This is a genomic window from Paenibacillus sp. FSL R5-0928 (assembly GCF_037970385.1).
In the GTDB taxonomy this organism is placed as follows: domain Bacteria; phylum Bacillota; class Bacilli; order Paenibacillales; family Paenibacillaceae; genus Paenibacillus_AQ; species Paenibacillus_AQ odorifer.
Genome location: NZ_CP150225.1, coordinates 6,621,263 through 6,851,948 on the forward strand (window position 1 = coordinate 6,621,263; position 230,686 = coordinate 6,851,948).

General features: G+C 44.7%; 189 protein-coding genes and 1 riboswitch (1 of these 190 only partly in view). Of the genes, 24 read left to right on the forward strand and 165 right to left on the reverse strand.

The annotated features are described in order from the left end of the window. The 5 genes from MKZ16_RS30115 to ftsE all read right to left on the reverse strand — a co-directional run. On the reverse strand, positions 1–145 hold the 5' end (the start) of the coding sequence (locus MKZ16_RS30115) for a PDZ domain-containing protein (protein WP_339815131.1). The gene continues 830 nt to the left of window position 1, outside the view; only the first 145 of its 975 coding nucleotides appear in the window; it begins with the start codon at positions 143–145; its stop codon lies off the left edge, out of view. Positions 146–595: 450 nt separating this feature from the next. Further along, complete coding sequence (locus MKZ16_RS30120; protein WP_076107072.1) at positions 596–2,062, reverse strand: S41 family peptidase; 1,467 nt, start codon at positions 2,060–2,062, stop codon at positions 596–598. 124 nt (positions 2,063–2,186) lie between these two features. Next, complete coding sequence (locus MKZ16_RS30125) at positions 2,187–3,485, reverse strand: peptidoglycan DD-metalloendopeptidase family protein (RefSeq protein ID WP_076107069.1); 1,299 nt, start codon at positions 3,483–3,485, stop codon at positions 2,187–2,189. 28 nt (positions 3,486–3,513) lie between these two features. Continuing rightward, a complete protein-coding gene (ftsX, locus tag MKZ16_RS30130) occupies positions 3,514–4,428 on the reverse strand; it encodes a permease-like cell division protein FtsX (RefSeq protein ID WP_036678558.1) in 915 nt (304 codons plus the stop codon). Next, entirely contained in the window at positions 4,418–5,104 is a 687-nt protein-coding gene (ftsE, locus tag MKZ16_RS30135) for a cell division ATP-binding protein FtsE (RefSeq protein WP_036678556.1), read from the reverse strand. The genes ftsX and ftsE overlap by 11 nt, the downstream gene beginning before the upstream one ends. Positions 5,105–5,446: 342 nt before the next feature. Between ftsE and MKZ16_RS30140 the strand changes: the two genes are divergently transcribed. Together MKZ16_RS30140 and MKZ16_RS30145 are read left to right on the forward strand one after the other, a co-directional pair. Next, complete coding sequence (locus MKZ16_RS30140; protein WP_036678554.1) at positions 5,447–6,874, forward strand: VanW family protein; 1,428 nt, start codon at positions 5,447–5,449, stop codon at positions 6,872–6,874. Between the two features lie 152 nt (positions 6,875–7,026). Then, positions 7,027–7,434 (forward strand): CBS domain-containing protein, encoded by a 408-nt coding sequence (locus tag MKZ16_RS30145; protein ID WP_076107067.1) that lies wholly within the window; start codon positions 7,027–7,029, stop codon positions 7,432–7,434. A gap of 37 nt (positions 7,435–7,471) precedes the next feature. Here the strand turns inward: MKZ16_RS30145 and MKZ16_RS30150 are convergent, their stop codons facing one another. The 8 genes from MKZ16_RS30150 to MKZ16_RS30185 form a co-directional block, all read right to left on the reverse strand. Next, positions 7,472–8,074, reverse strand: coding sequence for a DL-endopeptidase inhibitor IseA family protein (locus MKZ16_RS30150; protein ID WP_076107065.1), 603 nt, complete (start codon positions 8,072–8,074; stop codon positions 7,472–7,474). Positions 8,075–8,270: 196 nt separating this feature from the next. Further along, positions 8,271–8,876, reverse strand: a complete 606-nt coding sequence (gene pilO, locus MKZ16_RS30155; protein WP_076107063.1) for a type 4a pilus biogenesis protein PilO — start codon at positions 8,874–8,876, stop codon at positions 8,271–8,273. Next, positions 8,860–10,461, reverse strand: coding sequence for a pilus assembly protein PilM (pilM, locus tag MKZ16_RS30160; RefSeq protein WP_076107061.1), 1,602 nt, complete (start codon positions 10,459–10,461; stop codon positions 8,860–8,862). The genes pilO and pilM overlap by 17 nt, the downstream gene beginning before the upstream one ends. A gap of 15 nt (positions 10,462–10,476) precedes the next feature. Beyond that, entirely contained in the window at positions 10,477–11,226 is a 750-nt protein-coding gene (locus MKZ16_RS30165) for an A24 family peptidase (protein WP_076107059.1), read from the reverse strand. A gap of 87 nt (positions 11,227–11,313) precedes the next feature. Continuing rightward, on the reverse strand, positions 11,314–11,793 hold the full coding sequence (locus tag MKZ16_RS30170) for a type II secretion system protein (RefSeq protein WP_076107057.1): 480 nt from the start codon (positions 11,791–11,793) through the stop codon (positions 11,314–11,316). A gap of 190 nt (positions 11,794–11,983) precedes the next feature. Further along, positions 11,984–13,189 carry a type II secretion system F family protein gene (locus MKZ16_RS30175; RefSeq protein WP_339815134.1) on the reverse strand — a complete coding sequence of 402 codons (1,206 nt, stop codon included), beginning with the start codon at positions 13,187–13,189 and terminating at the stop codon, positions 11,984–11,986. Beyond that, the gene (locus MKZ16_RS30180; RefSeq protein ID WP_036678541.1) at positions 13,189–14,238 is read right to left on the reverse strand and encodes a type IV pilus twitching motility protein PilT; all 1,050 of its coding nucleotides are present in this window, start codon (positions 14,236–14,238) and stop codon (positions 13,189–13,191) included. Before MKZ16_RS30180 ends, MKZ16_RS30175 begins: the two co-directional genes overlap by 1 nt. Before the next feature lie 43 nt (positions 14,239–14,281). Beyond that, the gene (locus MKZ16_RS30185; protein WP_038573557.1) at positions 14,282–15,946 is read right to left on the reverse strand and encodes an ATPase, T2SS/T4P/T4SS family; all 1,665 of its coding nucleotides are present in this window, start codon (positions 15,944–15,946) and stop codon (positions 14,282–14,284) included. Positions 15,947–16,310: 364 nt separating this feature from the next. Here MKZ16_RS30185 and MKZ16_RS30190 point away from each other — a divergent pair, with 364 nt between their 5' ends. Further along, positions 16,311–20,930 carry a DUF5057 domain-containing protein gene (locus MKZ16_RS30190; protein WP_076107053.1) on the forward strand — a complete coding sequence of 1,540 codons (4,620 nt, stop codon included), beginning with the start codon at positions 16,311–16,313 and terminating at the stop codon, positions 20,928–20,930. Between the two features lie 76 nt (positions 20,931–21,006). On the opposite strand, the gene MKZ16_RS30195 is transcribed toward MKZ16_RS30190, so the two are convergent. From MKZ16_RS30195 to MKZ16_RS30205, 3 genes are read right to left on the reverse strand one after another with little or no spacing between them, the layout of a single operon-like run. Continuing rightward, the gene (locus tag MKZ16_RS30195) at positions 21,007–22,737 is read right to left on the reverse strand and encodes a hypothetical protein (protein WP_143759112.1); all 1,731 of its coding nucleotides are present in this window, start codon (positions 22,735–22,737) and stop codon (positions 21,007–21,009) included. A 55-nt stretch (positions 22,738–22,792) separates the two neighbouring features. Beyond that, positions 22,793–23,314, reverse strand: coding sequence for a type II secretion system protein (locus MKZ16_RS30200; RefSeq protein WP_076107049.1), 522 nt, complete (start codon positions 23,312–23,314; stop codon positions 22,793–22,795). Then, on the reverse strand, positions 23,298–23,825 hold the full coding sequence (locus MKZ16_RS30205) for a type II secretion system protein (RefSeq protein WP_076107047.1): 528 nt from the start codon (positions 23,823–23,825) through the stop codon (positions 23,298–23,300). Before MKZ16_RS30205 ends, MKZ16_RS30200 begins: the two co-directional genes overlap by 17 nt. 188 nt (positions 23,826–24,013) lie before the next feature. On the opposite strand from MKZ16_RS30205, the gene MKZ16_RS30210 reads away from it, so the two are divergent. Continuing rightward, positions 24,014–24,802, forward strand: coding sequence for an alpha/beta hydrolase family protein (locus MKZ16_RS30210; RefSeq protein WP_076107045.1), 789 nt, complete (start codon positions 24,014–24,016; stop codon positions 24,800–24,802). Between the two features lie 130 nt (positions 24,803–24,932). Here MKZ16_RS30210 and MKZ16_RS30215 read toward each other — a convergent pair whose 3' ends face one another. The 94 genes from MKZ16_RS30215 to fni all read right to left on the reverse strand — a co-directional run bounded on the left by MKZ16_RS30215 (position 24,933) and on the right by fni (position 130,773). Then, positions 24,933–25,769: a phosphoenolpyruvate hydrolase family protein gene (locus tag MKZ16_RS30215; protein WP_042192344.1), complete on the reverse strand. Its 837-nt coding sequence runs from the start codon at positions 25,767–25,769 to the stop codon at positions 24,933–24,935. Positions 25,770–25,812: 43 nt separating this feature from the next. Beyond that, positions 25,813–27,021, reverse strand: a complete 1,209-nt coding sequence (locus MKZ16_RS30220) for a Tm-1-like ATP-binding domain-containing protein (protein WP_036678525.1) — start codon at positions 27,019–27,021, stop codon at positions 25,813–25,815. A 152-nt stretch (positions 27,022–27,173) separates the two neighbouring features. Then, entirely contained in the window at positions 27,174–28,373 is a 1,200-nt protein-coding gene (locus tag MKZ16_RS30225; RefSeq protein ID WP_076107043.1) for a phosphoenolpyruvate hydrolase family protein, read from the reverse strand. A 136-nt stretch (positions 28,374–28,509) separates the two neighbouring features. Continuing rightward, on the reverse strand, positions 28,510–29,925 hold the full coding sequence (argH, locus tag MKZ16_RS30230; RefSeq protein ID WP_076107042.1) for an argininosuccinate lyase: 1,416 nt from the start codon (positions 29,923–29,925) through the stop codon (positions 28,510–28,512). Between the two features lie 94 nt (positions 29,926–30,019). Further along, positions 30,020–31,255 (reverse strand): argininosuccinate synthase, encoded by a 1,236-nt coding sequence (locus MKZ16_RS30235; protein WP_042192353.1) that lies wholly within the window; start codon positions 31,253–31,255, stop codon positions 30,020–30,022. A 292-nt stretch (positions 31,256–31,547) separates the two neighbouring features. Next, positions 31,548–32,516, reverse strand: a complete 969-nt coding sequence (gene argF, locus MKZ16_RS30240) for an ornithine carbamoyltransferase (protein ID WP_038573575.1) — start codon at positions 32,514–32,516, stop codon at positions 31,548–31,550. Continuing rightward, entirely contained in the window at positions 32,513–33,799 is a 1,287-nt protein-coding gene (locus MKZ16_RS30245; RefSeq protein ID WP_076107040.1) for an aspartate aminotransferase family protein, read from the reverse strand. Before MKZ16_RS30245 ends, argF begins: the two co-directional genes overlap by 4 nt. Positions 33,800–33,868: 69 nt before the next feature. Next, a complete protein-coding gene (gene argB, locus MKZ16_RS30250; protein WP_076107038.1) occupies positions 33,869–34,699 on the reverse strand; it encodes an acetylglutamate kinase in 831 nt (276 codons plus the stop codon). A gap of 41 nt (positions 34,700–34,740) precedes the next feature. After that, complete coding sequence (gene argJ, locus MKZ16_RS30255) at positions 34,741–35,973, reverse strand: bifunctional ornithine acetyltransferase/N-acetylglutamate synthase (protein ID WP_076107037.1); 1,233 nt, start codon at positions 35,971–35,973, stop codon at positions 34,741–34,743. A gap of 20 nt (positions 35,974–35,993) precedes the next feature. Further along, complete coding sequence (argC, locus tag MKZ16_RS30260) at positions 35,994–37,043, reverse strand: N-acetyl-gamma-glutamyl-phosphate reductase (protein WP_218642606.1); 1,050 nt, start codon at positions 37,041–37,043, stop codon at positions 35,994–35,996. Positions 37,044–37,226: 183 nt separating this feature from the next. After that, positions 37,227–38,111 (reverse strand): YitT family protein, encoded by an 885-nt coding sequence (locus tag MKZ16_RS30265; protein WP_036678511.1) that lies wholly within the window; start codon positions 38,109–38,111, stop codon positions 37,227–37,229. Between the two features lie 99 nt (positions 38,112–38,210). Continuing rightward, positions 38,211–39,324, reverse strand: a protein-coding gene (prfB, locus tag MKZ16_RS30270) for a peptide chain release factor 2 (protein ID WP_143758633.1) whose coding sequence is annotated in 2 segments (ribosomal slippage) — positions 38,211–39,251 and positions 39,253–39,324 — 1,113 coding nt in all. Because the reading frame shifts where the segments join, the coding sequence is not laid out codon by codon here. 364 nt (positions 39,325–39,688) lie between these two features. Then, a complete protein-coding gene (secA, locus tag MKZ16_RS30275) occupies positions 39,689–42,196 on the reverse strand; it encodes a preprotein translocase subunit SecA (protein ID WP_076107034.1) in 2,508 nt (835 codons plus the stop codon). A gap of 269 nt (positions 42,197–42,465) precedes the next feature. Further along, positions 42,466–43,014: a ribosome-associated translation inhibitor RaiA gene (raiA, locus tag MKZ16_RS30280; protein WP_076107032.1), complete on the reverse strand. Its 549-nt coding sequence runs from the start codon at positions 43,012–43,014 to the stop codon at positions 42,466–42,468. Positions 43,015–43,243: 229 nt separating this feature from the next. Beyond that, complete coding sequence (locus MKZ16_RS30285) at positions 43,244–44,680, reverse strand: S-layer homology domain-containing protein (RefSeq protein ID WP_076107030.1); 1,437 nt, start codon at positions 44,678–44,680, stop codon at positions 43,244–43,246. 317 nt (positions 44,681–44,997) lie between these two features. Beyond that, positions 44,998–45,195, reverse strand: coding sequence for a cold shock domain-containing protein (locus tag MKZ16_RS30290; protein ID WP_019915069.1), 198 nt, complete (start codon positions 45,193–45,195; stop codon positions 44,998–45,000). Between the two features lie 234 nt (positions 45,196–45,429). Beyond that, the gene (locus MKZ16_RS30295; protein ID WP_076107029.1) at positions 45,430–45,765 is read right to left on the reverse strand and encodes a hypothetical protein; all 336 of its coding nucleotides are present in this window, start codon (positions 45,763–45,765) and stop codon (positions 45,430–45,432) included. Next, entirely contained in the window at positions 45,758–46,147 is a 390-nt protein-coding gene (gene fliS / locus MKZ16_RS30300) for a flagellar export chaperone FliS (protein ID WP_076107027.1), read from the reverse strand. The genes MKZ16_RS30295 and fliS overlap by 8 nt, the downstream gene beginning before the upstream one ends. Positions 46,148–46,380: 233 nt before the next feature. Further along, positions 46,381–46,725: a hypothetical protein gene (locus MKZ16_RS30305; RefSeq protein WP_076107026.1), complete on the reverse strand. Its 345-nt coding sequence runs from the start codon at positions 46,723–46,725 to the stop codon at positions 46,381–46,383. A 372-nt stretch (positions 46,726–47,097) separates the two neighbouring features. After that, on the reverse strand, positions 47,098–48,282 hold the full coding sequence (locus MKZ16_RS30310; protein WP_076107024.1) for a class I SAM-dependent methyltransferase: 1,185 nt from the start codon (positions 48,280–48,282) through the stop codon (positions 47,098–47,100). Then, positions 48,266–49,201 carry an NAD(P)-dependent oxidoreductase gene (locus tag MKZ16_RS30315; RefSeq protein ID WP_076107023.1) on the reverse strand — a complete coding sequence of 312 codons (936 nt, stop codon included), beginning with the start codon at positions 49,199–49,201 and terminating at the stop codon, positions 48,266–48,268. The genes MKZ16_RS30310 and MKZ16_RS30315 overlap by 17 nt, the downstream gene beginning before the upstream one ends. Further along, positions 49,198–49,734, reverse strand: a complete 537-nt coding sequence (rfbC, locus tag MKZ16_RS30320; RefSeq protein WP_076107021.1) for a dTDP-4-dehydrorhamnose 3,5-epimerase — start codon at positions 49,732–49,734, stop codon at positions 49,198–49,200. The genes MKZ16_RS30315 and rfbC overlap by 4 nt, the downstream gene beginning before the upstream one ends. A gap of 123 nt (positions 49,735–49,857) precedes the next feature. After that, a complete protein-coding gene (locus MKZ16_RS30325) occupies positions 49,858–51,087 on the reverse strand; it encodes a class I SAM-dependent methyltransferase (RefSeq protein ID WP_076107020.1) in 1,230 nt (409 codons plus the stop codon). Positions 51,088–51,106: 19 nt separating this feature from the next. Next, the gene (gene rfbG / locus MKZ16_RS30330) at positions 51,107–52,180 is read right to left on the reverse strand and encodes a CDP-glucose 4,6-dehydratase (RefSeq protein WP_076107117.1); all 1,074 of its coding nucleotides are present in this window, start codon (positions 52,178–52,180) and stop codon (positions 51,107–51,109) included. A gap of 3 nt (positions 52,181–52,183) precedes the next feature. Then, positions 52,184–52,951, reverse strand: coding sequence for a glucose-1-phosphate cytidylyltransferase (gene rfbF / locus MKZ16_RS30335; RefSeq protein ID WP_076107018.1), 768 nt, complete (start codon positions 52,949–52,951; stop codon positions 52,184–52,186). 3 nt (positions 52,952–52,954) lie between these two features. Beyond that, the gene (locus tag MKZ16_RS30340) at positions 52,955–54,571 is read right to left on the reverse strand and encodes a glycosyltransferase (protein ID WP_076107017.1); all 1,617 of its coding nucleotides are present in this window, start codon (positions 54,569–54,571) and stop codon (positions 52,955–52,957) included. 169 nt (positions 54,572–54,740) lie between these two features. Then, complete coding sequence (gene fliD / locus MKZ16_RS30345; protein ID WP_076107015.1) at positions 54,741–56,243, reverse strand: flagellar filament capping protein FliD; 1,503 nt, start codon at positions 56,241–56,243, stop codon at positions 54,741–54,743. Positions 56,244–56,258: 15 nt separating this feature from the next. Further along, positions 56,259–56,651 carry a flagellar protein FlaG gene (locus MKZ16_RS30350; RefSeq protein WP_076107013.1) on the reverse strand — a complete coding sequence of 131 codons (393 nt, stop codon included), beginning with the start codon at positions 56,649–56,651 and terminating at the stop codon, positions 56,259–56,261. Positions 56,652–56,730: 79 nt separating this feature from the next. Continuing rightward, positions 56,731–58,608, reverse strand: a complete 1,878-nt coding sequence (locus MKZ16_RS30355; RefSeq protein WP_076107011.1) for a glycosyltransferase — start codon at positions 58,606–58,608, stop codon at positions 56,731–56,733. Positions 58,609–58,734: 126 nt separating this feature from the next. Further along, positions 58,735–59,631, reverse strand: coding sequence for a flagellin Hag (hag, locus tag MKZ16_RS30360; protein WP_076107010.1), 897 nt, complete (start codon positions 59,629–59,631; stop codon positions 58,735–58,737). 231 nt (positions 59,632–59,862) lie between these two features. After that, positions 59,863–60,759, reverse strand: a complete 897-nt coding sequence (gene hag, locus MKZ16_RS30365) for a flagellin Hag (RefSeq protein WP_076107008.1) — start codon at positions 60,757–60,759, stop codon at positions 59,863–59,865. 211 nt (positions 60,760–60,970) lie between these two features. Then, on the reverse strand, positions 60,971–61,210 hold the full coding sequence (gene csrA / locus MKZ16_RS30370; protein ID WP_076107006.1) for a carbon storage regulator CsrA: 240 nt from the start codon (positions 61,208–61,210) through the stop codon (positions 60,971–60,973). Between the two features lies 1 nt (position 61,211). Further along, positions 61,212–61,658 (reverse strand): flagellar assembly protein FliW, encoded by a 447-nt coding sequence (gene fliW / locus MKZ16_RS30375; protein ID WP_076107004.1) that lies wholly within the window; start codon positions 61,656–61,658, stop codon positions 61,212–61,214. A 201-nt stretch (positions 61,659–61,859) separates the two neighbouring features. Then, positions 61,860–62,426, reverse strand: coding sequence for a DUF6470 family protein (locus MKZ16_RS30380; RefSeq protein ID WP_076107002.1), 567 nt, complete (start codon positions 62,424–62,426; stop codon positions 61,860–61,862). Positions 62,427–62,441: 15 nt separating this feature from the next. After that, entirely contained in the window at positions 62,442–63,359 is a 918-nt protein-coding gene (gene flgL / locus MKZ16_RS30385) for a flagellar hook-associated protein FlgL (protein WP_076107000.1), read from the reverse strand. A 15-nt stretch (positions 63,360–63,374) separates the two neighbouring features. Continuing rightward, positions 63,375–64,958, reverse strand: a complete 1,584-nt coding sequence (flgK, locus tag MKZ16_RS30390; RefSeq protein ID WP_076106998.1) for a flagellar hook-associated protein FlgK — start codon at positions 64,956–64,958, stop codon at positions 63,375–63,377. 54 nt (positions 64,959–65,012) lie between these two features. Beyond that, entirely contained in the window at positions 65,013–65,513 is a 501-nt protein-coding gene (locus MKZ16_RS30395; protein ID WP_036678457.1) for a flagellar protein FlgN, read from the reverse strand. 12 nt (positions 65,514–65,525) lie between these two features. After that, positions 65,526–65,813 carry a flagellar biosynthesis anti-sigma factor FlgM gene (gene flgM / locus MKZ16_RS30400; protein ID WP_036678454.1) on the reverse strand — a complete coding sequence of 96 codons (288 nt, stop codon included), beginning with the start codon at positions 65,811–65,813 and terminating at the stop codon, positions 65,526–65,528. Positions 65,814–65,917: 104 nt separating this feature from the next. Then, on the reverse strand, positions 65,918–66,328 hold the full coding sequence (locus tag MKZ16_RS30405) for a TIGR03826 family flagellar region protein (RefSeq protein ID WP_038574933.1): 411 nt from the start codon (positions 66,326–66,328) through the stop codon (positions 65,918–65,920). Positions 66,329–66,497: 169 nt separating this feature from the next. Next, complete coding sequence (locus tag MKZ16_RS30410) at positions 66,498–67,088, reverse strand: ComF family protein (RefSeq protein WP_038573617.1); 591 nt, start codon at positions 67,086–67,088, stop codon at positions 66,498–66,500. 260 nt (positions 67,089–67,348) lie between these two features. Next, complete coding sequence (locus tag MKZ16_RS30415) at positions 67,349–68,566, reverse strand: helicase-related protein (protein ID WP_339815145.1); 1,218 nt, start codon at positions 68,564–68,566, stop codon at positions 67,349–67,351. 109 nt (positions 68,567–68,675) lie between these two features. Beyond that, positions 68,676–69,359 carry a hypothetical protein gene (locus MKZ16_RS30420; protein WP_339815147.1) on the reverse strand — a complete coding sequence of 228 codons (684 nt, stop codon included), beginning with the start codon at positions 69,357–69,359 and terminating at the stop codon, positions 68,676–68,678. Between the two features lie 138 nt (positions 69,360–69,497). After that, positions 69,498–69,941: a glycosyltransferase family A protein gene (locus MKZ16_RS30425; protein ID WP_051491194.1), complete on the reverse strand. Its 444-nt coding sequence runs from the start codon at positions 69,939–69,941 to the stop codon at positions 69,498–69,500. Between the two features lie 135 nt (positions 69,942–70,076). Beyond that, positions 70,077–70,799, reverse strand: coding sequence for a response regulator transcription factor (locus MKZ16_RS30430; RefSeq protein ID WP_036681509.1), 723 nt, complete (start codon positions 70,797–70,799; stop codon positions 70,077–70,079). A gap of 4 nt (positions 70,800–70,803) precedes the next feature. After that, positions 70,804–71,964, reverse strand: coding sequence for a sensor histidine kinase (locus MKZ16_RS30435; RefSeq protein ID WP_036681511.1), 1,161 nt, complete (start codon positions 71,962–71,964; stop codon positions 70,804–70,806). 57 nt (positions 71,965–72,021) lie between these two features. After that, the gene (locus MKZ16_RS30440; RefSeq protein WP_081393468.1) at positions 72,022–74,754 is read right to left on the reverse strand and encodes a stalk domain-containing protein; all 2,733 of its coding nucleotides are present in this window, start codon (positions 74,752–74,754) and stop codon (positions 72,022–72,024) included. A 214-nt stretch (positions 74,755–74,968) separates the two neighbouring features. After that, entirely contained in the window at positions 74,969–79,003 is a 4,035-nt protein-coding gene (locus MKZ16_RS30445) for an Ig-like domain-containing protein (protein WP_076106994.1), read from the reverse strand. A gap of 201 nt (positions 79,004–79,204) precedes the next feature. Then, positions 79,205–80,407 (reverse strand): methionine adenosyltransferase, encoded by a 1,203-nt coding sequence (metK, locus tag MKZ16_RS30450; protein ID WP_036681514.1) that lies wholly within the window; start codon positions 80,405–80,407, stop codon positions 79,205–79,207. Between the two features lie 339 nt (positions 80,408–80,746). Beyond that, the gene (locus MKZ16_RS30455; protein ID WP_036681516.1) at positions 80,747–81,016 is read right to left on the reverse strand and encodes an alpha/beta-type small acid-soluble spore protein; all 270 of its coding nucleotides are present in this window, start codon (positions 81,014–81,016) and stop codon (positions 80,747–80,749) included. A gap of 153 nt (positions 81,017–81,169) precedes the next feature. Beyond that, positions 81,170–81,709 (reverse strand): hypothetical protein, encoded by a 540-nt coding sequence (locus MKZ16_RS30460; RefSeq protein ID WP_038573625.1) that lies wholly within the window; start codon positions 81,707–81,709, stop codon positions 81,170–81,172. Between the two features lie 87 nt (positions 81,710–81,796). Next, complete coding sequence (locus MKZ16_RS30465; RefSeq protein WP_076106993.1) at positions 81,797–84,649, reverse strand: Ig-like domain-containing protein; 2,853 nt, start codon at positions 84,647–84,649, stop codon at positions 81,797–81,799. 500 nt (positions 84,650–85,149) lie between these two features. Then, positions 85,150–85,491, reverse strand: coding sequence for a hypothetical protein (locus tag MKZ16_RS30470; RefSeq protein ID WP_036681520.1), 342 nt, complete (start codon positions 85,489–85,491; stop codon positions 85,150–85,152). Between the two features lie 155 nt (positions 85,492–85,646). Next, complete coding sequence (locus tag MKZ16_RS30475; protein WP_076106991.1) at positions 85,647–89,573, reverse strand: S-layer homology domain-containing protein; 3,927 nt, start codon at positions 89,571–89,573, stop codon at positions 85,647–85,649. Between the two features lie 160 nt (positions 89,574–89,733). After that, entirely contained in the window at positions 89,734–90,861 is a 1,128-nt protein-coding gene (locus MKZ16_RS30480) for an MraY family glycosyltransferase (protein ID WP_036681523.1), read from the reverse strand. Positions 90,862–90,977: 116 nt separating this feature from the next. Continuing rightward, complete coding sequence (locus MKZ16_RS30485) at positions 90,978–91,733, reverse strand: WecB/TagA/CpsF family glycosyltransferase (protein ID WP_036681526.1); 756 nt, start codon at positions 91,731–91,733, stop codon at positions 90,978–90,980. 6 nt (positions 91,734–91,739) lie between these two features. Next, positions 91,740–92,873 carry a polysaccharide pyruvyl transferase CsaB gene (gene csaB / locus MKZ16_RS30490; protein ID WP_036681529.1) on the reverse strand — a complete coding sequence of 378 codons (1,134 nt, stop codon included), beginning with the start codon at positions 92,871–92,873 and terminating at the stop codon, positions 91,740–91,742. Further along, the gene (locus MKZ16_RS30495; RefSeq protein ID WP_076106989.1) at positions 92,849–94,885 is read right to left on the reverse strand and encodes a DUF5693 family protein; all 2,037 of its coding nucleotides are present in this window, start codon (positions 94,883–94,885) and stop codon (positions 92,849–92,851) included. Before MKZ16_RS30495 ends, csaB begins: the two co-directional genes overlap by 25 nt. Positions 94,886–95,013: 128 nt before the next feature. Continuing rightward, positions 95,014–96,735: a phospho-sugar mutase gene (locus MKZ16_RS30500; RefSeq protein ID WP_036681534.1), complete on the reverse strand. Its 1,722-nt coding sequence runs from the start codon at positions 96,733–96,735 to the stop codon at positions 95,014–95,016. Positions 96,736–96,777: 42 nt separating this feature from the next. Then, the gene (gene fabZ, locus MKZ16_RS30505) at positions 96,778–97,200 is read right to left on the reverse strand and encodes a 3-hydroxyacyl-ACP dehydratase FabZ (protein WP_036681536.1); all 423 of its coding nucleotides are present in this window, start codon (positions 97,198–97,200) and stop codon (positions 96,778–96,780) included. Positions 97,201–97,463: 263 nt separating this feature from the next. Beyond that, complete coding sequence (locus MKZ16_RS30510) at positions 97,464–97,688, reverse strand: DNA-directed RNA polymerase subunit beta (RefSeq protein ID WP_036681538.1); 225 nt, start codon at positions 97,686–97,688, stop codon at positions 97,464–97,466. 10 nt (positions 97,689–97,698) lie between these two features. Then, positions 97,699–98,520 (reverse strand): flagellar hook-basal body protein, encoded by an 822-nt coding sequence (locus MKZ16_RS30515; RefSeq protein WP_038573632.1) that lies wholly within the window; start codon positions 98,518–98,520, stop codon positions 97,699–97,701. A 52-nt stretch (positions 98,521–98,572) separates the two neighbouring features. Next, positions 98,573–99,451, reverse strand: coding sequence for a flagellar hook-basal body protein (locus tag MKZ16_RS30520; RefSeq protein WP_076106987.1), 879 nt, complete (start codon positions 99,449–99,451; stop codon positions 98,573–98,575). A gap of 47 nt (positions 99,452–99,498) precedes the next feature. Continuing rightward, entirely contained in the window at positions 99,499–100,497 is a 999-nt protein-coding gene (locus MKZ16_RS30525) for a rod shape-determining protein (RefSeq protein WP_036681546.1), read from the reverse strand. Positions 100,498–100,626: 129 nt separating this feature from the next. Continuing rightward, complete coding sequence (gene spoIIID, locus MKZ16_RS30530; protein ID WP_036681548.1) at positions 100,627–100,914, reverse strand: sporulation transcriptional regulator SpoIIID; 288 nt, start codon at positions 100,912–100,914, stop codon at positions 100,627–100,629. A gap of 272 nt (positions 100,915–101,186) precedes the next feature. Next, positions 101,187–101,930 carry a M23 family metallopeptidase gene (locus MKZ16_RS30535; RefSeq protein ID WP_076106985.1) on the reverse strand — a complete coding sequence of 248 codons (744 nt, stop codon included), beginning with the start codon at positions 101,928–101,930 and terminating at the stop codon, positions 101,187–101,189. Between the two features lie 61 nt (positions 101,931–101,991). Then, on the reverse strand, positions 101,992–103,134 hold the full coding sequence (spoIID, locus tag MKZ16_RS30540; protein ID WP_076106983.1) for a stage II sporulation protein D: 1,143 nt from the start codon (positions 103,132–103,134) through the stop codon (positions 101,992–101,994). Between the two features lie 216 nt (positions 103,135–103,350). Beyond that, the gene (gene murA / locus MKZ16_RS30545) at positions 103,351–104,727 is read right to left on the reverse strand and encodes a UDP-N-acetylglucosamine 1-carboxyvinyltransferase (protein WP_036681554.1); all 1,377 of its coding nucleotides are present in this window, start codon (positions 104,725–104,727) and stop codon (positions 103,351–103,353) included. Positions 104,728–104,926: 199 nt separating this feature from the next. Then, a complete protein-coding gene (locus MKZ16_RS30550; RefSeq protein WP_036681556.1) occupies positions 104,927–105,184 on the reverse strand; it encodes a DUF1146 family protein in 258 nt (85 codons plus the stop codon). Positions 105,185–105,379: 195 nt separating this feature from the next. Further along, on the reverse strand, positions 105,380–105,796 hold the full coding sequence (locus MKZ16_RS30555) for a F0F1 ATP synthase subunit epsilon (RefSeq protein ID WP_036681559.1): 417 nt from the start codon (positions 105,794–105,796) through the stop codon (positions 105,380–105,382). A gap of 102 nt (positions 105,797–105,898) precedes the next feature. Further along, a complete protein-coding gene (atpD, locus tag MKZ16_RS30560; protein WP_036681562.1) occupies positions 105,899–107,299 on the reverse strand; it encodes a F0F1 ATP synthase subunit beta in 1,401 nt (466 codons plus the stop codon). 239 nt (positions 107,300–107,538) lie between these two features. Continuing rightward, the gene (gene atpG / locus MKZ16_RS30565; protein ID WP_036681564.1) at positions 107,539–108,408 is read right to left on the reverse strand and encodes an ATP synthase F1 subunit gamma; all 870 of its coding nucleotides are present in this window, start codon (positions 108,406–108,408) and stop codon (positions 107,539–107,541) included. 150 nt (positions 108,409–108,558) lie between these two features. Further along, positions 108,559–110,070, reverse strand: a complete 1,512-nt coding sequence (gene atpA, locus MKZ16_RS30570) for a F0F1 ATP synthase subunit alpha (RefSeq protein ID WP_036681566.1) — start codon at positions 110,068–110,070, stop codon at positions 108,559–108,561. 11 nt (positions 110,071–110,081) lie between these two features. Then, positions 110,082–110,633: a F0F1 ATP synthase subunit delta gene (locus MKZ16_RS30575; protein ID WP_036681568.1), complete on the reverse strand. Its 552-nt coding sequence runs from the start codon at positions 110,631–110,633 to the stop codon at positions 110,082–110,084. Beyond that, positions 110,630–111,118 (reverse strand): F0F1 ATP synthase subunit B, encoded by a 489-nt coding sequence (atpF, locus tag MKZ16_RS30580; protein WP_036681571.1) that lies wholly within the window; start codon positions 111,116–111,118, stop codon positions 110,630–110,632. The genes MKZ16_RS30575 and atpF overlap by 4 nt, the downstream gene beginning before the upstream one ends. 97 nt (positions 111,119–111,215) lie before the next feature. Then, positions 111,216–111,428 carry a F0F1 ATP synthase subunit C gene (gene atpE / locus MKZ16_RS30585; protein ID WP_036681574.1) on the reverse strand — a complete coding sequence of 71 codons (213 nt, stop codon included), beginning with the start codon at positions 111,426–111,428 and terminating at the stop codon, positions 111,216–111,218. Between the two features lie 105 nt (positions 111,429–111,533). Continuing rightward, a complete protein-coding gene (atpB, locus tag MKZ16_RS30590; protein WP_036681575.1) occupies positions 111,534–112,301 on the reverse strand; it encodes a F0F1 ATP synthase subunit A in 768 nt (255 codons plus the stop codon). 29 nt (positions 112,302–112,330) lie between these two features. Next, positions 112,331–112,708, reverse strand: coding sequence for an ATP synthase subunit I (locus MKZ16_RS30595; RefSeq protein ID WP_036681578.1), 378 nt, complete (start codon positions 112,706–112,708; stop codon positions 112,331–112,333). Further along, positions 112,701–112,934: an AtpZ/AtpI family protein gene (locus MKZ16_RS30600; RefSeq protein WP_036681579.1), complete on the reverse strand. Its 234-nt coding sequence runs from the start codon at positions 112,932–112,934 to the stop codon at positions 112,701–112,703. Before MKZ16_RS30600 ends, MKZ16_RS30595 begins: the two co-directional genes overlap by 8 nt. Before the next feature lie 178 nt (positions 112,935–113,112). Then, positions 113,113–114,273, reverse strand: coding sequence for a UDP-N-acetylglucosamine 2-epimerase (non-hydrolyzing) (wecB, locus tag MKZ16_RS30605; protein WP_036681581.1), 1,161 nt, complete (start codon positions 114,271–114,273; stop codon positions 113,113–113,115). Positions 114,274–114,331: 58 nt separating this feature from the next. Then, the gene (gene upp, locus MKZ16_RS30610) at positions 114,332–114,961 is read right to left on the reverse strand and encodes a uracil phosphoribosyltransferase (RefSeq protein WP_036681583.1); all 630 of its coding nucleotides are present in this window, start codon (positions 114,959–114,961) and stop codon (positions 114,332–114,334) included. A gap of 422 nt (positions 114,962–115,383) precedes the next feature. Then, positions 115,384–116,631 (reverse strand): serine hydroxymethyltransferase, encoded by a 1,248-nt coding sequence (glyA, locus tag MKZ16_RS30615; RefSeq protein WP_038573642.1) that lies wholly within the window; start codon positions 116,629–116,631, stop codon positions 115,384–115,386. Positions 116,632–116,745: 114 nt separating this feature from the next. Beyond that, the gene (locus MKZ16_RS30620; protein WP_038573643.1) at positions 116,746–117,330 is read right to left on the reverse strand and encodes a TIGR01440 family protein; all 585 of its coding nucleotides are present in this window, start codon (positions 117,328–117,330) and stop codon (positions 116,746–116,748) included. Positions 117,331–117,404: 74 nt separating this feature from the next. After that, positions 117,405–117,487: riboswitch (ZMP/ZTP riboswitch) on the reverse strand. A gap of 48 nt (positions 117,488–117,535) precedes the next feature. Next, the gene (locus MKZ16_RS30625; protein WP_036681588.1) at positions 117,536–118,123 is read right to left on the reverse strand and encodes a low molecular weight protein arginine phosphatase; all 588 of its coding nucleotides are present in this window, start codon (positions 118,121–118,123) and stop codon (positions 117,536–117,538) included. 45 nt (positions 118,124–118,168) lie between these two features. Further along, positions 118,169–118,741, reverse strand: a complete 573-nt coding sequence (locus tag MKZ16_RS30630; protein WP_038573646.1) for a manganese efflux pump MntP family protein — start codon at positions 118,739–118,741, stop codon at positions 118,169–118,171. Between the two features lie 104 nt (positions 118,742–118,845). After that, positions 118,846–120,111: an L-threonylcarbamoyladenylate synthase gene (locus tag MKZ16_RS30635; RefSeq protein ID WP_076107113.1), complete on the reverse strand. Its 1,266-nt coding sequence runs from the start codon at positions 120,109–120,111 to the stop codon at positions 118,846–118,848. 106 nt (positions 120,112–120,217) lie between these two features. Beyond that, positions 120,218–120,976, reverse strand: coding sequence for a stage II sporulation protein R (spoIIR, locus tag MKZ16_RS30640; protein WP_080742650.1), 759 nt, complete (start codon positions 120,974–120,976; stop codon positions 120,218–120,220). Between the two features lie 83 nt (positions 120,977–121,059). Next, a complete protein-coding gene (locus tag MKZ16_RS30645; RefSeq protein WP_038573648.1) occupies positions 121,060–122,247 on the reverse strand; it encodes an FtsW/RodA/SpoVE family cell cycle protein in 1,188 nt (395 codons plus the stop codon). Between the two features lie 527 nt (positions 122,248–122,774). Then, entirely contained in the window at positions 122,775–123,959 is a 1,185-nt protein-coding gene (locus tag MKZ16_RS30650) for an FtsW/RodA/SpoVE family cell cycle protein (protein WP_038573650.1), read from the reverse strand. A 139-nt stretch (positions 123,960–124,098) separates the two neighbouring features. Next, on the reverse strand, positions 124,099–125,055 hold the full coding sequence (gene prmC, locus MKZ16_RS30655; protein WP_339815983.1) for a peptide chain release factor N(5)-glutamine methyltransferase: 957 nt from the start codon (positions 125,053–125,055) through the stop codon (positions 124,099–124,101). A 25-nt stretch (positions 125,056–125,080) separates the two neighbouring features. Continuing rightward, a complete protein-coding gene (gene prfA, locus MKZ16_RS30660) occupies positions 125,081–126,157 on the reverse strand; it encodes a peptide chain release factor 1 (protein ID WP_036681601.1) in 1,077 nt (358 codons plus the stop codon). A gap of 233 nt (positions 126,158–126,390) precedes the next feature. Further along, positions 126,391–127,491, reverse strand: a complete 1,101-nt coding sequence (gene ychF, locus MKZ16_RS30665) for a redox-regulated ATPase YchF (RefSeq protein ID WP_036681604.1) — start codon at positions 127,489–127,491, stop codon at positions 126,391–126,393. 100 nt (positions 127,492–127,591) lie between these two features. Further along, positions 127,592–128,959 carry a S41 family peptidase gene (locus MKZ16_RS30670; RefSeq protein ID WP_143759109.1) on the reverse strand — a complete coding sequence of 456 codons (1,368 nt, stop codon included), beginning with the start codon at positions 128,957–128,959 and terminating at the stop codon, positions 127,592–127,594. Positions 128,960–129,126: 167 nt separating this feature from the next. Further along, positions 129,127–129,609, reverse strand: coding sequence for a GNAT family N-acetyltransferase (locus MKZ16_RS30675; RefSeq protein WP_339815152.1), 483 nt, complete (start codon positions 129,607–129,609; stop codon positions 129,127–129,129). A 24-nt stretch (positions 129,610–129,633) separates the two neighbouring features. Beyond that, entirely contained in the window at positions 129,634–130,773 is a 1,140-nt protein-coding gene (gene fni, locus MKZ16_RS30680) for a type 2 isopentenyl-diphosphate Delta-isomerase (protein WP_081386816.1), read from the reverse strand. A gap of 283 nt (positions 130,774–131,056) precedes the next feature. On the opposite strand from fni, the gene MKZ16_RS30685 reads away from it, so the two are divergent. Beyond that, a complete protein-coding gene (locus MKZ16_RS30685; protein WP_076106979.1) occupies positions 131,057–132,592 on the forward strand; it encodes a phospholipase D family protein in 1,536 nt (511 codons plus the stop codon). Positions 132,593–132,642: 50 nt separating this feature from the next. Here MKZ16_RS30685 and cls read toward each other — a convergent pair whose 3' ends face one another. Further along, positions 132,643–134,151, reverse strand: a complete 1,509-nt coding sequence (cls, locus tag MKZ16_RS30690) for a cardiolipin synthase (protein WP_036681607.1) — start codon at positions 134,149–134,151, stop codon at positions 132,643–132,645. A gap of 227 nt (positions 134,152–134,378) precedes the next feature. Between cls and MKZ16_RS30695 the strand changes: the two genes are divergently transcribed. Both MKZ16_RS30695 and MKZ16_RS30700 read left to right on the forward strand, forming a co-directional pair. Beyond that, positions 134,379–135,296, forward strand: a complete 918-nt coding sequence (locus MKZ16_RS30695; RefSeq protein WP_036681609.1) for a TetR/AcrR family transcriptional regulator — start codon at positions 134,379–134,381, stop codon at positions 135,294–135,296. Between the two features lie 115 nt (positions 135,297–135,411). Continuing rightward, a complete protein-coding gene (locus MKZ16_RS30700; protein ID WP_038573655.1) occupies positions 135,412–138,579 on the forward strand; it encodes an efflux RND transporter permease subunit in 3,168 nt (1,055 codons plus the stop codon). Positions 138,580–139,273: 694 nt separating this feature from the next. Here the strand turns inward: MKZ16_RS30700 and MKZ16_RS30705 are convergent. Then, positions 139,274–139,966 carry a molecular chaperone TorD family protein gene (locus tag MKZ16_RS30705; RefSeq protein ID WP_036681926.1) on the reverse strand — a complete coding sequence of 231 codons (693 nt, stop codon included), beginning with the start codon at positions 139,964–139,966 and terminating at the stop codon, positions 139,274–139,276. Positions 139,967–140,388: 422 nt separating this feature from the next. On the opposite strand from MKZ16_RS30705, the gene moaA reads away from it, so the two are divergent. After that, a complete protein-coding gene (gene moaA / locus MKZ16_RS30710; protein ID WP_036681928.1) occupies positions 140,389–141,390 on the forward strand; it encodes a GTP 3',8-cyclase MoaA in 1,002 nt (333 codons plus the stop codon). Between the two features lie 263 nt (positions 141,391–141,653). Here the strand turns inward: moaA and MKZ16_RS30715 are convergent, their stop codons facing one another. Genes MKZ16_RS30715 through MKZ16_RS30725 form a run of 3 tightly spaced genes read right to left on the reverse strand, consistent with a single transcriptional unit; the run spans position 141,654 to position 145,166 of the window. After that, complete coding sequence (locus tag MKZ16_RS30715; RefSeq protein ID WP_038573657.1) at positions 141,654–142,706, reverse strand: HAMP domain-containing sensor histidine kinase; 1,053 nt, start codon at positions 142,704–142,706, stop codon at positions 141,654–141,656. Further along, positions 142,703–143,380, reverse strand: coding sequence for a response regulator transcription factor (locus MKZ16_RS30720; RefSeq protein ID WP_036681932.1), 678 nt, complete (start codon positions 143,378–143,380; stop codon positions 142,703–142,705). The genes MKZ16_RS30715 and MKZ16_RS30720 overlap by 4 nt, the downstream gene beginning before the upstream one ends. Then, complete coding sequence (locus MKZ16_RS30725; protein WP_076106977.1) at positions 143,310–145,166, reverse strand: ABC transporter ATP-binding protein; 1,857 nt, start codon at positions 145,164–145,166, stop codon at positions 143,310–143,312. Before MKZ16_RS30725 ends, MKZ16_RS30720 begins: the two co-directional genes overlap by 71 nt. A gap of 361 nt (positions 145,167–145,527) precedes the next feature. Between MKZ16_RS30725 and MKZ16_RS30730 the strand changes: the two genes are divergently transcribed. Then, positions 145,528–146,763, forward strand: coding sequence for an MFS transporter (locus tag MKZ16_RS30730; RefSeq protein WP_305953522.1), 1,236 nt, complete (start codon positions 145,528–145,530; stop codon positions 146,761–146,763). 85 nt (positions 146,764–146,848) lie between these two features. Here MKZ16_RS30730 and MKZ16_RS30735 read toward each other — a convergent pair whose 3' ends face one another. Next, positions 146,849–148,555 (reverse strand): glutamine--tRNA ligase/YqeY domain fusion protein, encoded by a 1,707-nt coding sequence (locus tag MKZ16_RS30735; protein ID WP_036682422.1) that lies wholly within the window; start codon positions 148,553–148,555, stop codon positions 146,849–146,851. Positions 148,556–148,785: 230 nt separating this feature from the next. On the opposite strand from MKZ16_RS30735, the gene MKZ16_RS30740 reads away from it, so the two are divergent. Continuing rightward, positions 148,786–149,334 (forward strand): GNAT family protein, encoded by a 549-nt coding sequence (locus MKZ16_RS30740; RefSeq protein ID WP_036681941.1) that lies wholly within the window; start codon positions 148,786–148,788, stop codon positions 149,332–149,334. A gap of 89 nt (positions 149,335–149,423) precedes the next feature. Here MKZ16_RS30740 and MKZ16_RS30745 read toward each other — a convergent pair whose 3' ends face one another. The 18 genes from MKZ16_RS30745 to MKZ16_RS30830 form a co-directional block, all read right to left on the reverse strand. Then, entirely contained in the window at positions 149,424–150,068 is a 645-nt protein-coding gene (locus MKZ16_RS30745; RefSeq protein ID WP_081388015.1) for an MOSC domain-containing protein, read from the reverse strand. Then, a complete protein-coding gene (locus MKZ16_RS30750) occupies positions 150,049–150,579 on the reverse strand; it encodes a GNAT family N-acetyltransferase (protein ID WP_076106975.1) in 531 nt (176 codons plus the stop codon). Before MKZ16_RS30750 ends, MKZ16_RS30745 begins: the two co-directional genes overlap by 20 nt. A gap of 68 nt (positions 150,580–150,647) precedes the next feature. Beyond that, on the reverse strand, positions 150,648–151,868 hold the full coding sequence (locus MKZ16_RS30755) for an MFS transporter (protein ID WP_076099687.1): 1,221 nt from the start codon (positions 151,866–151,868) through the stop codon (positions 150,648–150,650). Between the two features lie 460 nt (positions 151,869–152,328). Then, positions 152,329–153,156, reverse strand: a complete 828-nt coding sequence (locus tag MKZ16_RS30760; protein WP_036681949.1) for a formate/nitrite transporter family protein — start codon at positions 153,154–153,156, stop codon at positions 152,329–152,331. 1,608 nt (positions 153,157–154,764) lie between these two features. Further along, positions 154,765–156,129 carry an FAD-dependent oxidoreductase gene (locus tag MKZ16_RS30765; RefSeq protein WP_038573671.1) on the reverse strand — a complete coding sequence of 455 codons (1,365 nt, stop codon included), beginning with the start codon at positions 156,127–156,129 and terminating at the stop codon, positions 154,765–154,767. A gap of 334 nt (positions 156,130–156,463) precedes the next feature. Next, positions 156,464–158,098 carry a formate--tetrahydrofolate ligase gene (locus MKZ16_RS30770; RefSeq protein WP_076105034.1) on the reverse strand — a complete coding sequence of 545 codons (1,635 nt, stop codon included), beginning with the start codon at positions 158,096–158,098 and terminating at the stop codon, positions 156,464–156,466. A 249-nt stretch (positions 158,099–158,347) separates the two neighbouring features. Then, a complete protein-coding gene (locus MKZ16_RS30775; protein WP_036681956.1) occupies positions 158,348–158,824 on the reverse strand; it encodes a glutathione peroxidase in 477 nt (158 codons plus the stop codon). A gap of 141 nt (positions 158,825–158,965) precedes the next feature. Next, positions 158,966–159,841 (reverse strand): M15 family metallopeptidase, encoded by an 876-nt coding sequence (locus tag MKZ16_RS30780; protein WP_076105035.1) that lies wholly within the window; start codon positions 159,839–159,841, stop codon positions 158,966–158,968. Positions 159,842–160,041: 200 nt separating this feature from the next. Beyond that, entirely contained in the window at positions 160,042–161,841 is a 1,800-nt protein-coding gene (locus tag MKZ16_RS30785) for a DEAD/DEAH box helicase (protein WP_076105036.1), read from the reverse strand. Between the two features lie 390 nt (positions 161,842–162,231). After that, a complete protein-coding gene (locus tag MKZ16_RS30790) occupies positions 162,232–163,899 on the reverse strand; it encodes an AarF/UbiB family protein (RefSeq protein ID WP_076099692.1) in 1,668 nt (555 codons plus the stop codon). After that, complete coding sequence (locus MKZ16_RS30795) at positions 163,900–164,247, reverse strand: phasin family protein (RefSeq protein ID WP_036681962.1); 348 nt, start codon at positions 164,245–164,247, stop codon at positions 163,900–163,902. A 98-nt stretch (positions 164,248–164,345) separates the two neighbouring features. Then, complete coding sequence (locus MKZ16_RS30800; protein ID WP_036681964.1) at positions 164,346–164,984, reverse strand: ThuA domain-containing protein; 639 nt, start codon at positions 164,982–164,984, stop codon at positions 164,346–164,348. 206 nt (positions 164,985–165,190) lie between these two features. Then, entirely contained in the window at positions 165,191–166,003 is an 813-nt protein-coding gene (locus MKZ16_RS30805) for a uroporphyrinogen-III synthase (protein WP_076105037.1), read from the reverse strand. Positions 166,004–166,105: 102 nt separating this feature from the next. Continuing rightward, positions 166,106–168,109 carry a methyl-accepting chemotaxis protein gene (locus MKZ16_RS30810; protein WP_179090011.1) on the reverse strand — a complete coding sequence of 668 codons (2,004 nt, stop codon included), beginning with the start codon at positions 168,107–168,109 and terminating at the stop codon, positions 166,106–166,108. A gap of 230 nt (positions 168,110–168,339) precedes the next feature. Further along, positions 168,340–168,735 (reverse strand): transcriptional repressor, encoded by a 396-nt coding sequence (locus MKZ16_RS30815; protein WP_036681969.1) that lies wholly within the window; start codon positions 168,733–168,735, stop codon positions 168,340–168,342. A gap of 91 nt (positions 168,736–168,826) precedes the next feature. Then, a complete protein-coding gene (locus MKZ16_RS30820) occupies positions 168,827–169,924 on the reverse strand; it encodes a Ger(x)C family spore germination protein (RefSeq protein WP_038573684.1) in 1,098 nt (365 codons plus the stop codon). Then, the gene (locus tag MKZ16_RS30825) at positions 169,921–171,021 is read right to left on the reverse strand and encodes a GerAB/ArcD/ProY family transporter (protein WP_076105039.1); all 1,101 of its coding nucleotides are present in this window, start codon (positions 171,019–171,021) and stop codon (positions 169,921–169,923) included. Before MKZ16_RS30825 ends, MKZ16_RS30820 begins: the two co-directional genes overlap by 4 nt. Then, entirely contained in the window at positions 171,021–172,379 is a 1,359-nt protein-coding gene (locus MKZ16_RS30830; protein ID WP_076105040.1) for a spore germination protein, read from the reverse strand. The genes MKZ16_RS30825 and MKZ16_RS30830 overlap by 1 nt, the downstream gene beginning before the upstream one ends. A 159-nt stretch (positions 172,380–172,538) precedes the next feature. On the opposite strand from MKZ16_RS30830, the gene MKZ16_RS30835 reads away from it, so the two are divergent. The 3 genes from MKZ16_RS30835 to MKZ16_RS30845 all read left to right on the forward strand — a co-directional run bounded on the left by MKZ16_RS30835 (position 172,539) and on the right by MKZ16_RS30845 (position 176,276). Beyond that, positions 172,539–174,086 (forward strand): FAD-dependent oxidoreductase, encoded by a 1,548-nt coding sequence (locus MKZ16_RS30835; RefSeq protein ID WP_076105041.1) that lies wholly within the window; start codon positions 172,539–172,541, stop codon positions 174,084–174,086. Between the two features lie 147 nt (positions 174,087–174,233). Further along, the gene (locus MKZ16_RS30840; RefSeq protein WP_036681981.1) at positions 174,234–174,953 is read left to right on the forward strand and encodes a 3-ketoacyl-ACP reductase; all 720 of its coding nucleotides are present in this window, start codon (positions 174,234–174,236) and stop codon (positions 174,951–174,953) included. A 1,011-nt stretch (positions 174,954–175,964) separates the two neighbouring features. Next, positions 175,965–176,276, forward strand: coding sequence for an antibiotic biosynthesis monooxygenase (locus MKZ16_RS30845; protein WP_036681985.1), 312 nt, complete (start codon positions 175,965–175,967; stop codon positions 176,274–176,276). Positions 176,277–176,770: 494 nt separating this feature from the next. Here the strand turns inward: MKZ16_RS30845 and MKZ16_RS30850 are convergent, their stop codons facing one another. The 7 genes from MKZ16_RS30850 to MKZ16_RS30880 all read right to left on the reverse strand — a co-directional run bounded on the left by MKZ16_RS30850 (position 176,771) and on the right by MKZ16_RS30880 (position 186,524). Continuing rightward, complete coding sequence (locus tag MKZ16_RS30850) at positions 176,771–178,996, reverse strand: MMPL family transporter (RefSeq protein WP_036681987.1); 2,226 nt, start codon at positions 178,994–178,996, stop codon at positions 176,771–176,773. Positions 178,997–179,208: 212 nt separating this feature from the next. Continuing rightward, complete coding sequence (locus tag MKZ16_RS30855; RefSeq protein ID WP_076099696.1) at positions 179,209–181,107, reverse strand: ABC transporter ATP-binding protein; 1,899 nt, start codon at positions 181,105–181,107, stop codon at positions 179,209–179,211. Next, complete coding sequence (locus MKZ16_RS30860) at positions 181,104–182,864, reverse strand: ABC transporter ATP-binding protein (protein WP_036681991.1); 1,761 nt, start codon at positions 182,862–182,864, stop codon at positions 181,104–181,106. The genes MKZ16_RS30855 and MKZ16_RS30860 overlap by 4 nt, the downstream gene beginning before the upstream one ends. After that, positions 182,857–183,378, reverse strand: coding sequence for a MarR family winged helix-turn-helix transcriptional regulator (locus MKZ16_RS30865; protein WP_051491214.1), 522 nt, complete (start codon positions 183,376–183,378; stop codon positions 182,857–182,859). The genes MKZ16_RS30860 and MKZ16_RS30865 overlap by 8 nt, the downstream gene beginning before the upstream one ends. Before the next feature lie 270 nt (positions 183,379–183,648). Further along, on the reverse strand, positions 183,649–185,046 hold the full coding sequence (locus MKZ16_RS30870) for a DNA-binding protein (protein WP_076105042.1): 1,398 nt from the start codon (positions 185,044–185,046) through the stop codon (positions 183,649–183,651). Between the two features lie 164 nt (positions 185,047–185,210). Further along, positions 185,211–185,480 carry an aspartyl-phosphate phosphatase Spo0E family protein gene (locus MKZ16_RS30875; RefSeq protein WP_076099698.1) on the reverse strand — a complete coding sequence of 90 codons (270 nt, stop codon included), beginning with the start codon at positions 185,478–185,480 and terminating at the stop codon, positions 185,211–185,213. A 114-nt stretch (positions 185,481–185,594) separates the two neighbouring features. Beyond that, a complete protein-coding gene (locus MKZ16_RS30880) occupies positions 185,595–186,524 on the reverse strand; it encodes a LysR family transcriptional regulator (RefSeq protein ID WP_076105043.1) in 930 nt (309 codons plus the stop codon). A gap of 111 nt (positions 186,525–186,635) precedes the next feature. Here MKZ16_RS30880 and MKZ16_RS30885 point away from each other — a divergent pair, with 111 nt between their 5' ends. Both MKZ16_RS30885 and MKZ16_RS30890 read left to right on the forward strand, forming a co-directional pair. Then, the gene (locus MKZ16_RS30885) at positions 186,636–187,010 is read left to right on the forward strand and encodes a CidA/LrgA family holin-like protein (protein ID WP_036682017.1); all 375 of its coding nucleotides are present in this window, start codon (positions 186,636–186,638) and stop codon (positions 187,008–187,010) included. Beyond that, complete coding sequence (locus MKZ16_RS30890; protein ID WP_036682019.1) at positions 187,004–187,687, forward strand: CidB/LrgB family autolysis modulator; 684 nt, start codon at positions 187,004–187,006, stop codon at positions 187,685–187,687. Before MKZ16_RS30885 ends, MKZ16_RS30890 begins: the two co-directional genes overlap by 7 nt. 77 nt (positions 187,688–187,764) lie before the next feature. On the opposite strand, the gene MKZ16_RS30895 is transcribed toward MKZ16_RS30890, so the two are convergent. Next, positions 187,765–188,733 (reverse strand): Gfo/Idh/MocA family oxidoreductase, encoded by a 969-nt coding sequence (locus tag MKZ16_RS30895; protein ID WP_038573694.1) that lies wholly within the window; start codon positions 188,731–188,733, stop codon positions 187,765–187,767. Between the two features lie 53 nt (positions 188,734–188,786). Continuing rightward, positions 188,787–191,099, reverse strand: a complete 2,313-nt coding sequence (locus MKZ16_RS30900; protein ID WP_076105044.1) for a helicase C-terminal domain-containing protein — start codon at positions 191,097–191,099, stop codon at positions 188,787–188,789. A gap of 283 nt (positions 191,100–191,382) precedes the next feature. Between MKZ16_RS30900 and MKZ16_RS30905 the strand changes: the two genes are divergently transcribed. Further along, positions 191,383–193,248: an LTA synthase family protein gene (locus tag MKZ16_RS30905; RefSeq protein WP_038573700.1), complete on the forward strand. Its 1,866-nt coding sequence runs from the start codon at positions 191,383–191,385 to the stop codon at positions 193,246–193,248. 114 nt (positions 193,249–193,362) lie between these two features. On the opposite strand, the gene MKZ16_RS30910 is transcribed toward MKZ16_RS30905, so the two are convergent. After that, on the reverse strand, positions 193,363–193,794 hold the full coding sequence (locus tag MKZ16_RS30910) for a MarR family transcriptional regulator (protein ID WP_051491215.1): 432 nt from the start codon (positions 193,792–193,794) through the stop codon (positions 193,363–193,365). A 243-nt stretch (positions 193,795–194,037) separates the two neighbouring features. Here MKZ16_RS30910 and MKZ16_RS30915 point away from each other — a divergent pair, with 243 nt between their 5' ends. Beyond that, a complete protein-coding gene (locus MKZ16_RS30915; RefSeq protein ID WP_076105045.1) occupies positions 194,038–195,735 on the forward strand; it encodes a methyl-accepting chemotaxis protein in 1,698 nt (565 codons plus the stop codon). A 77-nt stretch (positions 195,736–195,812) separates the two neighbouring features. Here the strand turns inward: MKZ16_RS30915 and MKZ16_RS30920 are convergent, their stop codons facing one another. The 5 genes from MKZ16_RS30920 to MKZ16_RS30940 all read right to left on the reverse strand — a co-directional run bounded on the left by MKZ16_RS30920 (position 195,813) and on the right by MKZ16_RS30940 (position 205,773). After that, a complete protein-coding gene (locus MKZ16_RS30920; protein WP_038573706.1) occupies positions 195,813–197,828 on the reverse strand; it encodes an EAL domain-containing protein in 2,016 nt (671 codons plus the stop codon). Positions 197,829–198,061: 233 nt separating this feature from the next. Further along, positions 198,062–199,720 (reverse strand): hypothetical protein, encoded by a 1,659-nt coding sequence (locus MKZ16_RS30925; RefSeq protein WP_076105046.1) that lies wholly within the window; start codon positions 199,718–199,720, stop codon positions 198,062–198,064. Further along, entirely contained in the window at positions 199,713–200,519 is an 807-nt protein-coding gene (locus MKZ16_RS30930; protein WP_036682032.1) for an ABC transporter ATP-binding protein, read from the reverse strand. Before MKZ16_RS30930 ends, MKZ16_RS30925 begins: the two co-directional genes overlap by 8 nt. Positions 200,520–201,203: 684 nt before the next feature. Further along, positions 201,204–204,944, reverse strand: coding sequence for an S-layer homology domain-containing protein (locus tag MKZ16_RS30935; protein ID WP_076105047.1), 3,741 nt, complete (start codon positions 204,942–204,944; stop codon positions 201,204–201,206). Positions 204,945–205,017: 73 nt separating this feature from the next. Next, positions 205,018–205,773: a hypothetical protein gene (locus MKZ16_RS30940; RefSeq protein WP_076105048.1), complete on the reverse strand. Its 756-nt coding sequence runs from the start codon at positions 205,771–205,773 to the stop codon at positions 205,018–205,020. 356 nt (positions 205,774–206,129) lie between these two features. Between MKZ16_RS30940 and MKZ16_RS30945 the strand changes: the two genes are divergently transcribed. Next, positions 206,130–207,485 carry a dicarboxylate/amino acid:cation symporter gene (locus tag MKZ16_RS30945; protein ID WP_036682429.1) on the forward strand — a complete coding sequence of 452 codons (1,356 nt, stop codon included), beginning with the start codon at positions 206,130–206,132 and terminating at the stop codon, positions 207,483–207,485. 87 nt (positions 207,486–207,572) lie between these two features. Here MKZ16_RS30945 and MKZ16_RS30950 read toward each other — a convergent pair whose 3' ends face one another. From MKZ16_RS30950 to MKZ16_RS30965, 4 genes are all read right to left on the reverse strand, one after another. After that, the gene (locus tag MKZ16_RS30950; protein ID WP_076105049.1) at positions 207,573–208,568 is read right to left on the reverse strand and encodes a Gfo/Idh/MocA family oxidoreductase; all 996 of its coding nucleotides are present in this window, start codon (positions 208,566–208,568) and stop codon (positions 207,573–207,575) included. A gap of 163 nt (positions 208,569–208,731) precedes the next feature. Continuing rightward, complete coding sequence (gene menA / locus MKZ16_RS30955; RefSeq protein WP_036682041.1) at positions 208,732–209,685, reverse strand: 1,4-dihydroxy-2-naphthoate polyprenyltransferase; 954 nt, start codon at positions 209,683–209,685, stop codon at positions 208,732–208,734. Positions 209,686–209,723: 38 nt separating this feature from the next. After that, positions 209,724–210,500 carry a DUF6081 family protein gene (locus MKZ16_RS30960; protein WP_244886404.1) on the reverse strand — a complete coding sequence of 259 codons (777 nt, stop codon included), beginning with the start codon at positions 210,498–210,500 and terminating at the stop codon, positions 209,724–209,726. Positions 210,501–210,535: 35 nt separating this feature from the next. Continuing rightward, the gene (locus MKZ16_RS30965) at positions 210,536–211,453 is read right to left on the reverse strand and encodes a prenyltransferase (RefSeq protein ID WP_036682043.1); all 918 of its coding nucleotides are present in this window, start codon (positions 211,451–211,453) and stop codon (positions 210,536–210,538) included. Positions 211,454–211,788: 335 nt separating this feature from the next. On the opposite strand from MKZ16_RS30965, the gene MKZ16_RS30970 reads away from it, so the two are divergent. From MKZ16_RS30970 to MKZ16_RS30985, 4 genes are all read left to right on the forward strand, one after another. Further along, positions 211,789–212,412: a GPR1/FUN34/YaaH family transporter gene (locus tag MKZ16_RS30970; protein WP_036682044.1), complete on the forward strand. Its 624-nt coding sequence runs from the start codon at positions 211,789–211,791 to the stop codon at positions 212,410–212,412. Positions 212,413–212,466: 54 nt separating this feature from the next. Beyond that, positions 212,467–212,784, forward strand: coding sequence for a hypothetical protein (locus tag MKZ16_RS30975; RefSeq protein WP_051491217.1), 318 nt, complete (start codon positions 212,467–212,469; stop codon positions 212,782–212,784). A 121-nt stretch (positions 212,785–212,905) separates the two neighbouring features. Further along, positions 212,906–213,382, forward strand: coding sequence for a DsrE/DsrF/DrsH-like family protein (locus tag MKZ16_RS30980; RefSeq protein WP_036682046.1), 477 nt, complete (start codon positions 212,906–212,908; stop codon positions 213,380–213,382). 125 nt (positions 213,383–213,507) lie between these two features. Further along, positions 213,508–215,019, forward strand: coding sequence for an aminotransferase class V-fold PLP-dependent enzyme (locus MKZ16_RS30985; protein WP_036682047.1), 1,512 nt, complete (start codon positions 213,508–213,510; stop codon positions 215,017–215,019). A 12-nt stretch (positions 215,020–215,031) separates the two neighbouring features. Here the strand turns inward: MKZ16_RS30985 and MKZ16_RS30990 are convergent, their stop codons facing one another. Continuing rightward, positions 215,032–215,943 carry an aldo/keto reductase gene (locus tag MKZ16_RS30990; RefSeq protein ID WP_036682049.1) on the reverse strand — a complete coding sequence of 304 codons (912 nt, stop codon included), beginning with the start codon at positions 215,941–215,943 and terminating at the stop codon, positions 215,032–215,034. A 59-nt stretch (positions 215,944–216,002) separates the two neighbouring features. Further along, on the reverse strand, positions 216,003–216,620 hold the full coding sequence (locus tag MKZ16_RS30995; protein WP_036682051.1) for a TVP38/TMEM64 family protein: 618 nt from the start codon (positions 216,618–216,620) through the stop codon (positions 216,003–216,005). Between the two features lie 391 nt (positions 216,621–217,011). On the opposite strand from MKZ16_RS30995, the gene MKZ16_RS31000 reads away from it, so the two are divergent. Beyond that, positions 217,012–217,233 (forward strand): GNAT family protein, encoded by a 222-nt coding sequence (locus tag MKZ16_RS31000; protein ID WP_254924502.1) that lies wholly within the window; start codon positions 217,012–217,014, stop codon positions 217,231–217,233. A 322-nt stretch (positions 217,234–217,555) separates the two neighbouring features. Here the strand turns inward: MKZ16_RS31000 and MKZ16_RS31005 are convergent, their stop codons facing one another. From MKZ16_RS31005 to MKZ16_RS31020, 4 genes are read right to left on the reverse strand one after another with little or no spacing between them, the layout of a single operon-like run. Further along, the gene (locus tag MKZ16_RS31005) at positions 217,556–217,807 is read right to left on the reverse strand and encodes a hypothetical protein (RefSeq protein WP_051491218.1); all 252 of its coding nucleotides are present in this window, start codon (positions 217,805–217,807) and stop codon (positions 217,556–217,558) included. Further along, positions 217,807–219,234: a dihydropyrimidinase gene (gene hydA / locus MKZ16_RS31010; RefSeq protein WP_076105050.1), complete on the reverse strand. Its 1,428-nt coding sequence runs from the start codon at positions 219,232–219,234 to the stop codon at positions 217,807–217,809. The genes MKZ16_RS31005 and hydA overlap by 1 nt, the downstream gene beginning before the upstream one ends. Positions 219,235–219,236: 2 nt before the next feature. Further along, complete coding sequence (gene preA, locus MKZ16_RS31015) at positions 219,237–220,526, reverse strand: NAD-dependent dihydropyrimidine dehydrogenase subunit PreA (protein ID WP_339815160.1); 1,290 nt, start codon at positions 220,524–220,526, stop codon at positions 219,237–219,239. Positions 220,527–220,571: 45 nt separating this feature from the next. Beyond that, positions 220,572–221,963, reverse strand: a complete 1,392-nt coding sequence (locus MKZ16_RS31020) for an NAD(P)-dependent oxidoreductase (RefSeq protein WP_076105052.1) — start codon at positions 221,961–221,963, stop codon at positions 220,572–220,574. 318 nt (positions 221,964–222,281) lie between these two features. Between MKZ16_RS31020 and MKZ16_RS31025 the strand changes: the two genes are divergently transcribed. After that, a complete protein-coding gene (locus MKZ16_RS31025; protein WP_036682056.1) occupies positions 222,282–223,970 on the forward strand; it encodes a PucR family transcriptional regulator in 1,689 nt (562 codons plus the stop codon). Here MKZ16_RS31025 and MKZ16_RS31030 read toward each other — a convergent pair. The 6 genes from MKZ16_RS31030 to MKZ16_RS31055 form a co-directional block, all read right to left on the reverse strand. Beyond that, a complete protein-coding gene (locus MKZ16_RS31030; RefSeq protein WP_076105053.1) occupies positions 223,945–225,303 on the reverse strand; it encodes an aspartate aminotransferase family protein in 1,359 nt (452 codons plus the stop codon). The genes MKZ16_RS31025 and MKZ16_RS31030 overlap by 26 nt on opposite strands. Positions 225,304–225,334: 31 nt before the next feature. Further along, positions 225,335–226,798, reverse strand: coding sequence for a CoA-acylating methylmalonate-semialdehyde dehydrogenase (locus tag MKZ16_RS31035; RefSeq protein ID WP_076105054.1), 1,464 nt, complete (start codon positions 226,796–226,798; stop codon positions 225,335–225,337). 105 nt (positions 226,799–226,903) lie between these two features. Next, complete coding sequence (locus tag MKZ16_RS31040) at positions 226,904–228,004, reverse strand: ABC transporter substrate-binding protein (RefSeq protein ID WP_076105055.1); 1,101 nt, start codon at positions 228,002–228,004, stop codon at positions 226,904–226,906. A 136-nt stretch (positions 228,005–228,140) separates the two neighbouring features. Next, complete coding sequence (locus tag MKZ16_RS31045; RefSeq protein WP_081384300.1) at positions 228,141–229,058, reverse strand: ABC transporter permease; 918 nt, start codon at positions 229,056–229,058, stop codon at positions 228,141–228,143. Further along, positions 229,058–229,870 carry an ABC transporter permease gene (locus MKZ16_RS31050; RefSeq protein WP_051491222.1) on the reverse strand — a complete coding sequence of 271 codons (813 nt, stop codon included), beginning with the start codon at positions 229,868–229,870 and terminating at the stop codon, positions 229,058–229,060. Before MKZ16_RS31050 ends, MKZ16_RS31045 begins: the two co-directional genes overlap by 1 nt. A gap of 2 nt (positions 229,871–229,872) precedes the next feature. Then, positions 229,873–230,655 carry an ABC transporter ATP-binding protein gene (locus MKZ16_RS31055; RefSeq protein ID WP_076099708.1) on the reverse strand — a complete coding sequence of 261 codons (783 nt, stop codon included), beginning with the start codon at positions 230,653–230,655 and terminating at the stop codon, positions 229,873–229,875. Positions 230,656–230,686 lie beyond the last annotated feature (31 nt).

Sequence of the window (230,686 nt, forward strand, 5' to 3'; positions counted from 1 at the left end):
GTGCCTCCGCCATGTGCAGCAGCGCAGCTAACACTAGCAAAGCAGGAATATCCATCTCCCGTATGGCGGTGGTAATATTCCCTACCGTTCCACTATCTAAAGCATCTGGAAAGAAAGAAATTACAAACTGAACGATACCTAACAAGCCTATAGAATACGCAAAGCACAAATACCGCACACGCAGTAGCGACAACACGAGACTAACTACCCAAATACAGGCTACAGCGGTACCTGATAACGATATTCCTAGCAGAACGGCTGCTATAGAGACGACCAAACCCATGACTAAACCACTCCATACCGTCCGCAACGTTTCCTGACCCCAGCTATGTAATTTTACATGTATCAGCTTTCGTTCTAATGCCACCTGCCTACGGTAATATAACGCAATAAATATAATAGCAATGTAGTAATACGGCTGGATCAATAAGTGTAAGAACGCAGTGCCCAAGCTTCCTAACAGTTCCTGAATCACATTCAAACTGTTCGTCACACTCCTTTTCGTCCGATGACTGATTTGTATATATTCTAATTCCTCTACGTCGGTTGGCATTTTCTTATCTAAAAGAAAAAAAGAAGGCTGAATTCAGCCTTCTTACTTTTTCGACGCTGCCGCCTTAATTTCCTTCTGAATCTCAGCAATCCCTTTATTCCGTTGGTTGTCGTGAGCAGGGTCTTGAATGACCTTGATCAGCGCTGCTTCCAGCGCCTCCGCTGTCTTGGCGTCAATTATGCCTGTGACTTGGAGCTTTGCTGTACTTTGGAACTTCTTCACTGCGTCCTTAGTGCCAGCATCGAAATAGCCATCTTTACGTCCAGGCTTGTAACCCAAACCGTCCAGCATCGTCTGTGCACTCTTCACATCAGCGTTGTTCATATTATATTGCAGCGCCACGCTTTTGTTAATTGGAGCCACCGAGAAGTAATCCGGCTGCGCTACCGCGATATCCGGTTTAATGCCCTTGCCGTGGATCCATGTGCCGTCTGGCGTAAGCCATTTGGCAATGGTAACTTTCAGCAAGCTGCCGTCTCCAAGCTGTTTGTCAAAGCTCGTCTGCACGGTGCCTTTACCGAAAGAATTGTCACCGATTAGCTTAGCTCCTGCCGACTGCTGCAAGGCACCCGCCAATATTTCCGAAGCACTTGCGCTACCTTTATTCATCAGCACGACCACTGGATAAGCTTTACTCGATCCTTTTGAGGTGCTAACTTCGCGTTTTTTGTCTTTGTATTCTATTTGCACTATAGATTTGCCAGCTGGAACAAATTGCTCTGCCATTTCAATAACAATCGGAAGAACACCACCTGGATCATTGCGGACGTCAATAACAAGTCCCTTCATGCCTTGCTTCTCTAACTTCTCCAGCTCTTCCTTGAATCGTTCTGCGGTATTCAAGGAGAACTGCGTAACCTCGATTACGCCCACATTGTCCTTTTCCATGGTAGCGTAGACTGTTTCGAGCTTCACATCATCCCGGGTAAGAACAAATTCCAGCGGCTCTACAGCGCCGGAACGTTGTATTTTCAAAGTGGCCTTACTGCCCTTAGGACCGCGAATCTTGGCAACAGCTGCATTCAGCTCCATACCTTCCAGCGATTCACCGTTAACGGACAAGATAACATCTTTGGCCTGAATCCCAGCTTTCTCAGCAGGTGAGCCCTTGATCGGAGAGACCACGACTACCTTGCCATTATCCGAAGAGACCTCCGCACCGATACCTGAAAAGGAACCCTCAATGCTTTCTTCGAATTTCTCAGCTGTTTCTTTACCCATATAGTTGGAATAAGGATCGCCCAGCGCTTCCATCATACCGTTGACAGCACCGTCTATCAGCTTCTCCCGATCTACTGTCTCGTAGTAATTGCTCTCAATCAGACTGAGAGCAGTTCCAAGCTTCTGGGATTCCTTCTGCTGAAGGCCAGTAACCTGCAATGCTGAGGCCAGTCCTTCTCCTGCAGCTTGTCCAATAACATGACTATAACCCGTCACGCCCAAGGTCACCAGACTACCGCATAGCAGGGCGGCGATAATCATAAACGCCGCTGTGCTTTTTTTTAACATGATGTTCCCACCGTCCCTTCTTGTCCATCTCGCAAACAACTCCATAAGTCCGTCCTGAAAGGTACGGTATCTCTTCCAGTATATGCCGTACGTTCAAATAATATGAGTTATAAGTTCTTAAAAATTAGAGATAAGGCATCGGATTTACTGTCTTGCCGTCGATCCGAACTTCAAAATGGAGATGGGGGCCCGTCGAATTACCTGTAGAACCGGATTCAGCAATCACATCCCCACGATTGACTCTATCCCCAGGGCTAACCTTGATACCACCTTTACGGATATGTCCGTAGAGGGTCCAAACTCCGCCGCCATGATCAACAATTACACAATATCCATAGCCGCTATACCATTCAGCTACGATTACCGTTCCGGAATCAGCCGCATGAATATTGGTTCCTTGTGGAACTGCAAAGTCTACCCCGGTGTGTACTTTCCCCTTCTCACCCGTAATTGGGTGTGTCCGTGGTCCGTAGGAGGAAGAGATTCTTGCCGAACCTACAGGCAGCAGGAAGGGTCCATCTCCACCAGCATACGCGGTTGAGGAGCTGGAGCTTGAACTGCTGCTTGCCTTGCTAGCTGCAGCTTTCTTGGCCGCTGCTGCTGCCCGGCGTGCTGCTTCTGCTTTGGCGGCTGCTGCTTTGCGAGCCGCTTCCTCAGCTTTAATCTTATCCTTTTGGGTTTCCAAAGCAGAACGTTCGCTCGCCAGCTTAACCAGCTTCTCGTTCTGCTCTTCACTTAGATCATCGCTTTCTTGAATCTGCTTATCATAAAATGCGATAAGCTCCTGCTTCTCCGCTTCCTTCTCTTTCAGCAGGCTTCTCTGATTTTCCAAGGAGGTGTATAACTGCTTGGCTTGAGCATATTGCCCCTCAAGCTCCTGCTTCTTCTCTACAACTGTCTGCTTGTCCAGCTTGTGTTGGACTAACAGCTCCTGATCCTGATCCACAATCATCTTAAGCGAATCGGTGCGGCCCAGAAAATCAGAGAAGCTTGTCGATGAGAGCAAAACATCTAGGTAAGACACCGCTCCATCCGTGTACATCAACCGGACACGGGATCCTAAGAGTTCTTCTCTTGAGGCCACTCGTGCCTCTGCTTCATCCAATTCCGTTGCTGTAACGTTAAGGGATTCTTCTGTATCGGAAATTTTGTTAGAGATTTCGGTCATTTTACCTTTAACTTGATCCACTTGCTGCAATACATATTGTAAATTAATATTTGTCTTATTCTTATAGTGCTGCGCTTCCTGCGTTTGGGACTCCGCTTTCTCTTGCTGCGCCTTAGCTTCCTGCACCTCTTGTTGCAGCTGCTTTAATTGCTTATCGATCTCGGCAACACTTGTTTTTTTGGCATATCCATCAGAGGGTTGGAATATAGTGACAGCTAGTAACATTACGGCTAGTCCGGCGGCAATCTTCTTCAACTCGCACTCCCCATCCTTCACTCTTAAATTAAACTTTCAAAAACTTACGAATAGAAACCGTACTTCCCCAGACGCCGATCAGCACGCCTAGTCCTACTAACAGACCTACGAGCAGCAGCCAAATATCACTGAAAGGGATCAGCTGCAATCCGAGCATAGGATCTCCCTGTACCGAAGATTCCAAACCGTTGTAGCCGGCATATAAAACGCCCGAAGTAATCAATGATCCAATGAGTCCAATTAATGCCCCTTCTATAAAGAAAGGCCAACGAATAAAATAATTTGTCGCGCCTACCAGCTTCATAATCCCAATCTCTTTACGCCGGGCAAGAATCGTTACCCGAATAGTATTGGAGATGAGGAACATAGACATAAGTGCCAGCCCCGCTACAAAAATAAAGCCAATGTTGCGTACGGCACGCGTGATTTTAAACAATGTTTCAATCGAGCCTTTGCCATATTTCACTTTGTAGATAGGCTGCTCCGTATGTGTCTTATTAAGGGCTTGAATCTTCTCAGCCACAAAAGCAACGGTTGTAGGTTCAATAACCTCTACCTGAAGGGTATCTGGAAGCGGGTTATTGTCTTCATCGAACCCTTCCAGAAGCTCTGCTGCCTCCTCGCCCATATCTGCGCGGAGATCTTTAAGTCCCTGTTCCTTGGAGATGAACGTAATCTTGCTGACCTCCGGCATATTGCCAATTTCAGTCTGCAGGGTCTCGCGCATCTTCTGATCTGTATTCAAAGCTAGATGCACTTTGATCTGTACCTGACTGTCTGCCTCATCAGCTACAGAATTTACGTTGAGGACAAGAAGAATAAATACACCTAGAACAAAAAGAGAAACAACAATCGAAGTGATTGAGGCGATCGACATCCAGCCATTACGGAATACGCTTTTGAAGCCTTCCCGCACATGTCGCAAGAAGGTTTTAAAACTCATAACCATATTCCCCTCTCGCTTGGTCTCTGACAATGTTTCCATTCTCAATCGCAAGCACCCGTTTGCGCATTTTGTTCACAATATCTCTGTTATGGGTAGCCATTACAATCGTTGTTCCGCGAAAATTAATCTCGTCAAGCAGCTGCATAATGCCCCATGAAGTCTCGGGGTCTAAGTTACCTGTAGGCTCGTCCGCAATAATAACAGAAGGATTGTTGACGATAGCCCGTGCAATAGCGATCCGTTGCTGCTCACCACCAGAAAGCTGTGAGGGCTCACGATTCGCTTTACTTCTCAGCCCAACCAAATCAAGAACCTCATTCACACGTTTCTTGATGACTTTTTTCGGTGCTTCAATAACTTCCATAGCAAAAGCTACATTCTCGTATGCCGTCATTCTGGGCAAAAGCCGAAAATCTTGAAATACAACGCCGATATTACGGCGGACATAAGGGATTTTGCGTGGTTTTAGCTTTCCTATATTGAAACCTCCCACCGAAATCTGTCCTTTGGTAGGCACTTCTTCTCTATAAATCAATTTCATAAAAGTAGATTTACCCGCGCCGGAAGGGCCGACAACGTACACGAATTCATTGCGGTCGATTTTCACTGAAACTCCTTGCAGTGCGTGAGTTCCGTTAGGGTACGTTTTCCATACATCTTGCATTTCAATCATTTTCTCACTTCCCAATTATGACATTTTCCACTTGTGCGAATCGACATTGTCCACCTCAAGTTTCCATAAACTTCAATATTTCCGCAATGTATCTATTGTAACAAATCTGTAACTGATTGAGTACCCCGTAACTGCACGACTATTCGAAAGTTTTGTAGTGACTGGACATATACATATAAAAAAGCACCTAACGGTGCCTGTTATCAGATGTCGTAACTCCCTTTATTAGAGACTACTTGTTTCTTACTAAGTTATTATCGGTATCCCACGAAGTGTTCTTTAAGTTTTGTTACAGGGCCGCGCCTGCTTAGCGCAATCCAAATCCCCAAAAGGAGATTAATTATGAAAAAAATCCATGCTGCCCTCATAGTGGTCATCGCACTCGTCCTTATCGGCTCCTGCATTTACGGAGGGCTTCATCTATATGGCAGCAAAACTACGCTTCCAAAGGGTACAACCCTTGCCGGCTGGCAGGTCGGAGGCATGACCCTCACCGAGGTCCGCTCCCAGCTGGATCAGCGGCTGCGTGCCCTCGAATCCGTCCCTCTAGTGCTAAAAGTGGAGGGCAATGCAGATTTACCCCTAACTCTTAGTAAGACTGGGTTGAGTTATGAAGCCGCTGCTTTTCAGCAGGGCTTAAAAGAGCTTGCCGAAGGAACGCTTTGGGAGCGGGTAAAGGCACGCTATAACTTCCCTCAGCTGTGGAAGCTTGAAACTCATCTGGAAATCGCACAATTCCAGAAAATTCTAAGTCCCACTTGGGAGAAGGAGTCCTTTGGTGAACCAGTGGACGCTACGCGGCGAATTACAGGCGATGACCGAATCGTATATACTTCTGAGAAAACTTCCCTGGAGGTTGATTGGACAGCTCTGGAGACTTCCTTAGGAGCAGCTGCCCCCACCAGCTTCAATCATCTGAATACCCTGTTGGAGAAGGGAATCACGATGGAAGTCCCTTTGTTAATCCTGCAGCCTGACATAACATTAAAGAAATTAAAGGAACAAGGTATCGAGCGAAAAGTAATGCAATTCAGCACCTCTCTAGGTGCAAGTGGACCTGGACGAAGCTACAACGTAGAAGCTGCTGCCAAAGCTGTGGATGGAACCATTCTCCCGCCTGGAGCCGTCTTTGATTATGGAAAAGCTATAGAAAAAGCAAAGGTGAATTACGGCTTCCGTGAAGCGCCGGTGATTGTGAACGGCAAGCTGCAAGCAGGTGTTGGTGGAGGGATCTGCCAAGTGTCGAGCACTCTTTACAATGCCGCACTGCGTATAGGGCTAGAAATTGTGGAACGCCGTAATCATTCTTTGCCCGTCAACTACTTGCCCAAAGGTCAGGACGCAACATTCGCTGAAGGTTATATCAACTTTCGTTTTCGCAATACGACTGGCAAATATCTCATAATTAAAGCAGCTGTGCAGGGTAAATCACTGACCATAAAGCTGTTCGGCACGTTTCCGCAAAATGTCACTTACAAAGTTCATTCAAAAACAGTAGAGGTGCTCCCTCCAGTCGATAAATACGTAAACGATTCTTCACTGCCTCGTGGCAGCTCACGCGTTATTCAAAATGGGAAAACCGGATATATTGTTGAAACCTACATTACAAAGTATGTTGACGGTAAATCCACTGAGGTGAATAAACTGTCCCGCGACGTATATTACGCACAAAAACGATTAATCGCCATTAATCGTGGAGGCGTGAGCAAATCCATAATCCCGGATGTCCCCCGAAAGCAGCTGGTGGAGGATGGCGTCCGTAGTGAATAGCTAACAACAAATAACCGGTCAGAGCCCTAAGGTCTGACCGGTTATTTTTGCCAGCAATCTATTTTACCTGTAGCTTACGTTACCCGGCTTTGAAATTTACGATTCAGGGGTACATTAGAAGTAGACCCATAATCAGAAAGGATGAACATCCTATGACAACAGTCCTTGTAAATGATCTTACTGGTATTGTCCGCAGTGCTCCCGCTATTTTTGCCTCACGCACTTGCAGAGAAGCTCTTCGCGTCATGTTTCAGTATCCAGAATCCAAATGTATCGTCGTCTGCAATGCTATGAATGAACCCCTCGGATTGTTGATGAGCGAACGTTTCTTTTTAAAAGCTACAGGAAGATCCGGAGTAGATCTGTTCTACAGAGAACCTGCCATGAAGCTTATGAACAAAACCCCGCTCATTCTTGACATTTCCACTCCACTCGATACGGTATTGAGCCTCGCTATGAACCGCCCAGACCCTATGAAAAATGATTGTGTCATTATCACTCGCAAAGGTAAATTCGCTGGTGTTGCTTATACCTCTGACCTTATCCGCGCCCAAGCGTAGAGCCTATTTGCTCTTCCTCTTCTACCCTAAACCTTCCTCAAAAAAGAATATCCGGTGACGTATCAATTCTCCAGTATCCATTCACCTTTTTCAGCTTCACATACACCGACTCACTGCCTTCCTGCCCGCTCGAATAAGGAACTGTTAAGTCAAATTCAGCGGTTGTTGCAGTTTTGGAGAGCATTCGGGCGGTGGCTTTTTCAAACATTAATGAGTTTCCAAAATCTGCATTCACCTGTGACATTCTACCTTCATGCTCCAAAAATTGAGTCTGCACATAATAAGCTGCTGCATTATGCGTGTAGGCTTTTTTTATGTAATTCATCAGCTTCGCCTTTGTCCCAATATCATTGGAAAGGTAACGGTACTCTTGCGCTTTATACATGAAGGTTTCCATCGGGAAAAAGTTGCCCCCACGGCTAGTATAGAAATAGATTGCTCTGGCATGTACAACAAGCGGTACCACACTTTTTACCGTCAAATTGTTTATAGTAGCTGGGCCTTCTTTTCCTGTGCCAATCACAGCCACATTTTTTATTGCCGAGCTTCCCACTGATGATGAAGCTGCCATAACTCCGCTACCTGCTGATAAAAGGCCTAAAGAAAGGGCCAACGAACCAAGCATCCATTTTTTGTTCATCTGAAGTTCCTCCTCTTTCATCTGAAAAATACAGGCGATCGCCACTGTTTCAGCTTATGCACCCCGCAAGCTAAAATACCCAATAAACAGAGGAATGAAAACGTATTACAACTCTTTTGAAAATATAAAAAAACTCCACCCTCCTGATTCACAGGAAAAGCGGAGTAATATAGTTAAATAAAGTAGTACAAGAACCCTAATTGGATGCTGCTGCGGTGGCCTCAAAATACGCTGTAAAAGCTACGTTAGCAGTCAAAATACTCTCCGTATTGTTCTTAGTACGATCCTCGTAGGATTGCTGAAAATTGAAAGAGTCCACATTCACAATACGAGGTAAGGCTTGTAGTTCATCCATCCATTGCCGGATCCCCGAATATGTCCCTTCCACCACTGCAGTCATTTTGATCTGTTTGACCGTCGGGAATGACACCTCAGCTGAACCTGTCATTTGCTGAATCGGATTAGCCTCATCCATAACAAAACTAAGATCCTTTAGCCGCGCTTGTGAGGACGTGCTAACCTCCCGCAAATCAACAATCAGACCTTCGCTGTCATCGCCCTTTGGGAGTTCCCCCAGTAATTCCTTCTGTTCTAGATCTCCCTCAGTGCCGCTGCCCTTCAGCTCATTGATTTTGGTTTGGAGGACTTCTGCTTCCTTTTCCAACTGACCGATCTCGCTGCTCTGTGCGGAAATTTCCTTATTGGTCGGCTGAACACCCAGCATATAGAACGCAAACAATATCAGGAACAAAATCAGCACTCCCAGAACAATCGGCGAGCGATACTTATTGATCTGTTCCATCGCTGCTCACCTCCCCTTGGCTGGCATCCGTTTCACTGTTTTGAAGCTTAGCCGCTGCTAAGTTCACTTTATAAATAGCCGTATACGTATTGTATGAAATGGCATCTGCGGCTCCTTCAGTAAGCTTTTGAATAGAGGCATCGGTCGTAAAAGACATTTGGCGAAGTTGTCTTAAATAGTTGGAAGCATCCTCCATAGTGGATACATTTACAGTCAGATCTATAGAGGTCCGGTAGGTATAGTTAATATCACGGATTAGTGCCTCCTTAGGCAATCCCTCCACTAATTCGTCCAAGATAGGGACTACAATCACCTTATTGTCCTGAAGCACTGTGATGGCTGCTTTCCGATCTAGCTGTCCAGGTCCGCTGTTCTTAAGCTTCGCGAGCTCTACTTGGAGCATTAAACTGCGATCCTGCAGGCCTTGCAGCTCTTCTTTACCATTAGAAATCTGACCCTTATTGGCCGAAAAATAAATCCCCGTTCCGATCATCCCCAGCAGCCAGATCGCTACAAGCCCCATCGTGACATAAGGAAATAGCAACGTCTCCCGATCTTCTCTCGGCAATAAATCAATCGTATCCGTGTTGATGCTATTTTTTAGAGCGGTCCCGGCAGCTACGCGGTAATCATTTAGTTCAGGGTCAGAAACAGCAGCACTAGCCATCTGTTCCAGACTTATTGGTGTTATTACAAGTTCAGCTAGGGACTGCTGGAGTTCTAGGTCCAGTTGTTTACGAATCGAGGGAGTGCCCGTAATCACTAAATTGTTGATACGAGTGGAACCGTCATGCAAGCTGTATTGATAAAAGCTGAGCATACGGGAGATTTCCGCAGTGATTTCCACCATTTGCTCGGGTGATAAATGTTCTTCTACAGCGACAGCTGTTTCTGCCAAGGTTTCACTGTCTGTCAAAAGATCCATTCCCGCTAAATTTCTTCCTTTATGTAGATCAAGTAAGTTTATCGTACGAATGAAGACCGGATTCCCGTTTCTGAACATATAAATGTCCATTACCGATGGCTCCATATTAATCAGCATCGTCTCCGCAAAGCTCTCCCCGTGCCCAGTGGTTATAGCACGCGCCAAGGCGGTTGCCGAAATTTCGACACTGCTTATCCGAAGACCCGCCCGCTCCAGAACTTCTACGTAATCCTGAATCGATTTTCGCGGAGCAGCAAATACGAGCAGGTGACTTTGCTCCTCATCCACTTCGAGCGTTACATAGTCATAGACAGGATTTTCAAAAGGTAAATGCAGTCCCGTCTCCACTTCCAGCTTCACCAGTTGTTCTACCTGTTTGTCGTTGGTACTAGGAATACTCATTTTACGGATAATGATCTGTGAAGGGGGAATGGACAAAGAAACCTTACTGCCCCGTAACCCTTCCTTCTTCACCCACTGCCTTACCCGATCATAAAGCGCCTCGCTATCCGCCACCTGATTCTCAATGATCATGCCTGGAAGGAGCGGGAGAAACCGTTTTTTACGGACTTCCCATGACTGTTTATTCTTAAAACTAATATAACGGATTCCGGCAGCTTCAATTGAAAGTCCGGCCACTTTGGGGCCTAATCCAAGCATGTGATCAATGTCCTCCTATCCGATAAGCGAGAGATACGCGCTGATGATGTATGAGCCATATCCAAAACTAATTAAAGCTCCTATAGCTAACCATGGGCCGAAGGGTACCGGCTGTTTACGTTTGATTACACCGAGCAGCATCAGCAGTCCGCCCACCACGCTCCCAAGCAGACAAGCCACAAAAAAAGCCAAAATCACATTCGGAAAACCAATCACCAAACCCAGCAGCGCAAATAACTTCACATCTCCAGCCCCCATGCCACCTAATAGAACAAAAGGGATAAGAACCCCTCCCCCAAGCACAGCTCCTAGCAGATGATGCCATATCGGTCCATCCGGAAATAACAGTACAAGAATCAGCAGCAGCGGTAAAAAAAACAACAATACCTTATTGGGAATCAGCATGTACTTCAAATCCGCAACCGTCACGATAACCGCTAAACTCACAAGAATGAACCCGATGATTCCCTTACCCGTCAGGCCAAATTGCAAATACACCCATAAAAAAAGCAAACCCGTTGCCGCTTCTCCAAGCGGGTATAATGGCGATACCCTTGTCCCGCAGTATCGGCATTTGCCTCCTGACAGCAGGTAGCTTAGCATCGGAAACAAATCCCGCGCTTTCAGCCGCGTGTTGCAGTTCGGGCAATGTGACGGCGGATTAAGCAAGGATTCCTTGGCCGGCACCCGCAGCGCCACTACGTTATAGAAGGAGCCTAGAATCAGACCCAGTAATGTGATGTAACTTGCGATAAATATCGTCATGGTTGTCCTCTGTTAGCTTCTGGATTTTAAAAAGGAATCGGGAAGTCCGATTCCTTAGGGGCAAAAACAGATAATTCTGTAATTCAATTACTTAACTTTAGACTTCAATACCTGTTCAGCTGAAAACTTACCTTCAGTAGTACTCCCTGCCGTAACTTCTGACGATCCTTTAGGTTTCGGTGCAATCACTATATAATCCAATTGTCCCTTATCTGTATAGTAAACTGTGCCTGATGAAATTGTAGCCTTCGTACTTGGAAGACTTAATTTATTATCTAAATAACCTGCAGTTTGCATATCTGCTATAGTTACACTTACTGCAGTTGTAGAATTGCTGAATTGTCCATCCTTCGCACCAACGATATATAATCTTGAAGCATCATAAATTTGACGAGCAGTAGCAATATCCGAATCCTCTTTAGCGTCAGAAATTATGTTTCCAATCAAAGGTATAGCAATTACCGCAATAATCCCCAAAATAACAATAACCGCCAGCAACTCAATCAGCGTAAACCCCTTTTGATTTTCCTCTTTGCTTAATCTTCTCTTAATGGCTTGTGCTAACATTTGATTTCCCCCTCTAAGTGGTGTGTGAGTGATAAAACCTATATTCTTCATTTCAGTGAATCCAGCATCATCTTTCTTGTGCTTACGGAAACAGCTCGTCCATCGTCGTCTAATCGCCAGCGTAAGTTCGTGGATCTTGCCCCGCCTCCCCGGCGTCACCCCTCTCAATATATACAAGGAACCAAGAGGTTCACATATTACCGTACAGACTGAACATCGGCAGCATAATGGCAGCTACAATGACACCTACAACAGCAGCTAAAAAAGCAATCAGCAGCGGTTCAAGCAGCGATTTCAGACGGTCGACGGTATTCTCCACGTCCATCTCATAAAAATCAGCTACCTTGGACAACATTGTGTCGAGTGCCCCTGTCTCTTCGCCAATCGCGATCATCTGTGTAACTAGTGGCGGGAAGACCCAGGCTTTTTTTAGCGGGTCAGATAGTGGATTTCCTTGTCGCAGCGAATCCCCTGCACTACGGATGAATTTCCCGATGACCTTATTTCCTGCTACCTCCTCAACAATCACCAAGGACTGTAGGATCGGTACAGAGCTGGCATAAAGAGAAGAAAAAGTACGCGTAAACTGAGCAATCGAGCCCTTTTGATTCAGCTTGCCGAACACAGGAATTTTTAACTTGGCATAATCAAGGGCATAAGCACCCTTTTCCGTACGTTTTGTAATCTGAAAAGCTATCACTAGGAGAAGTACTCCGAGTATCCAGAAATACCATTGACCTTGAATGCTTTTGCTAAGTGCCAAGACCATCTGTGTAATTGCCGGAAGCTCGGCATCCATCGATTCAAACATCGTTACAAACTGCGGCACAATCGCCCAAAGTAGATAGATAACCGCGGCAATCGCCATAACCCCTACGGTAATCGGGTACGTAAGCGCTGATTTTATCTTCTCTGTCGTGGTGTGCTGTTTCTCAAAAAACATAGCCAACCTGTCCAGCGTCCCCTCAATATCACCGGATTCCTCACCGGCACGGATCATGCTGACAAATAGCTGCGGGAAGATTTTTTTATGATCCTGAACGGCTTGTGAGAACGATATCCCGCGCATCAGGCTGGAATTAACATCTACTAACGCTTTGCGCAGTGGCTTACTCTCGGTCTGCTCTGCCAAAATACGCGTTGCATCCACAATTGATACCCCCGCCCGCATAAGCGTGGCAAACTGCCTGCAATAAATGATGAAATGAAGCGGCTTAACGGGATTACCAATATAAATGTCCATCGATAAAATCGTGGTTTTGCGCTCAATCAGTGAAAATACCGTAAGTCCCCGCTTGCGTAGCTCCTCCATCGCCGTAGGTTTATCGGTTGCCGTTAGTTTCCCTTTGATAGATTTGCCTGCGGATGTCTTCACCTGATATTCAAAAAGAGGCATCAGCTGCTCACCTCCGCCATAAACGCCTTAGCTGCTGTTGGATCAATAAGCCCCTGCGATAAATAGTCACGGATGCTCATGTCCAATGTGTGCATGCCTTGTGAGCGTCCCGTTTGCATCACATTTTTGATCTGATGTGTTTTTTCGGTACGAATAAGATTGGCTACGGCTGGTGTATTGAGCAAAATTTCCGTAGCGCATAAACGCCCCCGACCTCCAGCCCTTGGGAACAACCGCTGACTGACTACTGCCAGCAGCACTGATGCTAATTGTGAACGAATCTGTCCCTGCTGATGTCCCGGAAAAGCGTCGATAATTCGGTCAATCGTCTGTGGTGCATCTGTTGTATGTAAGGTAGCCATCACAAGATGACCTGTTTCTGCGGCCGTAACTGCTGCTGAAATGGTCTCCAAATCCCGCATCTCACCAACGAGAATGACATCCGGATCCTGACGTAAGGCAGCACGTAATCCATTAGCAAAACTTGCGGTATCGCAGCCCACTTCACGTTGATCCACTAGACAGGTTCCATGGTTATGTAGAAATTCTATCGGATCTTCCAGAGTCACTATATGTTTGCTCTCCGTCTGGTTAATATAATTCAGCATAGCTGCAAGCGTAGAAGATTTGCCGCTGCCTGTGGGTCCTGTAACCAAAATTAGACCTTGTGGCTTAAGCGATAAAGTAGTTAAAATCGAAGGCATCGACAACTGTTCCAGACTCGGAATCTCTGCAGGAATGGCCCGGGCGGCGATACTAACCTCGCCCCGCTGACGATAAACGTTCACCCGGAATCTTACCCCACCATCAAGCGGATATGAAAAATCTAACTCGCCCGCATTCCGAAATGCTTCAAAACGTTCATTACCAAGTAGCGTTTTGGCCATATCTGCCGCTTCTTCAGCAGCCACGGATTCACCCTCAAGCGAGTGCAGCTTTCCATCCATCCGAATAACCGGCGGTGATCCTACGGAAATATGTAAGTCAGAAGCTTTGGAGGAGTAAGCCGTTTGTAATAGTTGTCTAATATCCCGCGTATACGTTGGCATTAGCCGCTCCCCCTAAGTCAGAATGCTAAATCCCTGTTAACCTCTAATGTGAGACCGTCTCGCGCATGACTTCTTGAAGCGTTGTAATTCCTTGACTGACCTTGAGCAGTCCGTCATCCATCAGTTGAACAAGCCCACGCGCTTTACCTGCTGCACGCAGTTCTTCTACTGAGGCAGTGTTTGTTATGAGCTGCCGTAAGTGATCATCAATACTGAGTACTTCATGAATCGCTATTCGTCCACGATAGCCAGAATTGTTACAGCTACCACAGCCGCGTCCACGCTGTAATTCTTCCGCAGGTAGTCCTAAGCTACGTAGCATAATTGCTTCCTGTTCAGATGGTTTGTAGGTTTCTTTGCAGTCAGTGCAGATTTTGCGCACCAGCCGCTGTGCTACCACACCAATCAGCGAAGAAGCGATCAAATAAGGTTCTACCCCCATATCCCGCAGTCGGGAGACGGAGCTAATCGCATCGTTTGTATGTAAAGTAGACAACACTAGATGACCCGTTAATGAGGCGCGAACAGCAATTTCTGCAGTTTCCGCATCCCGTATTTCACCAACCATTACGATATTCGGATCTTGTCGAAGAATCGAACGCAGCCCAGCTGCAAAGGTTAGTCCAATAGCCGAGTTTACGTGCACCTGATTTACTCCTTCAAGCTGGTATTCCACTGGATCTTCGACTGTGATAATATTTGCGCTTTCTACATTAAGTTGATTCAACGCTGAATATAAAGTTGTTGTTTTTCCGCTACCGGTAGGTCCTGTGATCAGCAAAATCCCATAAGGACGAGCTATCATCTCCTTAAAAGCTTCTGCATTCCCCTCACTGAATCCCAAAGCATCTATGGATTTGACCCCTGTGCTTAAATCTAGCAACCGCAGCACAATCTTCTCTCCGTGCATCGTTGGTAATGAAGACACACGAATATCTACCATTTTGTAATCGAACTGCATTTTGATCCGTCCGTCCTGCGGCAAACGCCGTTCTGCAATATTCAGGCGGGCCATTATTTTCAGACGGGCGGTGATAAAGCCCTGCATCTGCTTAGGAATAATCCGCTCTGTCCGTAAGGTTCCGTCAATGCGGTAGCGGATGGTTAAATTATTTTCACCTGGATCCATATGTATATCAGACGCCCGCAGAGCAACTGCCTGCTGAATCATCTGGTTGACCAAACGTACGATTGGGGAGTCCTCATCTGTAATCTCTGTCTCTTCTATTTCTTCCTGTGTCGGGAGTTCTACCAGCATCTGATTCATAGAATCGCGCATGCCATAGTGACGCGCAATCGCCCGCTGCAGCTCATCTCTCGTAGAAATAGCGGGTTCGATCCGGAAGCCAGTACTCATACGTAAATCTTCTATCGCAAAATAATCCAGCGGGTCCGCCATCGCAACCATCAGCTTGCCGCCCTCTTTTAAAAATGGAAGCACCTGATATCGCTTAGCCATACTTTCAGGGATTATCTGCGTGATTGCGGGATCTATCTGGTATTTAAATAAACTGACATGCGGGATGCCGAGTTGAAATTCAAGCACTTCAATCAACTGCTGCTCCGTAATATAGCCTTGAGAGATTAGCAGATCGCCGAGCTTACGTTTGCTCTTACGCTGTTCCGCGAGAGCCTCAAGCAACTGGTCCTGCGAAATAATATTATTTTCTACCAGCAAGTCTCCCAGTCTCTTTTTCGCGATAGCCAAGTCTATTCATCTCCGTATGCCGTTATTTATGCCGGCTGAAATAATGGATATTTTTTATAGAAATAGAAATCAAACTCCCAGCAAAATTCGCTCAAAAACGAAAGATATAATTACCATAAATACGCCTTCCATAAATTTGTCAATTTTGAGTATTTTTCAATCTAACTAGGACTTTAGTTATAATTTAATAGGTATATTTCAATAGATTTATGTTGTCTATCAATGCTGAATGTCCTAGAATGTATATAACATAGATTGGATAATTTTACAACGACACGGAATGAAAAAGGCTGTCGGAATCTAGCATATACGAGACGGAATACGACCATATCTGCCAATAGTTAACAATCAGGGAGAGATGACAATGAAACTTGAAAGCAACAAAAAAGTTTTTATTTTTACAGTAACTACCCTGCTTCTCCTTCTGCTTGTTCTGCCGATCAAAAATCACTTTATGAATGTCGATGCCAGTTCAAATGAATACCAAATTCGTATGCTGGAGGTTACGGAGAATGGGGTTAGTGAGCTTGCGTCTCTAAAAACGGGAATATCTAACCTTACCATTGACACGATGAGTATGAAGCGCTTTGTGGCGCTGCGGGATGATCTGGACGGGAGATATGATGCAGTATATATCGGGAAGGGAACTTACAGTACAAGTGGGGTCTCCGGAAAAGATCATAATACCAAAGCAGTTATGAATGACATAACTAATTTAAAAGCGAAAGAAATCACCGATTATTTTATTAATAAAGGACTTTACGTATTACTCAACAAAGAGCCGTTTGATATGCAAACAACTAACCAGCGCGGAATATTGTACAACACCTTCAATACCTACCGGACATTAACACCCAAATCAAATGTTAAGTTCGTCGATAACAATGAGTTAAATACATGGATCGAAAATTTGAAAAAAGATCCTTCTGCTCAGAAGGATCTTTTAAAGCAACGCCCTCGTATTCAAATTACTAATAAAGCTAACATTATTGATTACAGCCAGAATCAGGAACATGTTTATAAACCCGGAAATAATCTTAGTTTTAAATTCAACGTATCAAATGTAAATAATCTCAACGAACGTCCCATTCTAGCTAAATTGTATGTCAGTGTAGATAAGTCGATTAAAATGACTGAAAATGACGTCGTAGCTGTACAGACTTTAAATCAAGATCCTAATGGTGAAATTGTATACAAGCTTCCTAATACATACTCCGGGCTTCTATATTGGAAGCTAGAAATCGTAGATAACTTAAATCCGAACAAATTAAAAGACTTTGATAGTGGTATGATTCATTTCCTTGGCAAGAAAACAATCGTTAATATTCTTCAGGTGTTGCCTACTATCGCTGCTAATGAAAGAAGCAGTAGTTTACGCAATCCTGAAAATATGACGCAAAGCTTCCTAAGTAATAGCAGCTACGAGTTAAAAATTACAACCAAGACCATTTCCGAATTCAACACCGATATTGCGACTCAGTATGCCAAAGATAATAAATATGGATTAAACGGCGTATATGATATGCTCATTTTTGGATTTCGCGATGTTTATAATGACAAAGCCCCGTTAAGTGACCTTGCAACCCAGGCTGTTATTGATTTTACCGAGGTTACTAAACAAAGCGTTATGTTCACACATGATACGGTATATCAAAATAAAAGTAATTGGGTTAAAAAATTCAAAAAAATCACGGGTCAGATCGACCCGGAAACAAACTTAGGTTTAAAAGCTCCTAGTCCCTCAACTACAGTCAAACCAATCAATGATGGCTTGCTGACCCAGTACCCTTTCTACTTAAGTACTATCAATGCAAATAATGAGCAGACAAATATTATTCCACCACAAGTAGCAACTACTCATAATCAATACTTCACTTTGGATCTGGAGGATGCTTCGGTCATCCCATGGTATAACATAACCGGGAGTTCGCGCGATATCGATGATAGCTGGAACCACTATTACACATACTCAAAAGGAAATGTCACTTACTCAGGTACCGGTCATGTATTCGGAACATCCAGCATTAAATTTCCGGAATGGGAGCAAAAGCTCTTCGTCAATACAATGTATCGCGCGTATATTGGTGCAAATCATGCGCCAGAGATCACTGTATCAACACCTCAGCAAGGTGAAATAAAGCCTTCTTACCAGAATGAACTATTAATAGATTATGTTGTCGAAGATCCCGATTTAAAAGATCGTGATTTATTTACAACTATTCGTTTTAAGTCCGGGGATACTTATCTACCTAATACAGGGATGGCAGAGAAGGCAATTCTTTCAGGAGAAACTATTCATCAGGTATTTCCAAACCCTCTGCCGAGCGGTGGTGAACTCACAATAGAAATTACAGCGCGTGATAAGCAAGGCGCTTACGCAGCTCCCAAAAATATTGATATTACCATTTCGGAGGCAAGATCGAATCTTGAATTATCACGGGAATTGTCAACCAATGTTAGCACTAGCGGCGAAGTAGCAAAAAACGAACCTTTTACTATCACTTATATCATTCAAGCCAAGCCTATTCCTTTTGATCAAGTAAGTACTATCGATCAAGCCTACGATCATCAAATAATTTCTAATATTATTTTCCGTGATACTCTACCAGCGAACATTAAACTTGAAGCATCAGGTTTACCTGATGGGATGACTAATCCTTCTGGTAGTGTAGAAACAGGACTAACATTAGAGAAGCCGCTTAATAACATTACTTATACATTGAAGAACGTGAATGGGATTAAGACGTTCCAACCCGATTCTAATGAACCCATCAAATTCACTATTAATGTATCAGCAAATGTAGCAGCAAGATATATATTCAATAATGCCTTAGTTGACTTCGTAGATATTCATGCTGTTCCTTCTGCATCTCCTACTCCAACGGCGACAGCAGTTGTCACGGCTAGTCCATCATCTAGCGCTACTTCTAATTTCAACCCATCGGTTTCTGCAACTGGCTCCGGGCTTGGAATTGCTGGTGATTATAATGCTTTTATATTTGGAAAAGCCACAGTGACTGCTTCTTTGAGGGGTAATCTGGCAGCTGGGGGTGATACTACTACCAGTAGCGTGGACATTAACATGTCCAACGGCAACAAAGTACCTTATGCTATAGTTACTGGTGGTAACCTAGATTTCACCAATGGTACTGTATATGGAAATATCATTCACCAAGGAGAATTCAATAAAGTTGATAGTGGCAGCATCATCTCAGGAACATACAGGAAGGTTACCGATACACTTATCGATTTTGCGTCAGCTCAACAATATTATGTGAATCTATCGAATCAACTAGCTGCGGTTCCGCAAAATGGAACAACAGAGCTAAAATATAACGGTTTATATATTAAAGGAGATCATTCAGTCAACATATTTAACTTTACAGCAGATTATTTTAATCAGGCAGGATGGACTGATGTTACCGCTTCTTCAGGCTCTACTATGATTTATACTATTACTGGTCCAACTGTTAATGTTCACAAAGCCTTTAATCTGCCGCAGAATACAACAGGTAACAACATCCTATATAACTTTCCAGATGCAACAACGGTCAATATATCGGGGGTAGAAATAAAAGGGGCGATCCTGGCTCCTAAAGCAGCATTAAACATCAGCAATGGGAATGTATATGGCAATGTAATTGCCGCTTCTCTGAGTACTGCATCATGCTATATTGATATCCTACCCTATACGGGACCAATTCCTGTACCAACACCGACACCAACACCAACACCAACACCAACACCAACACCAACACCAACACCATCATCAACGCCGACACCGTCTTCTAATCCGCTAGTGCGTACGATCATTAAATTTTCTGAGATGACGATTACTGCCATCGACAGAATAACTACTTTAGAGTTAAGTGGAGCACAACTTTTATTAGGAGATAGCCAAAAGCTTTCTCTGACTATCAAGCCGTCGGAGAAATTTAATCAACTGATCTGGACATCAAGCAACGATAATATTGTTAGTGTTAGTCCATTAGGCGTCGTGTTTGGTAAAAAGGTTGGCTCTGCTGAAATTACAGTAGCTGCTAACGATGGAAGTAATCTTTCTAGAAAAGCTACTGTTACTGTTCTCGATCCACAATTAAATATTGTTGGACCTAACAGTGCTCTTGTAAATGAGAAAATAGATTTCAACGCTACTTACTTAACAAAAGAAACGGGAACCCAATTTTCATGGAGCGTCGTGGATGCAAATGGATTACCAACTAATGATGTAGCTCTTAATAGTGATAACGACCAGGCTCATCTTACAGCAACAAAATCAGGGGTATATACTGTAAATCTTACTGTAACTACTGATTTGAATACAGGTGGCGTTAATACCTTCAAAACAATAACTGTTGGACTTAAGTCCTTAACAATCAAAGGATCTAAGAGTGTTTTCCAGGAAGAAACAATTAATTTAGAGGTAATTACTGATCCTGACAGCGCAAGTAAAGAGCAGTATGAATGGAGTTTGGTTAACCGGAATGATCTTGAATATGCTGGATTTGTCGCTGCGAATAATCCTACTCCTGTCTCAACTATAACAACTTCCACGAAGAACGTTATATTAAAGGGCTTAAGTTCTCATGAAAATATTCAGATCCAGGTCAAAGCCGCTGGTACTATCAGCAATATTCATACAATAAGTGTGCCTCTTGATCCTGGACTATTATTCCACCCGGAATCAGGAAAAATCGCAGTCGGGGAATCCCTTAATTTGCTACCCTGCTTATGGATAACTCCTTATGGAAATCTACCTGATAGCATTTTACACAAACTGCAATGGGAGATAGTAAGTAACAAATCAAGTGAGGATGCTTCTAAACCAGTTGTTCTGCAAGAACAGAATGGGGTCTATCGTGGTATCAGTAAAGGAGAGGCTATTATTAGAGCTTATTATATTACCCAAAGTAAAAAGACAGTTGAAGCGTTTTATACGATAACGGTTATTGGAACACAAGATACTATAGAAAATCGCTACTAAATCACATCAAAATCTATATTATGTAAAAACAGCCGATCAGAAGTTGATCGGCTGCTTTTATAATTCATATTATCCTTTAATTTCCAGAAGGCGACAATTCGATGGGACCTACATTAATGTTTATTTGATTCACACGTGGCAGTCCCACATTTTGATCTTCGAATACTTGTTCATTATAATTAACAATAAAACGAGGAGACTCAACCTCCGTCTGGATATCAAAATTAAAGTTTGCAGATCCTGTCTCCTTCTTGACTTTGCCAACAACCGCATTGATAATCAAATCTCCTTTAGCAAAAAAGCCACCATCCAGTGAAAATATAGAGCCCACACCGTACAACTCTGCCGTACTATCCGTATAAAAAAAGGCTCTTAATCTTGTAGCCTCATTTTTAAACTCTTCAACCCGATTAATAAGTATAGCTCCCTTTGAGATCAATACAAGTTCTTTACTTCCGCTACCTGCAGTTGGTATTCCTGATATCGTGGCATCCACAATATCAGTTTTTCCAAGCACAAACATAGTAGAATCAAATTCAGCTTTTCCTCTGATATATAAATTCCCTGTCACCAAAATGTTGCTTTGGACAATGGCCGTTGAATAACTATCTATTGTTAAATCACCGTTTACAATAAGCCAATGAGCCCCAGTGCTTAGATTAAGCTTAGAAATATCCCTTATCTGATTTAACATTACTCCATCCAACTTTAGATTCCCTATAAAGATCGTGCTTCTCTCCAATCTCTCAAGGTTTTGCTTCAGTGATAGCTTCGCTTCTTCGAAAAGTCTATGTTTCTCCTGCTCCTTCTCTTCATCTGTATCACCAGTTGCAATGTCCTCAAAATCTTCTAACATAGGCATCCATAAGGTGGAAATGCCTCCGGGTTGCTGAAGCGTGTTAATTAATCTTGTTCCTCTAGCAGTGGGTTCTTCACTACTATTTGATCCAGCCACTCCATAATATCTATCGCTGAATACCTTCTTATTTCCAGCCGACCCTGAAGCTTCAGCAACTTTATCTAGGAAGGAATCCTCCACATTCACTTGGACAAACGTCGTTTTCTTTTTGATCTTTGCTTTTTCAACGATCGTCTTCACCCTATTATCTAGTGAAGAATAGTCGGCATCATCAATTGTCGGCACCTTTTCAAAAATATCACCCGTTCTGGAATAAAGCAGATCGTTCATTGATTGAATATGAGCTTCTCCATCGACTAACGGAAATAGACTGCGTTTTTCCAAATCTGCGTTATGTCTATACTTAGCCACTTGGCTAACTTTTAATTGATTTCCAGCATAAATATTCCCCTGAATATAAGGAGCACCATTCAAATAGATCGTTCCCTCAGAACCCAATGAATAATTCAAAAAATCTGGGAATGTCGTAATCACAACCTTTTGTTGCAACGTCCTTAACACGCCGTTTACCGTTGCATTGGCCTTAATCGTAACTACATGCTTACTACTTGTAGAACTGCCATCGAGAGTAATTCCCGTGATTTCATTGCTAGCTCCCTGTAAACTTGTATCGGTAACAAAAGCTCCTTTATTAGAATTGAGGCCCCTTAAAAATGTCTCTATTTCTTGATCAAACTGTGCCTGAGTAGTATTACTACTAACTTGTATTTTCTGATTTAAATCTGCTGTAATATAGGCAATCGCCTCATCAATCGATTTCTGCGCTAAATGAAGGCTTTGTACATCATTCTCACGAGTTTCGGTACGCCTAGCTCCTCCAATCGTAGCACTAAGCACCGTAACTCCTAAAATAGTGAGCAACAGGACGATAAACATCACAAGTACCAAAGCCGAACCTCGTTCCGATCGAAGGCTTGCCCGCCTCAACATCTCTGTTTTCCTCCTAAAATCCAAATTGGCTTTCCAATTCCATCTTATCCGAATCATTTCCCTTATACTTTAATACCAACTTAATCTGGATCAGACCAGAATTGCATAGCGAGGCTACATTACATGATCTACCATCTGATGTGGAAGCAGTTATGATAGAACCTGCCATATTCGATTGTACCGCGATAGGAGAACCAGATTCTGCTCCACTTTCCTTACCATTTATAACAATTTCATTTCCTGATACCCGAATCACACGCGGAGAACTCCCGTCTTTTATTAGTTCAATTCCACCAGATATATTTTGTAGCCTTTCAGGACTATATGTATAGAGTTCAGTAATAATAGAGGACATGATCAGATCCGCTTCGTCCCGTAAAGCGTTCTGAACTGAGATTTTATGATAGCTGCGAAATCCATACATAGTAACTCCAGAGATTAGACCGACTATCATAGCAAATACAGTCAGTGCCGCAATTAATTCCACCAAAGTAAAACCTTGTTCCGACCTAAGTCGTTTAGCGAATTCTTTCATCAGTTATGTATCCCTCCAGCATTACGTTATAAGCGGGCTGTTCATTATTTTCTACTCGTCTTACCTCAACTTTAACGGGTATTAAATACTCCTTTACAGCTGATTTATCAATTGGAGTAGTGGACGGATGATCGACTAATTCCGGTTGATAGATAATATTGATCTTATAACGAATATCATTAACTGTTGGATTCAGAACATTTGCCAAAGCTGTCATGTTTGAGAATAGATTACTATAGCTGCAATTAACTATGGTGCATTTTTCAGCCTCTATCGCATCTTCCCCTTGCGTAAAAAATTCCTTCATCGCCTTAAAATCCTGCTTCTCCACATAAAACAGTGCATTCCGCGCCAGATTGACCATAATCGTTTTGTTCTGGTTCGATTTAGAGTAACTCATGGCGTTAGTAAAGTAAGACGTAAGCACCAGTGAAACTATCGATAAAATAACTATAGCTGCCAGCACTTCGATTAATGTAAATCCTTTTTCCTGCTTTAGGCCCGGTTTCATCCTACTTTCCGCCTCTCGCCTATGAAAATACTTTTCGTATTTGCACGTTTTTCCTAAATTTTCTACTTCCATTATATTCTCTCATATCCAGCTACAGCAATCCTCAAAACCCTTATAATTCAGATATTTCTACAATATCTCTCCCTTTTGGTCTATGCTATGATTTGGAAAGAGAGGAGATGAATGAAATGGCTTTAATAGAGTGCAAATTTTATTCTGAAGTACTAGGTTTGAATACCTCAATGACTGTAATTTTGCCGCAAAAAACAACTACACAAATCGGGATGAGTAATGTAACAAGAGGTGATCTTCACCCTACTTTGTATTTACTGCATGGCTTGTCTGACGATGATTCGATCTGGCTACGCCGGACTTCCATAGAACGGTATGTAGCGGAGATGGGGATAGCTGTGGTAATGCCAAATGTGCACCGCAGTTTCTACACAGATATGGCCATGGGGGGCCGTTATTGGACCTTCATTAGTGAGGAGTTGCCGATGCTGGCGCGCTCATTTTTCCCGCTTTCCGATAAACGCGAGGAGAACTTTGTAGCCGGGTTGTCGATGGGTGGTTATGGAGCGATTAAGCTGGGACTGCGTAAACCGGAATCTTTTGCAGCAGCAGCGAGTTTGTCTGGAGCACTTGATATGGCGCATAATTTCTTGAACGGGGAAGGTGCTACCACTAAAAGCAAAGAATACGAAATGATCTTCGGAAAAGAAGATACCGCTGGAACGCCGGAAGACCTTCTTTGGCTGCTTGAGGAAGTGAACCGCTCCACGGGACCAAAACCAGTGTTGTATCAATGCTGTGGCACAGAAGATTTCCTATATACCGATAACTTGAGATTCCGCGATGCCTGCCAGGCAACCTCACTTTCTTTAACCTATGAAGAAGGTCCGGGGACACATGAATGGGGATACTGGGATGCCAAAATCCGCGATGTGCTGGCATGGCTACCTTTAAAAAGTAACTAGCTGTACTTAATAGACCACAAAAAGATGCAGCCATAAGCTGCACCTTAATATCTGTTCTACTCAGATTGCCCTCTTCGGAGGGTTCTTCTCGCTTAATTGCTTACCGTCCTTATAAGGACGCCGAAGGCAATTATGCTTGTTTGGTGATTTTTTTAAATAATCCAGTCTGTTCTGTGATTCCTTTTTCAGCAGCAAATCTTTCAATACTCGATGCACCAAAGAATCCGTCTATGCCTTCTGTCCGTTCAATTACGTACGCCGCATCTTCTGGCTCTGCAATCGGTCCGCCGTGACAAATTACCATAATATCTGGATTTACTGCTTTCCCTGCTTTAATAATCGCTTCGATTCTTTCTACACAATCATCCAATGTAAGAGCAGTCTTAGCTCCAATTGTACCTTTGGTAGTCAAGCCCATATGTGCCACCAAAATATCTGCGCCGGCTTCTGCCATGGCTTTTGCTTGCTCAGGATCAAATACATAAGGAGTGGTGAGCATATCCAATTCATGCGCAGCTCTAATCATATCTACTTCTAAACCATATCCCATGCCGGTCTCTTCTAGATTCTGTCTGAATACGCCATCGATCAAACCTACGGTTGGGAAGTTTTGTACGCCGCTAAAACCTTGTTCCTTAAGTTGTTTTAAATAAACCTCCATTACTCTAAATGGATCTGTTCCGCATACGCCTGCTAATACAGGGGTGTTTTTTACAACAGGCAATACCTCCGAGCCCATTTCGACTACTATTTGGTTGGCATCCCCATAAGATAATAACCCTGCCAGTGATCCACGGCCTGCCATTCTGTATCTTCCTGAATTATAAACAATCAGCATATCTGCTCCGCCAGCTTCACTGCTTTTTGCAGTAATTCCTGTGCCAGCCCCCACGCCTAAAAGAATCTTTCCATTTGCCACTTCTTCTCTAAACTTCGCCATGATTTCAGTTCTTGTATTTTTGTTCATGTGTAACGCCTCCATTTAAATATTTATTTATCTTATAAAAATCTTATTTGCTCATGAGATCTATTAGCTTCTGCGCTGCTGCTTCTGCAAACTCCACATCATTAATGGCACAATCCATTTCGATAACCTCGACAACATTTCTGTTTACACCATTTCTTAAGGTATCAAATAACATTTGATCTTCCTCTACCCCATAAAAAGCTTCCCCTGCGACATCAATGCCGGATATCCCTTTAAGCGGCAGCATTAACACCGTTTTCTCTTTGGCCATATTTAATTTCTCGACAAGCTTTTTGCCGATGGCTTCATTTTCTTCTACTGTTGTTCTCATCAGAGTAACTGTTGGATTGTGTTTATAAAACTTATGTCCAGCAAATTTGGCTGGTACCGTATCATAAGGGCCAAAGTTGCACATATCAAGCGCACCTACCGAGACAACCTGTGGAATATGATGTTTACCAGCAGCTTCTAACCGATGAGGTCCAGCATTTAGCACACCACCAATAATTTCGTCCGCCCATTCTGTTGTGGTCAGATCCAATACACCTTCAATAAAACCAGCCTCGATTAGCGCTTCCATGGACTGGCCACCTACACCTGTTGCATGGAATACAAGCACTTCATAGCCTCTAGTCTCAAGATAGTTACGGGCTGCCGTCACACAGGGAGTTGTTACCCCAAACATGGTTGTAGCTACTAATGGTTTTTTCTCTATCACTTGTTTATTCTCAAATTTAAGCATACCGGCGATGGCGAAAGCTGCATTAGTAAAAATCTTTGTTGAAATAGAGTTCAGCCCGGCAACATCCACTACGGATGGCATCATGACAATATCACTAGTGCCTACATATGGAGCAGTATTCCCTGAAGCTACGGTCGAAACCATCACTTTAGGTACACCAATAGGTAATGCCCGCATACCCGGTGTTACAAGTGAAGTGCCTCCAGTGCCCCCAAAGGAGATAATTCCATCAAATTTGCCTTGCTTATATAATTCAGGTACTAATTTTTCCATACCTTTGGCTAATAATTCTGTTGCTAGTGCTCTATCTTTTTTGGCAACGAGCTCATCTATACTTACACCCGCGGCTGCTGCTACTTCTCTATTAGAGATATCCGGTGTAAACGTGGGCTCAAACACACCTGTATGAATTGTAAACGTACCCAGCTCCAAGCTTTCCAGTAAATTTTTAATGTAGAGATATTCTTCACCCTTGGTGTCAAAAGTTCCGGCAATAGCAATCGTCTTCATTTCTTCAACCTCCTCCTCAAATATCTGCAACAAGAAATATAAGGATAATGTATAATGTGAAACTTATGCTTTCTTATATTTCAAAAAAAAGCATGATCAACTTATGAGTTAATCATACTTCTTTGATTTATGGATGAAAACGCTTTTATGTCTTATGTTTTTGTGTTTATGTTAGATTTATATTGTTTTGGAGAGAACCCTTTATACTTTTTAAACATTTTACTAAACTGCGCATAGTCTTGATATCCAACTAATGGCGCTAACTCAGATAACTGGATATGGTCTCTATGTAATATTTCCGCCGCCTTATCCATCCGAAATTGCACGAGATACGTTTGGAAGCTGCAGCCTACTTTTTTGGTGAACAAACTGCTCAAGTAACTTCGGGATACATGTGCCACCTTAGCTAAATCTGCAAACAAGATCTCATTCCTATAATTTTGAGCTACGTATTCTTTTACAAATTCAACATAATCATAGTGCTTTGTGATGCCATCTAACATTTTGACCATAAAATCATCTTCATCCAGCGTCCCCGACACTTTAAAAGCTTTAGTTATATTAGTAATGGACTTCTCCGATGGAATTCTTTCAAAAGCAGAGCCCCCGATATATCCCATCAGATTTTGATTATTGCTGTACATATATTGCACATCAATTGGCGTTTTCACCGGACCACCGTAAACCAGCTTAATTAAATCTGGCTTTAGCTCATTGCATGTATTAAATATCTTGTCCGCTTTAACCTTGGCAGCTTCCAGAGAGAATACTTTCTTAGCGCCTAATAACCCGCCTTCTGTTAGACCTAGATGCGCACAAATAATATCCGCTCCAGCCTCAATCATCTGTGCTGCCTGGATTTCGTCAAATACAAAAGCAATGGTAAACAAATCCTTCTCATGGGCTATTCTTATGGCTTCTACTTCAAGTAGATAACCATTCCCCTCTTCTTCGAGCGCTTCTCCAAATTGACCATCTATTAAACCAACCGTGGGGTAATTATTAATGCCGGCAAAGCCTCTATTCTTTATTTCACTTATATAGGATTCCATATCTTTTGTCGGATCAGTTGCATTGAGGCCAAAAATAATAGGGATATCTCTGACTAACGGTATGATCTCTCTAGATGCAAAGTCCATCACCATATCATTGCTATTACAAAATGGTAAAATACCAGCGAGAGAGCTCCTCCCCATCTGGCGAAATTTACCCGAGTTTAACATCAGAATGAAATCAGCACCACCCTGCTTCGCATACTTTGCTGTTATACCAGCACCGGTGGCTACTCCAATAATATGATTGCCTACTTTTAATTCCGATCTAAGCTCGTCTAGGATTTGCTTTCTGTTCATATCTACGAACCCTCCTATCCTAACCTAAGGATAACCGTAAAGAACACTGCTAATCCAGTCATAGTTCATTTAGATAATAAAAAAATCCCGCCTGCCACCTATAAAGGTCTGAGGCGAGATTTGATATGGATACGGTTTACAATATAGCGTCTCCGTGTTGTACAACCCATTCATTAGCTTCGTGCAATGCCAGCTCTGCCCGTTCAATTGCAGCCTTCACCTGAACGGTGGCTGTGCCGCCATAAACGTTACGAGCGTTAACTACAGCTTCCGGTTGAAGAACAGCATAGATATTCTCGTCGAAAAGCGGCGAGAATTGCTTGAACTCTTCCAGGGTCAAATCCAACAAGAATTTGCCTTCGTTGATGCAGTAGAGTACCGTTTTCCCGATTACCTCATGCGCTTGGCGGAAAGGAAGCCCCTTGCCTACCAAGAAGTCGGCGATATCCGTTGCATTCGAGAAATCCGTGTTCACCGCTTCACGCATACGACCTTTGTTCACCTTCATAGTGGAGATCATCGGCGCGAACAATTGCAGTGCACCAGTCAGCGTAGTAACCGTATCAAACATGCCTTCTTTGTCTTCCTGCATATCCTTGTTGTACGCCAGCGGCAATGATTTCAGCACCGTCAGCAAGCCAATCAGGTTGCCGTAAACGCGGCCTGTTTTGCCCCGTACCAGTTCTGGTACGTCAGGGTTCTTCTTCTGCGGCATAATGCTGCTGCCTGTGCAGAAAGCATCATCCAGTTCTACAAAGCTGAACTCTGTGCTGCTCCACAGGACCAGTTCCTCACTGAGTCTGGATAGATGTGTCATGATAAGGGAAGCATTCGCCAAGAACTCCACGATGAAATCGCGGTCGCTGACAGCATCCAGACTGTTCTCATACACACTGTCAAAACCCAGTTGTTCTGCTACAAAATGACGGTCAATCGGGAAGGTCGTTCCCGCAAGCGCTCCTGCTCCGAGTGGCAGCACGTTGATCCGTTTGTAGCTGTCCGTCAGACGTTCTGCATCGCGGCGGAACATCGATACGTAAGCCAGCAAGTGATGAGCAAACAGGATCGGCTGTGCCCGTTGCAAATGCGTATAACCAGGGACGATGGTCTCTACATTATCTTTGGCTTGTTCGATCAAAGCTTCCTGCAGCTCATGCAGCAAACTAACTAGCTCAACTACACGGCCACGTAAGTAAAGGTGCATGTCCGTCGCCACTTGATCATTACGGCTACGTCCTGTGTGCAGCTTACCACCAACTGGACCGATTTCCTCGATCAGATGTTTTTCAATATTCATATGGATGTCTTCATCCGATACTGAGAAAACAACCTCTCCAGCATTAACCTTGTCCAGCACTTTGTTCAGACCTTGTTTGATTGTTTCCACGTCTTCTTGTGGAAGGATTCCGCATTTGCCCAGCATCGTGACATGTGCCAGACTGCCTTGCACATCCTCTTTGGCCAAAGCCTTATCAAAGCCAATGGAAGCCGTATATTCCTCCACCAGCTTGTTCGTTCCTTTAGTAAACCGTCCGCCCCAAAGCTTGCTCACCTGTTGTTTCCTCCTCTTGGACGCCAGAGGGCCGCTCCTATCCTGACGGGAGGAACGGCCTTCGGGGTTGCCCGTTTAAGTTTATGTTATCGTTCTATTTCGAAGCTCCATTTACACCTGTAGAAACCTTAAGGCGCAATGCGTTCAAGTGGATAAAACCAGTTGCATCCCCTTGATCATAAGCTTGTGTAGGATCAGCTTCCATCGTTGCAATTTCAGGGTTGTACAGGCTGACTGGGCTCTTCACTCCAGCGCCGATGATGTTGCCTTTGTACAGTTTAAGACGAACAGTACCTGTTACATTTTGCTGGCTCTGTGTTACAAGAGCTTGCAGTGCAATACGCTCTGGTGCGAACCAGAAACCGTTATACACCAAAGTGCTGTAACGAGTGATCAGGCTGTCACGCAGGTTCATCACTTCACGGTCCATCGTGATGGACTCCATTTTGCGATGAGCGACGAACAGGATTGTTCCACCCGGAGTCTCATACACACCACGGCTCTTCATGCCGACAAAACGGTTCTCAACCATATCCACACGTCCGATACCGTGTTTACCGCCCAGCTCGTTCAATTTCTCCATCACTTGAAGTGGGTTTAAGGACTCACCATTCAGCGCTACGCAGTCTCCCTTAACGAAATCGAGTTCCAAATATTCCGCTTCATCCGGAGCATCCTCTGGAGCGTTGCTCAGTAGGAACATTCCTTTGTTCTCTGGTGCACTTGGATCAAACCAAGGATCTTCCAGTACGCCGCTCTCATAGCTGATATGCAGCAAGTTACGGTCCATCGAATACGGCTTCGCCGCAGAGGCTTGTACCGGAATATCATTAGCTTCCGCATAAGCGATCATTTCCGCACGACCTGGGAATTGATTGCGGAACTCTTCTAGACGCCAAGGTGCGATCACCTTGATGTTCGGAGCCAATGCAGCTACGCCAAGCTCGAAACGGACTTGGTCGTTCCCTTTGCCTGTCGCGCCGTGCGCGATAGCCGTTGCGCCTTCAGCGATGGCGATATCTACCATGCGCTTAGCGATCAATGGACGAGCAATACTAGTTCCGAGCAAGTATTGGCCTTCATAAAGTGCGCCAGATTGGAACATCGGGTAGATGAAATCGCTAGCGAACTCATCGCGCAGATCGTCGATGTATACTTTCGATGCGCCAGTAGCAAGTGCTTTTTCCTCCAGACCGTCGAGCTCTTCTTTTTGGCCGATATCGGCTGTGAAGGCGATGATCTCCGCGTCATAGGTTTCTTTAAGCCATTTCAAAATAACGGATGTATCCAATCCGCCGGAATAGGCGAGTACAATTTTTTCTTTAGCCATGGTGTGGCAACTTCCTTTCGTGTGGGCTATATAAATTAAAATAAACGTGCCTTTGCCAGCACTCTGACGATAAATCGCAATTACACTGAATATTTGGACTTCCGGTCGCTGTTATCATCAGATTTCTTTTATTTCAAACCGCATTGTGCGGATAAAATCTGATGATAAAGGCGAACGCTACGCTCCTACAGTTCCAAAAATTCCGCTCCATTACTCCATCGTCCAAAGTCTAACTTCGCCCAACATTAATTCAATTTATATAGTGATTTATATTTTATATTTTTTAAATTCCTTAACTCATCAACGCAGCCATTAAAGCTTTTTGCGCATGCAGACGGTTCTCAGCCTGATCAAAGATCACCGAGTTAGGGCCGTCAATCACGCCTGTGCTGACCTCTTCCTCACGGTGGGCTGGCAGACAGTGCAGGAAGAGATAATCGCTCTTAGCGCCTTTTACAAGCTCCTCATTGACCTGATAGTCCTTGAATGCCGCTTCACGTGCCTTTTGCTCCTCCTCGAAGCCCATACTCGCCCATACATCTGTATAGATGACGTCAGCGTCTTGTACAGCTTCTTGCGGGCTGCGAGTGACCACAATCTTCGCTCCGGTTTCTTTAGCGATCTCACGAACTTCTGCGACAACCGCGGCATCTGGCTCATAACCTTCCGGTCCGGCGATAGATACGTCCACGCCCAGCTTAGCTCCGCCAATCATTAAGGAATGCGCCATATTGTTGCCATCGCCGATGTAAGCCAGCTTCAGGCCTTTGAGCTTTCCTTTGTGCTCATAAATCGTTTGATAATCCGCCAGCACTTGGCAAGGATGTGCCAGGTCACTTAGACCGTTGATTACAGGAATAGAAGCATAACGAGCGAGATCTTCAACCTTGTCATGGCCGAAGGTACGGATCATAATCCCGTCGAGATAACGCGACATTACTTGCGCTGTATCACCAACAGTTTCTCCGCGTCCAAGCTGGATATCATTTTTGCTCAAGAAAAGGGCATGCCCTCCCAGCTGATACATTCCAACTTCAAACGACACACGCGTACGTGTAGAGGATTTTTCAAAAATAAGTCCAATCGTCTTTCCCTTCAGCGGCTGAAATTCTTCGCCATTTTTCTGCTTCTTCTTCAGCTCAATCGCCGAATCAATCAGATACGTAATTTCCTCCGGGCTGTAGTCGTTCAGCTCCAGTAAATCACGGCCTTTCAGTTGCTGCGCAATGGTGTGTTTATTACTCTGTACGCCCTGACTCATGAGCTTACCTCCCCGTTTGCTTGTTTAGCATAAGTATGAATGAGTTCGCATAGGATGTCCACCGCTTGGTCGATCTCCTCTTTGCTTACATATAGATTAGGCAGCAGACGAAGAACATTAGGACCGGCTGTCACGAACAACAGGCCTTTCTTTTGTCCAGCCAGTACAATATCGCCTACTGGGGATTGACATTCAATCCCGATCAACAGCCCTTTACCACGGATATCCTTCACAAAAGAACAGTCCGCCAGCTTCTCTTTCAAAAGACCTGTCAGGTACTTACCCATATCTTCGGCGCGCTGTGGAAGCTCATCTTCCAGCATCGTCTCAATCGTCGCTGCCATAACAGCTGTTGCTAGCGGTGTTCCCCCGAAGGTGGACGCATGGCTGCCCGCTGAGAAGGCTTCACGCAAATATCCTTTGCCAAGCATTAAACCTGCCGGGAACCCGCTAGCAATCCCCTTTGCCAAGGTGAAAATATCCGGTTCAATTCCATAATGCTGATGAGCGAACAGCTTGCCTGTACGTCCCATACCTGTCTGTACTTCATCTACAATCAGAAGCAATCCGTGGTTCTTACACAAGGCCACTACAGCGTTCAAGAACTCAGGTTCTACCTCAAGCACGCCGCCCTCTGCAAGTACCATCTCCAGCATGATAGCAGCTGTATGATCTCCGATAGCAGCTTCTAACGCTGGGAGATCATGCAAGGGTACGGTCTTGAAACCTGCTGGAAGCGGCAGGAAGCCTTCTTTTACCTTTTGCTGGCCTGTAGCTGTTAGTGTTGCCAGTGTACGTCCATGGAAGGATTGTTCGAATGTGATAACCTCATAACGGTCGACACCTTTAATCTTCTGATGGTAACGGCGGGCCAGCTTAATAGCAGCCTCATTCGCTTCTGCCCCGCTATTGCAGAAAAATACTTGATCAGCGCAGCTATTCTCTGTCAGAAGGTTGGCAACTTTATCTTGTCCCGGAATATGGAACAGATTCGAGACATGCCAGAGCGTATCAATCTGATCCTTCAGCTTAGCGCCGACTTTTTCAGGAGCATGACCTAGACTGGTCACAGCCAATCCACTGGTGAAATCCAGATACTTATTGCCTTTATCATCCCATACCCAGGTACCCTTGCCTTTAACTAAGCTGATATCATATCTGGCGTAAGAAGGGAACACTGCACTCAGCTTGCCTGCTGTAACATCCGGTGTACCTGATCCTACTGTATCGGTCTGCTGTGCCCCTGCTTGCGAATCCAACTCCGCTTGTGTAAGCTTGCTCATTCTAAGTCACTCTCCCATCGGCTGCTCCTGTGAACAGGCTGCGCCTCTAATTTGTATTTATCTATGATTCTACGAACGAATAATACGTGTACCTATCGCTTCACCTTGCAGTACTCGACTAAGCACCCGCGGTTCTTTTCCATCCACAATGATAACCTCTGATACGCTGCCCTGAATGCAATCGATAGCTGCCCGCACTTTAGGGATCATGCCACCGTAGATTTCCCCACTTTCGATCAAGGCTTCGATTTCCTGTACAGTAACGGAGGGAAGCACAATCTTTTCACCTTCCACTGTACTCATGATGCCTGGCACATCTGTGACGACGATCATTTTGGGAGACTCCACATAGGAAGCAACTGCCCCTGCTGCCGTATCTGCGTTAATATTGTAGCGCTGACCTGCTGCATCTACTCCGATAGGTGCAATGACAGGAATATAACCCATCCCAACAATACCAGTTATGATCTCAGCCTTAACTTCCGTTACTTCTCCTACCAAACCTACTTCGGCGCTGTTCGCCACTGGTTTAGCAATAATCATATTGCCATCGATGCCCGAAAGCCCCAGAGCTAGACCGCCACTCCCTTGAATTCGCCGGACAATCGCCTTGTTTATACTCCCTGCCAGCGTCATCTCTACAACATCTAGTACTTCCTCGGTGGTTACTCGCAGGCCATTCACAAAGCTGCTTTCAATGCCCAGTTTCGCTAGATTCTCGGAAATGGCTGGCCCTCCACCATGAACAATTACTGGCTGAATGCCCTCCTCCTGCAAATCTCGCAAATCCTCAAAAAAAGAATCAGGTAGAGCCGCAAGCGTACTGCCGCCGCATTTCATTACAAACAATCCACTACCATCTAAAACATCTATAAGTTCAAGCTCGCTATTTAGCGTCATATAATCGATATCCTTCCCTTATGGGCTTAACACGCCATAAATTAAGTGCGATATGCGGCGTTAATACGCACATAATCGTAAGTTAAGTCACAGCCCCAAGCCGTTGCTTTTCCGCTTCCATCATGCAGATCTACAGTGATCAGCACAGTTTCACTTTTTTGCAAATAGGCCAAAGCCTTTTCCTCGTCAAAAGCAACTGGCTTCGAGTGCAAAAGCACCTCAATATCCCCTAACGAAATGTTCACATGCTCCGGCGATACCGGAACACCCGCGCGTCCAACCGCAGCAATAATCCGTCCCCAGTTCGCATCCGCTCCAAAAATAGCAGATTTCACTAGACTAGAACCAACCACTGTCTTAGCAATCGCTGCCGCCGCCTCATCATGAACAGCCCCATTCACTTGAACCTCAATCAGGTGAGTTGCACCTTCGCCATCTCGAGCAATCGCTTTGGCAAGCGTCTGGCACACATAAGTGAATCCAGCAGCAAAAGCGTCCCAATCCGGATGCAGCCTTGTCAGCTTCTCATTACCGGCAAGCCCACTCGCCATCGACACTAACATATCATTGGTGCTAGTATCTCCATCGACTGTAATCATATTAAAAGTAACATTCGTAGCTGAACGCAAAAGACTAAGTAAATCCTCCACTGCAATATCAGCATCCGTGGTCATAAAGCCAAGCATGGTAGCCATGTTAGGATGGATCATCCCTGAACCCTTTGCAGCTCCGGCAATTGTAACTTCTACACCGCCAACGAGCACCTTCACGGCGATCTCTTTTTTAACTAAATCAGTGGTAAGTATAGCTTGGCAGAATTCTTCCGCGCCAATAGCTCCTCCGTCCAGCTTCTCTGGTATTGCAGTAATTCCGCTACGTACGCAATCCATCTTCAACAGTTCACCGATAACTCCAGTCGAAGCAACTGCCACATCATTAACGGCCACACCTAAATGCTTAGCCGCAGCAGCGCGCATCTCATAAGCATCTGCTTCACCTTGTTCGCCTGTGCAGGCATTGGCATTCCCGCTGTTCACGATAACCGCCTGCAATACTCCGTTCGAAAGGCTTTCCCGAGTCACTTTCAGCGGAGCCGCCTGAAAAACATTCGTCGTATACACAGCCGCAGCCGTTGCCGGAACTTCACACAGAATCACTCCGAGATCGTTGCGATCTGTTTTTTTTAATCCACAATGCAATCCTCCGGACTTAAAACCCTTAGGTGAAGTGATGCTTCCACCCTCCAAGGTGGTAAATAACTCAATCTCGCTCATATTATTTGTACCGCTGATCCTTATGGATACACAGGTGTGTAGCCGAGGCCAAGGGTTTCCTCCCATCCCATCATCAAATTAAGGTTCTGTATTGCCTGCCCTGCCGCACCTTTTACAACATTATCAATGACGGAGACTATGGTCACCCGCCCTGTACGAGTATCTGTTGCAAATCCGATATCACAATAATTAGAGCCGCTAACTTCTTTTGTCGCCGGAATCACACCTATATCACGCACCCGCACATATGGCCGGCCCGCATAATATTCACGGTATAAATTCACAAAATCCTGCTCCGTATAATTGTCCGTCATCCCTGCATACATCGTACTCATAATTCCCCGGCTCATCGGCACGAGATGTGTGGTGAACGTTACCGTTACCTTTTCTCCAGCAACCTCTGTTAGTGTCTGCTCAATTTCTGGTATATGTTGATGCTTATTGATTTTATAAGCTTTAAAGTTCTCATTAATCTCTGCGTAGTGCACCATCAGGCTTGTTCCGCGTCCTGCTCCAGTAACTCCTGATTTCGCATCAATAATAATACTGTCATGCTTAATCCAACCTGCCTGAATTGCAGGAATTAGTCCAAGAAGTGTAGCAGTAGGATAACAGCCTGGATTAGATATAAAATCAACCCCAGCCGCACGCTCTCCAAACACCTCGCAAAGTCCGTATACAGCCTGCTCTAGATATTCATCAGCCGGAGCGGGATGTTTATACCAGTGCTCATAATCTGCACCATCCTTTAATCGGAAATCACCGGACAGATCCACGACCTTAAGTCCAGCTTCCAGCAGCTGCGGTACCAGCTTTGCGCTCACACCCGACGGCGTCGCCGTAAATACCACATCTGCCCGCTCAGCCATCTGAGCCGGGTCAACGCCATCCAGCCTTCGATCAATGATACCCGTCAAATGCGGAAAACCTTCCTCTATAGCATCCCCTGCACTTGATGAGGAAATTACCGAAGTAATCTCTACCTTAGGATGACTTTGTAGCAGCCGAATCAGCTCTACGCCCCCATAACCCGTTGATCCAACAATCGCCGCTCTCAGCTTGCCTTCCACTGTCATCCCCACTTCCTGCTTATCATGAATTATAATAAATAATATAATGCATACCGTCTTAGAAATATGTATTATTATACGACTCAATTAATATAAATACAACACATAGTGTTAACTTTCTTTATTCCTAAATATAATTGTATTTACAAAAAAAGAGAAGCATAGCTTCTCCTTGAGGAGAAATTACACTTCTCTTTTAAACCCTTCACCCAGCACCTCATGCGCCTCAGTTATAATCACAAAAGCACTAGTATCTACCGATTGAACAATCGCTTTTAATCTGGAAACCTCATTCTGGCCTACTACAACCATCAACACCGTACGCTCATCACCAGTATAACCGCCATGTGCATCCAGCTTCGTCAGACCCCGATCCAGATCATTCAAAATCGCCTCAGATATTTCTTCCGTCTTGTCCGAGATTATGTAAGCCACCTTTGTATAACGGAAGCCTACCTCTATCGCATTAATGGCCTTACCTGTAACAAACAGACCGATCAGTGCATATAGTGCTTGTTCCATACCGAGTATAAAAGCAGCCAGCACAATGACCGTCCCGTCCAGCAGCACTACGGAAATCGAGAAGCTGAGACCGGATATCTTTTGAATAATCTGCGCCAAAATAGTAAGTCCACCTGTCGAGCCCCGTCCGCGGAACACAAGACCTAACCCCACCCCCACACAGATACCGCCATAAATGGAGGCTAAGAGTGGATTGGTGGTAGGTGCAGGCAAATCTTTTGTCAACAAGATAAAGAGCGGCAACACAAAGCTCCCAAGCAGCGAGCGAACTCCGTATTGTTTACCCAAGAAGATTACCCCGAGTACAAACAACGGAATATTAAGCGCCCACTGCGTAAATGCCGGTTCAGCCCCAAACCAAGCTTCAGCCAATACAGACAGACCGGATACACCACCAGAAGCAATATGATTAGGCAGAAAAAAAAGATTAAACCCCAGCGCTGTAACTAGCGACCCGAGCAAAATTAACATCGTATCCACCACATGTCGGAGTGGCCCATTCAGAGGAATCAGTGGGGGTTTATTACGTGAATTGACTTTTTGCATTTCAAAGGCTCTCCTTAAAGTGTCATCTTGCTCTACGAAAGAAGAAACGGCCATCCCATCCTAATCCATGAATGGTATCCGTTTCCCCGAAACTCTCTTTTATTCTGCCTCAATCTTGATCTGGCTACGCAAGTAACCATCAATGAATGCATCAATATCTCCGTCCATCACAGCGCCAACATTCCCCGTTTCCACGGAAGTACGGTGATCCTTAACCATGTTATACGGATGGAATACATAGGAACGGATCTGACTGCCCCAAGCAATATCGGATTGCTCACCGCGAATCTCATCCAAATGCTGCTGTTGCTCTTGCAGTTTGCGCTCATATAGCTTGGAACGCAGCATTTTCATCGCTTGTTCGCGGTTTTTGATCTGTGAACGTTCGTTCTGACAGGTTACCACCACACCCGTAGGTAAGTGAGTAATCCGTACCGCGGAGTCTGTGGTATTAATATGCTGTCCACCGGCGCCACTTGCACGATACGTATCGATCTTAAGATCCTCCGTACGAATCTCAACCTCTACATCATCGGCAATTTCCGGAACGACATCACAGGATACAAAAGAAGTATGTCTTCTGCCCGAAGAGTCAAACGGAGAAATCCGTACTAGCCGATGTACACCTTTTTCAGCTTTCAGATATCCGTAGGCGTTGAAGCCTTTAATAAGTAGTGTGACACTCTTAATTCCCGCTTCATCACCCGGTAAGTAGTCCAGCACCTCAACCTTGAATCCACGTTTTTCAGCCCAACGGGTATACATCCGCAGCAGCATCTGGCCCCAGTCTTGGGATTCCGTACCGCCCGCACCCGGATGGAGCTCAAGAATAGCATTCAGCTTGTCATACGGCTGGTTAAGTAGCAATTGCAGCTCGAATTCATCAACTTTACTGCCTAAACTGCTGATCGTCTCCCCAATCTCTGCCGCAAGACCTTCATCGCCCTCTTCATCCGCAAGCTCCGCCATCATTGCAGCATCGTCGTATTCTTGTTGCAGCTTCTCGTATTGATCCACGGACGATTTCACGGCATTCATCTCGCCGATCACGCTCTGTGCCTGCTCTGGATTATCCCAGAAGCCTGGAGCAGCCATTTTTTCTTCAAAGTTCGAGATCATCTCTTGCTTAAGATCTAAGTCAAAGAGACCCCCTAAGGTCAGTTAGTTTCTTGCCTATTTCACGCAGATCCTGCTTTACATTAGCTTCAATCATATGGTCACTTCACCTTTCAAAATAGGTTGTTACGGTCCTCGCTATTGGAAAGTTAGTAATGAGTGAATGTTCAGCCATTCCGAGAAGGATTGGACTTCCGATCGCTGTTGTTTCCAGATTCCTTGAATTGATAACCGCATAGCGGTTGGAATCCCGAAACAAAGGCAACACTCCGTTTTTCCAGTTCCAAACCTTCTCTCCATTCCACATTCACTCAAGTGCTAAATATCCAAAAAAGCGACTGGGCCGTAAACGGGGGATACCCCCGGGCCCAGCCGCTCTTTATGGTTAGTATACCCATAGAGATCAGGGTTAAAGACTTACATCTTCAACACCTGAATATGAGCGCTACTAAACGTTTGTCTTATGCGTTTTGACCGTGGCAGTTCTTGTACTTCTTGCCGCTTCCGCAAGGGCAAAGATCATTACGACCAGCCGCAGCCTCAACATGTACCGGACGTTTCTCAGCAGGTTCGCTGTTAGTGGAAATTTTATTTTCCTCTACAACGGATTGACGCTCCTGATTTGTCTCGATGTGAGCCTTCATAATATAAGTAGCTACTTCTTCTTGAATCGTAGCCGTCATAGTATTAAACATTTCGAAACCTTCGAATTGATACTCGCGAAGTGGATCTGTACCACCGTAAGCACGCAGGTGAATCCCTTGACGCAATTGATCCATCGCATCGATGTGATCCATCCACTTGCTGTCTACAGAGCGCAGCACGATTACCTTCTCGAATTCACGCACCAATTCTGAACCCAGGCGTTCTTCACGAGCAGCATATTTCTCAAGTACACGTTCGAAGATGTACTCAATGATCTCTTCTGCTTCTTTGCCCCACAGAATATCGCGAGTCAAAGCACCTTCTTCAAGCAGCTTGCTGTTTACGTAATCAGCAACTTCTTGCAGCTCCCAGTTCTCAGGAATATCGTCACTGCAGTGTGCGTGAACAATACGTTCAATAACCGGCTTGATCATTTCAAGTACGATATCTTTAATATTTTCAGACTCCAGAATCTCACGGCGTTGTTTATAAATAATTTCACGCTGTTGATTCATCACGTCATCATATTGCAATACGACTTTACGAATATCAAAGTTATTACCTTCAACACGTTTCTGAGCAGATTCCACAGCACGCGTAATCATGCGGCTCTCAATCGGCTGATCTTCCTCAAACCCAAGGCGATCCATCATACTCAAAACGTTGTCAGCGCCAAAACGCTTCATCAACTCATCACCAAGGGATAAGTAGAATTGTGTAGAACCTGGGTCCCCTTGACGACCCGCACGACCACGCAGCTGGTTATCAATCCGGCGCGATTCATGACGCTCTGTACCAATGATATGCAGACCTCCAAGATCTGTCACACCTTCGCCCAGAACGATGTCCGTACCACGACCTGCCATGTTGGTAGCAATCGTAACTGTACCTGGCTGACCTGCATGTGTAATGATTTCAGCTTCAGCAGCGTGATGCTTCGCGTTAAGCACTTGGTGTCTAACGCCTTTGCGCTTCAGCATTTCAGATACGAGCTCTGAATTCTCAATCGATACTGTACCAACAAGTACAGGTTGGTTCTTTTTGTGACGCTCTACAATTTCTGCCACAACAGCGTTGAACTTACCGTTCTCACTCTTGTAGACGACATCTGGCATATCTACGCGCTGATTCGGTTTATTCGTAGGGACTTGAAGAACTTCAAGACCATAAATCTTCTTGAACTCTTCTTCCTCAGTTTTAGCTGTACCTGTCATACCACCCAATTTGCGATACATACGGAAATAGTTCTGGAAAGTAATCGTAGCAAGCGTCATGCTCTCATTCTGTACTTCGATTTCTTCCTTCGCTTCAATCGCTTGGTGCAAACCGTCACTATAACGACGGCCTGACATTAAACGTCCCGTAAATTCATCAACAATAACGACCTCACCCTCGTTAACAACGTAGTCTACGTCACGACGCATAATTACGTTTGCTTTCAGGGCTTGGACGATATGGTGATTCAAGGTTACATGACTGTGATCATACAAGTTCTCAATACCAAAAGCGCGTTCAGCAGTAGCTACACCTTTTTCAGTCAAGGCTACGGACTTCACTTTGATATCAACTGTGTAGTCTTCTTCAGCTTTAAGCTTTTTCACAAAACGGTCTGCTGCAAAGTACAATTCAGTAGACTTCTCAGCTTGTCCGGAAATGATAAGAGGTGTACGTGCTTCATCAATAAGAATGGAGTCCACTTCATCAATAATACAGAAATAAAGAGGGCGCTGAACCATTTGTTCTTTATAAAGCACCATGTTGTCACGCAAATAATCGAAACCAAATTCGTTGTTCGTGCCATACGTAATATCGCAGGCGTAAGCATCTTGTTTATCAGCATGGTCCATACCGCTTAGGTTAACCCCAACCGTCATGCCCAGGAAGTTATAGATTTGTGCCATTTGTGCGCTGTCGCGCTGAGCCAAATAGTCATTGACCGTTACAACGTGTACGCCTTTACCAAGCAAAGCATTCAAGTACACCGGCAATGTTCCTACTAGAGTCTTACCTTCACCAGTCTTCATCTCGGAGATTCGGCCTTCATGCAGAGCCATACCACCAATTAACTGTACATCAAAATGCCGCATGCCAAGCGTCCGTTTGGAAGCTTCACGTACGGTTGCAAACGCCTCAGGAAGAATTTCTTCCAAGGTTTCGCCTTTCTCAATACGGGCGCGGAACTCTTCCGTCTTAGCTTTTAAAGCTTCATCGGATAGTGCTACAAATTCCGGCTCCAATCCATTAATTACATCGACTGTCTTCATGAGACGTTTAACGTCACGATCGTTTGTGTCTCCGAATATTTTCTTTACAAGTCCTAGCATGGTTAACCCCTTTCATGCAACACAGATGGTGGAACCGAGCCCATCCTCACAAAATTGAAAGGGCCATTTATAAATTCGATTCCGCTGCTTCATAAATTGTAACAGTTTGTAAGAGATGCCGCAATACAAGGTGTAACAGCCACATTTTTCATATATACGCACAAGAGCCCTATTCGCTATAAGCGAATAGGGGCTCGGTTTAAATTTCTTAAGTCCTGACTAACTCTCGAGGCCCTTTATACTTAGAGCATAACTGGCATCATCGTATCTTAGCCCTGTTCAATCAGTCCATATTTACCATCATCACGTTTGTAAACTACGCTAACTTCCGAGGTGTCGATATTGGAAAACACAAAGAAATTATGTCCTACCATGTTCATTTGAAGAATCGCTTCTTCCACATCCATCGGCTTCATCGTAAAGCGTTTGTTCCTAACCACTTCTAAATCATCATAATCTTGTTCTTCTACAGCAACAGCGGCACTAGCTCCATCCACAAACAGCGTTTTGAGTCCCTCTTGACGGAACTTCCGATTCAGCTTCGTTTTGTGTTTGCGAATTTGACGTTCCAGCTTGTCCACAACGGCGTCTATGGAAGCATACATGTCATCGCTGCGATCTTCCGCACGAAGCGTCACGCCAGCAAGCGGAATGGTTACTTCCACCGTATGAAGGCCGCGAACTACGCCAAGCGTCACAGCCCCTTCAGAGGTAGGGGGTGCTTCGAAATACTTCTCAAGTTTGCTGAGCTTCTTATCAACATACTCTCTCAAAGCGTCGGTCACGTCAATTTGTTGACCTCGAATGGTGAATTGCATGGCCACTCCTCCTTTAGTTACACCTTCATTATACCAAATTGTAAGCGCTAAGTAAAAAGCAATTCCTTACAGCCCTTACATTTAGATAACAAATGTTGTCATAGCGTTCACAAATAAAACAAGTCCGGTGAGAGCAACCAATCGCCCTACCGGACCAAAAGTAAACCTGTCGTTATTATAGTACGGATCCCACTCTTATATTCTCCGAATGAAATCACATAAGGTCAGGCTATTTGGTATGAATTTGAATGATTTCTACAGGAGACCATTGAGAACCCGATCCTGCAATAACATATACCTTATAGGCAGTATTTGCTGCTAAACCAGTTAGGGTCTGTGTACGTTTTACACCAGGAGTAAACGTAAGTGTGTCAGTCCATGGAGCAGCCAGTGCAGTACCGCTACCATTTTGGCCTAAAGCAATCTGTGCTGCAGTAGGTGCCTTCTCATTTGCTGGCAATACTACATATCTAACTGGTGTTGTAGTGCCACCTGTCGTACCATATTTAATATATACATCTGCTGTAACTGTACTAACTTGTCCTGGCTCAAAAAGCGAAATCGAGCTAGCAGTAGCTTGAGCAGTAGTCAACCGAACTGTCGTTACAGTAGACAAGTTACCAGCTGCATCCGCAAGCGTGATATATGTTGCATATTCTGTACCAGGATTCAATCCGTAAACAGAGAATGTAACCGTTGTGTTAGCTACAGTCGCAACACTACCATGGATACCACTTGCAGTCCCGTTACTAATTTGTCCTTTTTCCACCTGCAATGCAGTTGGAGCAATTACATCAGCATTATAAGGAGCTACAACATAGTATACTGCACCAGTTACGGAAGGTGTCAGGTATACATCCGCTGTGACCGAACCAACATTACCGTAGGTTGCCCCACTTACTGTTGGCGCTGTGCTACTTCCGCCGCCACCGTTACCACCGCCAGAACCTCCGCCAGTACTACCACCTGGAGCAGCAGTTGGGGTTGGTGTAGCTGTTGGTGTCGGAGTAGCCGTTGGAGTTGGTGTAGGTGTTACACCACCACCTGTGCCACTACCAGGATAATAGATAGCTGAAGTATTGATAATACCTACAGCCTCGGCACGTGTTAACGATCTCTTAGGACCGAAGGTTCCATCTGGATAACCGTTAACAATCTTCTTTTCCACTGCGGCTGCTACAGCACCTTTTGCCCATGCTGCAATTTGTGCATTGTCTTTAAATTTGTTCGAAGTTGTATTGGTGCTCAATTTAAGTAATTTTGCAGTAATTACAGCTGCTTCTTCTCTTGTAAGCGGATTATTAGGACGGAACGTATTATCCTCGTATCCTCCGATATATCCAGCTTCCACGGCTTTAGCCACTTCACTGTAATTCCAGTTTGTGCTCTTCATGTCTTTGAAAGTTACTGTTGCTTTAGTTGTAAACCCTAACAGGCGATTTACCATAGTCACATACTCACCACGCGTAATTGCTTTGTTTGGTTTTACCGTTCCATCTGGGTAGCCTCCAAGGTAACCTCTATCTAGCCATTCCTGCAGCTGACCTTGCGCCCAGTGGCCTTGAATATCCTTAGGTACAGCTGCAGCAGATACGCTGCCGAGAGACCCCAATAACATACTAGTACCTAATATTCCGGTCATAAGACCGCGCCACATCTTCTTCATCCTGCTAATCACCCTCCTAATTGTTTTGATAGCTTAGGCTATATTGAATTTCTTCGTGAATGTAGTAACCTAGGCTAACATAGTGTGTGTCGAGGTAAGATAAACAGCTCAACGTATATCTATTACCCACCTTTTGCAGAGTTCTAACATTTTCCATAAAATGAATTTACAAAATAGGCTATTTTCTTTACTAGGATTGGCTATACTAGACACATATGAACGCACAAAAAAAGGATCTTGGAAGATTCCAAGATCCTTGCTAGCGCTGTCTAAATTGCTAACCATCTACTTATATGTAGTTCGGCTTCGCCGGATGATTATAATTTGATTACGTTAGCTGCTTGTGGTCCACGTGCACCTTCAACGATATCGAATTCTACGGATTGACCTTCATCCAATGTCTTGAAACCATCAGTTTGAATCGCGGAAAAGTGTACGAATACGTCGCCACCGTCTGCAGTCTCGATAAAACCATAACCTTTTTCTGCGTTAAACCATTTTACTTTACCTTCCATTGATTAAACATTCCCTTCGTCATCAGATGAACGTGAGTCTTGCTCACAATTCGACTATACCACCGTAACTTCTTTATTGTCAATTGGAAAAGAAAATGTTTACATTCAATAATTTACCACGTAAAATAAACTATTAAATTTTCCATAAACAAGAAATAGATTCGGTACAATGATCAAAAAAAGGAGCAGACGGTATTTAATACCCGTCTACTCCTATAGTGAAACACTGATAAATTATTTTTTGCGATCCATAAGGAAACTGTCTGGGGTGTAGGCGGCCTCATAGGCGTTGCGTTGTGTTTTGGCCTGTTCTCTCTGTTGAAGCCACTTAGCTGCCTCACTTTTAAGTTGTTGCATTCTTGCAATTATCATAGGATCGGCTTCCAACAACTCTCGTAACTGATGCTGCTCGATTACACCGATCGACTGTTTTCTTACCTGCTGTTCGAGCTGATCTATCAAATTTTGACGTTGTTCGACGAAATCATTTAATTCTTCATATGAACAATTATCTAGTCTATTAATAATATCTTGAGTAATCTTGTTTAACTCTAAGATACAATTATCCATGGGCCTTCTCGTGTGCTGGTACCAGCTTTGACGCCTCCAACCAAGTTAAGCGGAACTCAGTCAAATACTGTAACGCCTCTTCTGCAGGAACCTTGTCTTTCTTCACATTCGCCTGAATCAACAAATGATTTATATATTCGTATAGATCATACAAACTTTTAGATATGTCATAGGTAGGATCCAGTGTTGACATCAATTCACTAACAATTGTCTGCGCTTTACCCAGGTTAATGTTTGTCTTTTGATAGTCAACTGAATCGATTCCTTCCATACCCGCCCTTACAAATCTAATCGCTCCATCAAATAACATAATCAGTAACTGTGAGGGGGTCGATGTTTTTACCGATGACTGACGGTATTTTTCATAAGGAGAATTTATCATTTGTGTCACCCTTTACTTAAAAGTCCATTTTTAATCCTTTTCATTCTATTACATTAAGTTTATAGGCATTAATAACTACTACCCCGTATTCAATAGTTACGAGGGAACTAGTATTTAGTTTATATATCGGCATTTGATCAATGTTATTGCAGTCTTTTTCCGAATAATCTCAAGAATTTGTTAATACTGGTTAAACCTCGAGTAATGTTTGTATCTTCTCTGTTATATATCTATTATATATCTATTAAAAAATGCTGCTGTGCCCAACAACTTTGTTTAAATTTACATCTAATAGATCCGTCCATTTCTCTATAAACAACCATTCCACTCTCAATGTTCTTTTCATAAACTGATGCACCAATCCCTACTGAAACTCTATCGCCAATTATACAATTACCAACGATTGAGGAATAAGGCAGTAACGATACACCTTTCCCCAGCTTCGGATAGATCCCATTTTGAGCCCCAACCGTACTACCTTGCCCAACAACTAAGAAATCGGAATATTCAGCCTTGCCCAGCACCGTTCCCACAGTGTGAAAGAGCAAAAAAATATTTGGTAAATTCGTATCGTACATACAACTAAATCCATGAAGTGCTTTATTAATATAAAAAATTTTATTAGCTAATGTCGTATTTCCACTTTCTTTCCATACGGTATTCGACAAGAACCAAAGAAATATAGTGTATTGATCAGAATGCAGATGATTGAGGAATGTAGTACCATTTTTCCTGTAAGACTCCAAAGCTATCTTGGAAAAACAATACTCTGTACGATCTAAGGCAAGATCAAATAGAGAGTTCCCAACTTCTTGAAAATGGACTATTTGTTTGTCTGGAAAAAAATGATTAAGTTGAGCTGATGTATACTCTTTAAAGTTATATAAAGGGAGGGATAGTTCTATTAGAATCGCTCCTTTCCATTAACATGTTTTAAAAGGTGAATTTTTTCAATCATTCCAAGAGTCAATATTTATTAGCTCTATATTTAAATGCTGCTGTACAATTATCTGTTTAATTTCTTCCAAATAATTAGGATTCATTACAATTACCGTTGATAACTCTTTGTCTTGTAATACGTTAATACCAACTATTTCATGACCTGTTCCAGGTAAATATTTGCCTACTTTATTTGGATTCACATCTATTACACAATTAATATACTTCAAATCTGGATCAATTAAATTCAAAAAGGTTACACCTTTGGCACCTGCACCCCAGATCGCAATTTCACCCTTTCCAGAATGCTGAGCGAGACGATCCTGTACTTTCTGCTTCCATTCCCTCTCATGCTGAGAAAACTGCATACTATTTGTTACAATATCCATTATAGATGTGAAATCATCGAATTTCTCACTAGTCTCCACAAGCCTAGCCTCTAACCACATATATTGACCATTAAATAGATGTTCAATATTCACTACTTCAAATCCAGCTAATTCAAATGCTTTAGCTAGAGAACTCTTATTGAAATAAGAACAATGTTCATAGAAAAAATCAAACATTACTTTATTATTAAAAATCCATTCTACACATGGTGTTTCAAAAAAGACTCTAGCATTAGGAGAATGAATTAGTGCCTTTCTAATTGTCTTTAGTAAAACTAGTGGCTCCGAAATATGTTCTATAACATGCCGGCAAATAACAACATCCGCCTTTATATGAACACACTCTTCATCGTACAACCTCTTCTCGAATCTCAATTTCCCATCTAGCTCCAATTCAGGTCCAATATAACTCGGATCAAATCCATATCCATAATTATTGCCAGCTTCAACTATTTTTCTTAGAAAAATACCTTTTCCACAACCTACTTCTACAACATTTAGATTTCTTACGCCGTTTTTATTAACAAGGCTAGAAGTAAGTTCATTTAAATACTTTTCAAAATACAACGAATAGGACTGAGTATTCTCATAATCACTACCATAAACAACCTTATCCGAATCAAAAGAGCTATTATAAACAAAACCACAGTCTATACATTGGAGAATGTTTAGATCACCTTTTACAATCTGCTTTGCGCTCTCTAAGCTATTAATCAATAGATTTTGAAACACTGGTATATTCTCACGAGTTATGATGCTCTTTAGATTTGTTGATTCACATACTGGACAGTTATTTCTCGTCACCATTCTTGCCTCCAAAAAGATAGGATTGCCACCACTCTACGGTTTCATATATTCCTTGTACCAAAGTGACAGAAGGACTCCAGTCAATATTTTCTCTCAACCGTTCTACGTTAGCCAACACAATTTCCGGTTCATCTACTGAAGCTGGGATTACATTAAGCTGAATAAGTTCCTTCTTATTTAGAATATCCGCTATATTACTTACAATTTCATGCAATCTAATTGGCTTACCTGAACCAATGTTAATAGGACCACTAAGCTCACTATCTAATACATTAACTAACGCTTTTGCAGCGTCCTTAACATACAGATAATCACGAATTTGCTGCCCATGTGTACATTTTGCTTGTTCACCTTTTAATAAGGATAAAATAACAGAAGGAACCAGACGAAGTTCATGTTCCCGAGGGCCATACAAATAAAACACCCGTGCCCATGCACTAGAAACTCCATAATGTTTTTGGTACGACATTAACATATGAAATAATGAATTTTTACTAGATCCGTATATACTATTGTAATTAAGAGGAGTCTCAAGCTCACTGCAAATTCCCTGACTCAAATCATATTCGGCACAGGATCCCACACCTACAATCCTCTTTCCTCCTAAAGAACAAAACATATCAAATAGTGATAAGCTCGCTTTTAGCCATTTAAAATTCGCAGACGAATTCCAGTACTGACCTGGTGTAGTGTCCCATGCAAGATGCAAAAGATGCGTAGGAGAATTTATTAGTGTAAACATCTCCCTCATCTGATCGTCATTGAGTAAATCGACCTTCAGCCAAGTAATTTTATCGGTGTTTTTTTTGTTTACAAGACTTGACGTAATTGCATAGATTTGATCCTCTTTTACTGCCAACTCATTTAGTACATGACTTCCTATAAATCCATTTGCACCAGTTACGATAATTTTTTTCATTGCTTATACCTATCATAATTCAAATCTTTTTCAGAAATTATTCTATCATTTTCTTCTTTCGGCCATACTATATTAAAGTCCGGGTCATTCCATTTTATTCCGCGCGCGTACTCATCTTTATAAACTTGGCCCATCTGATAAAATACTTCAGTATCATCAGATAAAGTTTGAAATCCGTGTGCGAAACCCTTGGGTATATAAAGCATTTTATAATTAGTCTCTGATAATTCTATACCAAACCATTGTTTATAGGTCGGTGAGTTAGGCCTAATATCAACGATAACATCATAAATGGAACCTTTAGTACAGCGAACTAATTTTGTTTCTTCATAAGGAAATGCCTGATAGTGTAAGCCCCTTAAGGTTCCCTTTTTTTTATTATATGAAATATTGCACTGTACAAAAGAGTTTTCCAATCCTCGACTCGCGAATTCTTCATGACACCAAGATCTTGCAAAATGCCCCCGCGAATCAGTTAATAACTGCAATTCTATTAGATAGGATCCAGCTAATGTAGTTTCTGTAAAGTGCATTTAATCTGCCTCCATTTACCCTGTTGCTATACATTTCAATCCCCATCTGGATCTATAGTTATTGAAAGTTTTTCTTCTTCATCATAATATTTCGTATGAATATAACTCCCTGTGATTCCCTGATTATTCAATAATAGATACCTCCGGTACTGGTATGATCCATTTACCGCCCCATTCACGGATAAAAGAGGTCTGTTCCATGATCTCCTCTTTCAAATTCCAAGGTAGAATAAATACATAATCTGGTTTAGTCAACTTCAACTGATCTGGCGAAGAAATAGGAATCCTCGATCCTGGAAGAAAAGCTCCCTGTTTGTATGGACTTCGATCCACTGTATAATCCAAATAGTCACGATCAATACCACAATAATTAATTAAGGTATTTCCTTTAGCTGGGGCACCGTACCCTACAATAGTGCTCCCCTGATTCTTAAGGTCAATAAGAAAACTCATAATCTGTCTCTTTAATTGAACTACCTTTGTATAGAACCCTGTATACGTCTCTACATTTCTCATACCATATACTAATTCTTTTTCCAGCATTTCATAAACAGCCGGACTGATCGCAAGTTCTTTATTTTCTGAATGACATGCATAAATTCTTATAGAACCACCATGAGTCTCCAACTGCTCAACGTCATAGATCGAAAGATTGTGCTTAGCAAAAAGTCGACTAACAGTCGTAAATGAAAAATAGGAATAATGTTCGTGATATATAGTATCAAACTGTTTATGTTCTAAGAGCTGAAGCAAATGAGGGAATTCCATCGTTATAGTCCCTTGGGGCTGTAATAGAATTTGCATTCCTTCGACAAAATCATTTAAGTCAGGAACATGGGCAAGTACATTATTACCGAGCAAGAGATCTGCCATCTTCCCTGCTTCCCTTAGGCTTTTTGCTAATTTAGTTCCGAAAAAATTTATCGAAGTATCGATCCCTTTTTCAATAGCGGATTTCGCAACATTTGCTGCAGGCTCGATCCCTAATACAGAGATCCCTTTTTCCTTAAAATACTGTAATAGATAACCATCGTTACTAGCAATTTCAATTACACGTGTCTCACTTGTATAACGATACCGTTCTATCATTTGTTCAACATAAATGCGGCAATGATTTAACCAACTATCCGAATAGCTGCTGAAATAAGCGTACTCACTAAATATATGTTCTGGAGACTCAAATTCCTCTACCTGAACCAAAAAGCAGTGATCACAAACATAAGTTCTTAATGGATACATGTATTCCATCTGATTTATAGATTTCACATAAGAATTTGCCAAAGGGGAAATCCCCAAATCTAGAAAAGTGGTCTTTAGTTCTGTACCACAAAAACGACATATTCTGGTTGACATTTATTCATATCCCCTTATGTTATGAAAGTCTAGCAGCTTTTATTTTTTCATAGTTACTTATTTGTCTTAACGTTAAATCATTAAGACTATTACTCATATAGTTTGTATACCAATCCATCGTCCATTCAATTGATTGTTTAACAGGCAACTTTATACCCCAATTTAACAGTTTTTCAGCCTTCTCACTATTGAGGACCAGCGTTTTAGCTTCATATGGCTGAGTATCGGATTCATATAACACCTCTAATTTATTCCCAAGATATTTGTTACATTCTTCAATGAGCTGAGCAACAGATATAATTGAGGATTCACCAGGGCCAAAATTCCACGATCCTATATACTTTTCTCCTGATTCCCACATTTTTTGGGCTAACAACAAATACCCATTCAAACAATCCAATACATGCTGCCAAGGTCGGATAGCTTGGGGATATCTGATATTTAATGGTTGTTTATTAGTAATAGAACGAATCATATCTGGAATAATACGATCAGCAGCCCAATCGCCACCACCTATAACATTTCCCGCTCTAGCAGATGACAATAATTTACTAATATTCCTATAGAATGATCTTTCATAGGCGGTTGTAACAATCTCAGAACATGCCTTACTCGCACTATAAGGATCAGAACCACCAACAGGATTATTCTCTATAAACCCCAGTAAAGAGTTACTACTGTTTTCGTAGCATTTATCTGTGGTTACATTAATAACTATTCGGACTGATTCAGTATGCCTAGCTGCTTCTAACAAATGAACCGTACCCATAACATTAGTAGAGAATGTAGCAATTGGCTTAATATATGACTCTCTTACTAAAGGTTGCGCAGCAAGATGGAAGATGATCTCAGGTTGAATCTTTTGAATAAATGATTGTAGCCGTTCGTAATCCAATATATCACCATACATAGAGTCCATATTTTTTGAAACTTGAGCAATTTCATATAAATGTGGCTCACTCACTGGTAAAGAACTACTGTATCCGTATACGTCAGCTCCTAAATGCTGAAGCCATAACGATAACCAACTACCCTTGAAGCCTGTATGTCCTGTAATAAGTACTCTCTTGGAGTCCCAAAAATTAGTTTGCATCAATTACCACACTTTCCAAGGAGCAGTCCCTGTGTTCCACATTTCTTCTAGCTTGTTCTTATCTCTTAGAGTGTCCATTGGCTGCCAGAATCCCTCATGCATAAAGGCTGATAGTTCTCCAGATTTCGCCAACATCTCCATAGGTTCTTCTTCCCACGTTGTATTATCACCACTTATTAATTCAAAAACCTCTGGTTCAAGGACAAAAAATCCCCCGTTAATCCAGTTTCCATCTCCCATTGGTTTTTCCTGAAATCCTATAATTTCATTTTTCTTAAACTCAAACGCCCCAAACCTTCCCGGTGGCCGAACCGCTGTTACTGTTGAGAGATTTTTTTTATTTTTATGAAATTCTACAAGTTCTAATATATTAACGTCACAAAGACCATCTCCATATGTAAAGCAGAAAGTTTCATCACCAACATACTGTTGGACTTTCTTTAGCCTTCCTCCCGTTAGGGTTTGTTCACCTGTGTCAACTAATGTCACTTTCCAAGATTCCGAGTTATTTTTATGAACTTGCATTTCATTAGTTGTGAAATCGAATGTAACATCCGATGTATGCATATAATAATTCGCAAAAAACTCCTTTATTAAATATCCTTTATAACCCAGGCATATAATAAATTCATTAATTCCATAGCTCGAATATACTTTCATAATATGCCAAAGCATTGGAGCCCCACCAATCTCCACCATTGGCTTGGGCTTAACTACTGTTTCTTCGCTCAATCTTGTGCCTAGCCCACCTGCTAATATAACTGCTTTCACCCGCTAAACATCCCTTCTAAGGATAATCTCCAATTCCACCCCAGAGGAATTGTCTTTACCTGTGACCTTATAATAAGAAATCGTCAGACCAGTATTTTGAAGTAACTCGATATCCCTATTCATAATAGTTTCGTTAAATTCAGTATAGCTCAAACATAACGCTAATTGCCCTCCATGATTAAGCTTACTACTCAATCTCTCGATGACGAGAGGATGATCGTTCAATTTAATCGAATCATATTCGAAAATAATATAATCAAAACTCTTAGCTTGTAGTTTAATATCAATATGATCAATTTCCCCTATAATGTAGTGATCTGAAACCGTCATGATATCTTGCAAGTATTTCTGATCCAAACAGTAATTTGTTATATGCACATCAGAAATTCCCTTTTCGCGTAACATATTTTTCAATTGCAGTGGATTAGCACCACACTTAGTGTTCACACCCAAAATCGAGGCATTGGTACATGATAATTTAACTGATACCTGATTAAGAAGTCGTGGATTAAAGGCAGCATCAACCCATGAGTCCAGATTATACTTTTCTATAAAAATATTTCTGCTTATACTCATGGAATTATTGTTAATTTGATCATCGCGGACCGTAACAGAACCAAAGTGATAAGTAAACGTGTCTTTACAATATATCAATTTATAACCTGCTCTTCGTATACGAAAACTAATATCATCATCGGCAAATTCTCCATAATAAAACCCTGGATCATAATAACCAATATCTCTTAGCAATTCTGTTCTTACCATAAGTACACATGGGAGCAGCCTTACCCTTTCTTCCCATTTACGAGGATCTGAATGGTTGTAGCGTTCTGCGAATTGAATCATTTCCTCAATATTGTTATATTCACCATTAATTTGCTGTAGATTACTTATCGTGCTAGCCCCAGGTGACACATAGCCTATTCTCTCATCTGACTCTATACATATTAATAAGTTTTCTAACCACCTAGGGGTAAAAATAAAATCATTACATACACAAGCTGTATATTTACCTTCGGCAACTTTCATTCCTTCATTAAATCCATTAGAAACACCTACGTTTTTAATTAGATGAAGTGGTTTTACCGAGGGTAATGAATCAAAATATTGTTTGGTTTCATCTGTTGAGCCATTGTTTACAAGAATTAACTCATAACTAACATTTTGCGTATACTCCAATATACTCTCCACACATAATTTTGTGTAGCTCAACTTGTTATACGCTAGGACAACAATGCTCACAAGAGGCCTTTCGGTTAACGAACTTACATGTCTATTATCTTCAATAAAATCTTCAATTATATTAACTAGTTCAGCCTCACTAGCTACTCTTAGTGCTTGACCAAAATAATAATTAGATTGGACTAAGTTATGGCGCAACTTGTGTATATATCCGAGATTAAAAAGTAAATCTACGTATTCAGAATCAATAAGCAATCCTTCCAATAAGTAACCTTCAGCTTCTTGTAGATTATTTTCCGCTACAGCTATAGAAGCCCTAATCGTATACAATTCAATATCTTCACCTTCATTACTCTTCTGTTCAAACTCGGATAGTAGTCTCTTAGCGTCACTTATCTTTCCAATTTCAATAAGTTCTTGAATCTGCTGTTTCTCCATACTTTGGTTTTCTCCATTCATTGCTTGATGTTATCTGATAATCACGAGTGTTTTACTGAAAAAATATACAAGGCAGCCCAGAGGTTAGGCTTAAACGATATCCGGATAACATCGTCCTGCTAACATCAGGTCTGCCCAGTTTAATTAATAATAGATTGAATCGGTTATATTACCCTGATATAAAATTAGTCAAGCTTGTTGATTGTGCATTATACTTGCTCATTGCTTGTTCCATGGCAGCATACTGTTTATAGTATCTTGTCTCTAGATCATTCATACGTTGAGTCATATCATCAATCCGTTTATTATAATTCTTCAACATATCTCCCATAATACTATTTGTTTTAAACACATCTGTAACACTCGTTGAAAATTTAGATGTACCAACTTTGTCAACTAGCTTTTGAAGCTGTCCATCAATTTTAGTGGAAATTTGTGAGAATATACCTTTTTGCTCACCCGAACCTTGAAATAACTGAGTAACAAAGGTAGGATTGTTCTCCAATATTTTGTTCAGGTCATCTTCACTTTTAAGAACTAATTTACCGCCTTCGAAATACTGACCAGTATCGATTCCCATTTTACTAAGGTCACCCAAATTTGCAGAAATAATCTCACGCATACTTGCGACCGTTGCCGCCAGAATTGTATCGTTTTTAAGAAGACCACTTTTAGCCTTTGCATCCCAGTTTTTGATATCATCCTCTGACATTTCTTTTCTTTGTTCATCCGTTAGAGGAGGGAAGTCTCTATAAGTTTTCTCACTAGTTTTTTTATTCATCAATTCAATTAACTCATTGTAGTCATTTATAAATGATTTAATTGATTCAATTGCTTTGGTAGGTTCCACCTGAACTGATATTTTAGATGAAGTCGCTTCAGTTGAAGTACTTAAAAGCGAGATGCTTATTCCGTTAATACTAGTTTTATTACCATCGAATTCCACTTTTTGAAAGGAAGCTTCACCTTCAGATTTAACATGTATAATTCCTTTTTTTCCATCAGTTATACTTAATGTATCCGTAGGTGCTGCATTGAACAAACTCAATAAATTCCCACCTACAGCACCAATCTGTTTGTCACCATATTCTTTTGCAGAGAGAATCAATTTACCTGTCAGTTCATCAAAACTTGCAACTACATTCGCTTTTTTTTCACCTGCATCAGCATTAATTCTCGATAAAACCTGAGATATTGAATAATCCTTGTTAAAGATAAATTCAGCATCACCAATTGTTAATGTATAATTGCCTTGTGCATCGGCATTACTTGTTCCTCCTGGCAAGGCACTTAACAGAGTACTTGATTTATACCCGTTGGCATAACTACCTGTTATACCTGTAGTAGTGATCGTAGTACGCGTAGAAAGTTGTTCTACATACAGTTCCATAGGAACAGGTGTTGCATCTGCATTCGCCTTCGCACTGATAGCAGTACTATTTCCAGTTAATACTGCTTTTTGAGGATTCATCTCTTCGCCCTTATTATATTTAGCTAATTTATTTATTTTGAAATCCACCAGTTTGCTATTGATCTCACGATAACTTTCTCTCTGCCATTCAAAGGTTTGCTTCTGCTGTTTAAGCTTATCCAGTGGAGCCCTTTTGGCCGTCATAATCTCCTTAACAATTGAATCAATATCCATACCGGATCCAAATCCAAAAACCCGCATCTTTAAACCTCCTCTTTATACTTTTTCATCTACTAATATCCCAGCGATCTCCATCATCTTAGCCACTAAATCCAGCGTTTTTTCTGGAGGTATCTCACGTATAAGTTGACCTGTTTCCTTGTTAATTACCTTCACCATAATAGCATGTGTTTTTTCATGAACACTGATTTCTAAGGATGTAGAGGGTCCCTCCAGTGCTTTAACAGCCCTATCTATATTACGTATCAGTTGCTCTTGTCCTACCGGAATCTGAACCCCCTGCTTCTCCAGAACAGATAGTTTCTCTCCACTCTTCACTGCGTTTACTAATCTAGTGTCCTGGTTTTGAATATTACGTTCACTAACCTGGCGCTGATCAATAACAGAATTATCATATTTGTTACTGGTCAAGGAAAATTGCAGATTCATAGAACAACCTCCGATGCATATTTATATTATTTTTATCGGTTAAATATTCAAAATATTAAGAGTACATCAATACGAGAATTTAAATCACCCACAAAGATCTAGGAAATTTAATCTTAATGCTATCTATCGTTCTAGACATACCAACACGATCGTTCATTTTTTCATATAATCTATAACATCTTTCATAAGAACCGTAATCTGGCGCTAACTCTAAAAGCTTGGAATAAAAAAGCTGGGCATCCTCCATATAGTTGCAGGAAAGACACAAATCGCCTAATAATCGTATAATCTCTACATTATTAGGATTTTTTTTAAATAGCTTAACAAAAAGATCAATAGCAACCTCATTGAAGCCATAAGATATCAAGAGACTGTAGCTATTAATTTTACTCTTCAAAGAAGTCTCCGCAATATATTCTAATAGGGTCTGCAAACACTCATATTCCTGAAGTTTAAGTAAATGAGAGGCAATATCCCCAAGAATTTTTTCTGTATAGGAAGTCATTTTATTAGATGAAATCACTTCTTTTCTTATTATTTTTCTAAAGAGTTTTTCTTCCTTTTCACTGAAGTTTAGATGAGGCTTAGCCAGATTAAATAATTCCTCATTATCTAATACAAACGACAGTAAAAGAATGTCTACTGCATTTTCTTGCTGTATATCATCCATACCCAACCACATATCTTTAGCTTTAATATATTTCTTGTCATATTGCATTGCCGAAGCTGCAACATTCGGTTGAGCAGTAATGCTATACATTGATATGAATCTATTCAATAAAGGATGTCGTAACCCATACAGAACGTCTAGTAAAAGCTGTAAATCATTAATATTCGATATGTTGTACAGCTGTGTAATGTTCTGATACACATCGTCTAGTGGTATATTAGATTTAGTCACAATCTCAAAGTACTTACTCAATCCAGGCGCAAAAGTCTTTTTCTCCTGCAGAACCTCTACTATATATTTATAACTTTCATCTAATTGATTTTGATCTTCATATAGTTCTGCTAATACGAATCGACTCATGTAGCCCCCGGTTCCTTCTGTAACATTCACACCAAGGTCTACGCCAAACTCTAAACATGATTTAAGAGTTATTTCAGCATCTTTAATATAACCTGCATTCATGAATATTTTACCATGCATATAGTGCATATCTGTCTCAAGTGGATAAACTTTCACTGCATCATTTAAAATTCTCAAGCTATCATCATATTGATTGAGTTCACCTAAGCAATAACTCAGTTTAGTAATAAGTTCAGGTAAAAACAGACGTCCAGAACTTAGTGGATAGGCTCTCTGAAAATATTCAATTGCTTTTGCATTTTCATTAATAGATAAATAAGTTTTTCCCATATTATACAAATTGTAAGCTCCAGGATTTTCCTCAACTTCTTGTAACATAAGGGGTAAATTCCGTTTAGTTTTTTCCTTTTCCTGCATAATTTCATCAGTGTAACCAGTATGATGAATAATCACTTCTCCATATTGGCTTTTATAATTCGTTTCAGCATCCAATACGTTTAAATGTTCATGTAGACGGTTATTGTAGTGTAATCCTCTATTGTTTGCAAAGAGTCGTACCGCAGTATGAGTAAAAGCCCTGCCATAGGAAACATCATTATATATTCTCAATAAAAAATAGTCATACTCAGGCTTTATATCTTTCTGCAAATCTGCATCTGACTCCAGGTACTCGTCTGCATCCAGTACCAAAATATATTCTGAAGTAGCATATTTTAATGATTCATTCCGAGCAGCTGCAAAATCATCAACCCATTTAAAATGGTGAATCTTCGTAGTATATTCTTCTGCTATTAATAGAGTTCCATCCGTTGACCCGGTATCAACAATTACGATTTCTGACACTTTATCTTTTACACTCTCAAGACATCTTTTCAGATATTTTTCTTCATTTTTTACAATCATGCATAAAGTAATTGTCTTATCCATATTATTATCCTCTCAAACTCTTAAATTCTGTTATCTTATATATCGGCCTTGTCATTATCAAACATTAGAATAATAGAAAAAAGGGACCCCATATGGAGTCCCTTTTTTCTATCATTCTGCCTACTATTAACGAAGCAATTGAAGAACTGCTTGAGGTTGTTGATTAGCTTGAGCCAACATCGCTTGAGCAGCTTGGGCAAGAATATTGTTCTTAGTTTGATTCATCATTTCTTTAGCCATGTCTACGTCACGAATACGAGATTCAGCTGCGGATAAATTTTCAGAAGTTGTTCCTAAGTTATTAATTGTGTGATCCAAACGGTTTTGGTATGCGCCCAATTTAGAACGTTCGCCAGAAACAGTTTCAATTGCGGTGTTGATAACAGTGATTGCAGCATCTGCAGCTGTTTGTGTAGAAATATCAATACCATCTACTGTAGTTGCTCCATTACCAGCGACTGCTGAACTATTGGCTGCTGATGCTCCACTCACCTTAAGTGTCGTAGCATCCATTGCCTTAATGGACAAACTAATATTTTGACCTTTATTGGCACCAATGTGGAATGTAAGATCGGCTGCACTTGTTACACCTGAACCTGTAGCTGCAGAACCGTCTAGCAATTTTTTGGTGTTAAATTCAGTTGTATTAGAAATACGGGTAATTTCTTTAGCCAGTTCATTTACTTCTTTTTGAAGTTCTCCACGATCTGAAGCGGTATTAGTATCATTTGCAGACTGAACAGCCAATTCACGCATACGTTGTAGAATGCTGTGTGTTTCATTCAGTGCGCCCTCAGCCGTTTGAATCAAAGAGATTCCATCTTGTGCGTTTTTAGTAGCCATATCCAAACCACGAATTTGACCACGCATTTTTTCGGAAATTGCCAAGCCTGCAGCATCGTCCCCTGCACGGTTGATACGCAAACCGGAAGATAGTTTCTCAACGGATTTGTTTGTGTTGGCAGTATTTACACCTAGTTGACGGTGAGTGTTCATTGCTGCAATATTGTGATTGATAATCATAATCTTATTTCCTCCCTGAAATTAAATGATTCCACATCCTTGTGGTTATGTTATTCCTTCAAGGTCGGCCGCCCTTCAGGAATAACACTACTACTATTATCGACACATGATGTTACATAGTTTATAGTGACTCAAATATTTCCCTATAATTCAATGAAATCTAATATTTTGAAGAATCACATTTAAAAAAAGGGAAGAGCTTATATAAAGCCCTTCCCTTCAATTCAAATATTAACGAAGCAATTGAAGCACGGCTTGCGGTTGTTGATTAGCTTGAGCCAACATCGCTTGAGCTGCTTGCGCTAGGATGTTGTTCTTAGTTTGGTTCATCATCTCTTTAGCCATGTCCACATCACGAATACGTGATTCAGCTGCGGAAAGGTTCTCGGAAGTCGTTCCCAAGTTATTAATCGTGTGATCCAAACGGTTTTGGTATGCCCCTAATTTGGAACGTTCACCTGATACTGTTTCAATTGCAGTGTTGATAACAGTAATTGCATCATTAGCAGCTGTTTGTGTAGAAATATCAATACCATCACTAGCTAATGCGCCTGCTGTCGAGTTAGTCGCAGCGTTACTTGCTCCACCACCAGCTACTTTTAATGTGAAAGCATCCATAGCATTAATGCTCAAGGAGATATTTTGACCCTTGTTTGCTCCAATATGGAATGTAAGATTCAATCCATCAGTATTTGTACCACCAGTACTAGCAGAACCATCCAACAATTTCTTAGTGTTAAATTCTGTTGTATTAGCGATACGTGTGATTTCTTTTGCTAATTCATTTACTTCTTTTTGAAGTTCGCCACGGTCTGAAGCTGTGTTAGTATCATTCGCAGATTGAACTGACAATTCACGCATACGTTGCAGAATGCTATGAGTCTCATTCAAGGCGCCTTCTGCTGTTTGAATTAATGAGATTCCATCTTGTGCATTCTTAGTAGCCATATCCAAACCGCGAATTTGACCGCGCATTTTTTCGGAAATCGCCAAGCCTGCAGCGTCATCGCCTGCACGGTTAATACGCAAACCGGAAGATAGTTTCTCAACGGATTTGTTTGTGTTGGCAGTATTTACACCTAGTTGACGGTGAGTGTTCATTGCTGCAATATTGTGGTTGATAATCATAATAAATTTCCTCCCTGAAAATAAGTTAATCCACATCCTTGTGGTAATGTTGAACCCTTAAGGTCGGCCGCCCTACCCGTTCAGCATCTACAACTTATATCGACTTGAAGTCACCTATAGTTTAGAGTATTTTAATTTTTTTCGAACTTATTTCTCACAAATCAAAAAACCTGAGTCTGCAATTTGCAGCTCAGGTATACTCGATCACATATTAGTGACTATTCGCTTTACGTAACCGATCCATCAATGCGTTCAAATCAGATTGGACAGGAGCAGCAGATTCCCGGTTAGCTTCCTGAATGGACAGATATATCTCTTTCCGAAAAATATCCACATGCTTAGGTGCGGAGATACCTACCCTTACTGTATCTCCTTCTACACTTAAGATAGTCAGCTCAATTTGATCTTGAATGATGATAGACTCTCCTTTTTTACGAGAAAGTACAAGCATATTAGTCTCCACCCTTTCCATCTTCAACAGATTTCTCTGATAATAAGGTATGCTTGGTGAGATAGGATGATTTGTGAAGAACGACCTGCTTGCCCTTTCGATTACCAGGATTAAGCACAATTGGGGCCAATAAATTAATAGTAGACTTATCAACTTGATCCTTCAATGTAATAATACAACGAACAATAATATCAGATTGGATTTCCAGTTCCTCAGTCTCATCATCAGGTAGTTCAAATTCGTAAGATGGATAAAAGGCAAAGGGATCTCCAAGCAAAAATGATAACTCCTTTTCTTTCATAGATTGCAAATACCAGAAAGGAGTATCTTCCATAGCAATTAATGCAAAATCAGTTTCTTCATCAAAACCGGGGATTCCTTTATTGAAATGATATACCTGTTCTTCAGTTACTTCAAGTTTACCCCAAGACAGTGTTTCTATAATCAAAATTACCCACTCCTTTAACAAAAATCAACTTCCCCCGAAGACGAACAGTTTAATCTCAATTGCTCTGTTAGCATTACTTATAGCAATATTCTTTCACCGACCTAGCATGAAGAAACTAACTTTTTCAAAAAATTCTATTATAGTAAAGACAACAGACCGTCTTCCAAAGACGGTCTGTCCAAGTTGCTACGGCATCTCATATTACATCTGAGCATCCACTTCTGGAGGAATAAATCTCAAAGATGCATATTGCTGCATATAGATATCCAGTTTACCACGAGTATATTCTATTTCCGGACGATGAATGTTTACCTGAATATTTACCTTGCTAGGCGAAAATTCGATTTGAGGCGCTCTAGTTTTCACACGCACATCGACATTGTCAAAGGATGCCGGACCACGCATTTCAGGAAACGAATTGGGTTCAGTATCAGTACCATACACTTCAGCAATTGAGTTACCAGGTTTAAAAAATTCTGCCATTTGATTTCCCTGTTCTACTTTCCTTGCGATTCCTTGAAGATATAGTTGCTGGATACCAGAATAAATTCGTTTGTTCATTTCGAGCATATTACCACCATTATATGCCGCCCAAGCTCGAGATTGATCAATAGAAAGCTCAGGTTTAAACGTTTGGATATCCCATTTCCCCGCTGTTGTAGATATATTAACTTCCGCTTTAGGCTGAGTAATAGAAAAAGCACCCAAGTCTGCATCAATACCAATAACTGCGGGAGTCTGACGAATTTGCAATATCGGCTGCAGCAACGAGAAGCACCTCCGTTATCTTATAAAATCCACCAAAGTTGTAGATATAATCTTTGCACCTACTGACAAAGAGGCATTGTATATATTCTCTTGGATTTTCGACTGCATAATCAATCCCTCGTAATCCGCATCCTCTGTCTTAGCTTGCAGATCCGTCAGATTGACATTCAAGTCACTTAAGCGCTCCTGCATGAGTTCCACTCGATTGGTTTTGGCACCAATTTCAGAACGGGCCGTCAAGATGGTTTCCATACGCGTGTCGATGTTATCTAATTGACCCGATATGGCTCCAAGATCACCAGCCTTTAATCCCGCAGAAATACTATTAATGATTGTATACAGATTATCTGAATCTCCCGTATTACCGAATACATCATTACCGGTCATACTAATCGGCATACGTACACCTTCACCGACAATAAATTGAATCTGCCCAGGATCCGTAGTAACCGGCTTAGACACATCATAGGTACCATCTGCACCTTTAGCAAAATCATAAGGTTTGGTGGAGTATTGCTCACCATTAAAGATATATTTACCGTTCAGTGTACTGTTAGCGATATCCACAAGCTGCTCTTTTAGCTGCATCACTTCTTCATTAATACTATCAAGCGCGGACTGCGGATTAGTTCCTGTCGCTGCTTGTACGGACAGTTCGCGAATCTTTTGAACAACATCTCCGGCCTGTCCTAGAACTGTATCATTATAATCAAGCCATGAAAGTGCGCTATCTACATTTTTAGTATATTGTTCGTTGGATGAAAGCTCCGCACGATAGCGAAGGGAATATGTGATCCCTACCGGATCATCAGAAGGTTTGTTGATCTTGCGTCCGCTGGAAAGCTGTAACTGTGTATCGTTCATCGTACGTGCATTGCGATTTAGGTTAAGCAGAAGCTGTGAATTCATCATGTTAGAGGTTACTCTCAACATACGCTATATCTCCTTTTATCTGCCGACTGTGCCGGTGGAATTGATCAATTTGTCGAGCAGTTCATCAAAAGTAGTCATAAAACGCGCTGCGGCACTATAAGCATGCTGGAATACTAGCATATTCGACATTTCTTCATCTAGGGATACACCGCTGACTGATTGACGACGGGAGTTAACTTGCTCTACGAGATAATCTGAGTTATCCGTCTGACGTGCAGCCTCTTGGGATTGAATACCAAGTTGACCAACCATAGAGCTGAAAAGCCCACCAACAGTGTTGCTCACACTACCGTCTGGCTTAGTAAATTTACTATCCTTCAGGTTCGTCAATAGAAGCGCCAAGGTGTTATTTCCTTTAACGACTTGCGTATTTCCATTCGCATCAACAGTTGTACGAAGCGAAGTTGCAAATAGATTTACGTCAGCTGCAATTTCCGGATTCAGTTTGATCGTTCCAGCCTCACCTGATGTTACAAAGAAATCGCGTCCGACGCTTCCATCCATCGCGTAACCTAACTTGTGAAGTCCGTTTAACCCTTTGACAATGGTCTTGGCGTCCTCATACATTGTTGCGCCCTTAGGCATGGCCTGACCAGCGGTCAAAGTAACTACGGTACCGTCAGCTTGTGTAATCTTGGCATCACTAGTCAACACTGTGCCCTCAGGAAGATTGGAGCCAGCTGGCACTGTAATTTCAACGTCACCTGTAGCAATAGTGCTCGCCAAATCATTGAGCTGTTTCTTGTAATCGGCAACATAGGTATTATTGGAAAAAATCATTCCGTAAGCCTCGCCGCCCTTCAAAGTTCCGGAGGCATAAGCATTATTAAGAAACGCGCCATCTACGGTTGCAGTTACTTCTCCACCCTCTACGAGAGGTTGTCCACCCAAAGAAATGTTATAACCTGCTTCCGTCTCTACAACAGTAATATTAGCAATCTTGGAGAGCTTGTCCGCCATCAGATCGCGTTGATCACGTAGATCGTTTGCATGATCCCCCATACCCTCAATCTTATAGATCGATTTATTTAGATCTGCGATAGCGGTCAGATAACCCTGAGCTTCTTTTGCCTTAACATCTATATTAGTGGTTAGATCCCGCTCCAGATTATTCAGTTGCGTGCTCATATAGTTCATAGCATCCGTCAAAGATTGTGCAGTTTGCACTACAATCTTACGGGCTGTTGGATCTTCAGGGTTCTTACTTAGATCCGACCACGATTTCCAGAAGTTATCCAAAACTGTACGAATGCCTGTATCCGATGGCTCATTAACGATAGCTTCCAGCTTAGAGAGCGTATCCGCTTGAAGACTCCAGTTGCCGAAAGCAGCGTTCTCACCACGGTACTGATCATCCAGAAACATTTCTCGAATCCGATCGATAGATGAGAATTCCACCCCTGTACCCATTTGACCTGGAACGGTAGATTTTAACAATCCGTACGCTTCAATAGGTAAAGAGGCTTGCATATTAACACGTTGACGAGTATAACCTTCGGTATTCGCATTAGCGATATTGTGTCCAGTTGTATTAAGAGCTGCGGTCTGAGTAAAAAGGCTGCGTCTCGCCGTCTCTATCGAGTGAAATGTGGATGTCATGCTTCTTACTCCTCCTTATGTTCTGCTCTGGCAGAACACTTCATCAGTACAATTCTAACCTCGTGCATCAAAAATCCCCGACCGATTTACGTTGTTGCCTTTGTCGGACGGACGATGATAAGTAATATCCTGATTTGGTCTTCCGACCAACAGATCCAAAGAATAATCTATAAATGTAAGCGACTGCTCTATCAGCTTCTGATTTAGGTCATTGGCTTCTTTCAGGCGATGCAAAGTGCCCGAAAGCTTCTGCTGAATATGCAGCAGTCGTGCCTTGTCTTCAGGGTCAAAGATAAGCCTGGACAGCTCCGTTAGATTCAGGTTTAGGTTGGAACGAATACCCACGCCTTGCAAAACGGTATATGCGGCTAATATTCGCTCTTCCTCGAGCTGCCCAATTACCTTCATTAGTTTGGACTCACGGTTAAGGATGTCTATTAACGCATCCACCTTGTTATCCATAATTGTCTGTTTCTTCTCAGCGGCCAGATCCAGCATTTGAACATGCACTCCATCTAGCCGCTCCAATAGTTCTATTAATGTCGTCAATGCCATGGATGTTTTCACCTAATTCTCGGAGGATTGCTTAAAGTAAGGGGCGAGTTTCTCTGCTAGCTTAGATGCATCAACTTGATAGGTACCTGCGGAGACCTGCTGCTTTAGATTGTCGATCTTAAGTGCGCGTTCTGGATCATTCTTGCCAGTGTTTTGTGCTTGCAAGAGTTGAATCGCTTCATCAGAGATCGAAACCTCATCCTTGCGTGTGCTTTTCTTCATTTGTTCCTGCCTTTGCGCTTCCGCGCTGCGTTGATACGGATTAATCGCGTTAATTCGTCCGGTCTCGTTAATTTTCATAACTTCCACCTTCCTTCTAATATAAAAAAGCCGATAATCTTTACTAAGTTTATCGGCGTAGACTGAAACATTCTTTATAGCTGCAAACGTTTTTTTTGCAGATTTTATAGGTCACGCAGCTTATCTATGGCACGATATGCACCATCAGATGTCTTTTTAGTAGTATCCTCAGCAGAATTTTCCTTGACAGCATTCGTGAGATCTTTCCTGAGCCGACTACGACAGCTGTCACACATATGGCCATCCCGAATCAGTGTACCACACACTTCGCAAGGGTACATCATATTGGGTGCATTAGCTATAGAAATCCGGCCTTCTCGAATAAAGCGGGTAATCTCTTTAATAGAAATCCCCGTAGCATCGGAGAGCTCCTGAATGTTGGTTCCTTTGTTTTCCCGTAAATAATTCACGCAGATCTCATATTCATGCTCCAGCTCTTTGATACAGGCCTGGCACAACCCCATAAGATTCTTGACAAACAACCGGCCGCACCTTGGACAATTGTCTAGATTCATAACAAGCAGCCGCTCCTCTCCGTACATTCTGTGCAATGCATAATATTCTTATGCTCCTAGATTACATGATTGCAAGGAATTCGTCTATGGGACAGAAGAAACGCTACCAACCGCAACTAATCCTTAATGGAATGGATATAGCTGTTCACAATCATGCATTTTCCGCGTTTTAGGAACGCGCCCAGGTTAGGCTATAGATTTCCGCAGCATAATCATGGTTTGAAACCATTTGTTTTAGAATTTCGGCGCAAGCACGAATCGTGCTTCCCGTTGTATAGATATCATCAACAATAATAATTCGAATAGGACGGCTTATAGGTGAGTTATCTTTCAGCCAATCCTTAAATAGTGTGGAGACTGCCGGATTCGCTCCAAAAGCATTCTTCATATCTGCCAGTCGCTCCGCACGTCCTTTAAAGCTCTGCTTAACCGTATGATGCGTACGAATTAGTAGCGGTAGCTGAGGAATCTTCCTATGACGAGATAGAACATTGGCCAATCTTTCGGCTTGATTGAAGCCCCGTTCTAGAAGCCTGGAATCACTGACAGGTACCGGAACTAATAAATCAGCTGACCAAAGGCTGTTTTTTATGTACCTTTTATGTTGAATAAGATGAAAAAACGATGCCTTCTGGGATGAAGAAGCCCCCTGCTGCTTTTCCTCCTTTAGGGTTAAATAAGCTCTATCCAGCATGAATCCAAGCAAAGGAGCATATCGTTCATTCCCGCGATATTTGTATTGACCAAGCCATTCTCTCATCTCGTTTGTGTAGGCTACCGCACTCCGGTTACAAACAATTGGCGTGGGTTCAGCGCTGCGAGTGCAGTCTGGACAGCCTACATGCCGCCCACATATCAAACAACGTGGAGTGCGTATCCAAGGAATGGATTCCGCACAATTCTTACAGATACCAGGCAGCTGTGAGGACTGTGGGCTGTACTTCCCGCAAGTTAGACATTGAGGAGCGGAGGAGGTAAGAAGGAAAGACAGGGATTTTCGTAACCCTGTAAGCTTGGGATTCATATAGCCCCACCTTTACTGATATATCCTTGGCGGTGAGCGATGATATTCATAGTACGAATCTGAGCAATCGCTCCACGCTGGGATCGGCTCCACTGTGGGGAGGCAAATACAACATGCCCATCAGGATCGTCTTTAGAACGTCCGGCACGGCCTGCCATCTGAACCAAAGAAGCTTCGTCAAAAAGGCCACTGTCTGCATCCAAAATAAACACATCACTGCGTGGCACGGTAACTCCCCGTTCCAGGATCGTAGTAGTTACTAACAAAGAGATGATACGGTTGCGAAAAGCAGTCACCTTCTCTGCCCGAAATGAATCCTTGGACGAGGTGCCTTCAATAACCACGCCAGGAAAGCTCCGACGAAGCAGTACCAGCAAGCCTTCGATATGAGCTATGCGAGACACAAACAGAAAAATTTGTGCTTTTCTGTCCAGTGATTTTTGAAGATTCTGTATAAGCGATCTTGGCATACTTCCACGCTTCAGACAGGTTAGAACAGTAGGCATATTCAAATGCTGCGGGATAGGCAAGGGATGACCATGGAAGCGGACAGGCACTCTCGCATGTGGAAGCTTGCCTAACCGGACCAAACGCTGCATTTCTTGTGGTGGTGTAGCTGATAAATAAATGAAAGAGCCGTCCACTTTACAGGCTTGTTCAGCGGCATAGGCCAACATAGGATCATTGTGGTAGGGAAACGCATCCAGCTCGTCAATGATTACGAGATCAAAACCTTGATGGAAGCGCAGGAGCTGATGGGTGGTAGCGAGCGTTAAGCGACCGCTCACCCAGCGATCTGCGCTGCCGCCATAAAGTACGGCGATGTCCTCCGCCGGAAAAGCCCGGGCGAGCCGCGGCGCGAGCTCAAGTACGACGTCGCGGCGCGGCGTCGCTACCAGCGCCCGCCCTCCGGCGGCGAGCACGGCCTCTAGGAGCGGGAAGATCATCTCCGTCTTCCCCGCTCCCGTCACCGCCCAGAGCAGAAACCGCTCTGGGCATGTACTGGCGGAGCGCTTGCGCGCCTCCGCCAGAAAACCCAGCGCAGCGCCAGCGGCTCCCGCCTGCGCTGGGCTCAGCCCCCACCGGCCTGCGGCCGCGGCGGGGTCAAGGGCGGCCGTGCACCGCACGGCCGGAAGTGCTGCGCTGCGCAGCAGCAGCGCACAAGCCCGGCTGCGCCCAAGCGCGAGGCAGGCCTCGCAATAGGCGCAGCCCATAAGCCCGCACGCGGCGCATGCCGTGCGGCCGGTGGGGACGCTGCCGCAACGCAGGCAGCGCGAAACCGCGCGGCGAGCGACAGCGCCGCGCCACAATAAGTGCGGCAGCCTAGCCGCCGCACGCACCATAACGCCAGCACCCGCAGGGAGCTGGCGGGCCCGCCCCGTGCGCAGCCGGGGGCGCACTGCCTACGGCGGCTGTAAGCAACAGCCGCCCCTGTAGATGCGCCAGTTGTGCCGCCTGGCGCCAGCAACCCCCTAGCTCTGGCAATTCTTCTGCCAGCAGCGCTTCTACTTCCGGCTCCAATAAAGAGCGCCCGGCCACAGCCCGCAATAATTGTTCTGAATCAGATTCTAGTAATCCAGATTGAAAATCCTCTTTTTCACACCAATCGTATCTTTCATTCTTCTTATTGTCCTGATCTATTCCGAAACTTGATTCATTAGGCTTCCATATGAATATTCCATCATTCAGCCACTGTGCCTCCCACAGTCCCCCTGTCTCTTTCTCCTCTCTCAACTCAGCCTCAAGCATACTATTAATATATTGCCCCCACTCCTTAATCCCCCAGGTTCCCGTTGCGCTTCTTTGTTTAAAGTTGTCCCGGAGCTTCACAGCCCAACCTAGCGGCAACGCAGAAGAAAGCAGAACCAATCTATTCGCCGCTAAGGAACTCCCATCTTTCTTCTCCGATCTAGCTACAGACCACCACCATCTATCTACCCTAAGATCTAATGAAATTCTAACCCTCCAGCTCCCCTTGCATTCCACAGCATATACAGCGACTTGCATAATAATCCCTCCTACCTTTCGCTTGTACTTAGCAACTCCATATTTGATCCCAAATTCACGACTCCGTCTCCCCAAACGCAAAAAGCACACTCCCCCAGTTCTTGGAGAGTGTGCTTCACCCGTTACTTACATATTTACTTAAGATCTGTTGCGCTTTGATTCGCATCCCCTACTTCCTGCCATCCCCATAAAAGGCAGCGATACAGACTGCCCTGACAGCCGCAAGTCTACTACAATTCCTTCATGCTGCAATTCTTCACTCATCTGAAGAGAGTACAAAGATGTTGCAAGATCGATAGAGCAGCCACTAGCGGCCATTTTGGAAACTATCCCAAGTGTTCCATCGCTCGAACCATCATCCATGAACGTTACTCGCAATCGTTTTCCGGTTAGAAGAGCTTGAAATGTCAGTGCCCGAATGTACCATTCCACAACAGATTCATGATTGCGGGTAATAAAAATATAATGAATCCATTTTCCGGACTGCGGTGTTTTACGCACCTTCTGCCGGTTATGCAACATATGAATCATCACTGCAGCGGATACATAAACAACCGCAATCCATATCAACTGGGCTACCATGGAGATGCACCTCCTCTGTATACCAACACTATATGCCGGCATTAAAAGGTCGGTGACTGCCTAGAACACCCATCAGGGAAGCAAGCTGTGTCTACTTAATTTCTTTCCTATATGTAACGTATTACTGTGAAGCTTCTACAAGGTTACCCAGCCATATTTAATCGAATTAATAACGGCTTGAGTCCGATCATCCACTTCCATTTTTTGCAAAATACTGCTAACATGGTTTTTAACTGTTTTTTCACTAATGAATAAATATTCACCGATCATTTTGTTGCTCTTACCTTCAGCCATTAGACGAAGCACTTCTGCTTCACGACGGGTTAGAGGATTGTTGTCGCCAGCAATAAATTTAACACCAGCTTCCTTCACCACTGTATCTGTAGTTACGCCAGTCTCGTTAAGGTAAGTCATACGCCGCAATTGATTGATAAGCTTTCCAGTAACCTTTGGATGGATAAAGGCATGTCCTTCACAGACCGAACGAATGGCATTAATAAGGGATTCGGCCTCCATATCCTTCAATAAATAACCATTGGCGCCCTTACGAAGGGTCTCAAATACATAACTCTCATCATCATGAATGGATAAAATAATTACCTTAACCTCCGGGAACATTTCCCGAAGTTTTTGAGTGGCTTCTACACCATTCTCAACAGGCATATTGATGTCCATCAATACGATGTCCGGTTTAGTACCGTTACAAAACTCTAATACCTGAATACCGTCGCCGCACTCCCCTATGACCTCGATATCCTCCTCCATATTCAAAATGCGTTTCAGCCCTTCACGAAAAAGCTGATGATCATCCGCCAAAAGAACCTTAATGGGCGTTTTACTAGAGTTTAAGTTCTCCATCACACTACTCCTTCCCCTTCTCCACATTCGTCGGAATATGGATCACGATTGTTGTCCCCTGATTCTCGGCTGATACAATTTCCATTCTTCCTTCAAGCAGTTCTACACGTTCCCGCATACCTACTAGCCCGAAGCTTTCCCGATTACCTTGCTGATTTTTTAACTTTTGTACATTAAAGCCTAATCCGTTATCTTTAATCACAATCTTAATTAACTGCGCTTGGTATGTAATCTCCACCAATACGAAGCTTGGGTAGGCATGTTTTGCTGCATTAGACAATGCTTCCTGAACCAGACGATATACCGCCGCCTCCATCGCTGAAGATAGTCGGTGTTCCTGTCCTCGGGTTTCCAAAGTCGTCCGCAGTTTCGTCTTCTCTTCAAAATCATGCACATATTTCCGCAAAGTCGGAATTAAGCCCAAATCATCGAGAGCCATCGGTCGTAAATTAAAAATAACCTTACGCATTTCTTCCAGGCTGTTACGTACCTGCCCTTTTAAATCTACTACTTCGTCCTGCACCAGCCCAAATTCCTGCTTTACCAGCATTCTTTCTACAATTTCCGTCCTAAGGACTAGATTTGCCAGCATTTGAGCGGGACCATCATGAATTTCCCGGGCAATTCTCTTCCGTTCTTCTTCTTGAGCCAGGATAATTTTGAGTCCGATCATCTGTCTGTTCTTCGCAGATTCGACAATTCTCGTCACTTGGCCTAGTTCTCCCGACAAATATTCGAGCACTACGCTCATTTGCGAACCAATTGACTCTGCACGCTCTACAGAATTTTCGACACTGCGCACTCGCATTTGTAATTCATCACGTCTGCTTCGAAGATAGACCTCTCGCTCACGCGTCATCATGAGTTCGAGCTGAAGCTCCGTAGCCTTCTCATAAGCAATACGGATATCCTTCTCTGAGTAGCGGACAAAGTCCCGGCTGACCTCTGTCAGCCGGATTCTGGAGCGGTGATACTGTAGCTCCAGCTTGTCTACCTTTTTCAATGTTTCATCCGTTTCGTCCATGACCCGCTGCAGTTCCTTGTTGAGTGCAGCAAGTTCATCACGTGCAACCTGCAATATTTCAAAAATCTGATACTTGCTGCTCTCCATCACGTCGATGGTATTTTTAATAACGCGATCAATCGCATCGGCTTGAAATTCCACGGATGCTTGCCCCTTTTCTATCGGATCGTATTAAGGTTTTCCTTATATATTAACATATCACGATTCGATAGTTACGGTCTTCGTTTTCTGTTCCCATTTTACAGTTAATCCTAACTGTTCAGAAACCAGTCTCAGAGGTACTAAAGTCCTACCCTGTAAAATAATAGGTGCTACTTCAGCACTTTGTCGCTTACCATTTAACAGGTATTCCTTTTTATTTACCGTCAGATCCAGTGCCTTGGCTCCGCGCAACACCATGATCTTCTTATTCACCTGATCCCAGGTAGCATTCCCTCCAAAAGCATCCAGCACATAACGGATCGGCACATAAGTACTGCCGTCTTTCACAATTGGAGCTACATCAATAGCCTTCTTATTTCCGTTTACGGTCATTGCTTTGGAGCCGATGCTCATCGAAGCCGTACCCTTTGGTAACCCTGCATCACTGGAAAGTGAAGGCATTGTGAAGGTGATATTATCAAAAGCAACGGTACCTGTCTTCGCCCGTTCATCTTGGCCTTCCTCTACATTGACTACATAAAGTCTCTTCAGCGTAGCCGGGAATTTAATCCCTGATCCTGACAAGTCTATGTTTATGTTCTTCCAACCGTTCCAATCGATAATCTTCGCAAGATCTACATAGGCTGTAGCTCCACCATTGTCTACAAACTCAGCACGCAGCCAGTTTAAGCTCATATCGCCCATCACATCAACTGAGATCGAAGTTGCAAGCGCTGGAACGGCTTTTCCACTTGTGCCGTTAAGTTGAGCATAAGCGTACATTTTACCGCTGCCAGCCGTCATATCATAACTGAGTGACAGCACCTTGGAGCCTACTCTTTCAGCCGATCCGTCTACTATTGTTGCAGTCCCCTGTACCGCTGGCACATTGGTAGTAAAGTTGACTGGATAACTTACCTTCTCGAAATCTTCCCATGTTGTAGCTGCTGCTGTCGATAATACAACCGCTGTGCTAAATCCATCATAACGAGCAATAGCGTAACCTGTAGTAACCCCTGCATCCACAGAGTTTACAGTAAGCTTGCCATTTTGCACTACTCCCTTAAAACCTACAAACTCCCACTTCAGCGCTGAATCTGGAACGCTTATGGTTGCTCCACTCTTCGTAGCGGCCTTTACAGGGACAGATACAGTTGTCCCAGCTGTCAGTGGCGCTGTAGCAGTGCCCACACTCATGCTGGATAGATCATCTCCACCCAAGACTGTAAGGGTTGTAGAAGCGCTTGCTACGCCGCTTTTAGCCGTTAAGGTAACGGTGCCTGGCTTCACTGCCGTTACTTCTCCTGCACTTACAGTTGCGCTTCCTCCACTTGATGTCCAAGTAGGATTGCCTGCTGCTACATCTATAGGGTTATAGTAAGTGTCATAACCTTTTAACGAATAAGTAGCCTTTTGTCCAACTAATAGTGAAGTGCTTCCGCTAATTTTAATTCCTTTTACTTCACCTTGTGGTGCGTTAGTATAAACACCAAGCGCGTTAACGATGCTGCGCTGCTCTGTGCCATACTCTGTATTAAAGGTTAGTGTGGCTGAGGTTTCACCGAGAGGCCGGTCTACCATCGTTGTAGAGCCGCCTCCGTCTAAGTTAAGCCCTTTCCAGACTCCAATATTGGTCATAAAAGATTGCAGCTCGGTCAATGACATTCCTGAGCTGTTGCCATTTTTTTCAGTAGCTATGATATATACATAACGTCCATCCTGAGAGTATCCTAAAGCTGTACGTGCACGATAACCGCCAATACTGCTAGTCGAGCGAGAAAACGTTGCAGCTTTTCCGTTATTTACAAGAATCGTATGTCCACCAATCATTGTTTGCAGATTAGCAGGATCTAGCGATTGCTGCGTAGTCTTGGATTTCAGGGAGTACACACTTGTTACCGGTTGTCCAACAGTCAGATGGGCAGTAACATACCGTGCGGCTAAGCCATGGGCCCGCAAAATATAAGCTCCCTTTGGAACCGCTGTAGGAAGCGCAGCATTTTCAGATATTTGAGTAACTACGCCGTTCTCAACGAGCACCTCTGTCGGTGTGGTTGAGCTGTTTTTGGGACGATCGAGTGCGGTCCATACATCCGTATAGATATACATTGCATTAGCATGGCTATAAGTCGAGCTCCCACCTTCAGGACTATAAGCACCTTTATTGATACCGGATATCTCAAACTGTGCGCCGTCAGGTGCGGTTATCATTCCTTCAAAGCTGAACTCATCAATAAGAGGCTTACGATCTTTAGTCACTGCAAAGGCATACATTCCATCCAATTGCGAAGGGGTGGAAACCAAGACTCCACTGGATACTTGTCCACCAATCGGAGCGCCTTCCCCGCCTGTATTAAAATAATCTCCGTTTACTGCAGCCACGGCTCCAGTTTCTTTAGCCATCCCGCCAGTACTTTGACGTGTTGTCAGGTTTCCACCTTTACCAGTCATAACATCTAAAGAAACATATGGATTGTTGAGGTCAACGCGAATAACATCCGCCAAGCCAGAAGCGCTCGCTCCTGAACGTGTAGCCGTATATTTGTATTTCATCATAATGGCGCCCGAAGTAATTACTTCTTCTCCCAGCTTGCTTACTTTAAAATTAGATGTGGCTGCGGCAGCAATTGGTGTGGAACTATGACCAAACATAGCTAAGCCTTCACTGCCAATTACCGGCATAATCCACAACACACCTGCTAATGAAGCGGCAACCCATTTTTTAGTAGATGATAATTTCATTCCCCGAACAACTTCCCTACTCTTCTTCTCCATGAAAACTTCATTCATTTCGACGTAACTCTCCCATCTCTTTTTTACTCTTCAAGTCCGTTATCAAAAGTCTGGAAACTGGTTCCTATTTTTCTAGTACTCTTTTAATAGACTGAAAATAAGCGAAAAAGTTGCGAAATTGAGAGATTTCAAGCTTTATAGAGTCTCGTAACACAAACTATTAACATAAAAAAAGCCCAGCAGAATGCCAGGCTTTACCAATCTATTTATTCTATAAATAATCTGTTTGCTTCAGCATCCGATGCAACATCACAGCAGCTTGTGCACGAGTGGCATTACCCTGAGGTTGGAACTCACTTGTGGTCATTCCCAAAATAATCCCCGATTGCACAGCTTTAGCTACGAATTCTGCACTTTGATTCTGAATTTTGGACTTATCCTTGAAGCGAGCCAGCGTTGAAGCAGAAGTGCCGCTTAATGTAATAGGATGTTTGGTGTATTCCATTGCGCGAATCATCATGATTGCCATCTGCTCACGAGTGATATTATCATTAGGCCGGAAGGAGCCATCCGTGTTGCCTGTAATAATACCAGCCTTAGCTGCTGCACCAATATAGTCTCCCGTTTGTGTGGAAGGCTGCACATCCCGGAAGCGCTGTGCGGTCTCGCGATCGCCTAGCAAACCAAGTCCCCGGCTAAGCATTACTGCAAACTCTGCACGGGTAATCTTTTTTTCTGGACTAAATGTAGTCCCGTAACTGCTATCGATGATAGTCTTTGCACTAAGCTCAGCTACGATCGAATTACTCCAATGCTTACTCATATCTGAGAAGGCCCGGGTTGATATAAAAGTTCCTAACACCTGATTACCCTCCGTACGAGCACGAATAATCGTATAGCTACCTACCGTACTTACTTTTGTTGGCAGATAGGCTGCATCGTAATAGGAAAGATCCAGTCTAGCAGCAGATGTCTGCGCATTGTTCAATGAAGAAGTTGTACGCACAGTGTATTCTCCAGGTACCGATAATGCCTTAGCATTAGAATAATTGCTGCTTACTATCGCAGTCACCCGGACATCCATAAGACTAGTAACGCTCTGCATCCCCATAGTTTTTAGCTTTTGCTCAAATGGGGAGAACGTACCTGCCGGAACCTTTTCTAAGCGGAACACCAGCGAGATATTTTTACTGTCTGCAATCAAGCTTGTCGCTAATCCGTTCATATCGATATCGTCTAATCCTACGCTATATAAGTGATCGCCATAACGTATCATAAATTTTGTGGTTTTACTGCGATTTACAGCATCAAGCAAAGGCTTTAAAGGAACAGTCACATAGGCCGATTGTTCTGTAGCAGGCACCTCAAAAGCTAATGTATCACTACTTGCCTTATACAGATATTCAAAACTGGCCGTCAGGCGATCTGTGTTTAAGGTATATCTTTTTACAGATTGATTGTATAACGAACGGTCATCCACGATTTGTGAAGAGTCACTCTTCAGCAGCGCGTATTCTTTTCCAAACTCACTTGTTGCAATCGTCCCTAGATAGGATGGACGATTTCCCGTTCCGGTGCTCACGCCGGTTAGGTTCTTAACAGAAAGTGAAGAGAAGGAGGACAGTATATTACCACTTAAATCCTTGATCGTAACTGAACCTGACATATAAGACAAATCAACAGTTTGCCCGGTTTTTACTGCTGAGGATGTTGTTATTTTTAAAATATCCCCTGACAAAGTGTAGTTTTGTACACCCATACTGCTTCCATCTGCTCTAACTCCGAACTGATTAGCATAGAGGGAACCAGATGCCTGCATGTTTTTACTGAATGTAACCGTAAGCTCGTCGCCATTGATGGTGGCAGAACTAATCTCAGGTATGCTAGTGCCGCTATTTTCCGAGATGGACACAGGCTGCAGGTTAATATAAGCTGCACGGTTTCCATTTAAATCGCTTATTCCGGTAGTCCCCGGAACATAGGATAACGTAACATTCTGATTCACCGTCAAAGCACTCTGGAGCGTTAGCATGACCTGTGAGCCACTGACGGATACATTCGTAACATAGTTAGGAGTGCTGCCAACAAGCACAGAGAACTGGCTGTTCATCGGGAGGTTTGTCGTTGACAAGCCTTCATTGTAATTCAGAAGGATTTTATTGCCACCTCCGGTTGCACTTTGGAACACGGGTGGAATTGTATCGTTGCTGTTGCGAATGTAGAAATCTGTGAAATCCGCAATATTTTGTCCAAAAGAATTCTGCAAAGGATAAGAGCCTGCATAATAGGAGACACGAACGGTCTGGCCATTAGAAGCATCGCTATTTAACCCTAAATATACAGTGTTCCCGCTGGAGCTTATGGAGTTGACCCCTAGAGATCCCCCATCTGAAGTCACTAGAAACTGACTATGTGCGTAAGAGGAAACTGCCTTTAAAGAGTCATTGAAATTCAACGCTACAGTTCTACCTGTGATCCGTCCATCTTTTGGTGTAGGCATGGAGGACTCGATAGTGTTAGTAACCTGCTTTGAGCTAAAGGTGCTGGCTGCATTTCCGCTTGGATCTTGAATGGTCCGCAGACCCCCTGTATAGCTAACCTTCACGTTCTGTCCAACCGCTACCCCTGTACTGAGTACCACATAGGCGCTGTCTCCCTGGATATAGACACTTTCAATTGTACGATTCTCATCATTCACCGTAGCACCAAAGCTGGAGATCAACAGTGCAATGGAAGAGTTAAGACTCTCATTGTATTTTAAACGAATGGTCCGATTGTTCTCGAGTGATGCAGATGTGAGCTGTGGAGCTGTTTTGTCCTGAGACAAGGTCCGGAAGCTCCATGAATTTTTGCCGCTTAGTCCATCATAGATAGCATTAGCATCAATAGCGTCTACAAAAGCTCCTTTAGCAATATCAATATAATAGGTTGAGTCGCTATCTAAAGCTGTTTTAGGCGTAATTACATATTCGTTTGCAGCAGTTGTACTCCGGTTAACAGTAACCGGAACCTGTGCGCCACCACTTTTATAAAGCGCTACACCATTTTCCACAGCACTGTTATAATTCACATTACGATTGAATGTGACAGAAAATGATCTGTTGTTAGCTATGGATTCACTCCGGTCAGCTGGGTTTAGCGCGCTGACATTAAGTCCTGTCAAAGAAGCCGTTGTAAATGTCCAGGTATACGCACCCGAAGCTGGAAATACATTTCCGTCTTGATCATAAAAAGCTCCCTGCGGTATCGTCACCGTATACTGCGTACTGTTTAGCAAGGGTGATGCTGCTGATGCTGGAAGTAATGTTATAGTTCTGCTGCTTCCTCCTGTAACGGCTGGGGAGTTTACATTAAGCCATCTCGTTCTAGCATCGTTAGCTGCACCTGGAGATACTGTTATGGTTCCAGCTGCAGGCATCATAGGACGATCAAATGTAAGCTGTAGGGCTCCAGTGGTAGATACCCCACCTGATCCGTTTGCCGGTGCAGGAGTCACTGGAATCTCTGCCACACCTTTAGTAGAGAAGCTCCACACATCACCGCTTGAAATCCCGGAATACGTTCGATTATCAACATCCTTAAAAGCATAAGAATCTATAAGAACATAATAGTTACTTCCGGAGGCCAATGTTTTATCCAATGTTAGTTTAACTGTAGTAGAGTTAGCATCAGTCTGAACGTTAACTCTAGTATCATCATCCTTAATTTTGAACTCTTGTACGGTTGCATTATCTGCAGACGACAAAATCCGGATGGAACCTCCACCTTTTAACAGGTTTTTATTTAAGGTTAGACTTAGCTCCTTAAGGGCTCCTGCATCCACTCTTGTATTATTAGCAGGTGAAAAGTTGCCTGCCGTAATCGCTGTATTACTCTCAGGCGCAGTGGTAAATGCCCATGAAGTAACACCTGACTCATTACCATCATTATCCTTGAACAACCCCTTAGGGATTGTCACTGTATAAGTCTTGTTTGAAGTAAACTGTTGATTTAGCTTAAGCTCGTAATCTTTTGAACTACCAATTAGACCATAACTACCAATAGGAATCGTTAAAAAAGGTGAGCTATCACCCTGACCCGTGATGGTAATTTCACCTGACTGCGGGTTTACTTGACGATCAAAGCTCAGTCTAAGAGATGATCCGATATTTACATAACTTGCTCCAGGCGCTGGCGAGACTGTTATACCAAACTCTGATGCAGCGTACACTGCTGAATTCCCTATTCCAATAGCAGGATAACCCGAACCAAGTACTAACTCTCCCGCTAGAATAAGTGCCGTCCATATTGAAATTTTTCTTTTCATTCCGTGATAGACTCCTCTCAAGCCATACTATCGTCTTTATGTATATTCTTATATTTCGGCTAAAAGGCTGGCAAAGTTTAGTAGTCTACTTCTCTATGGTTAGATTCACTAGCCCTGCTCGTTTTCGCACGCAAAATAGCCCGCAGAGCTGACACCATGGCCAACTTGCGGGCTAACATATTATAAGACCGTATGATTGAATTACAACCCTGCTTGATCTCTTAGCAATTCTGCTTTATCTACGCGTTCCCATGGAAGATCAACATCAGTACGTCCGAAATGACCGTAAGCTGCGGTTTGTCTGTAAATCGGTTTACGCAAATCAAGCATAGAAATGATGCCCGCAGGGCGAAGATCAAAGTTGTTGCTGATCAGTTGAACCATTTTCTCTTCACTGATTTTACCTGTTCCGTATGTATCCACATTTATCGAGACAGGAGTAGCTACACCGATGGCATAGGCAAGTTGGATCTCACATTTGTCGGCCAAACCAGCAGCTACAAGATTCTTAGCTACATAACGAGCTGCGTAAGCCGCAGAACGGTCCACTTTAGTTGGATCCTTACCTGAGAATGCTCCGCCGCCATGACGAGCATATCCGCCGTATGTATCGACGATAATCTTACGGCCAGTTAGACCAGCATCCCCTTGAGGACCCCCAATAACAAAACGTCCGGTTGGGTTAATAAAGTATTTGGTTTCTGCATCAAGCAGTTCCGCAGGAACAACAGGCAAAATAACATGTTCTTTAATATCCGCCTGAATTTGTTCAAGAGAAATTTCCTCTGCATGTTGTGTAGATACTACGATAGCGTCTACGCGTACAGGTTTTTCATCTTGATACTCAATCGTAACTTGTGTTTTGCCGTCTGGACGAAGATAGTCCAAGGTTCCGTTCTTACGAACTTCAGATAAACGACGTGCAATACGATGTGATAAGGCAATCGGAAGTGGCATCAGTTCAGGTGTCTCGTTCGTAGCAAAACCAAACATGAGCCCTTGATCGCCTGCACCAATATTAGCTGTTTCTTCAGCTACTTGAGCAGGATCACGGTGTTCTAAAGCAGAGTTAACACCTTGGGCAATATCAGCGGACTGCTCGTTAAGAGAACTCAACACAGCACATGTATTATAGTCGAAACCATACTTTGCACGTGTGTATCCAATTTCTTTGATGGTATTGCGTACGATGGCAGGAATATCAACATACTCTGATTTGGTACTGATTTCCCCGATCACCAGTACAAGACCTGTTGCTACTGCTACTTCGCAGGCTACACGTGCATTAGGATCATTAACTAAAAATGCATCCAATACTGCGTCGGAAATCTGGTCACAGATTTTATCCGGATGCCCTTCCGTAACGGACTCAGAAGTAAACAAATGACGCCCTTTAATAGACAAGTATAACAACCTCCCATATGGTTAGTCTGACACTGTATAAGGGATTCCTTAATGATAACAGGCCAAATAATAAAACTAAATAATATAAATAATTCAGGTTTGCCTGATTTCTTTTTATGAAGGATTTTCGCAAAATTTAATGCCTGCATTCACTAAACTCTTCAAAAAATGAACCTTTTCCATATGGAAAAGGTCTAAGGCTTTCCTCAAAAGTCATATTATCTTATTTAGGGGGTGGTGTCAATTAAACACAGAGCCCCCCGTGAGAGTATGAATATTGATTTCACGCTATAAAAAAGCAATATCAGATAAGGAATAAGGGTATCCTAACCCCTGATATTATTGAAAAAGAGACTGTTCAGCTTGCTTAATGAGTCTCTTCGTAATTTCTCCTCCAACAGACCCATTATCCCTTGAACTCAGATGCCCAAGGTACTGACTACGGCCAGAACCACTACCTCCGACTGCTCCTAACTCAGAAGCAAACTCCGTGTCTGCCCCGCCTCCATAATGAGCCCCATATAAACCAAATTCAGCTGCAATTTCATATTGCATTTGTTTCAGCATTGTCCGACTTTCAGGTACGACTGTACGATTATTACGTGCCATGTTACAGCACCTCCTGTGAATTTGTAAGATTACAGGAATATTGTGCGTCCATCACTTAATCTTCAATCGCGCCAATGATTTGTAACTTTGGAAAACAGTTTGAAGGTATGATTAAGTCCGTTTACGGGCATTATGAATATATATCATTACACATTATTTCAAGGTATATCCACCACGAACCATCACAACAAGACCAAGGGTTTGACCCTCTTGAACAGCTATACCACGACCATCACGAGGGAAGGACAATAAGTGGTTAGATGGTGCAGCTAGTCCATTTGTAAGATCTTTACCATCTGTTAAATCGGCCACACCATTCGCATCTTGTGAAACGATTACTGCTTTACCCGCGCGAACGATAAATTCAGCGCCTGCAGAAGCAATTAAAGTTTGGCCAGGCTTCACATCAACAATCACAGATTCATTACTACTATTTTGACCAGGTGTAGCTACTGGCGCTGTGGTTGCACTAGGCGCAGGTGTAGCAGTCGCTACCGGAGTCGTCACTGCACCACCTGAAAGTGCTTTCTGAATTTGCTGATCGACGTAGCTTTTAGTAACTACAGGATCATCCGTTGTGCCAGGCTGAGAACCAACACCTGCACCTTCAGCAGTAATGTTTAGCAAAGACCCAGCCCATATACCACCAGCCAGCAATACAGCAGCGGTTGTTACTTTCCATACCGATTTCAAAGAAGTTCCTCCTCATTATTGGGGATAAAAACCTATAAAAAAAGAATAGCCTCCGAAGAGGCTATTCTGTGCTTCGGTAATCGGAGATTACTTAGCGGAGATTTCTGTTTCGCCTTTGATCTTGTTGCCATCAGCATCGAAGATTGCAGCGTCTTTCTTAACTTTAACAATGATTCTGTTAACACCGTTGGCGTTAAGATCAAGTTCTTCTTTAGCACCAGCAGCGGAATCAATGATTTTCTTGGAGAATTTAACAGACCATTTTCCTTTATCAGATCCGTATTTAATCGGAGTGATAGAAAGAATGTTATCTGATGAAATTTTGTTGCTAGAATTAACATCAGTGTTGATGTAGAATTCCAGGTTCGCTTTCAAGTCAGCTTCAGTTGTAGCTTCATTCAGGTCTTTGGAGAATCCGAGAATCAGTTCAGTTGAACCTCCGCTGGATACTACAGCTGAATCAAACGCAGGGCTAATTCTGCTAGTCAGCTTACCTTTTTGTTGTGCAACTGTACCATCGATTACGTTACCAGCAGTATCAGTAACACCATTCACAGCAAAGACATAGTCTTTAGTTTCTGTGATGCTGGAGCTAGGGATATATACATATGCACGAGCACGAGTTGGGTTAGTAGCAGATGATACTTCTTCGCCTTTTTCGTTCAATGTTTTAATTGTAACGTAAGAAGTGCTTGGAAGACCAGCATTGTTCAATGTGTAGCTGTTTTTATCAAGAATTGTGGATGATTTCAAACCGCTAGCATCAAACAGATCAACAGTGATCAAAGCATCACCATAAGTGTCATCACCAACAGATTTGCTATCATAGAACTTGATAGGAGCAGCGCCATTAACAACCAACAATTCTGGAGCTTTATCGTCAGTTGAAGTAGATCCGATTGTTACAGGCAATACTGCAGCAGTCAGTTCATTTGCACTGTAGGATTTATCTACGAACAATCCTGCAGGAATACGCAATGTGTAGCTACCAGCAGTTGGTACACTTACACCAGTGATAGTGAAAGTACTTCCGCTACCTTTAACAAGACTAGAATTGTGAAGTACAGTTGTAGCTTCACCAGTAGTATCATTAATCAGTTGCAGGGTGCCTTTACCTTTGTATACAACATTTTCAGAGAATTTCAGAACCAGACCTTTATTAACAGCTGTAGTTGTGTAAGTAACACCAGTTACAGTAGGAGCTACAGTGTCTTTAGTAAAGGTAATTGCTTGGCTAGCAGCTGTTCCCAAAATGTTACCCAGAGTATCTTTTACAGAAGCTCCGAATACTACAGAACCAGTGAAAGTTCCAGTTGAAGGGAAGCTAGTCAATGGGCTTTGAAGGGTGAACTTCTTGCCATTGTCAGTAGTCAACACTTGGAACGTACCTTGGCTTTCACCAACGGAGTTCAACAAGCGAACATTACCAACCAAAGAAGCACGATCAACTGTTTTGTCGAACTCAACTTCAACATACTTGTCACTTACTGGAGTTACGCTCTTGATTACTGGAGCAGCAACGTCAGAAACTACAGTTACAGTAGTTTTGATTGGGTTAGGATTAGCTACATTACCTGCAAAGTCAGTAACGTTAAGCAACGATACATCGTAAGTTTTGCCGCTATCCAATGTTCCTGCAGACAATTTATACTCAGTGTAAGTATCATTTGTTACAGTTACAGTAGCAACTTGACCATTTACGTAAGCAACAATACCAGTAGTTTTAACTGGTTCGCTGAATTTCACGTATACATCTTTAGTAGTTGCTTTTGCAGTAGAGCTAGCAGAAGCAAGTGTTGGAGCAACTGTATCAGCAACAGTGATCAGTTGTGTGTAAGCTGGGATAGCTTCACCAGATGTTGTTGTTACAGCATCGTTAAGAACTACAGTGTAGTTACCTTTAAGGAATTTAACTCCTGGCAGGGTAATAACAGCTTCAGTGTTGTCAGCGTTGAAGGTAACATTAGCATTAGCTACTTCGTTAACATCACTACCCACTTTAGTTACTTTTACTACGCCGTCGATAACTTTGCTGGATTCAGCCAGTGTATCAACATCGATTGAACGGTTAAATTTGATTACTACTTGTTTAGCATTTGGAGCTTCTGCGGAAACAACCTTAGGAGCTGCCAAAGTTACTTTTGTAGTGTAATCATGATCATTGTGTTTGAAGTTGATTGTAGTTTCAACGCCTGCTACAAGAGCAGTTGTCAATTCAACAGTTGTAGTAGTTTTGTCAGAGAAAGTAACAACTACTTTAGTTGGGCTCAATGCTTCAGCAGAAACGATTGTAGCTGCTTGGCTCAATTGATCAACAGCATAAGCTGTTTCAACTACCAAAGAACGGCTAGCGTTAGCTTTGAAGTTAGTGTCTTTAGCAACCAAACCTGCATTGATTACTGCTTGAGCATAACCTTTAGCCCATGCGGATGCAGAGTTATCAGTTGTAGTTGGTTGTTCCAATTTCAAAGCGCGGAACAATACAGCCGCAACTTCTTCAACTGTTACTTTACCGTTGTAATCGAAGATACCTTTAACAGTATCTTTACCTTGCATGTAGTTTACTGCAGTAACAGCTTCGATGTAAGGCACTGCCCAGTTCGATGCGTTGTAACCTTTGTCTTTGTAAGACAATTTGTTACTTACTTCAGTAAGGTCGAACAATTTAGTAACGATCTTCGCGAACTCAGCACGAGTAAGATCTTTTTCAAGGTGAGCTTGACCATCTGGGTATCCGTTGAGAATACCTTTCGCTGCCAAAGCATCAAATTTTTGTTGCGGAGTTGTTGCTGCGTCACCAAACGCTACAGAGGCAAACATCGAGAATGCCATTGCTGTAGATAATGCTACGGATAAAATTTTCTTCATAACCTTTTTTTCTCCTCCTTGGACGTTCATAAACTGAGATTTTTCTTTAGTTGAGTAGCTCATGTCACTCATTAGCCGATGCACCCCCTTTCCCGAGTTGAGCAAATTAAGTATAAATAATGTCTGTGACGGGTATCACAGAAACTGGTAAACGATTTTAGGACATGACAATACTAGATTCCTAATTATACCTAAGTATTATACAATGTGCCTCAAGTCACGTAAAGCTAATTTTTCCATTTTGTTAAATTGGCTTTACCAGCGGTTAATTTCAGCCTCTGTGTAAATGACTCTACACCTTAAACGCAGAAGATTTGAAAAAGTTGCGGTTTCTCAAAAAAAATCTTCTTTTTTATATTTTCCGGTGTGATCCCATTAGAAGATACATATGTATGTTCTACTAACTATTGTTAATCATGGGTGCCTACGGAAAACAGTATATCATAGTCGCTTTCTAAACGTCATTATGCAATATTTACTAAGAATCATTAACACTTGTACTATTAATTTAAACATTCCTACAAAAAACAAAAAAAGCGCCGTTGCCGACGCTTGCTTCTATTACATTGTTTCTAACGAATCTTCATAGATAATTGGATCAATTCCTGACGCTTCTCAGGACTCGAGTTCACATTGTCATACATTGCATCAATAGCTGCGCGGTTCTCGCGGTAGCTCTTCTCATGCTTGATTGTAGTATGAGACCATTCGATCAGAGCATTCTCAGTAACAACAAGCTCGTTGTATGAATCGTGGAATCCTGTTGCTTGCACCAGTTCTTCCATGACCTCTTGAGTGATCTCCTGTAGTGCCCGTTTAGCTGCAATTTCCTTCTCCAACACTTTTGCTCTATTCTCAAACATATTCTTGGCTTTCATGTAATCCAACTGTGCTTTTGATAAAATCGGTTTCATCGATGGCTTTCACCTTTCAGAAAATAATATTTTCTACATTATTGTATCGTAAATCGGTGCAGATTACAAAATTTATGTCGCTGGTAATTGTTATCTTTACATCAAAACTCCGACCTACGAATACTTTTCGCAAGCCGGAGCACTTTTTTTAATCTTTAGTTAAAGTTCTTAGGGAAGATGCTTGTACTCTTCTGTAAGAGTGCCACAGTAATCTTTCCGGCCTCTGCTCTAGTCAACTTACCTTTCGGGTTAAAGTTATAGACGGGCTTCTTTTGGCCGGTAACGGTCACAGCGCTTCCTTCCATAATCTTAGCTTTAGATATAGCTTCAATTGCAGGACGTGAGTAGAAATCCATGTTACTTGTATCAACAAATGATTTGCTTAAGCTTGCCAGCAGTTTACTGTCATTCAAAGACATCTTGAGTTTCAACGCCCTAGCTATCATTACTGCGGCTTGTTCACGTGTTAAGGCTTGATCAGGCCCAAAGAAGCCATCACTGAGGCCTGTAACAATACCTGCCCTAGCAGCTGTCTCAATGTGTTTGAAATCCCATGTGGCCGCGACGGCTTCTGGCACAATATCAAAGAAGGTTTGTTTATTAGCATCATAGTTCAAAGGAATACTTAATGATTTCACCAACAATGTAGCGAATTCACCACGAGTGGTCAAATCATCGGCCCCGAATGCGTCTGCTCGAAGGTTAGTCATGAATCCTTTGGAATACAATCCATTCATTATATTTCTGCCCCAAGGATGATTCGTAATATCAACAAAACCACGGCGCAGCTTCATAACAGTGTAATAACCAAATTCATCGAATGGAACGGTGATGGTATGTTTTTTCGTATCTACGACCCCGCCCAAGTTCTCCCACTTACCTGAATCTGTATATCGGAATACTGTAATAGTCGATCCCACTTCATCCACAATGCTGGAGTTGAAAGTAAGCGTCAATTCACCACGTTGGGAAGGTACGATTTTTCTCGTTTGACTATACTGTGTAAAGTATCCAGTCTTTCCACTTGCATCCACGAAATGTGGGGTAACCCCGTTGGTCTCAAGATTAACGCCATCATTTCCTAGACCACCACTAAGCCAATAGATATCCGATACTCTCGAAAAGTTATTAGTAGAGACGGTTGATGTAAAGCGTAGAGCAAGATCCTGTGGAATCACAAGCTGCCCGCCCCCGCCTTCGGTTCTGTCGTCACTACCCGTTACGTTGATAATGTTCCCGTAATCATTCTTACGTTCAACAACGCCATCAGCGGGATCCGCGATACCAAACAACAGTTTTGTATTAGGATAATATTTTGCAGCACCAGAGCTAGTATATCCCTTCATAATCGTACCTTTAGGGAAGTTCAATTCCAAGGTTTTATTAAAGACACTATACTTCGTAGCTACCTTCTCCGCCATATATTGTGTATCAATCTGCACAGCACTGGCATAATACACATTTATGGTATCGCTTATTGTGGAGTTAGCACGAACCACTTGTATCTTAATAGGATTCGATTTGTCTGCTTTTAAACCCACATAATCATAGGTGAAGCGATCTTGATTTGGCAAATCCGTACGTTTAATTGCTTCTTCTTTGCCAATTATTACTTTAGTGGCACCTTCAGCCTCAATATCAAAACGAACAAAGTTTTTGTTAACAACAATTTGCTCACCTACCGTCGCTACAGGTGACAGAAGACGATATGGAGCAACTTCCCGCACTACTTCAAGACGTTGTGTAGTTCTTGCTCCTGTTTTGTTAATAAGCTCTAGGGTATAAACTTGACTTCCTGGGGCATCAAATTTAATGTCACGTAATCTTAAAATAAAGTTTTTAGCACTGCCAATGTAGTCATAATACAGACCATTTGCAGCCACTTCATCAGGATAACGTTTAGGACCAATAGGTCCAGCGGATTCCGTACCGTCAATTAGTAGCTTATCTTGCCCCGTCGAAGTAAACACCAAAGTAGAGCCCTGATAAAGATTCAGCGTTGTAGCACCACTACCTTGTAGTACCAAGTCGAATTTATCTTTGCTTGTTGTATATTTTTCATCCTTATATACAATCTCAGCCGGCAATGCCAGCATGGCATTACGCTCGACTTCATTAGAAAGGGTTGTAGTTGTAAAAGGTAAACGATTATCCCCTAAAGTAGGATGGAATTGTTTTATCCCAGAAATGTTGGTATCAATGATGTAAATTTTAAGTTCTTTTTTGATAATACGTTGGTTACCAGCATTATCTCTTGAGACTCCAGTAAACACGATTTTATTCTCACCGTATACCAGTGGTCCCGTCTGACTGATTGTCACAGTGAAATTAAAAGTTGTTTTATTTACTGTTGAGTTTTTTTCTACTTCAAGCTTAAAAGGATTGCTAGATAATGAGTTACTGTCTGTACCGTTAATTTGCACTTGTGCATTTTCTATATTTTCGAACCCGATATATTCCCCAGCGACATTAAGTTTTTTTTCTACACTGGAATCGAATTCGTAGGTCTGACCATCTTGCAGATTACTTACATATATATAGTTTTTCGATACATATGAAATATCAGCATTATAGAAGGATTCTGATCCTTTATAACGGAATTGTACCTTTTGTTGACCATTAGAGAACCCTGATATTTTATAAATATATTCATTTGTTCCTGTGCCTGCAGTTACATAATCTATGGATAGTGGTTTATTACTCAAAGGCAAATAGTTTGCAGTTATATCTGCTGGGGTTGTTGGTCTATTTGTCTTCGCCATTATATAGAAACTATCCGTCTCTAACTGTTGGCCATTCAAAGGCAATTTAGAGATATTGGTGAGATCACCTGAGCCTGTATATCCAGGAAGGTAGTACATTTCTGTTATAACAGTCTCATTTTTCAAAAATTTATATGAATAAAGATGAGAACTGCTGTGGCTGCCATAATCTACAGACAATTTAAAGTCATTTACACCCGCCAAGATTTCTAAATCAGCTGCAGTCTTAAATTTAACCAATTTATACGTTGGCGTAACGCCATCAGGACCAGGAATTGTTAATTCTTCTGTCACAGCACTAATCGTTACAACTTTTTCGGAACTATTACCTTTATTAAGAGTTAGCACAGCATTTGTTGCAAACGGAGCCACGTTATATGGAACTAAGATCTGTCCAGTAAAACCTGCAACACTTGGAGTCAAATCAGCAGTCAACGTAGGCACATTATCATTTAAGATATTATAGTCCGCATTGTCGTGGTTGATGTTCAAAGAAGCGTACGGTTGATCCTTATCAAAGAAATATACGGATCTGTCTATTGTTATTGAATCCGAAGCATTTTGAATAACAATCTTAAGCGTACTTAATCCCGGACTCAAGTTCAGCGCGGGGGTGAAAAATGTTCCGTCTTCCAATAGGGAAGTTTGTAATGCAGTTCCTCCATTCACGGAGACACTGACTTTAGTGGCATTCGTTACTTTACCTTGAAGAGTAACTGTAGATACTGGTACGACAACTTGTGTTCCTTCATTTAAATTAAGCGCGGAAGGACCACCCAAAACTTTTAATTCTGTTACATAGGGAACTTTATCATAAAGAACATAAAATGATTCTGAACGTTGGAGATTCCCTTGCATACCAGAAAAGGTCACCTTATTAAAACCTGTATACAAAACAAGACCAGATGCTACAAAACGGTTATCCGGGCTATTGGTATCTGTTGTTACCGCTCCCGTAGTCAGGTGAGTAGCATCTGTTACCCATTTATTAGATTGACTATCTTTTGTAAGCTGCTCTACAGTAACCTTCATCGTGGAAGATGTTACCTGAGAGTAGGTTCCTGTAATTGAAAAGGTAGGGCTACTTACTTTGTAAACACTAGAACGGTCAATAAGTCCCTCAGGATTAGGATTAGCTGTTGTTGCTACAACATCCTGTTTCAACAGAACAGTATTACGTAATGTGAGATCATCCGGACTGAAGAAAGTCGTGGAGCTCGTGGTAGCCGCTGCCGCTATGGGCGTGTATTTACCTGGGAACATAGAAACGATCAAAGCCGCCAGCATCAGCCAAACGAACGGTCTCTTAAAGCGTTGCATGTGTTATATCTCTCCTTTGAGTATAAATTCTCGTAAACCTTCACTTTGTTCTTTATCGGTCATAGGAAGCGATATTTTTAGGGAAAACAACAAAAAACTCATCCGAAAAGGGATGAGTTTTGTTAGTTATAGAAAATATTAGAATAATACCATTAATAAATTAAGATTTGGAACCTCTTTCCGGATTAGCCTTCATACGAATTCTTAAAAAGAAATCAATCAGCGGACGTTTAGTCTTACCGATCAAACCTGTAACTTCCGCACCGATCTGCAAGAAGAAGAGCATGATGCAGATGACTACAAAGGTAACCCAGTTCGCCTCGTAAAGAGCGGCAGAGGATTGAATAACAGCTAAAACTCCGAAAAATGCAGCAATACCATAAATAATGAGCACAGTCTGACGATGACTAAAGCCTAGCTCGCGAAGGCAATGATGCAAGTGACCTTTATCTGGTGCAAAGATTGGTTTCTTCTGCAGCTTACGGCGCACGATCGCAAAGAACGTGTCCGACAACGGTACACCAATAATAAGCAAAGGTGTAATAAACGAAACCACGGCAATCTGTTTAAACCCTAGCAAAGCAAGTAAAGCTAAGCAGAAGCCTAAGAACAGCGATCCCGTATCCCCCATAAAAATCTTGGCGGGATGGAAGTTGAAGAACAAGAATCCGATTATGCTACCCAGAAGCAACAGGCATAACATTGCAACCATCGTGTTCCCCATCAAGAAAGCCATTACCGCAATCGTAGCAATCGCAATCCCTGATACACCAGCAGCAAGCCCGTCCAACCCGTCAATCAGGTTAACAGCATTGGTGACACCAACAATCCAGAAAATCGTAAGCGGGATAGCAATCCAGCTTTCCAATGAAGAATACGTATTGTTAAATGGAATATTCACAAAATCTACAGTAATACCAAAACCGAAAACTACAATACATGCTGCGACAATTTGGCCCAGCAGCTTCAACTTTGCTGATAATTCAAATCGGTCATCCAACCCTCCGATAAGTACAATCAGTCCGCCGCCACACAGCAGCGCTTTGATGAAGTTGGCCTCCCGCGGAGTGAACTCATATGGAATAATCGGCAATACGGCAAGCAGGCCTAACACAAACGCCAGAAAAATAGCTAATCCGCCAAGGCGGGGCATAATTTTCGTGTGCACTTTACGAGCATTCGGCACATCTGTCGCACCAATCTTAATGGCGAATTTTTTCACCAAAGGTGTGAGGCCAAGTGCGAGTCCCATGCATACGATAAATCCAGCGATGTATATGATTAACATTTGATCAGTCGACCCCCATTTCTCTACCGCATTGAATTATACGCTGTTACAAAAACAAATTCCAATCCCTTTTTTAGGCTATTCATCTGATTTTCTAGGTGAATATCGGCATTTGACTAGACTTTTGTTACTTTATCTTTCTCACGCACCACTTTTAATGCGAATTTCGGCAACGCAAGCATTCTTTTGTACCGCGTAGGCTCTTTTAATAAACGGTACAACCATTCAATTCTCATTTTTTGGAAAACTTTTGGCGCTCTCTTGCTCTTGCCAGAAATTACATCAAAGCTGCCGCCGACCCCCATCATGATCGGAACACCTAACTTGGATTTGTGTTTTGCAATCCATGGTTCCTGACTATCCGCGCCTCTGGCCACAAATAATAAGTCAGGATTGGTTTTAACAATTCCAGCAATAATTTCATCGTCCGATTCCGGACCAAAATAACCGTCATGATATCCTGCAATAATAACACGCGGATATTGCAATTGTAACCTTTCAGCGGTTTCCTGAATCACCTCAGGTGTAGAACCAAGGAGATATACCTTCCATCCATATCTTTCACCCTGTTGCATCAATTCATGTAACAGGTCAAACCCAGCTACCCGTTCGGTTACAGGCTCCTTACAATAATTAGCAGCCCATACCACACCGGTTCCATCTGGGACAACCAATTCAGCTGACTTCATTATCTCCATATAAGCTGGATCTTCCAAAGCAGCCATAACCATAATCGGATTAGCTGTAATCACTTGATGCGGGATACGGGTATGAACCGCCTCTGTCAAATAAGCAACAGTTGCTGCCATATCCACCTTGGAGACTCTAATCCCAAAAATAGGAACTGTAGGTACCGCGCTTTCTGCTTTCACTTTAGATCATCCTTTATGGTGGAAATATTCTACGATTTGCCGTGCTGGAGCCCCTGCTTCTTGAATCAACGAGGAGAGGATCGTCTCCCGCTCATTTCTCCATCCCTCTGTTGTTTCCAAAAGATGGCCTATCTCAGCAGCAACCTGTCCAGCATCTAATGATTGGGTCGTGCCCACAGGCTGACACCGAACTCTGTCTAGAAAATGATCAATTTTCGGATCATAAGAGATACCAATCAGCGGAACTCGCCGCCCTGCGGCATAAATCAGGCTATGAAGACGCATTCCGATCAGCACTTCACATTGCCCTACTTCCCGCAGCATGTGTTGCGGATGACTGGCATCTTCACAAATACTGACCTGACCCCCATGCTGGCTTATATTTTCTTCCAGCTTCTCCATCACATAACGTGAGGCTTCAATATCAGATGGAAGATGAAACGGAAGGAATCTTAAATGCAATGGTTTCTCAAGATTCGCCTTAATCAAGCCTTGAGCAAGAGCGTCCAGCTCCTTGCGATCTTGTTCCCAATAACGTACCGAAATACCTACTACCGGAAGTGAATCTGAAGACTCTGGTAATTCAGCAGCATCAGTATCATCAGGTAAAGATAAGCCCATCACCGGGTCAGGAACAACCTCTATGTTCTTCTGTTCTAATCCCATAGAAAGTAAAAGCTCGCGGGATTGTTCATCCCGCACAGAGATATAGGTACATTTGCGAAACACTGATTTGATTAATGGGTGGAAAAGCTTACGATTCACAGGTCCGATACCTTGAGCATAAATAAAGGTCGGTTTACCCATCCACTGCGCAAGCTTGATAATACCTAAATAGTAAGGAATACTCTTGCTTCCTGTTACATCTTGCAGCAAGCTACCTCCACCGCTGATCAGACCAGAACTCTCATAAATAGCTTGACGGACTTCAACCAGCTTCATCCGGTGCACAGATTTCACTCCATATGTGGCGCTAGTCCACTCAGGATCGATGGACAAGACAATGGGTTCGATCTCTATACCTGCAGCTTGAGAATGTTGTTGCAGTGCAATCAATATAGATTGCAGTACCGCCTCATCCCCGCTGTTATGGAAACCGTAATAACCGGAAATAACTATCTTTTTAGGAGTGGCGACCATCGTTTCCAACACCCTTCTGCAATTTGCCATACGATTACGGCAATCACACCAATGATCAGTCCTAATCCAAGACCGAGCAAGCCACGAATGAGCGAGATCAGAACTGGCGAGTGAATATGTGCAAAGGTATCCACCATGGAGAGCTGACCGATTACAGCAATAATCATGATAAACGCTGCATTCCGATATCTAAAGGCCAAGAATGCACCAAGAATTAATAACGGATGCGCTAGCAAAAACTCTTTATTACGCGGTCGAACGCCAACCGTATTTTCCAAGAAGGTACGTAAAACCATTTCCAGCGGACTCACACTGCCACCGTTACCTGTACGGGTCATGTAATAATAACCAACAACCGCCAAAACAAAGGCAATGATAATCATCGCAAATGTGATTGGTGTCCGCAGCAGCTTACCTGTCTTGTTAAAGACAAAATCCCCACGATACAAAAGCACGTAAAGTGCCACAAGACCGATAGGCGCCATATGAAGCAGACTGACACCACGGAACTGGTTGAGAACCAGGCTATAAGTAACATTATTAAGCAGTGCTATCATAAACGGCACAGCGCTCAAAGAGATCAGTGAAGTCTTAAAATAAAGCACTAAACTATGTGTAAACCGGCGTTGCGGGCTCATAGCCTTATAGGTAAGGGGATTGCTCCGTAGAGGTGGCCCCATTTCATTAACCTTACGAATGGCAAGCACAACGGCAAGCGTTGGTGCACTTATCGCAGCGGCAAGCGCGAGCGCTTGTTCAAACATTTCAGGCTTCACTAGCATCAGGCCTGCACTTCCAATCAGACCTAACACCCAGGCAGCAAGCGTGAGCTGTGGAATGAAGTAAGAGACCAGCAGAGCCACTAAAGACACTGCTCCAACCACCGCAACTAGCTTAAAGTAACGTTGATAAGAGGAATCTACAACCTCAAATGCCGTAGCTTGTCCCAGTTTAAATCCATTGTCTTTAATCTGCTCAACAGCTCCGCCTGGTTCGCTTAGGCTGGTAATAAGGTTATCTAATGTATCTGTAACCTGTGCCTTAGCAGTATTTCTTGCAGGAATCGTGTTTAAGTAGATCATGCGGATATTCCGATCCTTTGTTGCCAGAGCGAAACGGTCCGAAATCACTTTTGGATCTAAGGCAGAATCTCCCTCACTAAGGGAATATAAACGTGTCACATTATAATCCAGCAAATAAGCGAGCCTGTTAAAGCCCTTTTGCTGTTTCTTAATATTCTCAATTGCTGCAATCCCCATTCCACGTTCTTTAAGGAGATTAGCAAAGTCAGTGATACTGCCAGTATCGGCATCATCATTAAACCCTTTAACAGACTCACCTTCAAATAGAATCCGTTTAACACCCAATTCCTCATAACGATCCAACAGCTTCTTTACCGTGGCTTCATTATAAGTCAGAGAATCCACAAGACGAGGTACAATACTGAATCCCTTGTTGTGCAGCATCTCCAATGTAAATGGATCGGGCTGGAGCGGCTTCAATGTAGCATCTTCTAGCGGGGTCTCAATGATAAGACCCTGCTGTCCGCGGAAACTCCAGTCTCTTGAATTAATCCCAAGATTACTAAATGCTTCTTTAATTACAGGCGCTAAAGTATCGCTGTAATCAGCACTGGTAAAAAGAATATAGGTATAGTTCTCATTTTCAGGAATGATCGTGTCCGTAAGATTAGCTATATCAGCCGCACCCCATATCATCAGACGACGCGCCTTACGATAATCTTCCAGTGTGCTTTCGTAAATCGCCATACTCTGAACACCCGCGTCTTTAAGGCGATCTAACTGCTCGGAAATATAATCTTGTGGATTTGCACGATAGCTGGCTACATCAACCAGATCACGATAATCAAATACAAATTCTACTGTCTTGGAAGACTTCTCCGTCTGCAGTCGATCATAGACCACAGGCAAGGCTGCTATAACGCCAACCACAACTATGATCCACAGCCACTTTCGGGAAGTAATATTCCAACGTTGCCATTTTTGCCGCACCAAAAGTACCTCCTCTTTCGCTTTAAAAACTCTTTTAACAAAAGTAGAAACGGATCGTCATCCTTTTAGAGACGGTACCCGTTTCTACATAAAATATAATTCACAATATAGAAGGCACTCTATATTTATTATTGTCCCCCGTCAACGCGAGCCATAACTTGTTTCGACAGTGCAGCAACCTTATCCTTAGCATTCTGCAGGGAGTCACCCACTACTGCAAAATAAACTTTAATCTTAGGTTCTGTGCCGGAAGGGCGCAGGCAGAACCAAGATCCGTCAGCCAGCAAATACTTCAGTACATTTTCCTTCGGCAGTCCATTTAAGCCCAGGGAATAATCTTGAATTTCTGTTACGGCAGATCCAGCAATTTCTTGTGGTGCATTAGAACGCCAATCATTCATGATTCCTTGAATTTGCGCAACGCCATCTTTGCCTTTCAGCGTACGGGACTCCAAGCTTTCCAAGAAGTATCCGAACTGCTCGTACAATTCCTGAAGAACATCATATAATGTTTTGCCTTGAGCTTTATAATAAGCACCTGCTTCAGCGATAAGCATAGCAGCAAGAACAGCATCCTTATCACGAGCATAATTGCCTGCAAGATAACCATAGCTTTCTTCATATCCGAAAAGATATGTGTATTCTCCGGATTGTTCGAACTGCGTCATCTTTTCTCCAATATATTTGAAGCCAGTCAGCGTATTAAATACAGTTGCACCATAATGAGAAGCTACAGCAGCCCCCATTTCGCTAGTAACGATAGTCTTTACAACCGCACCATTGCGAGGCAGCTTTCCTTGTTCCTGCAAACGACTCAAATAGTAATGAATCATCAGTGCTCCGGATTGATTGCCGGACAGAACAACAAATTTACCTTCATTGTCGCGAACTACCGCACCCATACGGTCTGCATCAGGATCTGTACCAATCAAAAGGTCAGCATTCAACTCTTCGCCCAGCTTCATAGCCAGCGTAAAAGCTTCACGTTCCTCCGGGTTCGGAGATTTCACTGTAGAGAATTCAGAATCCGGCTGCTCTTGCTCAGGTACAACATGCACCTGGGTGAAGCCGATTTTCTCAAGTACACGGCGGACTGGCAAATTACCTGTACCATGCAGCGGAGTGTATACGATTTTGAAGTCTTTTCCAAGCGTAGAGGCAATCTCTTCACTTGCAAGACTGACCGCAGCAACAGTATCAGTAAACGCTTCGTCATCCTTCTCTCCTAGCCAGTGCAACAGCCCTTGAGCTTCAGCTTCTTCTTGCGAAATCCGCTTTACACCATCAAAAGTGTCAACCTCTAGTATGTAAGAAATGACCTTTTCGGCTTCGTGTGGTACAAGCTGTCCGCCTTCCGAATTATAGACCTTATAACCATTGTATTCAGGAGGGTTATGGCTCGCGGTGATTACAATACCACCCGTTGCTTTCAAATAACGCACACTGAATGACAGCTGTGGTGTTGAACGAAGGGAAGTAAACAAATGCGCCTCGATACCATTAGCAGCCAGTACGAGAGCAGCCTCAAGTGTGAATTCAGGCGAGAAGCGGCGAGAGTCATGCGCGATAACAACCGAAGGTCTGCCTTCTCCAGTATGCTTTTCTAGAATATAATTAGCGAAGCCTTGTGTAGCTCTGCCAACAGTATAACGATTGATACGATTGCTGCCCGCACCAATAACCCCACGCAAGCCGCCTGTACCAAACTCTAAGTCTCTGTAAAAACGCTCTTCAAGCTCCTGTGGCTCATTCTCCAGAGCGCGAAGCTCTGCCTTTGTAGCCTCGTCAACAGAAGGGTCCTGCAACCAGCGGGATAATGTGTCTGCCGCTTTTGCACTTAATTGAGTCATATGAATCTCTCCTTTAGATATATTTATAAAAAAATAAAATATTTAGCTCAGAGCAAACATAATTTCTCCAGAGGCTACAACCTTACCTTCAACGGAAGCAGTAGCTTGTCCTTTTCCGATGCTGCCCTTAAGACGGGTGATCTCTACTTCAAGAGTAAGTGTATCGCCCGGTACCACTTGACCACGGAAACGGAATCCGTCCAGCCCAGCTAAAAAACCGATTCGGCCGCGATTAGCCTCTACTCCCAGGATAGCAACCGCACCCACTTGTGCAAGGGCTTCTGTAATCAGTACACCCGGCATTACCGGATAGCCCGGAAAGTGACCTACAAAGAACGGTTCATTGATCGTTACATTTTTGATTCCTACAGCTTTTTTGCCCATTTCAATCTCGATAATTTTGTCCACCAGCAGAAATGGAGGCCGATGGGGGATGATTTCTTGAATTTGGTTGATATCCAGCATTATGACAAAACTCCTTTCGGATGTTGCACATTTTCTTTTATTCTTTGCCGAAATGCATAAAATTAGGCAGGTTCGGTAAAAACTATATTTATCCTTCACCAACTGCAGAAGTGGAGGTTGAGATAAGGGGCTTTCTCCACCGGATGCGGCAGCATGGCGGAGAGGGCCCTTTTTGCTGCCCGAGGCCCCCCACCATTATACATTTTTCAGCATAAAAAAGAAAACTCCCTTGTATAACAAGGGAGTGGTTAAATCATCTTCATTTATGGAGCAAAAACCAAATCATATACATGTCTCCACGTGCTCCACTGCAGAGCATCGCTTAACTCTTTCTTACCCAGGACAACGTAACCGACGGCCAGGCCGCCTCCAAGTGCAGCTACGAGAAGCAAGGGAATAAGAACCCATTGTATCATGGTCCATTTGGAGATCCCTCGTGGAGAGGGTTCTTTCTTCTCTTCCGATTTAACTTTTTCCTGTCGATCCATTCCTTCACCTCTACGCGCGCATGTTATTGGCTAGACCAAACATCTGATCACTGGACGAAAGTGCCCGAGCTACGAGTTGATACGTGCGTTGAATCTGCATCATTTCTGTCATTTCTGAGGTCATATCGACATTCGACTGCTCCAGCCATCCTGAGCGCACTCCAATTCCAGATGCCTCGCCTGCCGCTCTTTGTACAAAAGCCTGCTGTGCTGTAACTCCATCTGCAAGCATATAGAAATTCCCGTCGACAGCCTTTAAGGCATTCTGTGTCTTAGGTTCTACTATCATTATAGTACCCGCTACCTGAACAGGTCCATTCTCCGTCTTTTTCGTTAACACACGACCGGATTCATCGATAGCAGCATTCACACCTACAGGAACCGTTAGAGGTTTGCCCTCTGTATTTAAAACGGAGTTTCCTGTGTTATCAACCAATACCATCATCTTGGCATCAGTCGTGTCAGGAATAAAGTGAAAATCACCCTGACGTGTGTACGCCGTAGTACCATTGACCTGAACACCAAAAAGCCCGTTGCCCTGAATGGCTAAGTCGGTCGGACTCCCTGTTTCTTTAAGGGGACCCTCTTCCCAATTCGTTGAGATCGAAGGCACATAAGTCCCAAAACCCATATTAAAGCCTAGGGGTGTAGAACGGCCCGGTTGGTCATAATCATCCGATTGCTGTTGTACACGAGTCAGCACGTCCTCAAAAGAGCCCTGCTTGCTCTTATAACCATTGGTATCCATGTTGGCTAGATTATCCGCTATAATATCAAGCCGCTGCTGAAGGCTCGACATGGAGACTGCTGCACTAATCGTTGAGTTGTTCATAGATCAAACCTCCTATAAGCTCTACCTGTAAAGCTCATTTCCTAAGCACTGCCTAAACCCTGCCAACTTCACTTACAGCCTTCTGCAAGCTGCCATCATAATATTGAACAATCTTCTGGTTCGCTTCATAAGCCCGATAGGCGGCATTCAAATCCACAGTAACCTGAGTAGGATCTACATTAGAGCTTTCCAAGTAACCTTGGCGTACTTGCATGTTATCTGTTCCGTTAGAGAAACGGATATCTGCCGCCTCTACATCATCAGCGTGAAATACACCATTACCGTCACGTACAAGCTCCTGTGGCTTTGTTACTACACTCACACCAAGCTTGGTCCCTGTCGGAAGTCCTGTTACTGGATTAAGCAAATTACCCTGCCCGTCCACTTTAAGGGTGTCCTGATTTCCTGTCAAGACAAGGGGCTTGCCTGTGGAATCAAGAACCTTGAAGCCACCACTGCTCAGTACCTCTCCTGTAGCCGCGTTTATTGAGAAGCTCCCATTTCGCGTATACAGATTATTCCCTTCAGCATCCTGTACAGTAAAGAAGGCCTGTGGACGATAAACAACCTCACCCTCAGGGATTACATATTTGCCCGAACCATCAAAGGAGATATTTTGACCTGTCACAGGATCAGCTACTTGCAAATCCGTAGATAAAGCAAAATCCATGGTCTTGCCGCTCTCCCTTAAATCACCCTGTAAATATTGGGATATCGACTGTTCTGCAAAAACCCCAGTGTTAAGACGCCCCACTGGCTTGGTATTGCCATTACTCATAGCAGAGATCAATACATCCGGAAAAGCATGATTGACACTGTCAACCTGCTTGTACCCCGTTGTATTCAAGTTAGCGATGTTCTGTGTTGCCGTATCATGTCTACGCTGCTGTGTAACCATACCTGCAGCGGCTGTATATAATCCTCTTATCATGAAGGTAGTCCCCTTCCGAATCTTTTGCTACCTTTTATATCGGCTGCTTAGAACTTTTTCTTAACGACCTTGTCCAAATTATCCAGCATTATTCCTGTTCCCTTAACTACACAATGCATCGGGTCTTCCGCTATCCACACCGGAACATGTAATTCTTCCGAGAGGAGCTCGTCCAATCCATTAAGTAAAGCGCCACCACCAGTTAGAACAACACCCCGGTCAATAATATCTGCGGATAGCTCAGGCGGTGTACGTTCCAGAACGGACTTAGCAGCTGCCACAATAGAAGAAACCGGATCCCATAGTGCTTCTTTTACCTCGCCTGAAGTAATAGTGAGCGTCTGAGGGAGTCCACTTACCATATCACGACCACGAATATCCATTTCAGCCTGCATCAGGCCTGGACGCACGGTGCCAATTGTAACCTTAATATCCTCTGCCGTACGTTCGCCGATTAACAGCTTATACTTTTGTTTAATATATCTTAAAATGGCCTCATCGAACTTGTCTCCTGCGACTTTAATCGAAGAAGCGGTAACGACGTCGCCCATAGAAAGTACGGCTACATCCGTCGTTCCGCCACCGATATCGACGACCATGTTCCCACTAGGCTGATAAATATCCATTCCCGCTCCGATTGCAGCGGCTTTTGGCTCTTCCTCCATAAAAACTTCCTTAGCCCCGCTCCGCTCCGCCGCTTCCCGTATGGACTTCTGTTCCACAGATGTAATATTTGTAGGGGCGCAAATCAGAATACGGGGCCGTGCGTACCAGGACCGGCCGCCAACGCGGTCGATAAAATACTTAAGCATCATTTCTGTGATTTCAAAATCTGCAATGACACCATCCCGGAGAGGACGGATTGTTATAATATTTCCAGGTGTACGTCCAACCATGCGACGTGCCTGTTCTCCCACCGCAAGGACTCTCTTCGTATCACTTTCAAGTGTGACCACGGAAGGTTCATCCAGAACGACTCCCCTTCCCTTAACATGTATGAGCACATTGGCCGTGCCGAGGTCGATTCCGATATCCTTGCTAAACATAATGAAAGAGCCCCCAAAGTGTTATTTTAATTGAAAAAACAGCAGTTAGTACTAAATTTAAAAATACCATACTTTAGGGGAAGTACACAATGTATTAAAGCTGAATATTTCCTTAAATTTCCGAAAATCTCATGGCTTTGATGCTACAGCAACCTCACGTTTTTTCCCCGTCGATTTTTTATATTTGATTTTTGTGGCTTCTCCCCCCCGAAGATGTCGGATGGACTTGTGATATTCGAGAATGTGCTTCACCTGATCGGCCAGATCAGGGTTGATCTCTGGCAGACGCTCAGTTAAATCTTTATGCACCGTGCTCTTTGAAACGCCAAATTCCTTGGCTATGGTCCGGACCGTATGCCTGGTTTCCACGATGCAGCGTCCGATTTTGATCGTACGTTCCTTGATGTAATCGTGCACGCTCCCGCCTCCCAACTGTGGATAGTTTGGTACATTATATGAGGGGCGGGCTTATATATTCGCGCTTTCAAGACATGACAAGCTATGGAGGGCTCATTTTATTTAATGGACAACCTAATAACCCGTGTTATTAGCATGATGAAAAGCCGTCGCTGTCCCTTTAGGTCAACAACCGTTTCCCGCGTAAACAAAAGGCTCATCACAAACATAACCTTAAAAATCCCTATATACACAAAAAAATAGGGGGCTTTCGCCCCCTGCTATAGAAATTTTTATCGCTGTGGCAGTAAATCCGATGGATTGACTACTTTGCCATCTTCGTACACTTCAAAGTGTACATGATTTCCAAGGTTCTTTTCGATCTCACTGCGACCAGCTGTGGCAAGAGTATCTCCCTGCTTCACTACATCGCCTTGTTTAACTTTTGTTTCACCAAGACTTTGGTATACAGTCTTCAAATTACCTTGATGGGTAATTTCAATCACTTTACCTAATACCGCAACATCTTCCACTCTGGTCACTTCACCGCTGAGCGCTGCTTTGACATCGAACGTATTGTTGTCTTCACGGGCAATATCGATTCCGACATTAGGAATAAATTTGTCGTTATATTGCACCATAGCGGCAACGTGATTGTCCTCTGTACCATTCTCATCATAATACGGCTTAACTACTTCTACTTCACCTGGATTAGCTACTGGCCAAGTCATACTTTCCGTTGAAGCAACAACTTCAAGTGCATCTGGACCTCCGGTTGTTGTACCAGCTTCATTAGCGGAAGTTCCTACTTGCCGCGAAGTGGCGGCAGTGTCCTGGTTGAGCGGCTTTTGGCCGGCATCCTGATAGACCCACACCAAGGTTAGTATAATTGCCGCTGCCGCCGTGTAGACTGCTGGGAATACCCAACGTTTAGATACCAGTCTGTTCCATGAAGAAGGTTTTGCACCAGGTAAATCTCCCTGAGTTTTTTTGAGAGATTCATCTTGGTTTGTTTTGTTTTTGTCTTGTTCATTCATATGGTTATCACCTCAGTAACCAGTGTTACCGGGCTTTTCTCTTTTATACGTATCTTTCAAGTTATTTTTTCAGAAGAGTTGAGATTTGTGTAAATGAGATACCACTATAATAGTGTTTGAGAATTTGGGTAGCTGTTCCACCCTCTTTGGCCATCCCATTTGCCCCCCACTGACTCATCCCTACTCCATGCCCATTTCCAAAGGTCGTGATCAAGATCTTATTCCCCTTACGGCTCCAACTGAATTGGCTGGATCGTAGGCCTAGCTTCTCCCTCACTTCACGTCCAGTAAATATAGAGCCTCCAATTGAGATCTCTTTAATCCGATGTCCAGTGGTAAGAGACAACACTTCCATAGGTAATCTCGAAGATGATGAAATCTTCGTTGTAGTTCCTGAATTAGTAGTATCTTTGGAGGCAGGAATGACTTTATCGTCTAGACCCAATCTAGTAAGTATCTCAGCAACAGTAAAAGTGTTAGTCACCGCATAGTTTGGGGTAATCTCTTTCTCCCAAGGACTCGTCACACTGCGCAGATAGGGAATCGCTGCATTCCAATACTCTTCTGAGTTCTCAGTATATCCTCCACTGGAGGCGAAAAAGGAGGCCGTTATCGGCTGCCCTTTATAAGTCATAATCACTCCGCGCGTCTCAAGGACCGCGCGCTGCAGCTTTGCGAGGTCGGCGCTTCTTCCGCCGAGCTTCCATTGCCGTTCCAGCGTGTCCTTAGATATGTAAGCCTGATGGCTTACCGTATCGGTTACATCCGCCTCCGGAACGGGTACGCCGCTTCTGTCGCCAGCCACCAGGCGGCGCATGATAAAGGTGCGGGCCGCTACGGCCTGCGCTTTGAGCGCTTCAAGCTCAAAGTCGGCCGGCATCTCGGCCGCTAGCACGCCGCGGACGTAGTCCTCCAGCGGCAATGTCTCTATTTGTCCGCTGTGCGACAAATAGACAGAGACGTTCGGCTGCGGCGCTTCCTGCGCAGCCGTCTCCGGCGCCGCCGGAGGGGCCGTGACCGCCGGCACGGCCACAGGCGCCGGTTGTCCCCGGTGTAGCGGGACAACCGCCAGCGGAATCAGCAGCGCCGCCAGGAAAGGCGCTGCGAGCCAGGCGACGGGAATGAGTCGCCTGCGCCGGGGAGCAAGGGGACGCGAATGCCAGCGCGTTGTCTTGTTTCTTCGCAAGTAGCGGAAATCTTTCATCTCTATGGCTCCTTCCGTGAATCACTGGTGATTCTTATAGATATGAAATTACAGCAACTGCTAGAACACAATTTGAGAGAAAGAGAGTTCCTGTCCTCAATCTATTACTAGACCGCAGGCTATTAAATTGCGCACAAAAAAATCCCCATCAGATGAGGATTCCATAAAAAAAGACCAAGCTGCAATCTGCAGCCTGGTCTCTCCTAATGAGTGATATTATACCCAAGTTGGTTGAACCTGAAAGCGTGGTTTAACCTCTTCGGTTTTAGTCGATTCACTCTTGGATACTTCCGGTTTAAGAACTTCATCCTTCACGGTTTGCGCTGAAGTATCCTCCATGGAAATGCGCCAAATTTCCGCACCCAGTCCGGACAACTTCTCAGCCAAATGTACATACCCGCGGTCAATATGATGAGTTCCGCTTACTTCAGTAGTGCCTTCAGCAACCAGTCCTGCCAAAATAAGCGCAGCTCCCGCACGCAGATCCGTAGCACAAACCTTAGCTCCGACCAATTGTGCATTACCTGTAACGATCGCCGAGCGACCTTCGATCTTAATCTCAGCGTTCATGTTGTGGAATTCATCCACATGCATAAACCGGTTCTCAAATACGGTTTCTGTAACGACACTGGTACCTTCAGAACGCAGCAATAATGCCATCATTTGCGACTGCATATCCGTAGGAAAACCTGGATACGGCAAAGTCTTCAAATCAACAGCTTTGAGAGGCTTGTCACTGATTACACGAATACCGTTCTCGTCGGGAATAATGGTTACACCCATTTCTTCCATCTTAGCAATAACAGGACCTAAGTGATCTGCAATTGCGCCTTCCACATATACATCGCCACCGGTAATTGCTGCAGCCGCCATGTACGTACCTGCTTCGATACGGTCAGGGATTACATGATGTTTGACCCCATGCAGACGTTCTACCCCTTCAATACGAATAACGCCTGTTCCCGCACCACGCACGATAGCGCCCATACCATTCAAGTAATTAGCTAGGTCTACAATCTCAGGCTCCTTAGCCGCATTCTCGATAACGGTCACGCCTTCAGCTAGTGTAGCTGCCATCATTATATTTTCGGTCGCACCTACGCTTGCTACATCCAAATACACTTTGGCACCGCGCAGGCGTCCGTTGCTTTTCGCTTCAATGTAGCCCTGGCCGAGACTAATCTCCGCACCCAGTGCTTCAAACCCTTTCAAATGCTGATCAATCGGTCGTGTACCAATGGCACAGCCGCCTGGCAGGGAAATTCTTGTCTGACCAAGTCTAGATAACAGTGGGCCCATGACTAAAAAAGACGCCCGCATTTTTCGAACCCATTCATAAGGTGCTTCACAGGAAGTGATGTTTGTAGCATCCACCTGGATAATATCGTTCTGATATGTAACCCCTGCACCCAGAGATTCCAACATTTTTGATATCGTCATCACATCATCAAGCGGAGGTGCGTCTACAATGACGCTTACTCCTTCTTCTGCCAATAGAGAGGCGGCTATGATCGGTAATACGGAATTTTTTGCGCCGCTAACTTTCACGCTCCCGGTCAATCTGTTGCCACCGCGGACGATAAATTTGCTCATTTTCGGTTTCCCTCCGCGTCCATTATTTCTTAAATTATTTTTTTAGATTAAAGTAATTGCAAAAAAGTTCTCTACTCCATCAATACGCCCATTTACTCGGGCATGTTCCTTAAAGTTCAGTGTTGACATAATAAAACCTTATTATTCGACACCTTTTGACCACTGCGACCTAAGACACTTATAACCAAACTACATCCCCTTAAAACATATATCGGATCATCCCACTCCAGCTCAGGTAATCCAGGAAGAACCCCGCTACAAAACGACCAAGTACAATGGCCAACAGCAAGTGCAGCAGCCTTCCCTGAGGACTCTTGGGATATCTTATGACCAAATCGAGCTTAAGGTTCTGCAATGCCCACCAAGATAATACAACACTGAGCAAAGATACAATCATTGAGACCATACTGCTGGTTCCAACTGCACTAGACAACCCACCCGACAATATATCCTCCATGCTAACCCTCCGTGTTCGTATTACTCGGAAATCGACTCTTATATCATACTTGTGAAGGGCAAAAGAATCCAGTACTTTTACAAATTTTTAAACAATTCAGCGCCATTATCCAAAATAATGAAGAAATTTTAACCTTTTTCAATAGATTACTATAATAAAAAAGCAGTCAAACCATAAGGCTTGACTGCTTTTATCCTACTGTTGTCCTTTTCCAGTGGACACTTTAATCCGTGTAACAGCGCGTTGCAGCGCCAATTCCGCACGGCGGTGATCGATATCATCTTGTTTGCTCCGAGTCTGGAGACGGCGCTGAGCCCGTTCTCTAGCCGCTTCGGCGCGCTCAACATCGATATCTGTTGGCAGCTCGGCACTTTCAGCCAGCACAGTTACTTTGTCCTTATGCACTTCAACGAACCCGCCATGAACGGCGATGGAGATCGTAACACCGTCCGATTTGACGGATAACGGAGCAACCTGAAGTGGAGTCACAAGCGGAATGTGTCCCGGCAAAATACCCAACTCGCCTTCGACCCCTCTTACAATCAAGCTATTCACTTGCTTGGAGTAAACGAGATGCTCCGGCGTGACAATTTCCAACAAAAAGGTATTCACTTCCATTCCTCCTTAAAGCTTTACATAGTAAAGCTCGCTTCGAAAGCATGCACTAAGCTTTACGAAGTAAAGCTTGCATCGAAAGCATTAGCTAAGCTCAGGTTACATCGATTTCGCTTTTTCTACTGCTTCTTCAATCGTACCTACAAATAGGAAAGCTGCTTCTGGAAGATCATCATGCTTACCATCCAGGATTTCCTTAAAGCTGCGTACAGTTTCTTTGATTGGTACATATTTGCCCTTAAAGCCAGTGAACTGTTCAGCCACGTGGAACGGCTGCGACAGGAAGCGTTCAACTTTACGAGCACGAGCTACGATAACCTTATCATCCTCACTCAATTCATCCATACCCAAGATGGCAATGATGTCTTGAAGCTCGGTATAACGTTGCAACAATTGTTTAACACCTTGTGCTACGTTGTAATGTTCTTCGCCAACAATTTCTGGAGCTAGCAAACGCGAGCTGGAAGCCAGTGGATCAACCGCTGGGAAAATCCCCTTCTCGGAAATTTTACGCTCAAGGTTAGTTGTTGCATCCAAGTGAGCAAACGCTGTAGCCGGAGCAGGGTCAGTGTAGTCATCCGCCGGTACGTAGATTGCTTGAATCGATGTAACGGAACCTTTTTTAGTCGATGTGATACGCTCTTGCAGCTGGCCCATTTCAGTAGCCAAAGTCGGCTGATAACCAACCGCGGATGGCATACGGCCGAGAAGAGCGGATACTTCGGAACCCGCTTGGGTAAAGCGGAATATATTATCGATAAAGAGCAGCGTATCGCGGCCTTCCACATCACGGAAATATTCCGCCATGGTCAAACCGGTCAAAGCTACACGAAGACGTGCACCTGGAGGCTCGTTCATTTGTCCGAAGACCATTGCTGTCTTCTTAATAACGCCGGAATCCGTCATTTCGTGATAAAGGTCATTACCTTCACGAGTACGTTCACCGACACCTGCGAATACGGAAATACCACCGTGCTCTTGGGCAATGTTATTAATCAATTCTTGGATTGTTACTGTTTTACCTACGCCGGCACCGCCGAAGAGGCCGACTTTACCACCCTTAGCATAAGGTGCGAGCAAGTCGATAACTTTAATACCTGTTTCCAGGATTTCCGCTTGTGTTGACAATTCGTCAAATGTTGGTGCGAGACGGTGAATCGGGTTCTTTTTCTCAGCAAGAACTTCACCAGCGTTATCAATTGGATTACCAAGTACGTTAAATACACGGCCTAATGTCGCTTCCCCTACAGGAACCGAAATTGGACCTCCTTGATCGATCGCATCCAGTCCACGAACCAGACCATCAGTAGAAGACATCGCGATACAACGTACCAGATTGTCTCCCAAGTGATTGGAAACCTCAAGTGTTAGGTTAAGCTGACGACCATTGTCCAAGACGGTTTCAATTTTGATAGCGTTGAAAATCTCGGGCAACTGGCCGCGTTCAAATTCAATATCGACAACCGGACCCATAATGCTTACAACGCGTCCTTTGTTCATCTTCTTTTCCCTCCTCGAAAGCTGTTACATCAAGAAGAAACGACGTTGTCGTCATATAAAGATGACAACCGTTTCTCGTAGAAATATAAGCATTTTGTATAGTGTAAAACCTATACTTTCTTATATTGTAAGAAGAACTTACAGTGCCGTTCTTAAGGAACTATGTACCCTAAGCAAGCGGCACTGTTTCTCGTAAAATACAAGACAAGTTAAGCACTCGGTTTAACTTTTCTTGTATTTTAAGACTGCGCGTTCGCTCCGGCCACGATCTCGGTAATTTCCTGCGTAATTGCCGCCTGACGGGCACGGTTGTACGTAAGGGTAAGTTCTCCGATCATTTTCGACGCGTTCTTCGTTGCACTGCCCATAGCTGTCATTTTCGCACCCAGCTCACTGGCCTTGCCATCCAGAATTGCGCTATAAATCAAAGTTTCAGCGTACTTTGGAAGCAATACTTCTAGCACGCCTTCCGGTGAAGGTTCATATTCGTAGTTTGCAGAAGCTTCATGATGCTCTTGATTCCCTACTCCATCCATAGGCAACAGTCGCTCAACGGTTGGGATCTGGGTGATAGCATTGACGAATTGATTGTAACAAACATACAACTCATCATACGTACCATCTACAAACTGCTGTACTGCCGAATTCGCGATAGACTTGATGTCAGCAAACTTCGGCGCATCCGATAGCTCAGTAACTTCCTGTACAATCGGATATTCACGGCGACGTAGAAAGTCACGGCCCTTACGACCAATAACAAACAATGCGTACTCATCTTTGGACTTATGCTTCTCCGCGATGAGCATCGTCACCTTACGCAAAATATTAGCGTTGTAACCACCTGCAAGCCCTCTATCAGAGGTAACGATTAGATAACCAGTCTTCTTCACAGGGCGGCTAACCAGCATAGGGTGTTGAACACCTTCTGTGCCAGCAGCAATGCTCGATACAACCTCTTTTAGCTTCTCAGCATAAGGACGGGCGGCAATTGCCTTCTCCTGAGCTTTTCTCAGCTTGGATGCGGCTACCATTTCCATCGCTTTTGTGATCTGTCTTGTGTTTTGAACACTCTTAATTTGACGTTTAATATCACGCATGCTTCTTGCCATGATTTCACCACCTTAAAGCTTTGACGGAGTCAAAGCTAACTTCGTAAGCACTCTCTTAACTTTGACGAAGTCAAAGCTACTTCATAAGCACAGCCTGAGCTTCGGCAGAGCCAAAGCTCACTTAGTAAAATCCGTTAAAGTCTATCTATATTAGCTAGTAGCGAAACCTCTTTTAAAGGTATCAATCGCTGCTTTTAGAGCGGCTTCGTTATCAGCTGTCAAATCTTTTGTATCCCTGATGGATTGAGCTACATCAGCAGCACTGCTATCCATGTAAGCAAGGAATTCCTTTTCAAAACGTTTTACGTCTTTAACTGGAATATCATCCAAATATCCTTTTACAGCTGTGTACAAGCTGAGCACTTGATGCTCAACAGACAACGGCTGATTCACACCTTGTTTCAGAACTTCCATCATACGTGCCCCGCGATTCAGACGGGCAAGTGTAGATTTATCAAGATCTGAGCCGAACTGTGAGAAGGCTTGAAGTTCGCGATATTGGGCAAGATCCAAACGGAGCGAGCCGGCTACCTTCTTCATCGCTTTGATTTGAGCGGAGCCCCCTACACGGGAAACGGAGATACCGACGTTGATCGCCGGACGTTGACCAGAGTAGAACAGATCGGATTCAAGGAAGATTTGACCATCTGTAATCGAGATTACATTCGTAGGAATGTAAGCTGATACGTCGGATGCTTGTGTTTCGATAAATGGAAGTGCGGTTAATGAACCACCACCAAGCTCATCACTAAGCTTAGCTGCACGCTCCAAAAGACGGGAGTGCAAGTAGAATACGTCACCTGGGAATGCTTCACGACCCGGTGGACGACGAAGCAGCAAGGACAATTCGCGATAAGCCGAAGCTTGTTTCGAAAGGTCATCGTAAATGATCAGTACGTGCTCGCCCTTGTACATGAAGTATTCGCCCATTGCGCAGCCTGCGTATGGAGCAATATACAACAATGGGGACGGCTCGGAAGCCGATGCAGTTACAACGATTGTATATTCCAAAGCGCCATGACGGCGAAGAGTTTCTACAACCTGTGCTACCGTGGATTGCTTTTGACCAATGGCAACATAAATACATTTCATGCCGTTGCCTTTTTGGTTGATAATCGCGTCAATTGCGATTGCAGTCTTACCTGTTTGACGGTCACCAATGATAAGTTCGCGTTGTCCACGACCGATTGGTACCATCGCATCAATGGCTTTAAGACCTGTTTGCATCGGTTCATGTACCGATTTACGATCGATAACACCTGGTGCATTATTTTCTACAGGACGGAATTCAGTTGTAGCAATTGGGCCTTTGCCGTCAAGCGGCATACCAAGTGCGTTAACTACACGGCCGAGCAGAGCTTCACCAACAGGAACTTGCATAATTTGTCCTGTACGTTTTACTTGATCGCCTTCACGAATTTCCTTGTACTCACCCAGAATAACAACACCGACGTTGCTTTCTTCCAGATTGAGCGCCATGCCCACTACTCCGTTGGAGAACTCTAGCAATTCGCCTGCCATTGCGTTTTCCAGACCGTAGACACGGGCGATACCGTCGCCGACTTGAATGACGGTGCCGACTTCGGCAACTTCGATATCGGCTTTATATTCCTCAATTTGACTTTTGATCAAAGTGCTGATCTCTTCAGGTCTGATGCCCAATATCCTCACCCCTATCTTCTATGCTTATCATTAAAGGATTTCTCGAGACGCTCCAATTTGTTAGAGAGACTGCCGTCATACAGCTTATCGCCGATATAAACTTTCAGTCCTCCCAACAGGCTTGGGTCCACCACATTCGTAATCCGGATTTTACGGTTTACGAGTTGGCCGAATTCTGCAGCTACAGCTGCTTTTTCTTCTTCACTTAAAGAATAAACAGAGTATACCTTAGCATCACCAATGCCAAGAGCGTCTCCTTCAATCTTGATATACGTATCCAGCAGATCGGCAAAAATATCGGTTCTGCCTCGCTCTACTAACAATTCTACAATGTTCATCACGATGGGAGAGAGCTTATCTTGAAGCGCTGTGCGCAGCACTTTCAGCTTGTCGGACTCCGAGATGCGCGGTGCAAGAATAAACCGCTTTATCTCTTGGTCGGAATGTAATAATCCAACCACTGCCTTGAGCTCTTCTTCTACTTCAAGGGTAATCCCTTTCTCTACCGCTGCACTGTACAATGCTCTAGCGTAGCGCTTGGCAACTACCGTATCGCGGCTCATGATTGGCCTCCTACCTCTTTGAGGTATTGGTTCACAAGTTGCTCCTGCTCGCCGCTAGCACTAACTTCTTTCTTAAGAAGTTTAGAAGCAATACGAACAGATGCCGTTCCAATTTCGCTGCGCAACTCTTCCACTGCTTTGTTCTTTTCGTTCTCGATATCGCGCACAGCCTCTTCTTTGACACGTGCTGCATCTGCTTTGGCTTGTGCCAAAGTTTGTTCTACCTGTAGATTGCTTGTGATTTGCGATTGTTGAATAATCTGTTGAGCTTCCTGGCGTGCACTGTTCAGCGCTTGCTTCTGCTCTTCCACATACGCGACCGCTTGTTCTCTAGTCTTCGCAGCTTCGTCCATTTGCTGCATTACCAGCTCACGGCGTTTCTCCATAACTGCAAAAAGTTTGCTGAACGCATACTTGCTAAGCAAGAAATATAAAATCCCAAAGGCGACAATTGAAAATACTATGTTTGTCCAAACAATATCCACTGAGGTCACTCCCTTCCGTTACCGCGTCATGCGGACGTATACAAAAGTAAGGCGCGGATGGCATCGGCCGTCCCCGCCAAACCGTAACTACGGTTTATTAAGTAAACATAATCAGGAATGCGATAACTGTTGCTGCCAACGGAATAACTTCGACGATACCTACACCAATAAACATTGTTGTTTGCAAAGCATTTTTCGCTTCTGGTTGACGAGCGATGGACTCAACTGTTCTACTAACGATCATACCGTTACCAAGACCTGCGCCAAGTGCACCCAATCCAACCGCTATTGCTGCTGCTAAAAATTCCATTTGTAAATATCCTCCTTTAATTTCGGTTCATATTTGTGTTTAATGATATAAGATATCTCCCACGAAGGAAAATCAGACGATAGCCGTTCTCTTCGCAGCAGTTCATTAATGTGCTTCTTCTTCGTGAATCGTCATCTGTGCGATATAAACCATCGTCAGAATCGTAAAGATAAACGCTTGTAGTGCCCCGACGAAAATACTGAAGCCCTGCCATACAGCCAGGAACGGAATACTGAGAATCCCCAGCTTCAAAATGACTGTAATTAGTACTTCTCCGGCGAAAATGTTAGCGAATAGACGAATAGCCAACGCTACAGGTTTTGCCAGGTTTTCGATAATGTTCAGTGGCAAAAAGATTGGAAACGGCTCGATGTAGTGTTTGAAATAATGTTTGCCGTTGAGCTTAATGCCCAGAAAGTTCATCAGTACAAATACTATGATTGCCAATCCTGCAGTGACATTAATGTCAGCAGTTGGCGACTTGTACCATAAAATTTCTGCATGCTCACCATTCGCCAAGTTCTTAGTTGCTTCAATCACGTGGCCAAACACTGTTACAGGTCCATGCGCCTCAGTTACAACGGAGAAAGGCAATCCAAGTAGATTGGAAACAAAGATAAACAGAATCAATGTCAACCCTAAAGATATGTAAGGTTTTCCTTTCTTCAGATCCATGGCACTGCTTATGACACCCTCTACAAATTCCACAACCCATTCCATGAAGTTCTGAAGCTTGGATGGATTTTCAACGGAAAGCTTACGAACCGAAAGCATAACCAGAACAAATACCACTGTACAACTGATCAGAAGCATCAACACGGCGGATAAATCTATCGGTATTCCCCCGACAAATATTTTCGGCATGTCATGCATAGTATCATCCCCCTTTCTCTTTAATCTGGTTAAAGCTTATTCTTCACACTCAGATATATCCCCGCAGGAATGGCGAGAAGCTGAGGAATGAATACGCCCGAAACAGTTGCTACCAGGGAGAAATGCTCAATCTTGACCGAGAACATGGTGACCAAAATTGCGAAGCTAATCCGTGTAACAAAACCGAGGCTGAAGGCATTCCCTTCGTTGCTCGCAATCGACTGCGTAACCCGTCGAACCTTGACGGCCAGATAACGAAAGTTTACCAATCCCGCCACCAGACCCAGAGTCATGCCCAGTGTAATTGCCCGGGTCTCATGATGAAGCACCCAGCCCATTAAGAGTCCTGCCATAAGGACGAGCGTAACTCTAGTGACGGTATTGATCATGGGAGTCATATTATCCATTCTGCTCCCCCAAAAATTTTTTAATTAACAAGGCGACATTCACAATTCCCAGAATCATTCCAGTTATAGTGCCAATGGCGAGCCAATATTTCGGCCCCTCCATCAGGTCTTTCAGCCATCTTGCCGCAAAAAAACCAATAAGAATGTAAGCGGCAAGCAAAGTGCCTGCACTTCCAATGACAAGCGCGGTCTGTAACAAGCTGTCCTTGCTATTTTGTTCTTTCATGGGCTACAATCCCAACTAATTTTACTGAATTTCCTGAGTCTTTGTCAATTCATTGAACATTGCCTAAAAACCCTTGAAAACATGAAAATAATCACAGCAAAACGTTCCAAAACCATATAAACCGTACAGTTTCACTGTATGTTGATTTTAATCAGATCAGATATTAGTTTAATTGAAATTATTTATTTTTTGTGAACATTCTGTGAAACTCTTCAGGACGTTCCTTATTAACACCAAAATGGTGCAAAATCGCATTGACAATCCGTTGGGAAGCCTTGCCATCTCCATACGGGTTGGCGGCCCGACTCATCGACTGATAGAGCTCATTATCAGTCAAAAGAGCATGTGTCCGTTGATACACCTTCTCCTCGTCCGTGCCCACAAGTTCCAGCGTTCCAGCCTCTATCCCTTCGGGACGCTCCGTTGTATCACGAAGCACAAGAACAGGCACTCCATAAGAAGGAGCTTCCTCTTGCAGACCGCCGGAATCGGTCAATATCAAGTGAGTATGCGGATAAAAATTATGCAGGTCCACGACATCCAGCGGATCAATCAGCTTAATTCTTGGATGTCCTCCCAGTATCTCATGTGCAGGTTCCTTAACGGCAGGACTCGGATGCACAGGGTAAACAATGGCGACATCTTCGAATTCATCAGCGATTCTTTTAATAGCTCGGAAGATATTACGATGCGGTTCACCTTGAGATTCTCTGCGGTGAGCAGTCATCAAAATAAGTCTTTTTCCTGAAGCAAAATCCAAAACAGGATGCCGATAATCCGGCTGTACGGTATATTGAAACACATCAGTTACGGTGTTGCCTGTGATATAAATACTTGATTCTTTTTTGTTCTCGTGTCTCAGATTACTAGCTGACCAATCGGTTGGAGCGAAATGCAGATCGGCTAATACACCTGTTAATTGGCGGTTCATTTCTTCAGGATAAGGAGACAATTTGTTCCATGTCCTAAGTCCTGCTTCTACGTGCCCAACCTGAATTTGCTGCAGGAAGGAAGCGTAACTAGCTAAAAACGTTGTTAAGGTGTCCCCATGCACCAGCACGAGGTCAGGCTTAACCTCCCTCAGTACAGGTTCCAAACCTTCAAGCACACGAATAGTAATCTCGTTCAAGGTCTGACGGTCCTTCATCACGTCCAAATCGTAATCAGGGGTGATATTAAACACTTCCAACACTTGATCGAGCAGTTCTCTATGCTGTGCTGTTACACATACTATTGATTCGATATGCTCAGGATGCTTCTTCAGTTCAAGAACCAGAGGAGCCATCTTGATCGCCTCGGGGCGCACTCCGAAAATAGTCATTACTTTGATTTTGGACATAACCCCTACCCTCTCATCAAATATTCTCGCATTACTATACTTAATACTTAATTACTTATTACTTGGTTCCATAAAGACGGTCACCAGCATCTCCAAGACCTGGCACGATGTATCCATGTTCATTCAAATGATCATCAAGCGCTGCTACATAAATATCAACATCCGGATGAGCTTCCTGAACTGCAGCAACACCTTCTGGCGCTGCAATCAAGTTCATCATTTTGATCTGTGTACAACCACGGTTCTTCAGTGAGGTAATCGCAGCAATTGCGGATCCGCCTGTAGCAAGCATTGGGTCAATCACTATCAACTCACGTTCCTGTACATCAGTTGGAAGCTTGATATAATACTCCACTGGTTGAAGAGTGTCTGGATCACGGAAAAGCCCTACATGTCCTACTTTAGCCGCAGGTAGAAGCTTCAGTACACCTTCAAGCATACCTAAACCCGCACGAAGAATAGGAATAAGCCCCAGCATTCTTCCCGAAATCACTTTGCTTTCCGTCTCAGTGACCGGTGTCTGTACCGTAATTGTCTCTAGTGGAATATCACGTGTAATCTCATAAGCCATCAATGTGGCAACTTCGTCAACATGTTCTCTGAAATCCTTCGTGTTTGTTCTAACGTCGCGAATAAATGTTAGTTTGTGTTGAATTAAAGGATGATCGCAAATCACCAATTTTCCCATTTACTGTCCCTCCGGTAATTGTAAGTCTTGTCTATAGCCATAGAAAGCGCTTTGCTTCTCAGTGGCTAAATCCTGTCTATTATAGCACTCCCGCCGCTGCATTTCACCTCAGAATGGTACTTGAACTCACATTGAACATATTCCCTTGTATTTCCTTGTTTTTAAAGGTAATGATTGGCTTAATTAGGAAACCAATCACTTATAAAACCTAGATTATGTTGTGCAACTTTGGCTTTTTCATACTATTCACATTATTTTCACTAATTTTATTGAAAGTTCCATGAACTTTCAAGATTAATTTCATTCAATTTCATCTATTAACTGCAGTAATATTTGTGAACAATATGCAACAAAAAAGCCTCCATCAAACCCGGAAGAGGGTATGAATGGAGGCAGAATCATTTCTTATTGGAAGCAAAAATTTAGTATTTCAACTCTGGATAAAGAGGGTATTGGTCAGTCAACTCAGCCACTTGACGGGCAGATTCTGCCAAGTTTGCCTCATCCTTCGGATTCTTTAGAACATTAGCAATGATACGTCCAATAGTGACCATTGCCTGCTCGTCCATACCACGGGATGTGACTGCAGGTGTACCAATCCGAATACCGCTTGTTACAAAAGGACTTGTAGGATCAAATGGAATTGCGTTTTTATTCACAGTAATCCCGATGGAATCTAGTACTTTTTCCGCATCTTTTCCGGTAATGTTCAGATTACGGGTATCCAGCAGCATCAAGTGGTTATCTGTACCTCCGGATACAATGTTAACCCCTTCGCTGATCAACGTTTCTGCAAGAACATTAGCGTTCTTCACTACATTTTGAGCATAAGTCTTAAAAGATGGCTGCAATGCTTCACCAAATGCGACTGCTTTTGAAGCAATTACATGCATCAAAGGTCCACCTTGGGAACCAGGGAATACCGCTTTATCAATAGCAGCTGCCCACGGCTGTCTGCACATAATCATACCTCCGCGGGGACCGCGCAAAGTCTTATGCGTAGTAGTTGTAACGAAATGAGCATGAGGAACCGGGCTCGGATGAAGACCAGCAGCAACCAATCCTGCGATATGGGCCATATCTACCATAAATAGCGCACCCACATCATTGGCGATAGCGCCAAGTTTTTCGAAATCAATAATACGCGGATAGGCACTGGCACCAGCTACAATCATTTTTGGACGGTGCTTGAAGGCTGCTTTACGTACTTCATCATAATCAATTAGGAAAGTATCTTCTTGTACTCCATAAGCAACGAAGTTATAAAGCAATCCAGAAGCATTAACTGGGCTACCATGTGTCAAATGACCGCCGTGCGCCAAATTCATTCCAAGAACAGTGTCGCCAGGCTTAAGCGCAGCCAGATAAACAGCCATATTAGCTTGAGCACCGGAGTGTGGCTGTACATTAACATGATCCGCACCAAACAATTCTTTTGCACGATCACGAGCAAGGTTCTCAACGATATCTACATCTTCACAGCCACCATAATATCGTTTGCCTGGATAACCCTCTGCATATTTGTTCGTAAGCACGGAGCCCATAGCTTCCATTACGGCTTCGCTAACGATATTCTCTGAGGCAATAAGCTCAATGTTGGCACGCTGACGTTTCAGTTCCAGTTCCATCGCTTCCAGTACTGCCGGGTCACTCTTACGCAATTGTTCCATGTTCTTATTTCCTCCCTAGTGTGTGTAGATATGTTGTATTTAAGTAGAAACGATTTGCCCGCTATAAAGAGACTTAGGTCTTCGTTTCTGCAAAAAATATAAAACTAAAGTTCATTAATCACAAAACTGTGAACCACTTTGTTCTGGAGCACGATATACCGCACGTTCACCGCCAATTAGTGGGGGTCTGGTCCATGCCGCATTCACTCTGGCTGCTCCAATGTATCGTAGAGTCGGACGGAAAGGAACGGCTACCCGCCGTAAATGCATTCCTATCAGTGTCTCGCCAATATCCAAACCAGCATGAGCTTCTATCGTTTCCGCCAAAACAGGATCTTTCATAGCGTGATAAGCAGCCGTAGCCATCGAACCTCCAGCACCTCGTATAGGTACAGCTGATACTTCCTTCAGACCAAGTGACTCTAGCAGAGAGCGTTCCATCACAAGTGCACGATTTAAATGCTCACAGCACTGATACACGGGATGAAATCCTTTTTCCGCTGCTACTAAACGAACACCTTCAAGCAGTTGTTCTGCAACTTCAAGTGCACCACCAGTTCCAATCCGGACACCAGCAACTTCACTTGTGCTCACTCCGATGACAACAATTTTGCCTGACCCAAGGTTACCAGCCTCCGCCAACTCCCTTAACACAGTGACGGTGGCATCAGTTAATGATAGCTCTACAACTTCGTCCATCACTCTACCTCCTCAAACTTCAAACAAGCTTATTTTAAACAAAAAAGAGCAGTCCGCAGGTAGCTGCGGATTTGCTCTTTTGCCCAGGCGACCGGCCGTTTATTCCGATGCTCCATCGTGGTTTGATCCACATTTGTCGCCAGTTACATCGGAACCGATTATTTGTAACTTCATCTTAAAGCAAAGTGAACTGAAAATCAACCATTTACAAATGGCGGAAGGTTTCCAGCTTATCCAGCAAACTGAATAGCGCAGTGCGAATCTCAGCAGCAGTTAGCTCATAGTCCTCACGCGTGCCACCAAATGGATCAGAAATATCGAAGCTCGGAATACGCTGGCGAATCTCAATCATCCGCTGCAGATCCGTTGCATTCGGTTCACCACCAAGGGCTAAGCTCAACTCCGCATCTGCGTAAAGGCTGTCCAATTCCTTGATATCTTCCGTCACCGCATCTTCATCATGCACGTATTCCTTCAATGTATAGGTTTTCGTTACAGCATCCGGAAAATACTGCAGCAAATGCTGCTTATGCCCACCCGTCAAGGTCAGCACAAGGTCGGCCCAAGCGACAGCTTGACCTGTCAATTGTGACGACTCCATTGAATCATGAATTCCTTCTTCCTGCAGTATAGCTGCAGCATGTCTTGATATAGAAGTACCGGAAATGGCGGATACACCTGCAGACCGCACTTCCAGGTCGATTCCACGTTCCTTCGCGAGCTTTCGTAAAAGCCCCTCAGCCATAGGACTTCGGCATGTATTTCCGGTGCAGACGAATAAAATATGCAGCATGTTTTGCACCCCCATGAAATTAAATATTCTAATGCCGTTATTGTATCAAAAGATGAATAGCAAGCCAAACCCCAGAAGTATTGCACCGCCTAGTGCTTCTCCATAATCCCCGAGACCACGACTGACATGCCGTCCAATTAGCAACCCTAGAATCGACATTAGTCCCCCGCAGGCACCGAAGGCTAAGATGGTCAAAAGCACTCCATTCACAAACATCCCCAGTGATACACCCACGGAGAAAGAGTCAATACTCACACTGAGCGAAAGAAGTATCATCCCCCACAAGGTTCGATGATCCATAGCTCGCGAGCTTCCCGTATCCGGACGAAAGGAGTTGTACACCATATGCCCGCCCAAAAGAACTAGAAGACCTCCAGCAGCATAAGTCGTTACTTGACCTAACAAGTGTCCGACATAACTTCCTGTCAACAAACCCAGGAGAGGCATCAGCATATGAAAAACAGCAATGAGCAGACTCATTTGCAGAACATGCAGCAGACGAATACCTTTCATCCCGATCCCTACACCGAGCGAAAAGGCATCCATCCCTAATGCAACCGCCATTATAGTAATGGTAACAATCTGCCCCCATTCGGTATATACATCTCCTAAGCCCATGCTTAACCCCCCAAGTCCGAAATATCTTGTACAACAACGATATGCGGACAAGGGGGTAATCATGACTTCATATGGGAGTCATATACGAAAAAGCAACGCCGTGGTTATCCGGCGTCGATGACGGATCCGCCGGCGGCTTTCATAAGCCGGTTCATGATGGCAGCGCCGAGGCCCGTATACGGGCAAGCCTCGGCTAAGATGTAAGTCGCTCCCGCTTCATCGAACCGCCGCAAAGCGGCATATAGGGAGCGGGCCCCTTCCTCCGGCGAGGATAACGAGCCAAGGGAAAGGACACAGGCGGCAGGGTCGGCGGGATAAAGGGCCTTATGCTCCTCAAAGAGGAGCAGGCCCGTGATCTCGCCGTTTAGCTGCGCCGCCTGAAGTTGACTTGCGGCTTCGTCCGCCACGCGTTGCGGGGAAGAGCCGCGCACTACACCAAGCCAGCCGCGCGGCGCGTAGTGCGTGTACTTCATGCCCGGCGCGCGCGGTGCCGAGCTGTCGCCAGCAGTACTGAAACCAGCAGCAGACTTAACGGTTTCAGACCTAGCAACGGGAGTCTTTACAGCCCCCGAATCAGCCACGACAGTAGTGGTAGCGGCAACAGTTGCCTCAGCATTACCGGGCTCTGAGCTTACAGCTTCTGCTCCCACCACTGCAGCCAATTGCTCCGAAGTAATCCCGCCGGGGCGCAGCACAGCAACTTTTCCGTCAGGCTGTACCTGTACCACTGTTGACTCTAGTCCAACTCCAGCAGCACCACCATCAAGGACGCCATCGATGTATCCAGCCAAATCTTCCATCACATGTGAAGCTAATGTCGGGCTCGGTCGACCCGAACGATTAGCGCTGGGCGCCGCAACTGGACAACCCGCTGCACTTATCAGCGCCAGAGCTACCGGATGATCCGGCATCCGCACACCAACCGTATCCAAACCCGCCGTCACACAAGGCGACAGTACACCTTCACGAACAGGAAGCACAACTGTCAGCGGACCAGGCCAATAAGCTGCCATCAGCGCGGCCGCCTTAGGATGCATCTCTGCAACAAGCTCGTCCAAAGCTGCCGTATCCGCAATATGTACAATTAACGGATTGTCAGAGGGCCGGCCTTTTGCCGCAAAAACAGCCTCAACTGCCGACGTATTTCGGGCATCCGCCCCTAGCCCGTAGACGGTTTCGGTTGTAAAAGCCACTGTTCCGCCTTCGCGAAGCATTGTTGCTGCCTCCGCTATCGCCAGCTTGTCAGCTTCATTCGGCTGAAATACCTCAGAGTTCGTTCCCTCAACAGAATTCAACTTCCAGTATACAGTCTCATCTCTATTTCCACTCCGCCGCTGAACGGCGAATAAAGGATTATTGTGTTCATTCATTCTCATCACAGGCTTTCTAGAAGATATAATTTATCTTTAGCAAAAAAACGGCCCCAGTAGGGAGCCGTGATAGATCTGCTTATAAAATAGTAACATATCTGGGGTCTTACGACCATAATCCACTGATCCAGTTCCAAAGGTTTTGCAGCAGCTCCCAGACGAAGAACCGTACCTCTGGCTCAGCAGCAGTTTCTCCTGATGAAGCACTTCCTGCCGTGGAATCAGCCTGCACTGTTTTTGCAGCTGCCGATTTCACCTTAGCACTGCTATCCGCACCAGCAGCGGACACTGTTTTTGTACCTTTGTCAGCAGCAGGCGCTGCCGCATCTCCGGAGCCTGCATCGATAAAGCAAAGCGGAGGAAACAGTACACACCACCAATTTTGTCCCTTGCCCGCACCAAGTGTGACCCGCACAGCTTCATACTCCCCAGCAGGATAGACAGTACCACCGTATAATTTAGTGGGAAAAGGAACCACGCCGAGCTCCACTTTGTAGGAATATTCAATGCCCCGTTTCTCCAGCTCTGATCCAACCAGCGCATTAAGCTCCGGCAGATGATTTCTAATCAGAGCACGTGCCTGCTCCAAGCTCTGCGGATCCTCAAGAGCAGATACCCACTGGTTCATTTGCTCCACAATTTTATCACGAATTTGCCGTTTCACCAGCTGATCTTGCGCTCCGTCAGAATTAGCTAGAATACGTAACCGGATAGATTCTTGGGGAATAGATACTTCAGCTACTGCAGCATCGGTTTTTTGACCTTCCCAAGCCATCATGAGGACCATAAAAAAACAAATTAAAATGGCAGTATACTTAAAAGTTACACGTAAGGAATCTCTTTTATTCATATGATTATCGTTCATTTGTTGCAGCCCCTCTCCTCTTAACTCTCATGCTAGTAGTATGCCCGGAGATAAGAGACTGCAAACCTATGAATCTATTAAATTTATAACTTCAATGCCAGCTCCTTATGCAGCTGCAAATCTTCCTCCACATCCTGCCCATAAAGATGCACGCTCATCACGACCCCCATGCTGGCCATATTAATCAGAAGAGACGTGCCTCCATAACTGATAAACGGAAGTGTTATTCCTGTCAACGGCATCAGGCCGATAAAAGCTCCAACATTCTCAAGAATTTGATACAACAGCATAGCCGTAATTCCAATGATTAGAAATGGTCCGCTACGCTCCTTACTCTCGAGAGCAATCAATATCATCCGATGCAGCAAAATAAAAAAGAGCAAGAGAAGCAGCGCAGACCCCACAAATCCAAACTCCTCGGCAATCTGCACGAATATCGCATCCGAATAGGTATATGGGACACGATTATTCTGCACAGAGCTGCCCTGCATATATCCCTCTCCACTCATTCCCCCGGAGGCTATAGCTAATTTGGCATTTTTCGTGTGATAGCTTGCCTTATCTGTCGCTAAATCAGGTACCAGCCAAGGGTCAAACCGCTCCACTAAATGATCCTTACCAATGCCTTCAAAAAAATTGACTGCTTCATCATGATAGTTTATATAGCTCAAAATCCCAGCAAGACCAATCCCACCCACTATAAGCAAGCCGATGAGCGCATGCGACAATTTGATGTTCCCAATCCATAAAAGTCCAATTAATATTACGATGTAACTAAGGGCATTTCCCAAATCATTTTGCATAATCACTATTCCAAATGGAATGAACGTAAGAATGGTGAGAGGAACAATTCCTTTCCAGAAGGTTAAGGTAGACCCTTGTTTTCGAATTAAGATCGATGATAAAAAAAGAATTAATACCAATTTAAACAGCTCGGCAGGCTGAAACCTAAGTCCACCGATCTCAAGTCCCAATTGAGCACCGTTCTCTACTTTACCAATAAAACTAACCGACACTAACAAGACTAAGCCCAAGAGATAAATATAAAGTGCATGTTTAACAAATATCTTAAAGTCCACAAAAGCGAGCACAATAAAAACCACAAAACCTAAAATATAGTATTTAAGCATTTGTAAATGAAAGCCATCCAATTTCATCGGAGGCGTTATTCTTCCATTAGTTACACTGTATATTGAAAAAATACTAATCACCATCAGCAAAATCAGAACAGTAACAATTACCTTATCAATCCTTTTGAACTTTTGAAGCATCTGCAAGCCCCTTACTCTGTTAAGGTTTCAACTCTCCTCTCTCAGGGAAAGTCGTTCCTTTCTATTGTAAAACATTCGTCAATATAATTCCAAATTTATGTAGCCAATCTATAAAATATCTTTCTATTAAAATTACACTCTGACGTGATTTTACTCTATAATCCAAACCTATCGGACTCAGTAGACTTTATTTATGGATTTATTGCTCCACGGGAACTTTTGCGGACTCCAGAGTCGTTATTACTTGCCATTTTGCAGTAAATCCAGTCTTTTTGATCAAATAACGTCTTTGCGGTCCGATACTATCCAATAAGTAGTTAATATTCGAATATAAGGGCATCTGAGTCCGAGTCAGGATACAAATACAAATACAAATACGAATACGAATACGAATTACTTCCAGCCAGCTTACCTGAAACGGTCCGTATTACGTATTACACCAATCCGACGAAGCCGTCCACCATCAAAAAGAACCGCCAGCCCCCTATTAAACAATAAGGACCTGACGGTTCTATTTTATTTCGTGGTTACACCTGTTTGGCAGCTGCATAAGGAGTAGGTTTAGGAAAATCTTCTTCTACTTCTTGCCCGTGCAGGCGCACACTCATTACCAGCCCGATGCTGGCCATATTGATGAGCAGTGATGTACCCCCGAAGCTGATGAAAGGTAGCGTAATACCAGTCAAAGGCATCAAGCCGATAAATGCGCCGATATTCTCAAAAATCTGATATAGCATCATGGCGACAATTCCGACAATCAAGAACGGCCCGGCTCTATCCTTACACTCCAGCGCAATCAGAATCATTCGGTGAATGAGGATAAAGTACAGCAGCAGCAGCAGCGCCGCCCCCACAAAACCGAATTCCTCGGCAATTTGCACGAAAATGGAGTCCGAGTAGGTATATGGCACACGATTCGTTTGAACGGAATCTCCCTTCATATAGCCATCACCACTCATTCCTCCAGAAGCAATAGCAATTCTAGCATTGGTGGTATGATACTTAGCCTTTTCTGTTGCCTTTTCGGGAACAAGCCAAGGATCAAAACGTTCAATCCAGTGAGATCGCCCAATATCCGTAAGAAAGGTTTTAATTTCATCGTGATAATGGATATAACTCATAATTCCCGCAATCGCAGAACTAGCCACGATGACCAGCCCGATTAATGCATGCGTGTATTTAATATTGCCAATCCACAACAGACCCGCAAGAATCACAACGTAAGACAAGGCATTCCCAAGGTCATTTTGGGTAAGAACAATAAGAAATGGAAACAAGGTCAGAAGGCCGAGTGGCACAACATCCCGCCAGAACAGAAGCTTACTCTTATTCTTGCGGACAAGCATGGCCGCCAGAAAAAGAATTAATATCAACTTGAACAGCTCAGCAGGCTGCAGACTCAGTCCTCCAGGCAGGGTCAACCAGCCTTGTGCATTATTTTTAGTCTCGCCCAAAAAGCTGACGAGCACCAGCATCCCTATCCCAAACAAATAAATATATATCGCATATTTCACTAATATTCTGTAATCCAAAAAGGTCATTCCAATAAAAGCTACAAAACCAATAGCATAATACATCATCATACGAATATGATGTCCGTCCAGCTTCTCTCTTCCATGAGTAACACTATATATGGCGAAGATGCTGACCACCATGAGTAATAACAGAACGACTACAATAGCACCATCAATCTTTTTAATCTTCTGAAGCACGCTCTGCCTCCCTACTCTATATCCGGTCTTTCTTTATGATCCCCTGAGAAATCCTGCTAAATACTATTATAAAGGAAGTCGGATTGAAAATACAATTTCTCTACCCTGGACAAAGGAACCCTCTGCAAAGTAGGCAATATTATTTCGTTATGCCTAGCACATGACGCGGGATTCCAGCCAGATCATTAATGGTGATAATCTCCGTCCAATGGCCCGCTGCCGCAAGGAGTGCAGCGACTTGCTCAGCTTGACCGAAGCCAAGCTCAAAGCCGATCAGGCGCGGCGGTGCCGGGAGCAGCGTCAGCTGCTCCATCATGCGGCGGTACGGGTCCAGCCCGTCCGCTCCGCCATCCAGCGCAGTGCGCGGCTCATGGTCGCGCACCTCACGCTGCAGCCCGGCGATATCCTCGCCGGGGATGTACGGCGGGTTGGAGACGAGAATATCCGTCTCCATCCCCGCGAACGGCTCGAGCAGATCGCCGAGCCGAAAGTCCACAGCTGTGCCATTGCGCAAAGCGTTGCGCTCGGCCACAGCCAGAGCCGCCGGCGAAATATCGCCGGCGCAGACCCGCCACGCCGGCGCTTCCGCCGCCAACGTGACGGAGATCGCTCCGCTGCCGGCGCCGATGTCGACGGCGGTCAGCGGTCTTGCGGCGCCGCGCACGTCCCCCGCGCCGCCTCCGTTGCGGGCCGTATCTCCGCCCGCGCTATCCAGCGCCGCTTCGCCCGGCGTTACAACGCCGTCCGGCCAAAGCTCCGCGCCGTAACGTAAAATCTCCTCGACAAGCAGCTCCGTTTCCGGCCGCGGAATAAGCACGTCAGGCGTCACCTCAAAAGGCCGCCCGTAGAATTCTTGCTCGCCGATGATATACTGCACCGGCTCACCAGCGCCCCGGCGGGTAACTCCCGCCTCAAACGCTTCCTTAACCGCAGCTGGAAAAGGATCTGCCAGCGCCATGTAATAAGCTGCGCCAGACACTCCAAGTACATGCTCCAGCAGCAATTGTGCACTGCGCTGCGGTTCATTGCAGCCGCTCCGGCTCAAAAAAGAAGAAGCCTCCGCAAAGGCTTCCCGGATGCTTTTGACTTCCGACATGACATATACGCCATCGTTCAAAGCATTATTCTCCATTATCCATATTATCCATCAAGTCAGCTTGTTCAGCGATTGAAAGGGCTGAGATAATTTCAGTGATTTCTCCGTTCATAACCTGCTCCAAACGGTGCAGTGTCAGGCCAATACGATGGTCTGTAACCCGGCTCTGCGGGAAGTTATACGTCCGAATGCGCTCACTACGGTCACCCGTACCTACTTTGCTCTTCCGTTCACCAGCATACTTCGCTTCTTCTTCCTGCCGTTTCATATCAGAGATACGGGCACGAAGCACTTGCAGCGCTTTTTCTTTATTGGAGTTCTGCGACTTACCGTCCTGACAGGTAGCAACGATGCCTGTAGGTACATGGGTTACACGCACTGCAGACTTGGTCGTATTTACAGACTGTCCGCCTGCACCACTTGAACAGAAGGTATCCACGCGAATATCTTTATCATGGATCTCAATCTCAAAAGCCTCAGCTTCCGGCATCACGGACACCGTAGAAGTAGAGGTATGAATACGACCTCCGGATTCAGTCGCTGGGATACGTTGTACGCGATGCGCACCACTTTCGTATTTCAGCTTACTGTATGCACCACGGCCGTTAATAAGGAAGATTACCTCTTTGAATCCACCAAGATCACTCGCGTTAACATCCATTAACTCAACGCGCCATCCTTGTGCATCAGCATAACGAGTGTACATCCGGTAAAGATCTGAAGCGAACAATGCTGCTTCATCTCCACCTGCTGCACCACGAATTTCAACGATTACGTTCTTATCATCATTCGGGTCTTTAGGCAGCAGCAATACGCGGATTCTCTCTTCCAGCTCCACTTGACGTTTGGAAAGGTCATCAATTTCCATCTTGACCATTTCTTTCATCTCATCATCAAGCTTTTCGCCTTGCATCTGCTTAGCAGCTTCAAGCTCTTCCATTACACTCTTATATTCAGTATACGCCTCAAATGCGGGCTGTAGGTCTGATTGTTCTTTGGAATAGTCCCTCAGTTTCTTACTGTCGTTTGCAACATCCGGATCACAAAGCAGTTCACTGAGCTTCTCATAGCGGTCCGCCAGGGATTGCAATCGGTCCAACAAGGGAATTCACCTCTCCTGATTCAATTTCAAATTCGCAAATATAACATCAAATTTGTACTGTCATAAAAATAGATATACGACTTTATATTATACCAAAGATATTGTGAAATGGCTACAGTTCCGTACGCACAATACCTTAATAAAAAGCTTATATTTTTAAAAAGGATCATCCCAGCAATAGAAACTCCCACTGCTCGAGATGACCCCTATATCATTCGTACACTTAAAACAACTTAAACGTTAAAACGGAAATGCATTACGTCGCCGTCTTGCACCAAATATTCTTTACCTTCAAGACGTAGTTGACCACGTTCCTTCGCACCGTTCATGGAACCAGCTGCCACAAGATCCGCGTAAGCCACTACTTCAGCACGGATAAATCCGCGTTCGAAATCTGTATGAATCACACCGGCAGCTCCAGGTGCTTTGGTGCCGCGGCGAATCGTCCACGCCCGAACTTCCTGAACGCCTGCTGTGAAATACGTATACAAGCCAAGCAGTTTATAAGCCGCTTTAATCAACCGGTTAAGGCCGGATTCTTCCAGTCCCAGCTCTTCCAGGAACATAGCTTTATCTTCACCTTCAAGTTCAGCAATTTCTGCTTCCACCTTAGCACTGATCGGAACCACTTCTGCACCTTCAGTAGCTGCGAAATCACGAACTTGCTGTACATAAGGATTGTCCTCAGCACTTGCCACTTCATCTTCACTTACATTCGCCGCATACAGCACTGGCTTCAATGTTAACAAATGAAGATCACGGATAATAAGCTTCTCGTCATCAGACAATTCTATACTGCGTGCAGGTTTATCTTCGTAGAGCACTTCTTTGACGCGTTCTAGCAGTTCAACTTCTTGAGCGTATTTCTTGTCGCCGCCTTTGATATTCTTACGGGAACGCTCAATCCGCTTCTCAATGCTCTCAATATCAGCAAGAATCAGCTCCAGATTAATGGTCTGGATGTCGCTGATCGGGTTTACTTTTCCATCAACGTGGGTAACGTTCTCATCTTCAAAACAACGAACCACATGCACGATAGCATCTACTTCACGGATATGGGCCAGGAACTTGTTGCCTAGTCCTTCTCCTTTACTCGCACCACGCACGAGACCAGCAATATCAACAAATTCAAAAGCAGTAGGTACGGTCTTGTTCGGCTGTACCAGCTCAGTCAGTTTATCAAGACGTTCGTCTGGAACTTCAACAACACCGACGTTAGGGTCAATGGTACAAAAAGGGTAGTTAGCGGATTCTGCTCCCGCTTGCGTTATCGCATTAAACAATGTGGATTTTCCTACGTTAGGAAGACCGACGATTCCAGCTTTCAAAGCCATTTATATGACAACTCCTATTTTCAGCTAAATTGATCATCCGAATAAGCTATACGATCTAAACCATTATATATTAGAACATATTCGCCAGCAACACCGGATGTCAAGCAGATGTGTCCGAACGCGCAAGCTCTAATACCTTTTTTATCGCCGGCTGGTCCAGTAATGGCTTAGATTTATCTGGATCAACCTCCACATCAGGCACAGTCTTTACCTCTTCATTACAACTTCCATCAGAATTCAGACCCATTTCAAAGGAAAACCTGAATACATAACCGCTATTTGGCAATGCAACAACAAGCGGATCTATCCCTAGTCCATCCCCACCTGTCCTGCTGCCTACAACCGTTGCAAACCCGGTTCCTTTTGCAAAGGCTGCAAGACCTTCCGATGATGAATACACAGAGCTATCAACCAGCAAATAGATTTTCCCTTCAAATCCAACAGATTTATTAGGAGTTACTACATCATTTATTTTTCTATATGTCTTGAACATCTTTAAAGCCTCAGATGGCAGATTAGGCAGTTGCTCATCTTTGATGCCGGAAATAGGTTGTTGCCCGGCTGTGATCTGACGTGCCTGCATAAAGGTCTCCGCATATTTGCCTCTTGTATAAAGGAAGTAAGTATTATATTCGATAGGTTTATTAATCAACAGAGGAACAATATGAATTCTCCAATAATTACTGTTTCCTCCCCCATTTCCGCGGATATCTAATATTAATGTCTTATAGTCCTTTACCTCTATTAAAAAATCATGGATCTCGGAGCTGTCCATCTCTATGAGACTCCCGTCAAAGCTTTGCATGCCGAGATAAGCGATTCGATCGGGCTCTATAATGACTTTTTTTACATTCCCAGAAGTCTTTTTTGTTACATCTCCTACTCCATCTCCACCATTATGTATATCGTTATTGATATCATTAGAGTTTTGCTGCTCCGTTAAAGGTTTCTGGTTGTAACGGGCCAATACGTTAGGCTGTTGAACCACGTCGATCCAAGGTTCATAACCAAAACCTGCCTGAACATAGGTATGTAGGTACCAAGGATATTCCTCCTTGGATATAAAATTCGTATGCCCATTGTTTAATCTGCTAAGGACAAATCTCATTCGTCTCAAAAACTCATCATCCGATTTCACGGCTGCTATTTTATTGCGGTATTCCTCTTTTTTAGCAAGCCAATCCTCTCCATTGAGACGTTTATTCACCTCTAGGAAAGGATAGTTCTCCTCAATAATCTTCCACATATAATCAAAATCCTCTAGCCTTTTTTCCACTGTCAATGAAGGCAACGCTACTTTCGATTGTTCTTCAACTACGGCTGAAGAGGCTAGCGGTGCAACCGGACTTGCCTGGGCTTGCTCAGACTCAGATTTCTTCTTTCCTGGTAAATCGCCACTGTTGCAGCTAACCAGTAATAGTAATACTACTGCGGAAACAACCACCCACGATACAGTCCTTGGCCTCACCTTAATCCCCCCCTTTCTCTCTTTATGACTTAATCCATTTTCAGGAATTTATTTTTAATCATATTTTCCTAATCATCCTAAATCAAATATATTTATCACAATTATTTACATAATAATTCAGTAGAACAACAAAAAAGGACCTCTTTCGAGGTCCTCACACTTATGGACTATAGATCTTTAGACATTGTGATGTCAGTTACGATATATCCCATTTTTTTGTATAACTCAAATGCGCGATTGTTCTGGCCGAAGACGTGTAACCCGATTTTGGTAACATTCATCTCCCGGGCTTCTTCATCGAGTGCGATCATAGCCTGCTTGCCATAACCCTTACTCTGGAACGGTTCAAAAACATAAAAATCATAAATGAAAGCCTCGCGGCCGCCTCGGCCTTCACTTACGTTAAACCAGATATAACCGACCTGTTCATCACTGCTTATTTCTACTATAGAATATAGATAAGCACCATCTGTGTGCAGCCCTTTTGGCAAAGAGCGTGTTATGGCTTCCTCAGACAGCTTCATCGCGATCTCCGGATCCCAAGCACCGGCGCTGATCTTATCTTCCGCATAATCCCGGGTAGCTTGACCTAAGAAAAATTGAAAGGCCGACTCATCCATATGGACCAGTTTAATCATAATCTTACTCACTTCCTCGCTTCAATATTTACCATCCTATTTACGTATTAAACGGGAAGTACCACGTAAAGTTGCTAAATCTGGAGCGCCAATACCAAACATTGCTATTTTTAGCTCCAGCTCAACCTGTGCCAATGCAGCATCCAGCGCCTCTTCAGAATCGACAGCCGGCCCTAACAGATTGCGGCCAAAGCCTGCCAGATCAGCTCCAAGTGCCAGTGCTTTCGCTGCATCCACGCCATGTTTTAGTCCGCCGCTGCCAATCAAAGCGCCCTGCGGGGAAACTGTGCGCACCTCTGTGATACAATCAGCTGTTGGAGTACCCCAATCCGCGAAAGCCTCCGCCGCTGCCCGCCGTATAGGATCTACACTGCGGAACTTCTCCACCTGACTCCAGGATGTCCCGCCTGCACCCGCAACATCAATAAAAGCCGCACCTGCATTATAAAGACGTGCAGCTGCATCTCCATCAATGCCCCAGCCTACTTCTTTCACACCTACAGGGACTTCAAGTGCACGGCATACCTTCTCTATCTGGGATAGCAAAGAGGCAAAACCAGTGTTCCCTTCCGGTTGAAAGACCTCTTGCAGCCCATTCAGATGCAGTACAAGAAAATCAGCACCTGCGATATCCACAGCCCGGCGACATTCCTCAATCCCAAAACCATAGGACAGCTGTACAGCACCAATATTGGCGATAACCGGAATATCAGGTGCTTGATCCCGCACATAAAAGGTCGCCGTAAGCTCAGAGCGCTCCACTGCCGCCCGGACCGAGCCTACACCCAGCGCCCAACCACGACGCTGTGCAGCTGTGGCCAACCGGGCGTTAATCGCTCCTGTAGCTGCGCTGCCACCTGTCATCGAGCTGATGAGCAGCGGTGTACGCAGCTTGCGATCCAAAAACGTAGTCTGCAATGATATATCGTCAAAATTCAGCTCTGGAAGAGCATTATGCTGAAATCTGTAATGTTCAAACCCTGTAGTCACACCGACGCCACCTACTTCTTCATTTAGGCAAAGGCGTACATGTTCAATTTTGCGTTCGCCTGTCTTCGATGTAGGCAATAAAGATCTTTTGTCAGAAGCCTCTACAGCCGGCAGGTCCTTGCCATGATCTGCGCCAGACTGCCTAGTCGCATCATATGGCACGGCCTCTTCTGGCGTATGATTCATGCTGCGTTCCTCCTATTCCCAAACTCGATTTATTATAACATATCCCTACAGATGAATTTACAATATGAGGTTAGCGATTACAATTCTCCGGTTTAGTAATCATTAATTTCATAAACTTCGTACTAATCGTTCAAACTCATTATAGCTAGCTGAATGTTATTTATTAATGTTAAGGATATTTGGGCTGCTTCATTTCGCTCCACTAGGTGTTAATAGGTTGGTAATACACCGGAGCATCACAATCCTAAGGAAGTGCTCTGCAATAATTTCAGGAGGAACTTCCATGAATTCAGATCGTCAGCAACCCGTTCACCCCCATAAACCTAAAGATATAAACTACGCTCCCGGTTTAACTACGAAGAAACGTTCCACTTCACGCCGCCGTACACGGGTGTTATGGGCTTTCGTCATTCTACTCCTTTGGTTAACCGGCGTAATGATTTATCAGACGCACAAACCTCTACCCAGCGGTATTTCCTTTGAAAGCCCCATATACAAAACAAATCATGTATCCTTCTGGCACGACTTAACCTATTCGGACGGTACAGCCACGGGCACTCAAGAAAGTCAGATTCTTTCGAGGATTCTACAAATTATCGAGGAGTCCGATGAATTTTTGGTGATTGACCTCTTTCTTTTCAATGATTATACCCATAAAGATCAGTCATTTCCTCCAGTCAGTCGAATGTTGACGGACAAGCTTATTTTACAAAAAACTACTTATCCTGAGATGGAGATCGTCTTCATTACGGATGAGGTTAATACCAATTACAATTCTGCACCTAATCATCTCCTGGAAGAGATGAAGGCTGCAGGGATTAAAGTGATTATGACTGATGTAAATGCTCTACGCGATTCTACGCCTGCTTATTCTGCTGTCTGGCGTACCTTTATTCAATGGTTCGGACAGTCGGGCGAAGGCCGGATTCCGAATCTTATGGCCAGCGGCGGACCGGATATTACTGCTCGTTCTTATATGAAGCTACTCAATGTAAAAGCTAACCACCGTAAGGTGGTTGTTAGTGAGAATAGCGCTCTAATCTCCTCAGGAAATATCCATGATGCCAGCGCCTATCATTCCAATATCGCTCTGGAAGTACAAGGTCCAATTATTGCTGATATTCTCCAGACGGAACAGGCCGCGGTCAATCTTTCGGATGCAGGGCCATTGCTCACTTATGAGCCGGATTTCACCAAGGATAAGGACCAGCACTCTGAAGAATCTATGGGAGTCCGCTATTTAACGGAAGGAAAGGTATATAAATATGCAAGACAAGCCCTCCAATCTGCACAGGAGGGTGACACCATTTGGATGGGTATGTTCTACCTTGCCGATGATGCAATTCTCGATGAATTGGTAGAAGCTACCGAACGAGGGGCTACGGTAAGATTGATACTGGACCCCAATCAGAACGCCTTCGGCCGTGATAAAATCGGCATTCCTAACCGTCCAGTTGCCATGAACCTGAACAAGCGCACGAACGGAAAAATCTCTATTCGCTGGTACAACACGACCAAAGAACAATATCACTCGAAGCTGCTTTTCATTGCCAGACAGACTGGAAGTTCCATCATTCTTGGCGGTTCCACCAATTTCACGACACGCAATCTGGATGACTACAACCTGGAGAATAATCTGTGGGTATCTGTAAAGCAAGATCAGCCTCTTTATGCCCAGATGGAAGCCTACTTCAATCGACTGTGGAATAACGAGGATCATGAGTATACCCTACCTCTTGAGGCTTATCAGGGCGAAGTGACCTGGTTCAAATATATCCTGTTCCGGTTGCAGACCACCTTGGGCTTAACTACTTTTTAAAGCAAAAACCACCGCAGATGAGGCACAACACCCTCTGCGGTGGTTTTTGGTTATAGTAACGGCGACATAAGTCGAGCAGCAGATTCCAGTATACGGATCACCATACGCTTATTCATAAATTCCTCATGCTCAATTAAGCTGGTAGATAATAAATCCCGCTCAAAATCAGCCACAATACGAGCAACACTCTCCGTCTGAATCAGTAATGCATTCACTTCAAAGTTAAGGTGGAAGCTGCGCATATCCATATTGGCCGTACCGATTGTTGCTATTTCACCATCGACTATAAGCAGCTTAGAGTGGATAAATCCCTTTTCATATTCATAAATCTTCACGCCAGCTTCCAGCAACGCCGGGAAATAAGAATGTGAAGCCAGAAAAGGAATCCATTTATCCGGCTTAGCCGGGAATAACAATCGCACATCTAAACCAGAAATAGCGGCTACACGCAGTGCAGTTAAGATGTCCTCATCAGGAATAAAATATGGACTGGCAATCCACACCGATTTCTCGGCAGAAGTGATCATGGAGAAGAAAATGTTTTTGAGCGCACGACGTTCGTTATCCGGTCCGCTAGCAATAATCTGTACGGCTCCATCACCTGTCATAAAGCGAAGTTGTGGAGTGAGGTAGTCTTGCTCCAGTATTTTTTCACCCGTAGTGTGCATCCAATCTTGCAGGAAAATAATTTGCATCGTCCGTACCGCTTCGCCTCTAACCAACATATGTGTGTCACGCCAAAATCCATAAGTCTTACTGCGGCTTAAATATTCATCGCCTACATTGAGACCACCCATGAATCCGACATCTCCGTCGATCACAACAATTTTACGGTGATTCCGGTAATTCACACGGCTGGAAAAAAAGGATGTTGAATTTCCGTAAGAAGCCACCTGAACTCCGGCGTCACTCATTTCCTTCAAAAAAGCTTTGGAAAGCTGAAAACTGCCAACGGCATCATACATAAATCTGACTGCAACACCGGCACGAGCTTTATCGATCAGAATTTGTTTAATGCGTGTTCCAATGTGGTCCGCCCGGAAGATGTAATACTCCATATGAATGTGATGCTTAGCTTGACGAAGCTCCAACAATAACGTACCAAACGTCTCTTCACCATTAGTGAGGATACGAGTTTCTGATGCAAAGGAAATAGGAGTACGTGCTAAAGTCTTGGATAACAGCAACAGTTTTTGGCGCGAGGGATCAAAGACTGACCAATCTTGGTGCGTACGTAAAGCGTCATTCTCAATTCTTTCGTAGGCCATAAGGTCTCTTTGTGCCTTTTTATCATATTTACGGCGTTTGAACACATTTTGCCCAAATAGAAAATAGAAGACCAGTCCCAGCACCGGGATCAACGCAAGCAATAAGATCCATGACATTGTTGTAGAAGGATTACGGTTCTCCATAAAAATAGCCAAGCTAATCGAAATAACTGTCAGAGTGGAGAAGATACTAATAATCGTTCCCGCAGTACTCCCAAAAATGCCGAAACCAAAATAATAAAATGCTATGAATGCCCCAATGATAATTATAGATTGAAGTCCTCTTCTCATACTCTACCTACCTTCTTATTCATACAAGCAACACGAAATTGACACATTTTATATATTACATGAAGAACCCTTTTCTTCCTAGCTAATTACTGTGCAAAAGTCTATTTACGACAAAACTGTAACCCTTCTGTTCCGATATTTGTATTGCCTGGTTGGATGGAATATAATAATTTTGACCAACTAGTCAATTATAGAACCCAGTAGTCAGAAAGGAGGTTAATCCTTTAATGAATGATAAAACTATTGACAAGCAGGAACAAATTATTAAGATCGCCATGCAGTTATTCGCTGTGAAAGGCTCCTCGTCCACATCCATGCAAGAGATCGCTGAATTATGTGGGATTTCGAAGGGCAGTTTGTATCTGGTATTTAAATCAAAAGAAGAACTGGAGCGCAGTATCTTCCTTTATTGTTATCGGATGATTCGTGATCCCTTGTTACGTGAAGAACAGGAAACCCGACGAACACCACGTGAGAAGCTTAGGAATCAGATAGAAATTCTGCTAAGTCACGTGTACGAATTGCGCGAGTTCTTGCAGCGTCAAATTCAGGAGGTTGCGGGCAAAGGGTTTGATACTGAAGTCCCGGACTGGCTGCGGAGAAACAACGCTTCCTTCTTAAGATGGTTCCAGGTGAAGATGGAGTTGCTCTATGGAAAAGACGTCGTTCCCTATACCGGAGATTTATGTATGATCGGACATGGTCTCATCAAGTCTTATATTGCGGTTATTTTTCGTAAGGATACGCAGGTACCCATTGCCGATATGGCAGATCATCTAATGAATCTAATGGATATGATTGTGTCTGGCTTACTCACTAGTAAACAGGTTCCACTAATCAACTCTGCTACTTTAGCGAACTGGATGGCGGAGAATGAGGAGAATAAACGAAAGAATCCATTACAGCTCATTAAAGAAATGAAGACTGTGGTCAGTAAATTAAATAGTATAGAATCCGAAGAAGCAGCCGATCTGCTGGAATCGCTCAATATTCTGGAAGGTGAAGTGCTTATACCTCACCCACGAAAAGCAATCATTCAGGGGATGCTGTCCAACCTCCAATCCTGCTCTGAGCTCACAGCAGAATTGGAAGAGCTGAGGAAGCTAATTGCCTCAATTCCGCACAATTCATGTGTATTTCGTTAATTGACTCTAAGAAGAGTTCGGTAGAGAGAAAGTCATGGATAGTGAGTATTATGAATTTTTATAATGGCGCCTTATTTCGTAAAGAAAAGGGCCGAGAGGAGCAGAAACGAAACTTATGAAAAGCTTAATTAATTTCTCGCTCAGGAACAAATTTGCCATTTGGCTTCTGACGATAATTATTGTGTTTGCCGGTTTATATAGCGGACTGACGATGAAGCAAGAAACCTTGCCTAATATTAGTATACCCTATCTTAGCGTAACAACCATTTATCCGGGGGCCGCACCAGAAGGCGTCGTTAATGATGTCAGCAAACCGTTGGAGCAAAAGCTCCGCAATGTGGATGGTGTAAAGACGATCACCTCCACTTCTCTGGAGAATGCCTCCAGTATCCAAATTGAATTCGATTACGGAACAAATCTGGATAATGCTACAGCAGCAGTGCGCGAATCGCTAAATGAGGTCTCATTGCCAGACAATGTGCAGAAGCCTTCCATTTCCCGTTTTAGCCTTAGCTCAATGCCTGTCGTTTCGCTCAGTCTTTCCAATGGGGATACCCAGGACCTTGAGGAATTGACACGTATTGCTGAGAACGATATTCGCCCAGCCCTAGAGGATGTTGAGGGTGTGGCTTCTATTCAAATCTCTGGTCAATACGTCAAAGAAGTATCACTTAAATTCAATCAAGATAAGCTCAGCCAATATGGACTGACTGAAGATACCGTTAAAGGTATCATTCAAGGCTCTTCCCTCCGTGTTCCACTAGGACTATTCGAGATGGACAAGGCTCAAAAAGCAGTTGTCGTGGACGGCAACATCACTACCGTTGAAGATCTTAAAAATGTGACCATACCGGTAATGCCAACTGGCGCTAACGCTGCAGGTGCTGCAGGTGCTGGAGCTACCGGCGCTGGTGCTGCTAACGGAGCTGCTGGTGCAGGTGCTGGAAATGCTGCTCCTGGCGGAGCTGCAAGTATGGGACTTCCAACCGTGAAGCTCGGAGAGCTTGCCACGATTGAGGTTGTGGGGAATTCCGAATCCATCTCCCGTACAAATGGTAAAGAATCGATCGGTATTCAGATTGTCAAAGCCAATGATGCCAACACTGTTGATGTTGTAAATGGCGTTAAAGACAAAACTGAAGAATTAAAAGCACAATATAAAGGCATTGACCTTACTGTTCTGCTTGACCAAGGTAAGCCCATTGAGGACTCCGTAAATACGATGTTGTCCAAAGCTGTGTTTGGTGCCTTATTCGCAGTAATTATCATTTTGGTGTTCCTGCGGAATATTCGTTCGACGATTATTTCTATCATCTCTATTCCATTATCCCTGCTGATTGCAGTGCTGTGTCTGCGGCAGATGAACATTACGCTTAATATGATGACACTTGGAGCGATGACGGTCGCGATCGGGCGGGTAGTCGATGACTCGATTGTAGTTATAGAGAACATATATCGACGGCTCTCCTTATCTGGTGAGAAACTGAAGGGCAGAGAATTAATCAGTGCAGCCACGCGTGAAATGTTCGTGCCTATCATGTCCTCTACAATTGTAACCATCGCGGTGTTCTTACCACTTGCTTTGGTTAGTGGTATGGTTGGTGAGCTGTTCTTGCCTTTCGCTCTAACCATGGTCTTCGCCCTGCTCGCTTCATTAGTAGTTGCGATTACCCTAGTTCCTGCAATGGCTCACTCGTTGTTCCGTAATGGATTGAAAGGTAAAAAAACTCACAGCGAGAAACCAGACAAACTTTCTGCTGGTTATCAAAAGATTCTGAACTGGTGTCTTTCTCATAAACTCGTTACGTTTGGAGTTGCCGTTCTTCTCCTTGCAGGCAGCTTATTCTTAATCAAGCCTATTGGTGTAAGCTTCATGCCATCCCAAGAGGATAAAACTGTAATGCTTACTTATTCACCAAAGGCTGGACAACGGATTGAGGAAGTTCAAGAACAAGGTCTGAAAGCTGAAAAATACATTTTAGCGCAGAAGCATATAGACAAAATGCAATATTCCATCGGCGGTGGAAGCCCGATGGGTATGGGTGGATCCAGCAATTCAGGACTATTTTTCATCGTTTATGATAGTGATACTCCTGATTTCGAAGCTGTTAAAGAGAAACTTATTGAAGGTTTGACCGCAGAAGTGCCAGATGGTGTATGGGGTGACATGTCCGCTCTGATGAGTGGAGGTATGGGTGGAAGCACTCTAACCGTGAATGTATTCGGAGATGAACTGGATCAGCTGAAGCCGGTCGCGGATGAGATTGCCTCAATCGTACAGGCTGACACCACTAATTTCAAAGACGCGGAAACAAGTCTCAAAGAAGCATACGATCAATATACGATTGTAGCGGATCAACAGAAGCTTAGCTCCCTTGGACTTACAGCCGGACAAATTGCGATGAAGCTGAGTCCAGCAGGCACACGTCCAGTGCTCACAGAAGTAGAATTGGACGGCAAGAACTACAAAGTCTATATCGAAACAGATAAAGAAACGTACAAGAGCATTAAAGAAATGGAAGAGGCTACTTTGACATCGCCACTAGGCATCTCCGTGCCAATCGGGCAAGTCGCTAAAATTGAAAATGGCTCCTCCCCTGACTCGATTACTCGTATGGACGGTAAAATGAAGGTAGATGTTACTGCCGAAATTATTTCGAGTGACGTGAATAGCGCTTCGAACAGCGTGAAAGAAAAAGTAGACGCTATGGAATTGCCTGATGGTGTAACTGTTACCTTCGGCGGTGTAACCGAGCAGATCAATGATACGTTTGGTCAATTAGGAATTGCTATGGCGGCTGCTATTGCCATCGTATACTTCGTGCTTGTGGTTACATTTGGCGGTGGATTAGCACCATTCGCTATCCTATTCTCACTTCCTTTCACAGTGATTGGGGTACTCGTTGCCCTGCTGATCGCTGGGGAAACCTTAAACGTGTCCTCGCTCATGGGTGCGCTGATGTTGATTGGTATCGTAGTAACGAATGCGATTGTCCTCATCGACCGCGTTATTCATAAGGAAAAAGAAGGACTCACTACGCGTCAGGCCTTGCTTGAAGCAGGTGGCACACGTTTACGTCCAATCCTGATGACTGCCCTTGCAACGATTGGTGCATTGCTGCCATTGGTTACTGGACTTGAAAACAGTGCAGGAATTATCTCTAAGGGGCTCGGCGTGACCGTAATCGGTGGTTTGGTCAGCTCCACGCTGCTGACACTTGTAGTAGTGCCAGTCGTGTATGAATTCCTGATGAAATTCCGCAGCAAAAAGGTAATTGATTAGAACTATGATGTGAACAAGTAAATTAGATTTAAACAAGAGGCTGTCTCCAAAGTAGTGAATTCTACTTATGAGGCAGCTTCTTTTTTTAGAAAATAGGCTGTACATTGGATTCTTACTTTAGCAAATAGACTGTGCGCCACGCCTAGTGGTGTTCTATGCCATTAGGTTGAACGGTGTGTGGAGAGCGGTGGATGATGTGCGTTTGTGCGTAGCGGAGGGCGATATACCGTGAGCGCTGGATGATATACGAGGAGCGGTGAGCGGTGAACGATGTGCAATTTATGGTGGGTGTTTGCGATGTGTGATATACGGCGGTGATCTGCGTTGGTCGTTTGGACGGCATACATTTGTGTTTACTGCGTTCTGTGTTTGGGCGATGTGCGGAGTGGACCTTAAACTAATTAGGGAAAAACCCCCTGAAAAAAGCCAATATTCGCTCTAAATGAACGAAATTAGGGAATTCCTCCCTGATAATAAGGGGGATTTCTTTAATTACCACCAAAACAGCTATACTTTAGGGAGGTTTTCCCTAATTATTAGTCTGATGACTGAAAATCCCAGAATTTCAGGGAGAAATTGCCCAATTAGTCTATCGGTGCTTCAGTTAATCATCATTTAGTGCTTCACAACGATTCTTTTCCCCATGCTCAGCACGCAAAAGCCCGGCCTAATGGATAGGTCGGGCTTTCTAATATTAAATGCTTGTAGCTGCACTGCTCTCCAATGAAGCTCTCCAGGAACGAAGCATTTGCAGATCAAGTGGCAGAAACTCCTCAAGCATATGAGAGAGGCCTAGATATAGCGGACTATCTGTTGCTGCATTTAGTTTCTGACAGAACTGCGGTGTCCATTGAAGTAGATGCTTTTCCAAAAAGGACTCCTGAATATCAAGCAGCTCCATAGCACTTCTTATTGAAAAACTATTGTAAAGCATACGCTCATGCATGACTGCCATAAATTCGAGCTCAATAGCAATATGATCATCGGCTTCACCATTACACTTATTGAATACAATTCCAGCGGAGGTGTACACATCTGCAAGCACGTTGCAGAAATCCTCCGAACGACCTAAAATCGCTGCTTCGCGCAATTTAAAAGAACTAACGGACTGTTCTTGCATAAGCCGTTTATATTCTTTGCTCTCTTTCTCGCATATCATTGGCAGCTTGTTCGGTTCCTGACTCAAATAGCGCTTCAGCTCCCGACCGCCTTCTGTCATCTCTGCCGCTACACTCATCTGGCGATGGCGGCTCCATTGAGCCACTAGAGAGAGTGATGGTTTTCTACCCAAAAAATCCACTAAAAGCTGATATATTAATCCCCGACTTTCCAACCAACGGCTAAAAGCCTCCGGAACGGTGAGCGATGGAACAGTATGTGTACTCATTTTGCAAATCCTCCTCAATGGTTTCCCGGTCACTCTCCGTCACACACACATTACCGACGTGCGGTTTCCGGTATCCTATCTGTTTTCGCAAAAGTGAACGTTAAAACTAATCCGCACCTAGATTATATCGGAAATTAAAAGCGCTTTCCGTGAGCATTCTATGTCTAAAAACTTTATTTGTCGTACTTTTGTCACACTTTTCGTTGTTCAATATGCGTTATCTTCTTATCTAGTTTGTCCAGTTTTATGTAATGAAACCCTGTCGTCCAGAACTTTGCTCATTGACGTGAATCCAAGCAATCTTTAAAATTCTAAACAAGTATAAACATCTTCGCGTTCTATCCTGTTAGTGACGTTAGGCGTTTATACGAGAAAATTTAAGAGCAATTTATCAGCCAGATTTAAAGGAAGGGAGCAACGCCATGGAGCCGCTGACGGACCCTTTTGGACGTTTACACGATTACATCCGCATTTCGGTTACCGACCGCTGCAACCTGCGTTGCATCTATTGTATGCCAGCGGAAGGGATGCAATTCCAACCGCAGGACGAGATTCTAAGTTACGAGGAAATTACCGCAGTCGTTAAGTCGCTAGCCCCTCTTGGATTACGTAAAGTACGACTAACTGGCGGAGAACCTCTTGTCCGCAAAGATCTGGAAAAGCTTGTTGCGATGATATCCGCGATTCCAGGTATAGAAGATATTTCGCTGACTACAAATGGTTTAATGCTTCCAGCCAAAGCCGCGCTGTTAAAAGAGGCTGGTCTGTCACGGGTAAACATCAGCCTAGACTCTTTACGGCAGGATCGATTTTCTATGATTACTCGTGGCGGTGAAGTCGCCAAGGTATTAAAGGGGATCGAGGCCGCACAAGCCGCCGGACTTCAACCGATAAAGCTTAACGTTGTATTGATGAAAGGAATTAATGACGACGAAATCAAAGACTTCATCTCCCTTACGCTGGAGAGTCCTCTAAATGTACGCTTTATAGAATACATGCCGATTGGCAGCGCTACTGATGCTTGGCGCCAAACTTATCTGCCTCTGGAAAGGGTTGTAGAAGCTTGTACTGAGGCTGGTTGGGAAACGGAAGCGGCAGAAATGCCCTCCGGGAATGGCCCTTCCCAGAATCGGCGGGTTGTTGGAGCCCCTGGTACATTCGGCCTGATTCATCCGGTGAGCGATCACTTCTGCGATAATTGCAACCGCCTGAGACTTACCGCAGATGGGCACATCAAAGCTTGCCTGTATTGGGCAGATGAATACAATGTCCGTCCTTTAATAAGCGATCCTGCTGCTGTGCAGGCCTTATTCCGGAAAGCGCTGGGCAACAAACCTCATAACCATGAAATGGCCTTAGCTCTGGAGAAAAAAGCACAAAGCCACACGCCGACAGCTCGGCGCATGTCTCAAATTGGTGGATAAACGTCCATCCCGGTATTATAGTTCCTCTTTTAATTTCATAAATACAAAAAACGCCGCTTTCCCACTGAACAATCTGGGAAAGCGGCGTTTGGTTTAAAGCTTAGCGATGAACTATTCAATCACTATTAGAGAGACAGAGCTTCGAGCAGCTTATAAATAGTCGCTCCTGCCTCGGCTCTTGTGGCATTATTCTCAGGACGGAAGGTGTTATCCTCGAATCCACCCAGAATACCAGCTTCAGCTGTTTTTCACATACAGCAAGTTTATTTCATTCGTACTCGCAAGCTCACCTTAAAGGCGGTTCCTTCCCCCGGACGACTATGTACAGTTACCTTACCTTCATGCAGCTCAACGATTTTTTTAACCAGTGACAGTCCCAGTCCACTACCGCCACCACTTGCGGTTCTAGCTTTATCTGCCTTATAGAAACGCTCGAAGATCCGAGGCAGATCTTCCTCCGAGATGCCAATCCCGCTATCTTGAATCTCCACCTCTACCTGCTCATCCACCATGCGAAGGCTAATATGGATGTAACCGTTCTGCGGAGTAAACTTGATGCTGTTATGCAGTAGATTGGTCCAGACCTGGCTCATTAAATCTTTTACAGCAGATACATTCACTTCTTCCAGTTCAGCCTCTACCTCTATATTTTTCTCCAACCACTGTGGTTCAGAAGCCAGAATCGTATCTCTAAGCTGCTTATCCAGGCGGTAAATCTGATTTTCAAACGGAAAATTGCCCGATTCAAGCGCGGACAGCTTCAATAAATTATCACTGAGCCCAGATACACGGGTACTCTCAGCCACGATAATATTAAGGTAGTGCCTCCTGCTCTTCACACTCAAAGTTTCATCCTGCAGCGCAAGAGCAAAGCCGCGGATAGAGGTTAGCGGAGATTGAATTTCATGCGATACATTAGAGATAAAGTCTTGACGCATGGTCTCCATCTGACTCAGTTCGCTGGCCATTACGTTGATGCTCTCTACAATCTCACCAAAATCACCATAGTCCTTAGTATTATCGAGTACCACATTGAAATCACCCTTAGCAATACGCCCTAAACCTTCGATAATTGATTTATAAAAAACACGTTCCCAGCCCCGGAATAACTTGGAGGTTACCAATGCCATCATGAACAAAATCACAATTCCGACCATCACGCCGATTAACTGGGTCAAATACTCCGAAGAGGGGCGTCCAACCCTGCCATATATCCAGTTCATCAAGAAATAAGCTGCACTCCAGCTAATCCCAACGCCACCGAAGTAAATAAAAGTCATCCCAATCCGCTTAAGAAGCTCCTTAAACCGGTTCATGCCTCTGCCTCCAGCCGATAGCCTAATCCGCGGATGGTACGAATAACAAACCCGTATTTATCTGGAGCGAACCGTTCGCGTAAACGGTTGATATGCACATCGAGCGTCCGCTCATTCCCTTCAAAATCATAACCCCATATCTCTTCGATCAGCCTGTCTCTAGTCAATGTCTGCCCCGGATAGCTGCCCAGCTTAAACAACAGCTCAAATTCCTTAAGCGGCAAGGTGACTTCTCCATACTCTGAGGATACCTCGTAGGTTTTACGATTCATTCGCAGCCGGCCGATCCCCACACTTTGTGCAGCAGAGATTTGGTAACGTTTGAGCAGCGCCTTTACTCGCGCAATAAGCACCACTGGCTCAAAGGGTTTGACGAGATAGTCATCACTTCCCAGTTCAAAGCCCTTCACAATTTGGGAGGTCTCACCCTTAGCCGTCAGCATCAATATCGGAAAATCATAAGTTTGGCGCATCTTCCGGCACAGCTCCCAGCCATCCAAATTGGGCATCATCACATCAATAATGGCTAAGTCTATGTTATGGCTCTCCAGAATCTGAAGAGCCTCCAGTCCATCAGAAGCTCCATAGATGTCATCCATCCCCTCAGCTCTCAGAAATACTTCTACCAATTCGCGGATGTGCGGATCGTCGTCCGCTACTAGTATTTTTGTCATGTATCACTGGAGCCTCCTCTTTATGGTCTTGAATCTCAAGGTTATTCATCTGCAGCTGCTGGGTGGCAAATTCACGATACAGCTCATGGTTTTCCAGCAGTTCTTCATGTCTTCCCATCCCGGTAATCTGGCCCTTTTCCATAAAAATAATCTGCTCAGCATTTACAACAGTAGCCAAACGGTGCGCAATTACAATCGTAGTCCGGCCCTTCATCAAATTGGACAGTGCTTTCTGTACTACGGCCTCTGATTGGCTATCCAGACTGGAGGTAGCCTCATCAAGCATAAGAATCTTTGGATTCCGCAGCAGCGCTCTAGCAATAGCAATCCGTTGCCGCTGTCCACCTGAGAGCTTCACACCTCTCTCACCAACATCCGTATTATATCCTTCAGGAAGCTCATCGATAAAGCCATCTGCATAAGCCATTGCTGCTGCTGCACGCATCTCCTCCATGCTAACGTCGCAATCCAATCCATAGGTTAAATTCTCAGCAATCGTACCTGCCAATAATGGGCTTTCCTGTGAGACATACCCGATCAGTTTCCGCCATGAGCGTAAAGAGAAGGTTGACACTGGTTTATCACCTAACTTAACCATACCTTTCTGAGGCTCATAGAATCGTTCGAGCAGTGAAAATAATGTAGTCTTGCCGCCCCCGCTCGGTCCAACAATAGCCGTCACCTGACCCGGAAGCATCCGAAAGCTTACATCGGTTAGCACATTCTCACCATTTTTATATCCAAAGCTTAGATCTTCTACCGAGATAGGACCTTCTGCACCGTTCGCCTCTTCCTGGCCCTCATATACCTCCTCTTCTGCTGCCAGGGTTTCAATAATGCGCTCTGATGCCCCTTTAGCCTTCTGAATCTGTGTAAAGAACGTGGTCAATTGAGTAAGCGGCATAATAATCTGAATGAGATACAGGATAAAGGCTACCAGCTCTCCAGCTGTCAAAGCCCCGGAAGATACCTGCATTCCGCCATAACCGATAATGACCACAAGTAACATCATAAAAACAAAAGAGACAAGTGGACTGATCATAGCGCTGATTTTGCCTTCACGAATACCAAAGGAGAGCAGGTTCATAATTCCGGTTTTGCCTGCCTCGTACTCTTTTTTCTCTGCACCCGAGGATTTGACCAGACGGATTTCTGACAATACACCACTAAGTGTCGCGGTAAAAGAGGCTGTTTCGTCCTGCATGCCTTTGGAGATTTTGTACATCTGCCGTCCAAGCGGCACCAGAATCAACGCAGATAGTGGAAGAACGGTGAATAGAACAAGCGTCATTTTCCAATTTAAAAATAACAGCACAGCAATGGAGCCCACAATGGAGATCACTCCGGTAAATAAGCTGGCCAGATGTTCAGAAATCAGCGTTTTGATGATCCCTGTATCATTCGTCATCCGGCTGACGCTTTCTCCTGTTCGATTATCATTGTAATAAGCTACTGGCAATACTAAAAATTTACGCCATAACCGGTCACGTAGACCTGCAACCATCTTCTGGCCCACGTAATTCAGCAGATAGATGGAAATTCCCCCGGCGATCGTCTGCGCGATAAAAGCACCCGCTATACCCGCAATTTGCAGCTTGCTGACGGAGGCCAAAGAAAAGCCATCCACCAGATTTTTGGTGAACATTGGGATCACCAGACTAACCAATGTCGAGATCATGCTTAGTGCAATGGCTATTGCCAATAAGCCGTATGAAGGCTTGGTCTCTTTTAATAATGTGAGGAATGGCTTCAGCGCCGTTTTCCCCTTAGCTTCGGATTTTCTCATGCAAAAACTCCCCTTTTCTTGGTGACTCTGCGAGAAGAGTGTATCATCTCTGTTTCGCTTAACCCCATCCTAGCCCTGAATTGTAAACTGAAGTTAAACCCGTTGATCCGCTTTTGTACGACGTAGATAGGGTAATCCTCAGGCATATTCCTAGTAAGGAGGAGCGATCTCTTAACATTTCTGCCACCTGCAAACTTGTTATATGCGTTTTTTGTCACTTAGCGGATCAAATTTAAATAAACGTTAAAAAAATGTAAAAAAGTAAAAAAGGAAGTTTGTATCCCTTTTCAACACGTGTTACAGTGATAGAAGGGCCTAATATTGGTCAGTATATCCATGCAAGACATCTAGTGGGAAAGGAGTGACGCATTTGCGGAAAGGCGTTAACTATCCATCTTCTTTCACGTCTTTAAAATGGTTCAATTTTTTTGTATACGGAACCATGGTCCTCTTCTCCAGCTTCTTTCAACTATACCTGCTGGATGTAGGGATGAACAAATTAGAGATCGGTGCCGTATTCTCTATGGGTGCGCTAGTATCCATCTTTGCAAATCCATTCTGGGCGATCTGGACTGACCGATACCAGAATATCCGGCGAATCGTTTTGCTTATGTTAATCGGAACGTTAGTGTTATCCCAGCTTATGTTTCGGGCAAATACATATGAGATGATATACATTTCCATTCTTTTGTTCTATTTCTTCCAAGGACCGTTATTTGCTCAGAGCAATACGATGATTCTCAGCTATATTGACGGAACTAACTATCGCTTCCGTTCTTTTCGGCTTTGGGGTTCATTGGGGTGGGCACTAATTGCAATTGCCGCCGGATTGGTCCTTGACTGGGCTGGTGTATCTATCTTGTCCTATCTGTTTGCAGGCTTACTATGTGCATCAATGTTATCCATTCTTGCATTACCGAAACTTAACCATACCATTGGCATGGCTCCCATGCCGTATAGAGGCTTCAGCAAGCTAATTTATAATCCCTTTTTCTTGTGTTTCATATTGTTTGGTATCCTAGTTTCCATACCGAACACCATGAACACTACATTCATGTCTTTGTATATTACGGATCTAGGCGGCTCCAAGGGAATGATTGGTCTCGCAGTATTCCTCTCCTCTATTTTGGAAGTGGGTGTATTTGTTCTCTGCGACCGATTCCTTAAACGTAAAATATCTGTTCTGCTTGGCTGGCTTGCGCTGGTTAGCGCTTTATTCGTACTACGATGGTGGTTCATGGCGGACGCGACTACAGCCCTCCAAGTAGTGCTCATTCAAATTTTACACTGCATAACATTTGGTGGTTTCTTCTATGTAGGCACTCAACTGACCATGCTTCTTATTCCAAGACCTTACCGTGCTTCAGGACAAGCGCTCTACACACTGACTTGGAGCGGTATAGCCGGTATTGTTGGAGGAGTTCTCGGCGGGTGGATGTATCAAAATCTAGGGGCACAGAGCATGTATCAAGCGGGTGTCTTCTTGACACTGTTTGGAACGCTAGGCTTTACCTTCATGTGGCTCTTTGTAAACCGCGGAGGCTACCGGCCCCCTACAGAGGATGAGGAAGAACTCTCTCACATCGAAATATTATAAGCGAAAATATAAAAAACAGGCTCAAACGTACCTAAACGGGACGTTTGAGCCTGTTTTATTATAAAGAACCTGAACGAATCAAGTGTTAGCCTTGTTTTGGAGGCTGAAATGAACTCTTCAGTGAAACGATAAGATTGAATACGAGATGCCCAGGCGCCGAATATTTGCTATCTACATTAAAATAGCCATGACGGAAAAACTGGAATTTATCCTGAGCCACACTGTCCTTAAGTGCGGGTTCCACAAAACCTTGTAAGATTTCAATGGATTTAGGATTAAGCTGATCCAAGAAGCTAGGCTCGGCTTTCTCAACCGTGGAATCCAGACCTTCAACTTCTGCAGCTTCATCTACTTCTTCAGCAGAAATCAGTGGCTCGTATAAACGGAATTCTGCAGGCACAGCTTGACTAGCTTCTACCCAGTGCAGAGTACCTTTTACCTTGCGGCCTGTAAATCCACTGCCACTCTTTGTTTCCGGATCATACGTACAATGCAGTTCAACAACCTCGCCATTCTCATCTTTAATGACTTCATTACATTTGATGAAATAAGCATGCTTCAGGCGTACTTCATTGCCGGGGAACAAGCGGAAATATTTATTGGGCGGATTCTCCATAAAGTCGTCGCGCTCAACATAAATCTCACGAGAGAACGGAATTTGGCGTACGCCCATTTCTTCATTCTCTGTATTATTTTCCGCTTCAAGCCATTCTGTTTGGCCTTCCGGATAATTGGTGATAACAACCTTAAGCGGACGAAGTATAGCCATAGTGCGAGGCACAGTTAACTTAAGGTCTTCCCGGATAAAGTGCTCCAGCATTTGCAGGTCCACTAGACCCTGACTCTTGGAGATCCCTGCCTCGAACACGAACTTACGAATCGCTTCCGGCGTATATCCTCTGCGGCGCAGGCCGGAGATCGTTGGCATCCGCGGATCGTCCCAGCCATCCACATGTTTTTCGTCTACCAGCAGCTTTAGCTTACGTTTACTAGTCATGGTTTGAGCGAGATTCAGACGGCCGAATTCATATTGATGCGGAACAGAAGGCATCTCACATTCCGCTACGACCCAATCATAAAATGGGCGTTGATCTTCAAACTCAAGCGAACAAAGGGAGTGAGTCACTCCTTCAATAGCGTCCTCAAGTGGATGAGCGAATGTATACATCGGATAGATGCACCATTTATCCCCTGTATTATGGTGATGCGCATGAGTAATCCGATAGATGACAGGATCACGCAGATTAATATTTGGTGAAGCCATATCGATCTTGGCACGAAGAACCTTCTCACCATCTTTGAATTCCCCTGCCCGCATACGGCGGAACAGATCCAAATTCTCTTCGATGCCGCGCTCACGATGTGGGCTGTTCTGTCCTGGCTCCGTCAGCGTTCCCCGCAATTGGCGAATTTCATCCGCGCTGAGGTCATCTACATAAGCTTTGCCTTTAGTAATTAATAATTCGGCACGTTTGTACATTTCCTCAAAATAATCCGATGCAAAACGCAGCTCTTCCCATTCATAACCCAGCCACTTTACATCTTCCTGAATGGAGTTCACATATTCCGTATCTTCTTTGGCAGGATTCGTGTCGTCAAATCTTAGGTTAGTCTTGCCACCGAACTCGTCCGCCAGTGTAAAGTTAATCCAAATCGCCTTGGCATGTCCGATATGTAAGTAACCGTTCGGCTCCGGCGGAAAGCGTGTGACAACTTCTTTTACTTTACCCGTACGGAGGTCTTCGGTAATAACATTTTTAATAAAATTGGAGGGGGTAGTACGGTTCTCCACAGCTATCAACCTTTCGTTCTGTAGTGTTACACTACTTCTTGTATAAACATGTTTCCTACTAATATACCCGTTAACTGTAGATTGTTCAATAAAAGGGGGCACATGGCCTGGATCAATTTTTAGCATCTTTAGACCTTTTGACTTCTCTGCGGGCGATAGAGTAGCATGATAATCATAAGAAAAAATCCATAATCATACATAAGGCCTTGTGCCGAAAAGGAGGCAACCGCTTGTTTAATTATGTCATCGACGAAGAGCTTATCTTAAAGCCACTCATGCCTGAGCATGCTAGGCACATATTCGCGTTAGTGGAGCGCTCGCGGGAACGACTTAGGCAATGGCTTCCTTGGGTTGATGCCGTTACGGAACAGGATCACACCCTTAATTTCATTAAAAATGCTATAAAACAAGGCACCGACAATGGCGCCTTCACTGCTGGACTTTGGGTCCGCGGCGAGCTCGCCGGTGTCATTGGGTATCACCAGATTGACTGGCATAACCGTTCCGTAGGGATTGGTTATTGGCTTGGTGATGGCTATGAAGGCAAAGGTTATATGACCAGTGCCTGCCGAGTTCTAGTAGACTACGCACTGCTGGAAATGGAGCTGCAGCGGGTAGAAATTCGCTGCGCGACCGCCAACGTAACTAGCCGGGCAATTCCTGAACGGCTTGGGTTTGTGCTCGAAGGTGTGATCAGACAGGCAGAAAAGCTGCCCGATGGCTACGTGAATCACGCCGTATATGGTTTATTGCGTAGTGAGTGGCAACTGCTCGGCTAAGTTACGTAAGCAAAGTTAAACAAACACACAAGCAGAAATAAACCTGGCTGGCACACGCCCCCAGGTTTATTTTATTGAGCAGACCAAGACTAGATCTCTGGCATACCCAGCTGTTTTCGAAACTTGTTCCGCACTACGGCTGAGAGGGCTTCCAGCTCCACAAGCTCTGCCAGAGCAGCTTCCTCTTGCAGCCCAACCTGCATTAAATGCAGTACATGCGCCACAGACGCATTGCTGTCTCCATTTTCTTTTTTGACAATTGCATCGCCGGTTGAAATCATTCCTTCACGAAGTACACGCAAGTAAAATCCGCTATACCCTGTATCCAGAACTTGAGCCGGGAGATCTGCGGGTCCATGCTTTTGTGAGATTTTGAAGCAAGGGTATCGTGGCTGGCTGACCTGAAGCAAAGTGGTGCCTATTTCATATACATCGCCAATACACACCTCTGTCTCCAGCAGACCCGTCGTGGTGATATTTTCTCCAAAAGCCGAGTACTCCAGTTTCTTTCCAAGCTGCTGTTCCCAATAAGAATAATGCTCAATGGGATAGGCGCATACCGCCTTGTCAGGACCTCCATGATGTTTAAGATCTGCCTGACCATCTCCAACAAATCCATTGGTATGCAGCCGAACCGATCCTTCTACAGGCGTTTTATAAATTCCGGTCTCCAAAGGTTTCCCCCGATAATCCACCGTCACCGGCCGACCGACGTTAAGCGAGATGATCTCCATATCCATTTCCTCCTGTCAGCATGCAGCTCATAAATACCTCATCCACATAACGGCCGCCAAGATAAAACTCCTCCCGCAGACGCCCCTCTTCCACAAAACCGCATTCCCGGTAAAAAGAAATCGCTGATTCATTACAGGATAATACACGCAGGCGAAGCTTGCGAATAGCATGCGCCGCAGCATGTCCCTTAATGGCTTCCATGAGCTGCCGGCCGATGCCTAAACGTTGATAGTTCGGATGAACAGCAATATTAACCTCGCACACATGCCGGTTGCTCTCCATTCTACTAGGGCAGCCAAACCCGACATATCCACATAGCTTGTCATCTTGCAGTGCTACGAGCTGAGAGCCCGGGGGAGCATTCAGCAAGAAATCCTCTTGTGAGCGCCACAACATAGGTCCCGGGCTAGTGTCCTCTGTCCAAATCAGATGGTCCAGATCAATCAGTTCTCGCACGTCTTTAATCTCTGATGGTCTAATAGTTAACCTTGCCTTGTTGATTTGTTTCATAAGATGTACACCCCTTGCCTTGCACCTCTATAGAATTCACAGCAGATGTTGGAATCCACTATGTATAGTTATCCTACGGACCGCTCTAATGAATGGCCTTTACGATTGAATAAAGCATGGATGACGAAAAATCCTACAGACAGCAGCGCCATCGCACAGGCCAGCCAGGCTGTTGGTGCCAAACCACCGCTATCATAAAGTCTGCCCATGAAGTAAGGGCCAATGACTCTCCCGACCGCACCAATCCCTCCGCTTAGTCCCAAATAAAATGGTGCGCTGCGCCCCGCATGATCCGAGATAAAGGATGGCATCGCTGGAGAAATCAGCATTTCTCCCAGTGTAGCAAGCACCATTCCAAGCACTAAACCAGGATAATTAGGCATCCACAAAAGAAACGCATAGCCACCCAAATAAAACAGGGCACTTGCAGTCATTTGCGCCGTTGAGGTAGACGCGAACCAGCGCTTAATCATTGTTACCAATGGCTGCGCTGCAAAAATCAAAATACCGTTCAGTGTCCAGAGAAAACCATAAGTTTTCTTAGGCCAGCCCTCTGAAATAATGAACGGAGATACACCTGTATTCCAGATAGAGTTACCGAGAAGCAGGAACAAAGAACCGATCCCCATATAAAGATAAATACGAGTATGCCCCATTAGCTTCCACGTGGATTGTTTCTCTGGTTCATTCTTCTGATGCCCCATTACCTCATGCGCAGGTTCTCCACCGATTTTCTTCAGATATACAAAAAAGAAACCCGCAAATACAGCCGAGGTTACACCATTCATCACAAAGCTTAGCATATAAGAAATATCGGCCAAAAAACCACTTAATGCCGTACCCAGTGCTACACCAATATTATTGGCGACATAAATAACATTAAACAGCTCACCACGCTGCTTCGTGAAACGAAAGCCGATAAATGCCTGAATGGCAGGTAATGATAAGGAATTAAATAATCCTACCAGTCCCATTGCAACCATAAATAACGTCCAGTTGTTACTAGCTGCCGGCAAGGTGAACAGTGCCAAAGCATTCATGGCGAGCGCTCCGACAATCAGCCGGTTAACGCCTACCTTATGATAGAGTGAGCCCCCGAGTAGTTGACCCACGATCCCACCAACCGATTGAATAAGAATCACCAGTCCAGCATCTGACATGCTGCGTCCAAGCTCATCAAATACATACATCGTAACGAGCGGCCACATCAGCGCACTACCTGTTGCATTAATTAGGCTGGCAATTAGAAATATTTTCACTTCTTTTGGATATGCCTGTAAAAACTTCATAAGTAGTGTACATCCCCTGTTATATATGTGTCATTATTCCATCCAGTATCATCCCAAAACAGGGTTATGAGCAAGCATACACATTGACGTTTTATCGTGATAAAGTATGCATGAAATCTAGAGGATAAAACGAACATATCGCATGAATTATCCCGTCTCCCTTGGGGTTCACGTCCGCAGTCCTTCCTAGCTCTAATATCTATTCTTATTTTAAAGCCGTGGCTGTCGTCCGTAAAGCAAACTAAACAAGAAGAAACTGATTCGCTTTTAGAAAGACAGGGTAATAGAGCCTAGAAACACTCCCCCTTCAAAATTCGCCGTGATCCGATTTCGTTCCCCCGAGCGCGGATATATCACGGCGGATTTTTTTGTGTCTACATAACAAAAAGCACCCCTAAAACATTAACGCCACCAATAAGGCAGACCTTGAATGTTCTATGGAGTGCTCTATAAGACGAGCTTAAGCGTGTTTTTTGACACTGCTGCCGGACATGCTATCTACGGATTGAATAGCCGTAGGTGCTTTACGCAAGTATGCCATCCAATAGGCAGCTGCGACAAATATTGCTCCACCCGTTAGATTGCCGAGCCAGACGGGAACAAAGTTAGTGAAGTATTGCCCCCATGAATAGTAACCTTCAAAAATAGCTGCTGGAATTAGGAACATGTTAGCTACAACGTGCTGGAATCCGATCGCAACAAAGGCCATCGTTGGGAACCAAATACCAAGGATTTTGCCGCTGAAGTTATCTGCTCCATAGGAGAGCCATACGGCCAGCGCAACGAGCCAGTTACAGCCGATACCCGAAACAAATGCCGGAAAGAATTCTGCATCGATTTTATGACCAGCCATATCCACCAATTTCTCTAAATACACACCCTCTGAAGTTAAACCCACCACATGACCGAAGAAATAAGCTACAAATAATGCCCCTGCCAGATTACTAATCGTAATGAGCAAAAGATTCTTCACAACTTCCCAGAAAGAAATCTTCTTAGCCATAAAAGCGAGCGGCACGGCCATCATATTCCCTGTCAGCAGTTCTCCACCTGCAAGGAGTACCATGATCAGCCCAACGGGGAAGACTGCGGCTCCGATAAAGTTAGCAATGGAACCCCATTCCTGTGGTGCGCCAGCAATGACGCGAATATCCAATAAAAACCCGAGCGCAATAAACGCTCCTCCCAAAAAGCCCAGAATAAGTACGGTACTTAGCGGATTATGAGCTTTTTTTATGCCATTCTCTACAGTTACTTCGGCAATTTGCTGCGGTTTGCTATAAGCCATGGTTCCTATCTCCTTCATCTATTTACTTCAAATTTGTTCCTTTATGACCATTGTAGCGTGTCGTAAAACACATTAACGTGATAATTATCACTTTGAGAAAACTAAGTGAAAGTTTTCACTGACATGTCAAATTTACTGCGACCTGTGCACAAATAGAAGTTTATGTATGACCGACTAAGCCAGCATATCTTGTTTCGTTGGATTACATTTGAGCGTACGCAGCAGCTATCGGACACAGTTGTCCTTATATGCAGCTATATCTCACTGTAGCTATACCTCACTGTAGCTATACCTCACTGTAGTCATACCTCACTATCGGCATTCTATCGGACTCGGATGACTCTAATCGTAGCTTTTGAGCATATTTGGCCCACACCCGGACATCGGACCCAGATGCCCCTAATCTTAACTTTCGAGCACATTTGGCTTGCTATCGGACCCCATCGTCGCTATTAGCACGAAAAACACACTAGTTGTACCTCGTTCTATGTAATAGCTGCACTGGAGTCCGAAATCACGCTCAAAAGGCGATTAATTGCTATATAGCGCCTTCTGAGTCCGAAAGCTTCTGCGGAGGGATGATGACTCAGCACGATCGGACTCAGATGCCCCTAATCTTAACTTTCGAGCACATTTGGCTTGCTATCGGACATCGGACTCAGATGACCCTATTCGTAGCATTTGAGCACATTTGGCTCGCTATCGGACCCCATAGTCGCTATTGCCACCAAAAACACAATAGTTGCACCTCATTCTATGTAATAGCTGCATTGGAGTCCGAAATCACACTCAAAAGGCGATTAATTGCTAAATAGCGGCTTCTGAGTCCGAAAGCTTCTGCGGTGGGCGTTGACTCAGCACGATCGGACTCAGATGACCCTAACCGTAGCTTCTGAACACATTTGGCTTACTATCGGACATCGGACTCAGATGACCCTATTGGTAGCATTTGAGCACATTTGGCTCGCTATCGAACCCCATAGTCGCTATTGCCACCAAAAACACACTAGCTGTACCTCATTCTATGTAATAGCTGCATTGGAGTCCGAAATCACGCTTAATAGGCGATTAATTACCAAATAGCGGCTTCTGGGTCCGATAGCTTCTGCGGTGGGCGTTGACTCAGCACGATCGGACTCAGATGACCTTATTCGTAACTTTCGAGCACATTTGACTTGCCATCGGACCCCATAGTCGCTATTGCCACCAAAAACACACTAGTTGTACCTCATTTTATGCAATAGCTGCATTGGAGTCCGAAATCATACTCAAACAGCGATTATTTGCTATATAGCGGCTTCTGAGTCCGAAAGCTTCTGCGGTGGGCGTTGACTCAGCACGATCGGACTCAGATGACCTTATTCGTAACTTTCGAGCACATTTGACTTGCCATCGGACATCGGACTCAAATAACCCTAATCGTAGCTTCTGAACACATTTGGCTCGCTACCATCGCCGAAGCCATTGGATTGTACCTACCTATGCAGCTAATCATTCTGCACCTAACAAAAAAAGCAGCAACCCTCCCGTTACAGGAGGATCGCTGCTTCTCTAGCTTTATAAGGTTGTCTTTTTCCTCAATAAATCACTCAGGAACAACGTTCCTTTTTAAACCGTTACAGCCTCTTTGCTTGGTACTGTTGTCGGCAGTGCTTGAAGACCCACTGTATTCAGGAAGTTCCAAGGTTTGTTGTAATGCGGTTGGAAGAAGAAATCGATAAAGGCTAGTTGGTCGATTGTCATATGATTTTGAATGCATACAGACACTGTGTTGATCGATTGCGTCAGATCCATCTTGGACATAATTTGTGCCCCGAGAATACGGCGTGTGGCGCGATCAAACACTACTTTTAACTGAACCTGCTCAAAGGTTGGCATAAATTCTGGACGGTAATTATCAATAATCATGGCGGTTTCCACGTCCATTCCTTCAGCCTTAGCTCCTTCTTCAGTAAGCCCTGTTGCAGCGATATTATCTTCATAAATCTTAATGCCCGAAGTCCCTTGTGTACCCATATAAGGAATGGTCTCTGTTACCAAGTTGCGTGCAACTAAGGTTCCCATCCGCACAGCATTGGTTGCCAGTGGGATATAGGCGTGTTTGCCTGTAGGGTTGTAGTGAATCGCACAGCTGTCGCCCGCGGCATATACATCTGGGCAGCTAGTCTGCATATAGTTATTGACCACAATGGCACCATTAGGCAGCATATCGACTTGACCTTTTAAGAGTTCAGTATTAGGACGGAAACCAATGCAGAGAATGACCAGATCTGTTTCATGCTCTCCTTTGCTTGTAATAACCTTTGTTACCTTACCATCTTTGCCCGCAAAAGAGCTGACCTTCTCATTCAGTGCCAATTTAATCCCATGATCCTGAAAAGATTGTTCGATCGGTGCAGTAAATTCTTGATCCAGATATTTACTCAAAATGCGATCTTCACCATCAATTAGCGTAACTTGCTTCCCATTCATTTGAAAAGCTTCCACCAGTTCAACGCCGATATATCCAGCGCCGACGACGGTGATTTTATTCGCTTGTTTAGCTTTTTCTATAATAGTGTTGGAATGATCATAGTTCTTGGAAAGTAAAATCCCCTCGAGTTCAAATCCTTCAAGCTTCGGCACAATCGGCCATGAACCTGTAGTCATAATCAGCTTATCGTAGGTGTCAGCGAACTCGTGGCCTGTCTCCAGATTGCGTACACGCAATGTTTTGGACTTCGTATCCACTGCAGTTACTTCATGACGCATATTGGTCTTTACGCCAAGCTCTGCAAGCTTTTCTGGTGAAGAATAGAATAGCCCCTCTGGGTCTTTAACCACTCCACCTACATACAAGGCAATTCCACAGGATAAGAAGGAAATATTATCATTACGCTCATATACAGTAATCTCGGCATCCGGGTAAAGCTGAGCAGTATTCACAATTGCGGCGGTTCCGGCATGGGTACATCCAATGACAGCTACTTTCATTATTTCTTCCTCCTTCAAATGGACAATCGGGTTATATATTTGACTTGCATGACCGATCAATGATGGAATCTGATCAACAATGGGTTAGTTGTGATTTATTTCACTTTATAAATTGATTATATTGTGATATTTATCACATTACAAGTCTTTTCCGCCTATATCCTCAAATTATTCACAATTTTAAGTTTTTTCCGCCACTGCTGCCGAATGCGACGACCTCATTAGCTTTGCCACGTGAGAGGTACATTATGATCTGCATTTGCAGGAATCCAAAGGAAGCATAAAAAAGGCTTCCCCTCTAATACAACAAGGAGAAGCCCTTTATTAAACACTTTTACACCAGACCGTGAATCTCTCCGTCCTCGTCCATCCATAGTCCCTCAGCAGCTGGCTTAGCTGGCAGACCTGGCATCGTAACGATATTGCCTGTAATAACTACCGCAAAGCCTGCACCAAGCGAAAGAGTAATATCTCGGACACCAATCGTAAAACCTTCCGGTGCTCCGAGGAGTCTAGGCTGGTCGGAGAAGGAATAAGGCGTCTTCGCCAAACATACTTGAAGATCATTTAGCCCAAGCCGCTCAATAACCGCCAGACTACGCTTAGCCGCCGGAGAAAAGTTCACTTCTGCCCCGCGGTAAATCTCACGGACAATTTTGTTGATTTTGGATGAAATGTCGAGATCTTTCTCATACAAAGGAGCAAAGTGGCTCGTGCCACTATTATTCAAGAGCTTGTTCAGCTCAGAAGCCAGCTCCTGTCCACCTGCACTACCTTCCGCCCATACTTTTGAGATTGCAGCCGGCACGTTTAAATTGCGGCAGGCCTCCAGTACATCGTTAATCTCGCCCTCACTGTCCCCTTCAAAATGATTAATGGCAACTAAAACAGGGACTCCAAATTTACCGAGATTCTCTACATGGCGTTCTAAATTCACCAATCCCGCGCGCAGCGCCGTCCGATTCTCGGTTAGAAGCTCACCTTTAGGCACACCACCGTTATATTTCAAGGACTTAACAGTTACGACAAGAACAGCAGCAGAAGGGGTTAACCCGGCCTGTTGGCATTTGATATCCATGAATTTCTCTGCACCAAGATCCGCTCCGAAGCCTGCTTCGGTGACCACAACATCCCCTAGCTTAAGGGCATAACGAGTGCCAATAACACTGCTGCAGCCATGAGCGATATTCGCAAACGGACCCCCGTGCACAATAACAGTCGTACCTTCCAGAGTCTGTACCAAGTTTGGCTTAACTGCTTCCTTAAGCAGCGCTGTCATCGCTTCAACGGCCCCGATTCGCTCGGCTGTTACCGGTTGTCCCTCTTGGTCATAACCAATTAGAATACGGTTCAAACGCTTCTTGAGATCAATGAGGCTATCGCATAGGCATAACACAGCCATAATCTCAGAAGCCGTTGTAATCTGAAAGCCACTTTCCCGTACGGCTCCGTTTCCGTCTCCGAGCCCAGTCACAATACTGCGCAGGCTGCGGTCATTCATATCCATGACACGTTTCCAAACGATACGCTGCGGATCCAGTCCCAGCTCATTGCCTTGGAAGATATGATTATCAATCATTGCGGACAATAAATTATGCGCAGAAGTTACCGCATGAATATCACCGGTAAAGTGCAAATTAATCTCATCAGCCGGAACAATCTGCGACTTCCCGCCGCCTGTTGCACCGCCCTTCATCCCTAAGCAAGGCCCGAGCGACGGCTCACGTAAAGCAGCCACAGTCTTCACACCTGCTGCATTCATTGCCTGCGCCAACCCGATGGTTGTTAAGGTCTTACCCTCGCCAGCAGGGGTGGGATTCACCGCAGTGACCAGAACCAGCTTGCCATCTGGCTTGTTTTTCATTTCCTCCCATAAGGATGGCGAGAGTTTGCTTTTATATTTGCCGTATAGTTCCAGATGCTGCTCGTCGATCCCTGCTTGTGCTGCTACCTCTGTAATTAACTTCATGCTTGTATAAAACCCTCCTGCCGTTATTATCCTGCTGTACTCCACTTTTTTATGCATGTTCGCACAGTTGCTATATTCTCTTCAAAGGATACATGGTCTTTTTAAAGCGTCAAGTATAATTTATCACAATAAAAATTCAAGGCAATCTCCATTAATCCTTTTAAAAAAAGAAAATCCCCGCGAGCATCGGTCGAAACCGAGTCGAAGGGATACTTGGAAGATCACTCTGCAACTAACCCCATAAAGGGTCTACAGGAGTGACTCAATATGTTGTTTCATCGTTTCCGGCGATTCTTTGGGCTCCACACGAGCCACTACATTGCCGCTGCGATCAATAAGAAATTTCGTGAAATTCCAGCTAATGTCGCTGCTGTCTCCAGCACCAGGCTGCTGCTCCTTCAAATAATTGAAAAGCGGGCTGGCATCCGGTCCATTAACATCAACTTTGGCGAAGACCGGAAAGGTAACTCCATAATTAATCTGACAGAATTCCTCAGCCTCTTCACTCGTACCTGGCTCCTGACCCGCAAACTGGTTGCAGGGGAATCCTAATACTACAAGTCCTTGATCGCTATACTGTTCGTATAGCTTCTGAAGGTCTCCATACTGTGGTGTAAGTCCGCACTTACTAGCCGTATTAGCAATCAGCAGCACCTTACCTTCATACTCCGCAAACGGCACTTCTTTACCCGAAGGTGTAACGCCGGCAAAATTGTAGATCGACATCTTTATTCCCCTTCCTTCCTTGTACTTGGACTACACTACGTATCTTACCCGAACTGTAAGGGAATGCAACTTCTGAACTCTTTGTATTGCCATAGAAAAAGCAGCCCTACCCATTTCATAGGACTGCTCTCTGCGTCTGTGTTATTTCGATACCGGAATTGCGTCATAATATTCTTCCAATGTAATATCCTTCTCATTGATATAAGTTGCAATGTCCTTGCCTACATAACGGATATGCCAAGGCTCGTACTTATATCCGGTAATGTCTTGCTTACCTTCAGGATATCTGATGATAAAACCATATTCCCCTACATGCTTGGCCAACCACTCGGCTTCCTTCGTCCCACCAAAACAGCTCTCGGCGGCACACTTGCCATCACTTCCCGAGACATCTATAGCCAGCCCGGTCTGATGCTCGCTATAGCCGGGGACTGCACTGTAAGTACGGGCTTTTTCTTCCCCATCTCGCTCCACATAACGGTTATACAAAGTCGTCTGGGTTGCCTGTGAGCGGTATGCAGAAACGCCTGCTAAATAAATTCCGTCTTCCTCTGCACCTGCGAACATCTTCTCCAAGGCTTTGGCAGCTTCACTTCGCATCATACGCTTTTCGATTTTCTCTTTGAATGTAAAACGGACATCAGGATAGACAAGATCCGTTGGTTTATAATTATCAGGCAAGCCGTACTGCTTATTTACCATCACTGTAATACTATCAGGCTCTGCAGAAATAGGATCTGGAACACTACCCGCATTATCACCGCCTGATTCAGGCGGATTAGAGGGTTCAGATGGATTAGATGAATCTGGAGTATCAGATGGATCAGCTACTGCCGGGTCTGTAATCCCCCCTCCATCACTTTCCCCCGTATTCCCAGGCTCACCTTGAAGATTATCCCCCACATTTATATTAGAACCGTTACTCTCCGAAGCAGAAGGAGACGTGTACTTTCCTATTCCCCAACCGACAGCAATAACGACAATTAACAAGATTATAATTTTAAATTTTTTTGACATCTGTAAGTTCTTCCTCCTCGAAGCCGAACATTCTATTTATCTATTAGACAGGCTTTCCTTCATAAATGTTTCACTAAGAACCTAATTTAAAAATAAAAATCAATATGTTCCACGCTATAAAATAAAGGTTACCATAGGTCATTAGCTTCAGCGCTAACTACCCTATGGTAACAAGTTTCATCTATAAAACTCTACTAACTTTATCTGGAAGTGCCGCGACCGCCGCTTTTAAAGCCACCGGATCCATTGCTACGGCCACCGCGTGAAGATCCACCACCGCTGTTGCGGCCGCCTTTGCCAGCAGCGCCACCCTTGGCACCGGCGTATCCACCTTTGCTGCCTTTACCACCTTTGCCGCCTCTAGACGGGCCCGCACCGTAGCCGCTGCCTAAGCCGCCACGTGGAGTGCCTCCAGTGTAGGCACCGCCGTCCGCTCCTCTAGCTACGTTCTCACTGTAGCCAGTGCTTGGGCCGCCCTTCCGGTTCGCACCGCGCGAACCGGTGCTAGGCGTTGCCGCGTTGCCGCTGGCAGACGCTTCGCCTCTGGAGGCGAAGGCGCCATAGCCGCCGCCTACTCGCACTACGCCGGCAGCCTTGCCGCCGCCCTTAGGAGCAGCAGCGTCATAACCGCTGCCGCCACGCTTGCCAGCCGCCGCATCGGAACGACCGCGGCGTCCTTCTGCAGGCGTGCCCCAGCCGCCTGCTTCTTTACCGCGGCCACGGCCACCTTGCCGCGCTCCGCCTTCGCCGCGCGGAGCTCCGCCGCGGCCAGAGCCGCCGGTCTTCGGCCCGCGGCCCGTGCGCGCTGCCTCAGCGCCGCCGCTTTGGCGACCGCCGTGGCGTCCGCCGCCTTGCACAGGGATGAATTCGCCAACGCCGAATTCATCCTTCTCGTAACGGCGGCGATCCAGCCGCTGCGAGATGCCATGCTCGATCAAATCCAGACCCTCTTGATCACGTGGAGATACGAAAGTAATTGCAAGCCCTTTGCCTCCAGCACGGCCAGTCCGTCCGATCCGGTGAATATAGCTATCCACATCAAGTGGCATATCATAGTTAAAGATGTGAGTAATACCTTCAACATCCAGACCCCGAGCTGCTACGTCTGTCGCTACTAGCAGCTGCAGCTTCGCATCACGGAATCTTTTCATCACACCTTCACGTTTACCTTGGGACAAATCACCGTGCAGCTCGTCACACTCATAACCGGCTGCTTGCAGCGCTTCGTTCAGATTGGACACCCGCCGTTTCGTCCGGCAGAAAATAATAGCCAAGTAAGGACGATCCCGTTCAATGAGGGATTTGAGCGCTTCTTCTTTATTACGGTCCGAGCATTCCACTACTTGCTGTTTGATATTATCCAGCGGAATTGGAGAACCACTCTTAATGATGATATCCAGTGGCTCTTTCATGTAATTAGCAGCGAGACGTTTAATCGGATCTGGCATTGTCGCGGAGAACAACATAGTCTGACGACGATAAGGCACAGCCGTAATGATTGTCTCAACATCCTCCAAGAAGCCCATGTGCAGCATTTGATCGGCTTCGTCCAGAACGAGCATTTTTACGCCGCTAAGATCCAGCGTCTCCCGGCGCATATGATCCAAAAGTCTGCCCGGTGTACCGATGATAAGATGTCTGCCGCCTTCCAGCTTGCGCAGTTGCTTCTCTACATCCTGACCACCGTAAACCGCCAATATTTTGATATCCGTATGACGCGCCAGCTTGCGTGCCTCTTCTGTAATCTGCAAAGCCAGCTCACGTGTAGGAGCCATAATCAGCGCCTGAGGATAAGCCCGCTCCGTATGGATCTTGTCCATAATTGGCAGCAAAAAGGCCAAAGTCTTCCCTGTACCTGTCTTCGCTCTAGCTATTACATCCAAACCCTGCACCAATGGCGGAATGGCTTCCTGCTGCACTGGCGTAGGCTTAACAATGCCTTGACCTTGAAGCAATGTACACAGTAATTCTGAAACTCCTAAATCTTTAAATCCCGGCAAATTCTCCACCTCACTATTTTCTCGGTTTAATTTGATTACATCTCTTTCTTAACTTCCGTCTTCAAAAGCCCTGTATGAGGCAGCCTGCATAGGCTGTCCTGTTCTGGGGCATATGCTTCAGATTCAGCTATATTCAAACAAAAGCGGAAGAACACCGTCACCGGCATCCTTCCGTCCCATGTATCCCTTGACCCGTTAAAAGAGTGCGGTCAAAGTTCGGTTTCTGGGCAGCAGCGATCCACCGGACGTTAAGACGGCACTCCATTTGCGTTCCATTCCACTTTATACAATAGAAGTAAAGTTAAGCTTAGAAAGTTATCTTTTATATTGTACTTGATAGAAAGGCATTTGTGTGAAACTGCTGAAGAATAATTATTCAAATCCCTTAAGCTAGAACCTTCCCGATTTAAAAATCGCATAGATCAGCCATAAGAACATCAGAAGTGCCACCACGCTGCCAATCTCCACTGTAGGGAAATTCCATAACACTGAAGGCTGTCCACGCATCGCAGTACCAATAATGAGTCCTGTCATGATGATGCTAAACGCAAGCATCACAATACTGAATGCTAAACGGTTACCTACCCGGTCCAGCTTACGCTCCAGATTCTGCATCTCGGGTGCCACAATCTCCACCTTAATCTTTCCCTTACTGATCAGCGCGGATAACTGCTTAGCCTGCCCAGGAAGCTCCAGCAGACTCTCTGTTAAATCCGCTACGCCTCCCAGAAACTTGCGCTGCAAACGACTGCCGCTAAAGCGCTGCTTTACTAGTTCCCGCCCAAAGGGTTCCGCCATTTCCAAAATACTGATGGTTGGATCTAAGTTGCTGATAACTCCCTCCAGCGTGAGCATTGTCTTCCCTAACATCGTCAAATCTGGCGGCAGCACTAGACGATGTTTTCGCGCTATGCCAAACAGATCATTCAGGGCTTTGCCTATACTCATTTTGCTAAATGGAACATCATAATATTCATCCCGCAGCCGATCCATATCATCATGCAGCGCGCTTCGATCAGCATCCTCAGGAATGACTCCAAGACGCAAAATTGCCCGGACCATTGCATCCGTATTTTTGCGCATTAGAGCGATAATAAGTGCAGATAGCTGCTCCTTCATCTCCTCATTCAGCCGACCCATCATGCCAAAATCAATCAAAGCCAGCTTTCCATCACCCATCCGTATAACATTGCCCGGATGAGGATCAGCATGGAAAAAACCATGAATGAAGATTTGTCTAAGCATCATCTCCACAAGTTGCTGTGCGATGGCTTTAAGCTTAACGCCGTTACTCAGCAGCTCATCGCGACGACTCAGCGTTGTCCCTACCACATATTCCATCGTCAGCACTCGTGCTGACGTATAGTCCCAATAGATATCCGGGATGTACACTCCCTCATAATCCATCTGCTGATCGATTTTCTCTGCATTACGTCCCTCTTGGCTATAATCCAGCTCGCCAAGCAGCGATTTAGAGAACTCCTCTACCATACGGCACAGCTGATATTGCCTCGCCCAGCTGAGCCGCTTTTCAGCAAGTGTGCTTAAATCTTTGAGAATTTCCAAATCCCTGCTCATCGTTCGCAGAATACCAGGACGTTGAACTTTAACAGCTACGACTTGTCCACTGTGAAGTACAGCCCTATGCACCTGACCAATGGATGCCGCAGCAAGTGGCGTATCCTCAAAAGAGTTAAAAATTTCATCCATATGCTGATCCAGTTCCTGCTCAATGATCGCGCGCACGCGGTCGACAGGAAAAGGAGGCACATTATCCTGTAGTTTTACCAATTCCTGAATAATAGAATCAGGCAGCAGATCTGAACGGGTACTGGCGAGTTGTCCCAGCTTAATAAAGGTTGGACCCAAATCCTCCAGCACCAGCCGAATCCTCTCCCCGAGCGTAAGGCTTGTGTGTGCTTCCTGCGTTACAAGACGACGTGGAAGGGATAGTAAGTGATAGAGCCCCAGCTCTTCCACCATATAGCCAAAACCATGGCGCATAAGCGCCATGGCGATTGCCCGGTAACGTCCGGCATGTCTAATGCGTACTGCCATTTAGTCCGAACGCGTTTCCGCCGATGTTCCCTCTAGATGGGAAATTCCCTCTAGCTCGGCCAACCGGCGCTCCAATACTGCAATTCGCCCTTCCAGCTCGGCAATATCGTTTTGTACAGGCACATTCATTTCCTTCAGCACGCGTTGTACTTGCTCTTGTACAGCAGACTTGAACATGCCTCGTTCTTCCTCACCACGTTCAATCAACCGATCGACGAGAGCCCTAGATTCCGAAGGAGCAAGCTCCCCGCGTTTCACTAGTTCTTCAACAACCTTCTCTACTTTTTCCTTACTGACAATGGTGAGGCCCACTCCTAAAGAGATCGCTTTTTTAAACAAATCACTCATGGCACTTTCCTCCCAAAGATTCCGTTTCATTACATAACGGAGTTTATGATTAAAGTATACCCCACTGTGTACGTATTTCAAAAAAAACACAACATTCCTTAGTTAGTGACCGGAATACGTGCAGCCCAAGTAGCCGCCTGTAGAATTAGTTTACGTAGTGCCGGATGACGGAAGGAGGGTTCATGATGACCAGGCATTAGGAATACTACTCGTCCTAAACCGTAGCTATGGCACCATGCAGCTGGAATCCATTGACCCTCCGATTCATATTGAAGCAGAATAGTCCGCTCTGTGAACGGGTCAAATTCAAAATGATATGGCTCCTCATCCAATTGGAAATCTTCCACACCTTCGGTGATGTCATGCTCCAGCACCTTGAAGTTCATCGGTTCGTAAGCCGTGTGTCCGTTAAAACGACCCCCGATTAGCTGAGCAAGCTCGTTACGTTTCGTCAACGAAGCTCCCGTATGAAGAACAATGAGTCCTCCTCCTCCACTTACATAGCTGAGCAAACCAGCCGTTTGTTGAGGGGAGACTGTTTCGTTCCACAATTCATTGTAAGCGATACATAGGTCATAACTTGCTAAATGCTCAATGCGCATTAATTTTTTATTTTCTGAACATTGCACGGTTAATAAATCATTTAAGATCTCGCTAATTTGTTGGTCCACTCCTTGAAGTGGATGAAACCGGGGATGGGTGTAATCACCAAGTAATAGACATTTTCTCTTGTCCATGGGATCCTCCTCCTTATTCGTTGTTATTATTCGTCACATGTTGCCTATATTCTAAGGAAAACTGCCGCGAATGTCCATGCAGATGGCAGGTATATTGCTCTTTGGACTTATTTTTCCCGGGTAAAAAAGCATCCCCGGCCATGATAACAGGCGGGAATGCTTCTGTGTGATAACGTCATTCGTGTAAAGCTGACGCAACTTGTGACTTAGCGATTCGCCGCCACATATTTGCCTAGCTCTACAATCATGCTTCCCATCCGTTCATGCTCAGGCATAATGATACGCTGTACGCCCTCTTCTTTAAGAGCCTCAGAGGTAATCCGCCCTACAGAAACAGCAAGCACTTTATCCTCGAAAGACTTCAGCATTTCGTCCAGCTTTCCCTGTTCCCGGGCAAATTGACAGAGGAAACGAAACTGTGGTGCACTCGTAAAAGCCACGGCATCAATTTTGCCTGATATGATTTCTAGAAGCAATCTTTCCAGTTCGCCCGGCTCAGGTGGGGTATGGCGATAAGGCAACACTTGGCGGGTAGTAGCCCCAGCCTCCTGCAGCCATGCAAGCATATGAGGAGCTGGATCGCCGTGCAGCTGAAGAACGACTTCTTTCCCCTGCAAATTCAGGGATTGAAGTCCACGAATCAATCCGATTGTACTTCCGTCGTCGTCACGAATCTCCGGCGTAAGTCCTCTTTTTTTCAAAGCATTCACTGTCTTATAACCCCGTGCGGCAATAATAGAACCAGAAAGTACTTCTAAGAAACGTTCTTCGATCCCCATTCGCTCAGCCATATCGAAGAGAGCATCAAGTCCCATCCCTGTAGTCAGGATCGCCAAGTAGGGAGGCTGATTGATCCATGCATTCAAACCTTCCTGCAATGCCTCATCATCAAGAAATACAGTCCCTTGAGCAGGTCGGCATACTGCCGTCCCCCCCATATTCTGAACCAGCTTGACCATTTCTTCCGATTTGCGTGGACCCGCCAAGGCGACAGTGAACCCTTTTAATTGCTCTGCCATTTCCTATTATCTCTCCTCTCTCCATTGCCTAACCCAACATTATTGTTTATCAGTATACTTGCAAAGGAGTTGAAAAGGGAAGATAAAAAGCCGGTTCTCCTATCAGAAATCATTCTTATTGCCAGAAGCGTGTATCTTAAAGCGGCTCGCCAGCTTTTGCAGTTCTTCTGCAAGACGGCTAAGGTCGGTAGACGAAGATGCCATCTCCTCTACAGAAGCAAGCTGCTCTTGTGCGGCAGTTGCGATAGTTTCCGTATTCACAGCCGCCTCTTCCGATATGCCGCGAATTTCCCCAATAGCCTTCTCCATATGATTAGACTCCACCAATAAGGTCTGCACAACCCCGCCCATGGCTTCAATCTTCTCCGCGGCACTCTTTACTGCTCTTCGAATACGGGAGAAAGAACGGCCGGAAGTATCCACAGCCTCAATGCCTTCGGATACGCGCTGTCTGGTGTCTTCCATCGTATGAGTTACCAGCAGCATTTCACTATTAATAGCGGTAATCTGCTCGGCAATCAAATGTGCGGATCTCTCTGATTCCTCTGCCAGCTTACGCACCTCGGCAGCAACCACCGCAAATCCACGCCCTTGTTCCCCGGCTCTGGCTGCCTCAATGGAAGCATTGAGCGCCAGCAGATTGGTCTGGCGGGCAATCCCTGTGATAACGCCAACAATACCCTCAATTTGACTGGTTCTCTCATTCAGTTTGTCAATTACACTGCCTAGCTCTCCGACCGTTTCATGGATACCATTGATTTTGTCCACTACGCTGATAACCGAATCATTGCCTTCTGATGCTGAGAGTGAGGTCTTGTCCATCATTGTAGATACTTGCTCCATATATGTGGAAATCTGCTCGACCTCGCTGGCTGTAGCAGCAGTGCTCTCCATTCCTTTTCGTACACTAACCACCTGTCGCTCCGTCCCTGCTGCTACGTCCTGAATCGCTATGGTTACCTGCTCAATCGTTTGGGCAGTCTGATCCGCACTAGCCGTCAGTTCTTCCGCTGAGGAGGATACATTGCTTGTCATCTCCTGCACACCAATAATCATCTCGCGCAAGCTAATCACCATTAATTGAAAATTCTCTGCCAGCAGCCCTATTTCATCTTTACGGAAAACACCCATGTCTTCCGACAGATCACCTTTGGCTATCACTGCAGTTGCTTTCCGCAGCCGGAAAAGCGGTCTCAAAATCGATTGAATATTAAAATAGATCACAACCAGCGCAAGCAGAACGGAAACTACAATAACAAGCAGAGCTGTATCGCGGATTCCACTAGTTGCTGAGTTAACCTCATCAATGCTGATCGTACCTCCGATTCTCCAACCCGTCAGTTCATTGACCATAAAGGTCATCTTTTTGGACGTGTCCTTGAAAATATAATCGAAGACCCCTTGTTCTTTCTCGAACATTTTCTTTACAAAATCATCGGACGATTCCTGCCCGATAGCCTCTGTAGGGTGAACTAGAAACTTCTTGCTGTTATCAACGATGAGGATATAACCTTCCTTCCCTACCTTAATTGAGGTCAGCTCCCCTAAAGTAGACAGGTTGAGATTCATTGTGATCACCCCATCACCGCCCTTAAGAACCGTTGATATCGCAATCGCGGTTTCCTTATTTACGGTTTGAAAAGCAGGAGAAATCACAGCCCCTTTCCCTTGCTTCAGAGAATTAATATAGGCGCTTTCCTGCCTTGGATCATAACCCTCTGGCAGCTTAGCATCTAAAGCATGAATAGCCTTGCCATTGCTTGTACCCACATAAATGTCCAGTACATCCGGATGCAGCGCCACATATTCCTTCAGTCTGGCTTTTACAGCAGAGGAAGTCCCCCCAGATCCCTCACTGTTGATCCCCTCAGATGAAAATTCCGCGGCAAAATAAGAAATCGCATCTATTTTGGATTGAATATTAGAGTTAATGATTTCATTTACGGCCAGCACACTTTCGGTAGCATTGTTCACCAGTTGATCTTCCACTTCCTGGCTGGCAGCTTGATAGGTTCGCCAGCCTATTATAATACTGGGCAGCAGCAGTATTATTAGGTATGTAAGAATTAACTTGGTACGGATAGTCATACCCGCATTTTTTTTCATAGATGTCATCATCTCTCTCTCATCTGAGTCTTAGGCAAGGATACATTTACCAGACTTAATATATAATTTTATATCTGTTTTAGGAACCGATTTTCCTCCTATCTTTCTTCGTTTTTCTCATTTTTTTTGAGAATTGTCATATAAATGCAACAAAAAAGGCCGCCTCAATGAAAGCGGTCTCTTCCGATATACTTATTATTGCCGCGGCACAGGGCTCCGGCACCTCTATCCTAATTATTCTTTTTGTTCTTACAGTTCGGGCAGACGCCCCCAAATACTACATGGGCATGACCAATGGTATAACCGGTATCCTTGGCCACTGTATCCATCCATTCACGCGGAACTTGATTCATAACCTCATCTACTGCTCCACAAACCTCACAAATGATATGCTGGTGATCATCCATACGTGCGTCATATCTGCTGGCAGCTTCACCAAGCTTAAGCTCACGAATCATTTGTTTATCTGAAAGATAACGCAGAGAGTTATATACAGTACCGTATGCTAAGCTATGTCCCTGCTCTACTAGCCGATTCATCACTTCCGCAGCAGTAGGATGGTCATGTGAATTAAGGACGATATCGTAAACGGCTTGACGTTGGGAGGTCAAATTTAGACTTTTCATTCCTATCATCCTCTAACTTATTTTTAGATCAAGTATAAATCTTGTAGATGGGAACGTCAATCCCATTTTTATCCACATGTTACTTTACAAGCTACCTAATCATTCCTGAATATTTAATATCTACATCAGCCTTCACTTGGAAATCAAGTTTAGAATAGAGCTCCTTCCACACTTTCATTTCCGTATCGTTATTAAAGTGTCTTGCTCCATAATGCAGCCCCCAACCAAAGGGATCAAGGCCACTTGCTTGAATTTTGGTCAGCAATGCTAAGATATCCTCTTCCAGTTCTTTTCCCCCAGCAACTGCAATTTTCTCCAGCATGCTATGAGTCACCAGATCTGGGCTACTACTCTCTTCGAGAATACCTTTTATCTTAATATGATAACGAATAGTAGCTTTCCCTTGCTCTGGTGTCACGATTTTATAGTGCGAGGATGACCTCTCTGTGTAATATTGAAACATAATTCCCTCGGAATGGGCGGGTAAGTTAGTCCGCAGATTCGGGCGTGACAGCAGATTATATAGCCGGGTCTCATTTGGCGTAAGAACCATTTTGATTTTCTCATTATTCAGCAGAGCAATTTTATCAATTAAAAACTCCTTTTCCCCTTTAGTCTCGATAATCGGCAGGATCGGATCAATCCCCTCCTCAAAAACATTTCTCATCAGCTGATAGGAATACACACTAGAAATAAATGGAGACTCCGTACCTTGTCCACTCATAGCCAGGATAAGAGAATTCGATGGGATACGCTCTGATTCGGGTCTTACCTTCAGCACTTGAAGTGCTTCCGGACGCCCTATTGCAAAATTAATAATAAGCTGTATATCTCTACGTCGCACGGCCCAATCCATAACATGGAGAATATCTTTACGGGCAACCTCCTCCCCCAAAATAATTGATTTACAATGGGAGTAATCAAGCTCCTTTTCCACTCTGGATTTCATTCTACGGAGGGCTTCCGAAATGCTTGGAGACTCCTCCGTCAAGATCTGCATCTTCTCATCAATCTTGGTAACATCCCCCTGAGGGATGGCAAGCTTTAAGCTAATCTTAAAATTCCCTTCTTCTGCACCTTGGTCAACGCCGATTGCTAACACGAAAATCCGCAAATCAATCTCCTTGAAGTCACAACCAGGAAGAAGAAGGAGTAAGGTAATCCCAATTCCAGCAAGTACTCTTCTCACAGCTTCCCCCTCCTAACTTTGCGATAGCAATAAAACAGCAGAGCGATGATGAACATCTCACCAAACCAGCGAATTTGCAGAAACCAGGCACCAAACATATTAAGTTGATATTGATCCAGCCCCATTAAGGACAGAACCATCGCGCTAAACAAGCTTAGAATGCCCCACTCTTTCCAGCGTTCTGCTTTTGGGGAATGTTTTTTTACAGATGAAAGGGCACCTTTAAAAAGCTCTAAACCTCCATGCCAATGAACAATTACACTTACCAGAGACAAACTCAAATAGGCAAAATAAAAAATAAACAGCATCCGTTCAATAATAAAGGATTCCATCCGAATACTGTCGGCCGTCGAGAACCATGTATACACATGTTTATCAATAGCAACGGTTCCGAAATAACCGATGGGAACTAACAAAGTCAAGAGCAATACGAACAGTCCCTCCACCCCTAAAATCCAGACATGCTTCAGCTTCAGTCCATGAAATACCCGATTAAATATGGCCAGGTTTAAGTAACCACTAAACGAAAAGGTGGCCGCCGAAAGGCTCATTAGGTCCGGCTTATGCCAGAAGTATGTAGTGACCTGCAGAACAGAATCCCAATTGAAGTCCGGATTGATTAACGCTTTTACGAGGCCATAAATAATTAACGGTAAGGTTACGCTGAGAATGATTTCAAGCCCATACAAGAGTGATAAAGAATCGAAGCGACAGCAGATGCAGACCAAGACTAAAAAACTGATCACAACCGTATAGGGATTCGAATCCGGACTGATAAACCGCAGCGTGATATCTACAAAGGAAAGCAATGTAACTCCCCCGGCCACACACCATAAGCCAGCAAAAAGGACCAATAAGAGTCTGGCTAACTTCTTAGGAAGCAAAGAGTCAAATATTTCCGGAAATCCCTTGCCGGGGAATTTAGCAATCAGTACAGTAAATATATAGACAAACAAAGTGCCCAAGATCGTTCCGATTAGGATGGACATCAAAGCACCACCAAAACGTCTGTCTATTAGTTCCCTTGGAACAAAATTAATGATGTTGATCAGGCTGTTCATCAGAAAAAGACAGTAGAAATAACGGCTTTTGGCCATCAATGCTCTCCACCCTTCTTCTTGCCGAGATTATCGAGAAAAAACAATCTGAAATAAGGTTGTCCGAAGCTGCGCTGTTTGCATAAATACATGGCAAATCCCACGACACAGACCACTACCCCAACCAATCCTAAAAAAGCTGCGGCAAAAAGAAAAATATACTTCAGCACACGTATGGACAAGCTCATCATATTCAGCGGAATTAGAAAATTGGATATCGCAACAGCTGAAACCAATATAATCATGATATTCCCTACAAGTCCTGCTGCCGTCGCTGCCTGCCCCAAGATAAGCCCCCCTACAGTTGTAGCCGTTGGACCAATCGCCTTGGGGAGCCGTAAGCTCGCCTCAGTCAGAAACTCCATCATCATGAGCATTAAAAGCACTTCCACAAAAGATGGATAAGGTACTGTTGCACGACTACCCGAAATAAGCAGTGCAATCTGCACCCGAATAATTTCTGGATTATACGAGGTGAGGGTTACATAGAACGCAGGCAGCCAAAGTGTCATGCCTACACCGATAATCCGCAAAAGCTTCAGAAAACGCCCCACGATAGGAAATTGGATTTTATCATCCATGGATGTGAAAAAGTCATTAAAAATAGACGGCAGCACTATCGCATAACCCGTAGTATCAAGCATTATCGCTACTTTTCCTTCAGACAAATTAAACACAACCCTGTCCGGTCTTTCGGTGATAATGGACTTCGGGAGTATTCTTAATTTATCACTGCTTATAAACTTCTCAAGTTCGCCTGTAGCCTGCAAAATATCAACCTTTAACGTCCCCATTTTCTCACGTAATTCCTTTAAAACATTCTTATCCACCCGACTGTCATCGTATAGAATCGCTATCTTTGTTTTGGAGACATCGCCGATGACCATGGTCTCCATTTTGAGATTGGTGGATTGATATCGCCGACGAATCATGTTCATATTCACTGCAATATCCTCAGTTAGTGCATCTGAAGGTCCCTGAGAAATGCTTTCTGCAGATGTTTCATTAACCCCACTAATCTCCGTATTCATAGCATCAAAGAAACAGAACGTATCCTTCAAGCCCAGAAGAATATAACCGCTGAGCAAAAGCTCGATCGCTTTATCTCTCGTAGTCGCCTCTTCACTGCCCGGATACGTCATAATGTAATTTTGGTAAGCGTTGATATTCTCCATCTCATAGAACGGTGTGATTACATTTCGGCTGAGGATCTGCGAATCCGCAACGCTTTTGATATAAAGTAGGTCGACCTGCCCAAAAGAGGTAACGATCGTCTTATCGATTAAATCCGCGAACCCGTTCAGCTGGTCTTTGATCCATTCCAGAGAAATATTGTCCTTATCCTGTTGAACTGACATGGAACATCATCCCTCCTATTTGTCCTTTACGTCCCGGATCCCCCCTTATTTTGGCACTGTTTCTTTGAATTCATGCACTGCACAATTGAACGGGGAGTTTCTTTTCACAGGACTGTGGTAATAAATGAGATGAGGATTGTACAGATGGAGGGATAATAGATGGACCCAAACCGTAAGATAACGCAAAGTCTTCCACAATTTCCGGAATCATTATGGAGAGATACCACGGATTTACCGACTTTTCCAAAGCTGGCTGAAGATATTTCTACAGATGTGGCAGTGGTAGGCGGTGGAATTACAGGCATTACAACAGCCTATCTCCTCAGCAAAGCAGGCTACAGAGTCACGCTCTTGGAAGCAGGGGAAATTCTAAGTGGCACTACGGGTTTTACCAGTGCAAAAATCTCAGCACAGCACGGGCTAATCTATCATCATTTGATAAAACATTTTGGGCAGGAACAAGCCCGGCTCTATTATCGTTCGAACAGCGAGGCTATGAATTGGATCCAGAATACTGCTGAGGAACTTGAAGTATCCTGCGGCATGAAACATGAGGCAGCTTTTCTGTACGCGGATGCTGAAGATCATAAGACGCTTAAACAACTGGAGGAAGAGTATAAAGCCTATGAACAATTGGGTCTGCCCGGAGAGTGGCTAGATAACGTCTCTATCCCTCTGATGGCCAGTGGTGCCATTAAATTACCAGGACAAGCCCGCTTTCACCCGCTGCAATATCTGAAGGGCCTGCTGAAGGTCATTCAGGATAAAGGTGGCGTAATCTATGAGCATACGATGATGGCAGATAAGGTGGAGAAGAACGATAAGCTTACGCTTTTTACTGAAAAGGACGAGTATCGGATCACCTGCCGCTACGCCGTTTCAGCTTCTCATTTCCCCTTCTACGATGGAGGAGCATTATATTTCTCGCGGCTGCATGCTGAACGTTCCTACTGTCTGGCGATCCAGCCTGAAACGGATTTTGAGGGTGGAATGTATCTAAGCGCAAGCGAACCCACCCGTTCTCTGCGTGCAGTAGAGTGGGAAGGCAGGAATCTGGTCATTGTCGGGGGAGACAATCATAAGACAGGCCAAGGCATCTGTACGATAGGACATTATGAGAATTTGGAGCTATTCGCAGGAAATCTGCTCGGCATCAAAACAATCCCTTACCGCTGGGCAGCACAGGATTTAATCACCTTAGACAGAGTGCCCTACATCGGCAAGATTTCGGACAACGCAGAGATTTATATCGCCACAGGTTTTGGAAAATGGGGCATGACAAGCGGTACGCTGGCCGCACAGATCATCTCGGATCAGATTCAGCGCAAAGATAATCCGTATACCGAATTGTACGATCCGTCCCGCTTCAAAGCTGGCACCAGCCTAAAAAACTTCATCGTGCAAAATGCCAATGTGGCAAAAGAGCTCGTGGCGGGCAAAGTGGAAATCGTCCATAAAAAGACAACTGATTTGGAAGCTGACGAAGGAGCCGTTGTGTTCCATGATGGCAAACGTGTAGGAGCTTATAAGGATCCAGAAGGTAAACTTCATCTGGTGGATAGAACCTGCACCCATATGGGCTGTGAATGCGAATGGAACAACGGGGATCGCTCTTGGGATTGCCCTTGCCATGGTTCCCGCTTCTCCTACGATGGCGAGGTTTTAGAGGGCCCAGCTTCGGTACCGCTGACGAAACTCCATGAATAATACTTTTCATGAAAAAGGCGTTCGGTTTCATGAAATTCGCAACCCGTTTTCTTAGGGGCGATTGTAATTGCCCTATAGCATTCAGGTATAATAAGACTTGAATGAAGCAGCTGCTTCAAAAAAGTTTGAAGGAGAGTGACGATAGAGATGGATTTGAGAGGAAAGAGTGTTGTAATTACTGGTGCAGGCAAAGGGATCGGAAAAGCCTTGGCTATGGCACTGGCTAAGGAAGGTGCTAATTTAGGCCTGATCTCCAGAACTTCAGGTGATCTCGAAGCGCTAAAATCAGCCTTAACGGAAGTATATGACGTTAAAGTCAGTATTGCCGTGGCCGATATCGCCGTACGCGAAGAAGCTGAACGTGCTGTTGCTTCCCTGCAAAATGAGCTGGGAGCATTTGATGCATTAATCAACAATGCCGGGATCGCAAAATTCGGCACTTTAGTAGAAATGGACCCTGCAGACTGGGAGCGCCACATCCAAGTTAATCTCTACGGTACTTATTACGTAACCCGTGCTGCGCTGCCTGCGATGATTGAGAAAAATGGCGGAAATATCATCAATATTTCATCCACAGCCGGAGAACGCGGCTTCGCGACAGGTTCTGCTTACTGCGCATCCAAGTTCGCTCTCATGGGCATGACCGAAGCCCTCGCACAAGAAGTGCGCAAACACAATATCCGCGTCGTAGCCTTGACCCCAAGCACCGTGAACACTGGCCTAGCTTCCAATGCTGGACTTAAAATCGGTGACGAAGACCGCATGATGCAACCTGAAGATGTTGCTGAATTGGCACTGACAGCTTTGAAGCTGCCGGATCGCGTCTTCCTAAAAACAGCAGGACTGTGGACCACCAATCCGCAATAAAATCGTGCTGGACGCGTAGGGAGCCGGATGATCTGGGGTGATTGCACTTTGTGCGGGATAACGCCTCAGGCTTGCTCTGCTCCGTTATCTAATTGCACTTTGTACAATAGAATCGCTCTAGACGAGGATGAGGCCTTGGGTGATTGCACTTTGTGCAATCAATTTAGTGGCTCCCCTCCTTTTAGGCGATTGGGGCTTGATTCTATTGTACAGAATGCAACAGACTGCATTATTCAGACAACATTCAGGCTATTCTGTTGCACATTCTGCAATGTAACTTCATTTGTGGGCTATATTAGGTAACCGGGACTGCAATTAGGTGCTAGCTGTAATGGTGGTTTTAAGTAAACACTTTGGAGTTGAGTTGCACTTTGGCTTAGAGTAACGTTTTATGGTTGAGGTGGCACTTTACTTGCAGTAGTTACTTTCTCTTGCGATAGACACTTTACTTGCTGTAGCCACTTTACTTGCAGTAGACACTTGGATTTTTGGCAGGTACCTGAGTTTGCACAATACTTAACGTTTAAATAGATAATAGTTGCACTTTGTACATCTATTCAGCGTAATTAGAGGATAAATCATACTTTAGTTGCACTCTATACAGTTAAAAGAAGGCTATTCTCGTCGATTCACCAGATTCGCACAAATTAGTTGCAGAGAATACACTTATTCGATCGTTTGTGGTGTGACGGATAATTTAAGTGTACAAAGTGCAATTAAGCGCCCGCGTTCTTGTGTCTTTTGGGGTGGTCTTTTATTTTGTTAGTTGGTTTGTGGTTTGTGTATTGTGTTCTGTGCCTTGTACCTTGTACCTTGTACCTTGCGCCTTGTCCTTGTGCTTGTGCCTTGTGTCATATACCATTGCTCCGTACTTTCGGGTGTAATGTGCTTTTGAGAATCACGATGTTACCTTGAGGTCTTGATGTTAATTTCCAAGGTTCTCATGTTATATTTTTTCGATTCACAATGGCCTGAGAATATACTAACTTTCTGATCGGAGGTTTATCTATCATGCTGGTAGTAACTAATACTATTAAAGTAAAAGAAGGTCATGGCGAAGCTATTGCTCAACGTTTCGGAGGAAATAATGGTGTACAGGATATGCCTGGGTTTGTACGTATGGAGGTATGGCGCGGAAATGCCAAAGAAGGTATCGAGGAATTAAAAATCTGCACCGTATGGGAGAATGAGGATGCGTTCAAAGGCTGGACCTCCAGCGAGTCCTTCCGTCAGTCGCACCGTGGTGCTGGTGGTAATGACGCAATCCTGGGTGCTTCCATCGATAAATATGAGCTAATGATCAGCCGCACGCCTGGTAACTAAGTATTAGGACTAACCAATCGGAGTTGTAGCTAGATTGGACCAGCAGTGTGTACGGGATTGTTGCCCGATAAGCACAGTAACTAATTAACTATTACTGCTAGGTTAACCGATGCAACGAGCTAATTGGCTTTACCTCCTGGCTAACCAATGCAGCGCGCTAGTTAACTCTTACCGCCGGGCTAGCCAATACAGCGCGCTAATTGGCTATTACCACTAGATTAACTGATGTAGCAGACGAATTGGCTTTACCTCTTGGCTAACCAATGCAGCGGGGTAATTAACACAGTTATCGCTTCTAAATGCTAATTGCTACAGTAAAAACTTAGAGTGATTATCGTCCAGCAGACTTATTGATTAGCCTATTAGATACAGGTCAGTTAGTTGGTACAAGCAGCACTATTATCCAGCGATGTCCTGGACCTAAGACTAAACAAACAGGGATGTCCGGAGCCAATATGGCTCGGGGACATCCCTGTTTGTTGTTTATAAACTCATTATTTACTTACATCTGGCTGAGGAGTCTCCACCTCTTGATGTTTACCCGGCCAGAACGACCAACGACCAAAGAGCGTCGTAATAGCTGGTACAAGGAACGGACGCACCACGAAGGTATCCAACAGAACACCAAGAGCGGTGATGATACCGAACTGCACAAGCACCTGAATCGGCAAGCTTGCCAATACAGCAAATGTACCTGCCAGAATGAGGCCCGCAGAGGTAATTACCGAGCTGGTCTCATTCACACCTTCCGCGATAGCCTGCTTAAGCGGCATGGTTTTACGCTTTTTCCAGATATTCGAGATCATGAAGATGTTGTAGTCTTCTCCAAGTGCCACCAAGAAAACAAAGGAATACAGTGGGATCGCTCCCTGAATGGCATCTGCTCCCATCACATAGTGAATGATAATCCAGCCTAAGCCAAGCGCTGAGAAGAAGGAGAGAATAACGGTGCCGACCAGATAGATGGTGGCCACTATTGAACGCAGATATATCAACAACAGTAAGGTGATCATTCCGATGACCACGGGGATAATCAGATCGGTATCCCGATCTCCAATCTCTTTAGTGTCGTGCTGTGTTGCCGTCTGTCCGCTTACCCACACATGATCCGCAGGGTTCGCAACGTCTACATCGATTAATGCCTGCTCTGCGGTAGCAAGAAGGGTGGGAATATGCCCCATCGCTTCTAGTGAATAAGGATTGCTTTTAAATTCAATATCAAAACCAACAATATCTTTGTTTACTGCCCCCTGCTGCGGATCGGAAACCGTGTCCACATAGGTAAGTCCGCCAAGAATGACCTTTAGATCCTCTCCACTCGCTTTTCCTTGGGTATCAATAATCAGCTTCGCTGGAGCCAATTCTCCGGGAGAGAACTGTTTGCCAATAAGGTCGAACCCTTCGCGGGACTCCATATTTTTAGGAAAAGAGGATAGGATATCATACGTAAATTTGATGCCACTGGAGAATGAAGCCAGAATCCCCAGGCCGATAACGGTCACACCTACGATAGCCCAAGGCCGGGTTACTACCAAGCCGCCAATGCCCTTTTTACGGGAAACCTTGGGTTCAGGAACAGGTTTGCCTTTAGCCTTAGCCCGTTCTACCTCCATTTGCGGTGTGCGCGGAATGAATGGGAAGAACGAGGTCCGTCCGAAGATCGCCAGCAGTGCTGGTACGAGGGTTAGACTGGCAATTCCCATGATGAAGATCGACACGCTAAATGGAATGGCAAAACGATGATAAGCTCCATACTTAGCCAGCAATAATGCGAACAGCGCGAGCACGACGGTGAAGCCGCTCATAGCAATTGCACCTGAAGATTCGGTAATGGAGCGAAGAAGGGCACGACTCTTGCTCTCCTCTACCTTCAACAACTGCCGGAACCGTGAAATCAGGAACAGACAATAGTCCGTACCAGCTCCGAATAACAAAACGGTCATAATCGAGATCGCCTGTGAATCCACTGTGATCCAGCCTTCTTGCGCCATTTTTCCAAGAATCGGGCTAGTTACGCCATAAGCGAACCCAACCGCAATAAGCGGAATAAACGCCAATATCGGCGAACGATAGATCACCAATAAGAACACCAGCACAAGCATAACCGTAGCAATTAACAAGGAAACGTCTGCGTTTTTGAACAGCCCTGTAGCATCTATGGAGATGCCCACTGGACCTGTAACACGTAAACTCAGGTCTTTTCCATCTACCTTAGCAGCAGAGGGGTCTCCGCCCGTCTCCGTGTTTATGATCTTCTTCATTTCTGTCACAGCTTCGCCGAGCTGATCACTATCTGCCGTTTTATCAAAAAGCACTGGGGTTACCAGCGTACTAAGATCCTCAGATAACGAGGCTTGTAATGCTTGTGGCGGCAGTTGTCCTAATGGTGGAACAAAATTCTGATGGGGCAATGGTTGCTGCTCCAACTTCTTGTACACAGCAGTGATATGTACTAAATCATCTTGTGAAAGCCCGCCTTCTCTATGCCATACGAGCAGCGCAGGCACTCCACTTCCACTAGGGAATTCTTGCTCTGCAATAGCTGCTGCCTGTACCGATTGTGAATCATCTGGGAGGTTAGGCGCATTATTAGCAACCTGAGAATTCACTGCAGGCCATAACAGGGTAAGTGCACCTACAAGCACAATCCATACGAGAAGAGTAATCCACTTCGTCTTTTTTCCTGCCACCCATTTTCCGTAGCCTGACATTCCCTTCATCCTCTCCTTTACCTTGCAGCCTTAAAAATGAGCCGCGGGTCATTTTTTATTCTATCATATATATGCTTTAATTTTTAATCAAACTTTTTTTATTTTTCAGAAAAAATTAAAGCACCTCATCACATATAAAATACCCCTCTCTTCACATAAAAAATCAGCATCATGTGAAAAGAGGGGTTTATGATTAACTATACTTTTTTCTTCACTTCAATTTAGCCTACGTCCAAATCCCCTTCAGAGAACTGACTGTTATAGAGATCCGCATAGAATCCGCCTTGTGCCAGCAGTTCTTCGTGGTTGCCTTTCTCGATTACACTACCTTGGTTCATGACAAGGATGAGATCCGCATCACGAATCGTCGAGAGACGGTGGGCAATAACGAAGCTTGTTCTGTTTTGCATCAGCGCATTCATCGCTTTTTGAATCAGCAATTCAGTCCGTGTGTCGACACTGCTCGTTGCTTCATCAAGAATGAGGATCGATGGATCAGCAAGAATAGCGCGAGCAATAGTAATCAACTGCTTCTGTCCTTGTGAAATATTAGAAGCTTCTTCATTTAACACCGTATTGTAGCCAAGCGGAAGTGTGCGGATAAAGTGATCAGCATGCGCAGCCTTGGCCGCCCGCACCACATCAGCTTCTGATGCACCTTCACGACCGTAAGCAATGTTATCACGAATCGTACCGTTGAAGAGCCAGGTATCCTGAAGCACCATACCAAATTTACTGCGTAGGTCACTCCGTTTCATATCGGTAATGTTGACGCCATCAATGATAATTTCCCCGTCGTTAAGCTCGTAGAAGCGCATCAACAGGTTAATCAAAGTGGTTTTACCAGCACCAGTAGGACCGACAATAGCTATAGTCTGACCTGGACTAACCTCAATATTCATGTCCTCAATCAGAATAGCATCCTCTTTATATCCGAATTTCACATGACGGAACTCAACGGAGCCTTCCGGAGCACCTTCATCAAGCTTCACAAGTGTAGTATTAACTTCTTTGACTTCCTCTTCTTCATCCAGAAGTTCAAATACACGTTCTGCGGAAGCAATGGTGGATTGAATAATGTTAGCAATATTAGCCGTTTGTGCAATCGGCTGGGTGAACTGACGTGAATATTGAATGAAGGCTTGGATATCCCCGACATCAATCATTTTTTTAGTAACAAAAATACCACCCACAACACAGATAAGCACATAACCCAAGTTACCGATAAACATCATAAGCGGCATAATCATACCCGACATAAATTGGGAGCGCCAGCCAGAATCATATAGCTTATCGTTTATTTCATCAAAATCTTTAAGCGACTGCGGTTCGCGGCCGAAAGCTTTAATAATCCGGTGCCCTGTATACATTTCCTCTACATGACCATTCAACTGACCAAGCGATTTCTGCTGTCTCACAAAATAAGTCTGCGAACGTTTGGAGATCGCCATAATCACAATAAAGCTGAGTGGCAACGTAGTAATCGTGATTAAAGTCAGCCATGGGCTGATGGTAAGCATCATCACAATAACACCAATAATAGTGACGATTGAGGTAATCAGCTGCGTTAAACTTTGCTGCAACGTGGTACTGATGTTATCCACGTCATTCGTAGCACGGCTGAGAATTTCCCCGTGTGTACGGGAGTCAAAATATTTTAAAGGTAAACGCTCTAGCTTGCTGTTGATCTGCTCACGCATGTCATAAACTACCTTCTGCGCTACTCCAGCCATTACATATTGCTGAATGTAACTAAACAAAGCACTAAGCAGATACAATCCCGCGAGCAGGATCAGAATATCATTAATATATCCAAAATCAATGGAGGCACCCTCTACACCCATCAATTTGCCGTAAGCACCTTCGAACAATTTGGTTGTAGCTTTACCCATAACCTTCGGACTGAAGATACTGAACACCGTACTGGCAATCGCCATAATTAGTACAATAATCAATTGAACCATACGTGGGCGTAAATATTTGATCAAGCGACGAAGTGTACCTTTAAAATCTTTAGCCTTTTCTGCCGGCATCCTCATTCCAGGACCGCCACCCGGTCCACCCGGACCTTTATGGCCGCGGGGAGCTGCAGGCTTATGTTCTCTGTTTTGTTCGCTCATGCTATTTCCTCCTCTGACAGCTGCGAGGATACGATCTCGCGGTACACATCACTGCTCTCGAGCAGTTCACGGTGAGTGCCCATTCCAGCAATTTCACCCTCATCAATTACAATAATCCGGTCCGCATCCATAACGGTGCTAACCCGCTGAGCTACGATCAATACGGTGGATTCCGTAGTTTCAGCTTTGAGAGCCGCGCGAAGTTTGGCATCTGTCTTGAAATCAAGAGCTGAGAAGCTATCGTCGAACAGATACACCTCAGGTTTTCTCACAAGCGCCCGAGCAATGGACAACCGCTGTTTCTGACCACCAGAGACGTTATTCCCGCCTTGGGCAATTTCCGAGTCAAACCCATCCTTCATCGCGGATACGAAATCGTAGGCTTGAGCCACCTTGGATGCATGAATGATTTCTTCATCCGTAGCATCCTCTTTACCGTAGCGGATGTTCTCATTAATCGTACCCGAGAACAATACTGCTTTTTGAGGGATGTAACCGATTTTGCTCCGCAGCTCTTCCTGTGTCATCTCACGCACATCCACTCCGTCTACACGTACAGCACCTTCATTAACATCATAGAACCTTGGAATCAAGCTGAGCAGCGTAGATTTACCCGATCCGGTACCCCCGATAATTGCGGTAACTTCACCCGGACGAGCACTAAAGCTAATTTTCGAAAGTGCAGGCTGTTCTGCCCCTGGATAGGAAAAAGATACATTCTCAAACTCAACAAAACCACGTAAAGAATCGCGTCCGTCTTTTTTAGTAGCTTGAGCTGTTGTATGCAGTTCACTCTCAGTAGGATCTGTAAATTCAGGCTGCATATCCAGTACCTCATTGATACGCACGGCTGAAGCTGAAGCACGCGGAATTAACACGAACATCATCGATACCATAATCAGAGAGAACATAATTTGCATCGCATATTGGATAAATGCCATCAGGGACCCAACTTGCAGATCGCCGTCACCAATTCGAATTCCACCAAAATAAAGAATAGCAATCATAGAAAAGTTCATTACAATCATCATCAGCGGCATCAGGCCGGCCATGATTTTGTTGACCTTGATAGCTGTATCCGTAAGATCACGGTTAGCTTCGGTGAAACGTCTATTCTCATGATCAATCCGGTTAAAAGAACGAATAACACGAATACCTGTCAGATGCTCACGCAGCACCAGGTTTAATTTATCAAGCTTAATCTGAATGGCTTTAAACAGTGGCAGACCCTTCATCCCAATAAAGAAGATCGCCCCAACAAGTACAGGAATAACGACTACAAAAATCAATGATAATTTAGCATCTTCAGATACTGCCATGATGATACCACCAATCATCATCATCGGTGCCCCGATCATCATGCGCAACATCATAGTAAGTACGGTTTGAACTTGTGTAATATCATTTGTTGTACGTGTAATCAAAGACGCTGTACCTAACTTATCGAATTCATGCAGAGTGAAATTCTCTACATGATTAAAGACTCGAGCACGCGTGATTTTACCAAACCCAGCCGCCACTTTTGCCGATAAGTAACTGGCAATTACCGAACATAAAGCACCGCCACCTGCAACCATGAGCATGAAACTACCTATTTTCCAAATATAAGCGCGATCTCCTTGAACGATCCCTTTGTCGACGATGTCAGACATCAGAGTAGGAAGGTATAAATCACCCATGGACTGCAAAAATACAAGGATTAATACAGCACCAATAGCTACCCTAAAAGGCTTCAGTTGTTTAAATAATTTAATCAAGCTTCTCATCTCCGTTCATTTGTAGCCTATCCCAATCAGGTGGTGGATTATCCTCAACGTATTCATGTACTTTAAGCAATAGCTCTGTGAGCTGTTTAGTGTCTTTTTCGCCTAAGTGTTGTACAAGCTTATCAAGCATCACATCACGATAATGTTCCGCTTTTCGTGTGAGTTCTTTTCCACGTTCCGTCAATTTTACGCGTACAACTCTTCGGTCCGAAGGATCCGCGTGTCTTTCCACCATCTGTTTCGCTTCAAGACTGTTAATCAGCTGCGTGATGGTAGGAGGAGTGAATCCAAGTAGTCGGCTGATTTCAGACACCTTAAGACCCTCTTCATCAGAATGATTCCATTTTTCAATGCATATCATTAAAGTCATCTCACTTGGCTTGTGGCCCTCAACGCCCTTTTGCCATTGAGCTTTATGCAGGCGTTTCATCGCCGCAAAAAGCCCGTGTGCGACTGAATTTTCAGTATTTTCTGTATTTCCTCCGTTTATCCCAATTTCCTTCACCTCTATTTTAGTTAGGTCAACTAATTATTAAACACTATATTATTTAGGCTACCTAATTATATTTTCGCCGGATTGCTTTGTCAAATTATGAATACGCTATCAATTATTACGAAAAAGAAAACTCCCCAGCACGAGTGCAAGGGAGTAGTTATGCGTATATGTATCTGTATATAAAATATTGCCAAGGATAACCTTTAGAATCCTGCTCCGTGCTCATAAGTTGTGATTGGTCCATTACTTCCGGAACCAACTGGGCCGATAATGATGAAGCTAAACAATGCTAAAATGCCTGCCATCATCAATAGTGATTTTTTCATCTTTTCTCACCTCCCTTATCAGCTTTCTGTATTTCTCCTGTTGATTTAGAGTTGCATAGTCCCTATTGGTCTCAAATAAGGTCACGCACTTAATGAAGTCTATTCCATTATTAGTCTTAATAGATAACTCTAAAGACTGTATGATATAGTCCACACCCGTAATATATTGTCCATTGTTTATTAGATACATGGCTATTTGATAGTACAACCGATATAATCGGTCAATATTAATGGGATCTTCAAACTGTTCAAATCGTAACATTTCCCGTGCAAAACGTTTAAGCACATCATCTACAGAAAATCTGTAATGATTAGCCGATTCCATAATAATAATGAGTCCTGGCAATATTTCTCCGGGGTGCTCAGCCAAAAAAGCTACATAGTCCGGTACAACCTTTACGTTCCCCTCCAGCATTTCCAGTGTGAAACTGTTCCCAACTGCAAATAATCGGAATTGTTCTACAGCTTGCTGGCCTACTTCATCCAACATCTCAAACCAGCCTAAGTCTGCATAACCAGCGGTATATTTCTTCGCAGCTTCATATTGACCTTGCTTCGTCAACGAAATTGCTTTAAGTAAATATCCGTGCCCATAATAAACAACGAGCGGACGTTCCGTACAGAGTTCTTCTCTTCGTTTGTCTCCGCTCCTCCGCAGTTCTTGGCGGTAAACTGCATTGGCTAAAGCTCTCAACTCATCAGCATAGATCTCCATTTCTTCCCATCTGCGAAGAGCGAAACATAGCTGTGTCAGCATCAATAAACCATCTAATTGCAAATTTTCCGGAAGGCGTCCCCTAAAAGGACTAAAGCTAATGACTGCGCGTAGCTTCTCCTCCATATCAAGTGTTTGCAAAAATTTAAAATTACGATAATGACTGATCGCGAGACGTTCACTATAACTATCCGACTCGTTCTCTACTACAATCTTGTAAAAAAACATGGATTCCTGAACTTTGCCTTTATTGAATAATTTATCAGCAACAGAATAAATGATATCCAGCGGCTTGGTAGACTCTAATAACCTGCTTATAGTTTCATCAATGCAATTCTGTTTGCCCAATTCAGCACAACGAATCAAAAAAGGCTCCACTCTACGGCGTGAGACCTTCTCATCATTGAAGCATTCATCAACATATAGAGGATATAACCAACCTTCTGGAAAACCAAAGGCTTTTATAATTGCATCTACTTGTCCCAAGGACATAGGCTTCGGCGGATTTCCATGCAGAATTGCACTGAGGCTGCCTCGATTCAGGCCACAAATTTTTGAAAATGAGGCGAGATTATGGCCGGAGCGGGACAAATTTTTCTCAATTTCTGAGCGTATAGTTGTTAACTTTCCCTCCACTCGGCACCCCCAAAGTTTGACTTGAAAAGATTCTATTAATTGACATTATAGGTGAAAGTTATGGATTGTACAACAAATAGATTGTACGACAAATAGAGGAGCCTAATACGCTCCTCTAGATCAGTAACATCTTCATAGTATTATAATTCTATGTTGTTGGTAGTTTAGCTAACAGTGATGGCGGTTTTGGAACTTCTACTATAGGATGTAATGCCGGCTTTCCGGTTGCGCAAATTTTCCATCATCTTATTTTGTGCCAGCAAAATATAGCTGTCTAATCGCTCACTGAGCTCTAGAACAGCACGGTCACTAAGACTCCGTTGCTCTGCAACCTCCAGCAATTCACATCTAAGACTCTCTATAGTTACAAGTAGCTCATCTTCTTTATAATCTTTTCTATGATTATTCTTGGAGGAATTTGGATTTTGTGTCACATCTCTCTCCTTCTCTCTATCAACATCTTCTCCTATCATAAGTCATGATACCAAAAAACATATTTTCAAAAAAAAGAAAAATTGTAGAGCTTCTAACAAAAACGGAATTACTATTTATTCAGAGTCCTCCACATGCGCGTCAGGGAGCTCATTGGGATACTGTTCTCGCAAAAGTCCCTTTGCAAAAGAAATCCATTCGCGTGCCGCAAAAGATAAATAACGGTCTCTACGCCACGCCATAGCAAGCTGCCACGGAATTACCGGATCCGTCAAAGGCACAACAACTAACCGTGATCGATCCATATCCCGGCATATGGTCTCTGGCAGCAATGCGATTCCCATACCGGCAGCCACCATGCGGCTAATTAAGTCCCATTGGGAGCTCTCATAGATTACCTTAGGCTGAAATCCCGCCTTCACACATTCCGTAATAATCCGATCATGCAGCGTAAAATCCTCCCGGAACAGCACAAACTCCTCTTCGGCCAGTTCACTTAACGGAACAAAGTCTGCACCGGCCAGCCGATGTCCTACAGGTAAAATAAGATTCAGCTTCTCTTCAACAAAGGTGAAACAATGAAGTTTGGCTGTATTTACAGGCAGCACAACCATTCCGATGTCCAGCAAGCCCGTTTCTACATCTTCCTCCACTTTTTTCGCGCCATCCTCATGCAGACGAATAGTAACCTGCGGATAACGTTTATGAAATTGACCAATCACCGAAGGGAAAAAGCTCGCCCCTACCATTGGAGGCAGACCGATGCGGATGTGGCCCTGCTCCAAATTTCGTAAGCTATCCAGCTCAGAAGACAAGCTGGCGAACGACTCCACGATATTTTGCGCTTTGGTGAACAGAATTTCCCCCGCATCTGTAAGCCGGACACTTTTCCCTTCACGGTAAAACAAATCCGCCTCCAGCTCGATCTCCATATTCCGGATCATTTTACTGATCGTTGGCTGAGAAATATATAAGGATTCGGCAGCCCGAGTAAAGCTTTTCATTCGTGCTGCTTGGACGAAATATTCTAATTGTCGGATATCCATCTTCCAACCTCCGATCCATAGATAAAAGGAATGTCATTTATTCAATCTATTCATTTTACCTATGAAAACAATTGATGTAAACTTTCATTATCATGAAAGGAGCGAAGCCTTATGAAAAAGATTGTTATAGGCTTGCTGCAGGTAGCGGGACTTACCCTATTCTCATTACTAATCAATGCTGTAACCCCATTATTGCATATCCCTATTCCCGGAAGCATACTCGGAATGATTATATTGTTTCTTTTGCTTGAGTTTGGTGTCATTCATCTGAATTGGGTTGAAGTTGGTGCTTCTTGGCTACTGGCTGAGCTCCTGCTGTTCTTTATTCCATCTGCTATTGGCGTAATGAAATACGCGAATATTCTGGAAACTGATGGTTTACGAATCCTCGCGGTGGTCATTTTGGGTACGATTGTTGTAATGGCCAGTTCCGGATTACTTACCAGTAGAATTTACAAAGCAAAGGAGCGGAAAGGATCATGTTAAACGCTCTGTTATTCTTCGGTCTTACGGTTGCTGTGTATCTACTGGCGAAACGCATTTATGCTTCTAGTGGCAAAGTGTACACCTCTCCATTGATCATTACACCAGTGCTTATGATTATCTTCTTACTCATCACAGGCATTACTTATGATTCTTACAATGCGGGAGGCAAATGGCTGACGGATTTGCTGCAACCGGCAACTATGGCCTTTGCAATCCCTTTGCATAAAAACTTCAAGGTGCTCAAAAAGCACGCCGCCGAAATTGCGGCAGGCGTGCTGTCAGGGACGATAACAGCGGTGATCTCTTCTATTCTGCTCGCCAAATGGCTGCATGTCAGCGGCGATCTGGCAGCCAGTCTGGTTCCACGTTCGGTGACTACGCCGATCGCTATGAGCATCTCGCAAAGTATCGGCGGTGTACCGAGTATTACTGCAGTCTTCGTCATCATTACCGGGATACTCGGTACAATGATGGGCCCTACAGTGCTCCGCATCTTCCGCATTGACAATGAAATCGCGCGTGGTGTATCGCTGGGAACCGCTGCGCATGGTACAGGAACATCCAAGGCCTTCGAGCTTAGTTCACTGACCGGAACCATCTCCAGTATTGCGATGATTCTGTCCGCGCTGTTATCCATAGGTGTGGCGCCAGCTTTACTCGCGGTATTCCTCCACTAGGCTAACCCAGCTTGAGCCAAGGACATGTCTCTTTAGCACATCTAAGGCGACATGTCCTTTTTTTAAGAGATCTAAACCTAGAATTTAACCGGAAGTCCACTTTGTGCTGAATCGTAAGCCGCGCAGGTTACTTTAAGCGTCTTGAATCCATCCTCATAGTCACTGAGAATACGTGAACGATCACCTGTCCGTACAGCATGCAGAAAAGCTTCACTTTCCACTAAATATGGATTTCCTGTGTTTTCAAATTCGGTGCTATTGCCACTTCGCACTTCCAAGAGACGATCCGGGTTCCAATCCAGCAATCCCCGATCATTATAGAAACTAAGTCCTACACTTCCCACCGGATCAGGCAGTACACATGTATTTGAAATATTAGCTATGATTCCATTCTCAAGCTTAAGAGATACGGTACCTACATCGGCTACGCTCACACCTTCATGCTGCTCATGCATAATTCGGTTTCCGAACATGCCGTATACTTCTTTTACCTCTCCTGCCAGATAACGCACTAAATCGACGATATGAGTAGTCTGCTCGGTGAACTGTCCTCCGGATTGCTCCTGATCACGCCACCAAGCTACGCCCGGCATGCCGCCCATCCACTGGCCCATAACCATACCGATCTTATCACCACGTAGTGTTTCCTTGAGCCGTCTGACATTCTCTTGATAACGGAAATGGTAACCTACCGAGGTCAATAAATTATGTTCTTTAATATCTTGCAGCAAGCTCGCAGGAATTTCAGTAGTCATACTAAGCGGCTTCTCTATAAAAAAAGGAATATCCCTCTTGATTAATGAACGTTCAATCGCACCATGAGATTGTGGAGGCACACAGATATAAACAGCATCAAGCGTCTCTGCATCCAACATCTCTGTAATATCACCATATCCAGCAGCTCCGTATGGACGTGCCATATCTTCGCCTTTGGCTTTACTGCTTCCACAGACTGCCTGCAACTGGACATCATCCATCCCTGCCAGCAAATCAGCATGTACCTTAGAGAACCAACCCGTACCCACAATACCCACTTTTAATGTCATATTATTTCCCCCTGCCGATTGATTATGAATACCCTTTCGTAGATTATAACCTCTTACGAGCGGATAAGATAATCTCTCCATTCTTCGGGGAGCAAATGCATATATGGACTCTGCAAAAAACGGTCATCAGCCAACACGATAATGCCCGTATCCGTCTCGCTGCGAATCAACCGGCCTCCGGCTTGCAGTACCTTGCACATTCCCGGATAGACATAGGCATAATCAAAGCCATTTTTTCCTCTGGCATTAAAATATTGACGCAGCAGATTGCGTTCAAGACCAAGCTGTGGCAGGCCAACGCCAACAACCATAACCCCATTGAGGCGATCCCCTGGCAGATCCACACCTTCTGAAAAAATTCCTCCAAGTACAGCAAATCCCAATAACGTCTCGCCATTGTCTGGACTAAATGCGGCTAAAAAACTTTCTCTAGCTTGCTCGCTCATGCCTGTATCCTGCATCAATGTCCGGATTTCAGGGTAATTCTCCGTAAAGGCCTGATATACGTTTTGCAAATAGAGGTACGAAGGAAAAAACACCAGATAATTGCCCTTTTTAGAGACCATTTGGCTCAGTGCTTTAGTCAACGGAACTAGGGAACCTTCCCGGTCATGATAACGTGTGGAGACAGGTAAGACGGTTACTTCCCACTGCTCTTTCTGAAAAGGGGAAGTAACGGTTAGACTGTAATCTTCCTCCGCCGCACCAATCATATCCCGGTAGTAAGATAATGGAGAAAGTGTAGCTGAGAACAGGATCTGACTGCGAAAGCTCTTGGACATCTGCCGAAGCAGATGCGAGGGATCCAAATTGAATAGCTTGAGATAGACATCCCCTCTACGAACCTCCGCATAGGTAATGTAGCGTTCATCATAGGTCTTAAAGGTGCGGAGCATGCCCTGAACTGCAAAATAGGTATCCAAGAGGACATTTTCCCCTTCTCCTTCCCCATTCAGTGAGACAATACTGGAGCTCGGGTGAATAAGTTCCTGTTCCGCCTCCAAAGAAAATATCTCAAGCAAAGCCGGCAGCTCCTCCGGGAACGAGTCCCACTGCCCTTGCCCCTCTTCATTGCAAATTTTGCGAAGGGAGATGAAAAAAGCATTCACCGATTTAGCGGCTGTACTCAAATTCCGGTTCATTTCTTTATATTGGCGCTGGATTTCCAGGAAAGGGGCTTTTAGCAAAGAGGCGGAGAACATTTCCCGTCCCCGGTCTACCAGATTATGTGCTTCATCTACTAGAAGTACCGTTTCTCTCTTTCTTTCCTCTGTTAGCCGTTTCAGACTGATGCGAGGATCATATATATAATTGTAATCGCAGATCACAGCATCACAGGCATAAGCTGCATCCAATGAGAACTCAAACGGGCACACTTTGTGTTTGTGAGCATACAGTGCAAGGGTGTCTCTGCTCATGAGCGTCTCGTGCTCTAACAGATCCATCAACGCGTCGTTGATCCGGTCATAATAGCCGTCCGTATAAGGACAGGAATCCTTACCGCAAATCCCCTCTTCGCGAAAACAGGCCTTCTCTTTAGCGGTAATTGTGATGACATGCAGCTGAAGTCCCTGCGTTAGCAACAGCGAGATGGCTTCCTGCGCGGCAAAACGGGTAACTGTCTTTGCCGTTAAATAGAACAATCCCTTAGCTTGTCCTTCGCCCATCGCTTTAAGGACAGGGAACAACGTCGACATTGTTTTCCCGATACCTGTGGGGGCTTGAGCGAACAGACTGACCTTTTCCACGACGGACTTGTATACAGCTCCTGCAAAATGACGTTGTCCCTTTCGATAAGAGGAGAACGGAAAGCTCAACTCCCGAAGACTCTGCTCCTTCTTAGCCTCATGACGAACCATCATCTCGGCGTATGGAGCATATCTAGCCACTGTGTCATTCACAAATGAAATCAGTTCTTCAAAAGACAACGTTCGGTACAAGCTTTTTTGCTCATCAGTGGCCCGGTGGACATAGGTAAGCTTAACCTGAATAGAAGAAAGCTCTTGCTCCAGAGCTATCATATATGCGTACATCAGCGCCTGTGCCCAGTGAACCTCATGTCCCTCATCCAGTAAATCCAGCAGTCCGGAGGTTGACTTGATTTCTTCGACCGTAAAGCTCCCATCCTCCGAGACAAGCAATCCATCACAACGCCCATCTACAACATAAAGCAGGTTTCCATAAGGAATTTCCGTTTTCAAATAAACCTCTTTGCGGTCACCTTCCTTATATTGCTTTTGGATTTTCTGATGAATTCTTGTGCCTTCGACCATAGCGCCCGTTCCATGAAAGCCAGGCTCAATGCTTCCGCTGCGAAAAACATATTCAACGAGAGTTCTAACTGATAAAGCTACTGTAGAGCCCATCCGGCATCACATCCTTTAATTTTCCATATATTCTTTTTGCTCCCAATCGCCATTTTAGTCCTGAATTCGTTGTATAACCCTGCATGAGAGCAGGAGCGTCAGCTTCAACCCTATGTGTTTAACTTTACGCACTCCGCTAAGCTTATACTTAGGTTCTCGATTTTTGACATTCTATAGCTAGCCCTGCATAATAAATTTTATTACTATGGAATTATTTTGTCTGGGGCGCTGTTTCTTCCTAGCCGGGAAATAGCGTTTTATCATGTAGAAAGAAGGCGAAGCTGTGTCATCCTTTAACTTTAAACAGTGGATCGTTAAACCTTTTGTGTTTTTCACAATAATTTTTATTCTAAAAGCTTTCTTGGCATGGGGCGTAATCTTTGACGATATATTGCCCTGGAAATCATTATTAACTGAAATCCCCTTTGCTTGGGCGCTCTTCTGTATCATTGAACGTTTTGGTTCCAAGCGCAAGCTCGGATATTACATGACCGTAAATTTATTAGTGACAGCCATTTTCTTCGCAGCCATTATGTATTTTAAATATTATGGTGTTATTGTGACTTACCATGCAGCGGAGCAGGTGAATCAAGTCACCGCCGTCAGCAACAGCGTATTCTCACTAATGGATCCATACTACCTGCTGATTTTTACAGACATCATTATTCTCGGAGTTTATTTCTTCTTTAATAAAAAAGGCCGGGTCTATAAGAAAGAGAATATCAACCGCCGCCGTGGCGGAAAACTTAAGTACAGCGTTCTGTTTGCAGTCTCACTTGCTTTATGCCTGTTCAACATCTTGCCTAATAAGGCCAGCATGAACGAAATTAAGAAAGCCCAGGAAATGGGAATTCTTAATTATGAAGCCTATACGATCTTCGCTAAAGAAGAGCCTGAGCTAGTCAATTCAAGTGACATTACACAAGATGCCATCAACAAATTGAAGGGGATTAATACTACGGCTAGTTCTCCACTTCAAGGCATCGCGAAAGATAAGAACCTTATTATTATTCAAATGGAATCTTTCCAGAATTTTTTGCTAGGACTCAAATTAGACGGTCAAGAAATTACACCGAACCTGAACAAGGTGATGAAGGACAGTCTTTACTTCCCTAATTTTTATCAAATGGTTGGTCAAGGGAATACGTCGGATGCAGAGTTCGTAGTTAATACTTCCTTCTACATCCCTCCACGTGGAGCGGCAACGATGTCCTATGTAGATAAGGTACTGCCGAGTCTGCCACGTGTGCTTAAAGAAAATGGTTATCAGACTGCAACCTTCCACACCAATGTCGTAGAATTCTGGAACCGCGGCGAGCTGTATGACTCCCTGGGCTTCGATCATTATTATGATCGCAAATTTTTTGGTGAAGATGATGTCTTTTTCTTTGGCGCTTCTGATGATACGCTCTACAGTAAGACAGCCGACAAACTAAAAGAAATGGACCAACAGGAGCAGCCTTTTTACGCTCAAGTCATTTCAATGTCAGCGCATCACCCTTTTACTATTCCGGAAGAAAAATACCGTATGGAGCTGCCAGAGCGTTATGAAGGTACTTTTGTTGGTGACTATATCCGTTCCCAGAACTATGCGGATGATGCTTTTGGACATTTTGTAGAAGAGCTTAAAGCGAAAGGTGTCTGGGACAATAGTGTAATCATGATTTATGGAGATCATATGGGATTGCCGATTTATTCCCTCGATCATGATGATAAAGAATTGATGACTGAAATCTATGGTCATGAATACAGTTATGCGGATATGATGAACATCCCTCTGCTTATTCATGCAGGTGATGGCGTAGCGCCGCAGACCATTGATGAAGTAGGCGGAGAAGTGGATATCATGCCAACCGCTGCAAGTCTGCTTGGGATTTCATTAGAGAATAACGTATATTTTGGTCAAGATCTACTCAGTCAGACTTATAATTTGCTGCCAGAACGATATTATTTACCTTCTGGTTCATTCATTGCCAGCTCAGGATTGCTTATTCCTGGTAACAGCTTTGAAGACAACACTCAGTACTCTATTTATAACGATGGAACAACACCAAGTGCCACTGAGGACGAATATAACCGTGCCTTGAGGCTTTTACAGCTTTCCCACAGCTATATCACTCAGTTGCCCGACAAACAACCTAAACAATAAATTACAGGGCGTAGGCAACCAACGAACAAAAACAGCAGAGCAGCGATTCCCCAATAATGGAGAACCGCTGCTCTGCTGTTTTTTATAAAGATATCCATTCCGAAGCTTAGCTGACTAACGCTCCTGATCCTCGATCATACGGTAATACTCTGCAAAGTTGCGTAGTTCTTCGGGCTTCAGTATGGACAAATGCTCCGCCAGCAGTTCTTTGGACCGGAAATGTCCTTCTTCCAGCACCTGCTGACCCTTCTCGGTGATCGTTACTACAACCGCTCTCCGATCCTTCCCATCCGGCTCACGCTTGATATAACCCAGCACCTCCAAACGGTCCAGCATCACCGTCACTGCACTGGATTTGACCTCCATACTTTCTGCCAGCTGTACCACCCGCGACTTCTTTTCTTTCGCTATCATATTTAACAGACCCATCTGAGGCACCGTAAGTCCGAGTTCTTTGTGCAAAGACATTTGAGACATAATCTTACGCTGTACTCTCCACATGGATAGTCCAAGACGATCAATTAACGGATCTATTTGATGTGGCATATTTGTTCAACCCCAATCCGTTTTTAATAACTCAAGCGTACCACTAGAACTGGTAATGATTCAATGGTTTTGTCTACTAAACCATTGAAAGCATGCTGGAAAGCGCAGACTCCCATGATTCTCCAATTTCCGACACAGAAATACTATATTCCATGTAAGGTTATAAGCATATCAATACGATATAATCGTAGAGGTGAGAGCTATTATCACTGAGAACATAATTTGTCAAGGTTGGTGCGAAGAATGAAATTAGCAACTAAATTAACTTGGATGATGTTCGTCGTCTTACTTCTTGTAGGATCATCCATCGGGTTTTTCGGATACCGTACAGCTTATAAGCAAGTAGACGAAGCTGCAGGTATCGAATTGGTAGGATGCGCTAATATTACAACCGGCCTGATTGACCCCGCAGACATTTCCGCATTGTTGGCAGGCGATCAAAGTAAACTGGAGGCTGTAGAGGATCGAATCGGTTGGATTGTAGCACATAAGGCTATTTTTAAAGAGGCATTCATCTTATCCTTAGACGGAAAAGTACTTGCCGCAGATTCAAGCTTCCAAGCTAGAGGTTATAAAGCAGGCGATACTTTTTATTTCCCAGCTGAAGTTAAGCAACATATCACTGAGTCCAAGCATTCCTCCTACTCCAAGGTTTATACATACGAAGGTACCTCACTTAAGACAGGTTACGGCCCCATCTATCAGGATCATGATCCATCCAAACCTATAGTTGCGCTGATGGCCATTAATTTCGATGGCTCCATAATTCAAGAAAGAACCCAAGATATCATAGTTCAGCCCTTTATTATCGGAGCTTCCATTCTGGTTATAGCTATCGTAGCAGCTTATCTGTTAATCCGCCGAATGATAAGTCCGTTAACGAAGCTGTCTAAAGGGGTCAATCTTGTTGCACAAGGCGACCTTACTCATAATCCTATTTTATTCAACAGCAAGGATGAGATTGGTACATTAGCCCGTAATTTTAATGACATGACCCAAAGCCTGCGCTTGCTTATTACCGAGGTCAATGAGACTTCCATGCAGGTAGCTTCCTCGTCCGAAGAGCTCTCTGCCAGTGCACAGGAAACCAACCGGGCCGGTGAGTACAGCGTCAATGTTACAATTGAGCTTGCCGATAGCGCGAATTCACAGCTGCAGAATATGGAGGGCGAATATAAGTCTGTACAAGACCTGTCTCGCTTCATCACAGAGATTGCAGGCAATGCAGATAACGCGATGAATAATGCGGTCAGCAACGCTAATAAAGCCCGTACAGGCCGTGAAGCAATGGATTCCACCACACAGCAGATGAGAGTCGTAAGTGACAGCATTACCGACCTAGCAATCATTATTGAAACCTTGGGTGGTTATTCCAAAGAAATCGAAAATATCGTGGGTACTATTGCCAGCATCGCAGAGGAAACCAATCTCCTGTCCCTAAATGCAGCGATTGAAGCCGCAAGAGCTGGAGAAGAAGGAAGAGGGTTTGCGGTCGTTGCCCATTCCGTGCGTAAGCTTGCTGAGCGCTCAGCCCATTCCGCTGCGCAAATTGGCCAGCTGGTAAACATCATCGTGAATCAGATGGATCAAGCAGGAGAAACAATGAAACGCTCTACAGAAGAGATGGAGCACGGCAGAGAAATGATTGCCACGGCAGGCCAGTCCTTCTCGGAGATAGAAATGTCTGTCTCGGGAATGGCCTCACAAAGTCAGCAGATCTCCGGAACAGTTCGACAGCTTTCGCTAATTTCCGACCGTCTCGTTACAACCCTTCAGAATATCGTAAATGTCGCTAATCAGACAGCCAGCAGTGCAGAGACATTGTCCGCTTCCTCAGAAGAACAGCTTGCCGCGATGGAAGAAGTTGAGTCTGCAGCAGCTTTCCTGTCCTCACTAGCTGAGAAGCTGCAAATTCTGATTGAACGATTTAAGGTTTCTTAATAGCAAAGGGGCTAGCGTCCAAGCAGAGAAATTCTGCTTGGACGCTAGCCCCTTGTTCTATGTATTGAGATCATCTGCTACGATACTGCTGTATTCGCTATAAACCACTGGCCCAGCTCATGCACCGGCATTGGCCGCCCATAATAATAACCCTGCATCACTCTGCAGCCTAAGGATTGCAGCAGCTCAATCTGCTCTGGTGTCTCCACACCTTCCGCCACGACCTCCATATTAAGATTGGTGGCAATCGCAATGATATTACTGATAATAGCTTTCTTGGAATGCATCTTGCTCTTACGAATAAATACCTGATCAATTTTGAGTGTGTTGACTGGAATCTCATCTAAATTACCAAGGGACGAAAAGCCTGTCCCAAAGTCATCCAGTGATACCCTTACCCCAAGTGCCCGAAGTCTGGATAGCTGCGCAACCGTCTCTTCCATGTTATTCATCGCAATGGACTCTGTAATCTCCAGTTCAAGGAAATGTGGTTCTAGGCCTGAACGTGTGAGTGCTTCTTCTACAACATCGTATAAGCCCCCACCCTCAAACATCCGCGCTGACATATTAATAGAGACTGCGACATTTGCTATCTCTTCCTTATGCCAAAGCATGTTCTGGCTGCATACATCATGCAGCATCCAATAGGTAATGGGGACAATTAGTCCCGTTTCCTCTGCGATGGGAATGAATTCCGCGGGAGAAATTATCCCATGTTCAGGGTGCCGCCAACGCAGCAGTGCTTCAAGACCCACGGTAACGTTCATATACGAATCCCATTTCGGCTGGTAAACAACCATAAACTCGGAGCGTGCCAGCGCTTTACGAAGATCCTTCTCCAGCGACATCCGTCGCAGCTGATGGCGGTTCATCTCCTGATCGAACACACTGAATTTATTCTTACCCGAATCCTTAGAGGTATAAAGAGCTGTATCGGCTGCCTTCATTAACGCTGAGCGGTCAGTTCCATGCATAGGGGTCATACTGATCCCCACGCTTGCAGTAACATATAGCTCATTACCCTGAATGCTGTAGTATTTCTTAAGCTCATATAAAATGTGCTCTGCTTCCTCTTGCGCATCCTCCACAGTACAATCTGGAAGAGCGATCAGGAATTCATCTCCGCCCAAACGAAAGACCTTGCCTTTACTTCCTACAGAGCGTCTTAATCTTATAGCGACCTCTCGCAGTAACAAGTCCCCTATATCATGTCCAAGCGTATCATTAATCGACTTAAACCGATCCAGATCCACAAAAAATACGGCGCCAGATCTACTCCCGAAAAATTCATCTTTAAAATAACGTACCAGGCCATGTCTGTTCGGAAGATCAGTTAGTGGATCATAATAAGCCATCCGTTCCAGCACATGCCGGTCCAGAAATACAGCACCACCAGAAATCGCAAGCATAAATAGCGTTACCAAGGATACTCCCATTAAAAGAATAACATCAGTCTCCATAAAAAAAGTTGTATTGCCTAGCAGACCGTTATATTCAAAATGAGTCGCCCTTACACTCGTATAATGCAATCCAGTCACCGAAAATCCGATAAAGAGAGCAGAGTATAACTTCCAGCGGTTAAAACCCACATAGTCTTTAAACTTGTGAAATAGAAATAATCCGATAAAAGACGAGAGCATAACGAGGATTACAGCACATGTCTGAGTCCATATCTCATAATGAATCTCCGCTGCGATCTTCATGGAGGACATCCCGATATAATGCATAGCAGAGATCCCGCTGCCCAGAAGAACACCACTAACTATTAAACAACTTTTTCTTAAACGTGGCACAAACGTAATCCGGAATGCCGAATAGCAGCACAATACACCAACCAATAACGATAATACAGCCCTGCCTGGATAATAATTCACGCTAAAAGGAAAACGGCTCGCCATAATCCCTACATAATGTATCGACCATATGCCACTGCCGAGTACACATGCCCCCGATATTAACCATAAGCGACGAACTTTCCCAAACGAGCGAGGGACTTGCGAGATCAGATTCAGCGCGGAATAAGCTGCAGTCGCCGCTAGCGCAAATGATAGTAAAACAATCCAAACGTTATAGTGGATTCCCATTTTATCCATTAGTTAACCTCTTCACCGGTTTTGAATACCGTAATCGCTGCAGCGTATTTCTCAAGTAAAAAATCAGTACACGAATATCAGATAAATGGAAGAGTGCGTAAAGATTATAGGTTATCCCTGAAAAGCAACTTTAGATGTATTCTACCTTGTATTCAGCCGATTGTCTAAGAAAATACTGGAATTTATACCCTTTTTTTATGTCGGCAAAAAATGTCCATATTTGACGCATTCACTCACCCCGGAAAGTTGGATATGTGACCTGTGGTTGATGGGGTTTTGGGGAAGGTCTTTCGCCATAACCATTGATTCAAAACTACCAGAACTAACAGATAGATGTAAATTCCTCCGGTAAATAAAGTGAAGACATAGTGAATACCCGCCATCCCCATCAGCAAAAACATAAGCATGAAGGCGACTCCAGTGTAATCCTTTTGTTTGGCTGCCTCATAACGCTCTGAAAAAGGTAAGCTCCGCGGATAAACACGAAAGCAGATGACTGAGAAAATCAGCATGGCGAATAATACCACTACTAAATCAGGTACAATGTGCACACCGAACAACAGAATGAACAATACCGCATCTACTGCAAATAAAGGCAAGACTAGCCGCAGCAGCGCCGCCTTAAGCATCCCACGGTAAATAGGCGTGCTATCGGGTAAAGGAATCAGCCTATAAATCCAAGCTCCTTTATAACTTGTAGAGTAGCGTAGCATCTGTATTACAGTCTGCATTAACATCGTGCAGAAATAGATTAACAAGTACACTTTTGAACCTTTAAGGGAACCATCATAACTATTCTGCAATATACCAAATATAAAAATAAACGGGAATGCGATAGAAAAGCCAAGTGCAGGATAGACCTTCAGCTTAAAATCGCGCTCATTCTTCATCATGGACCAAGTAAACCGAAAGAAAATCCCCTCTGCCGGTTCCTTGCATACTCTGCGCGAGAGCCACTCTGCGAGCTGGCCCTTGTCTTTTCCACCGGAGCCTTGCTCCGCCAGCTTTTGCAAATTCCGCTCAAACTGTGGCATCAGCTTAATATAAGCTACGATCAGTACAAGTGGGGTTATCAAAGCCAGCAATGAGAGAATGAAGTAATAGGGTTCTCTCGCTCCACCAAGCAACAGTTCAAACGGAGCCGCGAACCAAACCGGAAAAATAAAGTACTGCCACCAAGCAGGATGATAAGCAGCACCAAGCTCAGTGAGGTTGAACAACCTGGAGATGAATTGATAGCCCACCATTATTCCGATCGTTAGAAGGATTTGCGTATAATTTATAATATCCTTGAGCTTCTCCCCATCAAAAAACCGCATGATCATCAGGTAGAGCAGTGCAGTTATTACGAGGATAAAACAGTCTAACAAGACAATTGTCACCGCATACATCAGAAAAAAAGCGATCCCCTGCTTAAATAGGCTAAATACCAAAGATGGACCAGTGATCGACAATGTAACTGTCCCTAAGTAGAGAAGAACGTGGATACTTTTGGCCATATTTAAGGTGGTTCGGTTGACGGGTTTGGAAAAAAGAATATTTTTATCACGTAAATCAAGCATTACTGAAGAAAAATCAGAGATCAGGGTTGTGGAGACAAAAAACATAATGATCCCAAAGGTTAAGCTCATTTGCAGCATATAGTGATCATTGGATAGCGTTAGCGGAATTAATATTAAACCAAACAGTAAGTAAATCCACTGCAATCGCAAAGGCGAACCTTCTTTAACGTTCTCCTTTTTCTGCATACCTGCAAGCGCTGTAGGCATTCTTCTTCCGTCCATGGTCAGTTTGATCTGCAGAATACTCCGCATGGTGTCATAATCGACTCCAAATCTTATAAATGCACCCCGCAGCTTATCCAACAGCCTCAGCACGAAGAAATCAGTCATAAGAGGATACCTCTTGCTCTTGCATGACCGCAACAAATTCACCAGCGATATCACGGTATTTATCAAATCCGGTTAATTGATTGAAAATATCTTCAAGCGTCCCTTCGCGGCCTTTCTCCTTCAGCTCCGCAAAACTTCCGTCCGCCACAATATCCCCGCCATCAATCAAAATGATCCGGCTACTGATTTTCTCAACCACATCCATGATATGTGAGGAGTAAAAAATGGTCTTCCCCCGTGCCGCCAGCGATGCAAAAATCTCCTTCACTATCATCACGCTATTAGCATCCAAACCACTCAGCGGTTCATCCAGGAATAAAATATCGGGGTCATGCAGCATGCTGGAGATAAGCAGCACCTTTTGCTTCATCCCTTTTGAGAACGAAGAAATCCGCATATCGTAAGACTTCTCCAAACCTAGCAGTGTGGTTAATTTTTTGGCCTTGTAGTCCGCCTCCGCACGACCTAGCCCATACAGCTCGCCAACAAAGGTTAGATACTCTCTTGCAGTGAGGCTATCATATAATTCGGCTACCTCCGGCACATAACCTATACGTTTCTTGTAAGAAACATCTCCATCAGCAATATCCTTACCGAAAATCTCCACTTTACCGTTATATCCTTCTACCAAACCGAGCATAATCTTCACCGTTGTACTCTTACCTGCCCCGTTAGGGCCGATATAACCAATAATTTGTCCTCTATATACCTTAAGATCAATTCCCTTTAGCACCATTCGGTCTGTATAGTTCATCCATAAACCTGAAATCGCTATGACCGGATCGTCAGCTAAACCCATATCTCAGTCCCCTTTCTAGTAACTAATCAATAATGTGAAATATTACTACTTTATGTAATTACAATAATTGTATCATTTAGTAGAATCCTCTTCCATGATTTAGTCTGCTAATCTTATGTCTAGTTAAAAAAAGAGTGACCATTAGGCCACCCCCTAGAGATTTATAGCGAAAGGCAGCGCCACCGATGCCACGAAATGGCTGTAGGCACTCCCTTTATTTTAGTAAACCGGGCTAAGATCAGAGTCCGTTTGGTGGGGTAGCATTTTTGCATAAGAGAGCGAGCACGCTATCGGACACAGCTGACCTTATACGCGGCTTTTTACCACATTTGGAGTGCTAAAGGACCCCATAGTCGCTATCAGCATGAAAAACACCATAAACGCACCTTTTTCTAAGCGATAGCGTCGCTGGAGTCCGAAACTATGCCCCAAAGGCTGGAATGTGGAAAATAACGTCATCTGGGTCCGAAAGTCGCGCCGATAATGAATGAGCTGCTGAATCAAGCGGGCAAGAGGGCAAGCGTGCAAGCGGACAGGGCAAGGGCAACCAGCCAGCTAACAAACAAAAAAACAGAGCGGCGATACTCCAATAAAAGAGGAATCGCTGCTCTGCTGTCTTAGCCGAGTCGCCGCACTCATAGTTGAACGCTACTTACGTGACGTCCGCTATGTCTTAGTCGCTGATTATTTGGATAGCAAATTGTAAATAACCTGTGCTGCTTCTGCTCTTGTAGTGACTTCCTCCGGATTGAGTTTACCGTTCGCTCCGGTCACTACACCTCTCTCTACCAGCGCTTGAAGGGCTTCTTGTGCATAACCAGCGATCTGTCCAGCATCACTAAAGCCGGAAAGCGTGGCCGCTGTTTTCTCAGATGGCAGTTCACCTAGCGCTACAAGCGAGCGGTACAAGAGTGTAAATAGCTCCTGCCTAGTGATCTGAACCTCTGGCTGGAATTGATTATCACCCGAACCCGTTGCTACCCCAAGGCGCTTAGCTGCAGCAAGATAATTCGTATAATACGTATTGCCCGCATCTGCAAAATTATCTGCGGCAACCTCATCTGGTGCGATGTCATATGCCTTAAGCAACAGGACAATGAACTGTCCTCTGGTTATTGCGGCATTAGGACTGTAATGCTCAGCATCCGTACCAGATGTGATACTGCGTGCTGCCAAGAAACCTACTGCATGGCTATACCATGAGGCATCTGGAACATCTGCAAAGCTCACTTGATTATATCCAATAATATATTGGGAGAAATGTGTGGTTATGAAATCTACAGTTCCCTTAGCGGCATTGTAATTCCCACGTACATTGTCCAAACTTCCAGTGCTGTTAATGTGATACACAATAACCGCATCTGACCGTTCTCCCGCTTGCAGCACGTACGGTACGCTGACACGAACACTGCCCCCACCGAAGGTGGAAATCGTGCTTTCACCCGCTATAACCGACAAGTCATAAACTGGTCTGTCTCCGAGAACAGCCTTGCCTTCTGCCGTTAATGACACCTTCGCGATTCTAATAATGATGTCTCCGGCATCTGAAGCTGCACTAATGCTTGCCAATGATTGGGCATCAAACGTAATCGTACCCACATTCTCATAATCAATGGTAATCTCCGCCTTCGTTCCGGCGGCTAACTCATTAATTATGCTTCTTGGAAGAGTAAGTTCAGCGGTTTGAGTATCTGAAGTAGCTGCAACACTAATTTCAAGAACAGCTTTCTTCCCATCAGCTTCTGCCTTCTTAGCGAGACTCACGAATTCAGCAGCCGTTTCTTTTGTGATCGTTGCAGTAGTCACTCCTGTGGTTTTATCCGTTTTAGTTGCTGCTGTTGCTGATAGGTTCACGGTACTCCCTGCTGTTGCCGTAGCAACCAGTTGAGGGCTTGCCGATGGTTTTGGTGTAGTCGTGCTGCTCGGTGTAGAATTGCCACCCGATCCACCCGATCCACCTGTTCCACCTGTTCCAGGATCTGAAATAGGCACATAGGCCGGAACAACAATGTCAGTCGCTGGACTTGCCTTATAACCTTCTTTGGCTGCGTATCTCACTTGATACGTGCCCGGTATTAATCCTGTGATTTCTTTATCTGGTGCATACACATAATTAGTTACACTCGACAGCTTATATTCTAAGGCTGTCGTGGTTCCCGTAATTCTTCCATCATTGTTCGCTGCTGAGGTAGGAGCAGCTCCCTGTAACCCAGTTGGAGCTGCTTGTTCCGCAGTGAATGCTGGAACGATTACATCTGCTGCTCTACCCGCGTTAAATCCTTCTTTAGCTGCGTATCTTACCTGATAGATACCCGGCACCAGTCCAACGATCTCTACATCTGATGCGTAGACATAATCGGTAACCGTAGACAGCTTATATTCCAGCGCTTTCGTAGTTCCTATAATTTTACCGTCGTCATTGGCTGCACTGGTTGGTGCTATACCTACTAATCCTGTAGGTGCCGCTTGCTCACCATATGCCGGGACTTCAACTGTAGCGTCTTTACCTACGCTGTATCCCTCTTTTGCCGCATATCGCACATTATAGAAGCCCGGAGTAAGACCAGTGATAGCTGTACCTGTTACAGGCTTATAATCAGCTTCTCCAACGCCTTTATACTCCTGTCCTTCAGCAGAACCCGTAATTTGCCCATCATCATTAGCTTCAGAAGTAGGTGCTACGCCTACCAGTCCTGTCGGGGCTGCTTGTTGATGGGTGTAAGCAGGAACTTCCACACTTACGTCTTCGCCAGCATTATAAGGAATGATTGTGGGTCCAGCTGCGGAAGTTGGCCCTTGATAGCCCGATGTAGCGGCATATCTTACCTTATAAACACCAGGTGCAAGCCCTGTAATGGCTGATCCCGAAGCTGGGGTGTAAGCCTCGTCTCCAGCAAGCTTAAATTCCAATGCTGCACTGGTGCCTACAATTTGCCCATCCTTATTGTCGGCCGCTGTTGGTGCTACACCGGTAAGTCCTGCCGGCACAGCTTCGAGTCTGGAGAATATTTTATCCAGCGCTGTTGTAGTGTTATTGTATCTGGCTCCGATTGGGTAATTAGCCTGCACGTAATCCGGTTGGATATTCGTCCAGCTGTACATAAGTTCAACATGCCCTAGAATCGGTGAGTTTTTGCCTCCTGCATCCTTGTTGTCCTTGTTATAAGTGAACAGATATGGAACTTGAAGTCTGTCTCCGCTCACGGTGTTTCCAAGTCCATCTACATAACTAATTACAGTTGGTTTGGCAGCTGAATTGTTTTCGGTCTTGATATTGGTCAGATAAGTACGAACCAGATCAACATAAAGCTGCGCATACGGATGATTAGTGGTTCTAATCTGAAGCTCATTATTATTATGCGGATTTGCACTGCCCTTAGTGCCGCTGTTGTTATTAGGCTCAGCAACGGTCACACCAGCATCCAACTTAGTGTCGAAGAAGTAGATCTTATTGATATTATGTTTTTTGGCATATTCGTTGATATATTTAATCACCGCTTGCGTGTTAGGGCACCACGACCCACCTAACAAAATCGCATAGTTTCCCTCACTCGCTAAAATTTGCTTCAGCTGATGATAGGTCACATGTTCATAAACAAGCGTGCCATCCGCTTCGTTGAAGATCGTAGGTTTTCCCTCATTTTCCCCTTCATAGTTCTTATTAAATGCAGCCTTGATATAAGCCGACTCGTCGATAGTGTCATATCGGGAAGCGGCACCCAGCACCTCACTTACAGATGTTTTATACGCATTAACCTTCGCCGCATCAAGTGTTCCGTTCGTCAGGAACTCATTCCACGAATAGCTCTTATCCAGGTAGGATACGACAGGAGCACTATTTCCCTGTGCATCCTTGTGATCCTTGTTGTATACCAATAAGAATGGAGACTCGAGCTTGTTAGCAGTCACAACTTCCCCGTTTTTATTGGTATAGCTGACATTGCGTTCTGGATCATCTTTGGAAGACAGATTTAAATTCTTCAAATACTTGTTGACCAGATCAACATATTTATAGGCAAATTTATTATTGCTGTCTGCAATCTGAAGGGTGTCCCCGTCCAGCTTAGTATCAAAGTTATAAATCGTAGAGATGCCATATTCCTTGGCTACCTCGTTGATAAAGCCGATATCGGCCTGTGTATTCTCGCTCCAAGCGCCGCCAACCAGAACAGCGTATGTGCCTTCACTCTCAAAAAGATGAACGATATCTTCATACGTTGCTGTTTTAAATACATGGTTAGCATCATTTAGACGGTCATAGACATGACTGAAATAGTCAAACTGGTTAACGCCGCCTTGGGAAGAGGTTATTGCTTCTGCGGTATCCGGATTAGCATAAGCTCTTCCTGCCTGAGTAGGCAGGATTAGCAGGGAGGCTGCCAGCAGCAGCGTTACAATTTTTTTGAAGGTTAATGGTCGTATCATTATGTGCACCTCGCCTTAAATAGGTTTATGGGATGAATGGGCTGAAAGGAATCCTGAATGAGCCTGCTGCTCATCAAGGACAAACCTCTTCCTCAGCGGCTGGTGCCGGTGCTGGTGCCTGAACCGTTTCCGCTGGAGCAGCTGCTGGTGCGCTGACCGTGGATGCAGGTGCAGAAGACGATGTTTTCGGTTGAGAAGACTCAACTACCGGAGCCGGGGTCGCTTTAACTACCTCTGTTGTAGAGAAGGTTATAGCTTTTTTGGAAGGTGTCTCCGTTGCTTTTGCTACAGGAGCGGCGGTTTCCTTAGGCTGTTCAGATACAACAGGAGCTGCGGTCGGCTGAACGGCTTTAGCGGTTACGTTTGCTTTTGGAGCAGTCGTAGGCGCAGGCGTTGCCGCGCTGGTTTGCGGTTTAACAGATGCAGATACCGTTGTTGCAGCTGTTGCCGTCTTAGCGGTGTCCGCAGCCGGGGATGCGGTTGCTTTAGGCTGAGCTGCGCCCGCTTCTGGAGCTGCTGAAGCAACAACCTTCGCCGCAGAATCAACAGCTGCTGGGACCGCAGTAGCTTCTGCCGTGACTGTCTCTGCTGCTAGAGCCGAAGCTTCCGGCTGGACAGCTTCTGTTACAGGAGCTGCAGTAGCTTCTGCCTGAGCAACAACTGCTGCCGCAGAAGTAGCTACTGGTAAAGCTGCTGCGGTTACTGCTGTATTACTACTCTCTTGAATGGGTGCTGCCTCTGCTGTTTTTTTGTTAGCGGATACCGCGGCATACGTCAATGCGGAGAAGACGATAGCGGCGGCAACCAAAGAGATCGAAAGCTTTTTCATATGTGTACCATCCTTTTCAAATAAAATAAGAGACCCCTTCATTACATTCTTGTACCTTAAATCCGTAACTCTCCCTTCTCTAAAGTTAAAAAAAAGAGACTCAACGGGACGCAATTTACGCGTCTTTCGTTGAATCTCCGGCTGTCCAGTCGATTCCAATTGGCTTGTGATTAAGTTCCATATTATTCATGCCATAGTGCCTTGTCAATCAATTTTTATTTTCCACATGGTTTTTATCGGAATTAATTATTTTTAACATATAATTACATTGACTTTACTATAAATTCTATATAGATTGATCTCAATAGGATTAATCACATTAAAAAACTAGGTTTAAGGGGGTATTGGTAGTGAACATAGATAACAACTTATTATCCGCCATCGAAACGAACTGGTATGGATTTGTCGCTTCCATATTTGTGTTTGCAATTTTGTTTCTACTGGCACGTAAACGAATTGGATTTGGCACCCGGGTACTCATCGGACTTGGCATCGGACTTATTGCCGGTATATTCTTTCAATACTTCGATTTAGAGACCAAAGCTATTAGCACATTCGGCAGCATTTATGTCAGCTTGATCCGCATGCTCGTCATTCCTTTAGTATTCGTACTCGTATTAAACAGTATTTCTTCCTTAACCAATCTGGAGTATCTACGCAAAATCGGGATCAAAACCTTCGCCTGGTTCCTCGGAACAACTGGCATCGCTTCTATTATCGGCCTATCGGTTGCGCTGCTGTTCAATCCCGGCCAAGGTATACAACAAGATGTACCCGCAGATTTTGCTGCCCGGGAAATCCCGACCTTCTCCCAGGTTATCCTCGATCTTGTTCCATCTAACCCTGTTAATGAAGCAGCTACGGGTAAGGTTGTGCCTCTACTCATTTTCGCCATCTTCTTAGCAGTAGCTATAATCAAGATTGGCTCCAAGAAACCCGAAGCCGTCAAACCTGTACGTGATCTTATTGAATCCCTAACACTGATACTGCATCAGGTTGTGAAATTCATTATTCGCCTGACCCCTTATGGCGTATTCGCACTGATTGCCGGAATCACCGCACGTTATGGCTGGGAGACATTGCAGGAGCTAGGCAGTGTAATTATAACCTCGTACGTAGCAATGATTATACATTTTGTACTTATCTTTGGCGGATTGGTTCTATTAGTAGCGAAGGTGAATCCAATTCGTTTCTTCCGCAAAGTGTATCCAACCATTACTGTTGCCTTCACAACCAGAAGCAGCTACGCAACACTTCCGGTCAATCTCGAAGTTATTACGAAGCGGCTTCATGTCTCCCCACGGATCGCGAGCTTTATCGCACCGTTAGGGGCATCTGTGAACTTTAATGCGTGCGGTGGGATTTGGCCAGCTATTGTGGCTGTATTTACCGCTCAAGTATTCGGTATTGATCTGAACTGGACCGACTATATTACACTGGTATTAGTAAGTATTATTTCTTCCATTGGTGTAGCTGGCGTACCTGGACCTGCCGTAATCTCCACCACGGTAGTCTTAACTGCTCTCGGCCTGCCGCTTGAAGGAATCGCTATCGTTGCAGGTGTTGAAGCGCTCATCGATATGGGCCGTACCGCTGTAAACGCAACTGGAACAGCTGTAACAGCTCTGTTAGTAGCTAATTCCGAAGGTGAATTTGACCGCGAAGCGTTTAATAGCAATGATGACGATGATATTCTCTTGAGCACCGTTTAAAAGCTGAGACTGTAAAAACCTCCGGAAGCTGCGTAAAGCAGAGCGCCCGGAGGTTTTTTTGCATAGATTCATATTGGATTCATCTTCTTATAGCATACTAATTCTTTCCCGCTTTTTAGCAGAAGCTAGACAAGTCTCGATCAATTGTATGCCCAGCACTGCATCCTCAGGTGCAAATAATTTTTTTCCTGTAAATACTGCGGCGGCAAAATCATCGACCTCCCGTGTATAGGGATTCGCCCCGGTGGCATCAACCCGTCTTACCCCTTCTCCCGTATGCACAAAAAATTCGGCATCCTCATCTCTAGCATTAAAAGGCATAGGCACTTCAATCATTCCATCGGTCCCCAGAATCTCTAACAGCTGGCGGTTATATGCCCACATCCCGCAATCAAAAATCAGGCTTAGCCCCTTCGGAAACTCTACCAGCCCTGAAGCCATCATATCTACATTGTCATGCTCCGGAGAGAACATAGCCTGTACTGTCACGGCTTCCGGTTCAGCTCCGAACAGCAGTCGTGCTGCACTTAGCGGATAACAGCCGATATCATAAAGCGAGCCGCCGCCCCAAGCGGATTTAAAGCGAATATTAGAGGTATCTGTAGCGTCATTATAAGTAAAAGTGCCTCGAATGGAGCGTAATTCGCCAATTTCACCGCTAGAGATAATCTCTTGCAATTCCGCAATCCGAGGATGATGCCGATACATATAAGCTTCTGCCAAATGAACTCCAGCATCATTACAAGCTTTTACCATCTCAGCCGCTTCTTCACTGTTCAGCGCGATCGGTTTCTCACATAAGATATGTTTTCCAGCTTCCGCCGCACGGATTACCCATTCCCGATGGAGGTGATTTGGCAGTGGAATATACACTGCATCAATATCCTTATCCGCCAGTAATTCCTCATAGCTGCCGTAAGCTTTATCTATTCCGAACTCTGCGGCTACAGCGCTGCTTTTTTCTAAACCGCGACTGGCTACCGCTGTAATCATTCCCGTCTCCGAATCCATTATAGCCGGCATCACTGAACCTGTCGCAATCTGCGCACAGCCCATGATTCCCCAGCGAAGTTTTTGCACCATCGTTGCTAACCTTCTTCCTTATAGATTACTTACTATACTTAAAGCCACCTTATCATAGAATGAAACGTTTCTCTAACAGAAAGAAGCCTGCAAATTGCAAAAAAACAGTGCCAAAAGGAGCTCCAACCCCGATAGACACTGCTTTTTTATAAAATATGAATGTTTATATTAGTGCATTTAACAGCACAGCCGCACCCAGCACAACTATACGCGCAAGGTTCATCAATACGAAGTTTTTGACGGCAAGAATAAAGGTACTCGCCTTCTCCTGTTTCTCTGTGAACAAGGCAATATTTCGGCGCAGCGGGATCAGCGTAAGTAGAATCAACAGAACCAGAATAGGGTTAATCCCTAAGATCAGCAGCACTACAAGATCCAAGTAAGAGACATAGTAGAGATATTTAAAAAGCACAAGCGCATTGCGGCGGCCAATGTACACCGGAAGCGTATACCTGCGATTCTCCACATCCTCATCAATATCACAAATATTATTAGCGAGCATAATCCCTGCGATCCCCAAAATAGCGGGCACGGAAAACCAGAAAAGGTACAGCACTTCCACGATGTTGATATTCAAGCTGACCCAGCCGTTCTGGAGCAGCAGTGAAACCACATGCTCATCCGTATGGATATAGGCAGAGATAAAAATAATAACAAAGCCCATAAACAAACCGGAGAACAGCTCACCTAACGGCATCCGCGAGATGGGAATCGGCCCGAACGAATAAAGTATACCGATCAAGAACGACAGTCCACCCAGCAAAAAGACCAGCAAACCCGTCTGAGTGACAAGCGCAATCCCGCCCCCTGCTGCCAGCGCCAGCAAAATCACAATCGTCGCCACGACGGTGCGCTCTTTTAGCTTAAAATGAACAATCGCATTATGCGTCTCGTAGCCGTAGCCGTGGGTTTTAGAAGCTTTTTTGAAATCGTAATAGTTGTTAATCGCCGTCGTCGCCATATCGAAGCTAAGCAAAGACACGAACATCAATCCAAAACGCAGTACGTAAAAATCCTCAAACCGGTACAGGGCGTACAACGTTCCCATTAGAAACGGAATAATACTGGCTACCTTCGTCGGCAGCTCCACAAATCTTAGAAAGCTTTTAATATTCACACCATACACCCTTATCTGTCAAATGAGCCTGCAAGGCATTACTGTTCAGTTGTTGTAACCGTCACTGGGGACCATTCTGCAATAACTGTTTGTCCATGTACAGACACACTGCCTTCAGGACTCAGATCCTTCTCTGTCATAATTCCGAGCGCTACAGTGAAGTTATTGAATTTAAGCGGAATATTTTTCTCGCGGCGTACTTCCTTGCCGTTCAAATAGAATACAGCCTCATCATTGCCACGGTGATAGGTAATACGGTACGTATTGAATTCCCGTGGTTTGAAATCCGTATCTTCTTTAAAGATGCAGAAGTATTTCGTTCCAGTGCTTTCTGGTACTTGTACACCCGGGAACGGCAAAATACCATATACACTAGCGTATTTATCATTTCCCGCGAAGAAATCAAGCGCAGCGCCTGTCGTGAAATCCAGCAGGTTCAGCGATACATATCCATCATACAGATCCCCAGGTGCAGTTTCTTGTGTACGGCAACGAATTTGCAGCTCAATGCTAATCTCTCCTGCTTCCGGAATCTCCACTGGCTTGGCTGAATAATACATGTGCTTGGCATTGTCCAGAATTTGCACTTGATGATTCTCGCGAGATAACTTCGCACGTACATACAGGGTGTCATTACGAACGATAACTACAGCCTCCGGCTCACGGTAAGCCCAAAATGATCCGTCAGGCAGTGTAAATCCACCCGTCTTCCAGACCTTTCCTTCTTCTAAAATGGAGTGGAAATCCCCAAGAACCATGCGATTGCCTTTAACTTGTTGTTCTTCTGCCATCAATACCTTGTCCTTCTTTTCCATGAAAGCTCACTCCTTCTGTAGTCCATCTATTAGTATCAGATCAAGCCTTGAATTAATAAAGTTATTGCCATTACTACTCCGCAGCGTACGGAGGCTTTTTGTGAAGCACCCATCAGCGGGATATAAGCCGGCGAAGCATTATGTTGCTTGAGACTACTGTAAATGCGCAGCGGCCAGAAAGCTGTAACCAGCGCCAGCAGTGCGTAAACAGGAAGTACACCCAACAGCACACAGACTATCACCGAAGCGTAGCCAGTGAAAAGAAGTACACGTGAGAATACAAGTGCCTTTTGTTCTCCCCATACTACAACAAGCGTAAGCTTACCCGCCTGCTCATCCGCTTTCCAATGTAGGAAATGGTGATTAAACAACAATAATGTAGTTAAAAATCCGACAGGCAGCGAGAGAATTACAGGCTTCATGCTAAACTGACCGGTTTGTACGAAATAGGAGCCTAATACAGGCATAATCCCAAAAGCAATAAAAATGGCCATCTCACTATAACCTTTGCCGCGATAGCCATAACGCAGTGGCGGAGCCACATAGAAATAAGCGATTAAAGCACCAACAAGTACAAACCAGAGGATATTCCAACCGCTATATATACTAAGAATCCCACCACAGATAAGGGCAATCGCCAGCATACTCCAGGTCATCCTTGCATAAAAAGACTCCGAGAGGATCCCACCTGTCAGTAGCCCGGAGTTTGTGCTGATTTCACCAGCGGAATTCTTTGCTTCTGTATCGGTTCCGTTGCGGAAGTCCCACAGATCATTCACCATATTGGAGAACAAATGCGCCGAAATCGCCCCTATTAATGTAAGAATAAATAAAACCGGATGGAATGTCCCTTCCCATACATATGCCCCAACGGTCCCCAAAACAATCGGGATGAGCATAACAGAAAAACTCCAAAACCGGGTCGCCTTGGTAAATAATGTCCATTTGTTCACTTCAAGCTTACCGCCTTTTTCATATGATTTGATAATAATTATCACTGACTATTATACATCAATTTTCGATAGATTGTGAAGATTATCACTGCATATAATGTCTATTCTTGACATAATATTTCCGTTTGTTTGGTCAAGTAACTTGATAATGGAAGATAAAAATGTAAACAATTCCTTATTTCACGCAGGACCCCTATTTTACGACAAAAAATGAGTGTTGTTTTATAGGCAAGCACATACCGATATGATATGATAGGCAAGCCTATGAACAGCGCCCCTTACGGGCTGTTTTTAAGAGCGTAAAACTATATATAATAATGGAGGCTTTTACTGTCATGTCAGCGCAATCCCCTAACACCCAATCTGTCAAAATCGTCACTGCCGACCCTAGCGCCATCGGGCTATTCGGACTGGCTATTGTCACATTGGTCGCTTCTTCACAGAAGCTTGAATTTACAACAGGACTTAGCTATGTTATTCCTTGGGCTATCTTCCTGGGAGCATTCGCGCAGCTATTCGCCGCCATTCAGGATGCTAAGCACAACAATACCTTTGGTATGACCGCCTTTGGCGCCTACGCTTTCTTTTGGTTCGGCATGGCTAGCAGCTGGCTGATCAAGCTTGGCGTATTTGGTCCAACGCTTGCGGAGGCTGTAGATCCTAAGCAGCTCGGATTTGTATTTTTGGGTTACTTGATCTTCACACTCTTTATGACGATTGGTGCCGTTGAGGCAAATAGAGTTCTGCTTATCATTTTTGTATTGATAGATTTTCTTTTTATCGGACTAACCTTTGATTCCTTTGGGATCGCTCCAGAATTCTTCCATAAGCTTGCTGCTTGTGCTGAGCTTGGTATTGGTATTGTGTCCCTTTACGGATGTGGAGCATCCGTGCTAAACGCTCATTTCGGCCGTAGCTTCTTACCAATTGGAGCTCCGCTGGGCATCTTCAAAAAATAGAAATTGTTCTGATCTGAAACTAATACTTTTGCAAGCCGAAAGGATGCTGAGACTATGCATGTCCTGTCCTCTTCTGAATTAGCGGTAACTGCTATTTTCGCCCTTATTCTCGCAGTTATTGCCTATCTGATCATTCGGAATATCCCGAAGATGGTTGGCGATATTGCGGCTTTTCGCAAAAGAACACTGGTTTGGACCCAAGTTTCACTGGTACTAACGGTGCTTCAATTAAATTTCAAGGCAGGCGATTGGCGCTTTTCTATCGTCCTTGGACTCATCGTGTTATTTACCGGAGCTATTTGGCTGTCCGCCCGTTATTACGACATCAGTCGCAATGCAGATCCAGAATCTAAAGATCCTGAAGTACATTAGTAAATCTCAAGCTCCCGAAAGGGGGCTTTTTTTTATAATTTCAGAAAGCTTCTTCGCATAGTTCTCCCCACCACAACCATACTAATGACATTCTAATAAAAGTAACGGGAGGATTATCAGGGTGAGCAAAAAAATCAATCTGCTAATGTTCAGTGGGGAATACGACAAAGCGATGGCTGGACTGATCCTAGCGAATGCCGCAAGAGATATCGATGTCGAGGTTACTATGTTTTTTTCATTCTGGGGTCTATTTTTGGTGCGTGATCCGGAGAAAATGACCCTTGAGGACAAGAGTATCTACGAGAAGCTGATGGATGTTATTACACCGAAGGGCCCTGGGCAGCTGCCGCTCTCTCATCTGAACTTTAGCGGGCTGGGACGAATGATGCTGGAGGAAATGATGGAGGAACAAGGCGCACCGAAGCTGATTCATTTTCTAAAAGGGGCTCGTAAAAAAAACATCAAATTCTATGCCTGCAAGCTTTCTGTGGAGATCATGGGCTTTAAGCCCGAGGAACTGCTGCCAGAGGTCGAAATTATCGATGCTGCGGCATATTTAAAAGATGCTTTAGAAAGTGATGTACAGTTATTTATTTAAAGTCTGACTAGGCTTTAACCCAATCCCCCATGCAGGCATATACTGTTGCCATAGAAACTACTGGCACGCCGAAAATACACCCCATTAACTTAGCACTGACGGCGTACGGGCTGGAGGGAATATCCGTGCTAAACATCATCCACGCCTCTTCTGCAGAGACGCCCGCTTCATTACAAGACCATTTTGATACTTTTCGTGGTCACACCATCGGCATTCGGCATCAGATCACCACCCCATATGGCAGACAACCGCTTCTGTATGCCGATTGGACCGCAAGCGGGCGCCTATATGAACCGATCGAACGCAAGTTGCAGGAAGCCTTCGGTCCCTACGTCAGCAATCCACATACAGATTCCAACACCACCGGACTAATCATGACGCAGGCTTATAATGAAGCTCGCCAAATCATTAAGAACCATGTAAATGCCGGCCCTCAGGATGTACTGCTCTTCTGCGGCAATGGAACAACAGGAGCCGTGAACAAGCTGCAGCGTATCATGGGATTAAGGCTCCCGGAATGGCTACAGGAACATAATAACCGCGCGCTGGAAGATCGCCCCGTTATCTTCACCAGCCATATGGAGCATCATTCCAATATTCTTCCTTGGCAGGAGGGGCTTGGTGACGTCGTTACCATTCCCGCCGGAAAGGACGGAAATATTGACCCCCAGCAGCTTGAAGACCAGCTGCGATTATACCCCAATCGCCGTTTCAAGATTGGTTCATTTACAGCTTGTTCTAATGTGACTGGAATTCAGACGCCTTACGCAAAGCTAGCGGCTGCTATGCATCGTCATGGGGGCGTGTGTTTTGTGGATTTTGCCGCCAGTGCTCCCTACGTGCCTATCAATATGCACCCACCTTCCCCATTGGAGAAGCTTGATGCGATCTTTTTTTCTCCGCATAAATTTCTGGGTGGGCCGGGCACAAACGGCGTTCTAATCTTTGATGAAGCGCTGAACAATGGACGTATTCCTGACGAACCGGGTGGAGGTACAGTAGCCTGGGTCAACCCTTGGGGAGGACGCCGCTACACTAATGCGATTGAGATGCGGGAAGACGGGGGAACACCGGGGTTTTTACAGGCTTTTCGCACGGCACTTTGCGTGAAGCTGAAGGAGCAGATGAATGGAAACGGTCAATATATGGTGATGAGAGAGCACGAGCTGTGTCAGCAATTATTGGCAGGACTCAGCGACATACCGGAGTGCTCACTGCTGGCCGGAGATCATACAGAACGTCATGGAATCGTCTCTTTTACACTGCGCGATATTCATTACAACCTTGCTGTCCAGCTGTTGAATGACCGTTTCGGCATACAAGCTCGAGGCGGCTGCTCTTGTGCAGGTCCATATGGACATTACCTGCTCGGATTAGGGTGGACGCAATCCGCTCAGATTGCCGGAGCAATCATGAGCGGCGACCAATCCTTCAGACCAGGGTGGATTCGCATCTCTCTACATCCCATTATGACTAATCAGGAAGTAGAGAGAATTGTATCCGCTGTAAGGAGTATTGCGACCCATGTCCAGCAATGGAAGCAGGACTATCTTTACGATACTTCCACGAACAGCTGGAATCATATCTACGTGAAGCATTCACCCGAGATGAAGCTCCAAGAACTCTTCACCGTGTAACATTCTAACTTATCACACGTTGCCCTTCACCATGTCCAAATCGGCAGCACTGGCATTGGAGATGACTTGTTCTACATTTTTGCAGCCCGGAATTACACTGGTTACTGCGGAATGCTGGAGGCACCAAGCCAAAGCCCACTGCGCCATATCCAGACCTGATGGCACTTCATTGGCAGCAATTTCTGCTACTGCGCGCAGCTGCTTTTGTCTTACATCCTCTTTATGGTTCGCTCGCACATCACCCTGAGCAAAAATCGCATCTGGCTTATACTTGCCGCTCAAATAACCACTGGCTAACGGAACGCGAGCTAACACACCTAATTGATGCTCGATGCACAGCGGAAGAATCTCTTCTTCAGGTTGACGATCCAGCCGATTATATACTACTTGTATGGCCTCTGCCTGCACATCCGCTGCCGCAGAGGTCTGATGCACCCCCGAGCCCGATGCACTGATCGACACGCCTAAATGACGGATTTTACCGGCTTGCTTCTGTCTGTCGAGCATACTCCACAGCTTATCATTATCGAACTGCTCATCCGTTCCGGAATGGAATTGATAGAGGTCGACATACTCTGTTTGGAGTGCGCGTAGGGAGTCGTCCAGCTGCTTAAGCACATCCTCAGCACGCCATAGCTGTTCCCGCTGCAAATGCCCTTGAAAATGATGGCCAAATTTCGTAGCTACAACCCAGTCCTCGCGTTTGCGGCGCGCCAGATAATCCCCGATGAACTTCTCCGACAAGTGATCTCCGTAACATTCTGCCGTATCAATCAGGTTAATCCCCAGCTCCCCAGCCTTATCCAGCATGGCATCGACTTCAGCCTGAGTGAAATCCTTGCCCCACTCTCCGCCAAACTGCCAAGTCCCTAGGCCAATCACCGAGACATTCATTCCTGTACTGCCAAGCTTACGATATTTCATCATCATTTCCTCCTTTATTCTATTTAGATTTAGGAATTCAAGTTAATTCTGACACTATACTAAGCTATCTTGTTCCCATCCTGTGCTGTTCTAGCAAAACGCGCTTCGATGGCTTTGACTCCCCATAACGACAGCCCGATAAACAACAGAACATAGATAATCTCCCACGGCTGGCGAATGAAGCGTTCCAGATCATTGCCAATGTATGAAACTGCGAATACCATAATCGCTTTACCCACCGTAAGCGCAAGAAGATACGAACGGAACCTCATCCCGGCAAGCCCTGCTGCCATATTAATCACAACAAAAGGTCCTACCGGAAATATACTAAGCAGAAAAACATAGCTGAATCCGCTTTGCCGCACCCATGTCATGCTTTTGGCTACTTTGGGCCGCGCTGCCCATTTTCGTAAATAACGATGGGAGGCTACTTTGCGGATAATCCAAAAGGTAGTCACACAGCCTGCAACCAGACCGATCCAAGAATACAAAAAACCTAACCATAAACCATATACGGCCCCATTTAACCCTACGATCGCAATAGTTGGTAGTGGTGGTATAAATGATTTCATAAACGTTAACGCAATGCCCGGAAAGGGCCCAAACGAACGATATTGTTCCAGCAGATGCCGCAGATTATCCTCTGTCAGCCAAGACATAATATCAAGAAAATACATAACCAGCTGATCTCCTCATCCGATTGGAATTCTTAACACTTGGTCTCAATTATACACGAAGTTGCGTTCATTCCTACAGTGCATAAGGTTATGATCATTCATTCAGAAACGTTGGATCTATAAACTACCACCGAGCAGGACTTAGCGTTCGTTCTAGCCATTGAACAAAGTGAGCTTAATCGTGCCTATATCGGACAGTGGAGTAAAGAGGAGCACATTACGGCTATCCAGGATCAAGATATCCTGCATCTTACAATTTGGGAGAAGTCCGGGAAAAGAGTCGGCTATATCATCGTAACAGGACTTCAAGATATTTATCTTACCGTTTGTATTAAACGAATCGTCATCCATTCCAAAGGGCTTTGGTTATAGCAAACTGTCGCTTCATCTCGTGAGCGACTGGATCTTCCAGCACACCGAGACGTATCGGCTATGGTTAGATGTTAGAGATCACAACCACAGGGCTCGCCATGTCTACGAAAGCTGCGGCTTTACACTGGAAGGCACTCTACTTGATTGTATAAAGGTTGAGGGACATTTTGAATCTCTGCATATCATGTCCATATTACGGCATGGGTATATAGAGCGTGAGCAGCAACAGCAGAAGAAATAGATTAGGGAAATCCTCCCTGATTTTTGGTCTGTCAGGTGCCTATAACTGCAAATCAGGGAAAACTTCCCTAATATTCAGCGAATTTGCGCAAAATCGGCATATTTCACTGATTTTTAGGGATATTTTCCCTAAAACGTCTATTTTGGGACCCTAATCAGCTACTTTTTAGGGAGGATTTCCCCAAAAAGTATATTCCGAGACGATAATCGGCTATTTTCAGGTAGGTTATCTCCTCGCACCCTTTCATGGGCACAATAAAAAGCCGAGCGGCAAGTTCCCTATCCTACGTGGGCTCACTACTCAGCTTTCAATTCCATTCCCTTCAAACCTCTCCACTGTAACAACCCGCCTGCTCACCTTCCGCCCTCAACCCCGCAACCACAAGGGTTGTCACGTACTTACGGGCATCCGCTGTGAGCAGTAACAGCTCTACCGAGCTTTTAGCCGGCTCCCCTCTGACAAACTTTATTCGGGCACCGTCCAAATCCTCTTGGATGCCGGCAATCGTATACCCTTTAAAAAGCAGCCCATCAATCTCCTGCTGTTCTTTGGCATATTCCGCAAAAGCAGACATTAGACTACACCTCCGCTGATTTCTGCCTTAGAAGGAAGAGGAGCCTCCGCTGCAAAACGTTTGCGTTTCAAATATTTTCCCGAACCTGCTTTGCCGACAAATTGTTTGTCACGAATAACAAATTCACCTCGACTGAGAACAGAAACAGGCTCTCCCTTCACTTCAAAGCCCTCAAACGCACTATAATCTACGTTCATATGGTGCGTGTCCGCAGAAAGGGTTCTTTCTACAGAAGGATCAAAAATGACCAGATCAGCGTCACTACCTACTGCGACCGTGCCTTTTTGCGGATACAAGCCGAACAGCTTGGCGCTAGAGGTAGCAATAATGTCTACGAATTTGTTCAATGAGATCCGGCCTTTCTGCACACCTTCCGAATATAGAATCGTAAACCGGTCCTCGATGGTCGGCCCACCGTTCGGGATTTTGGAGAAATCGCCAAGCCCCAGATCCTTTTGTCCTTTGAAATCAAACGAGCACTGGTCAGAGCCAATCGTCTGCAAGCTGCCGCTCCATAACGCATCCCACAGAACATCCTGATTCCACTGCTCACGCAGGGGCGGAGACCACACGTATTTGGCACCTTCGAAATTAGGCTTTTCCAGCGCCGTCTGATCCAGCACTAAATACTGTGGACAAGTCTCACCGTATACGCGCAGTCCCTTTTTACGCGCTTCAGCAATCTTCCAAGCGGCTTCCGCACAGGTCACGTGTACAACATACAGCTGAGAATCTGTCAGTTCGGTTAGATAAGCTGCGCGTCCCGTAGCTTCACCCTCCAGCTCCGGCGGGCGGGTCAGCGCATGAAAGATTGGGTCGGTATTGCCTGCGGCCAAGGCCTGCTCAACAAGATATTCAATGACATCTCCATTCTCCGCATGCACCATAACGAGCGCACCTTCTTTTTTCGCGGCTTGAAGGGTCTTAAAAAGTGTGCCGTCATCCGCCTGAAAAGTATTCTTATAAGCCATAAATACTTTGAGCGAGGTAATGCCTTCATTCTCAATGATCTCCGGAAGCTCACCCAGTACTTTATCGTTTAATTCTGAGACCATCAGGTGGAAGCTGTAATCAATCACCGCTTTATCCTGCGACTTATGATGCCATGTATCTACGGCTTGCTGTAGCGGTTGTCCTTTGGTGGTTAAGCAAAAATCAATGACTGTGGTCGTTCCGCCATATGCAGCCGCAATGGTTCCCGTCTCAAAATCATCAGCTGTAACCGTGCCGCCAAAAGGCATATCCAGATGCGTATGAGGATCAATGCCTCCAGGAAAAACATAACACCCCGAGGCATCTATAATTTCCGTACCAGGGACATCCAAATGAAGGCCAATCTCCGTAATAACCCCGTTTTCAATCGCCACATCGCCTGTATAAGTATCTGCTGCGGTAACGATGATGCCATTTTTAATAATCTTTTTCATCCTTACACCACCTCCACTTCCGAATAGGTACCATTCAAACTCCCGATCACTTTCTGCCGCTGGTTCCAGGTCAGTGGGGCTGCCCCGGTATCCACTGGAACCATATCGATCGCGCCGTCTGCTGGACAGACAATTGAACAAAGATTACAACCTACACAATCTTCCTCGCGGACCTGTAGAATAGCTTTCCCATCTGTATTAGTTAACATATCAATACATTGATGTGAAGCATCTTCGCAGGCAATATGGCATTTATTACAGTTAATGCAGTTGTTCTCATTAATACGGGCAACGACCTTATAGTTGAGATCCAGATCACCCCAGTTGGAGTACCGGGATACCGATTTACCGATTAACTCTGTTACGGAAGCCAAACCTTTGTCATCCAAATAGTTGTTCAGGCCATCGATCATTTCCTCCACAATCCGGAAGCCATGATGCATGACCGCTGTACATACTTGAATGCCCGTAGCACCCATCAACATGAATTCAACAACATCCTGCCAGGTTGAAATCCCTCCAATACCGGAGATAGGAATGCCGACTCCCCGGTCACGGGCACACTCGGCCACCATACTAAGCGCAATTGGTTTCACAGCCGGCCCGCAGTAACCGCCATGCGCACCCTGACCTCCAACATTCGGAATGGTGTTCCAGCTATGAATATCTACACCAGCAAGACTGTTGATCGTGTTGATCATACTAATCGCGTCCGCTCCACCCTTAACCGCATGGCGGGCAACGACGGTGATATCCGTAATATTAGGCGTCAGCTTCACAATCACCGGAGTCGTCGCAACTTCTTTTACCCAGGTGGTCTGTGCCTGCACCAGATCAGGCTGCTGCCCCGAAGCAGCGCCCATTCCACGCTCAGCCATCCCGTGCGGACAGCCAAAGTTAAGCTCCAGACCGTCTACACCCACATCCTCTACCCGCTTAACAATCTCATGCCATTTATGCTGCGTTGGTTCTACCATCAGGGAGGCTATAATCGCATGATTCGGGAATCTTTTTTTCGTTTCATAGATTTCCTTCAGATTAACTTCAAGTGGACGGTCGGTGATCAGTTCAATATTGTTAAAGCCCGCAACCCGTTGCCCATTGAAATTTACTGCCGCAAAACGCGATGAGGTATTAATGATCGGATCGCCGAGCGTCTTCCACACCGCCCCGCCCCAACCTGCTTCAAAGGCCCGCTGCACTTGATAACCTGTATTCGTAGGCGGCGCGGAGGCCAGCCAGAACGGATTCGGTGATTTGATTCCTGCGAGATTAATACTTAAATCTGCCATTGATGTTCCCTCCCTGTCATGTAAAATCCAATATGATTTCTACGCTCAGCCGGCAGATCTAACAACGACCTCCTGCTGGCCTGAGAATTGTTTAACAATCGCATGGGCTGCATCTTTTCCCTGCTGTGCCGCTGATACAACCATGGCCTCGCCTTTACCTGAACCAAATATGATGTCCCCAGCGGCATAAATCTGCGGATCGGAGGTTTGGCAGGTGACCTCATTCACCCTCACAACCCCACGGTCATGCATAAGACCTAAGGAATCTATTAGATCCAGACGACGCTTTTGACCAATAGCTATTACAACTGCATCTACAGGAATCAAGAACTCAGAACCCTCGATCGGCATAGGTATTGGACGCCCATCTTTGCCCAGCTCCTCCGTCAGCTTCATCTGCACACATTCCAGTGCAGTTACATTCCCAAGCCCATCACCCACGATACGTTTCGGTAAGGTAAGCCAGTTGAACTCCACACCTTCCTGCTTCGCAAATTCATATTCAAAGTCATAAGCCGTCATCTCTTCGCGGGTCCGGCGGTAGACCATTTTCACATTGGTGGCTCCCAGCCGCACTGAGCAAGTCGCTGCATCAATAGCCGTATTCCCTGCACCAATGACAGCGACCCGCTGACCCATCAGCTCTAGTAGAGGAATGCCCGTCTTAGTGGATTCTACGAGCGCAATGGCATCATAAACTCCAGCCATTTTTTCACCTTCAATCCCTATTGGAGGCACATAACCCATACCCGCTGCCAAAACGATGGCATCATAATTCGACTTCAGCTCATCTACAGAAACATCTACTCCGACTTTCACACCTGTACGTATTTCCACACCCAGCTTCTCTACCTGCTCTACTTCCCAAAGAGATACAGACTGCGGGAGCCGAAACGATACGATCCCATGTGTATCCAGCCCACCCGCTAACGCCTTCGCTTCGTAGATCACAACAGCAAAACCTTCACGGGCGAGCTCTCTAGCTGCTGACAATCCCGCAGGACCACTGCCGATAACGGCTACCTTTTTCCCATTAGGAATCCCAGCCTTAAATAATTGAACTCCGCTGTTCATCGCCCAATCTGTCGCATAACGCTGCAGCAGTCCGATTTGGATCGGCGCCGAGGCATCGTTTAATACACAGGCGCCTTCACACAGCTCATCTGTAGGACAAACACGAGCACAGCTGGCACCCACAGGATTGGAATCCATAATCGTCTGTGCCGAGCCTTTCAGATTGTCAGTGGCGATCCGTTTGATAAAGGAGGGAATATTAATGCTGGTCGGACATGCTTTTATACATGGGGCATCGTAGCAATATAGACAGCGATTGGACTCATCCATGGCACCTTTATGGGTCAGAGGCGGCTCAGCCTCGGCGAAATTACGCATGAACATATCAGGTGTAAATGCTGTTAACGGAGAAGAATGCTCCATCACTAGTCCCTCCTTATGGGTAATTTTTCATATTTGTGTTATATAATATAACATTATTTCAAGTTTTGTCTGAATATTTTGCTTACATCTTTTAATTATTGTAGTAATATAAGCTTTAACAGAAATTATCTCTCAACGTTCTCCCTGATTAGGTTATATATACTGACATCCGTTAATCAAACTATAGTCATTTCGAATTTTCGTTGCATTAGACACTTTGTCTAATTTCAAAACTGTATTTTTTACGTGTGAGAATAGGCTGAGAATAACAGGGCATTAACCGAAGGCCAGAGCGCAGAAGATAGAGGGGGAGTAACTATGGACTGGGAGCTTGTATTAACCATTCGTGACGCTTTAAAAAGACCACTATTCGCAGAAGCCGAGGTGATCGGCGGGAAAAGCGGCCTAAGCCGTGCCATTCGCTGGGTGCATGTGCTGGAAAGTGCCAACTTCGAGACTCTGATTCATGGCGAAGAAATGATTTTGACTACGGGGATTGGTGCAAGTGTCGATCTCCCTTCCTCCTTGGAGTTTATGCAGAACCTGATCGACAAAAATGCAGCTTGCCTATGTATTGAGTTAGGTACGTATTTCAGCACCATCCCGCAAGAGATGATCGAATTAGCCGATAGGCATGACTTTCCGCTAATCATCTTCACCCGCACGGTTCGTTTCGTAGATATCACGTTGGATCTTCATTCGATTATCATCAACCGGCATCACCGGATGCTCCAAGAACTTGAAAAAATCTCACGTGAATTCCACCGTCTGACCTTAACTTCACAAGGAACGCTGAAAGTGCTGCAATTATTGTGCAAAAGCACCCGCACACAAATTGTCTATATGCAGCTGCAAGGCAAACCCTTATTTTTCCCGGCCCTTTCGCCGGAAGAGCAGGCTCCATTGCTGAATTTTTTCACCGCCTTCGGCGACGAGCTGGAAGGAATTCAACCTGACGCTGCCCCCTATATCCGGGAATATGGACAGAAGACCATCGCGCTCAAGCCTGTAGGTGCGCTGGATCAGACCTGGGCTTACATTCTGATGGTATGCAATCACAAACCACAGGAATTCGACTGTCTGCTGCTGGATTCCGCCTCTTTGTCCATTGCTCAGGAGCTGCTGCGAACCCGGTATATGGAGGAGCGCAAGCTTTTTTCAGAAAATCTATGGGTCGACGAGCTGATCAATGGCCGCATCGAAGATGATAACCGCTTAAAGGGCCTGATAGGCTCTAATTTCAACGTGGTCAACGAGCTCCCTTACCGTGTATGCCTTATAGAGATCAAGAACCCCAGAGATGTAAAATGGAACAGCTCGGAGAACGAATGGGAGTCCATCACCTTCCACCTTTCGCTCATCCTGCGTTCCATCTTTGAGAAATATTCTTTACGTCCGCTGATCACCCTTAAGAACAATCGCCTCACCGTCATCGCCCTCGACATCCAATCAAAAATGCCTGGCAAAATGCGACTTCAACAAGCACTTGAAGCCCTGCAGAACATCCGCTCCGATGAGAAGCTCAAGGATTTGCAGCTCGTCATTGGAGTCAGCAAATCGCATAAGCGCCTAAAACGAGCCTATTCCGGTTATCAGGAAGCCCTACAGGCATTATCGTTATACTCCTGTTACCAGAAGTCATTACTCTTCTATGAAGAGCTGGGTGTATTCCAGTTGCTGTTGAGCTTAAATGACGGAAAAACGTTGCAGAACTTCATTCGCAGTTATCTCGGCCCGCTAATCGACCACGACCAAACCAAAGGCAGCGAGCTGCTGCTTACCCTTCGTGTTTATCTGGATCATGATGGCTCCAAACAAATTGCCGCTCGAAACTTATTCATTGTCAGACAGTCCCTTTATTATCGCCTGGACAAAATAACAGAGCTACTGGGTGAAGACTTCATGCAGCCAGAGAATCGGATCTCCATTCAAGTCGCCCTGCGCGCTTACCAATTTCTATATCCAGACAAAATCACTTTACCTAGCCCCCGTTCAGCACAGATTTAAAGGTATCGATAATAAATTCTATATCTTCATCCGTGGAGGATAACGGCGGGGCGAAGGTAAGCACATTGTTGAACCCAGCTACGGTATCGCCATTTTTGCCGATGATAAGCCCCTTGGACTTACATTCGGCAATAATTCCTTTCACAATATTCAGATCAACCGGCTTCTTACTGACCTTGTCTTCAACCAGCTCAACCCCTGTCACCAAACCAAAGCTGCGGACATCACCTACAAGCTTGTGATCAAGCAGCTCGGTAAATTCTGTATTTATTCTTTTACCTAAAAGATCCGCACGTTCCACCAGCTTCTCCTGCTCGATAATCTCCAGATTACGCAGCGCCAGCGCACAGGAGGCAGGGTTGCCACCAAAAGTATTCACATGGCGAAAATGGCCATAGTCATCGCTATTGTCCTTAAATACCTCATAGATATCCTTACGAACAGCAGTCGCGGATAAAGGAAGATAAGCGCTAGTCAGTCCCTTAGCCATCGTTACGATGTCAGGCTTCACATTAAAGTTGTGATGACCAAACTTACGTCCAGAACGTCCGAATCCACAAATCACCTCATCCATAATGAGCAACACACCGTGCTTACGGCAGATTTCCTGCACCCGATCCAAATAAACCTGATGCGGTACAATGACGCCACCACCCGTAATTACAGGCTCCATAATCACCGCAGCTACCGTCTCCACGCCTTCCCAGATGATCATATCCTCTATGGACTGTGCACACTGGAGGTTGAATTCTTCCACAGTCATCCCGGCCGGGCGGCGATAGCTGTCCGGGGGAGCTACATGCAGAAACCCACCCGCCAGCGGTTCATATTTATATTTGCGCTGGGCCTGGCCTGTTGCAGATAATGCACCAAGCGAACTGCCGTGATATCCACGATAACGGGCAATGAATTTATGGCGATAATGCTGGCCGATTTGCTGCTGGTACTGGCGTGCCATTTTGAAAGCAGCCTCATTGGCTTCCGATCCACTATTGGAAAAGAAGATCACGTAGTCGTCTCCGAGCCATTCATTCAGCTTCTCCGCCAGCGCAATCGCCGGGAGATGACTTTGTGTCAGAGGAAAATAAGGCAGGGTCAGCAACTGATTGTAAGCAGCTTCCGCCAGCTCCTTGCGCCCGTATCCCACATTTACACACCATAAGCCAGACATCCCATCCAAAAATCGATTGCCCTGTATATCCGTAATCCACGACCCACTCGCCGAGGCGGCAATCATAGGCGGATTCTTTTCACTATAAGGCGTAATGTTGTGCCATAAATATTCCTGATCCTTCTTCACCGCAAGCTCGCTATCGTTCCCCAGACTCTGCATAACATTTTCTCCTCTCAGCAGCTCATTTTCTCTAATAACGGGCAGTGATCATCTTTTTACGCGTATAGAACTCCACCCCATCACGCCCATTGGCATGCAGGTCTCCATAGAACGATTTCTTATAACCCGAGAAGGGGAAAAATGCCATGGGCGCAGGCACGCCCAGATTCACACCCAACATCCCTGCATCAATTTCTTCCCGAAATTCACGAACCGCCTTTGCACTGTCTGTATAAATACAAGCCCCATTCGCGAATGGGGACTGATTCGTTACCCCAATCGCTTCACTCAGACTTTTCACACGAATCACTGACAATACCGGTGCAAAAATCTCATCCTTCCAGATGGTCATTCCCGGCTGTACATGATCAAATATCGTCGGCCCGATAAAATAACCCGCACCACCCGTAGCAGCATCCTTCCGCCCGTCTCTCACAAGCTTGGCTGCCTCAGCTTCACCAGTCTCAATGTAATAAAGCGTCCGCTCCTTATTCGACTGGCGAATTACCGGACCCAAAAACACCCCGTCATCGGCGCCATTACCAATCTTAAGCTCATCCGCAGCCGCAGCCAGACGGTTCACTAGCTCGTCAGCGATATCCTCATGAACCACTACGACCGAGCAAGCCATACACCGCTCACCTGCCGAGCCAAAGGAGGCCGCAATGATATTTTTGACCGCATTGTCCAGCTCCGCATCAGGCAGCACAATCGAGTGATTCTTGGCTCCAGCTAGCGCCTGCACCCGTTTTCCCTGCGCTGTCCCTGTCTTATATACATATTCCGCAACCGGCTGCGAACCCACGAACGAAATCGCCTTCACTTCATCATGCTCCAGCAGCCCACTCACAACCTCGTGTGCCCCATGTACCACATTCAGCACGCCAGGCGGGAAACCCGCTTCGGCAAATAGCTCGGCTAACCGATTAACCAGTAACGGCGTACGCTCGGAAGGCTTTAGCACAAAGGTATTTCCACAAGCAATGGCAAGCGGAAACATCCAGCAAGGAACCATCATCGGAAAGTTAAACGGGGCAATTCCCCCGATAACACCCAATGGATAGCGGTACATCCCGGATTCAATTCCGGTAGCAATGTCCGGGAGCTGGCTGCCCATCATCAACGTGGGGATGCCTGCGGCAAATTCCACACACTCAATTCCACGCTGCACCTCACCTTGCGCCTCTTCCAGACTTTTGCCATTCTCCAGCGTGATCAGCTCGGCCAGCTCATGCCAATGCTTCACCAGCAGCTGTTGATATTGGAAAAAGTAGCGGGCACGACGCGGCACAGCGACCCTTTTCCACACTTGAAATGCCACTGCAGCCGCATCTACCGCTGCACCCAGCTCTTCCCTACTGGAAATAGGCACATAGGCAATCACTTCACCCGTCGCCGGATTATATACCTCTTCATCTCGCCCGGACGACGATTCTACCCAAGCTCCATTCACATAATTCTTAACTCTTTCAGCCTGCGTTACTAGGAGAGACATAGCTCGCACCTCTTTCTCTGTTTCAGATGCACTGATGGACTGCTGATTATAATAGATGACCGCCAGATCAGGCGGCCATCCACTGTAACATTTGAGCTCAACTGGTTATTTTGCCGCCATTTCTACGATTTCGTTCGTGTAAGCCTCATCTACCTTAACCGGTTCTTTAATGACACCAAATTTAAGCGAAATATCAGCAGTTTGCTGGAACGCCGCCGCATCGGTATATCCCATCTTGGCACTGTCAAAGCCTTCAGGCAGAATCAGCTTGGCAACCTCAGTCATCATTGTCAGCTGATGTTCCTTCGTTGTACTGCCGTCTTCCGCTTGTTTCATCACACTGTCCACTGCGGCTGCAGGATCAGCAATTGCATCTTTCCAGCCTTTCAGGGAGGCACGTACAAACTTTGCCGCAGTCTCTTTGTTCTCCGCAAGCCATTCCTTATTGGCGAACAAGTTATCCTCAAGCATCGCAACGCCTTCCGTATTCATGTCGATGACATTCAGATCCTCAGCCTTAATGCCTGACTCCAACACTACTTGGTACTCGTTATAGGTCATCGCTGAGGCCGCATCGATCTGATCGCCCAAGAACTGATCCATCGTGAACCCTTGCTTCGTAAAGCTCAGATCCTTATTCGGATCGAACTTATATTTATCGAATAACGCTAATAGTTCAAACTCGTTGCCGCCCATCCAGTTGCCTACTTTTTTACCCTTAAGATCAGCGGCTGAGTTGATGCCCGCCGATTTTTTGGAAACCAGGACCAATCCGCTCTTTTGATAGATTTGCGCGATCTGCACCAGCGGCATTCCCTCTTCAAGACTCGGCAGCAAGCTGGCTACCCAACCCACACCGATATCTGCAGAGCCGCCTGCCACTTGCTGTTCCGGAACGATATCAGGCCCACCCGGCAGAATTTCTACATCCAAGCCTTCTTCCTTGTAATATCCTTTATCCTGCGCCACAAAATACCCAGCGAATTGTGCCTGCGGCACCCATTTCAGCTGTAGCTTCACTGTAACCGGATCAGCAGCCGGTTCAGTAGCAGCACTTGCGTCAGGAGCTGCTGATGCTTCAGGGGCAGTCGTAGCTTCAGCTGCCGAGTTATTATTGTTGCCACCGCAACCCGCCATTAAAGAAACACTCAACATCATCACGATTGCCAACAAACCACCACGAAATTTGCGTTTTTTCCCGTTCATCAACCGAACTCCCCCTATCGTAATTTAAGTTTGTAACAAGCACAGTATGGACAAGCATCGTGGTGCGTTTATGCATACAGCCGCGGGCGGTTTCTCTTTTCCATTCCCACTATGGCCGGATGTAATGAGGGTGAGATTAAGTACGCTGCGAAGGATGCCACTTAATGAATACTTTCTCCAGCCGCTCAACCACTAAATAGAAGAGCACGCCTGCAATTGCAGCCAGCACAATACAGGACCAGCCCAGTGGCATTTTGGCAACTTTAATGGAATTGGAGAGCAGATATCCAAGCCCCTTTGAGGAGAAAAAGAATTCCCCAACAATGGCGCCAATCATACTGGCAGTAGCATTAATCTTCAGTGCTGTAAATACATAGGGCAGACTGCTCTGAATCCGCAGATAACGGAACACTGCCGGTTTACCTGCCGCATAAGAATGCATCAGATCCAGCGCCAATGGATCAATCGCCGCCATGCCCTTATAGGCGTTGATCGCCATCGCTGCCATTGTAGTTGCTGTTACTATGGCAATTCGTGAGCCTACCCCATCTCCAAACCACAGATTCATGATGGGCGCGAGGGCGACGATGGGCACAGCATTTAGGGCGGCAACCAGCGTCAAGCTTCCACTCCCCCAGCGCGGCCAAGCCGTAGCGACTAAAGCGATCAGGAAGCCGATAGCAGAACCAACCAACATTCCCAGCACAGCTTCAGCAAGCGTGTATCCGGTATAGGACAACAACAAGCTGAAATTATCTCGCATAGTTTCGGCGATGGCTGTAGGCAGCGGGAGTTGATATTTTTTCAGATCAAAGATCTTATGAAAGAATTGAAATTCCCATAGTGCAAGAAATAACAGACCTGCCAGTACAGGCAGCAGCACCCCTGCACTAAATATCCTCTTCAGCATTCGTGAGCCGCCTCGACTCGCCGTAGCTTCCGCAGGTTTCGGAACGGCTACAGCATTCTTTTGTGTAGCCGTTAGCGCCGGCTGAGCCATTTCTTTACCAGTAGAGCCTATAAACGTGGTCTCCCGAACGGAGTTAGTTTCCATTAGCGGCTGCCTCCTTTCGGACGATATTCAGGCTGCCAAGGCGTTACCAGACGTTCTATCAGACTGATTAACCAGTAGCTTACGATCCCCAGCAAGGCACCCACAATCACCGTAGACCAGAACATATAGGTGTGAGAGCTTCCATAATAGAGATTGCGCAGCATAATTACACCAATGCCATGCTGGGCACCCATAAGCTCCACCAGAATAGCTCCAGTCACAGCAAGTGGGGCAGCTATCTTAAGTCCACCGAACAAACCCGGCAAAGCCGCTGGGAATCTGAGCTTCCAATAGACCGCCCAAGGTTTAGCCGCGTAAGAATGCATCAATTCGAGCGCTGATGGATCTACACTCCGCAAGCCGCGCAGCATGTTCAGAGCCACCGGGAAAAAGGTGATATATCCCGAAATAATAATCCGCGAGGTCTGCTCATCGCGCACAATCCCGTAGATGATGGGTGCCAACCCCAGAATCGGAATCATCTGCGAGGCAATAGCATAAGGAAAAGTTAATTGCTCTATTGTCTTCGACAAGCTCATCAGCACCGCCAATGAGGCACCTGCTACCGCTCCAATCAGGAAGCCAACGCCAGCATTACCGAAGGTCGCAGCCCCCTCCTTCAAGAGCGTGCCTCCATACTGCCATAAGGTAGCTAACACCTCATGAACATATGGCAGCTTGGACTGTGCTAACGGCGTCTCCACCACATGGAGCAACATCCAGGAAGTCCCTTCCCAGACTAGCAGCAGGCCAAAAATCCAGACGAACAACGGCAGCAGACGACCTCGCACAAAGATACTGCCCCCTTTCATCACTACACCCCTTCGAAGCTGTCGCGAATACGTGCGATCAGTTCGAAAAACTCTGGGTTATTTCTCATTTCCGCCGTTCGCGGACGTGGCAGAGGAATTTCGACCACAGCGGACAAGCGACCTGGATGCGGGGAAAGAACAAACACCCGGTCAGAGAGGAATATAGATTCAGGAATACTATGAGTTACAAAAACAATTGTGTTCTGCACTTTACTCCAGACAGACAATAGCTCTTCATTCAATCGCTCACGCGTAAATTCATCCAGCGCTGAGAACGGCTCATCCATGAGCAGAATTTCCGGCTCCATCGATAGCGCTCTGGCAATCGCTACACGCTGCTGCATCCCGCCGCTGAGCTGCCACGGATATTTATCCGCAAAGCTCTGCAGCCCCACCAGATCAAGAAGCTCCATCGCCTTTTCCTCACGGATTGACTTCTTTACCCCCATCAGCTCCAGTGGCAAAGTGATGTTATGCTTCACTTTCCGCCAGTCGTATAACACTGGACTTTGAAAAACAATGCCATATTTTTGCGCCAGCCTGGCTTCTCTGGCACTTTTCCCAGCTACCACAATGTTCCCGCCTGTTGGTGCTATGAGATCGGCCATCAGTCTAAGCAGCGTCGTTTTGCCACATCCGGAAGGTCCGAGCAGGGAGACGAACTCCCCTTTGGCAATATCAAGACTCACCTGATGCAGGGCAAGCACTTCCGCAGCTTCTGTCCGATAACGCATTTCAACATTCTCCAGCTGAATCTCAGGAATATTTGTCGCTAGTGATGACATCCTCAGCCCCCCTTTTCAAAATAAGCCATGT

What these genes read in the sequence shown, in the direction of transcription:
- MKZ16_RS30500 (WP_036681534.1), bottom strand. Translation starts at nt 96,735, where the DNA reads ATGACTCAATTAAGTGCAAAAGCGGCAGACACATTATCCCGCTGGTTG.
- MKZ16_RS30795 (WP_036681962.1), bottom strand. Translation starts at nt 164,247, where the DNA reads ATGAGTGATTTGTTTAAAAAAGCGATCTCTTTAGGAGTGGGCCTCACC.
- prmC (WP_339815983.1), bottom strand. Translation starts at nt 125,055, where the DNA reads ATGTCGGAAGTCAAAAGCATCCGGGAAGCCTTTGCGGAGGCTTCTTCT.
- MKZ16_RS30745 (WP_081388015.1), bottom strand. Translation starts at nt 150,068, where the DNA reads ATGGAGATCATCTCGCTTAACGTCGGTCGGCCGGTGACGGTGGATTAT.
- MKZ16_RS30780 (WP_076105035.1), bottom strand. Translation starts at nt 159,841, where the DNA reads ATGTCAAAAAAATTTAAAATTATAATCTTGTTAATTGTCGTTATTGCT.
- MKZ16_RS31020 (WP_076105052.1), bottom strand. Translation starts at nt 221,963, where the DNA reads ATGGAGCATTCTTCTCCGTTAACAGCATTTACACCTGATATGTTCATG.
- MKZ16_RS30575 (WP_036681568.1), bottom strand. Translation starts at nt 110,633, where the DNA reads ATGAGCCGCGATACGGTAGTTGCCAAGCGCTACGCTAGAGCATTGTAC.
- MKZ16_RS30200 (WP_076107049.1), bottom strand. Translation starts at nt 23,314, where the DNA reads ATGAAAGAATTCGCTAAACGACTTAGGTCGGAACAAGGTTTTACTTTG.
- MKZ16_RS30405 (WP_038574933.1), bottom strand. Translation starts at nt 66,328, where the DNA reads ATGAATCTAGACAATTGTCCAAGGTGCGGCCGGTTGTTTGTCAAGAAT.
- MKZ16_RS30840 (WP_036681981.1), top strand. Translation starts at nt 174,234, where the DNA reads ATGGATTTGAGAGGAAAGAGTGTTGTAATTACTGGTGCAGGCAAAGGG.
- pilO (WP_076107063.1), bottom strand. Translation starts at nt 8,876, where the DNA reads ATGGAACAGATCAATAAGTATCGCTCGCCGATTGTTCTGGGAGTGCTG.
- MKZ16_RS30235 (WP_042192353.1), bottom strand. Translation starts at nt 31,255, where the DNA reads ATGGCTAAAGAAAAAATTGTACTCGCCTATTCCGGCGGATTGGATACA.
- MKZ16_RS30170 (WP_076107057.1), bottom strand. Translation starts at nt 11,793, where the DNA reads ATGTTAGCACAAGCCATTAAGAGAAGATTAAGCAAAGAGGAAAATCAA.
- MKZ16_RS30595 (WP_036681578.1), bottom strand. Translation starts at nt 112,708, where the DNA reads ATGGATAATATGACTCCCATGATCAATACCGTCACTAGAGTTACGCTC.
- wecB (WP_036681581.1), bottom strand. Translation starts at nt 114,273, where the DNA reads ATGTCCAAAATCAAAGTAATGACTATTTTCGGAGTGCGCCCCGAGGCG.
- MKZ16_RS30525 (WP_036681546.1), bottom strand. Translation starts at nt 100,497, where the DNA reads ATGTTTAGCAAGGATATCGGAATCGACCTCGGCACGGCCAATGTGCTC.
- MKZ16_RS30305 (WP_076107026.1), bottom strand. Translation starts at nt 46,725, where the DNA reads ATGTACGATACGAATTTACCAAATATTTTTTTGCTCTTTCACACTGTG.
- MKZ16_RS30750 (WP_076106975.1), bottom strand. Translation starts at nt 150,579, where the DNA reads ATGAAACAAATCAACAAGGCAAGGTTAACTATTAGACCATCAGAGATT.
- MKZ16_RS30515 (WP_038573632.1), bottom strand. Translation starts at nt 98,520, where the DNA reads ATGAACAACTCAACGATTAGTGCAGCAGTCTCCATGTCGAGCCTTCAG.
- MKZ16_RS31025 (WP_036682056.1), top strand. Translation starts at nt 222,282, where the DNA reads ATGGACTGGGAGCTTGTATTAACCATTCGTGACGCTTTAAAAAGACCA.
- MKZ16_RS30180 (WP_036678541.1), bottom strand. Translation starts at nt 14,238, where the DNA reads ATGCCAACGTATACGCGGGATATTAGACAACTATTACAAACGGCTTAC.
- MKZ16_RS30800 (WP_036681964.1), bottom strand. Translation starts at nt 164,984, where the DNA reads ATGGACAAGAGAAAATGTCTATTACTTGGTGATTACACCCATCCCCGG.
- MKZ16_RS30410 (WP_038573617.1), bottom strand. Translation starts at nt 67,088, where the DNA reads ATGAGAGAATGGCTTGGTCAATACAAATATCGCGGGAATGAACGATAT.
- MKZ16_RS30915 (WP_076105045.1), top strand. Translation starts at nt 194,038, where the DNA reads ATGAAATTAGCAACTAAATTAACTTGGATGATGTTCGTCGTCTTACTT.
- csrA (WP_076107006.1), bottom strand. Translation starts at nt 61,210, where the DNA reads ATGCTTGTACTTTCTCGTAAAAAAGGAGAGTCTATCATCATTCAAGAT.
- MKZ16_RS30685 (WP_076106979.1), top strand. Translation starts at nt 131,057, where the DNA reads ATGAATTCAGATCGTCAGCAACCCGTTCACCCCCATAAACCTAAAGAT.
- ftsE (WP_036678556.1), bottom strand. Translation starts at nt 5,104, where the DNA reads ATGATTGAAATGCAAGATGTATGGAAAACGTACCCTAACGGAACTCAC.
- MKZ16_RS30715 (WP_038573657.1), bottom strand. Translation starts at nt 142,706, where the DNA reads ATGAACCGGTTTAAGGAGCTTCTTAAGCGGATTGGGATGACTTTTATT.
- MKZ16_RS30210 (WP_076107045.1), top strand. Translation starts at nt 24,014, where the DNA reads ATGGCTTTAATAGAGTGCAAATTTTATTCTGAAGTACTAGGTTTGAAT.
- MKZ16_RS30150 (WP_076107065.1), bottom strand. Translation starts at nt 8,074, where the DNA reads ATGAACAAAAAATGGATGCTTGGTTCGTTGGCCCTTTCTTTAGGCCTT.
- MKZ16_RS30920 (WP_038573706.1), bottom strand. Translation starts at nt 197,828, where the DNA reads ATGGATAAAATGGGAATCCACTATAACGTTTGGATTGTTTTACTATCA.
- MKZ16_RS30465 (WP_076106993.1), bottom strand. Translation starts at nt 84,649, where the DNA reads ATGAGTGACATGAGCTACTCAACTAAAGAAAAATCTCAGTTTATGAAC.
- MKZ16_RS31035 (WP_076105054.1), bottom strand. Translation starts at nt 226,798, where the DNA reads ATGTCTCTCCTAGTAACGCAGGCTGAAAGAGTTAAGAATTATGTGAAT.
- murA (WP_036681554.1), bottom strand. Translation starts at nt 104,727, where the DNA reads ATGAGCAAATTTATCGTCCGCGGTGGCAACAGATTGACCGGGAGCGTG.
- hydA (WP_076105050.1), bottom strand. Translation starts at nt 219,234, where the DNA reads ATGAAAAAGATTATTAAAAATGGCATCATCGTTACCGCAGCAGATACT.
- glyA (WP_038573642.1), bottom strand. Translation starts at nt 116,631, where the DNA reads ATGGAACAATTGCGTAAGAGTGACCCGGCAGTACTGGAAGCGATGGAA.
- MKZ16_RS30455 (WP_036681516.1), bottom strand. Translation starts at nt 81,016, where the DNA reads ATGGCACGTAATAATCGTACAGTCGTACCTGAAAGTCGGACAATGCTG.
- secA (WP_076107034.1), bottom strand. Translation starts at nt 42,196, where the DNA reads ATGCTAGGACTTGTAAAGAAAATATTCGGAGACACAAACGATCGTGAC.
- MKZ16_RS30825 (WP_076105039.1), bottom strand. Translation starts at nt 171,021, where the DNA reads ATGGCCAAAAGCCGTTATTTCTACTGTCTTTTTCTGATGAACAGCCTG.
- upp (WP_036681583.1), bottom strand. Translation starts at nt 114,961, where the DNA reads ATGGGAAAATTGGTGATTTGCGATCATCCTTTAATTCAACACAAACTA.
- MKZ16_RS30775 (WP_036681956.1), bottom strand. Translation starts at nt 158,824, where the DNA reads ATGTCGATCTACAATTTTGCCGGCGTTACACCTTCGGGTAAAGAAGTG.
- MKZ16_RS30765 (WP_038573671.1), bottom strand. Translation starts at nt 156,129, where the DNA reads ATGAAAGTAGCTGTCATTGGATGTACCCATGCCGGAACCGCCGCAATT.
- argF (WP_038573575.1), bottom strand. Translation starts at nt 32,516, where the DNA reads ATGAGTCAGGGCGTACAGAGTAATAAACACACCATTGCGCAGCAACTG.
- MKZ16_RS31040 (WP_076105055.1), bottom strand. Translation starts at nt 228,004, where the DNA reads ATGAACGGGAAAAAACGCAAATTTCGTGGTGGTTTGTTGGCAATCGTG.
- MKZ16_RS30420 (WP_339815147.1), bottom strand. Translation starts at nt 69,359, where the DNA reads ATGCAAGTCGCTGTATATGCTGTGGAATGCAAGGGGAGCTGGAGGGTT.
- MKZ16_RS30145 (WP_076107067.1), top strand. Translation starts at nt 7,027, where the DNA reads ATGACAACAGTCCTTGTAAATGATCTTACTGGTATTGTCCGCAGTGCT.
- argJ (WP_076107037.1), bottom strand. Translation starts at nt 35,973, where the DNA reads ATGAGCGAGATTGAGTTATTTACCACCTTGGAGGGTGGAAGCATCACT.
- atpG (WP_036681564.1), bottom strand. Translation starts at nt 108,408, where the DNA reads ATGGCAAGAAGCATGCGTGATATTAAACGTCAAATTAAGAGTGTTCAA.
- MKZ16_RS30355 (WP_076107011.1), bottom strand. Translation starts at nt 58,608, where the DNA reads ATGGATAAGACAATTACTTTATGCATGATTGTAAAAAATGAAGAAAAA.
- MKZ16_RS30890 (WP_036682019.1), top strand. Translation starts at nt 187,004, where the DNA reads ATGTTAAACGCTCTGTTATTCTTCGGTCTTACGGTTGCTGTGTATCTA.
- MKZ16_RS30930 (WP_036682032.1), bottom strand. Translation starts at nt 200,519, where the DNA reads ATGGGTTTAGCTGACGATCCGGTCATAGCGATTTCAGGTTTATGGATG.
- MKZ16_RS30950 (WP_076105049.1), bottom strand. Translation starts at nt 208,568, where the DNA reads ATGGTGCAAAAACTTCGCTGGGGAATCATGGGCTGTGCGCAGATTGCG.
- moaA (WP_036681928.1), top strand. Translation starts at nt 140,389, where the DNA reads ATGGAGCCGCTGACGGACCCTTTTGGACGTTTACACGATTACATCCGC.
- MKZ16_RS30630 (WP_038573646.1), bottom strand. Translation starts at nt 118,741, where the DNA reads ATGGGCTTAGGAGATGTATATACCGAATGGGGGCAGATTGTTACCATT.
- MKZ16_RS30805 (WP_076105037.1), bottom strand. Translation starts at nt 166,003, where the DNA reads ATGGCAGAGCAATTAAAAGGGTTCACTGTCGCCTTGGCGGGTCCACGC.
- MKZ16_RS31030 (WP_076105053.1), bottom strand. Translation starts at nt 225,303, where the DNA reads ATGCAGAGTCTGGGGAACGATAGCGAGCTTGCGGTGAAGAAGGATCAG.
- MKZ16_RS30815 (WP_036681969.1), bottom strand. Translation starts at nt 168,735, where the DNA reads ATGAAAAGTCTAAATTTGACCTCCCAACGTCAAGCCGTTTACGATATC.
- raiA (WP_076107032.1), bottom strand. Translation starts at nt 43,014, where the DNA reads ATGCAATTCACCATTCGAGGTCAACAAATTGACGTGACCGACGCTTTG.
- MKZ16_RS30315 (WP_076107023.1), bottom strand. Translation starts at nt 49,201, where the DNA reads ATGAAAAAAATTATCGTAACTGGTGCAAATGGATTTATAGGAAGTCAT.
- MKZ16_RS30900 (WP_076105044.1), bottom strand. Translation starts at nt 191,099, where the DNA reads ATGGGCTCTACAGTAGCTTTATCAGTTAGAACTCTCGTTGAATATGTT.
- MKZ16_RS30975 (WP_051491217.1), top strand. Translation starts at nt 212,467, where the DNA reads ATGCATGTCCTGTCCTCTTCTGAATTAGCGGTAACTGCTATTTTCGCC.
- MKZ16_RS30770 (WP_076105034.1), bottom strand. Translation starts at nt 158,098, where the DNA reads ATGAAGTTAATTACAGAGGTAGCAGCACAAGCAGGGATCGACGAGCAG.
- ftsX (WP_036678558.1), bottom strand. Translation starts at nt 4,428, where the DNA reads ATGAGTTTTAAAACCTTCTTGCGACATGTGCGGGAAGGCTTCAAAAGC.
- MKZ16_RS30440 (WP_081393468.1), bottom strand. Translation starts at nt 74,754, where the DNA reads ATGAATGAAGTTTTCATGGAGAAGAAGAGTAGGGAAGTTGTTCGGGGA.
- MKZ16_RS30470 (WP_036681520.1), bottom strand. Translation starts at nt 85,491, where the DNA reads ATGAAACCGATTTTATCAAAAGCACAGTTGGATTACATGAAAGCCAAG.
- atpB (WP_036681575.1), bottom strand. Translation starts at nt 112,301, where the DNA reads ATGCATGACATGCCGAAAATATTTGTCGGGGGAATACCGATAGATTTA.
- rfbC (WP_076107021.1), bottom strand. Translation starts at nt 49,734, where the DNA reads ATGCACTTTACAGAAACTACATTAGCTGGATCCTATCTAATAGAATTG.
- pilM (WP_076107061.1), bottom strand. Translation starts at nt 10,461, where the DNA reads ATGCTTGGATTAGGCCCCAAAGTGGCCGGACTTTCAATTGAAGCTGCC.
- MKZ16_RS30910 (WP_051491215.1), bottom strand. Translation starts at nt 193,794, where the DNA reads ATGCCACATCAAATAGATCCGTTAATTGATCGTCTTGGACTATCCATG.
- cls (WP_036681607.1), bottom strand. Translation starts at nt 134,151, where the DNA reads ATGAGAAGAGGACTTCAATCTATAATTATCATTGGGGCATTCATAGCA.
- MKZ16_RS30845 (WP_036681985.1), top strand. Translation starts at nt 175,965, where the DNA reads ATGCTGGTAGTAACTAATACTATTAAAGTAAAAGAAGGTCATGGCGAA.
- MKZ16_RS30245 (WP_076107040.1), bottom strand. Translation starts at nt 33,799, where the DNA reads ATGAGCAAGCTTACACAAGCGGAGTTGGATTCGCAAGCAGGGGCACAG.
- MKZ16_RS30340 (WP_076107017.1), bottom strand. Translation starts at nt 54,571, where the DNA reads ATGGAGAAACAGCAGATTCAAGAACTTATTGAAATTGGAAAGATAAGT.
- flgL (WP_076107000.1), bottom strand. Translation starts at nt 63,359, where the DNA reads ATGTTGAGAGTAACCTCTAACATGATGAATTCACAGCTTCTGCTTAAC.
- MKZ16_RS30140 (WP_036678554.1), top strand. Translation starts at nt 5,447, where the DNA reads ATGAAAAAAATCCATGCTGCCCTCATAGTGGTCATCGCACTCGTCCTT.
- MKZ16_RS30205 (WP_076107047.1), bottom strand. Translation starts at nt 23,825, where the DNA reads ATGAAACCGGGCCTAAAGCAGGAAAAAGGATTTACATTAATCGAAGTG.
- MKZ16_RS30880 (WP_076105043.1), bottom strand. Translation starts at nt 186,524, where the DNA reads ATGGATATCCGACAATTAGAATATTTCGTCCAAGCAGCACGAATGAAA.
- MKZ16_RS30720 (WP_036681932.1), bottom strand. Translation starts at nt 143,380, where the DNA reads ATGACAAAAATACTAGTAGCGGACGACGATCCGCACATCCGCGAATTG.
- MKZ16_RS30395 (WP_036678457.1), bottom strand. Translation starts at nt 65,513, where the DNA reads ATGGCATTGACGACATTAATAGAACTATTGGAGCGGCTAGATGGAGTG.
- argB (WP_076107038.1), bottom strand. Translation starts at nt 34,699, where the DNA reads ATGACGCTAAATAGCGAGCTTGAACTTATAGATGTTTTAGATGGTAGT.
- MKZ16_RS30895 (WP_038573694.1), bottom strand. Translation starts at nt 188,733, where the DNA reads ATGACATTAAAAGTGGGTATTGTGGGTACGGGTTGGTTCTCTAAGGTA.
- MKZ16_RS30290 (WP_019915069.1), bottom strand. Translation starts at nt 45,195, where the DNA reads ATGGAAGGTAAAGTAAAATGGTTTAACGCAGAAAAAGGTTATGGTTTT.
- MKZ16_RS30645 (WP_038573648.1), bottom strand. Translation starts at nt 122,247, where the DNA reads ATGCTTCAAAAGTTCAAAAGGATTGATAAGGTAATTGTTACTGTTCTG.
- MKZ16_RS30120 (WP_076107072.1), bottom strand. Translation starts at nt 2,062, where the DNA reads ATGTTAAAAAAAAGCACAGCGGCGTTTATGATTATCGCCGCCCTGCTA.
- MKZ16_RS30520 (WP_076106987.1), bottom strand. Translation starts at nt 99,451, where the DNA reads ATGATAAGAGGATTATATACAGCCGCTGCAGGTATGGTTACACAGCAG.
- rfbG (WP_076107117.1), bottom strand. Translation starts at nt 52,180, where the DNA reads ATGCAAACTAATTTTTGGGACTCCAAGAGAGTACTTATTACAGGACAT.
- MKZ16_RS30995 (WP_036682051.1), bottom strand. Translation starts at nt 216,620, where the DNA reads ATGTATTTTCTTGATATTATGTCTTGGCTGACAGAGGATAATCTGCGG.
- csaB (WP_036681529.1), bottom strand. Translation starts at nt 92,873, where the DNA reads ATGGTCGCCACTCCTAAAAAGATAGTTATTTCCGGTTATTACGGTTTC.
- MKZ16_RS30510 (WP_036681538.1), bottom strand. Translation starts at nt 97,688, where the DNA reads ATGGATCGACAGGAAAAAGTTAAATCGGAAGAGAAGAAAGAACCCTCT.
- MKZ16_RS30620 (WP_038573643.1), bottom strand. Translation starts at nt 117,330, where the DNA reads ATGGACGAAGTTGTAGAGCTATCATTAACTGATGCCACCGTCACTGTG.
- MKZ16_RS30705 (WP_036681926.1), bottom strand. Translation starts at nt 139,966, where the DNA reads ATGAGTACACATACTGTTCCATCGCTCACCGTTCCGGAGGCTTTTAGC.
- MKZ16_RS30635 (WP_076107113.1), bottom strand. Translation starts at nt 120,111, where the DNA reads ATGAATGAACACAATAATCCTTTATTCGCCGTTCAGCGGCGGAGTGGA.
- MKZ16_RS30535 (WP_076106985.1), bottom strand. Translation starts at nt 101,930, where the DNA reads ATGAATGAACAAGACAAAAACAAAACAAACCAAGATGAATCTCTCAAA.
- MKZ16_RS30960 (WP_244886404.1), bottom strand. Translation starts at nt 210,500, where the DNA reads ATGGAAAAGAAGGACAAGGTATTGATGGCAGAAGAACAACAAGTTAAA.
- MKZ16_RS30225 (WP_076107043.1), bottom strand. Translation starts at nt 28,373, where the DNA reads ATGAACAGAAAGCAAATCCTAGACGAGCTTAGATCGGAATTAAAAGTA.
- MKZ16_RS30415 (WP_339815145.1), bottom strand. Translation starts at nt 68,566, where the DNA reads ATGGGCTGCGCCTATTGCGAGGCCTGCCTCGCGCTTGGGCGCAGCCGG.
- fni (WP_081386816.1), bottom strand. Translation starts at nt 130,773, where the DNA reads ATGAATCATACGCCAGAAGAGGCCGTGCCATATGATGCGACTAGGCAG.
- MKZ16_RS30760 (WP_036681949.1), bottom strand. Translation starts at nt 153,156, where the DNA reads ATGGCTTATAGCAAACCGCAGCAAATTGCCGAAGTAACTGTAGAGAAT.
- MKZ16_RS30940 (WP_076105048.1), bottom strand. Translation starts at nt 205,773, where the DNA reads ATGAAAAAGCTTTCGATCTCTTTGGTTGCCGCCGCTATCGTCTTCTCC.
- hag (WP_076107008.1), bottom strand. Translation starts at nt 60,759, where the DNA reads ATGATTATCAACCACAATATTGCAGCAATGAACACTCACCGTCAACTA.
- MKZ16_RS30430 (WP_036681509.1), bottom strand. Translation starts at nt 70,799, where the DNA reads ATGGAGAACTTAAACTCTAGTAAAACGCCCATTAAGGTTCTTTTGGCG.
- MKZ16_RS30475 (WP_076106991.1), bottom strand. Translation starts at nt 89,573, where the DNA reads ATGCAACGCTTTAAGAGACCGTTCGTTTGGCTGATGCTGGCGGCTTTG.
- MKZ16_RS30175 (WP_339815134.1), bottom strand. Translation starts at nt 13,189, where the DNA reads ATGCCTCTTTTTGAATATCAGGTGAAGACATCCGCAGGCAAATCTATC.
- MKZ16_RS30445 (WP_076106994.1), bottom strand. Translation starts at nt 79,003, where the DNA reads ATGAAAAGAAAAATTTCAATATGGACGGCACTTATTCTAGCGGGAGAG.
- MKZ16_RS30550 (WP_036681556.1), bottom strand. Translation starts at nt 105,184, where the DNA reads ATGGAGGATATATTGTCGGGTGGGTTGTCTAGTGCAGTTGGAACCAGC.
- preA (WP_339815160.1), bottom strand. Translation starts at nt 220,526, where the DNA reads ATGGCAGATTTAAGTATTAATCTCGCAGGAATCAAATCACCGAATCCG.
- MKZ16_RS30190 (WP_076107053.1), top strand. Translation starts at nt 16,311, where the DNA reads ATGAAACTTGAAAGCAACAAAAAAGTTTTTATTTTTACAGTAACTACC.
- MKZ16_RS30325 (WP_076107020.1), bottom strand. Translation starts at nt 51,087, where the DNA reads ATGTCAACCAGAATATGTCGTTTTTGTGGTACAGAACTAAAGACCACT.
- MKZ16_RS31055 (WP_076099708.1), bottom strand. Translation starts at nt 230,655, where the DNA reads ATGTCATCACTAGCGACAAATATTCCTGAGATTCAGCTGGAGAATGTT.
- spoIID (WP_076106983.1), bottom strand. Translation starts at nt 103,134, where the DNA reads ATGAAAGATTTCCGCTACTTGCGAAGAAACAAGACAACGCGCTGGCAT.
- MKZ16_RS30885 (WP_036682017.1), top strand. Translation starts at nt 186,636, where the DNA reads ATGAAAAAGATTGTTATAGGCTTGCTGCAGGTAGCGGGACTTACCCTA.
- flgM (WP_036678454.1), bottom strand. Translation starts at nt 65,813, where the DNA reads ATGAAAATTAACGAGACCGGACGAATTAACGCGATTAATCCGTATCAA.
- MKZ16_RS30220 (WP_036678525.1), bottom strand. Translation starts at nt 27,021, where the DNA reads ATGAAGACGATTGCTATTGCCGGAACTTTTGACACCAAGGGTGAAGAA.
- MKZ16_RS30695 (WP_036681609.1), top strand. Translation starts at nt 134,379, where the DNA reads ATGAATGATAAAACTATTGACAAGCAGGAACAAATTATTAAGATCGCC.
- MKZ16_RS30725 (WP_076106977.1), bottom strand. Translation starts at nt 145,166, where the DNA reads ATGAGAAAATCCGAAGCTAAGGGGAAAACGGCGCTGAAGCCATTCCTC.
- MKZ16_RS30790 (WP_076099692.1), bottom strand. Translation starts at nt 163,899, where the DNA reads ATGGCAGTACGCATTAGACATGCCGGACGTTACCGGGCAATCGCCATG.
- MKZ16_RS31045 (WP_081384300.1), bottom strand. Translation starts at nt 229,058, where the DNA reads ATGGAAACTAACTCCGTTCGGGAGACCACGTTTATAGGCTCTACTGGT.
- ychF (WP_036681604.1), bottom strand. Translation starts at nt 127,491, where the DNA reads ATGGCTTTGAAAGCTGGAATCGTCGGTCTTCCTAACGTAGGAAAATCC.
- MKZ16_RS30850 (WP_036681987.1), bottom strand. Translation starts at nt 178,996, where the DNA reads ATGAAGGGAATGTCAGGCTACGGAAAATGGGTGGCAGGAAAAAAGACG.
- MKZ16_RS30970 (WP_036682044.1), top strand. Translation starts at nt 211,789, where the DNA reads ATGTCAGCGCAATCCCCTAACACCCAATCTGTCAAAATCGTCACTGCC.
- MKZ16_RS30835 (WP_076105041.1), top strand. Translation starts at nt 172,539, where the DNA reads ATGGACCCAAACCGTAAGATAACGCAAAGTCTTCCACAATTTCCGGAA.
- MKZ16_RS30755 (WP_076099687.1), bottom strand. Translation starts at nt 151,868, where the DNA reads ATGAAGTTTTTACAGGCATATCCAAAAGAAGTGAAAATATTTCTAATT.
- fabZ (WP_036681536.1), bottom strand. Translation starts at nt 97,200, where the DNA reads ATGCTGGATATCAACCAAATTCAAGAAATCATCCCCCATCGGCCTCCA.
- MKZ16_RS30165 (WP_076107059.1), bottom strand. Translation starts at nt 11,226, where the DNA reads ATGACGATATTTATCGCAAGTTACATCACATTACTGGGTCTGATTCTA.
- MKZ16_RS30350 (WP_076107013.1), bottom strand. Translation starts at nt 56,651, where the DNA reads ATGAATCTGCAATTTTCCTTGACCAGTAACAAATATGATAATTCTGTT.
- atpD (WP_036681562.1), bottom strand. Translation starts at nt 107,299, where the DNA reads ATGAACAAAGGACGCGTTGTAAGCATTATGGGTCCGGTTGTCGATATT.
- MKZ16_RS30925 (WP_076105046.1), bottom strand. Translation starts at nt 199,720, where the DNA reads ATGACTGATTTCTTCGTGCTGAGGCTGTTGGATAAGCTGCGGGGTGCA.
- MKZ16_RS30810 (WP_179090011.1), bottom strand. Translation starts at nt 168,109, where the DNA reads ATGAAAAAAAATGCGGGTATGACTATCCGTACCAAGTTAATTCTTACA.
- atpE (WP_036681574.1), bottom strand. Translation starts at nt 111,428, where the DNA reads ATGGAATTTTTAGCAGCAGCAATAGCGGTTGGATTGGGTGCACTTGGC.
- MKZ16_RS30600 (WP_036681579.1), bottom strand. Translation starts at nt 112,934, where the DNA reads ATGAAAGAACAAAATAGCAAGGACAGCTTGTTACAGACCGCGCTTGTC.
- MKZ16_RS31050 (WP_051491222.1), bottom strand. Translation starts at nt 229,870, where the DNA reads ATGAAAGGGGGCAGTATCTTTGTGCGAGGTCGTCTGCTGCCGTTGTTC.
- MKZ16_RS30700 (WP_038573655.1), top strand. Translation starts at nt 135,412, where the DNA reads ATGAAAAGCTTAATTAATTTCTCGCTCAGGAACAAATTTGCCATTTGG.
- MKZ16_RS30830 (WP_076105040.1), bottom strand. Translation starts at nt 172,379, where the DNA reads ATGTCAGTTCAACAGGATAAGGACAATATTTCTCTGGAATGGATCAAA.
- MKZ16_RS31005 (WP_051491218.1), bottom strand. Translation starts at nt 217,807, where the DNA reads ATGTCTGCTTTTGCGGAATATGCCAAAGAACAGCAGGAGATTGATGGG.
- MKZ16_RS30215 (WP_042192344.1), bottom strand. Translation starts at nt 25,769, where the DNA reads ATGAACAAAAATACAAGAACTGAAATCATGGCGAAGTTTAGAGAAGAA.
- hag (WP_076107010.1), bottom strand. Translation starts at nt 59,631, where the DNA reads ATGATTATCAATCACAATATTGCAGCAATGAACACTCACCGTCAACTA.
- MKZ16_RS30990 (WP_036682049.1), bottom strand. Translation starts at nt 215,943, where the DNA reads ATGAAATATCGTAAGCTTGGCAGTACAGGAATGAATGTCTCGGTGATT.
- flgK (WP_076106998.1), bottom strand. Translation starts at nt 64,958, where the DNA reads ATGACATCCACATTTCACTCGATAGAGACGGCGAGACGCAGCCTTTTT.
- MKZ16_RS30855 (WP_076099696.1), bottom strand. Translation starts at nt 181,107, where the DNA reads ATGAGCGAACAAAACAGAGAACATAAGCCTGCAGCTCCCCGCGGCCAT.
- MKZ16_RS30310 (WP_076107024.1), bottom strand. Translation starts at nt 48,282, where the DNA reads ATGGTGACGAGAAATAACTGTCCAGTATGTGAATCAACAAATCTAAAG.
- spoIIR (WP_080742650.1), bottom strand. Translation starts at nt 120,976, where the DNA reads ATGAACGATAATCATATGAATAAAAGAGATTCCTTACGTGTAACTTTT.
- MKZ16_RS30285 (WP_076107030.1), bottom strand. Translation starts at nt 44,680, where the DNA reads ATGAAGAAGATGTGGCGCGGTCTTATGACCGGAATATTAGGTACTAGT.
- MKZ16_RS30295 (WP_076107029.1), bottom strand. Translation starts at nt 45,765, where the DNA reads ATGGATAATTGTATCTTAGAGTTAAACAAGATTACTCAAGATATTATT.
- MKZ16_RS30425 (WP_051491194.1), bottom strand. Translation starts at nt 69,941, where the DNA reads ATGGTAGCCCAGTTGATATGGATTGCGGTTGTTTATGTATCCGCTGCA.
- MKZ16_RS30935 (WP_076105047.1), bottom strand. Translation starts at nt 204,944, where the DNA reads ATGATACGACCATTAACCTTCAAAAAAATTGTAACGCTGCTGCTGGCA.
- MKZ16_RS30265 (WP_036678511.1), bottom strand. Translation starts at nt 38,111, where the DNA reads ATGCAAAAAGTCAATTCACGTAATAAACCCCCACTGATTCCTCTGAAT.
- fliS (WP_076107027.1), bottom strand. Translation starts at nt 46,147, where the DNA reads ATGATAAATTCTCCTTATGAAAAATACCGTCAGTCATCGGTAAAAACA.
- fliD (WP_076107015.1), bottom strand. Translation starts at nt 56,243, where the DNA reads ATGCGGGTTTTTGGATTTGGATCCGGTATGGATATTGATTCAATTGTT.
- MKZ16_RS30480 (WP_036681523.1), bottom strand. Translation starts at nt 90,861, where the DNA reads ATGTTAATCATATACATCGCTGGATTTATCGTATGCATGGGACTCGCA.
- MKZ16_RS30625 (WP_036681588.1), bottom strand. Translation starts at nt 118,123, where the DNA reads ATGCTGCATATTTTATTCGTCTGCACCGGAAATACATGCCGAAGTCCT.